At 46.2% G+C, this 230,686-nt stretch carries 191 protein-coding genes, 1 tRNA gene, 3 pseudogenes and 1 riboswitch (2 of these 196 cut by a window edge); of the genes and pseudogenes, 104 read left to right on the forward strand and 91 right to left on the reverse strand.

What is annotated here, in order from left to right; translation table 11 throughout:
• Window positions 1-591: the 5' portion of an N-formylglutamate amidohydrolase gene (locus BUQ91_RS04940; RefSeq protein WP_074208364.1), read on the reverse strand. It extends 81 nt beyond the left edge of the window; the window shows 591 of its 672 coding nt (coding positions 1-591); it begins with the start codon at window positions 589-591; the stop codon falls past the left edge of the window.
• Complete coding sequence (locus BUQ91_RS04945) at window positions 591-1,286, reverse strand: peptidase-C39 like family protein (protein WP_072828850.1); 696 nt, start codon at window positions 1,284-1,286, stop codon at window positions 591-593. Before BUQ91_RS04945 ends, BUQ91_RS04940 begins: the two co-directional genes overlap by 1 nt.
• Window positions 1,287-1,450: 164 nt before the next feature.
• Here BUQ91_RS04945 and BUQ91_RS04950 point away from each other — a divergent pair, with 164 nt between their 5' ends.
• The 5 genes from BUQ91_RS04950 to BUQ91_RS04970 all read left to right on the forward strand — a co-directional run bounded on the left by BUQ91_RS04950 (window position 1,451) and on the right by BUQ91_RS04970 (window position 8,496).
• A complete protein-coding gene (locus tag BUQ91_RS04950) occupies window positions 1,451-2,059 on the forward strand; it encodes an FISUMP domain-containing protein (protein WP_074208365.1) in 609 nt (202 codons plus the stop codon).
• A gap of 302 nt (window positions 2,060-2,361) precedes the next feature.
• On the forward strand, window positions 2,362-3,504 hold the full coding sequence (gene tgt / locus BUQ91_RS04955; RefSeq protein ID WP_074208366.1) for a tRNA guanosine(34) transglycosylase Tgt: 1,143 nt from the start codon (window positions 2,362-2,364) through the stop codon (window positions 3,502-3,504).
• Between the two features lie 162 nt (window positions 3,505-3,666).
• Complete coding sequence (locus BUQ91_RS04960; protein ID WP_074208367.1) at window positions 3,667-6,174, forward strand: InlB B-repeat-containing protein; 2,508 nt, start codon at window positions 3,667-3,669, stop codon at window positions 6,172-6,174.
• 29 nt (window positions 6,175-6,203) lie between these two features.
• Window positions 6,204-7,376: a putative heme d1 biosynthesis radical SAM protein NirJ1 gene (gene nirJ1 / locus BUQ91_RS04965; protein WP_074208368.1), complete on the forward strand. Its 1,173-nt coding sequence runs from the start codon at window positions 6,204-6,206 to the stop codon at window positions 7,374-7,376.
• A 22-nt stretch (window positions 7,377-7,398) separates the two neighbouring features.
• The gene (locus BUQ91_RS04970; protein WP_139299691.1) at window positions 7,399-8,496 is read left to right on the forward strand and encodes an Lrp/AsnC family transcriptional regulator; all 1,098 of its coding nucleotides are present in this window, start codon (window positions 7,399-7,401) and stop codon (window positions 8,494-8,496) included.
• 7 nt (window positions 8,497-8,503) lie between these two features.
• Here BUQ91_RS04970 and BUQ91_RS04975 read toward each other — a convergent pair whose 3' ends face one another.
• Window positions 8,504-9,196 carry a hypothetical protein gene (locus BUQ91_RS04975; RefSeq protein WP_074208369.1) on the reverse strand — a complete coding sequence of 231 codons (693 nt, stop codon included), beginning with the start codon at window positions 9,194-9,196 and terminating at the stop codon, window positions 8,504-8,506.
• Window positions 9,197-9,354: 158 nt separating this feature from the next.
• On the opposite strand from BUQ91_RS04975, the gene hemA reads away from it, so the two are divergent.
• A complete protein-coding gene (gene hemA / locus BUQ91_RS04980) occupies window positions 9,355-10,620 on the forward strand; it encodes a glutamyl-tRNA reductase (protein ID WP_074208370.1) in 1,266 nt (421 codons plus the stop codon).
• An 8-nt stretch (window positions 10,621-10,628) separates the two neighbouring features.
• The gene (hemC, locus tag BUQ91_RS04985; RefSeq protein WP_074208371.1) at window positions 10,629-11,594 is read left to right on the forward strand and encodes a hydroxymethylbilane synthase; all 966 of its coding nucleotides are present in this window, start codon (window positions 10,629-10,631) and stop codon (window positions 11,592-11,594) included.
• Between the two features lie 144 nt (window positions 11,595-11,738).
• Here the strand turns inward: hemC and BUQ91_RS04990 are convergent, their stop codons facing one another.
• Complete coding sequence (locus tag BUQ91_RS04990) at window positions 11,739-12,296, reverse strand: deoxycytidylate deaminase (protein WP_072828830.1); 558 nt, start codon at window positions 12,294-12,296, stop codon at window positions 11,739-11,741.
• Window positions 12,297-12,350: 54 nt separating this feature from the next.
• On the opposite strand from BUQ91_RS04990, the gene cobA reads away from it, so the two are divergent.
• The 7 genes from cobA (at window position 12,351) to BUQ91_RS05025 (ending at window position 19,112) form a co-directional block, all read left to right on the forward strand.
• Complete coding sequence (gene cobA, locus BUQ91_RS04995; RefSeq protein ID WP_074208372.1) at window positions 12,351-14,066, forward strand: uroporphyrinogen-III C-methyltransferase; 1,716 nt, start codon at window positions 12,351-12,353, stop codon at window positions 14,064-14,066.
• A complete protein-coding gene (locus tag BUQ91_RS05000; RefSeq protein WP_074208373.1) occupies window positions 14,066-14,962 on the forward strand; it encodes an NAD(P)-dependent oxidoreductase in 897 nt (298 codons plus the stop codon). Before cobA ends, BUQ91_RS05000 begins: the two co-directional genes overlap by 1 nt.
• Before the next feature lie 78 nt (window positions 14,963-15,040).
• Complete coding sequence (locus BUQ91_RS05005; RefSeq protein ID WP_074208374.1) at window positions 15,041-15,421, forward strand: hypothetical protein; 381 nt, start codon at window positions 15,041-15,043, stop codon at window positions 15,419-15,421.
• A gap of 147 nt (window positions 15,422-15,568) precedes the next feature.
• Window positions 15,569-16,534, forward strand: a complete 966-nt coding sequence (gene hemB / locus BUQ91_RS05010) for a porphobilinogen synthase (protein WP_074208375.1) — start codon at window positions 15,569-15,571, stop codon at window positions 16,532-16,534.
• Between the two features lie 15 nt (window positions 16,535-16,549).
• Entirely contained in the window at window positions 16,550-17,359 is an 810-nt protein-coding gene (locus BUQ91_RS05015) for a mechanosensitive ion channel family protein (RefSeq protein ID WP_074208376.1), read from the forward strand.
• 79 nt (window positions 17,360-17,438) lie between these two features.
• On the forward strand, window positions 17,439-18,725 hold the full coding sequence (gene hemL, locus BUQ91_RS05020; protein WP_074208377.1) for a glutamate-1-semialdehyde 2,1-aminomutase: 1,287 nt from the start codon (window positions 17,439-17,441) through the stop codon (window positions 18,723-18,725).
• Between the two features lie 87 nt (window positions 18,726-18,812).
• Window positions 18,813-19,112 (forward strand): hypothetical protein, encoded by a 300-nt coding sequence (locus BUQ91_RS05025; protein WP_072828817.1) that lies wholly within the window; start codon window positions 18,813-18,815, stop codon window positions 19,110-19,112.
• A gap of 151 nt (window positions 19,113-19,263) precedes the next feature.
• Here BUQ91_RS05025 and BUQ91_RS05030 read toward each other — a convergent pair whose 3' ends face one another.
• The 6 genes from BUQ91_RS05030 to fabF all read right to left on the reverse strand — a co-directional run bounded on the left by BUQ91_RS05030 (window position 19,264) and on the right by fabF (window position 26,142).
• On the reverse strand, window positions 19,264-20,991 hold the full coding sequence (locus BUQ91_RS05030; RefSeq protein WP_074208378.1) for an AMP-binding protein: 1,728 nt from the start codon (window positions 20,989-20,991) through the stop codon (window positions 19,264-19,266).
• Between the two features lie 17 nt (window positions 20,992-21,008).
• Complete coding sequence (locus tag BUQ91_RS05035; protein ID WP_072828812.1) at window positions 21,009-21,779, reverse strand: polysaccharide deacetylase family protein; 771 nt, start codon at window positions 21,777-21,779, stop codon at window positions 21,009-21,011.
• A gap of 3 nt (window positions 21,780-21,782) precedes the next feature.
• Window positions 21,783-21,914 carry a hypothetical protein gene (locus BUQ91_RS15945; RefSeq protein WP_256375023.1) on the reverse strand — a complete coding sequence of 44 codons (132 nt, stop codon included), beginning with the start codon at window positions 21,912-21,914 and terminating at the stop codon, window positions 21,783-21,785.
• A 137-nt stretch (window positions 21,915-22,051) separates the two neighbouring features.
• Window positions 22,052-22,984, reverse strand: coding sequence for an alpha/beta hydrolase (locus BUQ91_RS05040; protein WP_083601144.1), 933 nt, complete (start codon window positions 22,982-22,984; stop codon window positions 22,052-22,054).
• 91 nt (window positions 22,985-23,075) lie between these two features.
• The gene (locus tag BUQ91_RS15655; RefSeq protein WP_175566598.1) at window positions 23,076-24,188 is read right to left on the reverse strand and encodes a GGDEF domain-containing protein; all 1,113 of its coding nucleotides are present in this window, start codon (window positions 24,186-24,188) and stop codon (window positions 23,076-23,078) included.
• Window positions 24,189-24,888: 700 nt separating this feature from the next.
• Window positions 24,889-26,142 carry a beta-ketoacyl-ACP synthase II gene (gene fabF, locus BUQ91_RS05050; protein ID WP_074208380.1) on the reverse strand — a complete coding sequence of 418 codons (1,254 nt, stop codon included), beginning with the start codon at window positions 26,140-26,142 and terminating at the stop codon, window positions 24,889-24,891.
• A gap of 178 nt (window positions 26,143-26,320) precedes the next feature.
• Here fabF and nirJ2 point away from each other — a divergent pair, with 178 nt between their 5' ends.
• From nirJ2 to BUQ91_RS05095, 9 genes are all read left to right on the forward strand, one after another.
• Window positions 26,321-27,313 (forward strand): putative heme d1 biosynthesis radical SAM protein NirJ2, encoded by a 993-nt coding sequence (nirJ2, locus tag BUQ91_RS05055; RefSeq protein WP_074208381.1) that lies wholly within the window; start codon window positions 26,321-26,323, stop codon window positions 27,311-27,313.
• A gap of 2 nt (window positions 27,314-27,315) precedes the next feature.
• Window positions 27,316-27,837 (forward strand): tRNA adenosine(34) deaminase TadA, encoded by a 522-nt coding sequence (tadA, locus tag BUQ91_RS05060; protein ID WP_074208382.1) that lies wholly within the window; start codon window positions 27,316-27,318, stop codon window positions 27,835-27,837.
• A 23-nt stretch (window positions 27,838-27,860) separates the two neighbouring features.
• Window positions 27,861-28,700, forward strand: a complete 840-nt coding sequence (locus BUQ91_RS05065) for a hypothetical protein (RefSeq protein WP_072828800.1) — start codon at window positions 27,861-27,863, stop codon at window positions 28,698-28,700.
• Complete coding sequence (locus BUQ91_RS05070) at window positions 28,697-29,413, forward strand: right-handed parallel beta-helix repeat-containing protein (protein ID WP_254842249.1); 717 nt, start codon at window positions 28,697-28,699, stop codon at window positions 29,411-29,413. Before BUQ91_RS05065 ends, BUQ91_RS05070 begins: the two co-directional genes overlap by 4 nt.
• Window positions 29,414-29,422: 9 nt before the next feature.
• Complete coding sequence (locus tag BUQ91_RS05075; protein ID WP_072828799.1) at window positions 29,423-30,340, forward strand: hypothetical protein; 918 nt, start codon at window positions 29,423-29,425, stop codon at window positions 30,338-30,340.
• Window positions 30,341-30,347: 7 nt separating this feature from the next.
• Complete coding sequence (locus BUQ91_RS05080) at window positions 30,348-32,213, forward strand: fimbrial protein (RefSeq protein ID WP_074208383.1); 1,866 nt, start codon at window positions 30,348-30,350, stop codon at window positions 32,211-32,213.
• Window positions 32,214-32,215: 2 nt separating this feature from the next.
• Window positions 32,216-32,866 carry an OmpA/MotB family protein gene (locus BUQ91_RS05085; protein ID WP_074208384.1) on the forward strand — a complete coding sequence of 217 codons (651 nt, stop codon included), beginning with the start codon at window positions 32,216-32,218 and terminating at the stop codon, window positions 32,864-32,866.
• Window positions 32,866-33,531 (forward strand): hypothetical protein, encoded by a 666-nt coding sequence (locus BUQ91_RS05090; protein WP_074208385.1) that lies wholly within the window; start codon window positions 32,866-32,868, stop codon window positions 33,529-33,531. The genes BUQ91_RS05085 and BUQ91_RS05090 overlap by 1 nt, the downstream gene beginning before the upstream one ends.
• An 83-nt stretch (window positions 33,532-33,614) precedes the next feature.
• Window positions 33,615-34,808, forward strand: a complete 1,194-nt coding sequence (locus BUQ91_RS05095) for an FISUMP domain-containing protein (protein ID WP_254794413.1) — start codon at window positions 33,615-33,617, stop codon at window positions 34,806-34,808.
• Window positions 34,809-34,951: 143 nt separating this feature from the next.
• Here the strand turns inward: BUQ91_RS05095 and argH are convergent, their stop codons facing one another.
• The 8 genes from argH to BUQ91_RS05135 form a co-directional block, all read right to left on the reverse strand.
• Entirely contained in the window at window positions 34,952-36,355 is a 1,404-nt protein-coding gene (gene argH, locus BUQ91_RS05100; RefSeq protein WP_074208386.1) for an argininosuccinate lyase, read from the reverse strand.
• 65 nt (window positions 36,356-36,420) lie between these two features.
• Window positions 36,421-36,726, reverse strand: coding sequence for a hypothetical protein (locus tag BUQ91_RS05105; protein WP_072828784.1), 306 nt, complete (start codon window positions 36,724-36,726; stop codon window positions 36,421-36,423).
• A 176-nt stretch (window positions 36,727-36,902) separates the two neighbouring features.
• Window positions 36,903-37,901 (reverse strand): hypothetical protein, encoded by a 999-nt coding sequence (locus BUQ91_RS05110; protein WP_139299692.1) that lies wholly within the window; start codon window positions 37,899-37,901, stop codon window positions 36,903-36,905.
• Between the two features lie 12 nt (window positions 37,902-37,913).
• Window positions 37,914-38,489 carry a hypothetical protein gene (locus tag BUQ91_RS15520; RefSeq protein WP_139299693.1) on the reverse strand — a complete coding sequence of 192 codons (576 nt, stop codon included), beginning with the start codon at window positions 38,487-38,489 and terminating at the stop codon, window positions 37,914-37,916.
• Between the two features lie 15 nt (window positions 38,490-38,504).
• Window positions 38,505-39,521, reverse strand: coding sequence for a hypothetical protein (locus BUQ91_RS05120; protein WP_074208931.1), 1,017 nt, complete (start codon window positions 39,519-39,521; stop codon window positions 38,505-38,507).
• A 211-nt stretch (window positions 39,522-39,732) separates the two neighbouring features.
• The gene (locus BUQ91_RS05125) at window positions 39,733-40,503 is read right to left on the reverse strand and encodes a lysophospholipid acyltransferase family protein (protein ID WP_074208388.1); all 771 of its coding nucleotides are present in this window, start codon (window positions 40,501-40,503) and stop codon (window positions 39,733-39,735) included.
• 5 nt (window positions 40,504-40,508) lie between these two features.
• Entirely contained in the window at window positions 40,509-41,183 is a 675-nt protein-coding gene (locus tag BUQ91_RS05130) for a beta-ketoacyl synthase chain length factor (protein ID WP_074208389.1), read from the reverse strand.
• A 1-nt stretch (window position 41,184) separates the two neighbouring features.
• Window positions 41,185-42,276: a methyltransferase gene (locus tag BUQ91_RS05135; RefSeq protein WP_074208390.1), complete on the reverse strand. Its 1,092-nt coding sequence runs from the start codon at window positions 42,274-42,276 to the stop codon at window positions 41,185-41,187.
• Window positions 42,277-42,383: 107 nt separating this feature from the next.
• On the opposite strand from BUQ91_RS05135, the gene BUQ91_RS05140 reads away from it, so the two are divergent.
• From BUQ91_RS05140 to BUQ91_RS05200, 13 genes are all read left to right on the forward strand, one after another.
• Window positions 42,384-42,659 carry a phosphopantetheine-binding protein gene (locus tag BUQ91_RS05140; RefSeq protein WP_072828766.1) on the forward strand — a complete coding sequence of 92 codons (276 nt, stop codon included), beginning with the start codon at window positions 42,384-42,386 and terminating at the stop codon, window positions 42,657-42,659.
• Between the two features lie 3 nt (window positions 42,660-42,662).
• Window positions 42,663-42,920, forward strand: a complete 258-nt coding sequence (locus BUQ91_RS05145) for an acyl carrier protein (protein ID WP_072828763.1) — start codon at window positions 42,663-42,665, stop codon at window positions 42,918-42,920.
• Window positions 42,920-45,310 (forward strand): ApeI family dehydratase, encoded by a 2,391-nt coding sequence (locus tag BUQ91_RS05150; RefSeq protein ID WP_074208391.1) that lies wholly within the window; start codon window positions 42,920-42,922, stop codon window positions 45,308-45,310. The genes BUQ91_RS05145 and BUQ91_RS05150 overlap by 1 nt, the downstream gene beginning before the upstream one ends.
• Window positions 45,303-46,052, forward strand: coding sequence for a glycosyltransferase family 2 protein (locus tag BUQ91_RS05155; protein WP_083601146.1), 750 nt, complete (start codon window positions 45,303-45,305; stop codon window positions 46,050-46,052). Before BUQ91_RS05150 ends, BUQ91_RS05155 begins: the two co-directional genes overlap by 8 nt.
• Window positions 46,053-46,054: 2 nt before the next feature.
• Window positions 46,055-47,008 carry a lipid A biosynthesis acyltransferase gene (locus tag BUQ91_RS05160; protein WP_074208393.1) on the forward strand — a complete coding sequence of 318 codons (954 nt, stop codon included), beginning with the start codon at window positions 46,055-46,057 and terminating at the stop codon, window positions 47,006-47,008.
• Between the two features lie 14 nt (window positions 47,009-47,022).
• Entirely contained in the window at window positions 47,023-48,549 is a 1,527-nt protein-coding gene (gene hutH, locus BUQ91_RS05165) for an HAL/PAL/TAL family ammonia-lyase (protein WP_074208394.1), read from the forward strand.
• 16 nt (window positions 48,550-48,565) lie between these two features.
• On the forward strand, window positions 48,566-49,003 hold the full coding sequence (locus BUQ91_RS05170; RefSeq protein WP_074208395.1) for an acyl-CoA thioesterase: 438 nt from the start codon (window positions 48,566-48,568) through the stop codon (window positions 49,001-49,003).
• Window positions 49,004-49,007: 4 nt separating this feature from the next.
• Window positions 49,008-49,658, forward strand: coding sequence for a LolA family protein (locus BUQ91_RS05175; protein ID WP_074208396.1), 651 nt, complete (start codon window positions 49,008-49,010; stop codon window positions 49,656-49,658).
• A gap of 167 nt (window positions 49,659-49,825) precedes the next feature.
• Window positions 49,826-52,123, forward strand: coding sequence for an MMPL family transporter (locus BUQ91_RS05180; protein ID WP_254842250.1), 2,298 nt, complete (start codon window positions 49,826-49,828; stop codon window positions 52,121-52,123).
• A 21-nt stretch (window positions 52,124-52,144) separates the two neighbouring features.
• Window positions 52,145-53,449, forward strand: coding sequence for a beta-ketoacyl synthase N-terminal-like domain-containing protein (locus BUQ91_RS05185; protein ID WP_074208398.1), 1,305 nt, complete (start codon window positions 52,145-52,147; stop codon window positions 53,447-53,449).
• A complete protein-coding gene (locus tag BUQ91_RS05190) occupies window positions 53,446-53,910 on the forward strand; it encodes a hotdog family protein (protein WP_074208399.1) in 465 nt (154 codons plus the stop codon). Before BUQ91_RS05185 ends, BUQ91_RS05190 begins: the two co-directional genes overlap by 4 nt.
• Window positions 53,911-53,925: 15 nt before the next feature.
• On the forward strand, window positions 53,926-54,654 hold the full coding sequence (gene fabG, locus BUQ91_RS05195; RefSeq protein ID WP_072828734.1) for a 3-oxoacyl-ACP reductase FabG: 729 nt from the start codon (window positions 53,926-53,928) through the stop codon (window positions 54,652-54,654).
• Window positions 54,651-55,880 carry a beta-ketoacyl-ACP synthase gene (locus BUQ91_RS05200; RefSeq protein ID WP_074208400.1) on the forward strand — a complete coding sequence of 410 codons (1,230 nt, stop codon included), beginning with the start codon at window positions 54,651-54,653 and terminating at the stop codon, window positions 55,878-55,880. The genes fabG and BUQ91_RS05200 overlap by 4 nt, the downstream gene beginning before the upstream one ends.
• Window positions 55,881-55,929: 49 nt before the next feature.
• Here the strand turns inward: BUQ91_RS05200 and BUQ91_RS05205 are convergent, their stop codons facing one another.
• The 5 genes from BUQ91_RS05205 to BUQ91_RS05225 are packed head-to-tail and all read right to left on the reverse strand — an operon-like array spanning window position 55,930 to window position 63,581.
• On the reverse strand, window positions 55,930-56,811 hold the full coding sequence (locus BUQ91_RS05205; protein ID WP_074208401.1) for a tRNA modification radical SAM protein MnmL/YtqA: 882 nt from the start codon (window positions 56,809-56,811) through the stop codon (window positions 55,930-55,932).
• Window positions 56,812-56,829: 18 nt separating this feature from the next.
• Entirely contained in the window at window positions 56,830-57,447 is a 618-nt protein-coding gene (locus BUQ91_RS05210) for a hypothetical protein (protein ID WP_074208402.1), read from the reverse strand.
• Window positions 57,444-60,020: a hypothetical protein gene (locus tag BUQ91_RS05215; RefSeq protein WP_074208403.1), complete on the reverse strand. Its 2,577-nt coding sequence runs from the start codon at window positions 60,018-60,020 to the stop codon at window positions 57,444-57,446. Before BUQ91_RS05215 ends, BUQ91_RS05210 begins: the two co-directional genes overlap by 4 nt.
• Window positions 60,013-62,259, reverse strand: coding sequence for a hypothetical protein (locus BUQ91_RS05220; RefSeq protein WP_254842251.1), 2,247 nt, complete (start codon window positions 62,257-62,259; stop codon window positions 60,013-60,015). Before BUQ91_RS05220 ends, BUQ91_RS05215 begins: the two co-directional genes overlap by 8 nt.
• Window positions 62,256-63,581, reverse strand: a complete 1,326-nt coding sequence (locus tag BUQ91_RS05225) for a hypothetical protein (protein ID WP_074208405.1) — start codon at window positions 63,579-63,581, stop codon at window positions 62,256-62,258. Before BUQ91_RS05225 ends, BUQ91_RS05220 begins: the two co-directional genes overlap by 4 nt.
• Before the next feature lie 311 nt (window positions 63,582-63,892).
• Here BUQ91_RS05225 and BUQ91_RS05230 point away from each other — a divergent pair, with 311 nt between their 5' ends.
• Together BUQ91_RS05230 and BUQ91_RS15660 are read left to right on the forward strand one after the other, a co-directional pair.
• The gene (locus BUQ91_RS05230; RefSeq protein WP_074208406.1) at window positions 63,893-65,542 is read left to right on the forward strand and encodes an endo-1,4-beta-xylanase; all 1,650 of its coding nucleotides are present in this window, start codon (window positions 63,893-63,895) and stop codon (window positions 65,540-65,542) included.
• Window positions 65,543-65,742: 200 nt separating this feature from the next.
• Complete coding sequence (locus tag BUQ91_RS15660) at window positions 65,743-65,916, forward strand: hypothetical protein (protein WP_175545445.1); 174 nt, start codon at window positions 65,743-65,745, stop codon at window positions 65,914-65,916.
• Between the two features lie 33 nt (window positions 65,917-65,949).
• On the opposite strand, the gene BUQ91_RS05235 is transcribed toward BUQ91_RS15660, so the two are convergent.
• A complete protein-coding gene (locus tag BUQ91_RS05235) occupies window positions 65,950-67,950 on the reverse strand; it encodes a thrombospondin type 3 repeat-containing protein (RefSeq protein ID WP_254842252.1) in 2,001 nt (666 codons plus the stop codon).
• A 379-nt stretch (window positions 67,951-68,329) separates the two neighbouring features.
• Here BUQ91_RS05235 and BUQ91_RS05240 point away from each other — a divergent pair, with 379 nt between their 5' ends.
• The 5 genes from BUQ91_RS05240 (at window position 68,330) to BUQ91_RS05260 (ending at window position 73,781) form a co-directional block, all read left to right on the forward strand.
• Window positions 68,330-68,545, forward strand: a complete 216-nt coding sequence (locus BUQ91_RS05240) for a hypothetical protein (protein ID WP_072828708.1) — start codon at window positions 68,330-68,332, stop codon at window positions 68,543-68,545.
• Window positions 68,546-68,592: 47 nt separating this feature from the next.
• The gene (locus tag BUQ91_RS05245; RefSeq protein ID WP_254794408.1) at window positions 68,593-70,908 is read left to right on the forward strand and encodes a LysM peptidoglycan-binding domain-containing protein; all 2,316 of its coding nucleotides are present in this window, start codon (window positions 68,593-68,595) and stop codon (window positions 70,906-70,908) included.
• Window positions 70,909-71,015: 107 nt separating this feature from the next.
• Window positions 71,016-71,756, forward strand: coding sequence for an ankyrin repeat domain-containing protein (locus BUQ91_RS05250; RefSeq protein WP_074208408.1), 741 nt, complete (start codon window positions 71,016-71,018; stop codon window positions 71,754-71,756).
• A gap of 177 nt (window positions 71,757-71,933) precedes the next feature.
• Entirely contained in the window at window positions 71,934-72,764 is an 831-nt protein-coding gene (gene dapB, locus BUQ91_RS05255; protein WP_074208409.1) for a dihydrodipicolinate reductase, read from the forward strand.
• On the forward strand, window positions 72,765-73,781 hold the full coding sequence (locus BUQ91_RS05260) for an ABC transporter permease subunit (protein ID WP_072828697.1): 1,017 nt from the start codon (window positions 72,765-72,767) through the stop codon (window positions 73,779-73,781).
• Window positions 73,782-74,060: 279 nt separating this feature from the next.
• Here BUQ91_RS05260 and guaA read toward each other — a convergent pair whose 3' ends face one another.
• Both guaA and BUQ91_RS05270 read right to left on the reverse strand, forming a co-directional pair.
• Window positions 74,061-75,896 carry a glutamine-hydrolyzing GMP synthase gene (guaA, locus tag BUQ91_RS05265; RefSeq protein ID WP_074208410.1) on the reverse strand — a complete coding sequence of 612 codons (1,836 nt, stop codon included), beginning with the start codon at window positions 75,894-75,896 and terminating at the stop codon, window positions 74,061-74,063.
• 89 nt (window positions 75,897-75,985) lie between these two features.
• The gene (locus tag BUQ91_RS05270) at window positions 75,986-77,536 is read right to left on the reverse strand and encodes a leucyl aminopeptidase family protein (RefSeq protein ID WP_074208411.1); all 1,551 of its coding nucleotides are present in this window, start codon (window positions 77,534-77,536) and stop codon (window positions 75,986-75,988) included.
• Between the two features lie 104 nt (window positions 77,537-77,640).
• On the opposite strand from BUQ91_RS05270, the gene BUQ91_RS05275 reads away from it, so the two are divergent.
• Both BUQ91_RS05275 and BUQ91_RS05280 read left to right on the forward strand, forming a co-directional pair.
• A complete protein-coding gene (locus BUQ91_RS05275) occupies window positions 77,641-78,636 on the forward strand; it encodes a porin family protein (RefSeq protein ID WP_074208412.1) in 996 nt (331 codons plus the stop codon).
• A 7-nt stretch (window positions 78,637-78,643) separates the two neighbouring features.
• Window positions 78,644-79,645, forward strand: coding sequence for a calcium/sodium antiporter (locus BUQ91_RS05280; protein ID WP_074208413.1), 1,002 nt, complete (start codon window positions 78,644-78,646; stop codon window positions 79,643-79,645).
• A 180-nt stretch (window positions 79,646-79,825) separates the two neighbouring features.
• Here the strand turns inward: BUQ91_RS05280 and BUQ91_RS05285 are convergent, their stop codons facing one another.
• Genes BUQ91_RS05285 through BUQ91_RS05295 form a run of 3 tightly spaced genes read right to left on the reverse strand, consistent with a single transcriptional unit; the run spans window position 79,826 to window position 83,183 of the window.
• Entirely contained in the window at window positions 79,826-81,910 is a 2,085-nt protein-coding gene (locus BUQ91_RS05285) for a hypothetical protein (RefSeq protein ID WP_254842253.1), read from the reverse strand.
• A complete protein-coding gene (locus tag BUQ91_RS05290; protein ID WP_072828682.1) occupies window positions 81,910-82,782 on the reverse strand; it encodes a PHP domain-containing protein in 873 nt (290 codons plus the stop codon). The genes BUQ91_RS05285 and BUQ91_RS05290 overlap by 1 nt, the downstream gene beginning before the upstream one ends.
• 2 nt (window positions 82,783-82,784) lie before the next feature.
• Window positions 82,785-83,183, reverse strand: a complete 399-nt coding sequence (locus BUQ91_RS05295) for a hypothetical protein (protein WP_254842254.1) — start codon at window positions 83,181-83,183, stop codon at window positions 82,785-82,787.
• Window positions 83,184-83,397: 214 nt separating this feature from the next.
• Between BUQ91_RS05295 and BUQ91_RS05300 the strand changes: the two genes are divergently transcribed.
• Complete coding sequence (locus BUQ91_RS05300; RefSeq protein ID WP_074208415.1) at window positions 83,398-83,985, forward strand: ribonuclease H1 domain-containing protein; 588 nt, start codon at window positions 83,398-83,400, stop codon at window positions 83,983-83,985.
• 115 nt (window positions 83,986-84,100) lie between these two features.
• Here the strand turns inward: BUQ91_RS05300 and BUQ91_RS05305 are convergent, their stop codons facing one another.
• A complete protein-coding gene (locus BUQ91_RS05305) occupies window positions 84,101-85,123 on the reverse strand; it encodes an agmatine deiminase family protein (RefSeq protein ID WP_074208416.1) in 1,023 nt (340 codons plus the stop codon).
• A 116-nt stretch (window positions 85,124-85,239) separates the two neighbouring features.
• Window positions 85,240-86,103 carry a carbon-nitrogen hydrolase gene (locus tag BUQ91_RS05310; RefSeq protein WP_074208417.1) on the reverse strand — a complete coding sequence of 288 codons (864 nt, stop codon included), beginning with the start codon at window positions 86,101-86,103 and terminating at the stop codon, window positions 85,240-85,242.
• Window positions 86,104-86,262: 159 nt separating this feature from the next.
• Between BUQ91_RS05310 and BUQ91_RS05315 the strand changes: the two genes are divergently transcribed.
• Window positions 86,263-87,270 (forward strand): peptidylprolyl isomerase, encoded by a 1,008-nt coding sequence (locus BUQ91_RS05315; protein ID WP_072828668.1) that lies wholly within the window; start codon window positions 86,263-86,265, stop codon window positions 87,268-87,270.
• Window positions 87,271-87,417: 147 nt separating this feature from the next.
• A protein-coding gene (gene prfB, locus BUQ91_RS05320) for a peptide chain release factor 2 (protein WP_139255919.1) occupies window positions 87,418-88,528 on the forward strand; the annotation gives its coding sequence in 2 pieces (ribosomal slippage) (window positions 87,418-87,489 and window positions 87,491-88,528; 1,110 coding nt in all).
• Window positions 88,529-88,763: 235 nt separating this feature from the next.
• Here the strand turns inward: prfB and BUQ91_RS05325 are convergent.
• Complete coding sequence (locus tag BUQ91_RS05325) at window positions 88,764-90,425, reverse strand: diphosphate--fructose-6-phosphate 1-phosphotransferase (protein WP_072828666.1); 1,662 nt, start codon at window positions 90,423-90,425, stop codon at window positions 88,764-88,766.
• A gap of 316 nt (window positions 90,426-90,741) precedes the next feature.
• Between BUQ91_RS05325 and BUQ91_RS05330 the strand changes: the two genes are divergently transcribed.
• Window positions 90,742-91,155 carry a Rossmann-fold NAD(P)-binding domain-containing protein gene (locus tag BUQ91_RS05330; protein WP_072828663.1) on the forward strand — a complete coding sequence of 138 codons (414 nt, stop codon included), beginning with the start codon at window positions 90,742-90,744 and terminating at the stop codon, window positions 91,153-91,155.
• A gap of 50 nt (window positions 91,156-91,205) precedes the next feature.
• On the opposite strand, the gene BUQ91_RS05335 is transcribed toward BUQ91_RS05330, so the two are convergent.
• A complete protein-coding gene (locus BUQ91_RS05335) occupies window positions 91,206-91,766 on the reverse strand; it encodes a methylated-DNA--[protein]-cysteine S-methyltransferase (protein ID WP_074208418.1) in 561 nt (186 codons plus the stop codon).
• A 17-nt stretch (window positions 91,767-91,783) separates the two neighbouring features.
• Window positions 91,784-93,007, reverse strand: a complete 1,224-nt coding sequence (gene alr / locus BUQ91_RS05340) for an alanine racemase (RefSeq protein ID WP_074208419.1) — start codon at window positions 93,005-93,007, stop codon at window positions 91,784-91,786.
• A gap of 576 nt (window positions 93,008-93,583) precedes the next feature.
• On the opposite strand from alr, the gene BUQ91_RS05345 reads away from it, so the two are divergent.
• From BUQ91_RS05345 to BUQ91_RS05355, 3 genes are all read left to right on the forward strand, one after another.
• Window positions 93,584-94,552: an AgmX/PglI C-terminal domain-containing protein gene (locus BUQ91_RS05345; RefSeq protein ID WP_074208420.1), complete on the forward strand. Its 969-nt coding sequence runs from the start codon at window positions 93,584-93,586 to the stop codon at window positions 94,550-94,552.
• A gap of 102 nt (window positions 94,553-94,654) precedes the next feature.
• Window positions 94,655-95,770, forward strand: a complete 1,116-nt coding sequence (locus BUQ91_RS05350; protein ID WP_074208421.1) for an aminopeptidase — start codon at window positions 94,655-94,657, stop codon at window positions 95,768-95,770.
• A 76-nt stretch (window positions 95,771-95,846) separates the two neighbouring features.
• Window positions 95,847-97,085 carry a hypothetical protein gene (locus tag BUQ91_RS05355; protein WP_074208422.1) on the forward strand — a complete coding sequence of 413 codons (1,239 nt, stop codon included), beginning with the start codon at window positions 95,847-95,849 and terminating at the stop codon, window positions 97,083-97,085.
• Window positions 97,086-97,364: 279 nt separating this feature from the next.
• On the opposite strand, the gene BUQ91_RS05360 is transcribed toward BUQ91_RS05355, so the two are convergent.
• The 4 genes from BUQ91_RS05360 to BUQ91_RS05375 form a co-directional block, all read right to left on the reverse strand.
• A complete protein-coding gene (locus tag BUQ91_RS05360; protein WP_074208423.1) occupies window positions 97,365-98,354 on the reverse strand; it encodes an aspartate-semialdehyde dehydrogenase in 990 nt (329 codons plus the stop codon).
• A 20-nt stretch (window positions 98,355-98,374) separates the two neighbouring features.
• Entirely contained in the window at window positions 98,375-99,331 is a 957-nt protein-coding gene (locus BUQ91_RS05365; RefSeq protein WP_072828644.1) for a hypothetical protein, read from the reverse strand.
• Between the two features lie 14 nt (window positions 99,332-99,345).
• Window positions 99,346-99,825 (reverse strand): single-stranded DNA-binding protein, encoded by a 480-nt coding sequence (locus BUQ91_RS05370; protein ID WP_074208424.1) that lies wholly within the window; start codon window positions 99,823-99,825, stop codon window positions 99,346-99,348.
• A 188-nt stretch (window positions 99,826-100,013) separates the two neighbouring features.
• Window positions 100,014-101,060: a glycoside hydrolase family 16 protein gene (locus BUQ91_RS05375; RefSeq protein ID WP_074208425.1), complete on the reverse strand. Its 1,047-nt coding sequence runs from the start codon at window positions 101,058-101,060 to the stop codon at window positions 100,014-100,016.
• A 235-nt stretch (window positions 101,061-101,295) separates the two neighbouring features.
• Between BUQ91_RS05375 and BUQ91_RS05380 the strand changes: the two genes are divergently transcribed.
• Together BUQ91_RS05380 and bioA are read left to right on the forward strand one after the other, a co-directional pair.
• Window positions 101,296-101,877 carry a flavodoxin family protein gene (locus BUQ91_RS05380; protein WP_072828640.1) on the forward strand — a complete coding sequence of 194 codons (582 nt, stop codon included), beginning with the start codon at window positions 101,296-101,298 and terminating at the stop codon, window positions 101,875-101,877.
• 215 nt (window positions 101,878-102,092) lie between these two features.
• The gene (bioA, locus tag BUQ91_RS05385; protein ID WP_074208426.1) at window positions 102,093-103,403 is read left to right on the forward strand and encodes an adenosylmethionine--8-amino-7-oxononanoate transaminase; all 1,311 of its coding nucleotides are present in this window, start codon (window positions 102,093-102,095) and stop codon (window positions 103,401-103,403) included.
• A gap of 7 nt (window positions 103,404-103,410) precedes the next feature.
• On the opposite strand, the gene BUQ91_RS05390 is transcribed toward bioA, so the two are convergent.
• A complete protein-coding gene (locus tag BUQ91_RS05390) occupies window positions 103,411-104,724 on the reverse strand; it encodes a GGDEF domain-containing protein (RefSeq protein ID WP_074208933.1) in 1,314 nt (437 codons plus the stop codon).
• Between the two features lie 96 nt (window positions 104,725-104,820).
• Between BUQ91_RS05390 and BUQ91_RS05395 the strand changes: the two genes are divergently transcribed.
• From BUQ91_RS05395 to bioD, 3 genes are read left to right on the forward strand one after another with little or no spacing between them, the layout of a single operon-like run.
• Window positions 104,821-105,591, forward strand: coding sequence for a 6-carboxyhexanoate--CoA ligase (locus BUQ91_RS05395; protein WP_074208427.1), 771 nt, complete (start codon window positions 104,821-104,823; stop codon window positions 105,589-105,591).
• A gap of 30 nt (window positions 105,592-105,621) precedes the next feature.
• Window positions 105,622-106,827, forward strand: a complete 1,206-nt coding sequence (bioF, locus tag BUQ91_RS05400) for an 8-amino-7-oxononanoate synthase (RefSeq protein WP_074208428.1) — start codon at window positions 105,622-105,624, stop codon at window positions 106,825-106,827.
• A complete protein-coding gene (bioD, locus tag BUQ91_RS05405) occupies window positions 106,824-107,489 on the forward strand; it encodes a dethiobiotin synthase (protein ID WP_074208429.1) in 666 nt (221 codons plus the stop codon). Before bioF ends, bioD begins: the two co-directional genes overlap by 4 nt.
• Before the next feature lie 81 nt (window positions 107,490-107,570).
• Here bioD and BUQ91_RS05410 read toward each other — a convergent pair whose 3' ends face one another.
• Window positions 107,571-108,647 (reverse strand): FISUMP domain-containing protein, encoded by a 1,077-nt coding sequence (locus BUQ91_RS05410; protein WP_074208430.1) that lies wholly within the window; start codon window positions 108,645-108,647, stop codon window positions 107,571-107,573.
• Between the two features lie 180 nt (window positions 108,648-108,827).
• On the opposite strand from BUQ91_RS05410, the gene BUQ91_RS05415 reads away from it, so the two are divergent.
• Window positions 108,828-110,273, forward strand: coding sequence for an ATP-binding protein (locus BUQ91_RS05415; protein ID WP_074208431.1), 1,446 nt, complete (start codon window positions 108,828-108,830; stop codon window positions 110,271-110,273).
• A 97-nt stretch (window positions 110,274-110,370) separates the two neighbouring features.
• Here the strand turns inward: BUQ91_RS05415 and BUQ91_RS05420 are convergent, their stop codons facing one another.
• A complete protein-coding gene (locus BUQ91_RS05420) occupies window positions 110,371-111,516 on the reverse strand; it encodes an FISUMP domain-containing protein (protein WP_175566599.1) in 1,146 nt (381 codons plus the stop codon).
• Window positions 111,517-111,636: 120 nt separating this feature from the next.
• Here BUQ91_RS05420 and queC point away from each other — a divergent pair, with 120 nt between their 5' ends.
• The 3 genes from queC to BUQ91_RS05435 all read left to right on the forward strand — a co-directional run bounded on the left by queC (window position 111,637) and on the right by BUQ91_RS05435 (window position 113,407).
• Entirely contained in the window at window positions 111,637-112,290 is a 654-nt protein-coding gene (gene queC, locus BUQ91_RS05425) for a 7-cyano-7-deazaguanine synthase QueC (protein WP_074208433.1), read from the forward strand.
• Between the two features lies 1 nt (window position 112,291).
• A complete protein-coding gene (locus BUQ91_RS05430; protein WP_074208434.1) occupies window positions 112,292-112,621 on the forward strand; it encodes a 6-pyruvoyl trahydropterin synthase family protein in 330 nt (109 codons plus the stop codon).
• Between the two features lie 111 nt (window positions 112,622-112,732).
• Window positions 112,733-113,407 carry a 7-carboxy-7-deazaguanine synthase QueE gene (locus BUQ91_RS05435; RefSeq protein ID WP_074208435.1) on the forward strand — a complete coding sequence of 225 codons (675 nt, stop codon included), beginning with the start codon at window positions 112,733-112,735 and terminating at the stop codon, window positions 113,405-113,407.
• Between the two features lie 26 nt (window positions 113,408-113,433).
• Here the strand turns inward: BUQ91_RS05435 and BUQ91_RS05440 are convergent, their stop codons facing one another.
• The gene (locus BUQ91_RS05440; protein ID WP_074208436.1) at window positions 113,434-114,492 is read right to left on the reverse strand and encodes an MBL fold metallo-hydrolase; all 1,059 of its coding nucleotides are present in this window, start codon (window positions 114,490-114,492) and stop codon (window positions 113,434-113,436) included.
• Between the two features lie 285 nt (window positions 114,493-114,777).
• On the opposite strand from BUQ91_RS05440, the gene BUQ91_RS05445 reads away from it, so the two are divergent.
• Window positions 114,778-116,640, forward strand: a complete 1,863-nt coding sequence (locus tag BUQ91_RS05445) for a phosphoenolpyruvate carboxykinase (GTP) (RefSeq protein WP_074208437.1) — start codon at window positions 114,778-114,780, stop codon at window positions 116,638-116,640.
• Between the two features lie 116 nt (window positions 116,641-116,756).
• On the opposite strand, the gene BUQ91_RS05450 is transcribed toward BUQ91_RS05445, so the two are convergent.
• Together BUQ91_RS05450 and BUQ91_RS05455 are read right to left on the reverse strand one after the other, a co-directional pair.
• Complete coding sequence (locus tag BUQ91_RS05450) at window positions 116,757-117,647, reverse strand: hypothetical protein (RefSeq protein ID WP_175566600.1); 891 nt, start codon at window positions 117,645-117,647, stop codon at window positions 116,757-116,759.
• Window positions 117,648-117,651: 4 nt separating this feature from the next.
• Window positions 117,652-118,587: a hypothetical protein gene (locus BUQ91_RS05455; protein ID WP_074208439.1), complete on the reverse strand. Its 936-nt coding sequence runs from the start codon at window positions 118,585-118,587 to the stop codon at window positions 117,652-117,654.
• A 120-nt stretch (window positions 118,588-118,707) separates the two neighbouring features.
• Between BUQ91_RS05455 and BUQ91_RS05460 the strand changes: the two genes are divergently transcribed.
• Both BUQ91_RS05460 and BUQ91_RS05465 read left to right on the forward strand, forming a co-directional pair.
• Window positions 118,708-119,187 (forward strand): methyltransferase family protein, encoded by a 480-nt coding sequence (locus tag BUQ91_RS05460; RefSeq protein WP_074208440.1) that lies wholly within the window; start codon window positions 118,708-118,710, stop codon window positions 119,185-119,187.
• A gap of 271 nt (window positions 119,188-119,458) precedes the next feature.
• Window positions 119,459-122,407, forward strand: a complete 2,949-nt coding sequence (locus BUQ91_RS05465) for an alkyl/aryl-sulfatase (protein ID WP_074208441.1) — start codon at window positions 119,459-119,461, stop codon at window positions 122,405-122,407.
• A gap of 55 nt (window positions 122,408-122,462) precedes the next feature.
• On the opposite strand, the gene BUQ91_RS05470 is transcribed toward BUQ91_RS05465, so the two are convergent.
• The gene (locus BUQ91_RS05470; protein WP_074208442.1) at window positions 122,463-123,347 is read right to left on the reverse strand and encodes a DMT family transporter; all 885 of its coding nucleotides are present in this window, start codon (window positions 123,345-123,347) and stop codon (window positions 122,463-122,465) included.
• Between the two features lie 92 nt (window positions 123,348-123,439).
• On the opposite strand from BUQ91_RS05470, the gene BUQ91_RS15525 reads away from it, so the two are divergent.
• The 6 genes from BUQ91_RS15525 (at window position 123,440) to BUQ91_RS05495 (ending at window position 127,952) form a co-directional block, all read left to right on the forward strand.
• Complete coding sequence (locus BUQ91_RS15525) at window positions 123,440-124,237, forward strand: hypothetical protein (RefSeq protein WP_139299694.1); 798 nt, start codon at window positions 123,440-123,442, stop codon at window positions 124,235-124,237.
• Window positions 124,238-124,391: 154 nt separating this feature from the next.
• Window positions 124,392-125,888, forward strand: a complete 1,497-nt coding sequence (locus BUQ91_RS05480; protein WP_074208443.1) for a glycoside hydrolase family 30 beta sandwich domain-containing protein — start codon at window positions 124,392-124,394, stop codon at window positions 125,886-125,888.
• 363 nt (window positions 125,889-126,251) lie between these two features.
• Window positions 126,252-126,410: a hypothetical protein gene (locus BUQ91_RS15665; protein WP_175566601.1), complete on the forward strand. Its 159-nt coding sequence runs from the start codon at window positions 126,252-126,254 to the stop codon at window positions 126,408-126,410.
• A 2-nt stretch (window positions 126,411-126,412) separates the two neighbouring features.
• Window positions 126,413-126,973, forward strand: a complete 561-nt coding sequence (locus BUQ91_RS05485) for a GNAT family N-acetyltransferase (protein WP_074208444.1) — start codon at window positions 126,413-126,415, stop codon at window positions 126,971-126,973.
• Between the two features lie 36 nt (window positions 126,974-127,009).
• Window positions 127,010-127,231, forward strand: a complete 222-nt coding sequence (locus BUQ91_RS05490; protein ID WP_083601152.1) for a hypothetical protein — start codon at window positions 127,010-127,012, stop codon at window positions 127,229-127,231.
• A gap of 34 nt (window positions 127,232-127,265) precedes the next feature.
• The gene (locus BUQ91_RS05495) at window positions 127,266-127,952 is read left to right on the forward strand and encodes a hypothetical protein (RefSeq protein ID WP_074208445.1); all 687 of its coding nucleotides are present in this window, start codon (window positions 127,266-127,268) and stop codon (window positions 127,950-127,952) included.
• A gap of 266 nt (window positions 127,953-128,218) precedes the next feature.
• On the opposite strand, the gene carB is transcribed toward BUQ91_RS05495, so the two are convergent.
• Together carB and carA are read right to left on the reverse strand one after the other, a co-directional pair.
• Window positions 128,219-131,482, reverse strand: coding sequence for a carbamoyl-phosphate synthase large subunit (carB, locus tag BUQ91_RS05500; RefSeq protein ID WP_074208446.1), 3,264 nt, complete (start codon window positions 131,480-131,482; stop codon window positions 128,219-128,221).
• Entirely contained in the window at window positions 131,475-132,605 is a 1,131-nt protein-coding gene (gene carA / locus BUQ91_RS05505; protein ID WP_074208447.1) for a glutamine-hydrolyzing carbamoyl-phosphate synthase small subunit, read from the reverse strand. The genes carB and carA overlap by 8 nt, the downstream gene beginning before the upstream one ends.
• Window positions 132,606-133,115: 510 nt before the next feature.
• On the opposite strand from carA, the gene BUQ91_RS05510 reads away from it, so the two are divergent.
• Window positions 133,116-134,774 carry a hypothetical protein gene (locus BUQ91_RS05510; protein WP_074208448.1) on the forward strand — a complete coding sequence of 553 codons (1,659 nt, stop codon included), beginning with the start codon at window positions 133,116-133,118 and terminating at the stop codon, window positions 134,772-134,774.
• Window positions 134,775-134,785: 11 nt separating this feature from the next.
• Window positions 134,786-134,938, forward strand: coding sequence for a hypothetical protein (locus BUQ91_RS15670; RefSeq protein WP_175545441.1), 153 nt, complete (start codon window positions 134,786-134,788; stop codon window positions 134,936-134,938).
• Window positions 134,939-135,153: 215 nt separating this feature from the next.
• Here BUQ91_RS15670 and BUQ91_RS05515 read toward each other — a convergent pair whose 3' ends face one another.
• A complete protein-coding gene (locus BUQ91_RS05515) occupies window positions 135,154-136,773 on the reverse strand; it encodes a glycosyl hydrolase family 8 (RefSeq protein ID WP_072828593.1) in 1,620 nt (539 codons plus the stop codon).
• A gap of 180 nt (window positions 136,774-136,953) precedes the next feature.
• Between BUQ91_RS05515 and BUQ91_RS05520 the strand changes: the two genes are divergently transcribed.
• From BUQ91_RS05520 to BUQ91_RS05535, 4 genes are all read left to right on the forward strand, one after another.
• On the forward strand, window positions 136,954-137,739 hold the full coding sequence (locus BUQ91_RS05520; protein ID WP_074208449.1) for a hypothetical protein: 786 nt from the start codon (window positions 136,954-136,956) through the stop codon (window positions 137,737-137,739).
• 215 nt (window positions 137,740-137,954) lie between these two features.
• Complete coding sequence (locus BUQ91_RS05525) at window positions 137,955-139,268, forward strand: putative DNA modification/repair radical SAM protein (RefSeq protein WP_074208935.1); 1,314 nt, start codon at window positions 137,955-137,957, stop codon at window positions 139,266-139,268.
• 81 nt (window positions 139,269-139,349) lie between these two features.
• Complete coding sequence (locus BUQ91_RS05530) at window positions 139,350-140,216, forward strand: TIGR03915 family putative DNA repair protein (RefSeq protein WP_074208450.1); 867 nt, start codon at window positions 139,350-139,352, stop codon at window positions 140,214-140,216.
• A 124-nt stretch (window positions 140,217-140,340) separates the two neighbouring features.
• Entirely contained in the window at window positions 140,341-141,978 is a 1,638-nt protein-coding gene (locus tag BUQ91_RS05535; protein WP_072828587.1) for a cellulase family glycosylhydrolase, read from the forward strand.
• A 113-nt stretch (window positions 141,979-142,091) separates the two neighbouring features.
• On the opposite strand, the gene BUQ91_RS05540 is transcribed toward BUQ91_RS05535, so the two are convergent.
• From BUQ91_RS05540 to BUQ91_RS05550, 3 genes are read right to left on the reverse strand one after another with little or no spacing between them, the layout of a single operon-like run.
• Window positions 142,092-143,102 carry a hypothetical protein gene (locus BUQ91_RS05540; protein WP_074208451.1) on the reverse strand — a complete coding sequence of 337 codons (1,011 nt, stop codon included), beginning with the start codon at window positions 143,100-143,102 and terminating at the stop codon, window positions 142,092-142,094.
• Window positions 143,103-143,123: 21 nt separating this feature from the next.
• Window positions 143,124-143,699, reverse strand: coding sequence for a flavin reductase family protein (locus tag BUQ91_RS05545; RefSeq protein WP_074208452.1), 576 nt, complete (start codon window positions 143,697-143,699; stop codon window positions 143,124-143,126).
• Window positions 143,700-143,707: 8 nt separating this feature from the next.
• On the reverse strand, window positions 143,708-144,127 hold the full coding sequence (locus BUQ91_RS05550) for a hypothetical protein (protein ID WP_074208453.1): 420 nt from the start codon (window positions 144,125-144,127) through the stop codon (window positions 143,708-143,710).
• Window positions 144,128-144,280: 153 nt separating this feature from the next.
• Between BUQ91_RS05550 and BUQ91_RS05555 the strand changes: the two genes are divergently transcribed.
• From BUQ91_RS05555 to grpE, 4 genes are all read left to right on the forward strand, one after another.
• Window positions 144,281-144,898, forward strand: coding sequence for an ABC transporter permease (locus tag BUQ91_RS05555; protein ID WP_074208454.1), 618 nt, complete (start codon window positions 144,281-144,283; stop codon window positions 144,896-144,898).
• Window positions 144,899-144,900: 2 nt separating this feature from the next.
• The gene (locus BUQ91_RS05560) at window positions 144,901-145,473 is read left to right on the forward strand and encodes a hypothetical protein (protein ID WP_074208455.1); all 573 of its coding nucleotides are present in this window, start codon (window positions 144,901-144,903) and stop codon (window positions 145,471-145,473) included.
• Window positions 145,457-146,149, forward strand: a complete 693-nt coding sequence (locus BUQ91_RS05565) for a hypothetical protein (RefSeq protein ID WP_074208456.1) — start codon at window positions 145,457-145,459, stop codon at window positions 146,147-146,149. The genes BUQ91_RS05560 and BUQ91_RS05565 overlap by 17 nt, the downstream gene beginning before the upstream one ends.
• Before the next feature lie 212 nt (window positions 146,150-146,361).
• Complete coding sequence (grpE, locus tag BUQ91_RS05570; RefSeq protein ID WP_074208457.1) at window positions 146,362-147,042, forward strand: nucleotide exchange factor GrpE; 681 nt, start codon at window positions 146,362-146,364, stop codon at window positions 147,040-147,042.
• Between the two features lie 54 nt (window positions 147,043-147,096).
• On the opposite strand, the gene BUQ91_RS05575 is transcribed toward grpE, so the two are convergent.
• Together BUQ91_RS05575 and BUQ91_RS05580 are read right to left on the reverse strand one after the other, a co-directional pair.
• Complete coding sequence (locus BUQ91_RS05575) at window positions 147,097-147,393, reverse strand: HigA family addiction module antitoxin (RefSeq protein ID WP_072828571.1); 297 nt, start codon at window positions 147,391-147,393, stop codon at window positions 147,097-147,099.
• Between the two features lie 9 nt (window positions 147,394-147,402).
• Window positions 147,403-147,684 (reverse strand): type II toxin-antitoxin system RelE/ParE family toxin, encoded by a 282-nt coding sequence (locus BUQ91_RS05580; RefSeq protein ID WP_072828569.1) that lies wholly within the window; start codon window positions 147,682-147,684, stop codon window positions 147,403-147,405.
• Between the two features lie 259 nt (window positions 147,685-147,943).
• Here BUQ91_RS05580 and BUQ91_RS16025 point away from each other — a divergent pair.
• The 3 genes and pseudogenes from BUQ91_RS16025 to BUQ91_RS05590 all read left to right on the forward strand — a co-directional run.
• A pseudogene (locus BUQ91_RS16025) lies at window positions 147,944-149,242 on the forward strand (family 43 glycosylhydrolase); the annotation flags it as partial.
• A gap of 195 nt (window positions 149,243-149,437) precedes the next feature.
• Window positions 149,438-150,040, forward strand: a pseudogene (locus BUQ91_RS16030) (carbohydrate-binding protein); the annotation flags it as partial.
• Window positions 150,041-150,156: 116 nt separating this feature from the next.
• Entirely contained in the window at window positions 150,157-150,411 is a 255-nt protein-coding gene (locus BUQ91_RS05590) for a type II toxin-antitoxin system prevent-host-death family antitoxin (protein ID WP_074208459.1), read from the forward strand.
• Between the two features lie 19 nt (window positions 150,412-150,430).
• Here BUQ91_RS05590 and BUQ91_RS05595 read toward each other — a convergent pair whose 3' ends face one another.
• The 3 genes and pseudogenes from BUQ91_RS05595 to BUQ91_RS05605 all read right to left on the reverse strand — a co-directional run bounded on the left by BUQ91_RS05595 (window position 150,431) and on the right by BUQ91_RS05605 (window position 151,505).
• Window positions 150,431-150,664, reverse strand: a complete 234-nt coding sequence (locus BUQ91_RS05595; protein ID WP_074208460.1) for a DUF2442 domain-containing protein — start codon at window positions 150,662-150,664, stop codon at window positions 150,431-150,433.
• Between the two features lie 64 nt (window positions 150,665-150,728).
• Window positions 150,729-150,878: pseudogene (locus BUQ91_RS16035) on the reverse strand (type II toxin-antitoxin system RelE/ParE family toxin); the annotation flags it as partial.
• 21 nt (window positions 150,879-150,899) lie between these two features.
• Complete coding sequence (locus tag BUQ91_RS05605; protein WP_175566603.1) at window positions 150,900-151,505, reverse strand: hypothetical protein; 606 nt, start codon at window positions 151,503-151,505, stop codon at window positions 150,900-150,902.
• Window positions 151,506-152,147: 642 nt separating this feature from the next.
• On the opposite strand from BUQ91_RS05605, the gene dnaK reads away from it, so the two are divergent.
• Together dnaK and dnaJ are read left to right on the forward strand one after the other, a co-directional pair.
• On the forward strand, window positions 152,148-154,049 hold the full coding sequence (gene dnaK, locus BUQ91_RS05610) for a molecular chaperone DnaK (RefSeq protein WP_072828543.1): 1,902 nt from the start codon (window positions 152,148-152,150) through the stop codon (window positions 154,047-154,049).
• Window positions 154,050-154,159: 110 nt separating this feature from the next.
• Complete coding sequence (gene dnaJ, locus BUQ91_RS05615; RefSeq protein ID WP_074208462.1) at window positions 154,160-155,305, forward strand: molecular chaperone DnaJ; 1,146 nt, start codon at window positions 154,160-154,162, stop codon at window positions 155,303-155,305.
• Window positions 155,306-155,380: 75 nt separating this feature from the next.
• Here dnaJ and BUQ91_RS05620 read toward each other — a convergent pair whose 3' ends face one another.
• Window positions 155,381-155,725, reverse strand: a complete 345-nt coding sequence (locus BUQ91_RS05620; RefSeq protein ID WP_074208463.1) for a hypothetical protein — start codon at window positions 155,723-155,725, stop codon at window positions 155,381-155,383.
• An 88-nt stretch (window positions 155,726-155,813) separates the two neighbouring features.
• Here BUQ91_RS05620 and BUQ91_RS05625 point away from each other — a divergent pair, with 88 nt between their 5' ends.
• On the forward strand, window positions 155,814-156,401 hold the full coding sequence (locus BUQ91_RS05625) for a flavodoxin family protein (protein WP_072828537.1): 588 nt from the start codon (window positions 155,814-155,816) through the stop codon (window positions 156,399-156,401).
• Window positions 156,402-156,416: 15 nt separating this feature from the next.
• Here the strand turns inward: BUQ91_RS05625 and BUQ91_RS05630 are convergent, their stop codons facing one another.
• From BUQ91_RS05630 to thiE, 7 genes are all read right to left on the reverse strand, one after another.
• A complete protein-coding gene (locus tag BUQ91_RS05630; protein ID WP_074208464.1) occupies window positions 156,417-158,426 on the reverse strand; it encodes a glycoside hydrolase in 2,010 nt (669 codons plus the stop codon).
• A gap of 190 nt (window positions 158,427-158,616) precedes the next feature.
• Entirely contained in the window at window positions 158,617-160,755 is a 2,139-nt protein-coding gene (locus BUQ91_RS05635; protein ID WP_074208465.1) for a polysaccharide biosynthesis tyrosine autokinase, read from the reverse strand.
• Window positions 160,756-160,878: 123 nt separating this feature from the next.
• A complete protein-coding gene (locus BUQ91_RS05640; RefSeq protein WP_074208466.1) occupies window positions 160,879-162,897 on the reverse strand; it encodes an OmpA family protein in 2,019 nt (672 codons plus the stop codon).
• A gap of 55 nt (window positions 162,898-162,952) precedes the next feature.
• Window positions 162,953-164,893: a polysaccharide biosynthesis protein gene (locus BUQ91_RS05645; protein WP_072828529.1), complete on the reverse strand. Its 1,941-nt coding sequence runs from the start codon at window positions 164,891-164,893 to the stop codon at window positions 162,953-162,955.
• Window positions 164,894-164,965: 72 nt separating this feature from the next.
• Window positions 164,966-166,456, reverse strand: coding sequence for a hypothetical protein (locus BUQ91_RS05650; RefSeq protein ID WP_074208467.1), 1,491 nt, complete (start codon window positions 166,454-166,456; stop codon window positions 164,966-164,968).
• Between the two features lie 23 nt (window positions 166,457-166,479).
• Window positions 166,480-167,304, reverse strand: a complete 825-nt coding sequence (locus BUQ91_RS05655) for a type III pantothenate kinase (protein ID WP_074208468.1) — start codon at window positions 167,302-167,304, stop codon at window positions 166,480-166,482.
• Window positions 167,305-167,410: 106 nt separating this feature from the next.
• On the reverse strand, window positions 167,411-168,049 hold the full coding sequence (gene thiE / locus BUQ91_RS05660) for a thiamine phosphate synthase (protein WP_074208469.1): 639 nt from the start codon (window positions 168,047-168,049) through the stop codon (window positions 167,411-167,413).
• A gap of 171 nt (window positions 168,050-168,220) precedes the next feature.
• On the opposite strand from thiE, the gene BUQ91_RS05665 reads away from it, so the two are divergent.
• Complete coding sequence (locus BUQ91_RS05665; protein ID WP_074208470.1) at window positions 168,221-169,009, forward strand: type II secretion system protein; 789 nt, start codon at window positions 168,221-168,223, stop codon at window positions 169,007-169,009.
• A gap of 118 nt (window positions 169,010-169,127) precedes the next feature.
• Here the strand turns inward: BUQ91_RS05665 and thiH are convergent, their stop codons facing one another.
• From thiH to BUQ91_RS05705, 8 genes are all read right to left on the reverse strand, one after another.
• The gene (thiH, locus tag BUQ91_RS05670) at window positions 169,128-170,390 is read right to left on the reverse strand and encodes a 2-iminoacetate synthase ThiH (RefSeq protein WP_074208471.1); all 1,263 of its coding nucleotides are present in this window, start codon (window positions 170,388-170,390) and stop codon (window positions 169,128-169,130) included.
• Between the two features lies 1 nt (window position 170,391).
• The gene (locus BUQ91_RS05675) at window positions 170,392-171,162 is read right to left on the reverse strand and encodes a thiazole synthase (RefSeq protein WP_074208472.1); all 771 of its coding nucleotides are present in this window, start codon (window positions 171,160-171,162) and stop codon (window positions 170,392-170,394) included.
• Between the two features lie 16 nt (window positions 171,163-171,178).
• On the reverse strand, window positions 171,179-171,823 hold the full coding sequence (gene thiF / locus BUQ91_RS05680; RefSeq protein WP_074208473.1) for a thiamine biosynthesis protein ThiF: 645 nt from the start codon (window positions 171,821-171,823) through the stop codon (window positions 171,179-171,181).
• Window positions 171,823-172,029 (reverse strand): sulfur carrier protein ThiS, encoded by a 207-nt coding sequence (gene thiS, locus BUQ91_RS05685; protein WP_074208936.1) that lies wholly within the window; start codon window positions 172,027-172,029, stop codon window positions 171,823-171,825. Before thiS ends, thiF begins: the two co-directional genes overlap by 1 nt.
• Window positions 172,020-172,123, reverse strand: a riboswitch (TPP riboswitch). (Overlaps the previous gene by 10 nt.)
• A gap of 295 nt (window positions 172,124-172,418) precedes the next feature.
• Window positions 172,419-172,727, reverse strand: a complete 309-nt coding sequence (locus BUQ91_RS05690; protein ID WP_072828512.1) for a hypothetical protein — start codon at window positions 172,725-172,727, stop codon at window positions 172,419-172,421.
• A 164-nt stretch (window positions 172,728-172,891) separates the two neighbouring features.
• Window positions 172,892-174,793, reverse strand: a complete 1,902-nt coding sequence (mnmG, locus tag BUQ91_RS05695) for a tRNA uridine-5-carboxymethylaminomethyl(34) synthesis enzyme MnmG (protein ID WP_074208474.1) — start codon at window positions 174,791-174,793, stop codon at window positions 172,892-172,894.
• A gap of 107 nt (window positions 174,794-174,900) precedes the next feature.
• Window positions 174,901-176,220: an FKBP-type peptidyl-prolyl cis-trans isomerase N-terminal domain-containing protein gene (locus tag BUQ91_RS05700; protein ID WP_074208475.1), complete on the reverse strand. Its 1,320-nt coding sequence runs from the start codon at window positions 176,218-176,220 to the stop codon at window positions 174,901-174,903.
• Window positions 176,221-176,295: 75 nt separating this feature from the next.
• Window positions 176,296-177,447, reverse strand: coding sequence for a DUF2914 domain-containing protein (locus tag BUQ91_RS05705; protein WP_074208476.1), 1,152 nt, complete (start codon window positions 177,445-177,447; stop codon window positions 176,296-176,298).
• Window positions 177,448-177,506: 59 nt separating this feature from the next.
• Here BUQ91_RS05705 and BUQ91_RS05710 point away from each other — a divergent pair, with 59 nt between their 5' ends.
• On the forward strand, window positions 177,507-179,201 hold the full coding sequence (locus BUQ91_RS05710) for a proline--tRNA ligase (protein WP_074208477.1): 1,695 nt from the start codon (window positions 177,507-177,509) through the stop codon (window positions 179,199-179,201).
• A 95-nt stretch (window positions 179,202-179,296) separates the two neighbouring features.
• Here BUQ91_RS05710 and BUQ91_RS05715 read toward each other — a convergent pair whose 3' ends face one another.
• Window positions 179,297-180,445 carry a nucleotidyltransferase domain-containing protein gene (locus tag BUQ91_RS05715; RefSeq protein ID WP_175566604.1) on the reverse strand — a complete coding sequence of 383 codons (1,149 nt, stop codon included), beginning with the start codon at window positions 180,443-180,445 and terminating at the stop codon, window positions 179,297-179,299.
• A gap of 191 nt (window positions 180,446-180,636) precedes the next feature.
• Between BUQ91_RS05715 and BUQ91_RS05720 the strand changes: the two genes are divergently transcribed.
• Window positions 180,637-181,929 carry a PAS domain-containing protein gene (locus BUQ91_RS05720; RefSeq protein ID WP_074208479.1) on the forward strand — a complete coding sequence of 431 codons (1,293 nt, stop codon included), beginning with the start codon at window positions 180,637-180,639 and terminating at the stop codon, window positions 181,927-181,929.
• A gap of 13 nt (window positions 181,930-181,942) precedes the next feature.
• Here the strand turns inward: BUQ91_RS05720 and BUQ91_RS05725 are convergent, their stop codons facing one another.
• From BUQ91_RS05725 to BUQ91_RS05735, 3 genes are all read right to left on the reverse strand, one after another.
• Complete coding sequence (locus BUQ91_RS05725) at window positions 181,943-182,632, reverse strand: DUF2314 domain-containing protein (protein ID WP_074208480.1); 690 nt, start codon at window positions 182,630-182,632, stop codon at window positions 181,943-181,945.
• 302 nt (window positions 182,633-182,934) lie between these two features.
• Window positions 182,935-185,463 (reverse strand): glycoside hydrolase family 94 protein, encoded by a 2,529-nt coding sequence (locus BUQ91_RS05730; protein WP_074208481.1) that lies wholly within the window; start codon window positions 185,461-185,463, stop codon window positions 182,935-182,937.
• Window positions 185,464-185,611: 148 nt separating this feature from the next.
• Window positions 185,612-186,220 carry a PadR family transcriptional regulator gene (locus BUQ91_RS05735; protein WP_072828485.1) on the reverse strand — a complete coding sequence of 203 codons (609 nt, stop codon included), beginning with the start codon at window positions 186,218-186,220 and terminating at the stop codon, window positions 185,612-185,614.
• A 414-nt stretch (window positions 186,221-186,634) separates the two neighbouring features.
• Between BUQ91_RS05735 and BUQ91_RS05740 the strand changes: the two genes are divergently transcribed.
• The 5 genes from BUQ91_RS05740 (at window position 186,635) to BUQ91_RS05760 (ending at window position 192,046) form a co-directional block, all read left to right on the forward strand.
• On the forward strand, window positions 186,635-189,031 hold the full coding sequence (locus BUQ91_RS05740) for a response regulator (RefSeq protein WP_175566605.1): 2,397 nt from the start codon (window positions 186,635-186,637) through the stop codon (window positions 189,029-189,031).
• Between the two features lie 55 nt (window positions 189,032-189,086).
• Window positions 189,087-189,764, forward strand: a complete 678-nt coding sequence (locus BUQ91_RS05745; RefSeq protein ID WP_072828472.1) for a hypothetical protein — start codon at window positions 189,087-189,089, stop codon at window positions 189,762-189,764.
• An 18-nt stretch (window positions 189,765-189,782) separates the two neighbouring features.
• Window positions 189,783-191,477 (forward strand): M3 family oligoendopeptidase, encoded by a 1,695-nt coding sequence (locus tag BUQ91_RS05750; protein ID WP_074208483.1) that lies wholly within the window; start codon window positions 189,783-189,785, stop codon window positions 191,475-191,477.
• A gap of 146 nt (window positions 191,478-191,623) precedes the next feature.
• Window positions 191,624-191,708, forward strand: a tRNA-Ser gene (locus BUQ91_RS05755).
• Between the two features lie 23 nt (window positions 191,709-191,731).
• The gene (locus BUQ91_RS05760) at window positions 191,732-192,046 is read left to right on the forward strand and encodes a hypothetical protein (RefSeq protein ID WP_072828464.1); all 315 of its coding nucleotides are present in this window, start codon (window positions 191,732-191,734) and stop codon (window positions 192,044-192,046) included.
• Between the two features lie 326 nt (window positions 192,047-192,372).
• Here the strand turns inward: BUQ91_RS05760 and BUQ91_RS05765 are convergent, their stop codons facing one another.
• Both BUQ91_RS05765 and BUQ91_RS05770 read right to left on the reverse strand, forming a co-directional pair.
• On the reverse strand, window positions 192,373-193,356 hold the full coding sequence (locus BUQ91_RS05765; RefSeq protein ID WP_175566606.1) for an Rpn family recombination-promoting nuclease/putative transposase: 984 nt from the start codon (window positions 193,354-193,356) through the stop codon (window positions 192,373-192,375).
• 551 nt (window positions 193,357-193,907) lie between these two features.
• Complete coding sequence (locus BUQ91_RS05770) at window positions 193,908-195,065, reverse strand: RICIN domain-containing protein (RefSeq protein WP_074208485.1); 1,158 nt, start codon at window positions 195,063-195,065, stop codon at window positions 193,908-193,910.
• Window positions 195,066-195,207: 142 nt separating this feature from the next.
• Between BUQ91_RS05770 and BUQ91_RS05775 the strand changes: the two genes are divergently transcribed.
• From BUQ91_RS05775 to BUQ91_RS05795, 5 genes are all read left to right on the forward strand, one after another.
• A complete protein-coding gene (locus BUQ91_RS05775; protein WP_072828456.1) occupies window positions 195,208-195,591 on the forward strand; it encodes a hypothetical protein in 384 nt (127 codons plus the stop codon).
• 12 nt (window positions 195,592-195,603) lie between these two features.
• On the forward strand, window positions 195,604-196,488 hold the full coding sequence (locus BUQ91_RS05780) for an OmpA family protein (RefSeq protein WP_074208486.1): 885 nt from the start codon (window positions 195,604-195,606) through the stop codon (window positions 196,486-196,488).
• Window positions 196,489-196,780: 292 nt separating this feature from the next.
• Window positions 196,781-197,779, forward strand: a complete 999-nt coding sequence (locus BUQ91_RS05785; RefSeq protein ID WP_074208487.1) for a class II fructose-bisphosphate aldolase — start codon at window positions 196,781-196,783, stop codon at window positions 197,777-197,779.
• Between the two features lie 317 nt (window positions 197,780-198,096).
• Window positions 198,097-199,269 (forward strand): hypothetical protein, encoded by a 1,173-nt coding sequence (locus BUQ91_RS05790; protein WP_074208488.1) that lies wholly within the window; start codon window positions 198,097-198,099, stop codon window positions 199,267-199,269.
• A gap of 2 nt (window positions 199,270-199,271) precedes the next feature.
• Window positions 199,272-199,508 carry a zinc ribbon domain-containing protein gene (locus BUQ91_RS05795; protein ID WP_074208489.1) on the forward strand — a complete coding sequence of 79 codons (237 nt, stop codon included), beginning with the start codon at window positions 199,272-199,274 and terminating at the stop codon, window positions 199,506-199,508.
• A 43-nt stretch (window positions 199,509-199,551) separates the two neighbouring features.
• Here the strand turns inward: BUQ91_RS05795 and BUQ91_RS05800 are convergent, their stop codons facing one another.
• Window positions 199,552-203,535 carry a response regulator gene (locus BUQ91_RS05800; protein WP_074208490.1) on the reverse strand — a complete coding sequence of 1,328 codons (3,984 nt, stop codon included), beginning with the start codon at window positions 203,533-203,535 and terminating at the stop codon, window positions 199,552-199,554.
• Window positions 203,532-204,617, reverse strand: coding sequence for an HD-GYP domain-containing protein (locus BUQ91_RS05805; RefSeq protein ID WP_072828446.1), 1,086 nt, complete (start codon window positions 204,615-204,617; stop codon window positions 203,532-203,534). The genes BUQ91_RS05800 and BUQ91_RS05805 overlap by 4 nt, the downstream gene beginning before the upstream one ends.
• A 170-nt stretch (window positions 204,618-204,787) precedes the next feature.
• Between BUQ91_RS05805 and BUQ91_RS05810 the strand changes: the two genes are divergently transcribed.
• Window positions 204,788-206,602: a glycoside hydrolase family 43 protein gene (locus BUQ91_RS05810; RefSeq protein WP_074208491.1), complete on the forward strand. Its 1,815-nt coding sequence runs from the start codon at window positions 204,788-204,790 to the stop codon at window positions 206,600-206,602.
• A 78-nt stretch (window positions 206,603-206,680) separates the two neighbouring features.
• On the opposite strand, the gene BUQ91_RS05815 is transcribed toward BUQ91_RS05810, so the two are convergent.
• A complete protein-coding gene (locus BUQ91_RS05815) occupies window positions 206,681-207,277 on the reverse strand; it encodes a beta/alpha barrel domain-containing protein (RefSeq protein WP_074208492.1) in 597 nt (198 codons plus the stop codon).
• Window positions 207,278-207,432: 155 nt separating this feature from the next.
• On the opposite strand from BUQ91_RS05815, the gene BUQ91_RS05820 reads away from it, so the two are divergent.
• Entirely contained in the window at window positions 207,433-208,818 is a 1,386-nt protein-coding gene (locus BUQ91_RS05820; protein WP_074208493.1) for a TrpB-like pyridoxal phosphate-dependent enzyme, read from the forward strand.
• 149 nt (window positions 208,819-208,967) lie between these two features.
• Here BUQ91_RS05820 and BUQ91_RS05825 read toward each other — a convergent pair whose 3' ends face one another.
• The 10 genes from BUQ91_RS05825 to BUQ91_RS05870 all read right to left on the reverse strand — a co-directional run bounded on the left by BUQ91_RS05825 (window position 208,968) and on the right by BUQ91_RS05870 (window position 228,422).
• Entirely contained in the window at window positions 208,968-209,519 is a 552-nt protein-coding gene (locus BUQ91_RS05825; protein ID WP_074208494.1) for a TlpA disulfide reductase family protein, read from the reverse strand.
• A complete protein-coding gene (locus tag BUQ91_RS05830) occupies window positions 209,516-210,703 on the reverse strand; it encodes a hypothetical protein (protein WP_074208495.1) in 1,188 nt (395 codons plus the stop codon). Before BUQ91_RS05830 ends, BUQ91_RS05825 begins: the two co-directional genes overlap by 4 nt.
• A 5-nt stretch (window positions 210,704-210,708) precedes the next feature.
• Window positions 210,709-214,692, reverse strand: a complete 3,984-nt coding sequence (locus BUQ91_RS05835) for a cadherin repeat domain-containing protein (RefSeq protein WP_074208496.1) — start codon at window positions 214,690-214,692, stop codon at window positions 210,709-210,711.
• Between the two features lie 13 nt (window positions 214,693-214,705).
• Window positions 214,706-216,673, reverse strand: a complete 1,968-nt coding sequence (locus BUQ91_RS05840) for a PEGA domain-containing protein (RefSeq protein ID WP_139299697.1) — start codon at window positions 216,671-216,673, stop codon at window positions 214,706-214,708.
• A 93-nt stretch (window positions 216,674-216,766) separates the two neighbouring features.
• The gene (locus BUQ91_RS05845) at window positions 216,767-218,236 is read right to left on the reverse strand and encodes a hypothetical protein (RefSeq protein WP_074208498.1); all 1,470 of its coding nucleotides are present in this window, start codon (window positions 218,234-218,236) and stop codon (window positions 216,767-216,769) included.
• Window positions 218,237-218,330: 94 nt separating this feature from the next.
• Window positions 218,331-220,625 carry a DUF6055 domain-containing protein gene (locus BUQ91_RS05850; RefSeq protein WP_254842257.1) on the reverse strand — a complete coding sequence of 765 codons (2,295 nt, stop codon included), beginning with the start codon at window positions 220,623-220,625 and terminating at the stop codon, window positions 218,331-218,333.
• A 114-nt stretch (window positions 220,626-220,739) separates the two neighbouring features.
• A complete protein-coding gene (locus BUQ91_RS05855) occupies window positions 220,740-221,660 on the reverse strand; it encodes a hypothetical protein (protein ID WP_074208499.1) in 921 nt (306 codons plus the stop codon).
• 92 nt (window positions 221,661-221,752) lie between these two features.
• The gene (locus tag BUQ91_RS05860) at window positions 221,753-223,435 is read right to left on the reverse strand and encodes an FISUMP domain-containing protein (protein WP_139255911.1); all 1,683 of its coding nucleotides are present in this window, start codon (window positions 223,433-223,435) and stop codon (window positions 221,753-221,755) included.
• Window positions 223,436-223,565: 130 nt separating this feature from the next.
• On the reverse strand, window positions 223,566-226,991 hold the full coding sequence (locus BUQ91_RS05865) for an MFS transporter (RefSeq protein ID WP_072828418.1): 3,426 nt from the start codon (window positions 226,989-226,991) through the stop codon (window positions 223,566-223,568).
• A 54-nt stretch (window positions 226,992-227,045) separates the two neighbouring features.
• Window positions 227,046-228,422, reverse strand: a complete 1,377-nt coding sequence (locus BUQ91_RS05870) for an aminopeptidase P family protein (protein ID WP_083601157.1) — start codon at window positions 228,420-228,422, stop codon at window positions 227,046-227,048.
• An 83-nt stretch (window positions 228,423-228,505) separates the two neighbouring features.
• Here BUQ91_RS05870 and BUQ91_RS05875 point away from each other — a divergent pair, with 83 nt between their 5' ends.
• The 3 genes from BUQ91_RS05875 to BUQ91_RS05885 form a co-directional block, all read left to right on the forward strand.
• Window positions 228,506-228,859, forward strand: a complete 354-nt coding sequence (locus tag BUQ91_RS05875; RefSeq protein WP_072828416.1) for a hypothetical protein — start codon at window positions 228,506-228,508, stop codon at window positions 228,857-228,859.
• A gap of 148 nt (window positions 228,860-229,007) precedes the next feature.
• On the forward strand, window positions 229,008-229,802 hold the full coding sequence (locus BUQ91_RS05880; RefSeq protein WP_254794398.1) for a PhoH family protein: 795 nt from the start codon (window positions 229,008-229,010) through the stop codon (window positions 229,800-229,802).
• 11 nt (window positions 229,803-229,813) lie between these two features.
• Window positions 229,814-230,686, forward strand: the 5' portion of a protein-coding gene (locus BUQ91_RS05885; RefSeq protein WP_072828412.1) for an HD family phosphohydrolase. 1,404 nt of this gene lie beyond the right edge of the window; 873 of the gene's 2,277 nt are visible here — the first part of the coding sequence; the start codon lies at window positions 229,814-229,816; its stop codon lies off the right edge, out of view.

Here is a 230,686-nt window from a genome sequence, read left to right on the forward strand (position 1 = left end):
GAGACCGTCGGATTTACCCAAATAGGGGTAGTTCTTGCGGATTTTGAGCCACGGTGCACGTTCGTGAATGCTCTTGATGAGTGCCGTTGCAATTTTTGCTTCGGTGGGGCGTGCGGGGTCATAAAGAATTCCCACGTCGGCATCTCGCTCTACGTCGTTCAAGACCGGGGTGAAACTGTGAATCCCCAAGTGGATGACTTTGAGAGGGGCTTCTTTTTCGATTTTTCGCTCTCTTGCGGAAATTATTCCGGAAACAAAGTTTTCGATTTTCTCACGGTATTTTTTCCAAAGAGTAAACATGTACTCTTTGACTGCGCTTGGTAAACTTGCTGTATATTCCGAATAGAACGACTTGCTTGTCGAACTGCGGTTCATGTCGACCACCAGGCGCGAAAAACGGCTTGAACAGTGAAAGTCCGGTTTTAGCCGTTTTACAAGATTTGAAAATATGTTGTACGCACCGATGTCGTAACCGCGGTGAGAGGCGAGAACTTCATCGGGAATCTTTGAATCGCGGAGAGCGCGCAGGACGAAATCCGGCACAGCGTTGCTCGCATGTTCGCAGGTAATCATCAGTGCCGGTGCTTTCATTATTTTTTCTCCACAACAAGAATATTTCCGTCATAAGTCATGACACCCAACAGAATGCTGTGAATCAGACGGAATTTGTCCACTTTATAGTAAGGACCGTTTGCCATCGGGTTTGTACAATCAGGGTCTGCGACCATGAATTGCTTTTTTTCGTCAAGCCCGTAAAGCACCACAAAATGGCCCATCGGTTCGCCATGAATGTCGTCAAAAACTGATTGGTCGTTATCGTTGGTGTATTCGCGAGGGGAACGATAAAGGTAGGTGGCGCTTAAGCCGCAAAGAACAGGGATGCCGCGCTTGAAATAGCCTTCGAACATGCTAGCGCGAAGGTCTGCCGTAGCGACTGTTCCGCCCAAGTCGATAAATCTAATATAGGCGTCAATTGCTTTTTTAAGCTTAGGTGCATGTTTTGCCTTGTGCAAGGCGACCAGTTTTTCGCGGAGTTCGGGCATCTTGAGCTTGCTCCACGTCGGGTCAAAAATCTTTAAATTGTAAGAATAAATTGTAGCCTTGAATCCGCGTTTGAGGGCGTCTATACCCAGGAATACACCTAGCGTGCCGCCTTCTTCCAAAAATTCAATTTCGGAAATGAGTTTTTTAAGGGGAATATTATAGCCAAGATAAGAATAAACAGCGTGTAGGCTAGTGGGTCCGCACGTAACATCGTCTGGCTGAGGGAGTATTTTCAAATCCATCGAGTGCCTCGTTATTAACCGTGGCGGTTTGATTACCAAATCGTCAATCCACGCTAAAATATAGAAAATTGTTATTAGTTATGTGTTTTTGGCTACTAGAAAAATAAAGCATAGTTTTTATTGCGGGAATGAAATAATTCTATTAAAATACTTATTTTAAATTTATGATTGATAAAATATGGATTTGCTGTTTCGCTTTGCTTGCCGTTGGCTTTTTAGCCTGTTCTGATTCGACTCCGTCCAGTGCGGAATTTCGAGCAAATTTTTTTACCGATTCTCGTGACCAGCAAACATACAAGCTTTTGGATATTGGTGGGCGAGTGTGGATGGCTGAAAATCTCAATTATCAAGAAAATTTGGAGATAGTTGTTGATACTGTTCGCGGTTGGTCCGGTTGTTTTAATAATAGTGAAGATTTCTGTGAAAAACAGGGGCGGCTCTACGAATGGGATGTGGCGATGAATGCTTGCCCAGATGGCTGGGAACTTCCGTCCAAGGCAGATTTCGATAGCTTGTTTGCGGCGGTGGGCGGCCCTGAATATGCAGCGGATTCTCTAAAATCGCGTGGCTTTATCTCGGAAATCCAGGGCGGATATCATTTTATGGAGTATTTTAGCTTTTTTGAAAATTATGCTTATTTTTGGACCCGAGACGAGGTCCGGGGGAGCAACGCTCGTAGTGTGATGTTCGAAAATGGACGTTCTAGCGCATCTTTTGATGAAACATACGAGAAATTTGCCTTATCTGTGAGGTGTGTCCAAGGAAAAAATTGAAAATATATTATATTAGTTATATCACCATCAAAAACATTAGGAGCTCCTATGGCTATCGACCACAATCTCTTAACGGGACAGTTCCGTCCTCTTGGCGAAAACAAAATTGAGCAAACCCTTTCTGCAAGCCAGAAGGTTTTGCCCACGCATACGGGAAAAAGCGCAATGCGCCATTTGACCCCGCGAAACCGAAAGCCTAAACTCGAAAAATCGTAACGGTTGCCGTCATCCTGAGCGGAGAACCATTAGGTTCGAAGACGAAGGATCCATAGCAATTAAAGAAGATTTGTATTTTTGGTTTCGTGAACGAAAACCCTTTTGAACTTTTAAAAACAAGCGGCCGCAGCAAGGCTCGCCTTGGTGTTATCCATACGGCGCACGGAGACGTGACGACGCCCGTGTTTATGCCTGTAGGGACTGCGGCTACGGTCAAGGGGCTCACGAGCCGCGACATCCGCGAACTTGATGCAGAAATCATCTTGGCGAATACGTACCACCTTTACTTGCGACCGGGCACAAAACTGATTGCCGAAGCGGGGGGCGTGCAAAAGTTCATGAGCTGGAACCGTCCGATGCTCACGGACAGCGGCGGATTTCAGGTGTGGAGTTTAAAGCTGTTCCGCAAGATTACCGAAGAGGGCGTCCAGTTTAAAAGTTTGTTGGACGGCTCACGTCATTTGTTCACTCCTGCAAGTGTGATGAATGCACAACGCGAAATCGGTGCGGATATCATCATGGCTTTTGATGAATGTACTCCGTACCCGAGTACGGTCGAGGAGGCCGAAAAGTCGCTTGCGCTCACGCTTAAGTGGACGCGCGAAGCAAAGGAATGGCTAGAGAAAAATCCTCCGATTCACGGCTATCCGCAGTATTTCTTTGGAATTGTCCAAGGCGGTATGCACAAGGAATTGCGCCAGAAGTCCATCGAAGCGCTCAAGGAAATTAAGCCAGACGGTTATGCGATGGGTGGGCTTTCGGTGGGCGAGCCTGTCGAGACGATGTATGAAATTGCCGACTTTTGTACAAACTTATTGCCCGAAGATCGCGCCCGCTATGTAATGGGTGTGGGGACTCCGTGGAATTTGATTGAACTTGTAAAGCGAGGCGTGGACATGTGCGATTGCATTTTGCCTGCGAAAAACGCTCAGGATGGTTTAGTTTATACACACCAAGGCGTGCTGCGATACAAGGGCGCTAAATTTGCGCATCAGCACGATTTGCCGCTTGATCCGAATTGCAATTGCTATTGCTGCCGTAATTATAGTCGTGCATATTTGCGTCATCTTTTCAAGGAAAAGGAACCGCTTGGCTGGACGCTTGCGGCCATTCATAATTTGCATTTTTATATCCACTTGATGAAAGATGTTAAATCTAACATTGCAGACGATACCTTCGAAGAATGGGCTGATGAACAAGTGAAAATGCTGCAAGAAAATGCGGGATAAAATCATATTGTAGCATATAATACCTTTGTTGTAGCATATTAATCGCGCTATCTTTAATTTTGAAAAACGTGTCTAAAAAAGCATGGATAAATCCTGCTCTAGGTTGGATTTATATGTATATTGATGAGCGAGTGGATGATTGCTATATATTAGGGAGAAAATATGTTGAAGTCATTTTATGCTTTTATTTGCTTGCTTATCGCGGGAAATGCTTTTGCCGTAGTTGCAGTTAGGGATACGATTTATATTGATTACGATTTGCAGGGAGGAACGAATAATCCTGAAAACTTATCTTCCTATTTGTATAAATATAGCGATCGCTCGGACGCCCCTTCAATTAATTTTTTCCCGCCCACCAAGGATGGTGCCGAGTTTCTGGGCTGGTATTTTAATTCATCTCCTTACGATAATAACGCTGTTACTCGTGCTGATGCAGCTATTTCTGTCAGCCGCACCCAAAATGGACGGTTGTCGCTTTATGCTCGCTGGGGAGTGAAGGCGAAAATCCCGCAACTGAATGAATCGGGATGTATGCTGGTTCACGATGCCGCAGAACTTTACGGTGCTGTGAAGATTGCCGATAGTCTATTAAATAAAAATCATCAAATCTGCGTTTCCATTGAGAATGATATTGTCGTCAACAAGAATCTCTTGGCAGCAGACGGTTCCCCGAACGAGGGAACTCATTATTGGTGGAAACCTTTTAAAAATTTTGTGGGCACGATCGAAGGGAACGGCCACACTATCTCGGGCTTGTATGGCAATATTGGCCTTGTTGGTCAAGCCGGGCGAGGTTATAACAATGTAATTCAAAATTTGGGAATCGTTGATTCTTATTTTGCTGGCAATGGTTATGTCGGTTCTTTTATTGCTAATACGCTAGGCTTTGGAACTTCACTGAAGAATGTTTATAGTACGGCTACTTTGGATAGCAGGGGGAGCTATGTCGGTGGTCTTGTCGGTTATGCCCGTGTTCAACAAGACTATTGTATAGATGTTACTCTTGAAACTCCGATAAGCAAAGCCCCTCGTGCAGCCAACACTTATGATAATAATCATAATGCGGTAACTGTAGAAAATGCTTATTTTGCTGGACGTTTGGTGGGGTATCGCGGAGGTGGCCTTGTGGGCGGGACTGATTTCTCCGTTTTCAAAAATACCTTCTTTGTAGGAACCGCTGAGGCAAAGGAGATTTTTTCGGCAATTAGCCAAAAAGGTCTGACTCAGTGTCAAGATTTTCCAGACTGGAAAGTTGTGGCTGAAAATACCTTTTACCTTGATTCCTATACTAATGACGAATTTGAAGCGAGTGCGGCTTCTGCCTCAGCTTTTTCCGATGGAACCGTTCTTGAAAAACTCGTGAATGGTTCCAGTTACCCCATCTGGACGCAAGATGTCGGGAAGGACGCTTGTCCAAAGCTGAACGGTGTGTATTACGACATTGCGTATGATTTGGCCGGTGGCGTCAATGACTCTGCAAATCCAAGCTACTACAAGCCAAAACAAGAAGTATTGCTGAAGCCTGCGTCAAAAAATGGCGATGTTTTTGAAGGCTGGTTTGCTGATTCAAACTTTGTAACTCCATTAGAAAAAATTGAATCTACAGATAAAGGAAATAATAAAATTTTTGCCAAGTGGAAAAGCGGGTATTCTATCACTTACGTGAACGATGGTTCTTATTATAATGCTTATCATTCTGCACAGAAAGGCAATCCGACTTACCGTTATGCGGATTCTGCAACGTTCGTGCTGAAAGAACCCACTAAAAACGGGAAAACTTTCGTTGGCTGGTACTCGGATTCTTCCTTTACAACTAAGGTAACGGAATTGCCCACGGGTAACACCGAAGATATTGTTCTTTATGCCAAATGGAGTGCCCGAGAAATCAAGATTATTTACAACTTGGACGGCGGCACAATGGGTGATGCGAAAAATCCGGAAACAGCAATGAGCGGAGAAAGTATTTTGCTTAAAAGTCCGACTCGTGAAGGATTCCTTTTTCGTGGCTGGATAGGCCCCAATGGTGGTAATTTGGATAAATTAGGTGACTTTGATCGTTCCATTTATGTCAATTCGAAAGACGATGAATTTAATTTGAAAGCTGTATGGATTTATGCACCTCAAAAACCAGCAACAGATGCTGACGGCTGTTATCTTGTAACGAATGTTCATGAACTGTTCTATTTTGACGAAATTGCAAACAATGAATTAAGCGAAAAACCGCCTATAAAATCCTGTATCAAAATCATGAACGATATCGTTGTGAACGAAAACATGAATAAAGATTATGTTGATTGGCATCCGATGAACTATGAAAATATTTTTGCAGGAATCATCTATGGAAACGGACATTCCATCAGTGGCTTGTATATGAGCTGTAATTTCTTCTATAACGATAACTATAAAGCTTTTTATGGGTTGATTGAAAATAAGCCTTACCAACAAATTTATCCAGAAGTGCAGAATTTATATCTCGCTAATTTCTATTTCGCCAATGAATATTATGATAAGGTTTTGCTCAATGTAAATGGTAGGGATGGTGTTGGTGGTCCGAGAAGCGGAATTCGCAAGACGATTGACCCGACACCGTTGAAGAAAAAATATGCCCCGAAGTATGATGTCAAAGGCCGCAATATGAAAACGCGACCGAACTATGGAGTGTACTTCTGATATAGAGAAAATTTTCTAGATTTGGGCCCATGATCAGTATCACTAAGCTTTTGATGGACACCCCGAATTTTGGGGATTCTCTTCGTTACGAACCTCATGCGCATGCTGCGAAGAATGGCGTGGGGGCGGGGCGCGGTCCCGTGGTAGTTTGGAATTGCACGAAGACTTGTAATTTGAAGTGCGTTCACTGTTATGCGCGTTCTGAGGCGATTAAGTACCAGAACGAGCTTTCGCACGAAGAGGGAATCAAGCTTATTGATCAGCTCGCCGAATTTAATGTGCCGGTGCTGTTGTTCAGTGGTGGCGAACCGCTTTTGCGTCCGGACTTTTTTGAACTTGCAAACTACGCAGCAAGCAAGGGTATTCGTCCGACGATTTCGACGAACGGCACTTGCATCACGCCGGATGTGGCGCAGAAACTTAAGGCAATGGGTGTGGGCTATGTGGGCATCAGCTTGGATGGCTGCGAAGAAACTCATGACAAGTTCCGCGGTAAGCCGGGCGCATACCAGCTCGCATTGCGCGGTATTCGCAACTGTGTGGCAACGGGTCAGAAGGTGGGCCTCCGCTTTACGATTACGAAGTACAATTTTCAAGACTTGAACGCCATTTTTGATTTGCTGGAAGCAGAGAACATAGACAGAGTTTGTTTCTATCACCTTGTCTATAGCGGTCGTGGAAGTGCGATGGTTGCAAACGACTTAACTCATGAAGAGAGCCGCAAGGTGATGGACTTGATTATTGATCGTACGCTTGACTTTAAGAAACGCGGGATCAACAAGGAAATCTTGACGGTCGATAACCATGCCGATGCCGTTTATCTGTACCAGCGCATGAAGCGTGAAAATCCAGAACGTGCTGAAAAGATTTTGGATTTGATTAAGCGCAATGGCGGTAACCGCAGTGGCATGGCGTTTGGCAATATCGATAGCATTGGTAACGTGCATCCGGACCAGTTTACGCAATACATTACGCTCGGGAATGTGCGCGAACGTAGCTTTGGCGATATTTGGACGGACTTGTCGAACCCGATTATGGCGGGGCTCAAGGACCGTAAGCCTCTTTTAAAGGGACGTTGTCCGAAGTGCGCTTTCTTGAATTTGTGCAATGGCAATTTCCGTACGCGTGCTGAGGCTGTGACAGGCGACTTCTGGGCAGAAGACCCTGCTTGCTATTTGACGGATGAAGAAATTGGACTGTAACGTTCTTCGTTAAGTGTCGCAAATGTTGTGCCAAAAACTTCTCGCGATTATTCAAGACGGCTTTCCGTTGGTGGAACGCCCGTATAAAGCGCTTGCGGAAATGTTGAACGTTTCAGAACAAGAAGTTTTTGATGAAGTTGAGAAAATGCGTGCTTCAGGCGTGATTCGCCGTATCGGTGGCGTTTACGATTCCAAGAAACTTGGCTTTATATCTCGTTTGTGCGCAGGGATGGTGCCTGCATCGGAAAAAGATTTTTCGGTGGAACCACATGAGCAGACTGCAATGGAAAAATTCGCGGCGGCTGTAAATGATGAGCACGCGATTACGCATAATTACATCCGCAGTCACAAATACAATGTATGGTTTACTGTCATTGCTGAAAATGAATCTGAAATTTTGACGATTGTGGATAAAATTTGTGCCGTAACAGAACTGCGCGATGTTCATGTTCTCACCGCTACAAAGAAGTACAAAATCAATACGGTGATGGGGGCTAAAGCTCCAGTAGACTGTGATTGCAAAAAAAATGATGATGCTACAAAGAACGTCATTGCAAGCCACACCTGCTCCGAGCGACAGCGTGGGAGGCTGGCGCGGCAATCCACTGCGGGTGTGTTAACTGAAGTTGACAAGTCCCGTATTCGCACGGCTTGTGACGACATTCCGCATACGCTCACTCCGTTCAAGGATTGGGGCGTTTCATGCGATGAACTTCGCAAAGATATTGAGGCCAAACGTATGCGTCGTTTTGGTGCTATTCTACGGCATCAAGATGCAGGATTCCCCTGCAATGCGATGGTATGTTTTAGATTAAATGAGGAACCGTTTGCGGACTCTCGTCATTCAGACAATCCAGCCTTACGTCATTCTGACAACCGAAGGTTGGAAGAATCCAGTAAAATTCTTGATCTTGCAAAAAAGCATTTTATTTCACATTGTTACGAACGTCCGACTTTTGAAGGATTTCCGTATAACGTATATGCTATGATGCACGCTCAGACTCCAGAAGAATTGGATGGCTACATTAAGGAATCTGCGGCTCTGCTAGGCAATCCCGAATATGTTGTCCTCCATTCCCTCAAGGAACTCAAGAAGACGAGCTTCAAGTTTTTTGCTTAGTTTGCTGTTAAAAGTGAAAACCGAGCCCGACGTAAAATAATCCTCGCTGGCCCAAAGAAAGCAATCCGAGAGTGATTGGGACGTAACGTCCGATTTCAAGTCCGGCAAATGTTACATTGAACATAAATGATGAACGAGTTTCTGCTTCGTCACTATTGTTGAGAAAGTCATCTTTAATAATCATGAATCCAGCATCAATTTCAAAAAAGGGCCGGACAAATCCTTGACCATTGAGATTCACTCTAAATTTGGGCATGAAAGAGTATGTATAAATGCTTTTTGTGGGGTGCGCAAAGTTGAATACAAGACCTGTTTCGAAATATTCATCGAATTTATAACCATAATCTAGTGAGAATGCACCCAATAGTGCGGTGTCGTCAATGTGTTTGCCCAATGAAAAAATCGAAGAAGTAACGGCTCTATTAGCACCGAATAAATCAGTCAGCGCATAAATGCCGTAAGAAAATGTGATTGCATGATGCTTGATTTTAATTTCATTTTGTTTTGCATTCGCTTTTGTCAAAGCCATGCTGCTGTCGGCTTCGTTTGCTTTACTCTGGTTGTTTTTCCAGACAGAATTTGTGTCGGTTATCCCTTCTCCGGCTTGAGCGTTTTCGACATATGTACCCATATCCCAAGCGTTGGCCTGCGATGCGAAAACTAACGAAATAATAGCGCTGAAGAAAAATCTTTTTATCATGCTCTTGAATATCCTAGCTAAATAATTCAGTTTCTATAAATTTATATATAATATTTTTTTTGAAAGAAAAAGCATTTTTCAATTAAGAAAGAGCATGAGTCGAGGCGAAATACCCTATATTGCGATTGGTGGAGTGTAATTTTTCTATCTTTGGGAACATGCGCAAGATTTACATGGCCGGAATGAGCCACAAGGTGGCTGAAATCGCGATTCGCGAAAAGTTTTATATCCCGATGGACGTCAAGACCGAGGCGTTGAGTCACTCTCCGTTTGACGAACTTTTGATTCTTGCCACTTGTAACCGCACTGAAGTTTACGTCGCAAGCGACCGCGATATGGATACCGCCGAATTGGTTCGCTATGTTTGCAGTCTAGCACACCAGAGCTATGATGATTTTGCAAAGTTCTTCTATACGAAGGCGGGCGAGGATGTTGTTCATCATGTAATGAACGTGTGTGCGGGGCTTGATTCCGTGGCCATGGGCGAAGACCAAATTTTGCACCAGATTGACCGTGCTTATGAAACCGCGCTCCAGCTCAAGGCGACGGGCAACAGTTTGAACAAGCTTTTCCAAAGCGCTATTCACACGACAAAGCGTATCAAGACTGAGACGAACTTGAGCAAGCTCAGCTGCAACATTCCTTTTTTGGCGATGAAGCAGGTGCAAAAGACTTTTGATGATTTGGAAAATCGTACGGTTTATATTGTCGGGCTTGGCGAAATGGGTTCGCTTATGCTCAAGTACGTGCAAGAGAATACGACGAAGATTTTTGCAAGTAGCAAGACTTTTGCCAATGCGGAAAAGTTCGGTGATGTATTGACTCCCGTCCGCTTTGAAGACCGCTACAGCGTTGTGGGTAAGAGTGATGTGTTGATTCTTTGCAGCGCAAGCCAAGAACCAATTATCACGATGGATGAATTTGAAAAAGCTATTGCATTGTGTCATCCTGAGAGAGAAGTTTCGGCTGCCGTGACAGCCCCTTCAAAGCGACTTGTTGTAGACCTCGCGAACCCGCGCAATGCGGAAGCCTCGATTGGTGATTTGCCCGGTGTGCAATATGTTTGCGTTGATGACTTGGAACAAATTGTATCTGAAAACCGCAGACTGCGAATGATTGAACTCGAAGCGGCGCAAAAAATTTTGCAACAAGGTATCGAAGAATTCATGCAGTGGTATCGCATGGACGATATTGCAAAGGATATTCACGTCTTTGCAGAAAAGATGGTGTCTACCGCGAATGAAGAATCCGAAAAGTTGCTGCGTTCGCTTCCGGAAGTGTCTGATGCGGACAAAAAACGCATCCAGATGATGTACGAGCGCTTTGCTAAAAAGATGGCAAATGATTATTTGTACAAGGTAAAAGATTCGAATTCGGCCGAAGATGTGCTGACGTATTTGAAATGTCTTCGCGAATGTAATTAGGGGGCGTGATGAAACTTCGTGTAGCGACTCGCAAAAGTGCTTTGGCTTTGGCCCAGACAACGATGGCTGCTGATGCTATCGGTGTGCCTTACGAACTTGTTTCCATGACAACCGAAGGCGACCGCCGTTTGGACAAGTCTCTTGCTAGTTTTGGCGGCAAGGGCGTGTTCATCAAGGAATTGGAAGTTGCGCTTCTTGAAGGTCGTGCGGATATTGCGATTCACAGTTTGAAGGATATGCCTGCCGAGGTATTGCCGCAGTTCAAGCTTGCTGCTGTTTTGAAGCGTGAAGACCCACGTGATGCTTTCCTTTCGCGCGGTGGCGCTGAAGGTACTCGTTTTATGGATTTGCCTGCTGGCACTCGCGTTGGAACGGGTAGTATTCGCCGTATTGTTCAGCTGAAAGCGCTTCGTCCGGATATTGAATATGTGTCGATTCGTGGAAACATCCAGACGCGTATTGGTAAACTTGCAGAACTCGATGGCGTTGTACTTGCGGCCGCTGGGCTCAAGCGTATGGGGCTTGCAGACCAAGTGACGGAATATTTTAGCACCGAACAAGTGCTCCCCGCTAGTGGTCAGGGGATTTTAGCGATTGAAACTTTGAATGATGAAAACCCTCAAGAGTCGCGCGGCCCCGGTCATGCGGACCTTTCGCAAATTCTCGCTCGTGCGAACGATGTTGCTACATTCTGCATTGCCTCTGCGGAAATGGCTTATTTGAAGGCGCTCAATGCTGGTTGCCAATTCCCGGTCGCAAGTTTTGCGGAATTTGTTAACGATGGTTCTTGCGAAAAGAATGCTGATAGAATTGCGCAGTCTTTGAAAATTCGCGGTATATACTGGGACGAAAAGTCGGAAAAACTCCTCCGTGCTGAAGTCTCCGGATGTATCGATTTGAACTCTGCGGATTGCGTTCTGCAAGCTAAGAATTTGGGCATTGAACTTGCTCAAAAAATCCAAAAGCAATTGTGATTTGCATTGTCATTCCCGACTCCGTTCGGGAATCGCCATCTTGTATCGCTAAAAAAATCCCGTACATTTGGAATGTGCGGGATTAACTTTGTTTAGTCAAATTTTCGTCATTGCGAGTCGCGGAGCGATGTGGCAATCTCTAAATTATTTCTTTTCAGGCTTCGAAACAATTGGGCGAATGCGTTTGCCGCAAAGCGTCACGACGATTCCTGCTTGAGCGAACATGTAGTAGGCTGTATCGCGGCTGTTGTTCAGCGTGGACTTGGGGTCGTAATCATCCTTGGTCACGAACACTTCGGCAACACCGGAAAGGCTGATGTCTAGAGAACAGCGTTCGCAAGGGAAGCCAATCACGTAGAGCTTTGATCCCGGTGGAACCTTGCCGCGTGCGTAATGGAGAGCGTTGATTTCGGCGTGGACCATGAACGGATACTTGTTCGCTTCGAATTCGTGATGGCTGATGAGGTCACCCGTGTCGGCGTCCAAAAGGTCGTAGGCGAGGAGTTGTTTTTCGCGGGTGTACGGAACGGTCTCGTCGTCAAATCCTGCAGGAGCACCATTGTAACCTGTGCTGATGACGCGTCCATCTGCGCTGACGAGAACTGCGCCCATTTGGGTATTCTGATCTTTGGAAAGACGAGCCTGTGCACACATCATCTGTGTATAGACTTCGTCGCGAAGCTTTGCTCTAGAACTATTCATGCTCAAAAATATAGGCAAAATTTTAGTGCCGAACTTTTTCTAAATTTGGTTTCGATGGAAAAATTGAATGATTTTGGCAAAGTTTATTTGATTGGTGCTGGCCCTGGCGATCCGGGACTCTTGACTCTACGTGCCCATGCAATTTTGGAAAAGGCTGATGTCGTCGTTTACGACCGTCTTGTTTCACCTGCAATTCTTGGAATGTGTAATAGCAAGGCTAAGATGGTTGATGTGGGCAAAATGCCGACGCACCATAAAGTAAAACAGTCCGAAATTAACAAACTATTGGTGAAGTTTGCTTGTGAAATGCCGCGGGCTACCATAGCTCGACTCAAGGGCGGTGACCCGTTCGTGTTTGGTCGTGGTGGCGAAGAAGCTTTGGAGCTCGTGGCTGCAGGCGTTGAATTTGAAGTTGTGCCGGGCGTGACTTCTGCAATTGCTGTTCCGGCGTATGCGGGTATCCCCGTGAGCCATCGCGGAATTGCAACAAGTTTCCATATTATCACAGGACATGAAAAAGAAAAATCCGACGTGCCCCCTATCGCTGCACTCCAGGGTGACTATCATTCTGGAGCCGAAGGCGATAGAATCCAATGCAATCTCTCGTTGGATTTTGAAAATCTCGCAAAGTGCCAGGGAACACTTATTTTTTTGATGGGTATTGCCAATATGGATTATATTGCCCGTCGTTTAATTGAGTGCGGTAAAGACCCGAAGACTCCGCTTGCATTTATTGAAAAAGGAACTACTCCGTTCCAGCGTACTGTGATGGCGACGCTTGAAACTGCGGGAGAGACCATTGTACGTGAACAAGTGACGGCACCCGCAATTACGATTATGGGTGGAGTTGTTGAACTTGGCAAGACTCTGGCTTGGAAAAAGAATTGGCCACTTTCGGGTAAGCGCTTGGTTGTAACGCGTGCCGCAAAACAATCTAGCGGAATTACTTCACGCCTTACTGCTCTCGGTGCTGAAGTCATCGAAACTCCGATGATTGAAACACGGGATGTTTTCCCTTGTTGTCATGCCGGACTCCGTTCCGGCATCTCCAATTCTTCTGAAAATAAGGTTGTTGAGCCTGTCGAATTCGAAGACCTCAAAAATTTTGACATTCTCGCGTTCACAAGTACGAATGGCGTAGAAAGTTTCTTTAAGCAGTTGTTCGCGGCGGGTTACGATGTGCGCGTGCTTGCCGGCAAAAAAATTGCAAGTGTTGGGAAAATCACCGAAAAGAAGTTGCTTGAATACGGCATCCGTTGCGATTACGTTCCTGAAGACCACACCGGTGAAGGTTTGGGCCTGTTGTTGCAAAATGTGGTTCACGACGAATTCCGCATCCTTCTTTTGCAAGGCAATCTCGCAGACGATACTTTGCTCAAACTCTTGCCGAAAGCAACTCGTTGGGTCGTTTACGAAACGCTCCCGGTTGCAGAACTTCCGGAATGGAAACGCGAAGCCGTTGAATCCGCCGATGCAGTTGTCTTTGCCAGCACCAGTGCTGTCGAGAATTTCGTTAAGATGATTTCAAATGAAAAAACGCGTCATTCTGAACGAAGTGAAGAATTCAGTGATTCTCTGGATCCTTCGTTCGAAAAGCTCTCTCAGGATGACGTTGTTAAAAAAGCATCTTGCATCTCCTTTTGCATTGGTCGCATGACAGAAGCTTCTGCCCGCAAGCATGGCTTTGAAACTATCACATCCGACGAAACGACGATGGATTCACTCGTCAAAAAAATCGTGGAGTATTACACGATGGGGAAGAACGCATAATGAAAGCCATTCTTATCATCGCTCATCATTGCATTTTGCCGGGTGCGTACAAAGGATTTGAAGAAATCCTCGACCGATTGCATCATGATTTGCCGGGTACGCGTGTCGCTAGCACAAGTCTTTTAGATTTAGAAAACGACTTGCGTACCATTTTGCGCGAAGATGTGGAATCAGTGACCCTTTTGCCGTATCTTTTGCTGAACGGTCAACATACAAAGAATGATGTGCCGCGAGTGGTGGCAAAACTTCAGGCGGAATTTCCGCAGATCCCAATAACGCTTTTGCCTTGCCTTGGTGATTGGAAAGAATTCTCGAGTATGGTGGTTTCAGGCCTTCGCACTGCGCAGAACGAAAGCGAACAAGTCATCGCGAACGAAGCAAAACAATCTACCTTCTCGCAAAATCATTCACTTTTCTCCATCGAACTTAATCTTGAAGGACGTAACGTTCTCGTTGTGGGTGGTGGATCTATTGCGCTTCGTAAAGTCAAAACGCTTATGCCAACAGGTGCTCGCATTACTGTAGTTGCACCGCAGTTCTTGTCTGAATTTAAGACTCTTGCAGAAGATAAACCGCAGCTTTCGCTTAAAGAACGCGAATATGAATCGTTGGATTTATGCGGTGTCTTTATGGTGTTTATTTGCACAGATAAGCCGGCTGTAAATGCGATTGTCAACAACGATGCCCATGCACGCCGCATCTTGGTGAACAATGCTTGCGATTACCGCAGTGGTGATTTTATAGTGCCTGCACGAATGAATTTTGGCGAAAATATCGTAGTGACTGTATCTACGCAGGGATACGCTCCTTCGCTTGCTAAACAACTCAAGCATAAAATCCAAACGGAATGGCGCGAAGGTCTGGAAAAGATGGAACAAAATTTTAAAAGTAAATAAAAATTTATTTGAAATCTGTTCTTTTTTATTTGTGATATTTTGTACTTATATATACAACTTTATAAATAAGGAGTATATATGAATAAACTTATGGTTGTTGCCGCTTTCGGCGCCGTTCTTTCACTTACTGCTTGTGGTGATGATTCTTCTTCTAATGCGGGAGGCTCGGGAAATACCACACAGCTTGATAATAAGAGTGTTGTTTCTTGTGACAAAGTCATGACTATTGCAGGCATGCAACAGCATTATTGCTATGCTATTGCCGCCGATGATGCTGCCGTGGAATCGTTCATGGCGAAGTGCGGCCCGATAAGCGATTTGGATAAAACCGCTTATACAATTGGTACTGGTTGTGCTCCGGCAAAGCTTGCTTGCAATGTGCAGAATCAGGTTGAATATTTCTATGATGATGCGGCCGCTCATTTCTCTTGCGCAGAAATGAATCCTGACGCTCTTTAATGCAAACAGCTTTTTTGTGTTAGATTCGAAAAATCTGGTCTCTGTGACCGGATTTTTTTTATGCATGGATGAATACCCCCGTTATTTACTATAATTAGGATTGTTCAAATTATTGACTACATTTAACTTCCTACCGACTACTAAATTATGATTATTCGTCCTCGTCGCTTACGTAAAAATGAAGTTATCCGCAACATGGTTGCTGAAACTGCTGTGAATCCCGATGCCCTCGTTTACCCGATGTTCGTGGTTGAAGGGGAGGGGGTGAAAGAAGAAATCCCGTCCATGCCCGACCAGTTCCGCTTTTCGATTGACGAAATCCTGAAGGAACTTGAAAGCTGCGTGGCGCTTGGCATCAAGTCCATTTTGCTGTTTGGAATTCCGAATCACAAGGACGAGATGGCGACTTCTGCTTACGATAAGAATGGTATTGTGCAGCGTGCTGTGCGCTCCATCAAGGCGAAATTTCCGAGTTTGTATGTTATTACGGATGTGTGCCTTTGCGAATACATGAGCCATGGTCATTGCGGCATCATCAAGGATGGCGATGTGGATAACGATCCGTCGCTTGAACTTTTGGCAAAGACGGCTCTTTCCCATGCTGAAGCGGGTGCCGATATGGTCGCTCCGAGCGATATGATGGATGGCCGAGTGGCTGCCATTCGTGAAATGTTGGATGCAAACGGATTCTCGAACACTCCGATTATGGCGTACAGCGCAAAGTTTGCAAGTGCTTTCTACGGACCGTTCCGCGATGCTGCTGATTCTGCTCCGCACTTTGGCAACCGCAAATCTTACCAGATGGATGTACGCAATGGCCGCGAAGCCTTGCATGAAGTGGAGCTTGATTTGGAAGAAGGTGCCGATATCGTGATGGTAAAACCGGGCCTTGCGTTCCTTGATGTGCTCCGCCAGACCGCAGAAATCAGCAATGTACCGGTCGCTGTGTATAACGTAAGCGGTGAATATTCCATGGTTAAGGCGGCTGCAAAGATGGGCTGGATTGACGAAAATGCGATTATCCGCGAAAACATGATTGCATTCAAGCGCGCCGGTGCTGACATTATTATCACGTACCACGCCAAGGAAATTATGGAAAAGAACATTCTTTAAAAAAGGAACTTTATCATGAAAGAATTCGAATCGTTCTTGAAAAATGTCGGTGTCACGAATGCTATTGCTCAGAACATCATTGAAATTGCGACCGTGCTTGTCGTTATCGCCATTATCTTGGCGATTATCAAACTTATTCTTAATTTCGCTATTAAGAAAGGTGCAGATGAATCGGTAAAACCGCTACTTTATTCGCTTTTTTCTTATGCGCTGTACATTGTCGGTTTGCTCATGATTCTGCATATTCTCGGTGTGAATACCGCTGGAATCGTGACTGTGATTGGTGCTGCTTCTCTTGCCATTGGCCTTGCTTTGAAGGATACGCTTGGCAACATCGCTTCGGGGATTCTATTGCTTTTCCTCCATCCGTTCCGCGCTTCGGATTATATCGAATGTGGTTCTTTGAAGGGCAAAATCGTTGGCGTGGGACTTTTCAATACGATTCTCATTTCGTTGGATGGTCTTTACGTTTCTGCTCCGAATAGTATGCTGTGGGGCGCTCCCATTATCAATTTTAGCCGTAATCCGGTTCGCCGTTTGGATTTGGCATTTGGTATTGATTACGCGGACTCGGCAGAAAAGGCTATGGCCGAAATGAAGCAACTTGTAGAATCTGATTCTGAAGTGCTAAAAATGCCGGAACCATCTTTTTATGTTTCGTCGCTTGATGATAGCGCGGTTTGTGTCAATATGAGAGTTTGGGTCAAGACTGCAAACTACTGGGACATGCGCTGCAAGTACATGAAGGCTGTGAAGGAACGCTTTGACGAGGTCGGCATTTCTATCCCGTTCCCGCAGCGTGTGGTGCATATTGTGAAAGAATAATTTTTGAGTTACTGGTTACTAGCTGTGCTTTTTACTAGTAACTATTAACTAGTAACTAGTAACTCATTAAGGAATTTTTATGAATCATTCTTTAAGCGAAAAGTTGTTTGCTGAAGCGAAAACGCTTATGCCGGGTGGCGTGAACAGCCCTGTACGTGCTTATGGTAACGTGGGGGCTACGCCTCCGTTTATTGCCCGTGCGAAGGGGAGTCACATCTACGATGTCGATGGAAACGATTATATCGATTACGTGGGTAGCTGGGGCCCGATGCTTTTGGGGCATGCGCACGATGCTGTGATTAATGCGGTTGCGGAAACGGCAAAAAACGGATTAAGTTTTGGTGCTCCGTGCGGCTTGGAATCGGAACTTGCAAAGCTTGTGATGTCGCTTGTTCCGAGCGTCGAGATGATTCGTATGGTGAACAGCGGGACCGAAGCAACGATGAGTGCTATCCGTGCGGCTCGCGGTTTTACCGGTCGCGATAAGATTGTCAAGTTTGAAGGCTGTTATCACGGCCATAGCGATAGCTTGCTTATCAAGGCTGGCTCGGGCATGCTCACGACGGGCAAGCCGAGCAGCAAGGGTGTGCCTGCGGATTTGGCAAAGTACACGCTCACGCTCCAGTACAACGATGTGGCTGGCGTTAAGGACCTTTTCGACAAGATTGGCGACGAAATTGCAGGCGTGATTGTTGAACCGGTAGCGGGCAACATGGGCGTTGTCCCTGCGAAGCCGGAGTTCTTGCAGACGCTTTCTGAAGAGACTAAAAAACATGGCGCTTTGCTCATTGTCGATGAAGTCATGACCGGTTTCCGTGTCGGCATCCATTGCGCACAAGGTCTCTATGGCATTAAGCCGGATTTGACGACGTTCGGAAAAATCATCGGCGGTGGCATGCCGGTGGGCGCTTATGGCGGCCGCTTGGATGTGATGCAACAGATTGCCCCGCTCGGAGGAATTTACCAGGCAGGCACGCTCTCGGGCAATCCGGTGGCGATGGCGGCAGGGCTAACGACGATGCGTGAACTCAATGCACACCCTGAATACTATGTGCATGCCGAAGCAATGACGAAACGCTTGATTGCCGGTCTCCAAGATGCCGCAAAGTCTGCAGAAATTCCGCTTGCGACAAACCAGGTCGGTTCTATGGGCTGCATCTTCTTTACCGAAGGTCCGGTCACATGCTTTGCCGACGTGCAAAAATCAGACTTGGAACTTTTCCGTCGCTATTTCCTTGGAATGCTTGACGAAGGCATTTACTTGGCACCAAGTCAGTTCGAGGCCATTTTCGTGAGTGCAGCACACAGCGAATCTGACATCGACCGTACGATTGAAGCCGCACGCAAAGTGCTCAAGGCGTTGTAGTTCTGGATTGTTAAATTTTTATTATTTATCTTGATTGAATTATGTTATATATTATTGGTATCATAATCAACAAGATGGAGAATAAAAATGAAAAAAATCATGATTCTTGCTGCTATTGGAAGTGCGGTCCTTCTCTCTGCTTGCGCCGCCGCTTCTAAAGCCTCGTCGGTTGTTACTGATGCCAGCGATTGTACGGTTTCTAGTACCGAAAACTCGGCTACAGCCACAACGAAAGGTGGCTCCGTTACTTTCACGCAGACTGAAAACGGTTATTCCATGACTTATGGCGGTGCATTAAGCTCCCTTGAACCCAAGGAATTTGATGTAAAGGTGGGCAAGGAACAGCTGCTTGACATGGCCAACAAATACTGCGCTGATAACAAGTAAATTTGAAAAAAAATCCGACTTCTTAAGAAGCCGGATTTTTTATTGCTCGCCCGTCAGTGACGGGGTGGTTTTCAATTATTTTTCTACAGTGCCGTTTTTTTGCGGCATTATCCGCTATACCGTCATCCTGAGGCATTGCCGAAGGATCCAGTTATTTTTCTTCAGACGTTCCGTTCACTGCGTTTTCCGCATTCGCTTCATCTGGAGCAGTCTCATTCTCGGCTGCGTCCTTGTCGCGGATGGTCGCACGGCGAATCTTTCCGCTAATCGTTTTTGGCAGTTCCGTCACAAAGTCAATAATGCGCGGGCTCTTGTAGCTTGCGGCAATGTTCTTTGCAAAGAGCTGGATTTCCTTGGCCAGTTCCTTGGAGGCTTCGTAGCCCTTCTGCAAAACGACTGTAGCTTTTACCGCTTGGCCGCGAGACTTGTCCTCGACACCTGTTACAGCCACTTCCAAAACGGCCGGGTGCTTATGCAGCACTTCTTCCACTTCGAATGGGCTAATGCGGTAGCCAGAACTCTTGATAAGGTCATCGGTACGGCCTACGAACCAGAAGAAACCATCTTTATCGCGGGTAGCTGTATCGCCAGTGTGGTACACTCCACCTTCGAATACTTTTTCAGTACGTTCAGGATCGTTGTAGTAACCACCAAACATGCCAAATGGTTTACCCTGGTCAATTTTGATGATTAGTTCGCCGACTTCATCGACTTCGCAAGGTTTCCCTTCGGCGTTAACAATTTCCATGCGGTAGCCCGGAGATGGCTTACCCATTGAACCCGGATGCGGTTCGCTAAAGCCAAAGTTACCTGTGGTGAGCGTAAGCTCGGTCTGTCCGTAGCCTTCTTGCAAGCGGATGCCTGTCTGTTCGTAGAACTTGTTGTAAATATCCAAGTTCAAAGCTTCGCCTGCGGTCGTGCAGTATTGCAAACTCGAAAGATCGTACTTGCTTATCCCGTGCTGCAAAATGTAGCGGTAAACGGTTGGTGGAGCGCAGAACGTTGTCACCTTGTATTCTGCCATTTTTTCGAGCAATTTTCCTGGAATGAATACGGTCATGTCGTAAGTGAATACGGCACTACCGGCAAGCCATTGTCCGTAAATCTTGCCCCAGAGAGCCTTTGCCCAACCAGTTTCTGCAACGGTCAGGTGGCGGCCTCCGTCAACTACATGCTGCCAATACTTGGCGGTTACAATATGACCGAGTGGGTAGGTGTACGTGTGTGCGACCATCTTCGGGTTCGAACTGGTGCCACTCGTGAAGTACACAATCATGATATCATCATTGTGTGTTGCGTCTTCGCCAGTCGGGCGTTCGAAAGAGGCGGGATAAATTTCGTAGTCGTCATAAAAGCTAATCCAGTTTTGGCGGGCGGTTTGGCCGACTGTCACGAGCTTTTCAACAGACTCGCATTTGGACTTTGCCTTGTCGACTTCTTTCTGTAAAGCAGAATCGTCATACGTCACCACCATCTTGACTTTTGCCGCGTTAAAGCGGTATTCCAAGTCTTCGGCAGCGAGCATGTTTGTTGCCGGGATCGCAATAGCGCCAATGCGGTGCAGTGCGAGCAAAAAGAACCAGAATTCATAGCGGCGGCGCAAAATAAGCATCACGCGGTCGCCTTTCTTGATTCCCTGTTCTACAAGAAAATTCGCAGTGCGCTGGGAGGCTAGCGATAAGTCCTTGAACGTAAAAATATGGCTTTCGTCATTGTCATCGCACCACACAAGAGCTTCGCGCTTGGGCTCGGTCTTGGCGTATTCGTCGACAACATCGTAAGCGAAGTTGAAATTGTTCGGAATAGTTATCTTAAAATTCTTGTACAAGTCTTCGTAAGACTTGTAATCGATCTTAGATAAAAACTTATTTAAAATCATAATTGCGCTTTAAGTGATTACAGGTCCTTGTACATGATTTTTTCACGCATGGTGGATATGTAACGAACCATATTCAAAATGCGTTTTTCACCAATCGTCCTAAAGTCCTTGTCGTGGAAAACAAGGCGGTGGACTCCACCTGGTAAGAGCATCTTGAGGCAGGCGTAAGTCTGCGCAATTTTGAGGAGCGGAGTGGGCAAAATCGAGAAACTGAGCGTACTTGAGTTAGTTTTCTTGATGTTTCCCTTTACCTTTTGGTAAATGCCGTGGAAATCTTCGTAGTAGTCGAAAATTGCAAGAGCCTGTTCCTTGAGGTACTTGTTCCCGAACCAGATAGGCGGGATAAAGCCGGACGGTTTGCCCATGCCATGAGCCTTCCACAAGGCGAGACTGCGCTTGAGGAGTGCCTGCGTAAAACGTTCATCGATACCAGCGAATTCCGCTTCGTTGTTCGAAACCAAAAGGGCCAGTTTGCCCGAAATGCTACGCTTTAACGAAAGATCGGCTCGATGACGAGCGCCATGGAGCATAATCTCGTAGCCTTCTTTCACGAACTTTTCGAGTTCTTCACGGAATTGCTCGGCTTCGGATTCCGGAGCTGCACCAAATGCGGGAATCACCGCGATACTGATGGGCGCGCCTGCCGCTTCGGCAAGCTTTCGAATTTGGACGGAAGCCTTTTTGAAATTATTTACACTAAAACTGTGATAGCAAAGGATGTACTTCTTTTTCTTTTGAGAAGTTGCTTCGGCTGCCTGGATATCGGCAATATCTTTATTCTGTTCCATAAATTACTCCTGTTCCTTGGAGTTGGTGGAGGCTTCTTCTTCTAGCTTTTGCGTAATGAAAAGGTGGTAAAGGAAAAACAAAACTGCACTGCAGATAGAAAACTTCACCCATGATTTAACAAGCTTTTCGAACATACATCGCTCCTTTGCGGTATAGCCCCGGTCTGGCACAACTGCCGACAAACGGGAACATGCTCAATGGAAAGATATAAATTTTTATCCACAAATGCGTCCGTTCCGCGCTTTTTCCTATAAATATGGAGGGAATGGAGCTATGTCTGGCTCATTATATATCTCAAAACCAATTGCGTTTCTTCGGCGCTGCGGTTGACGATTTCTGCAATAGTTCTGCGGGCTTGTTCGCCTTCTGGCGCCGGGTAGAGCGGGTATACGTGCCCTAGTTCTTCACCGACATGGAGGGTGACGTTTACGCCTTCAGCCTTGAGTTTTTCGTTGCATTTTACGATGTCGGGATAGAATACTTCCCAGGTTCCTACGAAAATATCGGTGGGCGGGAGCCCTTGCATGTTGCCGTAAAGCGGCGAAACCATCGGATTGTGCGCATCCATGCCGTCTGCCCAAGATAGACCAAATTGATGAAGTTCGTCGATATGAAGCCAGTTATCATATTCTTCAATAGATTTATCACCGCCTGTGATATCGACCCAGGGAGAAATCAAGACGATATGCAGGGGCAAGGGGAGCGATTGTTCGTTGATTTCTTCAGAAAGCGCGAGTGAAAATCCGCCGCCGGCGCTGTCGCCCATGATAATGATGCGGCTTGCAGGAATGCGCTTTGTCAATTCGCGGTAGAGTTCCAGCACAAGCGTGTGAGCTTCTAACGCGGTATGGTTCGGCAAAAGAGGGTAGTCGGGCATCACCAAGCCGCAACCAGTTGCTTTTGATAGTTCGGCTAGCATTTTCCAATGGAATAGTTGAAAGCCTTGCCTGTAACCGCCGCCGTGGAGGTATAGGATTACGGGCTTGGTGTCATCGGATGCCGCCATTTCGAGAACGCGCATGCTCTTGATTTGGTATTCCTTTACCGGACGCTTGAATTTTACTTGTTTCGGAATACCGAAAGAAATCTCACCCTGAGTCTCTGGCATTGCGCAATTATCGATATTGCTATAGGCATAGGCCAAAGTGGCGATAGCAACGAGCGTAAATAATATGCAGGGCAGGAGTTTCTTTACTTTTTTCATACGGGAATGGCAACTTGCTGTTGCTTTTGCACAACAGTCGGCATGCCAATATACCTATTCCCACAAGCGTATGTCAAGTAAAATTTTTTCATTATCTTACGAGTGTCGATTTCATCACAGACTTCATGGCGTACATGCGCTCATCTGCGAGTTGATATACTTTTTCTGAATCGGCAAGTTCCGTATTTTCGGAATTGGTATTTGTGCTGTTCGAAAATTCATGCCTGTAGGCTACACCATAGGCGGCTTCTAGAGGCGTAAGCAATTTTTTGCTATTCCGTTCTTGGAATACCTTCATCTTTGCTAAAGCGACTTCGACTTCATCAATATGTTCTACGCGTATGATGGCTAAAAATTCATCGCCACCCATGCGGATGCTTGTTCCGATTTCAGCAAAAGCATCGTGGAATGACATCGCGAAAGCCTTAATCAGTTGGTCGCCTTCGTGGTGACCGTAACGGTCATTGACTAGTTTAAGGCCGTTCATGTCGATACTCACTATTGCAAAATCCGCTGTAGACGAATCTAAAATATCAAAGATTTGCTGGCATTTGGTGCGGTTGTAAATCCCTGTCAGCGAATCTCTATAAGCAATTTCCTTCAAGACGTCTTTCTCTGTTTTGGCTGACATCAAACGGTACGTATACACGATATAACTCATGACAAGTAGAATTATAAATGAGAGCGTGCCGAGCGGGAGCCATGTTATTCCGAGCATGGTATGTTCCAAACGGAAGAGTGTCATCACATTAAAACGGATGAGTTCGAGAATTGAAAATGCTCCGAAAGTGAATATACCTGCTGCTAAAAATTTAGTCGGAGTATCCAAAAGGTTCTTCTTTGAAATTACTGCGGCAAATAAGTAAACAACGCATAAAATGACGTATGCGTGGAAAACCCATAATGATTGCGGGAAATGTACGATATCGGTGTAGTTCAGAATGGATGTCGTTACAAATATCAGTACGTCGATACTTGCAACGATAATTAAGCCTCGCCAAAGGATCTTGCCAATCTGCTTGTAACGCATGTGGAGCAAAAGCAAATAGAGGGGCAACGGAGAAATGTAAAGGCACGAGTATTCAAGGCTGGTGTTGAATGCTAAATTATACGAGAACAGTTGGAATACTTTTGTGAAGCATAGAGTCCATATTCCTAGACATATAGACAAAAATCCAATCATCATGATTTGGAAAAATTTCATTCTGTAGAATATCATTCCTGCGCTGAGGAACAGAGCCAATATGCCGAATAGCACGAGGAACAGGCCTATTACCAATGCTATAGAATGTCGTGCATAAAAGTCCCCAAAGGCATAGTTTGACGGAAGAATTTCAAATGAGGGGAGTACATTCCATATGTCATCTTCTGAAAAGTAAAACTTTAACTCTAATGTTTTGCCTTTGACTAAAGATATGCCTAGATAGACAAAATGAACTCCGTTTCCGACAAGCTTGTGTTCTTTGTAATTCTTTTCACTGTTTGAATAGATTTTATGTCCATCGCGATACGCTTCAACAAAAGACTGGTATGTCTTAAAACGAAGTACCGGATTGTAGGGGATTTCGTTAGTAAGAGTTCTTCTTAAAATGAGCGAGTCCCCTCGGACGACTTTATCGTTTATTACGTATGTTTCGGTGGATTGTATTTGAGTTGTGTCTCCATGGTAAATGAGAGTCCAACCATGGTTTAGCTTGATTACGGAATCGTAGACGCCCAGTTGACGTATCGTAAAAACAGCAAGGCTAATAAGAACTATCAGCAGTACTGTTACTAAACTTGCAAAAAACTTTGGGCGTCTATCTAGCATAATCTATATAAATATAGTTCACTTTTCGCTCAAAATCAAAAAAATGGCGGCTCAAGTCCGCCATTCTCGGTTGCAAATCCTTTTGTAAAAGAATTTATACGTTGTACTTCTTTATCACCACAATGCCGTTGTGGCCGCCAAAGCCAAGCGAGGCCGATACGGCAACATCGATGTTCCCTTCAACGCCCTTGTGCGGCACGTAGTCGAGGTCGCATTCTGCGTCCGGGTTGTCGAGGTTGATGGTGGCGGGGTAGAACGAATCGCGAATAGCAAGCGTACTGATCATTGCTTCGATAACGCCTGCCGCACCGACGCAGTGGCCGGTCATGCTCTTGGTGCTAGAGACCTTGATCTTGTAGGCATGTTCGCCGAGCGCAATTTTCAGCATCTGCGTTTCGGTGAGGTCGTTCAAGTGCGTCGAAGTGCCGTGGGCATTGTAGTAGTCCACGTCGGTCGGGGCGATGCCGGCGTCTTTCAAAGCCTTGATCATTGCCTTGGCGCAGGTTTCTCCACCCGGGCGCGGACTTGTGATGTGGTAGGCGTCGGCAGAAGAACCGTAACCGGCGACTTCGGCGTAAATCTTTGCACCGCGGGCCTTGGCGTGTTCGAGTTCTTCGAGCACGAGGATGGCACCTGCTTCACCCATCACGAATCCACTGCGGTCTTTGTCGAAGGGGCGGGATGCTTTTTCGGGTGCGTCGTTGAACTTGTCGGTAAGGGCGTGCATGCCCGCAAAGCTCTTGATGGAGTAGTCCGTGATGGCACTTTCGGAACCGCCGGCGAGGCAGACGTCCAGTCGACCCGAGCGGACGGCGTCAAGGGCAACGCCGATGGCGTCCGTGCCGGAGGCACAGGCGGTACAAACGGTGTGTGCTGAACCCGTGATGCCAAGGGCGATGGAAACGTTTGCGCAAGCTTCGTTTGCAATGAGTTCGGGCATGGCGAGCGGCGAAACACGACGGCGGCCACCTTCGAGATACTTGCAATAAGTTTCTTCGACAACGTCCATGCCGGCAAGGCCGTTACCGGCGACAATGCCTGTGGTGTCCTCGGCGAGCATTTCTCGGCTGAGGCTTGCGTCCTTGACTGCTTCGTTTGCGGCGGCGACGAGGAATTGCGTGAAGCGGGCCATGCGGCGGGCTTCCTTCGGGTCGATGCCGTGTTCTTCGGGCTTAAAATCCTTGACTTCTGCAGCGATTTTCACCGGGCAGTTCGTTGCATCGAACAATGTGATGGGGCCGATGCCGCACTTGCCTTGCTTGATGGATGCCCAAAGTTCGGGGGCGGACTTGCCTACGGGGGTCACCGCGCCCATACCAGTAATAACAACTCTTCTTCTATTCGTCATATAGGACTAAGATAGCTTTTTTGGAATGGTAATTGTAATTATATAGGGGTATAATAGGATATATTTGCTTTTTCTATATTTACAATGTCATCCCCGACTTGTTCGGGGATCGCCATACACAGTATTTATTATTGATACTTTTTTGGTGGCATAAAACATTTTGAATGAGGTCTATGGCATGATCGTCTCTTGGATGACAACGAATAAGTGTAACTTGACGTGCAAACACTGCTATCAGGATGCTGGCGAAAATAAATCAGCCGAACTCACGACTTCAGAAGCGATCAAGCTCATTGACGAAATAGCCAAGGCCGGATTCAAGATTATGATTTTCAGCGGTGGCGAACCTATGACACGCCCGGATATCGTGGAACTTGTGGCCCATGCCCGCGAACGCGGACTCCGCCCGGTTTTTGGCACGAACGGAACGCTTATCACGCACGACCTCGCGTTCAAGCTCAAGAATGCTGGGGCTATGGCAATGGGTATCAGCGTCGATAGCATTGACCCGGCTCGTCATAACGATTTTCGCGGTCTCCCGAACGCGTTTGAACTCACGTTGATGGGTATTGAAAACTGCAAGGCGGCGGGCCTCCCGTTCCAAATTCACACGACTATCATGGACTGGAACCAGAACGAAATCTTCGACATCATGGACTGGGTCAAGGAAATTGGAGCAGTGAACCACCAGATTTTCTTCCTCATTCCGGTGGGTCGTGGCAAGGAAATCGAAGGTCATGCGCTCCGCGTTGCTGAATACGAAGGCCTCCTCCGCAAGATTATGGAAAAGAGCCGCACGCTCGGAATTCCAGTGAAGCCCACATGCGCTCCGCAGTTCCTCCGCATTGCAGACCAACTCGACATCAAGACGCGTTACAGCCGTGGTTGCCTTGCGGGCCTTGACTACTGTATCGTAAGCCCGATCGGCAAGGTTCGCCCTTGCGCTTACATGATGGAAGAAGCGGGCGATGTTCACGACACGCCGTTCGATGAAATCTGGGCGAATGCCGACGTGTTCAAGAAGCTTCGCACCAAGGCGTATGCTGGAGCATGTGGCAAGTGCAAATTCAATGACCGCTGTGGCGGTTGCCGTGCCCGTGCCGCTTACTACCACGACGGCGACTACATGCAAGAAGATAGCTACTGCGCTTACGGAAGAGGGTTGAAGTAAGTATGAACAACGTAACAGACGGCGGTGCGAATTTCTCGTCTGATGATGTTCGTTTCATGCGTATGGCACTTCGCCAGGCGCAGATTGCTTTTGACATGAAAGAAATCCCCATCGGTTGCGTCATCGTAAAAGACGGAGTCGTGATAGGGAAGGGCTACAATCAAGTCGAACAGCTCAAGGACGCCACTGCTCATGCAGAAATCATTGCGATAGGCACGGCTGCAAGCACGCTCGATAACTGGCGTTTGGACGGCTGCACGCTTTACGTGACGCTTGAACCGTGCCCCATGTGCGCAGGAGCTATCCTCAACAGTCGCGTTTCCCGCATTGTCTACGGTTCCCCAGACTCTCGTTTTGGCGGTTGCGGCACGACAATTGATGTCATTACCGGCAATGCCCTCAAGCGCGCCGTAGAAGTTACGGGTGGCGTTCTCGCTGATGAATGCCTCGGCCTCCTGAAAGGCTTTTTCCAGCAGATGCGCCTTGAAAAAGGTGATACTGGCGCGAAACCACCTACTCCGTAACATTTTTTACTTAAATTTAAGGCATGAATTTTATCAAGTTTGGCGCTTTTTCGGCGCTCTCTGTTGCTTTATTGACTCTTTGCTCCTGCGAACGGAACGAGATACATCTTGCTTTTAACACGCAGACTGTTGCCCCGCAGTCGTTCGTTCTCGAATCTACGTTGAATGCGAGCCTGCCGGGGGATTCTGTGAATGTTCCCGAATCCATGCGTACGCATGTGAGTGTCCGTAGTACAATGAGTCTACTCATGTCTTACGATAACGGTTCTGGACGCTTCGAGATGAAAATTGATTCTGTCGATTACACAAGCGACAAACGCTCCGTCGATGAATTCCGTAATATCGAAAAGTACCTTTCCATTCAGAATTTCCAGTTCAAGCTCAATCACGATGGAATCATTACCGATCCGACCATCGAAAATGCAATGGACATGCCTTCCGAAGACGAACTTAATTTGATTCCGCTTTTCCTCAAGGCTCAACCGTTGCTCCCTGAAAAGCCGGTTAAACTTGGAGAATCCTGGGAACGCCAGATGCCGATTTTTGGCAAGGGTAATAGTTCCACGACTGTCTACAAGACATTCACATTGCAAGATGTGTATTTGCAAGACGGTGTGCGCATGGCGAAAATTCACATGGGCATGAAGTATTTGGAACTTCCAGATACAACCTCGAATTTGCAGTTGAAAAGTAGCGACTACGTTGTGGGCGATGGAATGGTTCTCTTTGATGTAACTCATGGAACGATTGCTTCTGCAGAAATGAATATTGTCGCCGTTCTTGATGTGTGTGACCTCGTTGCAGGCGACACGCTCCCGAGCTTGAATGTCAATCAGAAAATCACTTTGAGGAACCAGCAATGATTCGTAGCTTTGTGCGCTCCTCGATTTTAACAGTCCTTGCCGCTAGTGCAGTCTTTGCTTCGGGCATGCCGTTCCCGGTTGCAGAAAATGGCAAAGTCCTTTTGAAAGAAAAAGACAGTCCTTATGTGCTCGAACAGGGCGTGGTTGTCGGCGAAAAAGATTCTTTAGTCATTGAACCGGGTGTGACCGTTCTTATGGGTGAGTTTGCAAAACTCATGATCCAAGGGACGATTAAAATTGCGGGCACGAATGACAAGCCTGTTGTTTTTAGCGGTGCGGATTCCGTTGCGAACTGGAATGGTTTTCACATCATGTCTAGCGCGCGTCCTTTTGAAATCAAGAATCTGACTGTCGAAAACGCGTTCCGCAATACGATTTTCCGTTCTAGCGGTACGCTTGAAAACGTAAGTTTTTTCAATAACTATTATGGTTTGTGGGTCGATGAAAGCCCCGATGTCACTTTAGTACATTGCACTTTCGCACACAACCGCTATGCGATTTCCGTGAGGGCTGGTCGTGTCGTTTCGAATGGCTCGAATGTCTCTGAAAACGTTTATGGACTTTATCTCGAATCTGGTGGAAAACTCGATGGCGATACGGACTTGATCCGTAACAATCAGGAATCTGATATTCGCAGTGAAGCCGCAGACTTGAAGTTGAGTAAAAAGCGTGTTCGCCGTAATGTGTGGCATAATATCGAGTCGCGTTTTTAAGGGGTAGTCGTGGAAGAAGCTTTTCGTAGAGCCATACGTAAGATGACAGGTGCAAGCGTACGCTTGGCCGTTCGTCCGAATCGCTCGGCTATCGTCGCAACGCTTTCTCAGTCCATGATGGTCACGTGGTCTATTGCGCTCTTTGAACATCTCGATGCGATGCTCAACAATCCGAACGCCAATGTGGGTAGCTCCGAACTGATTTCGTTCAGCGAATCCGCCTGGAAACTTTGTGAGTCCGGATTCCCGCAAATTTTCAAGGATTGCGAAAAACTTTATAGCGAGTTCCGCGCCAAGTGGATCCAGCGATTCTCGACTGACGAAGTTTTACGCCTCCTGCTCGAAGGCGGCGATTTCCTGGTGCATGACGAAGAAAAGGGTTGGGCTTTAACAGTCAAGAATAACAAGCAGGACATCAACAACTTTTACTCGGCAACGATTCACTTGCTTGTAAGCGATGCAGAACCGCTGTTCGTGCGTATGCATGGCCGCGTGATGCAGTTGCAAGAAAAACTTTGCAAGTATTGGCTTTCCGAAAGCGCTGTAGATCCGGTGTCCAAGCTTTTGCCGTGCCTAGAGGCTTCGCTTCGCGAAAAAGAAAACGCGATGGTCGTTTCGCTACGTACATCGTTGAACTCTCTTGCAAAAAAGCGTTTTGCGGCGGCATTTTCCTCAAAAGGTCCGGTGCGCTATTATTCGTCCGCGATGTCTTGTGCAAGGAATGTGGGGCGTTTTTGGAACCCGCATTACGCATACGAAAATTGCTTTTTGGCATTCACGGATGACTTTTGCGATTACGCGCAAGGCCTTACAACGCAAATTATTGAATGGTACCAAAGTAAGTGGTCCCTTTTCCTTCGCGGGTTCTCTCGCGGTCAGTTAAACTTGTTTGAAACAGTCGCTCCTTATCAAGCGCAGAATGTGTAGGTAAAAAATGAAAAATGCATTCAATACGATTCTTGTTTTAACGGTGGTGGGTTTTGCAACCCTTATCGTAGGTGCTCTTTACTTTGGCGCACCTGCATTCGGTTGGATAATCATGATCGCCATTATGGCTGTTTACCTGGTCGAACAGCTTTCTGCCATCCGTAAGATGAAGCAGATTATTGCTGAAAACGATATTATTGATGCTTGTGAAAGCGAAAACGTTTATCCTGAATTGGATAGTGGTGTAGTCGGCAAGCGCATTGAAATGGCAAAGCGCCTCTTGCAAAAGAATATCCGCTTGGATTCTCCGATTGCTTTTGAAGTGCTTACTTCCGGTTCTTCGATTCCGCTCAACCGCAGCGTAGGTTCGACGGTTATTCTCCTCGGCCTTATGGGTACGTTCTTCGGCCTTATGCAGTCTGTGGCAACAGCCGGTGGTGCCATTGACAATTCAACGACGCAAGGGACGCTTGATACAATCCAGGTGCTTTTCCAGAACATGAAGGGCATTTTTGGCACTAGCCTTTGTGGCTTGTTTGCCGCCTTGATTCTGAGTGCAAGCCGCACAGTGCTCAGCTCCAAGCGCGATGAATTTATGGCTCATCTCGATGCCTTTACGCTTGATATGCAGGATTCTGTGAGCGAAAAGGGCGCTATCGAAGAAGACAAGAGCGAACTTGAACGCCTCTTTGATTCTGTGGAAAAGAACTTGTCTGTGATAGCTTCTTCTGTGCAAGAAGGCTTGGCTGGCGTTGTTTCCATGGTTGGCGAAGAACTCTCTGCCATGACATCGAAACTCAACCAAGATGTCGTGGATTCCGTCCAGAAGGTTTCTTCTGAAATGACTTCTTCTATCAAGACTGTCAATGATTCCTTGGCTCAGTCTGTTGCTAACATGAATGAATCTGCCCAGAAGTTTGGTGAACTTGTCGGTGCTTCTGTAACGGATGCCTTCAAGCCGATTAATGAAAATATCGGTGCTCTTTCTGCTTCTGTCGAATCGATTCCTTCTAAGCTGGATGAAAAACTCAATGGCATTTCTAACGCTTTGAATGTTGGCCTCGATGGTATTTCTTCTGGCGTGAAAACTTCGCTCGAAAGCGTGGCTTCTGACGTCAAGGCGGGTCTTGATGGCGTTGCTTCCGATGTTAAGGCCGGTCTTCAGGATGTGGCGAAGGGCACGATGGATGTGGCATACCTTACTAAGGATGCTATGGACGAAGCTTCTAAGAGCATTGGTGATTCTGTTGCCGAACAGGTCAAGCAGTCCAGCGAACAGTGGACGAACTTTATGCAGCGTCTCGAATCTGAAACGACTGCCAACGTGGATTCCCAGCGCGAAGGCCTCGAAACGCTCAAGAGCGTTGCTCTTCAAGTTGCCGAAAAAGCTCAAGCCGGTTCTGCAGAACTCTCCCAGAACGTCTCCGAAAAGCTCGGAGCCCTTTCTTCCGACATTCTCGGTGCATTCCAGAAACTTTCCGAAACCTCCAGCGTTCTTTTGGAAGCGCAAAAGGCTCTCACCGAAAGTATCGACAACCGCGTGGTCAAGGAAAAAGAAGCCACGGACGCTCTTGGCGGAAACATCGTGGAAACCGCAGAACTTATGCGCGTGAACCAGTCCGAACTCAGCGCCAACCTCGAAATGTTGCGTAGCGGTCTCGAAACGATTCTCGAAAAGCTCTCCGGCGATACCGCAGAACACGAAGAAGAAGACAACTTTGTCGAACACCTCAACCAGTCTCTCGAAGCCTTCCACGAACGCGCCAGCGAAGTGCTCATGGAAAATGCAGTCAAGACTCAAGAAATCTTGCTCGAAGTTCTCGAACAGACACAGCGTTCTGCAATCCCTGCTCAACCTAAAGCTGAAGGTTAATCATGCGTCGCAATAGAGACGAAAATAGCAATCCATGGATGGCGTACACGGACTTGGGCGTGGCCCTCGTTTCGCTCTTTATCCTTGCGTTTGTGGCCATGGCGACCCTCAAGGAACAAAAAGCGGAAGACCTGACGCGTACCGAAGAAGAAGTGCTCAGCTGCCAGGAACAGATGCGCAAAATCGCAGCAGAACGCAATGCGCTTTTGTCCAAGAGCTTGCAGACTTCCATCGAAGCGGGCCTCATTGGTCTTGAAGATGGTAAGATCCAAATTCAGGCGAGTTTCCTTTTCCCGATTAACGGTGCAAATCTCACCAAGGAAGGTGAGGGCGTGATTCGCGGCATCAGCAAGGGTCTTTTGGAAGCTTTGGATACCACAGATGTTATCATGGTGAGCGGCTTTACGGACGATATTCCGTTTAGCGGTTCGACATCCTATACGAACTGGAACCTTTCTACAGAACGCGCCGTGAACGTGGTCAAGATGCTCGTGAAAATGGGCTTCCCGCCCGACAGGCTCTTTGCCGCAGGCTTTGGCGAACACCGCCCGAAGTACCCGAACGATAGCGAAGAACATCGCCGTTTGAATCGTCGCGTGGAAATCGGCGTGACCCCGCTCCAGTCGAACAAAACAGCTGAGGTGACTCGCTAATGGAAGAGCTCGCCGAAAAGCTATCCGTAATCAAGGAAAGTATCGATGCCATTCGCAAGACTGGCAAGCTTTCGCATTGGCGGATGGTTTATGCGGATACGCTTTACACGCGTGCCCAGGAATATGTGGCGGTGGATCGTTACCCCGAAGCAAAACTTGTCGCTCAAAAGCTGGACCGCTGGATTCAAGCCCACAAGCCTGCTCTCGAGACGAACAAGGGTGATGCACGCCCGCCGATGATTTTCTGGAATGCGGATCTGCTGAACAATATTGTTAAACGCATCCGTTCGACGCTTGATGCAAAGAAAATGCTCGTGCCGTCTACGGAACGCGATTCCATCAATCGCCGTTTGAACATTGTTGATGATTGGATTAAAAAAGGCGACTTCCTTGTAGCTCACGATGAACTTTTGGCTCTCCGCAGTGCCTTGATTGCGCGTCTCCGCCGCAGTTACCGCGCCCGCATTGTCGCATCGTCTGCGTACAGCGGTGGCTACGTTCAGCCGGCGGGTTCGACTGTGGGCCTTTACAACTCGCTCCACACGCTCGAAGAAACATTCCATATTGTAGGCGAACACGACCCAATCTGGATCGAAGACTTCCTCGAAATTTACAACGATTTGTTTAGAATCGTGGATCGCTTAGTACCGCAAGAAAAAAAATAATGTAGATTAATTCATAGTTAGTTGTTTACAAAGGATTAACTATGGTTTCCAATTCTAATAAGTTTTTTCTTTTAGGGGCGCTGATGTCCGTAAGCGCTTTTGTGGGTTGTTCGAGTGAAGATAAAGTGTTGTACACGGGGTATGAATCAAGCGAAATAAAAGATGGTAAGCTAGTCGATTCCCGTGATGGCAACGAGTATGGTGTTGCATATTTGGGTGGCATGTATTGGATGACTGAAAATCTTCGTTATGCCGATAGCAGCATCACTGAAGCACTTAAGGGAAATTCCTGGTGTTTAGAAAACGACAAAAAAGAATGTGAAAAGCTTGGCCGTCTGTATTCCTGGAAAGCCGCTCGAGAAGCGTGCCCCGTTGGCTGGGAACTCCCGACTTCTCAAAATTGGAATCAATTACTTTCGTATATCGACGTTCACAATGGTAGCGAAGGCGTTGGAACAAGTTTGAAGTCTCTTGAAGGCTGGGATGAAGATGTTGCTTCTCCAACAAATCGTTTTGGCTTTAATGCGCTTGCCGCTGGTCGCCGAAACAATGATGGTGAGACTTTTATGAGCAAAGGGAAAAATGCTTTCTTCTGGAGCTCAAACAACAAGGATGATGGAACGGCCTATGGATGGAATCTGCGCAATGATAACGATTTGCTCCAAGAAGGTTATTTTTACAAGGATCACGGTCTCTCCGTTCGTTGCGTTGCAAAAGATGGAAGTGTTAAGGTCTCTGGTTCTTTAGATTCATCCTATATCGAAAAAATTCCTCATAATTACGGTACTTTAAAATACAAAGACGTAACTTATAGAACCGTAAAAATTGAGGGCTTAGAATGGATGGCTGACAACCTCAATTTTGAAGCAGAGGGGAGCCATTGCTATAATGATGACAAGGATAATTGCAAAGAATTTGGTCGTCTCTATTCATTTGAAACGGCGCAAAAGGTTTGTCCGGAAGGCTGGCATTTACCCACGTCTAGTGATATCACTGTTTTGCTGAATTACGATTCGTCTAGCAGAAATTTACGTTCTAAGACAGGCTGGACTAGCAATACATCGACAGGACTTAATTTCTGGGGCTTTGATGCCAAGGCTGCTGGCGGTAAAGAAAATGGCGATTACTTTGATTTGAAAATGAGCGCATATTTTTGGATTGACGCAAAGGTGGGGGACGATGCTTCAGCATTGTGGATCAATTACTATCAAGATCAACCGTCCCAAGTCAAGCGCAATGCAAAGAATGAATTCTCTGTCCGCTGCGTAAAAGACTAATAATTATTTACTTGAATAACAAAAAAAGAGGCCTCTACGGTCTCTTTTTTGCATTGTCACCCTGAGCAACGCGAAGGGCCTAGTCAATTCTTGTATAGCAGTCATCCCGGACTCCGTTCCGGGATCACCTTTCGCAGTACCTTTTACTTCTTGAGCTTCTTGAGGAGTGCTGCAGCCTTCGTGAACTGCTGCTTCACGGACTTCGGACCCGTACCGCCTTCAATGTTACGCTTGCTTACGCTGTATTCGAACGTAAGCGTCTTCTTCATCTTGGCGACGTCCGGGACGCCTGCGGCGGCCCAAGCCTCGTCAGAAAGTTCCGTGAACTGCTTGCCTGCACGTGCTGCATCGCCGACGAGGCTTCCCACGACGTGGTGGGCGTCGCGGAACGGAACGCCTGCTTCCACGAGCAAGTCTGCAAGGTCTGTTGCAAGGAGAGCTGGGAGCATCTTGGCGTGCATCGTTTCGAAGTTGAAACGAGCCGTTTCCAAAGCTTCCTTCATCACGCGGAGAATCACCTTCACGTTGTGGACGCTGTCAAAGACCGGTTCCTTGTCTTCTTGCAAGTCGCGGCTGTAGCTGAGCGGAGCGCCCTTCACGAGCGTGTAGAGTGCGGTGAAGTTTCCGAGCATGCGGCCAGACTTTCCGCGGATAAGTTCCATGGAGTCCGGATTCTTCTTCTGCGGCATCATCGAAGAACCGCTGGAGAATGCATCGTGCAAGGTGAGGTAGCCAAATTCGCTAGAGCTCCAGTTCACAAAGTCTTCGGCATAACGGCTCATCGTGTTCGCGATGATGGCGAGGTCTGCGTTGAATTCGAGCATCATGTCGCGATGGCTTACAGCATCAATGCTGTTCGGGCTCACGTCCTTGAAACCGAGTGCTTCAGCAACGAGTGCGCGGTGGTACGGGAATGCAGAACCAGCCATAGCGCCACTGCCAAGCGGGAGCTGGCTATGCAATTCGAGGAAGTTGTCGAGGCGCTTCACGTCACGGCTCACGGCAAAGAACATGCTCATGAGGTAATGGCTAAAGTAAATCGGCTGTGCCTGTTGCAAGTGCGTGTAACCCGGCATCATCTTGCCAAAGTATTTCTTGGCAAGATCCAAAACCGTTTCCATAAGTTCCACTTCGAGGGCGCGGATTTCTGCAGCGCGGTGACGCATGTAAAGCTTAAAGTCCGTGCAGACCTGGTCATTGCGGCTACGGCCCGTGTGAATTTTCTTGCCGAGAGCGCCGATGCGTTCGGTAAGCACTCGTTCTACGGCCATGTGGATGTCTTCGTCGCTATCGCACCAGAGGTTCTTACCGGCGTGGTAGTCGTCGAGAATGCTCTTGAGGCCATCGCAAATCTTCTTATAATCAGCCTTCGAAAGAACTCCAGATTCAACAAGACCCTTGCCGTGTCCGATGCTCCCTTCGATATCTTCTTCGATGAGTTCTGCATCAAACTGCAAGCTGAAACTTAAATCGACCATGCTCTGGGCCATGCCGCTAGCAAAACGACCGGTCCACATGTTAGTCTGGGTATCTTTCTTCTTAGCCATTATAAACCTCAATTAAAAAGCCGTGAAAATCGGCAGGAATTCCACGGCAAAAGATAAAAAATTTTTTAGTCCCAGGGGCTCTTATCCCAAGAACTCTTGTGTACGGGTTTCTGTTTTTCGCGAGAGACGTCCGCCTTTTTTGTCTTTCGAGCATTTTCTTTCATGCATGTTTTCAAGTCTTCTGTGCGTTTTTCTCCAATCGCAAAACAAAGTGTTTCAACTTCTAGGTCTCGCGTGTATTTAGTACGGGCGACTTCGTACCCATCAACAAAAAATTCAAAGAACCCGTGTTTCATACCGCGGCTGCAGCGGCCTGTGGCGGTAACAGCCTGCTTGAATTCATCGACAAAATACCAATTTGCTTGTTCCATGTGCAAACCCGTGCAATTATAGGGTTGGTGTTGGTCGGCTTCTGTTTGAAATTTTTGATAAGATGAGCATGAGCAGAACAGAAATGCAGCTGCGTAAATTGCATAAATTTTAGTCAACTCGTACCTCAAAAAAAGCCGTGAAACTCAAACTGAATTTTCACGGACAATGATAAAAATTAGAATCCAATTCCAATGCTGAATTTTAAGCCTTGGATGTGTTTATTCGTTTTCTTGTACTTCTTTGAAGATGTTTCTTCGACATAAGGTGTGTTGAAAAAGTCGATGAAGTATTTGGCTTGCAAGAGGAATGCGACACTGCTAGCTCGATTAAGCAATATACCACCGCCCACAAATCCGGTAAGCCCGTTCGTACTTAGCTCTTCTGCAGTGTAGGGGAGTTCGTCGTTATCATCGAATGTAATATGCCAGCTGTAAGAAAGTCCACCGCCGACAAACGGAGTGTTGTTTGATGAACCGAACGGATAATAGACAGAAAGCGAAAAATCGTAGAATGTAGGCTTGTTGAGTTCGTCACCCATGTTGGTCAAGGTGAAGTCTAAACCGAAAAAGATTTTTTTTGCATCAAAGAGCGCAAACAAGCCAATCCCTGCAAGCATATTCGTATTGGGGGTAAGCTCAAGATCTCCAATGATATTCAAACCGAAATAGCCCGAAATGCCTTTTTTGCGAGGCTTTATTGTTTCCTGTTCTGTGACTGTGTAAATATCGTCATCGTCTGTGGTGAGTCGCTTGGAACCGATATTTCTGGCAACGCGTTCGATGATCGGGTCGAAATCGTCTGGATTAGCCGCTTTGAGGCGGTCACTCCAGACCGGTTTCTCGTTATTCACGTTATACAATTTGAACGATGTGACAACGCTTTGGCCAAGACGTGTGAATTCGGCCATGATGAACTTGGAGCAGTTCTTTTGAATCGCAACTTTGTTGATCGATTCGTAGTCTCCAACTTTCACGGAGTCGTCTTCAGCGTAATTGACCAAAACATAGCGCCCATTCTCATCAATGTAAGCGTGCATGAGCTTTTCGGTTGTAATACCAAGGTCTTTATCAATACCGACAGTGCTGAACGGAGCCAAATAAACTCGCTCAGTGGCGTAAGTCAATGCAGTAAATGCAAGAGCCACTATAAAAAGTGTTTTAAGCCTGTTCATCATGTCGGTACCTCATTAGTCCCAAACGCTTTTAGCAGGGGCGGTTTCTTCGTACGAAGGTTCTTCGGTCGGTTCGGCACTTTCGCCGCGCACCGCTTTAGGTTCCTCGACATCAGCCGGTGTCGTTTCTTCCTGCTTTACTTTCTTTTGGGCCTTTTTCGTTGTATTGTACGGACGATCCCAGACGCTTACGGATTCGGTAGAATTGCCTTTGTAATCCTGTCTCAGCACATAGGTGTCGATAGGAATTTCAATTTCATCCGGATAGGCTTGGTAAAGCCAAAGTGATAAGGTATAAGTCGGAAGGGCCCACAAAAGAGTAGCAAAAGACATGCTACGATGGACTTCAATTGAACCGACTCTCTGTCCGTCCAAGTAAGCTTCCAGTATGCCGCCAGCTCTAGTTCCTCGAGTTTGGAACGAACAATCGTCGTCGTTTCCCATCTTGCAGACCAAATTACCATTGAGGTAAATGTCATAGGGCCTTGATGCGTATTGGGTTGCAACGACGTTAGTGCGCCCAGAGAAACATCCAGTCAGGTTTAGTGACATGGATGTTAGCAGCAAAATGGGTAATACTCTGGTCTTCATTTTAAGAATCCAACGTTAGAAACCGATGGCAAGGCCCAGGCTGAACTTGAAGCCGTTCATATAGTGCTTCTTTTCGATGACATTGGTATTGCCTTTGTCTTCTTTAATTTCGATGAACGGAGTTTCAAAGAAGTCGATAAAGTAGTTGACTTGAGTGATGAACATGACTCGGCTTGCGCGGTTGAACAAGACACCACCGCCGAGCTGCATGGAAATACCGTTTGCTTCAGAGTCATCAACGTAATGACCATTAACGTAGCGGCCATCATTGTTGTTCATACGCATACTGTAAGAGAGACCGCCGCCTGCAAACGGAGAAATATTCGATGTATTGAATGCATAGAAGGCAGAAAGGGTCAAGTCGATAAGTGTTGTTCTGTCACCATTATCGCCCAAGTTGCTCATAGACCAGTCAAAACCGAAGAGGAGATCCTTTGCATCGTACAAGACAAATGCACCAAGTCCAGCATCCATTTTTGCTTCGGACGGATTAAGCGGGAGTGAGCCCACAATCTTACCGCCCCAATAAGAAGTTACGCCCTTCTTTTTCGGATTCTTGGTTTCTTGTTCGGTGACCGTGTAGATATCGTCATCGTTAGTTGCTTTGCGCCTTGTACCGATATTTTTGGCCACACGCTGGATAATCGGGTCGAAATCATCGGGGTTCTTGGCCTTGAGTCGGTCGCTCCAAACCGGAGATTCGTTATTCACATCGTAGAGTTTGAACGCCGTAATGACGTTTTCGCCAAGTCGGGTGAATTCAGCCAAGATAAACTTGGTGCAATTCTTATCTTTTGCAATCTTGTTGGCGGATTCGCGGTCACCGGCTTTCACAGAATCTTCTTCGGTGTAGTTGACCAAAACATAGCGACCATTGTCATCAATATATGCATTCATGAGTTTTTCGGCGGCGATGCCAAAATCTTCATTCAAGCCCACCATGCTGAACGGAGCCAAATAAACGCGCTCTGCTGCATAAATGGAGGCTGCAAGAGCAAGTGTTGCTGCTAAAAGCTTCTTGACGCAATTCATATTCATATCCTTTTGTTTGCTCGTTTTCCACTTATTTTTGCATTTTCATAAAAGTCATGAATATGCAATTTTTAAGTAAAAAAGAGTCCTTATTTAGACATAATCTAGTAATTATAAGGTAAAAAGAAAAGTTTTTTTTGCAGTAAACGGACTAATTGTTGATAAGCGGGCAAAAAAACACGCTAAAATGCGTATTTTGAAGATAAAAAAGTCAATTTTCGAGTTCTTTTTCCAAAATTTCTTTCATTTTATGCGTCAATTTGGTCGCACTTTTGGTCATTGGCATGTCTGCATATTCATTTATAGAAATTGGCGCAAGAACTTTCAATTTGTACAAATACTTTTCTGTTGGATGAAATTGCAATAATTTATCGTGTTTACGGAGTCCAATTTTCTCGTTACCGCCAAAGAAAATTGGAATAACATCATTTTTGGAATAAAGTGCAAATCGTGCAGCGCCTTTCTTGAATTCCCAGGATTCATTCGGCTTAGAACGAGTCCCTTCGGGGAATATAATAAGGTTATTGCCTTCGTCCATCGATTTCTTTGCTTGTTCCAATTGCTCATCAAAAGGAATGTTATTTGGAATGTAGAGATTCTTTATAACAAGAGAAATAAATTTATTTTGAATGAGTTCACCTTTTACAATGCAGTCTGCGTTCGGAACTAGCGAAAAGAGTATGACCACGTCAAAAATGGAAGGATGGTTTGCAATCACGACTTTCGATTGGATGTTTTTGAGCGCTTCTTTGTTTTCTACGGTGAGGTGAACGATGCCTAGAATTATTGAAATTTTGACGAAAATTTTAAAATAGCGATGGTTGAATTTCCTCGCCATTTTTTTGAATTTTTGTTCCGAAAACCCCGAAAGCAAGTGCATAACCGGGAACAAAAAAATCGCAAGAATCAGGCTACTGAATCCGAAAAACGCAAAACAAAACAGCTTTGCGATAACTCGTATGATGTAGCGTATTTTTGCCATTTGCGTTACGACCGTTGCATATTAATGGCACAGAGAAATGCGATTGCTTGCTCTGCGGCCGTATCGAAGTTATTGTGTAGCATTTTAAGGTATGCCAGTTGGCTTGTAACGTCTACATTTTTCAATGCTGGATCCGCCTTAGATTCTTCCGTAGTAAGCCTTAAAGCAATTGCGCAAACCGCGTTTGGATACGGGACTCCAGCTACGGGGGCGTAAACTTCGGGAATAAGTTCATCTGCAAATATAAATGTGCGCGTATCGCAGGACTCGTTTTCGAGTGCCGCAATGCAATCTGCAAGACCTGTAGTAAACGCATCTTTTCCGGAGAATACAGCAGAATAGCCTGCAGTATTGGATTCTAGAATTGTTGCATTTGCAATTGAAGCGTTAAATACAGAAAGGCTGAAATGTGCAGGCGAAACCATGCCTGTATCGATGAGCGCTTGCGAAATTTTGAGTTGCTGGTTGATTTCGCCAAATTGCGATGCGAACGTCACCTTGCATGGTTCAAACTTGTTGCTGCGAGAATCGCGCGAAACCTGATCACTGACAAGAACGACCATTCGTGAAATAGAACTTAAACGCCGGCGCGTAAGCATCGGGACGAATGAAACGTCTGGCTTGGGTTGCGCTTCGGTCGGAATAAAACTTGCAACTCTTTCGATAAAGACTTTGGCCATGTTACTTTTTGCGGAAACGGAGGAGGGAATAGGCGTTGGGGCCTACATTGTGGTGCGCTTCTTTCAGTTCGAATCCCGCAATTTCAATGGCGTGCTTGAGTTCTGCATAGCGATACATCTTGCTGTTACCGTTGGCGATGCAGGTGAAGTAAAGCGATGTGGCTTGCAGAGAGTAGGCTGCTGCTTCAAAACGTTGCTTGTCCCAAAGTGGTTCCAGAACATAAATGTCTGTATCCGGTGTTGCGGCTTTGTGAATTTTCGTCAAGATTTTCGTGACTTGTTCAAGCGAAAAACAGTCCAAGAACTGGCTCATCCAGACGGCGTCAGCTCCTTGAGGAAACGCGGTCGAATCATCTAAAACGTTACACGAAATAGTGTCTATGCGGTCGGCAAAACCGGTTGCTGCGGCGTTCTTTTCGGCAACTGCGGTTTGTCCCGGCAAATCGATGATAGACACTTTAACATCATCATTGTATCTGCAACAGGCGATTGCCCATTTTGCAGTGTTTCCACCAATGTCGAAAAGACGTTTTACGGGATTTTCGAAAACGATTGGGAGAGCTTCGGGAAAAGCTAAATCGGAGTAAAAGTGATCAAAGCCAAACCAACTCTTTTTTTGCTGTTCGGTGAGCTGTGAAAGACCTTCGTACACTGTTTTCCATGGTCCCAAGTGCGGGAGCCCAGCAGGTTTCCCTGTGCGGATGGATTCTTCGAGATTCTCTGCACCGCGGTAGCAGATGTCTTCTGAAAAGTCCATATTCACTTGAGTCATTTCGTCTTTCATGAGGAAAAAACCGATTTTACCAAGCGTGAGACGTAAATCGTCTTCGCTAGAATCCTTGTGGATTTTAATGGCACCCATGCCAAGCCCCATCTCGACCAGCACACCAATGCCATAAAGCGATATTCCAAGCTTTTGGGACAATTCCGAGATGGTGATTCCTTTTTTGCGGGCATTGCTAATTTCGTCTAAAATGCCCATGTTCCTAAGAGCGCGGGCAGCCTGGAAACTAAGGGGGGCAAAAGCAATTTTTTGCGCTTCGAACTTGGCGTTTACGGCGTCGATAGTATCGTTTTTATAAAAATCGAACATGTTATCTCTGTAGCGAAATCATGAAAGGATAAAGCAACATTAATATAAAATTATTTTTCTATATTGCCTATTCAAGAAAATAAACCTTGATTGAGGTCGCTAGTAAAATGTCCGATTTGAATACCCGTATTAAGGAAGTCATTATTGAATCCCTTGAACTTGAAGATATCACGCCTGCCGATATTGTAGATTCTGCTCCGATTTTTGGAAAGAACGAAGCTGGCGAAGGGCTTGGGCTTGATTCAATTGATGCTTTGGAATTGGGCATTGCCATTAAGGAAAATTTTGGCGTTACGTTCTCTACTGTTAAGGAAGAAACCAAGAAGCATTTTGCATCGGTAAATGCACTTGCAGATTACATTTCTGCAAACTCTAAGGGCTAATTCATGGACAAACAAGTCATTTTCGAAAAGATTAAGGCAGCCCTTATTGAAGATTTCGACTTGGAAGAGGAGCGCATTGTCCCAGAAGCTCGACTTTACGAGGATTTGGAACTCGATAGTATCGATGCCGTAGATTTGATTGTCAAGTTGAAGTCGTTTTTGCCGAGAAACATTGACCCGGAATCATTCAAAAAAATGCGCACTCTTCAAAACGTGGTCGATGGTGTTTATAATCTTGTCCAAAATTCGGAAAATAGGTAATGAAACCTATGGCGGGAAAGATTCTCTTTACCGCGATTTCTGTTTTGTATCCGGTAATTGTCTATTGCGGGCTTAATTACTGGGGACTTTCTCCACGGCGCTTAAGCATTATGCTTTTAGCGCTTGCTTTTTATCATTTCTTGAATTTTACGCAAAGCAAGTCCCAAGCGGAGCGTGGGCGGACGGGGGCTTTTGTTGCGCTGATTTTTGTATGCGCAACGGTCGCTTTTTTTGCAAATAACATTTTATTTGTCAAGTTTTACCCTGTGCTTGTGAACTTGAGCTTGCTCTCGTTCTTTGGTTTTACGTTGTGGAGACCACCCAGTTTTGCGTTCCGCACGGCAACTCTTCATGACAAGACCTTGGAAAAATCTCCTTCGTTTAAAGCGGTGGAAGAATATTGCCGAAAAGTGACAATTGCTTGGTGCATCTTTTTCATTGTGAACGGTTCTATCGCTGCATTTACAGTTTTCGTAGGTTCCGATAAAATTTGGTCGTTGTACAACGGGCTTATTTCTTACATTTTAATCGGGATTTTCTTTACTATGGAATATTTGGTTCGAAAAATGATGCAGAAAAAAATGCAGTCTTACATTCCTGTATGCGATTTGGAATTGGATTCCCGTCCAAGCGGCGCGCTTGTCAGTTTTAGTTCTGGTGAAGGTGATGCCGGAAATAAGACTTGGGCCGATTTTGTAAGCGATGTATCCAAGGTGAGATATTATTTGGAAGCTCGTGAGAATGTGCCGTGGATTTTGCATTGCGAAGATTCGTATTACTTTACGGTGGCTTTGCTGGCGATGCTTCAAAGCGGGCGCAAAGCGCTTGTAACTGCGAATCGCCAAGAAGCATTTATCAAGGAAATCAAGAAGCCGGAATATGGGTTCTTGACGGATGAACCGTTTGCTGGGAATGTATCGAATGCGGGCGAGATGCCCATGACCTTGATTCAGGACGTACTTGCTGGTGAATACTCGCGCGGTTCAGATGGTGACAAAGCCAGCGAAATCAAGTTCAGCAAGTTCGACAAATCCAAGGCTGAGATGGTGATGTACACGTCGGGCACGACAGGTGAACCTAAGGCCGTGTATAAACTCTTTTTGCAGTTCGAAAATGAACTTTTTGAATTGGTAAAAGTCTTTGGAAATGACTGGGTAAATCGCAAGGTTTATAGTACGGTCAACCACCATCATATTTACGGTTTGTTGTTTACGGCGCTTTTGCCGATAGCGACTGGGCTACCGTTCCGTAGGCACCGCATTGATTTCCCGACAGAACTTGCAAACATAGCAGGAGAGGCTGCGGTCATTGCTTCGAGCCCTGCGTTTTTAAAACGTCTATCAGCTGAATCGGACAAACCGATTGACTTTAAATGTACTCCGATTATTTATTCGTCTGGAGGCCCGTTGCCCGAAGAAGTGGCGCGTAAAGCTTGTGAACTGACGGGATTTTGGACGATGGAAATTTACGGCAGTACCGAGACGGGTGGCATTGCTTATAGGCAATCCAAGAATGGAGCCGTGTGGACTCCGTTTGAAGTTTGTAAGATGAGCGTTGCTGAAAACGGCTGTTTGAACATCAAGTCGAGCTATATCCTAGAACCCGAAGGCTTTACCACAGGTGATTTGGTGGACCTTTACGATGATGGACGATTCTTGCTTAAGGGCCGTTCGGATTCAATTGTGAAGATTGAAGAAAAACGCATTTCGCTCCCAGAAGTGGAAATGCGCTTGAAGCAAACAGGCTTGGTGCAAGACGTGCGCGTTGTGCCGATGGTGGGGAAACGCCAATACCTGGCCGCTGCAATTGTACTGAACGAAGCTGGGCGTAAAAAGTTTGCAGATTCACCGAAACTTGCTATCAATAATTATTTCCACGGTTACTTGCTCAAGTTTATCGAAAATACGGTTTCGCCGAAGAAGTGGCGCTATCTCGAAGAACTTCCGCAGAACACGGAAGGCAAGATTCGCATGCGCGATATCCAGGCGCTGTTTGGCCTTGCCGAAAGTCCGAACTTCAAGATTCTCAAGTTCCGCCGTGAACCGGGTGCATTGACCGCTAAGCTTTTGTTCCCTGCGACGAGCGATTACTTTGACGGACATTTCCCGGATTTCAAATTATTGCCTGCAGTGGTACAAGTGGATATGGTTTTGCGTCTTGCGCGGAACTTCTTGGACGTGCCCAAGAATCTTTCGAAAATGAATCGTACGCGTTTTGCAAATCCCATTTTGCCGGACGTTCCTGTAATGGTGAAAATCACGTACGATGCGGAAGCTGGCAAGGTGACGTTCGCATACACGAGCGTTGATGGCGAAACTTCGTATTCTAATGGATCATTGATGATGGACGTTTCAACAGGTAACGTAGGCGAGGGCCAAAATCGTGGATAACACGGTAAAAGTTTGTGCCATCGTGCCTGTTTATCGCCACGAAAAAGCGTCGCGTCATGTCGTGAAATCGCTTGTCGATTTGAACATTCCCGTGATTCTCATTGACGATGGCAATACGCCCGAAGGTCACCAAGTTCTTTTTGAAATTGCAAAAGAATTTGCGAATGTCGAACTTGTGACGCATAAATGCAATCTCGGCAAAGGTGCGGCTATGCGAACTGGCATGGAAGCGGCGGTTGTGGCGGGCTTTACGCACGCTTTGCAAGTCGATGCCGACGGCCAGCACGATATGAATGCAATCCCGTTTTTTATAAACGAGACGAAGGAACATCCAGAATACTTGATTTGCGGTTATCCAGAATACGACGAATCTGTGCCCAAGGCTCGAGAACAGGGGCGCAAGATAACGAATTTCTGGGTGGCAATCGAAACGCTTTCGCTCAAAATTCTCGATGCCATGTGCGGTTTTCGCGTGTATCCGCTTAAAACGTCTTGGCCGGTGATGAAACGTTTGCATAACAAGCGCATGGGTGTTGATATCGAAATTATTGTTCGACTTGCGTGGGCTGGCGTGCAGATGCGTTTTTTCCCGGTGAAGGTGAATTACCCGAAAGACGGTGTTTCGAACTTTAGAATGTTCCATGACAACGTTGTAATTTCAATGACACATACGATGCTTTGCGTTGGTATGCTCTTTAGGCTCCCTTTACTTTTGTCCCGTCGCTTGTTTAAAAAGAAATAGTTATGAGCAAGCATTGGTCCGAAATCGAAGAAGTTGGCGGAAGTGTTTGGCATTTCCGTTTTATGCTTTGGGTCGTGTGCCATTTGCCGTTGTTTCTTGTTGAATTGTGTACGGCTGTAATATGCTTCTTTTTCTGGCTTGGGGCTGCACCTGTTCGTGCGCGTTCGAAAATTTATTTGGAACACTTGCGAAAATTGGGCGTACGCGTGGGTGCGTTTGGAACGTATAAGCACATCCTTTCGTTTGCGCTTTCGATGGTCGAAAAGTTACGAGGCTGGAAGGGCGCTATCAAGCTCAATCAGATTGAATCGCAAAATGACGACTTGCAGATGCTCGTTTCGCAAATGAATCAAGGGCAGGGCGCGTTTCTGCTTTGTTCGCATCTAGGCAATATGGAAATGCTCCGTTCGCTCACTGAATATGGCGAGTTCCATACATCGAGAAAGTTTCAGGTTTTCCCGGTAGTCGATTTGTCGGGATCGAAAAAGTTCAATGCGCTTTTGCGTGAACTGAATCCTGAACTGATGGAAAATGTGATTGATGCCAATTCCATTGATGTCGATTCTGCCATTTGGATGAAAGAGAAAATTGCAGATGGAAATCTCGTGGTGATTGCGGGGGATCGCACGTCTGCCCATACACGCAGTCGCGTGCTCGAAACGACGTTCCTGGGTGAAACAGCGAATTTTCCGGAAGGCGCTTTTTCATTGGCGGGTATTCTGAATGTTCCCGTTTATTTTGTATTTGCGATTCGCAAACATGACTTTAATATCCGTTCGCCTTATGAAATGCATGTGGTACGTGCCAAGACGAATTTGGACTGTTTGCGCAAGGAACGCCCTATGCGCTTGAAAATGCTATTGCAGGAATACACTGAGCTGTTGGAAAGGCTGTGTAAAGAACATCCTTATCAGTGGTACAATTTCTACGATTTTTGGGACAGGTTAGATAAATAGTGGAGAACAATTAAATGAAAACCGTCGTTATTGGAAGCGGTAAGCTCTCGATTGAAGATGTTGTTGCGATTGCGAAAAAGCAAGTCGCAGTGGAACTTGATAGTTCTGCGGAATTCCAGAGAAAGATTGATTCTGGTGCAGAATTCTTGGACGAAGCGCTTGCAGAACATGGTGGCATTTATGGCGTGACAACAGGATATGGTGATTCCTGCACGCAGGTGTTGCCGCCGGAACATTACAGCCAGCTCCCGATCAACTTGACGCGTTTTCATGGATGCGGTCTCGGCGATTATTTTGATGCAGAGACAACCCGTGCAATTATGGCGGTGCGTTTGAATACGCTTGCGCAAGGTTTCTCGGGCGTGAGCTATGCGCTTTTGAAAATCATTACGCAGTTTTTGCAGAACGATATTTTGCCGCTTATTCCGCAGGAAGGTTCCGTGGGGGCAAGTGGCGACTTGACTCCGCTTTCGTATTTGGCGGGGGCTGTGATTGGTGAACGCAATGTGATGTACAAGGGGGAACGTAGGCCTTCTTTGGATGTGATGAAGGAATTGAATATTGCGCCCCACAAGTTCCGCCCTAAAGAAGCGATTGCCATTATGAATGGAACGGCTGCGATGAATGCCGTTGCATGCATGGCGTTTTCGCGCGCTGAATACTTGTGCGACCTTGCTTGCCGAATTACGGCAATGATAACGGTTGCCATGAAGGGGAATGCGTATCACTATTACGAACGCTTATTCGAGGCTAAACCGCATCCGGGATTGGGCTTGGCTGCAAAGAAAATTCGCAGTGCGCTGAATCTTGATGTTGCCAAGAATGTTGTTCCTGAAAAGATTCAAGACCCGTATTCTCTGCGTTGCGCTCCGCATGTGATTGGACTTTTCTATGATTCTAGCGCGTTCTTGCGCCAACTGATTGAAATTGAACTCAACAGTGCCAATGACAATCCGATTGTAGATCCGTTCACAAAGAATATTTTCCATGGTGGGCATTTCTATGGCGGGCATATTTGCCTTGCGATGGATACGCTCAAGAATATGGTTGCAAACATTGCGGACCTTTTGGATCGTCAGATGGCTATGATTGTCGATATCAAGTTTAATCGTAACTTACCGCCGAATCTTGCGGGGAGCAAGGGCGATTACGATATCAATCACGGCTTTAAGGCAGTGCAGATTGGTGTATCTGCTTGGACGGCAGAAGCTTTGCATTTGACGATGCCGATGAGCGTGTTCAGCCGTTCGACGGAATGCCACAACCAGGACAAGGTCAGCATGGGTACGATTGCAGCCCGCGACTGCATCCGCGTCTTGGAGCTTTCGGAACAGGTGGCAGCGGCAACGCTTCTGGCTTCGGCTCAGGCACTTCGCATACGCTTGGAACGAGGTGAAATTTCGGAAGACCGCCTCAAAAATCTTCAAGAGACTTACGATCAGGTATTTTCCAAGTTTGCCCCGCTTGAATGTGACCGTCAATTGGAACAGGATTTGCGCAATACGCTGGAGCTGATTCGCCAGAAATTTTACGCTGTATAAAAGGACTTAAATTCGCATGGCTGTGAAAAAAATTAAGGAAACGATCGAATTCCAAGTTGAATTTTACGATGTCGATTCTATGCAGGTGGCGTGGCACGGCAATTATGTAAAGTACATGGAAGTTGCCCGTTGTGCTCTTTTACGTAAAATTGGGTATGATTACAACGAAATGACGCGTAGCGGTTACATCTGGCCGGTTGTAGATTTGCATATTAAATATGTACGTCCGATGATTTTTATGCAGAAGATTCGTGCCGAAGTGACGCTGATGGAATACGAAGTCTGCATGAAACTCTCGTACAAGTTTATGGATGCAGAAACGGGAGTCGTGCTTACGAAAGCAGAAAGTACACAAATGGCTGTTGATATGAAAACAAAGGATTCGCTTTGGGCTTGCCCGCCATGTTTCGTGGATAAGGTGAAGGCTCTTTTAGCGAAGGAAACGGTAAGGTGATGTTATGACAATGTTTAAAGGGAATATTTGCATTATAATTTTATGTGTAATTTGGGGATGTGGAGTGACATTCGCTGATGTCTTGCGTCATCCGGTGAATAAAAAGTCAAAGCCGGAATTAGAAAGAGCTTTGGCAAAAGTCATGGATTACGAAGTTGCTTCTGGTGATTTTAAACAAACCAAAATCATCCCTCAAAAAAAACGCAAGTTTGTATCGACCGGAACATTCATGATTTCTAAAAAGAATGGCATTATTTGGAAAACGCAAAAGCCTATTTTTTCGGAATTGGCGCTTAATAATGGCGGAATTTTCGAACGCGATTCTAGTGGCCAGTCACACATGCTATTGCCCAAAGACAATCCTATTTTTACAGATTTATCTAGAAATATCCAATCGTTTTTTTCAGGGAAAATATCAGAACTGGAATCTAAATTCCAGGTATTCTACGAAAAAAAATCCTGCGGCTTTGTAATGGGACTTATTCCGCGTGATGGAATGGTCCGCATGGTTATTGATAATGTTATAATTGAAGCATGCAATAATATTGACAAAGTCACTATAACAGATGGTGATAAAACGCCAGTAATGCTTGAATTTTTGAATTACAAGACTGTAGGAAAGAAACTGCAAAAGCGTGAAACTTCTACGCCGTAACACGAATTTTTATGAAGTTCTTTAACGGAATACGATTGAGTGCAAAAACGGGAATTATTCTGTGGGTGGCCATTCACGCCATCTTGATTATTCTCGGTCTTTCTGTTCCGTGGAAGATGGATTCCGACTTGTATTCGATTCTGCCGGATTCCAATGAAATTAAGAATGTGAGCGAAGCTGAAAAAGAGCTCAGTTCCCGAACGGTGCGAAATATTACGGTTCTTGTCGGGCATGAAGATTTCGAGGTTGCGCGCAGTGCTGCGGTTGCGTTGGATCGCATGTTTAAAGAAGATTCTTCATTTGAAGAAACTCGACTTTTTGTAAACGAAAACGCAATGAATGAAATGCGTGAGTTTTTCTTTAAGCATCGTTATACATTGCAGGGGAAAACTATTCGTGAAATGTTTGCAAAAGGCGATTTTGAATCATTAAAGAATAGGGCTCTCCAAAAAATCTATGGTTCATTTTCCATGACGGACTTGAATCATCTTGATGAAGATCCATTTTTGCTGGGGGATGCGGCGTTCGAAAATTTTGTGCAGAATTCCCCGATGTCATTGAGCCGCTTTGTTCTTCGCGATAGCGTACTTTATGCGACAGATTCCAATGCTACTTATGTAATGTGGAATGCTGTCCTCTCCAAAAATGTCTCTGCGTTTTCGTCTGAAGAGCATATTATTGCTCGAATGAATCATGTGCTTGATTCCTTGAAAATGGCGCAGCCGGGGCTTCTTGTGGCGAAGTCGGGTGTCCCGTTCCATAGCTTTGAAAGTTCTGATCGTGCGAAGTCCGAAATTGCTTGGATTTCGGGCGTTTCAATTGTGCTGATTTTGTTGTTGCTTTTATACGTATTCCGTTCTCCGGTTCCAATTCTAGCGACGCTATCGACGATTGCTGTTGGTATTTTTACGGCGCTTGCATCTACATGGTTTGTTTTTGGAAATGTTCATGTTTTTACGTTTGTATTTGGTACAAGCATTATTGGCGTGAGTATTGATTACGCGGTTCACTTTTTTGTCCATAGAAAAGCAGGCGTACGAAATGTACGTTCATGTATTATCAAGGGGCTTTTGCTTGGTTTCTTGACAACAGAACTCAGCTATATCGCGCTTACGTTTGCTGATTTTTCATTGTTGCGCCAAATGGCCGTGTTCTCGATTGTGGGTCTGTTGAGTGCGTTCTTGACGATAACGCTATTGTTCCATGCGGTATTTGAAAATTCGATAGTTTCTAGTGAAGGAACTGAAGCACAATCAGTGCCTGCAAATCTGCCGACTCAATTCCCTAAAGCTATTCTCAATGCTTATGCAAAAATCCCCAAGTGGGGTGTCCGATTGATACTTGCGCTTTTTTTCCTAGCGCTTCTTCCGGGGCTTAAACAACTCCATATTCATACGGATATTGGCAACTTTTACACGATGAATGATGAGATTAAAGCGTCTGAAGCTTTGACCTCGAAACTAAACAATTTGGGTATTGCACCGTCTTATTTTATTGTTGAAGGAAAACAAGATCACATCCTTTTAGAAAATGAAGAACTGCTTACAGAACGCCTTAATCAGGCCGAAAAAGAAGGATTGGTAAAATCGTATTTGGCGGTATCGAATATCATCCCGTCAGGAAGGTTTCAAGCTGGTTCTATTTTGGATTTAGAAAAGCTGGTTTTTGGAATAAAAAAACGATGGATAGAGATTTTAATTAATAATGAATTGCCGCAAATGCTTGCACCTAATGTCAGGAATTATTTAACGGAAATAGGCGTGGAGAACCATTCTATTTTTGTTAAAAGTTTACTTTTATCACAAGATTTTATTGATTTCGAAAAGATTGACAAAAACGATAGATTTGTTGATGTTGATTTAAAGAATGATTTTCCACAATCATTGAGTTTTCTTCTCCAAATGCTTTGGATTGGCCATATCGGGGACAAATATTATAGCGCGGTACTTCCGCTTCATGTGTCCGATGAGTTTGATGCACAAAAGATTGCAGAGGGCTTGCCGAATGTCTATGCGGTGAACAAAATGCAAAACATCAATCATGCGCTTACAAAAATTTCGCATGTGTCGCTTAAACTTGTTTGTATAGCCTATGCGGTTGTATTCTTGATTCTTGTAATTGTGTATAAATTTAAAGATGCGGTTCGGATTATCCGAGCTCCGGTCTTGGCAAGTCTCTTTGCTGCTTCAATCTTTGGTTACATTGAAATCGATTTCAATTTCTTTGCGATTGTCGGTGTGATTCTCACGCTTGGTATCGGGATTGATTACGCGTTGTTTTTTAAAGAAGGTGGTCGCTCGAATTTGACAACAGCTCTTGCAGTTATGCTTTCGGCAATGACAACGATTATTTCGTTTGGTAGTCTTGCTTGCAGTGCCTTTGTGCCTGTTCATACGTTTGGTCTTGCCGTACTGCTTGGCATTTCGTGCTGTTTCTTTATTTCGCCATTTAGCGCCAAACGTTAATATTCTAAATTGTTGTAGCCTATGGAAATCGAAAAAAACAAATTGGCTAGTCACGTAAGCCGTTCAAAACCGGTGTACATTAATGATTTTAGCCTTTATTGTATTCTAGGTGGTGATAAAGTTCAAGTTCTTGATGCACTCAAGAATGGACGACGTGGTTGCTTTACCACTTACGACGTGGCTGGTGTTCAGCGCCCTGCAGCAACAATTGACCCTGCTACGCTTGCACCTGTTCAAGAGAAAAAATTTGATAATCGCGTTAATCGACTTTCTCAGGCGGCTTTGGTGGAAATTGAGAAGACCATTCAAAAAGCAGTTGAAAAATACGGTGCAAATCGCGTTGGAATTTTTATCGGTTCCTGCGACAATGGCTCCGAAGCTTCAATGGCTGCACTCAAGTGCTTTAAAGAAACAGGCTCGTTCCCGGAAGGCTATGTTCTCGATTACCAGCGAGCCGATTTTCCGGCGCAATTTATTGCGCAGCGCTTTGGAATCACGGGAATACTTTCTGTGCATTCGACAGCGTGTGCGTCTAGCGCGAGTGCTTTTGTCTCGGCGCGCAATAATCTTTATGCAGGCCACTGCGATGTGGCGATTGTAGGCGGTGTCGATATCGCCTCTCTCTCGGTGATTCTCGGTTTTGCATCGCTTGAGGCGATGAGCGATAAGCCGACGAATCCGTTTAGTGCAAACCGTTCCGGGCTTACACTTGGTGATGCGGCAGTATTCTTTGTGGTGACGCGAACCCCAGATGCAGATCTTTGCATGGCTGATTGCAAGAATCTTAAAGTTGTTGGCTTTGGCGAAAGTGCAGATGCCGACCATATTACGGCTCCACGTGCCGATGGGGAAGGCGCTTATCAGGCAATGAAAGCTGCGCTTGATGATGCTGGCCTTAACGCCTCTCAGATTGGTTATGTGAATTTGCATGGAACAGGAACTGAGTTGAACGATGCCATGGAAAGTCGAGCCGTCCAACGAATTTTTGCAGATTCCATCGGAGCAGAAACAGCAAGTGTCCCGGTAAGTTCAACCAAGGCCCTGACAGGACACACGCTTGGAGCCGCCGGCGCTTTGGAACTTGCATTCTGCTGCATGGCGCTTAAGAGCGGTAATATGAGCGGCGCGGCGCGTAATAGCGATAATAGCGAGTGTGCGTCTGTTCTCCCGGCGCATCTTTTCGATGGTGTTATCGATCCAAATCTTCCACCGTTGCATTTAGTAAAAGCGGGCGAGACGGCTAAGAATCTCAAATATTGCATGAGCAATTCTTTTGCCTTTGGTGGTTGTAACGTGTCCTTGATTGTCGAAAATGGTGGTGTATGACAGAAGTTTTTAATACAAAAGAATCGGTTAGCGGACTGGTTCCTCACAATGGCAAAATGTTTTTGCTGGACCGCGTTCGCGATTACAATTTGAAAGAAAATTCCATCACGACCGAAATTGATATTACCCGCGACAATCTGTTTTACGAAGAAGAACTTGGTGGAGTGCCTATTTGGATTGCTTTTGAATACATGGCGCAAAGTGTTTCTGCGTTGTCAGGAATCCATGGGCGCGCAAAAGGCGAAAAGCCCAAAAACGGATTTATCATGAGCGTGAGTGCTTTTAAAGCAGACGTTCCTGTTTTTAAAGTTGGTGAAAAAGTCGTTGTCAACGTGATTGAAAATATTCGTATGGATAATGCGGTTACATTTGAAGGTTCTGCAATGGTCAATGGCGCGCTTGCAGTAACCGCAAAACTCAATACTGTTGAAGTCGATGATTCTAAAAATTCTTTGAATTGATTTTTGAGGTATGGTATGGAAAATGAAAAGTCAGTCTTGATTACGGGAGCAAGTGGCGGAATAGGTCTTGCCATTGCTGAAGCTGTCGCGAAAGAAGGTTACACCGTTGTAGCTCATTATAATAGAAACTCCGCTTCGATAGATGAACTTGCCGAACGTATTCGCGCCAATGGTGGAAAAATCCGTACACTTCAATTCAATATTTGCGACCGTGAACAGTGCAAAGAAGTTCTTGAAAAAGACATTGCCGAAAATGGCGTGTACTATGGCGTTGTGACGAATGCAGGCGTCTGTGCCGATGCCGCATTCCCGGCTATGACCGATGAATTTTGGGACAAAGTCCTGAATACAAATTTGAACGGATTTTACAACGTCGTTCATCCGATTGTAATGCCGATGTGCCGTAAGCGCAAAGGCCGTATTATCACGATTTCTTCTGTTTCTGGTGTGATTGGAAATCGCGGCCAGGTCAACTACAGCGCTTCAAAGGCGGGCCTCATTGGCGCAACAAAAGCGCTTGCCACAGAACTTGCAAGCCGCAACATCACCGTGAATAGCGTGGCTCCTGGCGTCATCGAAACGGAAATGATCAAGGATGCTCCGCTCGACATGATTCTCCCGACCATTCCTATGAAACGTGTTGGCAAGCCCGAAGAAGTCGCGGCTACGGTTGTATTTTTGCTTTCTGAAGGGGCCGCGTACATTACACGCCAGGTCATCTCGGTTAATGGGGGCTTGGCGTGAGTCGTCGAGTTGTCGTTACTGGAGGCAGTTGCATAACATCTATGGGGATGAACCTCGATGATGTTTTTTCGCAACTCAAGACTTTGAAAAATCACATTGTCCGTATGGATGATTGGGACAAGTATGCACAAATAAACACGCGTCTGGCGGGCCCGATTCTCTATGATTTGCCGGAGTATCCTCGCAAAAAGATTCGTGGTGCGGGGCGCGTTGGCGTGCTTGCCATAACATCAGCCGACAAGGCGATGCAAATGGCAGGGCTTGTGGGCGAAAAAGAACTCCTTAAATCGGGACGTGTCGGAGTTGCTTACGGCTCTTCTATGGGTAGCGTGCGTCCGCTTCTCGATTTTGTATCCATGCAGAATCCGCCCTATGATTGCTCAAAAGTTTCGGCGACAACGTATATCCAGTCGATGCCGCAAACAACGGCAGTCAATGTGAGCTTGTTCTTTGGTTTGACCGGCCGACTCATTACGACAAATACCGCATGTACGAGCGGCAGCCTTTCGATTGGTTATGCTTACGAAGCGATTAAATATGGCATGCAAGATGTAATGATTGCAGGCGGTGCCGAAGAGTTGGCAGCAACAGAAACGGCAGTGTTTGACTCGCTTTTTGCAACGAGCGTCAAGAACGATTCTCCAGAAATTACGCCTGCTCCGTACGATCGCGACCGAGACGGCCTTGTTATCGGCGAGGGCGCGGGAACGCTTGTGCTCGAAGAATACGAGCATGCGAAGGCTCGCGGTGCGCATATTTATGCGGAACTTGTTGGCTTTGGGCACAATACGGATGGCGAACACATCACGCAGCCCAAGAAAGAGACCATGCAAAAATCTCTTGAAATTGCTCTTGATGATGCGCAAATTTCACCGAATGCCATTGGCTATGTGAATGCTCATGGAACGGCAACGCATTATGGCGATATCGCCGAAAGCTGGGCTACGTTCAATGCGTTCAAGCAACGTTCAGTCGCTATTTCAAGCCTTAAGAGCTATATCGGACATACGCTTGGTGCGTGTGGCGGAATTGAAGCATGGCTCGGCATCAACATGATGAATCGCGGTTGGTTCAGCCCCAACTTGAACTTGAAAAATATCGATCCGGAATGTGCACCGCTTGATTACATCACCGGTGACGGGCGTGAAATGGATACGGAGTATGTTATGTCGAACAACTTTGCGTTCGGCGGCATCAATACTTCGCTCATTTTCAAACGCGTTTAATCGCTCTGTCACCCCGGACTTGTTCCGGGGGCGCCATCTCGTTTGTTGATTATGCGCTAAGCAATTTTTCGACGGTTGCGATAATCTTGTCGCGTTCACCGCACCAATTGGGCGCAATTAAGAGTTCGCTTGGGCTCTCTCCGCTGAATCGTTCAATCGCAATATCCTTGCCGATGATCTTAATCATCTCGGCAACGGCTTCGCAGTATTCTTCGAACGAAAGCAATTTGACTTCGCCGTTGGCGTAATCCTGCGCCATGACCGTGCCCACAACAATGTGGAGCGGATGAATCTTGACAGCTGCAAGATGTAAGTCGTGAACGACTTGTGCCGTATGCTTGAAATCTTCCATCTTTTCGCCGGGAAGTCCAACAATCACATGCGTCGTTACTGTAAGGCCTGCCGCTTGGCAACGCTTCACAGCGTCCTCAAATTCGGCAAGCGTGTGACGGCGATTGATGCCTGCAAGCGTCAAGTCATTTGCTGTTTGGAGCCCAATTTCAACAATAATCGGCTTTTTGCGGTTCAATTCCGCAAGGTATTCAATCTTTTCGTTTTCAAGGCAGTCTGGGCGCGTGCCAATGGCAAGGCCTGCAATTTCCTTGTGCTTGATAATAGGGTCGATAATGCCCTTCAAGTGCTCCAGCGGCGCATGCGTATTCGTGTACGGTTGCAAATAGGCGAGGATGCCTGCATTCGGGTACTTGTCACGGAGCTTTGGAACAAACTTTTCGAGTTGTTCTTGAATCGAAACTTTTGCCTCGTCAAAAACAGGGCTAAAGCTGCGATTATTGCAGTAGCTACAGCCCGAAAATCCCTTGGTTCCATCGAGGTTTGGGCAAGTCATGCCGCCGTTGAGCGGGAGTTTCCTCACCTTGAGGTAATTGGGGAAAAGTTCCAAAAGTAAATCGCGATAAGGTTTGTAATGCATAAGCGCTAATATAGTATTTTAAGGTTCACCACCGTAGATGATATAACGGCCATCGGCTCTCGTGAACTTGATGTTATAATCTACATGCTGAAATTTGTAAGTCGGTTTTTGGCTTAGGAATTTGCCTTTTTCGATCTTATAAAAGCAATTGTCAATTTTCAAATAACTACCAACGAATTTAGGCGATTCCGCGGAATTTTCTCTTGGACAATGGTCAATTTCAAGCGTATCTAGATTTTTCTTTTTGTTGTCTTGCAATATAATAGCGCAAACCGATGAATAATCGTCTTCTTTTTCAATGCGCAGACGGTATTGATCTGTAGAATCAAGTTCTTCAAGAGCTCCTTTGCTTTCGTTATTTCGTACGCTTATCTTATACGAATTCATCGATGTCGTGTAATATTTCAAATCCGTTGTTTTGTGAAAATCATCATCCCAACCCATGATGTGATGATCATGAGTTGTACCCCATTGCTCTAGAGTGACCTTGACGATTGCCGTTGTATCATTTTCAAGCCCATAAAAACGCCAAACATGGGCTTCTTTTTCGATTTCATAATCGGTTGCACAGCCGCACCAAAAAAGCACTGATAAAGCCATTAAAAACGGAAACGTATTTTTCAAAATCTTAATCATGGATTCCTCTCGTCATTGATGCAGAATGCTTGAACCATCGGATAGAGATCTTTAGGACATTCGACAATGCCACTTGCAACGATGTTATTATCCCTTGTATTTTTTACATATTCGAGGCAATATTGCGTATCTGCATCTTTTTCGGTACTTGTCCACACAAGCATATATTTCGCCGCAAATTTTCCATTCGTTCCATTTTCTAATTTCTGTTGCACGAATGTTGAACGTTCATGCGAAAACGTGTTCGGATAGATATTGAGGGATAATTCCTCGGCACTTGGAAGCCGTGAACCTTCAGGACAAAATGCTTTTGCCTGTTCCAAAGTCATGTATGATTTTTCGTTGTAATAATCGAATTTTATTTCAATGTCAGATTCTTCCCAATTAGAGACGCATTGGAATCCTGGCAGGGGAGGGTCAGGGCACTTTGTCGATTCCTTGATTTTATTTTTCCAATTTGCAAAATATTTGTCAAAAGAATCGCTTTTATTTTTGATGCTGTCGAGTGGAATGGTGCTATCGCCAGGAACTTCTGCGGCGCGCAAAGACGTGCGTCCATTGCGTTCACGAACTTCGTATGGTTCGCCCTTTGGAGAAATCACTTTGATTAACTCCAAGTAATGAACACTTACACTACCGTTCATTCTTGAATTTTGTGAATCAAAATACAGTTTCCATCCATCAACTTCAACAACATAGAAGTTGTTTTCATGGGTACCACCAGTAATTTTTTCTGGATTATCGATTTTTATAAAGAAATTGTTAATATCTTCCCATACAACTCGTCCCCATCCAAAATTTGCTGCAGTATATTCATCGACACAACCAAAATATAGGGATTCGACTTTATCCCAAAATAAAGAGGTGCCATTTATACCATTTTTGCAATAGTCTTTGGGATATTTATTGCGTTCTATCGCACGATGGGTTATAAGCTCACAATCCTCAGTCCCTTTCCATAAGGGGAATATGCATCGATATCCAACACTATCGATTTCAACGACTTCGCCATTATTTTCTTTTTCGCAAAAATGTCCATTTTTTACAGGAATAGGAATTTCTTTTTCTGTAGCAACATCCCAATAATAGCTTGAACCTTCGCGGCAGATATAATAAATATCATCGTATTTCTTGATGTATTTTGTATATCCCTTAGTGCAAATATCGCCATTATATTGAGGAATCGGAATTTCAACCCATTTCTCATTGCATATGTAATATCCTAAAGAATCATGCATGGCTTTGATATCTTTTCTTGATCTATTGCAGTCACCCAAGTAATACGTGAATTTGTCCACTTCTTTCCAAACGCTATCGCGGCACATGTAATATTTGTTATTGAGGATAGTTGATTTGCCAAGATTGTTATCACCATCGCATAAGCCCACTTTATTCTTGACATAAACATCTGTAGAATTGCGCCATTTATAATCCTCAGTGACTTTGTCAGACCATAAGTACTTTCCATTTTCAAAGACACATGCATAATTCGTGGAATTGTAATCAACAAAGAAACCTTCATATACTTTATTGCAAACTGCATCCATATAGGGGAGTGCTTCATTCCCCGGCATTACGTTCCAAGTTTTCTTTTCTGAATTACAAATGTAGACCACGTTATTGTGGATGATAGTATCTTTTCGATCTGCGGTACATACGCCATTGGTGACTTCAAAATCATCTTCTAGTCGCCACTTGTACTTTTTATTTTCATAGTCGCAAAAGAACGTTTTATTATTGTATATGCTATTTTTGTTAGAAACTTTCACTGTTTTCTTGTAATTGGCGCTGTCGCATTTTGATAAGCCAAAAGATTTTTCCCATAAATCAGAATAAAGTTCATTCATGTTTTTAGAGAATGTAACATCAGCTATTTCAGATTCCGAAAGTACATCACGCCATGTTTTCCCACTACCCACGGCAGAGCGCAATGAATTGAAGTTCCTATAAAATGCGCTATCGTTTAAATCAACAACAGTAAGAGCATTGAGATGTCGATTTAATTCTGTAAGCGCTTGAGCATTTTCATTTTTTTCATAGTCTATATTTTGCTTTTTCGAATAATCCAACAGTTCAAAAATTTCACGGAGCGCTTTTTCCTTAGCGCGAGCCAAATAGAATCCATCTTCTTGAACGAGATACTTTACACGATTACTTCCTAAAGCAATTGGTAGGTTGAGTACAGGTTTTGCATTATTGTCAATGTCAACATATTCCACAAGATCAATTTTGAGTTTGCTTGCCGAATCGTTATAGAGACATGTGTACTTGATGCGCACAATAGGCGAGGTGTATTCCTGATAATCCGTTTTGAAAACGATATTTCCATTACGTTCGCGTTCGAGTTTCGCTTTTACCGTGGCTATAGAATCAAGATTCTGGTCGACAACATCAATGTCGATATCTACAGGAATGATTTTGGCACTCAAGCTAAATGAACCATCAAGCGTAAGCGACCTGCTTTCTATATTCTCGTTGCCTTCGATATAATGAATAGCAGAAGTAGTCGACTTGTCATCACTGCAAGACGTAAGGATTATCCCTAAACAAATTATCAAAATGAATCTAATCATTTTCATCCCCATCCTTAAAGCATAAAGTTTGCACGCCCGGATACAAATCCTTAGGACATTCGATTATTTGACTCTTGGGGCTATCTTTATCTTCTTTGCGAATTTCAAGGCAATATTGCGTATCTGCATCTTTGGAAACAGAGGTCCAATAAATGTCATAGAGATACGTTTTCGTATTGTAGCGTACATACAAAGGACTATCATGATTTACGGTCGAGTCTACACCAAATACGTTTAAAAAGTTTTCTGGCAATCCACTAGTATCGGGGAGGTGATAACCCTTCGGGCAGAATTTTTCGGCTTTTTCAAAATTCATATAAGAATCCTTGCCGACATGCGTAAGCTGCATGAGATAGACGGGATATGCACTTTCGGAATGTGCGTATTGGTTTATGAAGTCGTCAAAGCTATCGCTTTTATCAGTCAAAGACTTGAGCGAAATAGTTTGATCGCCGCGTAGGCTCGAAAGGTAAGGGACCTTGTCAATAAATTTTGCGCCGTATGTATGCGAATCCATTGTGGCAGTGCTGTTGACGATTTCAAAGCGACCAGCCCAATTTATAACTTGATTGACCGTATATGTAAATTCATTTTTAGTCGCTTGTATTGTACAACTGTCTAGGTATATACCTTTGTCAAAAGCATCTAATTCATAATCATCTCTTCCATTAAATCGAGTGTAATCCCATTTGCGGGATTTATGGTCGCAATAAAAATAGACTTGCGTTACATCGTTCCAATAAATTTTTGTTCCCTTGCTGCCATTGTTACATTCGTCCTTATGTGCTGTATCGTGTTTGTAGAATTCTATTTCGTAATTGTCTAACTTATTCCACGAATAATATTTGCAAGTAAAATACTCGTCGTTTACTTTTTCAGTAATCCCTGCTGTAGAATCTGTGCAGAATTTTCCATTCTTTTTATATTGCTCGGCATTATCTTTTGAAATTTCATTCCATTCACGATCATAAATAAAAGTGCAACGGTAAAATTTTTTATCGATTTCGACAATTCGACTGCTTCTACATCTTTCAAGAGCCTTAATTGGCGGAGTAATTTTTTCTTCTGGTATAAGATGCCAGTAACCACTATTAAAGCACATGAAATATTGACCATCATAAGAAACGATTTCTCCGCCTTCACAAACATCTCCATAGTAATCGGGAGCGTTTATTCCTTGCCATTCTGTTCCGTTACAAGAATAGTATCTGCCTTTTTTAAACATGGCTTTTTCGTATTTACGGGTAATCGTACATTTCCCCAAAGCTTCCACAACAGAATCTATAATAGAGCTGTCTTTAGGAACAACGCTACTAGAGCTTTGTGTATCCGGCGGGGTTATAATCGGTTTGGTTTCGCAATTGTAAGGTTTCTTTCCTTGTACAATCCACACCGCAGCATTATAACGAAGTTCCGTGAAATCGCGTTCGTTCTTGAGCTTTTCAAGAACATCTTTGTTGCAACGGGATTCTTCAAGCTTGTAATAGTCAGAAAGCTTTTCCGATACTTCGGCTACGGACAAAATTTCATCCCATTTTTTTGAATCGCCTACAGCTTGCGAGAGCTTTTTGAAATTCTTATAGAATGTGGAATCCCATGTGAAAAATAGGCAGTAGTTATATGCAAGCGCTTCGAGAGTGTCTAATTGATACGGGGCATTTTCGATACCGTATTCATATTCTAATTCTGGATCCAAAAGATTGTGTATCGCTTGACGTGTATGCAATTTCGCTAAACTATAGGATTCATTCTTTTTCAAAAGTTTTTTGATATAAGCGCTTTCAATGGTGCGGTAAAAGCCGATATTCTGAAATTCTTTTTCTTTCAAATTTGCAATAATCGTAAATTGCATTTCTGTTGTGTCTTTTGAATCCCTGAATCGGCATGTAAAATCAATCTGGGCAAAAGGCTCTTGGAAATGTATTTCAGGAGCTTTGTAGGTAAATTCAAGTCGGTTTCTTTCAATACGCGCTGATACGGTTCCCATTTTTTCGAAATTTTCATCCAACGCAGAAATATTCATTTTTACGGGTTCTAGCACAGAGACCAAATTGAACCGGCCTTCAAACGCAATCCTCTCATCAAAAATTTCATTTGCGCTAGTATCAATCGCTATGGGTTGTTGGCCAAAGCGATCATCTACATCTTCAAAATGTCCCGAGTAATAGGTATCAGAGCCACATGCTGCAAGCATTATGGCATAAGCAAAAACAACAAATTTCAATAATTTAAAATTCATTTCCATAACCCCTCGACATTTATCAGCAATGCAGAATCGGGGACTCCTTCAGGGTAAACAGAATCGATGATATCTTTATCTCCAGTCCATGCGTAATAGGTCTGCTGTTGTTGACCGAATAAATATGCGGTAGGCCATTCTTTGTCTGAATAAGTAAAGGTGTGGCACAGATAAAGAGAATCATTATAAATGTAGGTTCTACTGATTGTTTCTACATTACAAGGAATTTGCCTGTATTTAAGAATGATATTAACATCATTTGTCTTTTCCCAGCCTTCTAATCCACAAGTGTAGATAATTGAATCCATTTCTGCGACTTGAGGATTATAAGTATTGATTTCTCCTGGTCTTAATTCATTGGGGTTACAAATTCCCATTTTTTCTTCTTCGGGTTCACGGATTCTCCAATGTTGCCATTTAATGTAACCCTGTTTCATGCGCCCCGCACATACAAATACGCTATCGTAAAATTCACTACGGCGATTTGCATTAACCAAAGTATCTCCGATGTATTTGTCATTACAGACATCCATGCCGTAAGTCGATTCCCAAAAATCTGGAATGTAATCATCATATCCGTAAAATGTCATTCCGGGAACGTTATTCCATTTCAAATTTTTAAAAGTACGAACAAAAGCATCTGCAGCGCGCACGCGGAATAATGTATCAGCCCATTCTCCATTGCGAATTGCATCTTGCAATTCAAGGAAATCGCTGTAAAATACTGAATCAGAGATAAAATAGCGTGTATAAACGTAGGGGATTTGGATAGGACTCATCGAAGAAACGTTTGGCCTACATCTGTCTCTTTCAAATTCTCGGTCTGAAATTCCAAAGTCTTTCATATTGTCATACGCTTTTTTCGTTGCATCTTCGTACGACATTTGTTTTTCGCGCAAAAAGTATTCGACCGCTTTTGATGCTGTTGCAGTATAGATGTTCAATACAGGGTTTTGGGATCCGTCATCTATCAATGGTTTAGTCACATTTGCATTCATGGGCGCAAAACTGGAAAATTCCATTTTCATCGTGTCGTTTTCGCTGATGGCATGAGTAAATGCTGTAATTTTGGCATATTCACCATATTGGAGAGGCGCGGTTTCGAATAAACACGGAGAGCCGCTAAAACATTGTTTTCGTGTTTTAACCGTTTTTTCTATAACATTGTTTTTAGAAAAAATGGTGATGTTTACGGAATCGGGAATGATTCGATTTTCCAAATAAACTTCTACGGTGAATTGTTTTAAGTCTACAGGCTGCGTTATACCAGAACTATCGCCGCTAGAGCATGCGGCGAATAAAACAAAAATCAAGAACAACATTACTAATCGCAACATACCCATAATATAGATATTGCATGAAAAATCCCAATTCTACTCATCTTTTGAAAATTACGTTTCATCAGAAAAAAATGTAATAACGTGATTACAAATACTTTTACATGCACAAAGCAATCAATACACTTGCTACACATTTTGCGTCATTTGCATTTTAATGGCGCTAAAAAACGCCCCAAATCGCCAAAAAAACGCACTTCGAGTATATATTTAAACGTGAAAAATAAAAGCCCAGGATCCTTCACATTCGTTTAGGATGACGATTTGAATGTTCTGAGAAAAAACGAGGAAATCGTATGATTTTAAAGAATAAGAAAGCACTTGCAATTGCCGCAACGTTCGCCATGGCATTCTCGATGCCGTCGCTAGCTCAATTGAATAACGGTGACATGGAATACGGCGATGGCGGCTGGTATCTGTGGAATAATCCCGATGGTCCAGCTAAAGTTGAATCGCAAATTGCAGTGCAGGGGCTTGGCGTTGACGGTTCCCAGGGCGCAAAGGTCGTGGTGAAGGATCTGCCGAATCCGTGGTGGGGTTTGCAGCTCCAGCCGCCTAAATGGCTTGCCGATTCCGGTTTTTACAAGCTCACGTTCAAGGCTAAGGGCAATATGCCCATTAATTCCGTAGTGCAGGGTGGCCCTCCAGACTACCGCCAAAAAGAAAGCGCCTCTTTTGACTTGACGGACAAATGGCAGACTTATGAAATGATTTTCCTTGCCGACCAGAAGGGCTATGGTCTCAATAACATTACATTCCAGATTGGCCTCAAAAAAGGCTGGATTCAGCTCGACGATGTTGAAGTCGAAAAAATGGATGAAATGTCGGACCCGGCTTGGTACGAAGCCGCAGACTCCCGCATCGATAGCTTGCGCAAAGCGGATTTCGTTGTTAAGGCAAATCCTGGCGAAAAGGTCCACGTGAAGCTCTTGCGCCATTCATTCCCGTTCGGTACGGCGCTCGCGCTTTACGATACCAAGGACAGCACCGAAAATTGGTACAGAAATGCTGCCAAGAAGTACTTCTGGCATGGCGTTTCTGAAAACCAGTTCAAGTGGCCGGAATACGAACCGAAAAAGGGCAAAATCAAACGTGAAGAAATGAAGGAATACACGGATTTCACGGCCCAAAATCATTGGAAACTCCGCGGTCATGCACTCATGTGGAGCCATCAAGGCTACGGCTTCGACAAGCATTACAGCAATAAGGGTAGCTGTGAAGAAATGGCCGAAAAGCTTAAGGCTCGTATCTATCGCGACCTCAAGGAATACAAGGGTAAGATTACGGAATACGACGTTTGGAACGAACCAATTCACGAATCCTGGACATTCAACAAATGCGGTTGGGAAGTTCTTGACAGCGCTTTCGTTTGGGCACACAAGGCTGACCCGAGTGCAATTCTTTACATCAACGACTATAATGTTGTTGCTGCGGGCGAAACAGACCGTTATTATGGCTTGATCAAAGGAATGCTCGATCGCAAGGTGCCTGTGATGGGCATTGGCGTGCAGTGCCATTTTGGTCTCCGTCCGGTGATTCCGGGACTTATCAAGGCTCGTCTCGACAAGCTTGCATCTCTCGGCCTCCCGATCAAGGTTACGGAATTCGACGTGGGCGACTGGCAAGCCGGTATGAACGATACCGAAGAAGTTCAGGCCGAAAAGTTCGAAACATTCCTCCGTACTGCATTTAGCCACCCGGCTGTGAACGGCATCGTGTTCTGGGGTTTCTGGGACAACCGTCATTGGGTCAAGAACGGTGGCATGATTGCTTCTGACGGTCGTGAAAAGCCCGCTGCAAAGCGCGTATACGACTTGTGGCACAAGGTTTGGACAACAGACCTCTACGCTACCGCTGACGAAAATGGCGAAGCCAAGTTCCGTGGCTTCAAGGGTTACTACCAAGTCAACGCTGGCGATAAGAAGTATCAGATTACAGTGAAGTAATGTTGTGCAAGGCGACCCCGGAATAAATGCAGCCGAGGTGAACGCTGCGAAAATGCTTGCATTTTCATAGCTGAGCCGAAGGGCATTGTACTTGTACAAATCCGGGGTGACAGGCTTCGCCTGCTTTGTCATGCCGGACACAGTTCTGGCATCGCCTTTTATAAGCCGCGTCATGCGGCTTTTTTACTATCTTGCGTTTCATGAAACAGAAAATCCCCGGAATCCTTTTTTTACTTGCCATGCCTCTTTCCGTCTTGCTTTACATCAAGGTGGAGGCTCTCTCAGGCTCGGAAATCCTCGGGCTGTTTTCTGCGGTGGCGCTTTACGTTGTTGTCGCGCTCATCATCGCTTTGCTTTTTAACAAAAAAGATTAAAAAGGATTCTCCGATAGGGGAGAATCCATAAGCTTACTCTTTAACAAAATTGTGCGGTATAAGTCTAACTCCAACGGGATTTAGCTTTGAGTGTCCGCGTACATTCGTCGGTAAATTGAGCCCGTAACCCGTTGCCTTGAGGCGTTCTTCCTTGATTCCCTTGCCCACAAGGAAATCGTAGATAACTGTTGCTCGAGCATCGGAAAGCGATTGCGGAACCATTGCTTCGCCTTGCTTTACACTGCATTGAATTTCAAGAGCAATGCGCTTGTTGTGGCGCATAATCGAAACAACATCACTAAAGGCCGTATACGATGAATTGAGCGGTTTGTCTGTTCCCTTGTGGAATTGAATACGCCTTGCAATTTTATCGAGGTTTTGCTTTTCACGGATAGGGCATCCGTTCATGTCTACTTCGGTTCCATCAAGCGTGTTGGGGCAGTTATCGAGGTAATCGAAAATACCATCTCTGTCAGAATCGATTGGGCAACCTTCATTATCTACCGGCGCATTTTCGGGAGTGTCTGGGCACTTGTCATCTTCATTATAAACGCCATCATGGTCGAAATCTAGCCGACAACCAAGGCTATCGACCTTTGTTCCCTTTTCTGTGTTTTCGCATCGATCTCTATAGTCCGGCACACCATCTTCATCGGAGTCAATGGGGCAACCATACATATTCACTATTTCTTTTTCAAAACTGTTCGGGCACTTGTCCCATTCGTCGGGAACACCGTCTTTGTCACGATCCAAGAAACAACCATACTTGTTCACTTGGAGCCCGGCCGGAGTGTTGGGGCAAGAATCGAGTGCGTTCGGAATACCATCTTCGTCTGTATCAAGGATACATCCAAATTCATTGATTTCATCGTTTGGATTCGAGTGCGGGCATTTATCCAGTTCATTCGGAACACCGTCATTATCGTTGTCGCGAATACAACCAAATTCATCGACCGGATATCCTTGCTTTGTTTCTGGGCAGTTATCCTTGTAGTCCGGTACGCCATCGCCATCGTTGTCGAACGGGCAACCTTTATCATCGATAAGTACTTCGGCTGGTGTGTCAGGGCACTGGTCCAAATCATCTGCAATGCCGTCATTGTCTTGGTCCGGCGCGCAGCGGTATTTTCTTTCTTTTAATGACAGGCCAGACTTGGGGCAGGCTTCCATACGTTGCTTGTAATCCTCAATCCTGCCACTGAGGTCGAAAGTTCGGCTAAACTTGATGGACGCTGCAATTGGAGGGCTTCCAGGAACCGTGTAAGAATAATGATGTCCTTTATTTTTAACAGTGATGGCGTGTCCACGCCCAATTTTGCGCTTTCTAAAAAGGTCCATGCCAAGGTCTGCGTTAATGGAAAGCGTTGTGAACTTAGGCAACCTCACTTTTAAACCTGGAGAAAACCTCAATTGATCGTTCATGAATCCGCGCAAAATATCCTTGGAGCGAATCCGTGTTTCTCCAGACATTTCCAAAACAAGCGAAACCCATTCGTAGGGGAAAAGGTTAAATCCAGTACCCCAGATAAAAATGTTTTCTCCGTGTTCGAGATTCCTCAAAACCCCTGCGTAGTTGTTCCAGTTTAGGTTCCTGTGAATGTTCATGGTTAAATAAAGCGTTCCGGCAATGGAGTAATCTGCCGATGAATAAGAATGCGTGAGGTCGTCTTTATGGATGTACCAGATGTGCCTCGGGCGAAGTCCTTTCTCGTTTGTTCCGGTCGGAAGGAAAAATTCAATCGCAGCCGCGATATTAAAAAGGTCTCTTAAAGACTGATTCGGAAGTTGAGCCTTGACCATGAGTCCGAGGTCGCCAAAACCCAATCCCTTGAGTCTCGTTCCACCGGCATCTCCGTCGTAATGGACATTCACATTGAGTCCAGCTTCTAGATAATCAAGTATACCGTAACCGACGTAGCCCAAAACCGTATTTGAAGGGGACTTGGTAAGTTGCTTTCGATTGCCGTTTTCATCGACAATATAACCTTCGATACTGGCGGGCTTGTTACTGCTCGCCATTTCGAATCCACCCATGATAAACAAGTCTCCCGGACTCAAAGTTCTTGCTCCGGGAACATGGATTCCGCTATTATTTATCGAAAATCCGGATTGCGCGAATAGAAAAACTGCGCTAAAGAGAAGTGTTAATAGAAAATGTTTCATTTTTCATAAAGAATTTAGACATTTTTTTTGATTAACTGTTTGCATTTACAAATTTATGTATATATTTCACTTCCGAAGTGAGAAACAAGAACTCCGCAAACAAATTGCCATCATGGCATCGTAAATCGCAAACGGCTTACAAGGTCAACAGGGTGATCATTATCCTGCAAATTGTAACGGCTCTTGCGATGTGTGGAGTTATTCTTTACGGTATGAACAGATTGATGCAATAAACTGGAGGAAAGCTTATATGAGCATAGCATACTATTGTGGTCGTCGTCCTAAGAATGATGCATTCGATGATACACCTGATCCATCTTACTTGGGCGAAGAAGACGATCTGATCAAGGAAGAAGAAGAACCGCAAGAAGAAGAAGTTGACGAAGAAGTTGATTTTGACAAGCCATCCTTTGGCCGTAACCCCATTTGGTCTGACTACGGCGAGGACATGGATTTCGACCAGTGATATGGTCGAATACAATTCTTAGACTCGGCTTCGCACTCTTTTTGATAATGTTAACCGCCTGCGCCTCCAAGCAGGCGAAAGTTGCCGCGTCTTCGCAGGGGAGGCCTATTCCTTCGGAAAAGGTCTCTATTGATGTACCCGGAACAAATCCCGGCAAAGAAATTGTCGGGGATTCTACAAGGCCTTCATGGGTCTATTATCAATATGGCCTTCAAGCTATTGATAACCACGAATGGGCTGTTTCAAAGCATTACCTCGAAGAATCGCTCCGGTTGCTTGTGACCGAAAAATACGACCCTGCCAAGAGCCGTCTAACGCGTTCTGAAGATTCTATTTATAAAATGCAGATGCCCGTGCGAATCGTACAGGCATTAGAAGATGTTTACCCGAACCTTTCGGAACAAGAAGGGGATGATTCGACTTATGTCGATAGCCTTTCGATTGACGGTGTAGATGCCTACGATGAAAATGCAGCAGACAGCGCGTCGATCCGCGTAATTGAAAACTTCCTGGATACAGTCGATGCTGGGCGTTTTTCGCTCCCCATTCGCTTTAACGAGCGCGTTATGCAGGAAATCTATTACATGACAACGACCGCTCGAGGCTTTATTACGAGGTCACTCACCCGTAAAACTGCTTATGATTCGTTGATTTATACAAAGCTTGCGCAAAAACGCATGCCTCGCGACCTTATTTATTTGGCATTGGTGGAATCCGGCTTTAATGTCAAGGCTTATAGCCGTGCAAAAGCGGCTGGCATGTGGCAATTTATTCCTGAAACCGGAATCCGTTACGGTTTGGAAGTCGATTTTTGGGTCGACATGCGCCGCAATCCCGAAGTCGCAACCGATGCGGCCTTGAGTTACCTCTCAACTTTGTATGCTGAATTTGGCGATTGGCTTTTGTCCATGGCCGCTTACAACTGCGGTGAAGGCAGAATCCGCCGATTGATCAGGGAAAAGAAAGCCGATTCTACGTGGGGGGATCGTCCGGTAACATACTGGGACTTGCAACTTCCGCAAGAAACCATGCATTATGTACCGCGAATCCTTGCCGCAATGGTTATTGGTCACTTCCCGGACCACTACGATGTCGCAATAGAAAAGCGTCATTTACCGGCATACGATACCGTGACGGTCTATGATTCGTTCTCGCTCGATGAAATTGCAAAATTCCTGAAAGTCCCCGAAGATACGCTCCGCACGTTGAACATGGAACTCACCATGTGGTGTACGCCTCCTAACCGCGATGCCTATTTACTCCGCTTGCCGTATGGAACGCGTGCCTCGTTTGTCCAGAACTACGACCGCATGGAAAAGAATGGTTTTTCGAGTTGGAAACAGCACAAAGTCCGTAAAGGCGAATCTATCGGCAATATAGCCCAACAATACGGTGTCCGCGTCGCAGAAATTCAACGTGCAAACGATATGAAGAAAAACGCGAAGCTTAAAGTGGGCCGTACCCTGTTAATTCCGGTGAAAGTCGCTCCGCGCCGTTCGACAGGCAAAAAGCCTTCAAAAGTCCGTACTTACGTCGTTCAACTTGGCGATAATTTGGGCTCGATTTCACGTCGTTTTGGTGTTTCTCAGGAATCCTTACGCGTTTGGAACAACATTGAGCCTGGGTATAACGTTAAAAAAGGTGATACCATTTACGTTTCTAAGCCGGATCTTAAGCCGAGTAGCTTTGTACAACAGCGTGTAGCTCTCAAGAAAGGTGAAAAATATGTTGTCAAGGCGGGCGATACCTATGCGCTTATTGCGAAGCAGTACAAAGTTCCAGTATTCCTCTTGTTACAGGCAAATAGTGGCTTTACCAAGCGCCTTACCATCGGTGATTCTCTTTCTATTCCTGCTTATGTCCGTCCGCCTCGCAAAATGTCCAAGGCTGTCGATGACGATGTTCCTGTTATAGAAACTTCTAAGGTTACCGAACCCACCGATTCCAAGAAGTCCAACAAAAATTCTAAAAAGACCCCAGAGCCGACGGCCAAAAACTCCAAAAGTCAACCCGTCAGCACGACGATAATTTATACGGTCGAATCTGGTGATAACCTGTATGCAATCGCGAGAAAGTATTCCACGACGGTTGCCGCCATCCGCGAAATGAACGATATGGGCAGTTCTTCGAACATCAAGGTTGGGCAAAAGCTCAAGATTCCGGGCTCCGCAGCTCCGGCTCCGAGCACTCCCAAAATCGAAGAAATTACTCATGTTGTCAAGAAAGGCGAGGGTCTTTGGGATATTTCGCGCCAGTACGGCGTGACTATCGAAGACATTGTCAAGTGGAATGGGCTTAAAGACACGAAAATTAAGATTAACGAGAAACTAAAAATCAAAACAACAAAGAAAAACAAGAAGTAAGCCCCAAATCTCGAAAAAAAAAGTGTAAAATCACGTTTTTTTTGTTATAAATCAAAAAAAATAGTGTAGTTTTAAGTTGGAAAATCAAAAAATCATTGGAGTATAATATGAAGAAGAAACTCTTGGTTCTCTGTGCTGCTGGTCTCATTTTTTCTTTGACCGGTTGTGAAGAAACCATGGACCCGAACGATCCTCAGTCTGTTCGCAGATATTTGACGAAAAAGCAGATTGGTTTTACGCCGAATCAGTTCGTCTCTTACGCAGTCAATAGCGATACCGCCAAGATGACTCTTTTCCTTCAGGCTTCTTTCGAAATTGACCAGCCGGCGGACAACGGCAACAACGCTGTTGCAATTGCAGCTAACAAGGGCAACATGATGGTGCTCAACTACTTGTTCGATCACGGTGCAAAGGCCAACGTCAATAACGGCAATGGTGAACCGGTTATCGACAACGCCGTCATGATGGGCAACAAGGAAGTTGTGAATCGTCTTTTGCAGCAACTCAAAAAAGAAAATGTTGACCCGCAGAACCTTGCTACGGCAGTGCTGATTGCTGCCAAGACGGGTAAGGCCGACATGCTCGAAGTTCTTGCAAACGCTGGCGCTCCGCTTGAAAACCGCAGCCCGGATGGATACCTCCCGATTCATTGGGCAGTCAAGTCTGGTAACTACGATGCAATGATGTTCCTCATCAACAAGGGTGTTGATGTGAACGCTAAGTGCGGTCAGGGTTACTCCGTGCTCGACTGGGCTACGAACGAAGGTTATACCCGCCTCATCAAGGCTTTGAAGAAGAAGGGCGCAAAGAATACTGCAAAGTATAAGATTGACTCTCGTGGCAGATAATTAACTGACGAATTACATTTGTCATGCCTGCTTCCGAGCAGGCATTTTTTTCCATGTCATTCCGGCCTTCGCGCCGGAATCTTTTTTAACCTTGTCATGCCCGCCTCCGAGCGGGCATCTCCTTTTTTTTGTGTGTAAATTACTATCTTATTCATCGGAAAAACAATAGGAGATTTTATGTCCGTTCAAGTGATGGTTAATGGTATTCCGGGTAACATGGGCCGCATCGTGGCCGAAACTTGTGTTGCTCGCGGTTTGGAACTTGTCTCGTATTCTTTGACGGGTGAAATTATCGTCGAAAACGAAGCCGAAGTTGCAGGCAAGACTATCCAGCTCTTGAAACCGTCCAACCGCGAAGCCCGCATTGGCGAAGTGCTTGCCAAGTATCCGAACATGATTTGCATTGACTACACGCATCCGACGGCAGTGAACGACAACGCCGCTTTCTACGTGAAGCACAAGATCCCGTTCGTGATGGGCACGACTGGTGGCGACCGCGAAGCTCTCACAAAGCTCGTTGCCGATGCCAACCATCCGAGCGTCATCGCTCCGAACATGGCTAAGCAGATTGTCGCTTTCCAGACGATGATTGAATTTTTGGCTAACGAATTCCCGACGGCATTCGAAGGCTACAAGCTCTCTGTTGTCGAAAGCCACCAGAAGACCAAGGCTGACACTAGCGGTACCGCCAAGGCTGTTGTTGGAGACTTCCAGAAGATGGGCTTTGACTTTTCTGTTGACGATATCGAAAAGGTCCGCAACGAGAAGGAACAGATGGAACGCATGCATGTGCCTGAAGAATACCTCGGCGGTCACGCATTCCATACCTATAGCCTCGATAGCGCTGACGGTACGGTTCACTTTGAATTCCAGCACAATGTTTGCGGCCGCAAGATTTATGCCGAAGGCACAGTCGATGCCGTGAACTTCCTCGCTGACCAGATTGCCGCCGGTACTGCAAAGCCGTTCAACATGATGGACGTCTTGCGTTCTGGAAAAATGAGATAAATGCGTTCGTACATCCTTCGTCGTTTGTTGCTAATGATCCCGACATTAATCGGGATTTCGTTGGTGTGCTTTATCTTGATTCAGCTCTTGCCGGGTGGACCTGTCGAAGAGCTGATTTCTCGTGCGCAGCAGGCGGCTTCGATGAAGGGTGGCGTAGATGCTTCCAAGGCGCTCTCGCCGGACCAGATTGCGCAAATCCAGGCGTACTTTGGCTTTGACCAGCCTGCGTGGAAACGTTACCTTACGTGGCTTTGGAACGTTTTGCATTTGAATCTTGGGGAAAGTTACACGTACGGGCTCCCGGTCTGGGACGTGATTGTAAGCCGATTCCCGATATCATTGTTCTTTGGTGTGACGTCGTTCTTCTTGAGCTACCTTATCTGCATTCCGCTTGGGCTCTGGAAGGCGGTGCATCATGGAAGCAAGCTTGATTCTTTTACGAGCGGTCTTATTTTCTCGGGCTACGTGATGCCGGGTTATGCACTTGGCATTTTGCTCATTATCTTCTTGGCGGGCGGTTCGTACTTGGACATTTTCCCGCTCGGTGGGCTTACAAGCGATGACTTTGAGGATTTCACGTTCTTCGGGAAAGTGTTTGATTTGGCGCAACATTTGGCGCTCCCGATTTTCTGTTACATGATTAGCGAATTTGCGTTCCTCACGTTCCTCATGAAGAATTCTGCGCTTGAGGAACTAGGTCGCGATTATATGCGAACGGCATTGGCTAAGGGCTTGAGCTTTAAACAGGCTCTTGTGCGTCATGCACTCCGCAATGCGCTGATCCCGATTGCAACCCGCCTTTCTGAAATTTGCACACTCATGTTTGCAGGCGCGCTCCTCATCGAGAAGGTCTTTGATATCGATGGCATGGGGCTCTTGTATTACAATTCGATGGTCAATCGCGATTATAACGTGGTGATGGGGATTATCTTCCTCAGTAGCCTTATGGCTATGATAGGTCGACTCTTTAGCGATATACTTTATACGCTAGTCGATCCGAGAATCAAGTTCTCGTAGATGGAATTTATTTTAATTTGATAAAAAAATCCGAATGAGTTTGTCTCATTCGGATTTTTGTTTAATGTCATTCTGGAGCGTGAAACGCGATAGAATCCATTACTCCCATTGCGACTGCGCTACGCTTGTCGCGTGTTCGCGCGCCTCGGCTATGAAAACATGCTCGCATGTTTTCGCAGCACTCGGCTTACTGACGCTTACGCCTACGGCTTCAGCGTCTGCTTGTTCGCCTCGGTCATAAAAATGAGCAAGCTCATTTTTGCGACACTCGGCTCCGCGCTACTCCCACTCAATGGTTCCGGGCGGCTTGTGGGTCACATCGTACCACAGGCTGCCAGCGCCTTCGGCTTCGAACTTGCGCCAGAGACCTGCGAGCATGCCCTGGTCGATTTCGGCGAAGTTTGCGGTCATGGCTTCGGTGGAGTTCACCGGGCGCATCACGATGCAAGGCTTGTTAGCCGTGCGGAGCGGAACGAGTACGACCGGCATCTGCCAAATCTTTTCGTACAAGTCGTTTGCCTGCAGGAATTCGGTGCAGATGTTGTCGAACTTGCGGAGCGTATCGAAGTTTTCGCGGGTGGCGTACTGTTCGACAAGCTTCGGATCTTCATCAGCGACGCTACCGATCTGGTAGATGACGCGGTTGATGGCCTTGAAGCGGTTGGCAAGTTCGGTAGAGAACTTTTCGCAATCCTTCCAGCTTAAGCCCGGAGTCGTGATGAGGAACGGCTGTGCGTAAGTACGGCCGTCACCCTGGACGCCAACGCTCTTGATCGGGAGCATGCGGCCTGCAATGTTGTTTGCTTTGAGGTAGTCGGCGAGGGACTGGCCTGCGGTGTCCTTCACGTCTTCGAACTTCACCATATCGTTCGTGAGCTTGCCTTCGCTGCAGAGCAAGCGAACGCCGAGACCCGGACCCGGGAACGGGTGGCGCCACACGAGGTTGTGCGGAATGCCGAGTTCTTCGCCGAGGGCACGGACTTCGTCCTTGTAAAGGTCGGCGAGCGGTTCGAGCACAAGGCCCTTTTCCATGAGGTCCAAAACTTCTTGCACGCGGTTGTGGTGCGTCTTGATCTTGTCGGCGTTCTTGGTGCCGCCGCTTTCGATGGTGTCGGGGTAGATGGTGCCCTGAGCCATCATCCATTCGTTCGGATCGAGGTTGAGCTTAGCCATTTCCTCGTCCTTGACCGTCAAAAATTCCTTACCGATGATGCCGCGCTTGGTTTCCGGAGCGGTCACGCCCTTGAGCTTTGCAAGGAAGTGTTCGCTAGCGTCGCGAATCTTGAGATTGTTCATACCTTCCTTCGTGAGGAAGTCCATAATCTTCTGGGATTCGCCGAGGCGCATCATGCCGTTATCCACGTGCAAACCGAGAACCTTTTCCGGTCCGAGCACGCGGTTCAAGAGCACGAATGCAACGGTAGAGTCCACACCGCCAGACACGAGCAAGAACACCTTACGGTCCTTGACCTGGTCCTTGATGCGCTGCGTGATGAGCGGCAAGTAGCTCTTCATGTTCCAAGTTTTCTTGGCACCCGTATAGTCGACGAAGTTTTCAAGCAACTTCATGCCGAACTTGCTGTGCGTGACTTCGGGGTGGAACTGGATGCCGAAAATCTGGCGTTCGGGCTTGTCGCTATCGAATGCAACGGCGGCGATTTCGCAGTCCTTGGTGCTGGCCACGATCTTGTAGCCTTCGGGGAGCTTTGTCACCTGGTCGCCGTGGCTCATCCACATCGGGGAAGCCTTCGGGAGACCTTTCAAAAGCGGGCACTTTTCGTCGCCGACAATGAGGTCTGCAATGCCGTATTCCTTGACCTTGCCCGGTTCCACGTGACCGCCCAACTGCTGGGCGATGAGCTGGTGACCGTAGCAGATGCCGAGCTTCGGCACCGGGAGGTTCAAAATTTCAGGATTGTATTCCGGAGCGTCAGCCGCATAAACGCTAGACGGACCGCCACTGTAAATGATGCCCTTCACGCCTTCGAGTTCAGAAACCGGGGCGGCAGGGGAATGGATTTCGGTAAACACGCCAAGACGGCGTACACGGTTGGCAATCAAGTGAGCATACTGCCCACCAAAGTCCAAAACGGCAATAGTATCAACGTTTTTCATACATTGCAAAGATAGAAAAACCTTCAGAAATCTGAAGGTTTTTTAATACTCACTTTGAGGATTTGATAAGCAAATTATTTAAAATCCGCTTATGCTTCTACAGCGACATATTCGCCATCTGTATCTTCGTTTGCAGCATCTTCGTGAGCTACGCCGGACATTCTTCTAGCAAGTTCAATGAGCGATTGCACACCAAAGCCTGTTGCACCGTATTCGGTGTACTTCCATGTCTTGTTCACAAATGCGGTGCCAGCGATATCCCAGTGAGCCCAGGCGGTATCTTCGGGCACAAATTCCTGCAAGAAGAGGGCGGCGGCGATTGCGCCAGCGTCAGAACCGGTGTTCTTGAGGTCTGCAAAATGATCTTTCAATGCGTCTGCATATTCTTCTTCGAGCGGCATGCTCCAGAACTTTTCGCAGCAAGCTTCACCGCAGTTGATGACCTTCAAGGCAAGATCATCGTCATTGCTGAAGAATCCGGCAACAGCGTAACCGAGAGCGCGAACCATGGCTCCCGTAAGCGTAGCGAGATCCACAATGTGCGTTGCACCGATGATACCTGCTTCTGCCAAACCGTCCGAGAGAACAAGGCGTCCTTCGGCATCGGTATTGTCGACCATGACTGTCTTACCGTTCTTAGCGGTAAAGATGTCACCCGGCAGCACGGATTTGTTGCCAATCGCATTTTCGGCGAGGCAGCACACGGCGCTTACCTTAATCGGGAGTTCAAGTGTTGCAATAGCCTGGATGGCGGCAAGTACCGTTGCGGCACCGCTCATGTCGCTAATCATCTCGGGCATGGATTTAGGCGGCTTGAGGCAGAGGCCACCCGTGTCAAACGTGAGACCCTTGCCGACAAATACCAAGTGGTCTGCAGAAGTGCGCGCATTTTTCTTTGCATTTTTCGCAACATTCTTGGAGCCCTTGCTTCCGTCATAACTGAGCGTAATCATGTACGGTTCGTGAGAGCTGCCTTTACCAACGGTCACAAGTCCCATGAAGCCTTCCTTTTCGAGTTGCTTCATATTGCGCACCTTGATCGAAAGACCCGGAGTGTATTTTGCAATGGTATTTGCGTTTTCGACAAATTCAGCAGGAGTAAGGTCACTGGAACTTGTGTTAATCAAATTCTTTGCAAGCACAATCGCTTTATTTTCAATAGCGGCTTCTTCAGCAATCTTCTTGAATTCTGCGGTGTGTTCGCCTGCTACAATTTCAAACGTGACCTGGAAAGCGTCTTTCTGCTTGCTCTTGTAGGCATCGAACTTGTAGTCGGCGTAATGGAGACCGTGCAAAATGCTCTTGAACTGTTCCGGTGCTGCATCGGCAAGCATCATCGAAACCATCGGAATCTGGCGCTTGCTAGCTCGCTTGGCGAGACGGTAGGCGGCCATGCGCAGATGGTCGAGGCTCGAAATTCCGCGTTCCTTGGCGGCGTTCACGAAAAGGGTGGACTGTCCATCAATTTCCAGAAGTTCCAAGTCTTCGAACGGTCCGTCTTCCATGCCGTTCAAAACAGATTCAACCTGTTTCTCGGCGTTTTCCGACAAGACATTAGAAAACTGGACGGACTTTTTAACAAAAAAGAGGGCGCTAACGTTAGCTTTGCCCGTAGCGGTTGATACAATATTCGTTTTCATATAGCGTAATCTAGTATTTTATGAATGGAACGCTTGTATTTTACATTGGTTTTTCAATTACAAAAATACTATAATATTACAATGATTACCATTGGAGGATCAATATGAATCTGAAGTACACTGGAATTTTGACTGCTTTGGCAGTATCTGCCGTGATGGCACAAAATGAAGCACCGGCCCCAGTTGCCGAAGTTGCTCCTGTACAGGCCGAACAAGTTGTTGAACAAACTGCCGCACAAGCTCCCGCTCCGGTCGAAGACAAGTTTACGCAAGCCGAAAAAGAACTCGCTCCCGAAAACCTATTTTCCGAGCCCACAGCTGTTCGTGGTGCCGATGCTGCAAAGCCCGTTCAAAAAAAGCCCACCAAGAAATTCGTTTACCGCCCGGTCTATTCTCCAGCTGAAATTGAACCGAACAACAATGCAGTAAAAACGATTTACGTTTCTGAAGTGGCTAGTCCAGACACCATTGATATGGATCAGCTCCGTGGTCGAATTCCATTAAAGTTCACCTTTGGTATCCAAGGTTTCGTCGGTAGCGCATTCCTTTCTGGGGACAATGGTCGCTATGAATATGACCGTTATTCCGGCTTGGCATGGAGCGTTGGTGCCTTTGCACTTTTCCCGTTGGATGAATACAACATGGCATTCAAGACGGGCGTCTTGTTCGATCACGATAAGGTAAGCAACAGCTACAACGACACATACAACGAAACGTTTGGCGAATACCGCACATCGTTTAATCAGTACCGCATTTCAGTTCCTTTGCTCCTTTCTTTGAAGAGTGCAAACTCAAACTTCTTCTTTGACGTCGGTGTCCAACCGTCCTTCGCCGTTTCAGACAACTTCAAACTCAAATCGTCGGATCAATCCTCCAGCAAGGCAGTAAACATCAAGGAAGATATGTTGGATAACGATTACCGTTCTGTAATCGACTGGTCCATTGTATTTGGTTTTGGTATCCGCGCCAATCGTTATATCGGTTTCGAAGCCCGCTTTATTTGGGGAATCAACAACCAGTATGATGACTATAACGCATGGCCTATCAACAACCTGTCTTCTAAAGCAGTCTCTGTTGGTGCAACCTTCTACGCATTTTAGTTAAAACATGATTCTTTCTATTGTGGCCATTGTCGTAGGCCTTATTCTCCTGGTCTGGAGTGCAGACCGGTTTGTTGATGGGGCTGTCGGCGTGGCCCAATTTTTTGGCATGAGCACATTCCTTATCGGAATGTTGATTGTGGGGTTTGGAACATCCGCACCGGAGATGGTCGTTTCCGTTTTGTCGGCATTGAACAACACTCCGCAACTTGCTCTTGGAAACGCTTACGGTTCCAACATTGCAAATATCGCACTAATCCTTGGCGTCACAGCGTTGATTATTCCTGTCGTCGTCAAGAAAGAGGCGATGACTCGAGATATCCCAATACTCATCGCGGTGACGGCGCTAACCATTTTGTTACTGAAGGATGGAAACGTTTCGCTTATCGATGGTGCCATCCTTTTAATTGTATTTGCAGGCATCACCGCCTTTAACATTTTTACGGAACTACACGCCAAGCATAAGCGTAAAAAAGATGAACCTATTGAGGCCCCGGCAGAGAAAGTTTCAATAGTCAAATCTTTAGCGTTGTTGCTCGTTGGACTTGTACTTTTGATAGTAAGTTCAAGAATGTTAGTGTGGGGAGCCATAAACGTTGCTCAAGCTCTTGGCGTAAGCGATTTGCTGATTGGGCTTACGATTGTTGCAGTGGGAACATCCCTCCCTGAACTTGCAAGTTCAATTGCTGCAGCACGCAAAGGCGAGAATGACCTTGCCGTTGGAAATGTCATTGGTTCGAATTTGTTCAACACGCTTGTCGTAGTCGGTATCGCCGCAGTCATTACTCCGATTAAGGCTATGGATGCAGACGTTTTGAGCCGTGATTTACCGATTATGTCGGCACTCACGCTTTTGCTTGCCCTGATTTGCTTCCCGTTTTTTAAGAGCAAACGCGCAAAAGCAGCGCGCAAGACGAATGAACAGTTCGGCTTTGGACGAATTGGTGGAGCGCTATTCTTGAGCTTGTATGTCGCGTATCTTGTGTTGCTCGGAATCCAGACTGTTTAATCGTTAAACGTCATTCTGGAGGCACGGAGTGCCGATAGAAACCATTATTTCTTGTATATACGTTTGGAACGAAGAATCCTGTCGTTTCTTGATTTGCATAAGCTAGATTTGACTGGATCCTTCCGCCGTTGGCGTCAGGATGACGAAAGCGTTTAATTCCTAACTCCGAATTCCGTATTCCTAATTGCCAAAAGTCCAGACGATGCCGTAAGCGAAGCGGAGACCTTCAGGCGTGTAGCCGGATTCAGGCGCGTAAATGCTGTGGTTGAAGTTCTCGATGCGGTTATACAGTTCAAACGAGAGAATCTGCATACGCGCTTCGAAATCCATCGCTAGATATTTCTTGAGAGAGACGAGCTCCGGCTCGCCTTTTTCGTTAATGGTGCAGTCATAGCGATTGTTAAACCACTGGAAATCGACACGGACACTCACGCCAAGCCTATCCCTGACAAATCGATTCTGCCAATGGATGCTGCCCTTATAATAAAGGGACGGTGTATCAATAAGTCTTGTTCGCGTGATTTTTTGACCGCGTTCAAAGTAGAACTTCCAGTTACCAAGGCGGAAGCCCACTTGCATTAACCAGTCAAGCGTATGTGCATGGTCCAAATTTTCGTAGCGGAATGCAGACTCAACGGAATCCGCAACTTTGGCATACGTTGTATCTCTCGTTTCCATTGTTTCGTAGTTCACGATATACGTTGAAGTTTCATACGTAGAGTCCAAACCTCCGTTCACAGCCCACCTGGGTTTAATCAAGTTATTGGCATGTTCGTAGCGGAGCCCAAGTCCATAAAAGACATCACGTTTTTTCCAAGAAATAGTCGCTGTTGCGCGGTCGCGAACTTCATATTTCAGATTTTCATTCGGGAAAGCGACACGGCCTGTTTCGGTAAGCCTGAGTTGTGTTACATCGGGGAACTTGTTATCGTGGCGGTACGATGCGTTCAGCAAAAGATCGTGGGGGAGGAGATATGTTCCGTCAAGTGAAAAAGCAGGTGCAAATTCTACCGTATCTAAAACAGAACTGTTGCGCTGCATGCCTGCCTGTGCGCGGAAAAGAACCTTTCCGAAAAGCGTATCCGAAACTTCGGCATAGCCTATTTCGCGGTCCTGATAGTACGTCTGTTTAATCTCATCATTGCCCGTTTCATCGGTATTTACAAATTCATATTCAAAACGGAGCCTCGGGTTCAAGAACATGTTGTAGCGAATATCGAAGTTTCCGAGAATCGTTTCAAAATTGCGAACTTTACTCGTGTCAAAATAAGTCGTATTGACGGTGCGCAGTCCAGTTTCGCTATAAGTCGTATCTAATCGCTTCGTAATCTTCGGAAGATTGCGCATTTCGATTTCGTGATTGCCGTAATGAAATTCGGTACCAAGAGTCAAGTTCTTGATGGGGTAGAATTCAACACCGCCACCATAAGTGCGAGTTTCGATAATGATTCTGTAAGGGTCTGTTTGGAAATTTCGTACAGTCGGATCGAGCGTATCGAGCAAAACCTTATGTGTCGAATTGTCTGCATTGTCGAGACTTAAATAATTTATCTTAACAAACGCCTTGCCGTAACCGAAACGCCATGTAACAATCGGCTGAAGGTGCATGCTGTTCATTGCAATGTTTCGACCGCCAAACGGAATTTGCGTAGAGTCACGCCCCAAAGCAAAGTACGGAGAATGAGTCACCGGCTGGTACTCGTAGGATTTAGAAAGCAAATTCGAATGGCTTGATACGCCAAGGTCAAGCGTAACCGAATCCGTAATAAGGCGGCGGAATTCAAGGCGAAGGGCGTTGCCTTCAAATGCACTACGTTCCCAATTAACATCGGTAATAGGCGTATCGACAGGAATGCCATGGCGTTCTTCAAAGAGAATTCCATTTTCGCCATTGAGCGCAAGCGTCGATGCATCGTAGCTTAAACGGGTTGTGTAAATACCAGCAAGCTTGCTCGGATAGCGCTTGCTGAGCGTTCCTATACCAAGAGACCTTGCCGGGAGTTCCGGACTGCCAAGGATGGACGTCCCCAGCACCCATTCGGATTTTTGCCCCGAAACGTCGTATGTTCGTTGCATGACTTCACGCAGTGGGATTACCCAACGAGCGGCATCAGTTTCCCTGGGAGCCGGATCGGGAGCGTTTACCGTTTCAAAAACGGAATCTTGCGGGGTCGGAAGAACACTCTTCTTTGCATGGATAACATCAGCAAAAACGCTTGAAACAAGCGCTGACAAAACAGCAATTAAAAAAATTCCGCGATTCATTAGAACCATTCTGCACGCGATTTTTCGCGCCTTTCTCGAAGTGCCTGTACAACGGTGTATGGCATTTTCATGCAACCAGGGGGATAGGTTCCGCTTTCTGTATGGAAATCAGAACCGCCTGTACCCACAAGTCCAAACTTTTGGGCCATCTCTTTGTATTTACGGCCAACAGCACCTTTCTGTGCGGGGCTGTAGACTTCCATGCCCTGAATTCCCCATTCCACCATATTTTCGATGAACTGGTCACTGAGCCCCGACTTGTACGGGTGGGCGAGTACGGCAATGCCGCCAGCATTTTCGATCAAGCGAATCGTTTCTTGTGGGTTAAGTCCCTTCTTTTCGACGAATGCAATGCAGCCATCCCCAAGGTATTTCGTGAATGCTTCGGAGAAGTTCGAAATGTATTCCTCATCGACTAGAGACATGGCAATATGCGGACGACCGATGATTTTACCTTTGCAATAAGAATGGACTTTTTCGAACGTGATGCCGATGCCTAGCGCGTTCAGCTTCTTGATAATCGCTTTTACACGGGCAATACGCTGCTTCGCGAAATCCTCAAGTTCCATGTTCAGGGCGAGGTTCGTCGGGTCGCAGAAGTATCCCAAAATATGGATGTCCTTGCCCTGCCATACCGCAGAAATTTCAATTCCCGGAATGATTTCGAGCCCAATTTCCTTGGCGGGTTCTTCGGCAAGTTTATAGCTATCGAGGTTATCGTGATCCGTGATGGAAATACAGCGAAGTCCTTTGCGCTTGCAAAGCATCAACAGTTCGTCGACCGAGAGAGTCCCGTCCGAAAGCTTGGTATGCATGTGCAAGTCGGCATAGCCGCCATTTTCAGTGATGATTGTCGAAAACATCTTTTGCATGGCTAGTCCTCGTTATCCTTTGAAAAATAGCGAGCCATCATCCTTGCAGGCGAAATTGTCTTGAGCGTACGCAAACTGATGTTTAAGAATGGATATTCACGAATGCAATCGAATCCAACGCGAAGATTAGCACCACTTACTAAAGCGAGGTATAAAAATTGCGGTTTGTAAGGACCTAAATAGACACAAGCATGGGGAGCAAAAGTCTTTATTTGATATTCGAGTTTTTCAAAAATAGACTCCCCATAACGGCAACCTTTATCGGTATAGTAAGAGGCAATAGCTTTTTTCTTTGCTAAAAGGATTTCTAAATCGCCGTGGGCAATAAACAAAATGGATTGGAAACTTACTTCAGGAAGTTCGTCCAAAATGACCTTTGCGATTTTTTTATCCTCTGGCATAAAGAACACTGTTTTTTCGTGTTCTTGCAACGACTTTGGAAACGAAAATGCCTTTGTATTCTTGACTGGCCCCGCCTTACGCAAAAACCAACGATACAGTAATGGCTTACAAAGAAAGCGCATTGCGAAATATCGTTTGCCGTCGGCAAAGTACTGCGAAGAAAACAAAGAGGCTCCTATTTTTTATTTCGAAAAAAATATATAAATTTGCGCCATGCCTAAACAGAAGTTCTATGCAATAAAAAGCGAAAATGAAAAGAAAATCGTAACCACGTGGACCGAATGTGAAAAACTGACCCACGGGGTTAAAGGTGTTTTGTTCAAATCCTTCGGTTCCCGCGAGGAAGCTCTGGCTTGGCTCGACGGAATGGATGCCCCAGCGCCCGATGGGATTCGTGTATTTGTCGATGGTTCTTTTTCGCCTGGTTTTGGACCTGCCGGTTGGGCATTTGTTGTAACTGAAGACGACAAGGAACTTGCTCGTGGCTCGGGAATTACTGCATTTGATGCAGAAAGCCGCAATATCGATGGGGAAGTGATGGCTTCGTTCCAGGCCATGAAATGGCTAGACGCTCACGACATGAACGGCGTCATTTGTCATGACTACGAAGGTATTGCACGCTGGGCAAAAGGTGAATGGCAAGCCAAGAGCAACATCGCCCAATTGTACGTAAAAGCGGCCAAGCCGTACTTGCACCGCATTCAGTTTGAAAAGGTCGCCGCCCATACCGGCGTCAAATGGAATGAACTTGTAGATAAACTTGCAAAAGAAGCAATCGCAAAAGCAAGGAAGGGTAAATAGGTTATAGGTTTTAGGGGATAGGTCTTAGCATAAGTATCATGCACTTCGTGCATCAAAATAAGGGAGGCGAAGCCTCGTTTTTCTTCCTAAAAACCTAATACCTAAAGCCTAATCCCTAATCTGCTTCGTGCTTGCTCATGCAGTGGAGGCTGCCGCCTTCTTCAATCACAGTGCGGCAATCAATGCCTATCACCTTGCGATCCGAGTACACGCTCTCGAAATACTTCTTAGCCTTAGCATCGTTCGGGCACTTGTATTTCGGGAAGATAAGTCCACCGTTCACGTAGATGTAGTTCATGTACGATGCCGGAAGAATCTGGCCGTCATCAAGCACGCGCTGCGGCGGGAGCGGGAGCGTATCGACCTTGGCGCTCTCGTAGTGGCTCTTGAGCCAACTTTCGATGAACTGCTTGGCTTCAGTCAAAATCGCATAGTTGGGGGAGCGCTTGTTGTCCGTCATGCACATGACGACTCGGTCTTTTTCGACAAAGCGAGCAACGTTATCGATGTGGCCGTCCGTATGGTCTCCATGCAATCCGTGCGGGAGCACGAGCAATTCCTTGAGGCCGAAGGCCTTGCAAAGAGATTTCACGACCTTTTTCAAGTCCTTTTCGTCATTGCGGTTCTTGCCGACCAAGCAATCTTCGGTCGTGATACCAAGACCGTCACCGTTGACTTCTATAGCGCCGCCTTCAAAGATGAACGGGACGCTTTCGTTGAGTGGGAGTTTTTGCTTTTCGGCAATCTTCTGCGGAATGGCGTTGTCGAGTCCCCATGGCGGGAACTTGGCGCCCCATGCGTTAAATTGCGTTTCGGTGACAACCTTTTTGTCACCCTTCTTCATAAAGAACGGACCGTAGTCGCGAATCCAGATGTCGTTCGTCTTGATGACGATAAAATTCACTGGGAACGGGCGATTAGCAAGAGCCGCCTTTTCTTCGTCGGTCAAGAAGTTCTTGGCGGGGAGCAACAAGTTCACCGGCTGGAATTCCGTGATGTTACGGATAAGTTCTACGTAGAACTTGCGGATATTGATGCCGCGTTCACCATACCAGTTCGTCTTGTTATGCGGGAAAGCAAGCCATGTGGCGCTCTGCTTTTCCCATTCCGCCGGGTAACGAATTGAATTTTTCGTCATGGAAAAAATCCTTTATATTAAATCTTTGGTCAATAGTCATTAGTCAATGGTCCTTAGTCTTATAATTGCAGCTTTGCTGCCTTTTTTACTAATAGCTAATGACTAACGGCTAACAACTAATCAGCCCAAATCTTCAAAATGTCCTTGTACAAGTCCACGCGTCTGTCGCGGAAATGCGGCCACCAGCGGCGATTTTCTTCGGTTTCGGCAAGGTCGAGTTCGACATAGCTTGCACCCAAGAATTCCGGATTGCACTTTTGCAAGATGTATCCGTCCGGAGCAGCGACAAAGCTTGTGCCCCAGAACGTGAGATGTCCTTCAACGCCCGAGCGGTTTGCAGCAATCACGAACGTGCGGTTTGCAATGGCGTGGCCGCGCATGACCGTCATCCAGCTATCTTGCTGACGCGGGTAGATTTCCTTCGGCTCAGAATCCATCCAACCAATAGCGGTCGGATAAATAAGCACATCAGCACCCTTCAAACTCATGATACGAGCTGCTTCGGGGAACCACTGGTCCCAGCAAATGAGCACGCCCAAAGTACCTGCGCTTGTCTTAATCGGTTCAAATCCGGTGTCGCCCGGAATAAAGTAATACTTTTCGTAAAAGGCCGGATCATCGGGAATGTGGCTCTTGCGGTAAAGCCCTGCAATGCTTCCGTCGCGTTCGAACACGAATGCCGAATTGTGATAGATGCCGCGAGCACGTTTTTCGAAGAACGGGAACACGACAACAGCGTTCAGTTCCTTGGCAATTTCTTGCCATTCTGCGACAATCGGGTGATCCTTTTCGATAGCAAGGTCAAAAAAGTCCGCGTTTTCCTCGAACGGGAAATACGGAGTGTGGAACAGCTCCGGAAGAACTAAAAGATCGATATCTTTACCCTTGAGCTTGAGAGCTTCGTCCTTATACCACTTATTGTTGGAATCAAAGTCCCCAGTCCATTTACCTTGCAATGTATATACTTTTATCTTTTTCATGTAAAACAATTTAGAAAAAACAAGCCCTATCTGCAATTTTTTGTAAGAACATTGTTTTGTTTGCGTAAAATCACATTGATGATACGCTCGCGCGTTGTAAGTTTTCTATATTAACCCTTGAATTTTAAAACCCTTGAATTTTTTATAAAAGGATAAATAATGTCTCTTAAACTTATTTCTCGTGGTGCTGCAGCCGTGCTCCTTACTGCCGGCATTGCCTCTGCTCAGTTGGTGAATTCTAAGAGTCTCGACGTTATTCGCGTCGAAAAGACTGGTATTTCTGGTGGTAAGATCGATAGCCTTGCAACCATGCTCGGTCAGCAGCAGGCTCCGGGTCAGAAGTTGACCGACGAAATGATGACTCAACTTCGCTATGCAGTTGTCGACAATCTCGTGGGTCAGGAACTCATCAAGCTCGAAGCCAAGAAGATGGGTATTAAGGTCGCTCCGGCTAGAGTCGACAGCTTGACCAACCTCTTCAAGAAGCAGTTCCCGAGCGAAGACGCTTTCCAGAAAGAACTCAAGAAGTCTAACACGACGATGAAGCAGTTCAAGGAAAAGATTGAAGACCAGCTCAAGAGCGAAGAAATCCTCGTTAAGAAGGTTCCGTACCCGAAGGATCCGACCGAAAAGGATCTCGAAGCATTCTGGCAACTCAACAAGTCCAAGGTTGCTATCAACGATACGATTAGCGGAGCTCGCATCTTTATCTCTACCAAGGGTAAGAGCGCTCAGGAAATCAACGACGCTAAGGACATGTTGAAGGGTCTTGCAGCACAGGTTCGCTCCAAGAAGGCAACATTTGCTCAGCTCGCTGCTATCTATAGCGATGACAAGGAAGCCAAGAAGACCGGTGGTATCATGAACAAGTTTATCGCCAAGTCCAAGGGCGCAAACTTCGCCAAGGCAGTCGGCAAGATCAAGGTTGGTGAAATTTCTGAAGTCATCACCGACAATGACGGCGTTTCTATCTTCATGCTTACCGAAAAGAACGACGGTAAGTTCGAAAGCTACAGACACCAGATTGACTACATCCTCCGCGTGCAGGCTGAACAGGAACGCCAGGCTAAGCTCAAGGCTTACCTCGACGAACTTGGCAAGACCTACAAGGTGCAGTACCTCGACAAGAAGTACGAACCGCCTCAGGCAATCGGCGCTGCTAAGTAATAGCACGAATTGTTTGTACGTGTCATTCTGAGCGAAGCGTAGCGAAGTCGAAGAATCCAGAGGCTTTTTGGATCCTTCGATTTCGAACCTACGGTTCAGCACTCAGGATGACATTTCTTTTTTAATTAGCTGATATTAGAGGTTTATATGGCATTCAATACAACTCACACCGGGCTTATCGAATTGCGTGCACGCATTGATAAACTCTGGGGGTATCTTTGACTTAGAAGCAAAGACCGAAGAACTCTACGTCCTTGAAAAGGATTCCAGCGACCCGAACCTGTGGAACGACCAGGATAAGGCGCAAGCAATGATGAAAAAGATTGGGAACCTCAAGGGGCTTATTGACTCCTGGAAAGAAGTTTCCCAGACATGCGACGACCTCGCTGAACTTTACGAAATGAGCAAGGACGAGGAATCAGCCGACCTCACCGCGACACTTGAATCCGACATTGCAGACCTCAAGTCTAGAGTCGAAGCGATGGAATTCAAGAAGATGTTGAATGGTCCGGACGATGCCTGCGCATGCCTCATGTCTATCCATCCGGGTGCTGGCGGCACGGAATCCCAGGACTGGGCCTTGATGCTTTTCCGCATGTACACGCATTTCTTTGAACGCGAAAACATGGACTTCAAGGTGGTGGATTTCCAGGAAGCAGAAGATGCAGGCCTCAAGAGTGCAACGATTGAAGTCACTTGCGAAAACGCATACGGATTACTTCGTTCTGAAATTGGTGTCCATCGCTTGGTGCGCATCAGCCCGTTCGATGCCAATGCTCGCCGCCATACAAGCTTTACGGCCGTTTATCTGTACCCCGAACACGAAGACGTGGAATTCGACCTCGACATGTCCGAAGTGCGCGTGGACACGTACCGCAGTAGTGGTGCCGGTGGTCAGTACATCAACAAGACGGATTCCGCAGTGCGTATGACCCACTTGCCGACAGGCATCATGGCGAGCTGCCAGACGGAACGTAGCCAGATTCAGAACCGTGAAACCTGCTATAAAATGCTCAAGACCATGGTCGCTGAACACTATCGCTTGGAAGAAGAAGCAAAGCGCGATGCACGCATGGCCGAGAAGAAGAAGGTTGAATGGGGTAGCCAGATCCGTAGCTACGTGTTGCAGCCGTACCAGATGGTAAAGGACTTGCGCACTGGCGTAGAAACATCGGATACCGCAGGCGTGCTCGATGGAAAAATCAAACCGTTCATCGACGCTTATCTGCTAAGCACAAGCGAGGCGAATAAGGGGTAACTCCTCGCATTCGTCATCCTGACCCTATAAGGGGAAATATCCAGTTAAATTGATTAAAGTGGCGGGCTTTGCCCGCCATTTTTGCAAGATTGTCATGCCCGCCACTGAGCGCGGTCATCATCCTTGAAATAAAAAAGAGAAGCTCTGTAGAGCTTCTCTTTTTTTGCGTTATGCAAATTGGCGCTCCCGGTGGTTCGGCTGGCTCACCAACCTTAGTCCGGGATGACAGCCTAAATTACATTGCACCGCGTTCGAGCTTGATCGTGAAGTTCGTGATGTCGCAAACTTCGCTCGGACCCCAGTACTGGATCGGACCCGGGTAGGTGTAGGATTCAGTCTTAGCCCATTCGTCGCGGCGAGCGGCGAAGTACTTGAACGGAGCGCTCATCGGGCCTTCGAGTTCAACGAGAGCCTTACGGATAACCGGCTTGTCGGCACCGTGACGGCGTTCGATGTTCATCATCATGGTGATCGGAAGGCCGCCAGCGACCCAGTTTTCGATACCCTTAGTGACGTTGCGGACAGAGCTCATGTAGCCGTTCATGCCATTGAGGGCGAGAACAGAGGCTGCAAAGCCGAGGCTGTAGCAGTAGTCAGCGTCGAAGTTGGACGGAGCTGCGCAACGGCCTTCGTAACCGAAGAAGTGGTTGAGAGCAGAGAACTTGCCCTTGAAGTCACCACGGTTCTTGAGTTCCTTCTTGACCATTTCGATGATGAGCTTTTCAGTTTCGATGAGGGAAACCTGAACGTTGCCATGGCTGTCGCGTTCGAGCATGAGCTGGGCCTGGATGCCAGCCGGGAGGCTCTTGAGGACTTCAGCGGATTCAGCGCTGACCCATGCGCAGAGCTTTTCGACCTTAGCAGCCGTGTCGAGACCTTCGACTTCAGCTTCGTGGTGGGCGAGGGCTTCAGAAAGTTCAGAGATAAGGACGCCAACGTCCGGGATGAATTCGAGGAGGCCTTCCGGAATGAGGGCGACACCGAAGTTCTTGCCCTGAGCTGCACGAGCGTAAACAACGTCAGCAACCTGGTTGATCACGTCCTTGAGCTTCATCTGCTTTGCCTTGACTTCTTCAGAGATAAGGCAGATGTTCGGGTGGGTCTGGAGAGCGGCTTCGAGAGCGATATGGGAAGCAGAGCGGCCCATGAGCTTGATGAAGTGCCAGTACTTCTGAGCGGAGTTAGCATCGCGCATGATGTTGCCGATGAGTTCAGAGTAGGTCTTCACAGCGGTGTCGAAACCGAAGGAGGTTTCGATGAATTCGTTCTTCAAGTCACCGTCGATGGTCTTCGGGCAACCGCAAACGCAAGTCTTGACGCCTTTGGACTGGAAGTATTCACCGAGAACAGCAGCGTTCGTGTTGGAGTCGTCACCACCGATGATAACGATAGCGTCGAGGTCGAGCTTGTTAGCAACAGCGATGCACTTGTTGAACTGTTCTTCAGTTTCGAGCTTAGTACGGCCAGACTGGATCATGTCGAAGCCACCGGCGTTGCGGTAGGCGTCCATCTTGGCGTCGTCAATTTCAATGTACTTGCCGTTTTCGAGACCGCTCGGACCGCCGAGGAAACCGAAAAGGACGGAATCCTTGGAAACGGACTTGATGCCGTCGTAGATACCAGCGATAACGTTATGTCCACCCGGAGCCTGGCCACCAGAGAGAACCACGCCCATACGGAGAGCCTTGCCAGCCTTGGCTTCGGCTGCTTCGAACTGAACAACCGGAAGACCGTAGGTGTTCGGGAAGAGTTCCTTGATCTTGGCCTGGTCGCTAACGGATTCGGTAGCTGCACCCTTGTTAATCTTCACGCTCAGGGCACCATTCTTGAGGGAGACCGGGAGCTTCGGCTGATAGGCCTGACGGGCCTTGGTCAGTACAGAGAGATTTTCGGACATTGTTTATTCCTTTTGTTAATCCCGCAAAAAAGCGGGTTTTTGGTTAAAATCCGGCGTAAATATAGAAAATTAGACGAGAGGCTTGTGGCAAAAAACTAAAGAAAACACGTCATTCTGAGCGGAGCCCACATGGGCGGAGTCGAAGAATCCAAAGAAATTCCTTTACAAAATGTGATAAAAGTCAAATTTCTGTATATTTTTTTTAACTCTTTATTCCAAATTAGAGTAAATTTTACTATATATGCGTCGCGTAACAAAAAAGTAATAACCAATTACTATTCTTGTTACAAAATAAATAAAATAAGAAGGTGAGTGTATGAATGTTTTAATTTGGGGATCAGATACCATTTTGGGTCATGGGCTGTTGTCCACGCTAAAGGATATCAAAGATGGAGTTTTCAACGCCATCGGAAATATCGAAATTGGGGAAATTTTTGCATGCGACGCCGAATCTGACAAGGAAGTCATCGACGAGGCTTGCGCCAACGCGGACTTCGTATTCAATTTATCCTATGGATTTAAATCTGACAAGCTCATTGAAGGTTTGAACGTTCATAACAATACTTGCCCGGTGCTCTTGAGCCATTCCGTAGGAGACAAAAGTCTTTTCCGCGAATACGCGCAAAACAACAACGTACCTATTCTTGAGTGGGCACCGAATTACGACATGGAACTTTTGAGTATCGAAGCTCAGGTCTATGACATGCTCGGCGCACTGCAATGCGCATAAATTAGACGAAAGAATTTATAAAGATGGCGGCCTTTGAGCCGCCTATTTTGTTATTCCAGCATTAGCTCATTTGGTAAGGCACCCTCCATGCAGAGGAGCCTTCTTTTTAGGCCGACGCCAAGCGCATAACCGCTCAGACGACCGCGACTATCAATCACGCGGTGGCAGGGGATGACGACTTGAATCAGATTATTGTGCAGAACATTTCCGACAGCGCGAACTGCTCGTGGATGATTTACGGCTTGTGCAACTTGTTTGTAAGTCCAAGTTTTGCCGTAAGGAATTTGTCGTGTGACCTCAAGAACTTTTTTCTGGAAGTCGGTGCCGTAGATTTTTATGGGTATAGAAAACTCGCAGATCTTGCCTGCGAGGTACAAATTAAGTTCGTTCACGGCTTTGCGGTAGGCGCTACGAACGCGGTTGCTTATTTGCAACTCCGAATCAGGGCCTGCATACGCACATGCCTGCACGTTGCTCGGAGTTGCTTTTACTTCGTCTGAATTTTCCCGAAATTTTAGGCCACAAAGATTTGATCCTTCAAAGACAAAGGTCCATTCGCCCCAGACGTTCCGGTGGCTTATCTTTGTGAATTTCGGGTCATCAAACTTCATACCATGCGGTATTTCTCCTAGCGCAAGGGGTATTCCTTGTATTCTTGTACACCGAATTCTTCCTTGAGGTAATCCCAACGTACAAGGCGGTTCTTCCAGTAGTACTTGCGGTACAAGCGACGAGCCACACGGCTTGTTAGTTCGTACGGAATCGTGTGATGCTCATCGGCAACGCATTCCATCGAGATGCGGAAGTCAAGTTCACCATTGACAACATCAACAGTTTCACCAACTTGCACATCAGGAATGTGGCTTACGTCGACCATCGTCGCATCCATGCAAACGCGTCCGAGAATCGGGCAGAGCTGTCCGCGGATAAAGACGAATCCCTTGTTGTATTCGCCACGGAGGTAACCGTCGCCGTAACCGATTGCGATGGTCGCAATGCGTGTAAGCTGTTGGGCAGCCCAGTAACCACCGTAGCTCACCGTTTCGCCAGGCTTCACGTCGTGCACGTGGCGGATGGTAGATTTAATCTTCATGACAGGCTTGATGGGCCATGGGGAAGGAGCTGCACCCATGCAGTTGTAGCCATAAAGCGCTAGGCCCGGACGAACCATGTCGAAGTGGCTTTCGGGGTGCGTGAGCGTGCCTGCAGAACTGGAGCAATGGCAAATTTCCGGGCGAAGTCCTTCTGCTTCAAGAACGTCAACAAGGCGAGAGAATCGCTGGATTTGCACTTCGGTCTTGGGATTCCCCGGCATGTCAGCCGTAGCAAGATGCGTGAACATTCCCTCGAACTTGAGGTGCTTGAGAGAAAGCGCCGCGCGGATGTTATTAAAGTCTTCGGCATCAAAACCGTAACGGTTCATGCCCGTGTCAATGGCGAGATGAGCCTTGCAGGTCGTTCCCGTTTCGCCAAGGAACTGGTCGAAAGCCATTGCAGTGCGGATGTCGGTAATAGCAGCCGTGAGCTGGAATTCGACAAAGTAAGCAAAGTCTGCAGGAGTGCATGGGCCAAGTACGAGAATCGGCAAGTCCATGCCGTACTGGCGGAGTAGCATGCCTTCGCTGATGTGGGCTACACCAAGGTAGTCGGCACCGCCGAATTTAGCGGCAAAAGAGCAGGCGAGGCTTCCGTGGCCATAAGAGTCGGCCTTGACAGGTAGTAAAATCTTAGTCGAAGCCGGAATTTGGCTTCTGATAAACTTGATATTTTCACAAAGGGCGTCTAAATTGATCTCAATCCAGTTCGGGCGCGCGATTTTATTTAAGTCAGGAGGATTAGATAAAAGTTTCATGGTAACAATAATATAGTCAAGTTTTAAGAAAATGGCTGAAGCACCCCTTAAAAAAGGCCATACTCAATCCAAATTGGAATAAATTATACTGGGCTAAGTTTTGTAAAAAACAAAGCGTGTGAAAAAAATCAAAATCGCGTGCAAGCCCAATAACCACGCGCAAAGCCTTATTTTATCTGAGTTTACAATTCATCGTATGAAATTTTCTTTACTATTTTACGCTGTTTTCTTGAATTTTTTATTGGTACTTTATGGGTGTGATAAGGGTTTGGGTTGTTTCTTACTTTTAATCAATTAAAATAAAGTAAGTGGTTTTATACAAAGTAATTTCCCTTATTTTGTGACACCGACTATTCTGACATTGATGTACAACAACGTGATAAATGCGCAATAAAGTTGCGTATTGAAAACACGTAAGCGTTTCGCGTAACAGTTCGATTAAAGGGCTTGCCTTAAAAGTCCTGTTACGAAATGTTGCCATTCGGCAAATTAAATGCTCCGCTCACGGGGTAGTTGCTTTGCTGATACCAAAAAAACATAAACATCCAATTTCCTTGAGAAAGGGAGGATAAAATCATGAAAACGACAAATAAAAAACAAGACGCGTTCATCGCATCCTTGATGCCAGATTCCGACAAGAAGATGGTGCGCATTGCAAGTGCATCGCTGATTGTCGCGTTAGCTCTTGGCTTTTGGGCAACTACGTATGAACGTATAATCGATGACGTTATCTTTGATACGACACCGAGAGTAGATATGGACGTATCCGTGAAACTCAATCCAATTAAGGAGGAAAAAAAGCAGGAACCAAAACCAAAGACACAAACAAATCGCAGATCTAAAGATGATTCCAATAAAAAAATGGGAAAGAAAGAAGATGCTGGAGGCGGGAAGCCCAAAGGTCCGGGAGATCCCAAGGCCGCATTGAATCGAGGAGTCCTTAAGGAACTTGCTATACGAACGAATAAAGCAGGCCTCCAGGCCTATGATTTGATGAATCAAAAGTTCGCTAGCGATGTCAACAAGGTACTTACTCATGTAAACGTCTTGATGAAATCTGGAACAACAAGGATAGGCAATCGACGTGGCACAGTGAACACCGAATTTAACCCCGGCATTGCCGCAGGTGGATCTGGTGGAATCAAAGATGGTCTCGGAGGTCTTTTCAGCGGATCTGGAACCCGTTTTGCACCATCCGGTTTAAAAGGCAATATTACTACGCCTAAACCAAACCAAATCGACATGGGTGCTGGTGGCGGATCTCGCTCGGCATCCGATATCATGAAAGTCGTGCGTCAGCGTACTCCTGGACTTCGCCATATTTACAATAAGCACTTGAAGAAGAAACCAGGATTCCAAGGCAAGGTCACATTGAAGTTCACGATTGCACCGGGTGGCGAAATCATCAGCATGGCTGTGGTGGGGTCAACGACGGGATATCCTGAATTCGATAATGAAGTCAAAAAAGCCGTGAGTGGTTGGACGTTCGGCAAGGTTAAATCGGGAAATACAACAGTGACGATTCCATTTACCTTTACGGAGTAATGAAATGGTTATTGGAGTAGAATAAAGACGAATAGATTTTTAAATTTAAGTCGGTGATTCCTGTCACCGACTTTCGGTGATTTTAATTTATGGGAAAAAATTATGAAAGATCCTCGCATTACGCAACTTGCAGAAAACTTAATCAACAACGCCATTGCACTTAAGGCTGGCGAAAACATTCTAATCGAAACGACCGACACACCGGACGAACTTTCGACCGAACTTATCAAGGCTGTCGCTAAGGTTGGCGGCAATGCTTTTGTCCACAACTATAACAGCCGCGTACGTCGTGAAGTCATCCGCTCGGCTTCCGAAGAACAGATGAAACTTTCTGCCGAGCTTGCAATGAACGAAATGAAGCAGATGCAGGCTTATCTTTCTATCCGCGCAATGAACAACGCAATGGAAAATTGCGATATCGATGACAAGAAAATGTTCGCTTACAGAACCATCACGCAAGATGTTTTGAACTACCGCGTGAACAATACGCGTTGGTGCGTACTCCGCTGGCCGAACCCATCAATGGCGCAGGGCGCAAAGATGAGCACGGAAGCTTTCGAAGACTTTTACTTCAAAGCTTGCCTTGCGGATTATCCGAAGATGCAGCGCGCCGCACAAGCTTTAGTAGACCTCATGAACAAAACGGACAAGGTACGTCTTGTGGCTCAAGATACCGACATCACATTCAGCATCAAGGATATCCCGGCAGTACCATGCTGCGGCAACATGAATATCCCGGATGGCGAAGTCTACACGGCACCGGTGCAGGGGAGTATCGAAGGCGTTATCCACTACAACACGCCGACACTTTACGAAGGCAAGCACTTCAGCAACATCCGCCTCGTCTTCAAGCAAGGCAAGATTGTCGAAGCCACCTGCGAAACGGGCGACAACAAGAGCCTGAACGCCATCTTCGATACAGACGAGGGAGCTCGTTACGTGGGCGAGTTTGCTATTGGTTTTAATCCGTTTGTGCGCGCTCCGATGTGCGACATTTTGTTCGACGAAAAGATTGCAGGCTCCATCCACTTTACTCCGGGAATGAGCTACGAAGATGCCCCGAACGGAAACAAGTCTGCCATCCATTGGGATTTGGTACTTATCATGCGTCCGGAATACGGCGGTGGCGAAATTTGGTTCGACGACAAGCTCATCCGCAAGGACGGACTTTTTGTGGTCGATGAACTTAAGTGCTTGAATCCGGAGAATTTAGGTTAAGTCGTATATGTGTGATTAAAAAGATTAATTATATTTTTGTCACACAATTCAAAAAATCTTATTACAAGGAAAGACTATGAATTTTAAAACGATGTTTGGCATTGGTCTAGTCGGCTTCGGTCTCGCCTTTGCTCAAGACGGATCTTTCGATTCTACACCTGCAGCTCAGTCCATGAGCGAACAGCAGCTCCAGCAACAGGAAGAACAGGCAGCCGCTTCTGAAAGCCTGACAGCTCCAGTACCGTTTGTCGCTCCGGAAATTCCGAAGGAATCCAAGCGTTCTTCTTTTAACGCTATTCTGCACGGCAAGTCCTACAACAGAAACAGCAACATGGCTGCCGCAAACAACACGGACTTGTTGCTCAAGTACCCGAACTTGTTTGCCAACCGCAAGTTCTTCTACATTGAACCGACCAACAAGCTCGGCATTGTTTCTCTCGGTTCTTTCTTCACAGCTTTCGATATTTCTAAAGCTCCGTATGATGACACCCAGTTGGGCCGCCTCACACTCGGTTATGCCGTTCCGGGCTTTGGTTTCTATATCAGAGCCGGCCTTGGCCGTGAAAGAGTCAGCAATGATGCCGGTGTTGTCAGCAAGACCTATGGTGGTGATGACTGGGCTGCAGCAATTGCCAAGAGCTTCTTGGGCATGAACGTTGCCGCTGATGTCGACTGGCTCACAACAAAGACTCAGACCCATGCTGACCCGGATCTCGGTGCAGAAACAGAAGACCGTTTTGACAGTCTCACGATTAACTTGAGTTTGACAAACGCTCCGACAGCAAAGAACTTCACCTGGACACTTGGTGCAAGATTTGTCAGCTTCAACAACGAAACAGAAGTTGATGGCGAAGTCCAGAAACCGGGTGATCCGGCATCTTACTGGGACATCGCTCCGTACATCCGCGGTGGTCTTTCTGTTCTTGAAAACGAAAATGCCCGCGTCCTCATTGGCGCAGCTGCAATCGTTTCTTACAGAAACTACGATGATCCGCTGGAACTCTACACCCTTACCGCTGTTCTCCAGCCGAGCATGCTTGGTGAAGTGTTCGTAGGCGAAGAAAAGAACTTAATGTTCTACGGTGAAGTCGGTTATGACTGGGTTGCATTCCAGTACATGAAGAACACCGATACGGACACGAACCGCATGATGGACGTGATGGATGCAGTTAACGCTTCTATCGGTTTCCGTTATCAGTACAAGGATTTCCTTGCTGTTGAAATGGGCCTTGGTCAAAAGCTCTTCACGGGCATTGGCAACTTCTTCCAGGCCGATGGCACGTTCATCGACTTCAGCGCAATGGTCCGCTTCTAATTGCTAGGATTGTCATTCCCGCCTTGAGCGGGAATCTCCACATAATTAAAACAAAGACGCCTCCCGAATGGGTGGCGTTATTTTTTTTGTTTAGAAATAACTGGATGGGGCAAGCCCCAACCTCTTTGGCTCGGTTATATCCATGCAAGCATGGCTGCAACTCTCGCCTTCTGAGGTTGTCTTCACATTGCTTTTGATGATAATGCAAAAAAAGAGTCTAGCGGAAGCTAGACTCTTTTTTAAAGCGAGCCCCAGCCTTTGGCTGGTGTGCAATCGCAATTAGAGGCGTTCTGCAATCTGGACAGCGTTGAGAGCAGCACCCTTGCGGATCTGGTCGCCAACAATCCAGATGTTCATGCCATTATCGCAAGCGAGGTCCTTGCGGATACGGCCAACGTAAACGTCGTCCGTGCCCATGAGGTTGAGCGGCATCGGGTAGACATTGTTTGCAACGTCATCGCAGAGCTGGAGGCCTTCGCCGTTCTTGATGGCGTTGCGGACTTCTTCGACAGAGAGTGCGCGTTCCGTTTCGAAGCTGATGGCTTCGGAATGGCAGCGGAGTGCGGAAACGCGGACGCAGGTTGCAGCGCAGCGGACGTCGCTGTGCATGATCTTGCGCGTTTCGTTGAACATCTTCATTTCTTCCTTCGTGTAGCCGTTGTCGGTGAACACGTCGATGTGCGGAATGAGGTTGTATGCGAGCTGGTGGGCGAACTTCTTCACGGTGACCGGCTTGCCTTCGACGATTTCCTGGTACTGCTGCTTGAGTTCGGCCATACCCGTTGCACCGGCACCGCTTGCGCTCTGGTAGGTAGCGACGTGGATGCGGGTAATCTTGCTCAAGTCATTGATTGGCTTCAAAGCGACAACCATCATGATGGTCGTGCAGTTCGGGTTAGCGATGATGCCCTTGTGGAGCTTGATGTCTTCCGGGTTCACTTCCGGGACAACGAGCGGGACGTTCGGGTCCATGCGGAAGAAGCTTGTGTTGTCGACGACGACAGCGCCTGCGTCAACAGCAATCGGAGCGAATTCCTTGGAAACGCTTGCGCCTGCAGAAGAGAGCACGAGGTCAACGTTCTTGAATGCGTCCTTGCAAGTCAATTCGACTTTGAGCTTTTCGCCCTTGAATTCATATTCACGGCCGACGCTGCGTTCGGAGGCGAGAAGCTTCAAGTTCTGAAGCGGAAAGTTACGTTGTTCAAGAATCTTGAGGAGTTCCTGACCTACTGCGCCAGTGGCGCCCATGATCGCTACGTTACGAATCATAGATTTAACCTTTGTTTTTCTTATTGTTGAGGTTGATTGTTCGTTTTTAAAATTTGAATGGTCTTGTTAAACTTGTCGATATGTCTTTTCGCTATCACCGTCAAGTCGCGGGCCTGCGTGTATTTTTTCGAAGCTTCCTCCGGATCTTCGAGGAGGCAATAGGAATACATAGCATGTGCGGCACTACGAATTGTTTCTGCAGCCTGAACCAGTTCAGTATGAGCTTCACGAGCTTCAAGCGGATGGAAAATTCCAATAGCCTTGCGGTTCAATGATGTAGCCTTATTATTGATTGCAAGCGCTTGCTGGCTACGCTTTTCGCGTTCCATTTCGGATGCATTAGGTTCCATCGGTTCGAACGAATTCACAGAATGAATGATATCGAACATCTTGTCGATAATGGATTCCGCCTTGTCTGCATAAGTATCAAGACGATCCATCACTTCAGGATTGATTTCAATATCATCATCGTCGGCATCCGAATGCCTGTTGACCTTTTGTGTGACAGCAGTATCATTCCTTTGATTCTTGTGTTCGTTGTACGCATTATCAAAAGACGAAATGTAATCCTCGTACTTTTTGTTATGCGTAACAAGTTCAGTCGGAGAATAAGATGATGTGAGAACCAAGGTCGGACGTTCAAAGCACGCCGTTCCGATACAGCCTGTCAGCATGCACATCGAGAAGAACAAGAACTGAGCACGGGTAGACCATTCTTCGGTTTGCACCATGCAAAGAATACTGAACAGAAAAAGCAAAAAGAACGACAGCAAAATACCACCTTCGACATTTTGGACGATGATGGTATTTTTCACGAAATAGAACAAGCAGTCTATTACAATCGTCAGAGTCGAAAGAATAGCTCCGACGACTTTCGTATTACGCCCAAAAGTCGTTGTCGTTGCGAATAGCGTTACAAACGATATTCCTAGCGGCAACACATAGATAAGCGTTAATTCTGCAATTCCCTGATTCATTCAGAAGTCTTGATTTAGAACGGAAGATCGACGTCTTCTTCGGCCATGCCAGCATCATAAGCAGGAGCGCTATTCTGCTGCATTCCGTTAAAGCTGTTCTGCTGGAAGCTGTTAGCCTGGCTAAAACCACCTGCACCGGGTGCGCCACCCTGGCCACGCGGTGTGAGGAGCTGGAAAGTGTCCATATTGATTTCAGTTACATAACGCTTCTGGCCACTAGTCTGGTCGGTCCAGCTACGGTTGGTGAGGGAACCTTCCACATAAAGGCTCATGCCCTTGCGAATGCCAAGCTGTTCAACGATATCTGCTATTTTGCCCCAGCCAATAATGTTGTGCCAATCAGTCTGTTCTTTCTGTTCGCCATTGTTATCGCGATAGCGGCGAGAAGTTGCAAGAGAAAAAGAAACACGCTTACGACCACCATTAGGATTGACACGAACTTCCGGATCCTTGCCAATATTACCGATGAGCATAACCTTATTCAAATAAGCCATATTATTATCCTATTTTAATTTTTTGAATTTTCGCAATCAAAAATACAAAAAGAATCTTGACAGTTTTATGTCAAAAAACAAAAAAAATGGCGAAATTCCATTCATTTTTGTGGATTTAACAAAAAACCATGTGGTATAAACCACATGGCCTTTGCGATAAAGAGAATTATAAAGAGAAACAGCCACAATTAGTATTCAAAGTTCACGCGATAACGCTTGTGTCCGTTCGGGGATACCTTAGCACCCTTAGCGTTCACGAGGCTGCGACGATCCTTGGAGACCGTAGGAGTGGTGCGGATTCCGTGAATGGCGTTCGTTGCGCTAGAAGAACTCGGCGGAACAACTTGGCTGCTAGAGGAAGCAACGCTGCTCGAAGAAACCGGTGCGCTAGAGGAACTTGCCGGAGTGCTGCTGGAAGATTTCGGAGCGGGTTCATCGTCTTTCGGAACTTGACCGTTGAAGCTTTCCTGACCTTTGCGGGTGAGGGCGAGAATCAACATGCCGTCTCTGGAATAAATATTCTTGTCGGTGAGGTCCACACGGTTGCCATCGAAAGTCCAGTCACCCTTGCCCCAGCGGGAGCCATCGAACGTGTCGAAATTGTCGGTCCAGTCGAGCGTAAAGTCGCTGCCGCCTTCGCCCTGGCCCGGAGTGTACTTGTAAACCTTCACCCAGTTGATGAACTGGAAAAGCGGAAGCTTGGATTCGTCGAATTGGCCTACCCAAGCCGCACTTTCAGACGACCAAAGGTTAAAACGGAGTCCCTGTGTTCCCGTGAGGTTGGAAACCTGGCCGCCTTCCGTCTTGCGGACTTCCTTGCCGTCGACAGTCCAACGGACGTAATTCGGAGTCCATTCGAGAGCGTAGGTGTGGAATGCCTGATCGGCGGCGGGGCTAACAGCATGGTGCTTTTCGCTTGTTATCTGAGAGCCAGCCTTACCGGTAATGATATTGGATTGGAAACTGCCCGGATTCTTGCCAAGAACTTCAATATCGACTTCAACCCACGGCCTTCCATCAGCGATTTCGGAACCGTTCTGGTAAAGGAACATAGAGCTCACGGTTCCAGAAGCAGCGGCCATTTTCATACGGGCTTCAAACTTACCGTATTGAACTTCCTCTAACGTGTAGAGTTCGGCTCCGCTAAAATCCTTTGCGCTAACATGGGTCGTAAGAGCAGCCGCGGCTGCTGCTACGGCGAGAGCGCTCTTGACTGCAGTTTTCTTAATATTCATTATTCCTCCAAAGAGAATTCAGTAAAAACATCCCATGCACTGACCAAATCATCCTATCTCACTGGTCAAAAAATAAGTTAGTTTAGATGTTCAACCAACGTTTCTAAATGATTTAATAAAGAAATTCGTATCAACCGTATCAGTTTTTATGTAAATACTTTTTTAGATAATACGTTATATTGTATTGAACATACAGCAATGATTATATTTTTTAGTGTCATAAACGGAGGTGCAAATGAAAGTTATCTTGTTTAACGGCAGCCGTCGCGAAAATGGCTGCACTTATACCGCACTCAACATTGTCGCCAATGAACTGAAGACCGCAGGGATTGAAACGAAAATCGTTTTTGTCGGTGGGCGAGTGCTCAATGGCGAAGTCAATGAAGTTGTTCATGAAGCCAAGGAACTTTTGGAATCGGCGGACGGCGTCGTTTACGGCTCTCCGGTTTATTATGCTTCTCCGAGTGGCGAAATGTTGATGTTCCTCGACCGCCTTTACGGTGTTGCCGAGGCAAATCTTTTGTTCAAGCCGGCTGCAAATGTGGTTTCGGCTCGCCGCGCAGGCACAACGGCTTCTCTTGATGTGCTCAACAAGTATCCGACTTACGCTCAGCAGCCTTTGGTAACTTCGCGCTACTGGAACATGGTTCACGGTTCAAAGCCAGAAGATGTGCTGAAAGATGAAGAAGGCGTGCAAATCATGAAGGAACTTGGCCGCAATATGGCGTGGCTCCTCAAGAGCATCGATGCAGGCAAGCAGGCTGGCGTGACACAGCCAAGCGCCAAGCAGAAAGTCTACACCAATTTCATTCGATAATTTTATCGGATTGATTTTTTCGAGATGCAGCCGAGATTTACAGTTCTTTTCCGAGATGTCGCGCTGATTCGAGATGCCGCTGGTGAATGCCGCGCGGCACGTTTAATTACGAGACGCCCCGCAGTTTCAAGATACCACGCAGTTTCGAGAAGTCGCGTGGGAGTGCCATTGGTAAATGCGCGTGACACGGCACAATTTTCTATATTGCGCTTCAAATGAATACGCTATTGAATTTCGACAGCGAGCATTTGTGGCACCCGTATGCTGCGCTGAAAAACACTCCCGCAAGATTCCTTGCAAAGTCGGCTCATGGAACGACGATTGAAACAGCCGACGGATTGAAACTGATTGATGCCGTATCGAGCTGGTGGTGCATGGCTCACGGGCATAACGCTCCTGAAATTGTTGAAGCGATTCGCAAGCAAAGCGAAAAGATGTGCCACGTGATGTTCGGCGGTTTTACGCACGAGCCTGCAATTGAACTGGGCGAAAAGTTGGTGAACTTCTTGCCCGAAGGCTTGAACAAGATTTTCTTTGCTGATTCAGGAAGCATCGCCGTGGAATGCGCCGCCAAGATGGCGGTGCAGTACCAGCATTCGCTCTCCCGCCCGGAGCGCTGTAAGTTGGTCGCCTTGAAGGGCGGCTACCACGGCGATACGGCAGGCGCAATGGCTTTGAGCGATCCAGACGGCATGCATGTGCTTTTCCGCGGAATCATGCCGCACCATTACTTTGCAGAACGCCCGAATTGCCGTTTTGATAGCGCTTGGGACGATAGCGATTTTGCATCGATGGAACGCGTTGTCGAAGAACATAAAGATGAAATTGCGGCGGTCATTTGCGAGCCAGTTTTCCAGGGCGGAAATGGCATGTGGCTTTACAATGCGGGTTACCTCAAGCGCCTCCGTGAACTTTGCGACCGCTATGGCATCTTGCTTATCTTGGATGAAATCGCTTCGGGATTTTACCGCACGGGCCCGCGATTTGCGATGATTCATGCTGGTATAAAGCCGGACATTATGTGCATCGGCAAGGCGCTTACGGGCGGTAGCATTACGATGGCGGCCTGCGTTGCTTCGGAGAAGGTCGCCGATACAATTACAAATAGCAAAATCCCTGCATTTATGCATGGCCCGACATACATGGCAAACCCGCTTGCGTGTGCGGCTGGGATTGCTTCGCTTTCGCTGTTTGAAAGTCGCGATTATGCATCAAGCGTGGCGCGTATTGAAAAGCGCTTGAAAGCGAATTTGGAACCGCTCCGTTCGCTCGAAAATGCAGCGGATGTACGTGTGCTTGGTGCAATTGGCGTTTTGGAACTCAAAGCAAAGCCGTCATCAGACGATATTTTGCGCGTAATTCGCGAAACTGGCGTGTGGTTACGTCCATTCTGCAATTACGTCTATACGATGCCACCGTTTATCACGAGCGATGCAGAAGTAGACCGCATTTGCGAAGCGATTAAGATGATTGGCGAATGCGAACCTGCGCCAATTGTGGATGGCGAAGACGAATTTCACGAATAAATACAACTTAATTTTTTTCTTCAAACGGAACTAAGGTAACGCAGTTCCGTTTTTTCTTTGACACGTAAAGCGCCTCGTCTGCAAAAGAGAGCATGTCTGAAACAGTTCCGTCTCCGTATGTTCCACCAAAGCTCATCGTTAGCTGTACATTCGGGTAATCTTGCAGTTTAATTTTTTCGGCCTTAGCACGCATCTGCTCAAGCCTATTTTTCAACACTTCAGGGGCGATACCCTTGAACGAGATTAAAAATTCGTCGCCACCATAACGTACTACGCAATCCGAACTACGAACAGATGAACTCAATATCGACGCAACAGCGGCAAGGGCGGCATCACCACACTGGTGGCCGTAATTGTCATTGACTTCTTTGAAAAAATCGATATCAGCCATAACAACGGCTTGAAAATTACATGGTGCTAGTTTATCATCAAAATACTTACGGTTCATCACTTGCGTCAACGAATCCTTGTAGATTTTATCGTTTATTTCCGTGATTTCGTTATGTTTATCGGTAAAACCGAATACAGTTGTTTCTTCACCTGTTCGCACAACCTTCATTTCAACATACTGACCGAGTTCGTTGTGAAATATTTGTGACAAACTATTACCAACTTGCATGTGTTCTTTAATATAGGACTCTTCAGCCACTTTCCAGAGATTATCCCGATCTTCTTCGAGAACAGCCGTATTGATAAGTTTTTCAACAAGAATCTTGAACGGAGGCGGTTCTTTCATAAAACCAATTGCACTTTTGATTCGATCGCTTGTGCGGAAAAATTCCACTTTTTCAGTTGCAAAATCGACACAAACAACGGAGGCGTATCCGTCCATAAGCGCATTGATCATATTTTGCTGCTTGCGGTTCTGCTCCAAGAGCTCTTTCTCTTGTTCCAGCTTTGTCATTTGCGCATTCACGTTTTCGACAACGTACAGGACTCGACGTAGTGGCTTTTCATCGCCAACACGTACAAACATAGCCTTACTCCAACCGTGAATTTTTCCGTGAAAAATTTCTGAAATAACATTTGCATTCTTCATGCGTTCCGACAATGTTGAAAGAATCGTAAAATTTTTGATGGTTTCAACGCTTTCTGGACATGCAAGGTTCACCATGATATTGGTAATACTTTCTTGTAGGGTGCTGCCGCATTTCATGAACTTATCGATGAATTCGTTGGTCTTGATGGGGAACGCGGTGTTGTCCTCAAGATCAAGAACATGCATCGAAATATACAGTTCAGTTGTGGCGTAAGTTATAGCTTTAAAAAACTCCGCAGAGTCCACAGGAAAGTCCGCTATAAAATTTTTGCTATTGTCCATAAAAATCATTGCTCCCAATACTTGTAAAAATATATTCTTTTCAATGAAAACGATAAGACCTTTTTTCTAAATTGTGGCGCGTAAAAGAAGGCTCTTATGGATTACTACAGTTTAAAAATGCGTGCTTCGCAGCATGTTGGCGAAGGCGAAAACTCCCATGAACAGCATATTTCCGGTGCTGAACGCATTGTTGGGCGCGATTCCGTGGAAGCTGTGTGTACGGCAATGGTGCGCCGTGCGATGAATCATTCCAAGGGCGACCCGGATTTTATCAATGTGAAAATTGAAAAGGTTCACGAAAGCGATATTCAGGTCTTGAAATCGCTCCCTGTAACGCGCGTGGATGTGGAAACGTGGCAAGAAGGGTTGGAAAAGGCGTTTGAGTTGATTACGCCGCTGATGGGCTCCGGTTGTGGACTGCGCGAAAAATTGCAGGAACTTTTGCGTGCGACTTTCCCGATGCGCGGGGCGATGCTTTACGACATTGCGACGGGAAACCGCCTGGAACCAGACCACGAACGCGGTGTACGTGCGACTTACATGGATGCGCTCCATTCGAGCGAAGTCGATGGATGCAAGAACCATTTTAACGAAGCGATTGTCCTTGCGACCAAGGTGGCGAATGCTCCGGGAATGGTGGCGGAATTCTGCGTAAGCGATGACCCGAATTACGTGACGGGCTATGTCGCAAGCAAGGAACTCGGTTACGTTCGCATTATGAAGATGAAGGAAATGGGCGACGAAAACGGAGGCCGCATTTTCTTGTTTGATTCTCGAAAAGCCTCCGCCGAAGAATGCATCGAGTACTTGCAGAAAAAGAAAGTGCTAGTGGATGTCGCCGCGTGTCATCCTGAGCGAAGGGCGTAGCCCGAAGTCGAAGGATCCAAGGCTTTTTGTATGAACGAACGAATTTTAGACTTTTTCACAAAAGATGCGCTTGAAGCGGCGCGTGCAAACAATACGTACCGCACGTTGCGTCACATCTCGTCACCAGAAGCATCGCATGTGACGATTGCGGGCAAGGATACGGTTTTGCTCGCTTCGAATTCTTACTTGGATTTGGCGAACGTTCCTGAACTCAAGCAGGCGATGGCGGATGCGGTCCTTGAATGGGGAACGGGGAGCGGTGGCGCTCGCCTCACGACCGGCAACAAGACTCCGCACGATGAACTCGAAGAGTTTATTGCAAAGTTCAAAGGCGAAGAAGCGGCTATCGCGTTCAACACGGGCTACATGGCGAACGTGGGAACGATTTCTGCGTTGTGCGGCAAGAATGATTTTATTTTCAGCGATGAACTGAATCACGCAAGCATCATTGATGGTATTCGTCTTTCGCGTGCAAAATGCTTTGTGTACAAGCACAATGACATGGCGGATTTGGAACGCGCGATTGAAGCGGCCAAAGCTGATTTTTGCGTACGTGAAAAGCTTGCGGAAAATGCAGTCTCGAATTTCCGTGGTCTCATCGTGACGGATGCTGTTTTCAGTATGGATGGCGATTTGGCGAACTTGCCGGAACTCTTGCGCATTGCTCGCGCTCGCGATTGCCTTTTGATGATTGACGAGGCGCATGCCACGGGCGTCCTTGGGCGCACGGGGCGCGGACTTGCGGAACATTACAATTGTGAACATGCCGATGTGACCATCGGGACTTTGAGCAAGGCCGTGGCCGCCGAAGGCGGCTTTGTCGCCGGTTCCAAGCAGTTGATTGAATTCTTGAAAAACAAGTCTCGCAGTTTCATTTTCACGACAGCGATGGCTCCTGCAGTAGCGGCGGCTGCACTCCGCAATTTGCAGTTCATCGATGCGCACCCGGAGCGTGTTCAGCAATTGCGTGACAACGTGAAATTCTTTTGCGATGCTTTGCGCTTGCATGGGTTGCAAGTTCCGCAGACGGAATCGGCAATTATCCCGATTATCATTGGGGATGAGGCGAAGGCTTTGCGGATTTCGGAAACACTCCAGAATGAGGGAGTCTTGATTCCTGCAATCCGTTATCCGACGGTTGCAAAAGGGCAGGCCCGCTTACGCGCGAGCCTCATGGCTACGCATACAAAAGAAGAACTTGAATTTGCTGCAACTAAAATTGCGGAGGCGATATGAGCAAAGGTTATTTCGTTACGGCGACGGGTACGGATGTCGGTAAAACTTTTATCACGGGTCTTTTGGTGAAAAAATGGCGCGATTCCGGCGTTGACGCGGGCTATTACAAGGCGGCGCTCAGCGGTGCAGAACTCCGTGATGGCAAGTGGATTGCAGGCGATGCTGATTACGTCAAGCGCATTGCAAATCTCCCAGACACGCAAGAACAGCTTGTCAGTTACGTTTACAAAGAGGCAGTCTCGCCACATCTTGCAGCGCAAAAAGAAGGCAATCCCGTTGAGCTTTCTAAAGTTCAGGCGGACTTTAACGCAGCCTGCTCCCGCCACGAATTCATCTTTGCCGAAGGTAGCGGGGGAATCATTTGCCCCATCCGCTATGATGACCAGAAAATTTTCCTCGAAGATATCATCAAGACGCTTAAGCTTCCGCTGCTTATTGTAACGACGGCTGCGCTCGGTTCCATCAACGCTTGCGTGCTCACTGTAGAATACGCTCGTAGTCGCGGCCTAGATATCCGTGGAATTATCGTAAACCGTTACGGCTGTAGTGGCAATTTTGAAATGGAAGATGACAATATCCGCATGATGCAGGACTTGACGGGGCTTGAAATTCTTGCAAAAGTCAAGGAAGGTGACACCGATTTAGGCGTTGATACGTTTTAATGTTAGGAATTCCGGCAAATAAAGCCGAGAAAACGCAAGGAAGGCGGATGCATAATCCGCCTTAATATTTTATAAGGGAAATTATTCGAGTTTTACACAACGAACGGACAGGCCGTATGTTTTTTCATCGCCATTATCAGCGCCTACTCCGTAAGCACCCGACATAGCAATATATGCAAAATGAGCATATATCGAACGATCATAGTCATCTTCTAACGGATAAAACCAATAAGCAACTTCTTCCAGTCTACTAAACTTGCCATTTTTTTCTCTTTTTCCAGCACCAACAAGGGAAAAACCTGTCGTATTGTAACCACTAAAGCGGTATCCTGAACGTAATCCATCTACACCATGTTCTTCATTGCCTTCAGAGAACCTTACAATTCTATAATCATTATATGTAAACAAACGCCAACCTTCCGGGCAAATTCCTCGATGATTCTCTTGTATTAATTCAGCGCAACTTTCAGTATTACAACGGCTCGGCAGTTGCATCATTTCCGCCCACTGGTAAAGTCCGCCAAATTCATCACATTTTGTAGTATCGTTATTATAGCAGTAGCGTTCTATTTCAGAATCGTCATTCTGCTCGTTTTCACCAAGAACCATCTTACCAATATTTAAATTTTCAGCCATGACGGTAACAGTATCCTCAGTCCAAATGGCTTTACCATTAGCACCCATTTCTTTAAAGACACGCCCTGGAATTGTGATATAATAATAGCTACGTCCATTACGAGGATCCACAAATGTCTTGTATCGATTTTCTCCTATTTCCCAATCTGCAGCATGCGTTTTTGAATGGTCAAATGGTACATACTCACTACTGCTAGACTCTTTTTTACTTGAACTCGAAGCAGGAGCGACAGAAGACGACGAGGCAATCTTTGCAGATGACGAAGAGGACACTTTCGAAGAACTGCTACTAGATTGCTTACTGTTACTGGATCCTTCGCGGCTATCGCCGCTCTGGATGACGGAACTGCTGCTCCGGGTGACACTAGACGATGACGACTTCTTAACGCTGGAACTAGATGGCGATCCCGGAACGGAGTCCGGGATGACATCAGAAGGGGAAGTACCGCTGTCGCCGCCACAGGCGGCAAGGGCTACGGAAAGGATTATGGACGCAATAATGCTGTTCTTGAAATTTTTCATTCTAAACCTCGTCCATATACCCAATTGCGCTGCAATATAGATAAATACAGATGCTTTATCACCTGTCATGCGTAAAATAGGAATCTTCCCTTGCTTTTTTGCTAAAAATAATGTATAATAACTACCAAATCGTGATTTACTAAATCGTGATTTGGTAAATTACAAAACGAAGGGTACAATATGTTCATTGGCAGAAAACAGGAATTGCAATTTCTTGAAGACCGATACGCAAGCAAAGGCGGACAATTGGTCGTGCTTTACGGCCGCAGGCGCGTAGGTAAAACGGAAACACTTCATGAATTTTGCAAAGATAAGCCGCACGTGTTCTACTCATGCCGAGAAGTGTCCGACAAATTGCAGTTACGCAGCTTTTCTTCGAAGATGTTGCAAGAAAAAATTCCTGCGGCGAAATATATCTCCGAATTTGACGACTGGGAAGCGGCTATTGGCGCGGTCTCGGAGTTGCCCTACGGCAAACGTAAAAAACTGCTGATTATCGATGAATTCCCTTACATGTGCAAGTTCAACAGCAGTGTTCCATCTGTTTTACAAAACCTTTGGGATGAACGCCTGAAAGACGAGAACATCATGATAGTCCTGTGCGGCAGCGCAATGAGTTTTATCGAAAAGGAATTGCTAGCCGAGAAAAATCCGCTTTATGGAAGGGCTACGGGAATATTCAAGATGGAACCTATGGGATTTTACGATGCAACGCAGTTTTTCCCAAAATATTCCGCCCGTGACAAGATTATCGCCTACTCTATTCTTGGCGGAATTCCGCATTATTTGCGACAATTCGATTCGGACTTGCCTCTTGAAGAAAACATCAAGCGAAATATTCTTACTAAGGGATGCGCACTTTATAGCGAGGTAGAATTTTTGCTTCGACAGGAATTACGAGAAACAATTCTCTACAATTCCATCATTGAATCCATTGCGCTTGGGGCAACCAAGTTGAATGACATCAGCAAGAAATCGCTTATAGATGACACCTCGAAAACAAGCGTTTATCTAAAAAACTTGATAGAACTTTCTATCGTAAAACGTGAATTTTCTGTCGATGACGGCATAAAGGAAGTCGGAAATCGGAATCGCGGACTTTACCGCTTGACGGACAATTTTTTCCGTTTCTGGTACGCATTTGTATTTACCAACTATTCCGATTTGGAAAGCGGCGATGTCGACGGCGTTTTTGAACATGTCGTTAAGCCATCTCTGCACGAGTTTGCATCTTTATCTTTTGAAGATGTTTGTCGTGAATTCATCCAAGAAAAGCAGAAATCAGGACTGTTGCCGTTCCGTTATAAGCGGATGGGACGCTGGTGGGGCAAAACTACTGTACGCCGTGGCGATGATACAGAAGTTCAAGAAACGGAAATTGACCTGCTTGCGATATCTGCAGATAAGGATAAGTATCTTGTAGGTGAATGCAAGTTCAAGGGCAAGCCGTTTACCTACGGTGATTTTCTCGATGCGATGGTAAAGCTTTCTTCGCAAAAGGAAAAAGCAGAATTTTACTATTACCTTTTTTCAGAATCAGGCTTTGTGGAAAAACTTAGCGACGAGGCTCGCAAGAATCACAATATCCATCTTGTAAATCTTGATGATATCGTAAAGCTAAAGTAAGGGAGGCGACACCGATTTAGGCGTAGCGGTATTTTAGAGTAACGAAAAAGAACTCCCACCCATGGGAGTTCTTTATTTTTATACTCACTAATGAGTTTTATTCAATTTTTGTACAACGAACAGAAAGTCCGTATGTTTTTTCATCTCCATCATTTTTTGTTGGAGAATCATTAACCAGATTCATTACATACGCAAAATGAGCATACAATTTAAGGTCATAATCATCCTCTTCAGGATAATACCAGTATGCGACATTGTCTAACTTTTCAAACTTTCCCTTTTTTGTTCTTTTTCCGCCACCAATCAAAGAGAAACCACTAGCATTGCTTCCAAGAAAGCATTGCGAACGCAAGCCTTTTATTCCATCACCATATTTATCGTTATAATCTCGAATTATCTCATAATCATCCCAAGTAAACAAGCGCCAGCCCTCAGGACAAATTCCTCGATGATCTCTTTCAATCCAATCAGAACAACTTTCTGTATTGCAACGGCTCGGTAACTGCATCATTTCAGCCCACTGGTACAACCCACCATACTTGTCGCAATTCGTGGTATCATTGTTGTAGCAATAGCGTTCAATCTTCGTATCGTCATTTTGATCATTTTCGCCGAGAACCATATCACCGATATTCAGGTTTTCGGCCATGACGGTTACCTTTTTCCCCGTCTTATGCGAAGTCGCTGTGTAGTAATAATAGCTACGACCATTACGCGGGTCAGTAAACTGTTTATAAACGTCCTTATGAATATTCCAGTTTCCAGCAAGGCATGTATCATGAGCATATGGTTTATACTCAATACCACTGGATACATCATTGTTTAGACTCGAAGATGAAGCTATCTTTTGACTAGAGCTAGACTCTACTTTTTTACTTGAGGACGAAGGGGGATTCCCGCTCGAGGCGGGAATGACAGAGGAAGAAGAGGAAGAAGTAGCCTTCGCCGATGAAGAGGACACTTTCGAAGAACTGCTACTAGATTGCTTACTGTTACTGGATCCTTCGCGGCTATCGCCGCTCTGGATGACGGAACTGCTGCTCCGGATGACACTAGACGATGACGACTTCTTAACGCTGGAACTAGATGGTGATCCCGGAAAGGAATCCGAGATGACATCAGAAGGGGAAGTACCGCTGTCGTCGCCACAAGCGGCAAGAGCAATGGTAAGCAAAAGGACCATAATGGATCCTATCGCGCTTTGCGCTCCAGGATGACACATAGCTCTTACGAATTTTCTCATTCTATACTCCTTTCCTTCCATATACCCAACTTTTTTATTGAAACAATTTAGCAAAATTTCTATCTTTGACGTTAGTCAGTTCGAGACCCATCCTGACTCTAAACAAAACTAGGAGATTTTATGAAAGACGCTTTGCTGGTCTTGTCCGGTGGAATGGACAGTGTGACCTTGCTTTACGACCGCGCCGCGGATATTGCGCTTGCCGTTTCGTTTGATTACGGCAGCAACCACAACGACAAAGAAATTCCTTTTGCTCGCATGCATTGCGAAAAGCTCGGAATCCCGCACATTACGATTCCGCTCAAGTTTATGCACGATTACTTTACCTCGTCGCTCCTTTCGGGTGCTGAAGCTATCCCAGAAGGGACTTACGCTGACGAGAACATGAAATCGACGGTGGTGCCGTTCCGCAATGGCATTATGCTTTCTGTGGCGGCAGGGCTTGCCGAAAGCCGTGACCTCAAGCGCGTGATGATGGCAAACCACTTTGGCGACCATGCGATTTATCCGGACTGCCGCGAAGAATTTGTGAAGAACATGTCGGCAGCGATTTCAGCGGGTACATACGCAAACATCACGATTGACGCTCCGTACACGAACATTTCCAAGGCGGATATCGCTCGCAAGGGTAAGGCGCTTGGTTTGGACTACAGCGAAACTTGGTCTTGCTACAAGGGCGGCCGTGTCCATTGTGACAAGTGCGCAACCTGCCTGGAACGCAAGGCGGCTCTCGCCGAAGCAGGCATCAACGACACAACGGAATACGAGGCGTAATATGTACAGAGTTATCAAGCGTATTGAAATTTCTGGGGCTCACAAGCTCTCGCTCCCGTACGAAAGCAAGTGCTGCGGTCTGCATGGCCACAACTGGATTATCACGGTGTTCTGCCAGTCCGAAACTCTCGACGAGAATGGCATGGTGGTCGATTTCTCGCGCATCAAGGAAATTGTGAAGGGCAAGCTCGATCACCAGTTCTTGAACGATGTGGTGGATTTTAATCCGACGGCGGAAAACATGGCTCGCTGGATTTGCGAACAGGTGCCGCATTGCTACAAGGTGCAGGTTCAGGAAAGCGAAGGCAATACCGTCGAGTACGAAGTTTAGTAATTTATCGTAATAGATTGCTTCGCTACGCTCGCAATGACGATGTAAGCAATGTCAACGTCATTGCGAGGCCCCGAAAGGGGCCGTGGCAATCTAAATTGCATTGTGAATATGAAAGTCTCCGAAATTTTTAAGAGTATCGAGGGCGAAGGAATTCGCATGGGGCTGGCGGCGGTGTTTGTGCGTCTGCACGGCTGCAACTTGCGCTGTAGCTACTGCGATTCGATGTATGCGGTCGAAGGTCCTGACTTTAAGCAGATGAGCGTGGGAGATGTCCTTGCAGCGGTTGAAGCGTATCGCAACGAATCCGGTGTCAAGTGCGTCACGCTCACGGGTGGCGAACCGCTGATTCACGAAGGCGTGGGCGAGCTGCTTACCGCATTCTGTGAAGCAGGCTTTGAAGTCAATATCGAGACGAACGGCACGGTCCCTTGCAAATGGCTGTTGCCTGGACTCTTCTACACGATGGACTGGAAGTGCAAAAGCAGCGGCATGTCAGCCCGAATGAAGATGGAAAATATCATTTCACTCGGTAAAAATGACGTGCTCAAGTTCGTTGTCGGGAGTGTCGAAGACTTGCTGGAAGCGGAAGGCGTTGTCGCGCGACTCTCGCTAACATCTCCAGATAATATGCCGCACATTTTTATTTCGCCGGTATGGGGCGAACTCACCAACGAGCAAATTGTCAATTGGATGGTGGGTAGCAAGGTGATGACGCAAAACAACGCTCGGTTCCAAGTGCAACTGCACAAAATCGTGTGGGACCCCGACATGCGCGGGGTATAGCGCGGGCGCTTCTTGCAAAGCGATTGCTAATCGAGATAAATAACTTCGCCGATTAGCGGCATGAGCAAAGGCTTGCCAGATTCCTTGGCGGCCTTTTTCGCATTTTCGAGCGGTTCGTAATACGGATGCTTGCTCAGACAGAACTTGGAATGGTGAACCGTAATGTAGCGGGCAGCCCCCAAATCTTTCATCTCCTGACCCAAATATTGCGGCATCGTATGGACTTGCGCCCAGTCCGGATTATATTGCCCGTTTTCAAGTATCCCTAAATCAATGTTCGGGAACTTTTGCCCAATTTTCGAGTAATGCGAACCGTAGCCGCCGTCACCGCCAATCCAAATAGTGCGCTTGGGCGATTCATAGACGAACGAAGCCCAAAACGTCTTGTTTTTGTTCAGATCGCGACCCGAAAAATGCCTTGCTGGCGTAGCCGTAACGCGGGTGCTGTCGCCAAGCTGCGCTTTTTCCCACCAGTCAAGTTCAATAAGCTTGCTCACGGGATAGTGCCAGTATTCCAAATGCGAGCCTACACCAAGTGCGGTTACCACCTTTTTCACACGCGGTTCCAATTCCGTGACGGTCTCGTAATCCAAATGGTCCCAATGGTCGTGGGTGATGACAAGAACATCGATGTCCGGCATGTCGGCTGGCTTGTAAATATCCGTGCCCTTGAACATCTTATTAGCGAACTTGACGGGGGAGCCCTTGTAAAACACCGGGTCCACCAAAATTTTCTTACCCGAAAGGTTCACAAGGTACGATGAATGCCCGAACCAAACAATCCAATCTTTGTCGTTGGGGAGTTTTCTCAAATCCGTCTTGATGGCATGCAAAGCCGTGTCGGGAACGGTATTTTTCTTGTTGTTGAACATGAATTCTCGCCAGACAGTAAGCGTACTCTTGTTGCCCGTCATGAATTCCGTTTCTTCTTCGTTCACGAACTGCTTGCCATCGTAATGCGGGGACTTTTTGACGCGTTCGAGGCGCTTACCCTGCGGGAGCTTGCCAAAGCTGTCCTGGCTCAAGAACAAGACGCCGGCATCGCCCAAAATAAAAAGGACTGTTAAAATAATTGAAGTAATCATAACTAGGCAATAATATATAATTGTTTTTTTGTAAAAATTCTATCCAGATGTGCAGGTTTACATTGTGTTAAAAGGTGAAGCCGTTCTTGAAAGGGTGGTGCCCGCTCGAAGGCGGGCATGACAGGTTTAATGTTTAGGTTGAATCTTTCCATTTTCTTCCTACTGCCTACTTCCTACCGCTTACTAATCACTAAAATTCATTGACCAATACCCATATTTTTTGCTATCTTGTAGCGCGTTCGAAATATCTCGAAATCTAACACGTTAAACCAATAGGAGCTCATAATGAGTCTTACTCTTAACGATATCAAGCACCCGAAAATCAGTACTTGGGTGAATGAAATGATTGCCATGTGCGAACCGGACAACGTCGTCGTCGTTGACGGTACCCAGGAAGAATATGATGCCCTCATGCAGAAGTGCGTCAAGGCTGGCCTCGCAACGAAGCTCGCCAAGAAGGAAAACTGCTACTTGTTCCGTTCTCTCCCGTCTGACGTGGCTCGCGTCGAATCCCGTACCTTCATTTCTTCCGTGAAGGAAGAAGATGCAGGTCCGACCAACCACTGGATCGACCCGTCTGAACTCAAGCAGACGATGCGTAAGCTCTACAAGGGTTGTATGCACGGCCGTACCATGTACGTGATCCCGTTCTGCATGGGCCCGCTCGGCTCCCCGATTTCCAAGAACGGTATCGAAGTCACTGACTCCGAATACGTCGTTCTCAACATGGACATCATGACTCGCGCTGGCAAGAAGGTTCTCGATATCTTCAATGCTGACCCGAACGCTGACTTCGTTCCGTGCCTCCACTCCGTTGGTAAGCCGCTCCGCGAATGCGAAAGCGACAACGGCATCTGGCCGTGCGCTGACGTTGAATACAAGTACATCACGCAGTTCCCGGAAGAACGCCTCATTTGGTCCTATGGTTCCGGTTACGGTGGAAACGCCCTCCTCGGCAAGAAGTGCTTTGCTCTCCGCATTGCTACCGTTCTCGCTCGCGACGAAGGCTGGCTCGCTGAACACATGCTCATCCTCAAGCTCACGAACCCGAAGGGCGAAGTCAAGTACGTGACTGGCGCATTCCCGTCTGCTTGCGGTAAGACGAACCTCGCCATGCTCATCCCGACTATCCCGGGCTGGAAGGTCGAAACCATCGGTGACGACATTGCATGGATGAAGTTTGGCAAGGATGGCCGTCTTTATGCTATCAACCCGGAAGCTGGCTTCTTCGGCGTTGCCCCGGGTACTTCTGCAGAATCCAACAAGAACGCTCTTGTTTCTGCTGAAAAGAACACGATCTACACGAACTGCGCTCTCACTGAAGACGGCGACGTGTGGTGGGAAGGCATCGGCTACCCGGCTAAGGGCAAGCTCGTTGACTGGAAGGGCAAGACCCGTGACGCTCTCCCGAAGGACAAGGCTCCGAAGGGCGAAGAAATGGCTCACCCGAATGCTCGCTTCACCGCTCCGGCTAAGCAGTGCCCGTGCATTGCTAAGGAATGGGAAGATCCGGCAGGCGTTCCTATCTCCGCAATCCTCTTCGGCGGTCGTCGTCCGTCCACCATTCCTCTGGTTCACCAGTCCTTGAACTGGAACCACGGCGTGTTCCTCGGCTCCATCGTCGGTTCCGAAATCACCGCTGCTTCCACCATCGATGCATCTCAGGTCGGTAAGATCCGTCGCGACCCGTTCGCAATCCTCCCGTTCTGCGGCTACAACATGGGTGACTACTTCAAGCACTGGATCGAAATCGGTCAGAAGTCCACTGAAGACAAGCTTCCGAAGATCTTCTACGTGAACTGGTTCCGCAAGGATGCCAACAACGAAAAGCTTCCGGGTGGCTTCATGTGGCCGGGTTACGGCGACAACAGCCGCGTGCTCGCTTGGATCTTCGACCGCTGCAACGGTGTTGACAACGCTGTCGAAACTCCGATCGGTTACATGCCGAAGGAAGGCGCCATCAATACTGATGGTCTCGCTGACTACTATAAGGAAACTCTCCCGCAGATCACGAAGGTTGACGTGGAAGGCTGGAAGAAGGAACTCGCTGACGTTAAGGAAAACCACTATCCGAAGTTCGGCAAGCACCTCCCGAAGGAACTCTCTGAAATCATCGACATGATCCAGGATCGTTTGAACAAGGCATAATGTTTGCCGCGGCTTGATGTCGCGACACTCTGTGTCTAGTTCCTAGCGAACTTAAACGCCCTTGCGATGAAAGTCGCAAGGGTGTTTTTGTATAAAATCGTTAATTGAGATTTAATTTAGTTGGCGTTGTACTTGCGGCTCGCAAGAACGCCCATAATACTAGTACGTAGAGAATCTGTTGTCGATGTATCTGCGATAAACTTTGTCGTTATATCCAGCGTGTCGCCACGCCCATATTGGTCCTTATAGACGAGTTTCCAAGAAATGGTTGTGTCGCGATATGATTTCATGGATCCATTGAAAAATTGATAGGTTACCCGATCAACTTTTTCAGGAAGTCTGCGTACTACGCTTTTAGGATTATCATTATTAGGAGTGTATTGTACATTGGCTGCACCAACACTGCATTTTCCTGAGCGACTTGTTGCTTCAAAACCAAAGGGGAATAAATCTCTTTTTTCAAATGTAAAACCTTCAGGTAGACCGATGTGTTCAAGGTAATAATTGGAAGTGAATTCAAAAAATTGAGCACATGCGTGGCCGTTTAGAGTAGACAAAACTTTTTGTACTGTATCCCGATTGAATTTTGGAATTTTTGCAATGGGGATGTAATTGACAAGCGCGTTTTCGCCGAAGTTTATGTTCTTGTAAGTGGTATCGTAAATGGTGTCTTTATAGCTAGGACATTTTATACGATTGTTGTTGGCGTCACGGCATATCTTTACCGTATAACAGCCTACGCATGTTTCGTGGTAACAGCTAAAACTGGTATCTTTTATGTTGCAATCCGATTCGTCCCATTGCGTTGTATCGCCCTTAAAATTGAGCGCTCGGTACATCTTCACGTTTTTGTGTAGCGTGCTATCAGCAATCGAAGTGTAATCTTCGAGGGAAATCTCTTTTACGGGCTTCGCTCTGTTGCCACCGATTTCGTCATTTGTACACGCAAAAAAACTAAATGTTAAGCCAATTAAGAATACAGACGTGAATTTACAAGACAACTTCATTTCATTATTTACAATTAGATGGCTTGATGGCATCATAACATGCTCCATCATAAAAACCATAAATCTTTATTCTTAAAGAATCGGAGTCATCGTATTCAAATTTAGTGGTTATGTCCAAAGTATCCGCACGACGGTATTGGTCTGTGTACACCAACTTCCAAGAAATTGTCGTATCTTGGAATGTTGTAAGAGTACCATTGAAAAATTGAAGAGTATTGTCGTCAAGTTCTTCGGGAAGAGATCTTCTATAGACAACAGAATAATGAGAACTCATGGTGTACTGAATACGGGCGCTTTGAACGGAGCATTTCTCTTGACCAGAATCATCCCTATCAACGTACGCATCATACCCAAACATCACATCATCTTCATTCTTCCATGAAAATCCCGGAAGCCCTATAGCCTTAAGACTGTAATTGGATCTAAGTTCAAAGATTTGTGAGCAACGCTCGCCGGAGAGCTTGGAAAGAGCTTTTGCAACAGCCTCTCTATCGAATTCAGGAATTTCTGCAACCGGAGTGTAGTGGACTAGCGCGTTTTTTCCAAAGTTTATATCCGTATAGGTCGTATCGTAAATGGTATCTCTGTAACCGGAACGTTTTTTGGTTTTATCGCCAAAAAAATCATCATAAAAATCGTCCCGAATTCCATAAGAGAACTCGTGTCGTTCGACATGATTGCAAGAAAAAGTCGAATCTTCAATCTCGCAGTCAGAAGCGCTCCAGAAGGTTGTATCTTTGTTGAAATTAAGTGCTCGATACCGCTGCACATCTACGTGAAGAGTGCTATCTATAAAGAAATACTCATCTTCTTCGCTGCTGGAGCTGGGGAGGCTACTTTCGCCTGTAGCATCATTTACGTGATGACCATCAGAACAAGACATTAAAGAATATGTCAAACAAAACACACCAAGAGCAACCAATTTACGAGCATTTTTCATTATAAATCCTCCTTCTCTTATAAAGAAAAAGCGTCATTTGGATAAAATATACAAAATGATACATCATCTCAACAGGAATTCTTTTATATTTTATCGCAAGTGTTTTGACAGGAGGGTTATATGAAACTGTTACGCGAAATTATTGGCTATGTTCTTGGCGGAGTGCTTTTTGTGGGGTTGATTCCAACGCTAATGTGGCTTGCTTCCGGGATGCCGGATTTGTTACCAGTTGATGCCGCTCGGGGAATAATCGCTGTTGTGGTTATGCTTGCCGGACTTGCATTGAGCATTTGGACAATCATTTACATGAAACGTCGCGGGAAAGGCAATCCGATGGACGCATTTGGTCATGAAGTCGCACCACGCACTTGCCACTTGATGATAGATGGTCCGTATCGTCTAAACAGAAATCCGATGCTTACAGGCACGTTCGTTTACCTCATTGGCGCATTAGTATGGCTATGGCATTGGCAGGCCTTGCTTGTATTTGCCATATTCGTCGCTATTATGATGGTACAAGTCTTTAGCGAAGAACGACGCCTCCGCCGTGATTTTGGCAAGGAATACGAGGATTTCTGCAAAATCCGCAGAAGATTTTAATTTCAAAAAAATTTCATTTAATAGAAGAAACGAGATAGAACAAAGTCTCGTTTCTTTTTTTATAATAAATCATATTGGCTATATTTAAAATATTATAATCTTTCTTTTCGTGAAGATAACTTCTTTTATATTTTTTTACAAACTATCAAAAACAAAAGAAAATATTCAAAACAATGTATATTGACGATTTTATTTTATTGTTGTAACTTTATTGTATGTTTGTGGTAGTAATTAATAACAAAAGTTCAATTTCATTTATAAAAGGAAAAACATGACAGACAACACACCTAGCGTTGATCCGCAAGCATCTGTTAATAAAAAATTTGAATCAAGTGCATTTACACGTATCAAAAATCACTATGAAGCACTGCGTAGCGGTCTCGGAGATGGAAACAAACGTTCTTCCGAATACAACACGGCAAAATGCAAATGCTGCTCGGAAAAATTTCCCGATATCACAGGCGTTTGGTCTCAAAAGAATTACACATTTTTAGGAAACGCATATACTCCCGAAGATAGCATGGATACCAATAAACATTTGTGCGTTCACCCGAATCTTTGGGAAAACGGTGCAAGCAACCATTTGTCTGGCGTATTTGAAGTTTTGCCGGGTAAAATTTACCAAGTCCGTGGCTATGACATGTCCAACCTTACATTTGTAAGGAGTAACCCAAGTGGGGGAAACCCGCGCTGGATTGTCTTTGACACTTTGATGAGCAACGAGTGCACAAAAGTTGCGATGGATCTTTTCGAAGCATATTTCAAAAAAACGTACTCTGATTATTCGCTTAGCGGTTCCATCGTCGGGATGATTATCAGCCATTCCCACATAGACCATTATGGCGGTATGGAAACCGTTATGGATTACTTTATCGATCCCAAGAATCCTGACAATAATGGGAAAATCATCGAAAATAGCGATGATGAAGATGATGGGAAAAACACCGAAAATGCCAAAGAATCCAAGGATGACGTAAAAAAAGTCGCCAACTGTTTTATCCTTGCGCCCGCAGGTTTTTACGACCACGCCGTCAGCGAAAACGTTTACTTGGGCAATGCCATGGGCAGGCGAGCTTCTTATCAATACGGAAGTTTTATCAAGCCGATGGATGAAAACGATCTTTGCGGCGAAATCAGTATCGGCATTGGGCAAGGGCAGTCTACCGGAAAACCTTCCGCAGTAGGTAGGCCGACAATTGAAATTTTGGAAAACGTTACATTGCAACTTGACGAAATTAAAGTCGAGTTCCAGTTAACTCCGGGAACAGAAGCACCGGCCGAAATGAACAATTACATTCAAGATTATCAAGCTTTATGGCTCGCCGAAAACTGCTCTGGTACACTACACAACCTTTATACCCTTCGTGGTGCAGAAATCCGTGATGCCAAGGCTTGGTCGCATTTCTTGATGGAAGCAGCCGTTAAATATGGCAATATAACTAATGTTATTTTCCAGAGTCATAATTGGCCTCACTGGAAAAACGGCACAACTGAAAAAGATGTTCCTACAGTTAATATACGCGACTTCATTATCGAAACAGCGTCCATTTACAAGTACATTCATGACCAAACACTCCTTTATATGAACATGGGCTACAAGATGAATGAAGTAGCGGACATGCTCGTATTACCGAGGGGCATGCAAAAAAATTGGACGCTCAAGCCATTCTACGGAACGCCTGTACATAATGCAAAAGCCGTGTATCAAAAATATCTTGGCTGGTACGACGCCAACCCAATACACCTTCAGGAACTTCCGCCAGAACAATTAGCCAAGGAAACTCTTCGTTATGTGATGGCCGGTAGCCGTGAAAAGATGTTGTCCATGATTGACGAAGATATCGCCAAAGGCAATTATTGGACCGCCGCTTACATGTCGAACCAGATGATTCTTTCTGGCGACTGCGATGATATCTCTGACAAAGTCAGGAATCTTTGCGCTACAGCGTTGCGACAACTTGGAGCCCAGTGCGAATCGGGAACTTGGCGCAACGCATACCTGAGCGCGGCTTATGAACTCGTCAACAAAAAACTTCAGCCAGATCAAGAGAAGTCTGATCAGTTGGCACAAATGCCTCCAGAAACGCTGCTAGATTATATATCGATTTTCTTTGACGGTGAATTGGCGGCCAAGTTCAATTGCGATAGTACCCTTGCAGTCTTGAAAAACGGCATTTATACTTATTTTGCTTTTGTCGTTAAGAACGGCGCAATTCTCTATTACGAAATCACTGAAGAAGAATACAATAAGTCTGATAATAAAATTAATGTCTCCTTTGATGAACTCAAGAGTGTCGCAATCGGTAAGTACAGTGTTGAAAACAACATCCTTCGCGATATATCAAACGCATTGATCAATGTCGCAAGTTACAAGCGCTTCAAATATTTCGATATAATTGGTAGGCATGATAGCGAAGTGAAGGCTAGCGGCGATAATCCAATTGATTTGAAAAAGGAAGTAAGCGATTGCATTTTGTTGCTTGAAAAATATGTCGGAAAGTTCAATAAAAAAACACCAGTTCTTGTTCTTTCTGAAGAAGATAAGCAAAGCTGGAACGATTACTACAAACTGTTAAAAGAGGACACTCATGTTATTCTTGACGGCGATTTCTTTATTCCAGGTGACAAAAGCATGGGAATTGGAAATGACGGCAAGTTTATGCAATACGAGCTGTACTATACCTTGTACGCACTTTATAGATACTTGTACCGTAGCTATTTAAAGAATGATTACGGCTATAAAGGGAACAACTTTGATGAAGATTCTTTTGCAAAGTTGAAACAAAGTATCGTCTTGCTCGAAACGTATGTTGCCGATTATTATCTTTGCAATTCTAAAACCAATATTTCTCTTGAAGATGACGATTTTGAAGCATGGCGCTATCTGAACAATGATACCAAAGAATCTTCAAAGCAATCTCTCAATGTTGCAGATTTCTTCAAGGAACTCTACAAGCGCTATAAAGAGCTTTCGTGCGAAATTAAATCTACCGGGAAAAATTTCTTCTTGGAGTCCGTCGCGGACGATAAAAGATCTATCACGGTTCATAATACATCACACAACAGGCTCCAATGCAACAACGTTGAATTGAATGATGTAATCCAAAACGATTCTGCCGTTATCGATGTTTCAAAAATCGATAAGAACGCAATTGTAGAGACTTTCTACCAATCTGGTGAAGAAATGTTCGTCACCGGTAGACTCGTCTATCGAAAATAGTTGATATAATTTCTAGCAATTATTCTTAGACCGTAGTTTTATGAGCTACGGTCTTTTAACGTTTATTCAAAATCACGACTGCCGAAAGAATAAGGAAAATACCAAGTCCGGACAACAGCGTCAAAGATTCGGAAAAATATGCAATACCGACAATTGTTGCGACCATAGGCTCGACAGTCGCAAGAATGCCAGCCTTGCTCGCTTCAACACAGCGGAGTCCAAGCGTGTATAAAAGGAACGGAATAACGGCGGTAACAAGAGCCGTCAGAAAGCACAACAAAACAAGTCCGCTAAAATTAGTTGCTTTGGAGAAAATGGAGAGAGCCTCTGCTGGACGGCAAATAAACCAAGAACCGATTGCAGCAATCAAAAACGTATATGTGGTGACGGTGTAGGGGGAATATTTACGCAACGCAATCGTACCCAAGATGCTATAAAGCCCATATCCGACACCTGAGCCGATACCGAGCAACAAACCGACAGCTGTAATTCCATCACCGGAAATACCCGAAACCAGAACGCAGCCGACAAATGCCAAGGCGAGTGCAATGATTTTTTGACGGTTTATCTTTTCGTGAAAAAGCACCGCCGACATCAACATAATCCAAATGGGCGAGGTGTACAAAAGTATTGCCGCCGTAGAAAGAGGCATAATCGTTATGGCAGAAAAGTAACAGACCGTAAAGAACAAAATGCTCCCGACGCCAAGTCCCAAGAATAGCGGAATATCCCGCAAGGAAATTTTGAAGCCCGCGCGGTTCTTGATAAACAAAATCAAAGAAAAGAACAATGCAGCAAGCGTAATTCTTATGGAGACAATCTGGATGGCGCTAAAGCCAAAGTCGCTAAGCGTTCGGACAAAAATGCCCATGCATCCCCAAAAGCTAGCGGCAATAATTATTAAAGGTGGTCCTATTTTTCGATCAAGCAGTTTATCCATAGCACATCAAATCTAGTATAAACTTTTCATATCAGTCTTTATTCCCCAAAAAAATGTATATTGAATATAGTACTACAAAGTAAGGAGGAAATATGAAGACCAAGATATTGGTTGCTTCGGGATTTTTGGCAGGCTTTACAATTATGATATCGGCTTGTTCCGAAGAAACCCCGAACGCGGTATCTTCTACACGTGATGATTATGCGACTTTATCGTCTAGCGCAGGAGCACCTCCATCACCAAACACAACAACCTCCTCTAGTGAAAGTGCAAACCCAACATCAAGTGAAAGCACAATTCCGCAGTCAAGCGATTCTCAAAAATCATCATCCAGTGAAAAAGGCATATCGTCTTCATCCGTTTTTTTCCCGAGAATGAGCAGTTCTTGGCCAGATGGTGGTAACTATAATCCTGCGGCCTGCTGCGTTGATACTATTTACATCGAAAATGGTCAAGAAACATACCATCGCTTACAGGAAGGCATTTGTCCTCCGCCAATATATATGACAGTCTCTTGCTATCCCCCTGTTCGAGTCAACATGGATTCAATTAAAGCGATCGAGAGCAAGCCGAAAGAGCCTTCCATTTTGATAGAAGAATGTTTGCAAGCTATTGATCTTGCAAAACAGGGACTTGGGAATGAAATAAAAAAAGCCAAGTTGATTGACGATCATGGTTCCTTCAAAGTCGAATTCTGGAAACAAGATTATTGTTCCATCGACGCAGGCTTTTCATTCGAACGTTCTGGCGATACGTTGTCCTTAAAACTTACAGACATCCGATCGGCAGAAACATGCAAATGCTATAGCAAACATCGTATCGACATTCCCGCTTCTGAAAAAGACTTCTCTTATTTCAAATTTGAAGATAAGGTTTTTGAAGTTCAGTAGGCGAGAGCCTTCAAACATTGAGTCCCAAATTAGCGAATTGACGCAATAAAGCCATTATCGTTGTCATTTTATCAAAACGAATTCATTTTTAGCCTTATCAAAAGTGAATTTTCCAGTTTACTTTACATTATGTACAGTTGAATTGGGAGGCTATATGACGATTTCAATGAAGAGATTCTCTCTTTTTGCGAGTTCCATCGCATTTTTGGGCACCATTGCCGGGGCTGCAACGATAAATGTTGACATGGGCAAGGAATACCAACGCATCAGCGGCTTTGGCGCCGCATCGGCATGGGCGGGCTCCATCACCGACAAAAACGCCGCCTTCCTTTGGGATTCCACCAGCGGCGCGGGGCTTACGCTGCACCGCATCCGTATTGCTCCGGATGGCTCCACCTCCGAAACAAGTATTGCAAAAAAGGCGAGTGAATACGGTGTCAAAGTTTGGGCAGCCCCATGGACATCCAAATACACCGTAAATTACGATGGCGACAAAAAACACCTGGATTTCAATCATGCGCAGGACTGGGCCAACACCATCTTAAAGTTTACGCAAGACATGCGAAAGGCAGGCGTAAACTTATACGCGATTTCGTCACAAAATGAGCCCGACGGCACCGGCGACAACCACTACGAACCCGATGAATTGGCACGTTGGGTCGGCGACTATCTTGGCCCCACCCTTGATACCACGGGCATCAAAATTATTGGCACCGAAGCCATCAACTGGTACGGATTCCCCAATTATAAAAAGGCCTTCTTCAACAATCCAGCAGCCTTGAAATACACGGACATTTTTGGAACGCACGAATATGGCGGAGACCCGGCCGCTTACCCTGAAATTCACGAAGCCGGCAAGGAATTTTGGGAAACCGAAGTCTACGATCTCGGAAGCAATAAGGAAGACGTTGGCATGGGAAGCGCGCTCCGCGTTGCAAACATGATTCACGACGCCCTTACCATTTCGAACATGAACGCTTGGCATTTTTGGTGGATTTATTCCTGTAGCGAACCCAGCTGCGGCAACGGAGCGCTTTGGCCGCAAGGACAGGGAAGCCCCGACAATTTGGAACCCACCAAGCGACTCTGGATCATGGGGAACTACAGCCGCTTTGCACGCCCCGGCGCGAGGAGAATTGACGCCACCAAGAATCCCGAAAGAGATGTAAAGGTCACTGCCTACCGCGACTCCCTCAAGACGAAAATCGCAGTTGTCATTCTCAATTCCAAGAATGAGGAATTCAAGGCGGACTTTGACTTCGGTAACACAAAAATTGGAAGCTTCAAGCCCTACGTCACCGACGACAAGAACAACCTCAAGGAAGGAAGCGAAGTCAAGGTTGACGATACAAAGTGCAGTTACAGCATCCCAGCACGCAGTGCAACGACCGTCGAATTCGTTCTGTGGCAAGAGCCAAAGGTGGAACCACCCAAAGATTCAACAGAATCAATTGCCTTCGGGAGGATTTCTGTACCCCAAAGCCGTCAAAGCTCATATAAAGTATTTAGCCCGATTGGCACGTTTATCGGCGAATTCCAAGCAGAACACATCGGCGAACTCCGCCATGCCATGACAAACGCAGGCTTAAGCCGCGGCGTGTACATGGTCAAATGCGGCAATGCCAAAACGCAACGAGTGGTGTTGAGATAAGCGAAAGGTCGCCCCGCAAGGGACGACTTTTTTATTGTCAAAAATTCGTTAAAATTTTAAAATTTTCGCTGAATTTTGTGAAAATTCGTTAAAAATTCATTATATTTCGAAATTTTTCGTTAAAATTGCCGATTTTTCGTCAAAATCGCCGATTTTTCGTCAAAATCGCCACTTTTTTATATGAACCTTGTCTTTTTCTCGATAGAAAAACGAGAAAAATGCCTGTTTGACGAAATTTAGCTCTATTGACATCCTTTTTTGAGGAAAATATTTTTATGATAAACCTGCGTTCTCCTCACAAGGAGTCGCTATTGACATCGTTTTTTTTATTACCTATATTATGGGAGATAAAAGGTTTGAATTATGGCAAGACCAATTAAAGAAACTCCGACGCTTCGAGGTGAAGATGCTCGCATTTTCGAGAAGAAAATTGCGAATCCCAAGCCTGTTTCGAGAGAAGACGTTCTGGCTGCTCAGAACGCCTATAATAGTGTCATGTCCATTGCAAAATTCTCCTTTTAACAATGAATTTGTCTTCATTTGATTTTTTACCCCTTGGCGAAGATACCGAAATCTTGCCATTTGACTGCAATGATACTGACTTGAACAATTTCTTGTTTGATGATGCCAAGAACTATCTTGGAGACCTTATGGCAGTTACATATCTGTTTGTAGATCGGCAAGCACAAAAGACTGTTGCTTATTTCAGTCTTTTGAATGATAAGGTCTCTTATGACCCCGAAGAACGTTCTCTTTGGAATCGAATTAATCGCAGAATTTCGAATAACAAACGCCGCAAGACCTACCCCTCGGTGAAAATAGGTCGTCTTGCTGTTTCGAAAGATTACGACAACAAGGGTATCGGTAGGGCAATTTTGGATTTTATAAAGCATGCTTTCACGAACGGCAATCGAACTGGTTGCCGGTTCATTACGGTTGATGCGTACGCTAAGGCAACGGGGTTCTATATCAAGAACAACTTTGATTTTTTTACGGAGAAAGACCGCAAAGATGCAACTCGCCTGATGTTCTTTGATCTCAAGCCGTTCAAGGATGCCCAAATTAGGGCGAAGCAAGCTTGCTAAAAAGGCGTTCCCGCACATGTATGAGCGGTTGTGCATATGATGTACCCCTTCATGACATTAGACGATGATGCTGAAATAGTCCATTTCGAAATGGGTAAGGATGGTCGTGCCGCTTCTCAAAAAGGTGGGGTTAGCGATGCTGTTCAGAAGGTCGAAATAGGTATGGATGCTCTATGGGATTCTGGCAAATGGAGCGATAAAAAGAATGAAGAAATGCTAAAAGAGCATCTAAGAACGACTTACAAGAAAAATACCTAGCTCGTTAGATTTTGGGCTTTTTTATCTTTTGAATATGACTACGGATGAAATTTTGAAAAAATTGGAAAGTTTGTTGGAGGTGCAACGCAAAGCCGAAATGGACGGGTCTGGTTGCAAGTATGATACGCTTTTTGGCTTTCAAAGAGATAATGGTTGGCCGATTGTTACTGAGTTACAGACTCCATTAGGCGAGCTGACTGTGTTGGACAAGGATAATAACAAGATTCCTTTTTTAGTTTCTTACAATTCCTGGTATTGTGAGCGCCTTCGTCCTGAGGATGTTTTTAATGAAGATTATGAAAAGGTGCTTGATAATGTTTCGGCAATGTTGACGATAAAAGTGGATGTCTGTAATCTTAAGGAATGTGAAGTTTATAGATTAAATTTTTCTGGAGAGAAACTTGAATTTGCTGATAGCGATCAGTATGCAGTATGCTATACAAAGGAATCCGATAGTGAAGTCCTGGCAATAAATCGTCCTGTTGAAAATGATTTTGATGATCTTATAATATTAGAATCCCTGATAGAATCTAATTTTGACAATAAATTCTGGAATCAAGATCGTTGTTTTGTAACTTTTGATGCTGATGATATGCATGGATTCTTGTTTGTCATAAAGAATAAAAAATGGCCAAGTATTGATTTTGATATAGCTTGGATGAATACGGGAAAACTCGGAAAAGATCTTTGCTGGGATGCATTAACGTTTTATTTAACATAGTATAAAATTTTCAAATATGAATGCAAAAAGGACGCTTTATAAAGCGTCCTTTTTCTAATAGGAGATTCCGGCTCGGAGGCCGGAATGACAATTGCGAGCGAAGTAAAGCCAGGCGTTGCGGGCTGGCGTCTGAAGCCCGCTAGAAGGGGTAGCGGAAGACCCGGCTTGGGGGGGGTATAAAAAAAGAGAAGCCCGCTTGCGCGGGCTTGACAATGGGTGGGGACGGGGCTGAAGCGAGGGGAAGACTTTCCCCTCTTCCAACCACTTTACTTCTTCACATGTCTGTGGTATTCTTGCAAACTGCAGACTTCGAAGCGGCCGAAGTCGTGCTTGTCCATGAGGCCTTCCACGGTGGAGGTGAGGGCGGCGATGGTCGTGGTGATAGGAATGCCCGAGACAACGGCCTTGGAGCGCATCTGGATTTCGTCAACCATGGCTTCTGCGCCAGTTTCGGTGGTGTTCACGATCCACTGCACTTCCTTGTCGTGGATAAGGTCGAGCAGGTTCGGGCGGCCACGGGAGATGCGGAACACGGCGCGGGTCTTGATGCCTTCGTTGTAAAGCATCGTCGAGGTGCCGCGGGTGGCGTAAATCTGGTAGCCCATGTCCACGAGGCGCTTGATGAGCGGAACTGCCTTCTGCTTGTCTTCGTCCTTGAGCGACACAAAGATGTTGCCCTGGCTCGGGACCTTGTTGCCGGAGGCCAGCTGGCTCTTGAGGTAGGCAAGGCCGCGGTCGCGATCGAGGCTCATGACTTCGCCGGTGGACTTCATTTCCGGAGAAAGCGTGATGTCGACGCCCGGGAACTTGACGAACGGGAACACGGCTTCCTTGACGCTCACGTAAGGCACGCGGACTTCTTCGGTGAAACCGATCTGTTCGAGAGATTCGCCGGTCATGCAGCGTGTTGCGTAGCTTGCAAGCGGCACGCCGATGGACTTGGACACGAACGGCACCGTACGAGATGCACGCGGGTTCACTTCAATCATGTAGAGTTCGCCATCCTTGACAGCGAGCTGCATGTTCATGAGACCAACGACATGGAGTTCCTTAGCAAATTCCTTGGCGAATTCACGGACCTTGTCCTGAATTTCCTTGGAGAGGGTCATCGGCGGGATAACGCTAGCGGAGTCGCCGGAGTGGATGCCTGCGGGTTCCACGTGTTCCATGATAGCACCGATAACGGTGTGCTTGCCGTCGCTGATGCAGTCCACATCGAGTTCGGTTGCGTCTTCGAGGAAGCGGTCAATGAGGATCGGCTTGCCTTCGCCAATGGCGGCAGCTTCTTCCACGAACTTGCGGAGGTACTTTTCCTTGTAAACAATCACCATGCCGCGGCCACCGAGAACGAAACTCGGGCGCACAAGAACAGGGTAACCGATCTTATCGACAATGGCGAGGGCTTCTTCCACGTTGTGTGCAATGCCGCTTTCAGCCTGCTTGATGCCAATCTTGGTGACGAGCTGCTTGAAGAAGTCGCGGTCTTCGGCGAGGTCGATGTCTTCGGGGCTTGTTCCGATGACATTTGCGCCAGCCTTCTTGAGACGCATGGCGAGGTTTAGCGGAGTTTGACCACCGAACTGAACAATCACGCCCGCGCACTTTTCGCGTTCGTAAATGCCCATCACGTCTTCGAGCGTAAGCGGTTCAAAGTAGAGCTTGTCCGAAGTGTCGTAGTCGGTAGAAACCGTTTCGGGGTTGGAGTTCACCATGATGACTTCGAAGCCGTGCTTGCGGAGCGTGAATGCAGCGTGGCAGCAGCAGTAGTCAAATTCAATGCCCTGGCCGATTCTGTTCGGACCGCCGCCGAGCACCATGATGCGCTTCTTGCTCTGGTGACCCGGAATTTCGCGGACCGGTTCGGTATTGTCGGCGTAGCAGCTATAGTAGTAAGGAGTGATAGCTTCGAATTCGCCGGCGCAAGTATCGACGGAGTAGTAGCTCGGAACGAGGCCAATCTGCTTACGCACAGCCATGACTTCTTCCGGAGTCTTGTGGAAGAGGTAACCGATCTGGATATCGCTGAAGCCGAATTCCTTGGCCTGGCGGAAGAGAGCCTTATCCTTGGCGAGGTTTTCGAGAGAACCTGCAGCCGTGATTTCGTCTTCGAAGCAGGCGAGTTCTTCGAGGTGACGGAGGAAGTAGCGGTCAATCTTGGTGACTTCGTAAAGTTTTTCGATGTCCCAACCGCGGCGGAATGCTTCGTAGACCACGAAGATGCGTTCTGCACTCGGGCGGGCGACTTCCTTGGCGAGCGTTTCGTCGTCGTATTCCTTGAACTTTTCGCACTTGGCGCAGGCACCGAAACCGCCGAATCCCGTTTCGAGAGAGCGGAGAGCCTTTTGCATGGCCTGTTTGAAGTTCGTACCGATGGCCATGGCTTCGCCCACAGACTTCATCTGGGTGCCGAGCGTGGAATCTGCCTTCGGGAACTTTTCGAATGTGAAGCGCGGAACCTTCACGACAACGTAGTCGAGAGCCGGTTCAAAGCAGCTCGGAGTAGATTGCGTGATGTCGTTGCGGAGTTCGTCAAGCGTGTAACCCACAGCGAGAAGTGCTGCAATCTTTGCGATGGGGAAGCCCGTTGCCTTGGATGCAAGAGCAGAAGAACGGGACACACGCGGGTTCATTTCGATGATGATGCGGCGGCCGGTCTTCGGTTCGATAGCCCACTGCACGTTAGATCCACCGGTTTCCACGCCGATGGCTTCCATGACCTTCAGGGAGTCGTCGCGCATGGCCTGGTAGGCGCGGTCATCAAGGCTCTGGATCGGAGCGACCGTGATGGAGTCACCCGTGTGAACACCCATCGGGTCGAGGTTTTCAATGGAGCAAACGATAACGGCATTGCCCTTCTTATCGCGCATGACTTCCATTTCGAATTCTTTCCAGCCGAGGAGCGATTCTTCGATAAGCACTTCGTTGTTGAGCGAGGCGTCAAGACCGCGGTTCACGATGGTTTCGAATTCTTCTTCGTTGTGAGCGATACCGCCGCCAGTACCACCAAGCGTAAAGCCCGGACGGATGATCAACGGCCAGCTTCCGATGGTGTGGGCGATAGCGGTCGCTTCGCTCATGGAGTGTGCGGAACCGGAGCGGGGAAGGTCAAGCCCGATCTTGAGCATGGCTTCCTTGAACAGGTGACGGTCTTCGGCGCGCTGGATGGATTCGGCTTTTGCACCGATGAGTTCCACCTGGTAGCGGTCGAGAATGCCGCGCTCGTTGAGTTCCATGGCGAGGTTCAAGGCGGTCTGGCCACCGAGAGTCGGGAGCAATGCATCGGGGCGTTCGCGACGGATGATTTCGTGGAGAATATCGACGCTCAGCGGTTCGATGTAAGTGCGGTCAGCCATTTCCGGGTCGGTCATGATGGTTGCCGGGTTGGAGTTCACGAGCACCACTTCGTAACCTTCACGACGAAGCACCTTGCAAGCCTGCACGCCGGAGTAGTCGAATTCGCAGCCCTGGCCAATCACAATCGGGCCAGAACCGATGAGCATAATCTTCTTGATGTCGGTACGCTTAGGCATTCTTGCCTCCCTTGAAAGCTTCAATCATCTTCTTAAATTCTTCGAACAAGTACATGGAATCGTTCGGACCCGGGGCAGATTCCGGATGGTACTGCACGCTGAATGCCGGGAACTTTTTGTGGCGGATGCCTTCGACCGTGTTGTCGTTCAGGTTGATGTGCGTGACTTCGACATCGGCGGGGAGAGACGTTTCGTCAATGGCGTAGTTGTGGTTCTGTGACGTGATTTCGACAGCGCCCGTCAAGAGGTTCTTGACCGGATGGTTGCAGCCATGGTGACCGAACTTGAGCTTGGAAACTTTAGCACCGAGAGCAAGGCCGAGGAGCTGGTTACCAAGGCAGATACCCATGAGAGGGATCTTGCCGAGGAGCTGCTTGACCATGTTGTAAACCTGCGGGAGGCTGTTCGGGTCGGCAGGGCCGTTGGAGAGGAACACGCCATCCGGCTTCTGTTCCATAATCTTTTCGTAGCTCGTGCCAATCGGCATAACCGTGATGCGCATGTCCTGTGCGGCGAGGTTTCTCAAGATGTTCGTCTTGATACCGAAATCGAGAGCGACGATGTGGTACTTGCCTTCGTTGTTGAATTCGTAGCCGTTCGGGTCGCTCACCTTGCTGGCGTAGTCCTGACCGTCGAGGCCTTCCCAAGCCTTTGCCTTTGCGATAGCTTCGGCTTCGGTCATTTCCGTGTCTTCAACGTGGAGGTAAGCCTTCTGGGCGCCGTGAGTGCGGAGGTGGAGCGTGAGGGCGCGAGTATCAACGCCTGCAATGCCTGCCTTCTTCTGGGCGAGCATGTAATCATGAAGCGATTCTTCGTTCAGTTCCTTGGAAACCCAGTCGAGGGAGTTCACGACAATGCCGTTCAAGAAAACCTGGCGGGATTCGGACTTTTCGAAGTTCGTAGCGTAAGCGCCAACTTCGGCCGTGGTGAACACCACGAACTGACCGGCGTAAGACGGGTCGGTCAAAATCTGCTTGTAGCCCGCCATACCGGTGTTGAACACGGCTTCGCCTACAGTGTCTTTCTTTTCGCCAAAGGCGTAACCGTGGAACACGGCTCCGTCAGCCAAGGCGATGAACGCCTTGCGCTCGCGCTTTGCTTTCCATTGGAATTTTTCGTTCATGATTTACCTTACGTCACAATTGTTGGGGTAAAAAGAAAGGCAAAAGCTAAATGCCTTTGCCTTAAAATTAAAACTCTTAAAAAAATGAATAGTCTTGTCAAAAACTGAAACCCAACCGACCTTTTTGTGGGTCGAGGCTGCTTGCTTGAAGGCGAGCTCGAAGTCAACAAGTTCCATTCTTTTCATCGGGGTGAAATTATAGTAAAATGACAGGCCCGCGACAATCCATTAATTTTGAAAAATTTAACGGTATTATACATTTTTTGTAAAACACTTTTGCGTTTTGGAAAGGAAATGTAAAACACATATATATGGGATTAATTCACAGACTGTTTTCGGAGCGTTTTTCGCCAATTTTTTAACAAAATTATACAAATTTCATAACAATTTTATATCTTTTTCATAAGTACAACAGGGACGGGGAGACGTCTACAATTTTGTTTTTGCGACTCGATTGATTCCAGACGTTTTTCTATAGACGAATTTTCAAATTTAAAGGAAGAAGGGAAAATGAAATTGCAAAGACAAATTGCAAAAAATCGTGTAGTACTAGCTTTGCCAGTTGCACTGCTAATGGCAGCAAATGCGTGGAGTGCAAAGCAGGATACCGACTATATTGATGAAAATGGTTCGTCAAAAATAGCATCAAACTGTTTACTGCTAGATCAAAAGTACCTCAACGATCACCAAAATCAAATTAACACTCAATCTGAGTGCATTGCGGTTAATGAAGAATTGACCTATACAGGGAACTTTCATCTTACCGCAAGTAATGTGATATTCATTATTGAAGATGAGGCTAAATTCACTATTAATTTCAACAGCCAAAGTGACGATAATCATCCTATTGGAGTGGGGAGTAAAACGAGAAGTGGCAATATTAAATTCTTCGGGCAGAAAAACCAAACAGGTTCATTGATTCTAAACAACACAGGTACTCAATATGGTAGAGGTTTGAGTGCATATGGTGACATTCAAATCTACGGTGGCCATATTACTGTAACATCCAGCGGTAAAGATGCAATCTGGGCCCAAAACAATATTGAAATTTATGGTGGCTACGTTTCTACAACTTGTACAAGCACAAGCACGAAACCCGTATACGTTGGTATAAAATCCGAAACCAGAAACATCAATATCAAATGGGCCAACAGCTTCTATGCAAATTCCGACTCTACCACTCATGGGGCCCTGAATATCGCCGAAGGACTTATACTTAAGGACGAGAGTAACGGGACCTATTCTAACAGCACCGCAGATATCAATAATGCCATTAAAGGCAAAACACTCACTCCCGATTACTTTGTGCAAATCGTAACAAATGGTGACAACACCAAACGAGCAATCATCAACGGCAATTACTCAGGTACAACAACCAATATACCTCAGGGAACCGAAGTCGTGTCTATCGACTACAATCGTACATTTACAGCAGGAGTCCCATCAACTGTCGTATTGCCATTCAGCCTACCATCAGGTTCATCCGTCAACGCGAAGTTCTATTACTTACAAGAAGTTGTTCAAAAGAGTGATGCTTGTGCATGGAAGGCAACGCTTAAAAACATCGGCGCAGGCAATCTTCCACAAGCAAACACACCCTATGCAGTCTTGACTGAAGAAGGCAAGCTGCAATTCAATTTGAATGGTGGAAAAGCAACTTTCCAAGCACCTAATGATCTAACAACATCAGTTTCAGAAGGTAAATGGAGCTTTATCGGAGTTTATTCCTACAAGGTATGGGAACCTGGTGATACAGAACTTGGCTTGGCTTACGCTTTTGCGGGTAGTAACGAAGCTCAAATTGCAAAAGGTAAATTCGGAAAAATTGCGATTGCCGCCGATGCAGCAACAACAGGTTATCCTTCCGCAAATCCCTTCCGCGCTTACCTCAGAAAAAAGGATAACACCGTAAAGCTCCAATGCCCACAACCACAGGCTGTATTAGGCCAAAATTCAGCCCAATATAGCATAAGCAACATCCCCGAAACAATTGACGCTGAGTTTGTCGATGAAACCGAAAATGGCGAAAAAACAACGTTCATGGCACGCATGAACACCCGCACGGGAGAATTCACTATGTTGCCGAACTACGACATCAAGGGTCGTAAGGTAAACGCATCTTCAAAGGTTCGTGGCGCCTATTACGGCAAAAAGGTCATTAAGCAATAGGGGAGTGTGCAATGAATAACACTATCGAACAAAAAACAAGCTATATTAAACCTCAGATGACCGTGCTAGAATTTAAGCAAGAAGCACCCCTGCTGGATGGTTCCTGTATTATAGACTGCAATTCCTGTAACGATGATGATATTGAAGCCGTACTTGAAGATTAAAAAAAATTATGCACCTCCAAGTTTGAAGATTGTCGAATTAGAGCGACAGTCAAACTTACTGCAAGATAGCAACTATGACTCAACTCCTGAAATTCATCATGGAATAGGAATGGTTCCATTCGAAAAAGCTCATCACGGATAATTCCCGCTAGCAATTAACAAAAAACAGGACGAACAAAATGTTCGCCCTGTTTTTTAATACGCTATAGTAATTACTATTTCACAACTTTATAGGTCTTGTCGCCAACCATGACGAGGAAGTTACCTCTGCCACCAAGGCGGATTTCCTGCATTGCAGAAGTCGTCTTAGAAGCCTTGAGCACGCGACCATTGACATCGGTAACAGCAAACTTGCTGCCTGCCGGAGCATTTTCGATAACAATCGCATTGTTAGTCGACCAAACTCTGACACCGTTATTCATCTTAACGGACTTAGCAATACCAACGTTGCCTTCCGGCTTTGCATTCACCTTGTAGAGCTTGCAAGATTCGAAAGAATAGAACGTCGTGTCCTTTTCAATCTTGACGCCATTGTGTTCGTTAGCAGTGACATCCTTTTCCGTAACTTCCGGCTTCGGCTTCCAAATCTTGAACGTGCCGCTCAAGTGGAGCATGGCAAGGTAGTGCACCAAGCCATCGTAGTAGCGATACTGACCGGTCATGAGGCTTGCATCCCAAGCCATCTTGAGATTCTTCTTGACGGCGTCATTATACTTTGAATCGTTCATCAAAGCCATTGCAGCCACGGCATTTGCGCCGGTTTCGCCAAGCGTGTACTGTTCCTGCGGGTTGGAGCCGTCCCAGTTGAAACGTGCGTGCTTGTAGTTGTCTCTTTCGAAGAAATCGATGATGCGGCGGGCCATTTCTTCTTGGCGAGCAGAATCAGCACCGAAGAGGTAATAGTCCATACCGAAGTTCATTGCGCAGCGCATTGCATCGTACATGTACTTTTCAGCATTGCCGTTATAGCTTACGCCGTGCGGAGTACCGTCGAAGTTGTTGTAATCCGAGAACAAGCCGGACTTCGTGTTGGAGGATTTGTACAAGTGATCGCGCGTTGCCTTTGCAGCCTTGCTCCACTTATCCTGGTTGGAGGTGGACCAGCGAGCGAAAAGATCAACGTAAGCCGGCAAGTCGTAAGACGGGTCGGAGAAGTTGTTTTCGTTGCCCTGCGGCTGGAACGTAATGACGTAATGCTGCGGGTTGAAAAGGCTATGCTGGCCGTTGTCCCACATTTTCTTCAAGATGTACTGGGCATCGTCCATGTACTTGCTGTCATTCCAGCGGTTCGCTGCAAAAAGTAGCGACATCATAAAGTACATTTCGCCGTCCGGAGCGCAGTTATCGTCACCACCGGAACCGCTTTCGTTGCGCTGCCAAGCGAAGTAGCCATCCCAGCCACCGCCCTTGTGCCACATGTGGTTCTTGGCCCAGTTCCAAAGTTTGTCGAATTCTTCCTTGTGGCCGGTCTGCACGGCAATCATCATACCGTAAGACATACCTTCGGAACGGACGTCTCTGTTGTTCACGTCGAGAATATAAGCTTCATTACCCTTGTCGTAATAGACCTTGGAATTGTTGTCACCCTTAAAATAGTGGTTCCACAACTGATCCATTTTTTCCTGGATTTCTTCGTCGGTCTTGCCCAAGACAGTCTTGAACGGGCTTTCGTAGTTACCGGTGTAGTAAGCGCCGGAGTAGTTTTTTTCTTTATCGCAGTCCGGGCCGTAGTAAGCGCCATCAGCGTCAAAGAAATTGCCTGTGACATCAGCAGCAGAGACCACAGACGGGCCGAGCAGCAAAGCTAAAGAAAGAGAGAAGATAGTTTTTTTCATATTCATGTCCCAAAATTACCTTTTTTCGAAAATTTTTAACACTTTGAGGAAAAATACTAGTGTAAGCCATTACAACAAGGAGAAAAAATAATTGCAATTTATGTTTTTTTGGGAAAAACATTTTTTGTACTTTGCCGGAGAAAACAAATTGCAAATCATTTACAACAAAGGAAATTTAACATGTTCAAAAAAATCATCCTTGCAAGCGCCCTCGCCGCTAGCGCCGCCTTTGCCGATTGGGATTCATTCCAAGTTCTCGAAAACCATAAAGGACAAGCCGGAATCGGAACAACCTTCACAAAAAAAGTAGATGACAATTTGGATTATAGCCGTTTAACAATGGGAGCTTCCGTTCGCTACACTGTAATTCCAGACTTGGAACTTGCACTTAGTGTTCCATATTGGATTTTTGTACACTTTGATGGCGAAGATGCAAATATTAATGGTTTTGCACAGCCCTCCTTTTCAGTACGTTACCATTTTATTCCCACAATGAACGCTTATGCAAGGGTAGAAATCCCTGTAGGGGATGAATCTTTGGTCGAAAAAAACGCATGGTTATTTAATGTTGGGGTAGAATACTATACGCCAATAAACCAACTGCTTAACTTTGGTTCCCATATCGGCTTTTCCGCATCCACAAAAGGAGAACATAGAGTAGCTCCATTGAGTGTAGATGCATCTGCAGAATTGAATTTCATGGTTACACCACAATTCAATCCATACATCGGTATAGGCACAGCCGTTCCCCTCGGAGCATTTACAGATAACGGCTATGAATCTTCTTACCCTGGCAAAACAATTGATGTATGTCCATACATCGGTGCAAGTTACACAATCAACGATATAGTGTCTTTTAATGCCCAAATAGGATTGTCAACCGCAATCTATACACAAACCAATATAAGTTGGGACAGAACAGATATGCAATTGTCAACCAGTTTCAGTGCCAGATTCAATTTTTAAATTCAACACAAACAATTTACTCTAAGACCTGCCACAAAGCAGGCCTTTTTTGTTAATCCAAATTCGCAATATTCAACTTTTTTTATAAAAAACAAACCAAAAATTGCTTTTTTGTGCAGTTATTATTATATTTAGTGAACAGAAAAGCAAGTAAACAAGTGTATCGTAAAATAATGCACGGCACCTCTGTTTTCGCAATCGTGAAAAGGCAAAAAATGGACATACGCGAAAAGCTGAACATTCTGGGCGATGCCGCCAAATACGATGTTTCGTGTTCATCGAGCGGTTCCAAGCGCAACTCCCCCAAAGGCGGGATGGGTTGCGGGCACAGTTCGGGCATTTGCCACACATGGAGCGCCGACGGGCGTTGCATTTCGCTGTTGAAAGTGCTTTTCAGCAATGCCTGCAAGTACGATTGCGCCTATTGCGTCAACCGGCGGAGCAATGACATTCCGCGAGCGACATTTACCCCCAAGGAACTCATCAACCTCACGCTAGAATTTTACCGCCGCAATTACATTGAGGGGCTTTTCTTGAGTTCGGCTGTCATCGGCACGCCCGACTACACGATGGAACTTTTGATTAAAGTCGCAAAAGAATTGCGTTTGGTGCACCATTTTGGCGGTTACATTCACTTGAAAGCGATTCCGGGCGCAAGTTCAAGGCTGTTATTCGAGGCAGGTCTTTATGCCGATCGCAGCAGCGTGAATATCGAAATTCCTTCCGACAAGCAATTGCAATACCTCGCGCCCGAAAAGAATTTTGCATCCATTTACCGTCCCATGAACTTTCTGGCAGAACGCAAGCTGGAATACAAAGCCGATAAATCCAAATATTCTCCAAAGTTTTTACCGGCAGGGCAGAGCACGCAAATGATCGTCGGGGCATCGGGGGAGACAGACTTCCAGATTCTCACGCTTTCGGCAGGCTTTTACAAGCAACAGCAAATGAAGCGTGTTTATTTCTCGGGTTACGTCCCCATCAATGCCGACAAGCGCTTGCCGGTCATTACAACAAAGCCACCGCTTTTGCGCGAACACAGGCTTTACCAAGCCGACTGGCTCATGCGTTTTTACAAGTTCGAATATAACGAAATCTTGGATGAAAAAAATCCATTCCTCGATCCTGATTTGGACCCGAAAGTTATGTGGGCATTGCGACATCCAGAATGTTTTCCTGTCGATTTGCAAACCGCCGATTACGAGATGATTTTGCGAGTGCCAGGAATCGGAGTGCGGTCCGCCCAGCTCATTGTAAGCGGCAGGCGTTATTCCAAGATTCGTCTAGAACATCTTAAAAAGATGGGGGTAGTTCTCAAGCGCGCAAAGTACTTCATCTACAACAACGAAGTGCCTCGAGAGCTCCACAAGCTTTATCCGGAAATGATTCGCCCAATGCTTATCGCAGGCAAGCCCAAATCCGATCAACTGGATTTGTTCGACACCATGCCCGCCGCGTTACCATCGCCGGCAACCTATCATCCAACCGCGACGCCACTACCGAAAGCCGCACAATCCCCCCAGACATAGCCAATCGCAAACAACTAACCCTAATATCGTCATCCTGAACGCGAATGCGCAAAGGATCCTGTTAAGTCTCGCATCAAAATTATGTCCATCGCCATTCATTACGATTCTACATTCGACGGTTTCTTGAGCGCGGTCTTCGAGATTTACCGCCAACATCTCGATGTCACAAGCTTTGTGGCCGAACGAACTTACGAAGCCGAACACGAAGTTTCGTCTGACCTTTTTGCACAGCCGTTTCACATCGAGACATCCGAAGAATCCGCCAAAAGGCTCAAGCGCGCCATTACAAACGCGGCTAGCAAGGACGTACTGAACTTGCTCGAAACATGTTTCCGTTCCGAAGATGCGGGAATCGAAATGAACATCCTGGCGTACTTGCGCAAGCTTTTTGCTGGCCTCGACCCGAATTACGGTCGCAATCCTTCGAGCCTTGAAATGATTCCGCTCATTACGATTGCGCGCTCCGTCCGTCGAGAAATGGACAACATGTACGGGATGGTGCGTTTCAACAAGGCTCCCGATGGAATGTACATTGCCGAAATCGAACCCAAGTATGATATTCTCGAAATGATTATCGGGCACTTTAGATGCCGCTACCCCAACGGCACATGGGCCATTATCGATGTCAAGCGAGGCTATGGCGTGTATTACGAGAACTACAAAACACATTTTGTAACAGTTTCCGACCCAAGTTACATTTCTGCGCATGCGCCTCCAGACGAATTCACTCGCATGTGGAAATCCTATTACGATACAATGGCGATAAAGGAACGGCTCAATCCGCGCCTTCTTCGGCGTTGCTTGCCAGTCCGCTATTGGAAGCACCTTCCGGAGCGCTCTCTACCGAACCAAACCCTTGAAAATAGGGGAGAATCGAGGTTGCAACTCCCGTCCACAATCGCAAAATCCAATGCCGTCGCATCATTGATGCTTAAACAATCCAATTAGGCCTGTAATGGCATAAAAATTGCTTATACCTTACAGAATCAAGCGCTGAATTTTTTATATATGCGAAAAAAATTTGGCTCTAAAAAAACATTTAGTTGTATATTTATATTGGATTGATGAATTTATGGAGAAAATAAAAGATATGAACGGCTCTTCTGTTAAACCGGGCTTTTTCGTTCAAGATTCTTTTCTGTATAGCAAGGACAACGAAAAGGTTGTCCTCCGTGGTGTAAACCACATGTTTATTTGGACTGATCGCGAAGGCAAGACAATCCCCGAGATTGCCAAGACCGGCGCAAACTGTGTGAGAATTGTTTGGAATACCCGTGGCCGTATCAGCGACCTTGATAACATAATTTCGCTTTGCATTGCAAACGGCATGATTCCTATTCCAGAAATCCATGACACGACCGGTAATTGGGACCGTTTGAGCGATGCTCTTGAATTTTGGCTCCGCGAAGAAACGCTCCAGATGATTTACAATCATCAGGAATACTTGATTTTGAACATCGGTAACGAACCGGGCGACAAGCCGCAAAGCGCCGATGAATTTTTCAATGCCTACAACATCATCGTGACCAAGCTCCGTGCATCAGGTGTGCGCGTACCTATCATGATCGATGCCGACGAATGGGGCCAGAACGAGAAAAACCTTTTGAACGTCGGTCCTAAGCTTTTGCAGGCAGACCCAGAACACAACTTGATTTTCTCGATTCACATGTGGTGGCCGACCGAACGCCATAATCCGGTTGCTTCGGGTTACGAAACGGTCAAGGACCGCATCAAGGGAACGCTCGAAGAATCCATCAAGCGCAAAATTCCGCTCATTGTCGGCGAATTTGCACCGGTTGCAGCCGGTGGCGTGCGAGAAATTCCGTACAAGTACATCATGTCGGAATGTGAACGATTGAATATCGGTTGGCTGGCATGGAGCTGGGGACCGGGTAACTTCGACAGTCCGGAAATGGACATGACCGTGCACGGCTCCTACAATACGCTTGTAGGCTGGGGCAAGGAAATTGCAGTTGATAGCTCTCTTGGCATCCAGAACACCAGTGTCATTCCGAATTTCATCCAGAACAAGGACTTTACGACCGGCTCTCAGGGAACCGGCACGAACATCATTGAAAATGGCGACTTTAGCGCCGAAGAACCTCTCAGCGGTTGGACCACCGACTTCTGGGGAGGAAAGGGCGAAGTCACCGTCAAGGATGGAGTTGTCCATTTCGACATCAAGAAAGGCGGCAAGGATTCCTGGAACCTCCAGTTCAAGCAGCATTTCGCGCTCCACAAGGGCGTCACGTACATCTTTAGCATGCGCGCCAAGGCCGACAAGCCCCGTACGCTCAACGTGAACATCAAGAAAGACTGCGAAACATACACACCGTATGCTAACGGCCGAATTCTTGACTTGAGCACTAGCTGGCAGAACTTCAGCTGGAAATTCACGATGAAGGAAGAAACCGACGTGGATGCAGTGCTTATCTTCGACATGGGTGGCGTGCCTATTTCTTGGAATCTCGCCGACGTGTCGCTTGTTCATGCCCGCAGCGTTGCCGATCGCCTCAACAGAACGTTCCAGCGCAACGTGCAAAAGAATTCCGGCTACTTCAACGCCCCGAATGGTCCGTGGGAATTACACCTCTACTCGACCAACGGCACTTTGCTCGACATTCTCGACAAGGGCAAGGGTGGGGAAGGCATGCGCCAGTATCCCAAGATTGAACGCAGCGGCATCATGGTCATCAAGGACCTGGGATAAAACGATTTCCCTGTTGCCATCCTGGAGCCGAAGGCGATAGGAACAATTATTTCTAGTAAAAAAAGCCGCGCAATCCTTCTGGACTGCGCGGCTTTTTTAGCATTTATCAACCGTTAAAATACTTCATCATCTTCAGGAATAGCGCCTGTTTCTTGAATCTTGTCGCATACGGCAATCAACGTTGGCGCAATCAGGTTCAAGATATTTTGCCCAACAAACATAGATTCTGTTTCCGTAATTACATTTCCATTGCAAGTTACTACGGCTTCGCCATCTTCTTCTTCTGCGGCTTCGGCCTTGGCTTCGGCACATTCTTTGTCAATTACACTCTGCGGAACATTTGGCGCAAATACAGCAACAGCATTTAAAGAGAAAAGTCCATTAGTATTCGTTGCTGTCATTGTCATCGTTACAGAATCCGGATCGACAATAACCATCTGGAAGGTCGATTCATTATCTTCTACGACCTCACACGTAGCCTTGCCGTTTTCTGTTTTCGGAGGAATGTACAGCGAGGAACTTGAACTTCCCGAGATAAGGATTTGCGCAGAACTGGAACTTTCAGGGAACATCATCTTCCAGAGATCACACATTTCCTGAGATTCCTTAACGACTTCTTCAAACGTTTCCCCATTAGTCGGTTTCGTTTGCTTGGCCGTTACAGAGCGCTTCGCACAAACCACAGTCGCACCTTCAGCAAGAGCTTCTTCCTTCGCTTCTTCGCAATACTGTTTTACTTTAGCATCCGAAATACTACCATCGTAAAAAACAGTCGATTCCATTTCGACCTTATTACCAGGAAGTAGAGTCATCGAAGTTCTAGTATAGCCTTCACCCGCATAGGTCATGTTAAGTACAATCGATTGATCTGCAGCATTCGATGTCACATAACATTCATTATTTGAAAATACAACATTCTCGTCCATAAAATTCGGATCGTTCACATGGACTGTAGAGCTGCTAGAATAAAAATCAGAACTACTATACAGCCCTCCTTGATACCCCTGAATCGAAGAAGACGAATTCGTGGGATACTCCGGAGCCGGGGCAACAGGATCTTCTGTCGAGCAAGCCGCAAACACCAATGCAGCAACAGCAGATGTTGACAATAACTTTTTAACCATAAAATCTCCTTTTTCTATTAATCAACCCTTTGCGATTTTTAGACCATCGCTGAACGCCTTGCCAACCTTTTCGCCAACAATGCGATAGGCATGCGCCGCGGAGTCATAAGAAATCGGTTCGACCTTCCCAAGATCCACCTTGCCATCTTCGCCAAGCACTCTCTCATCAGCGCTGGTGTTCACAACTCTACCCACGATATAAGTGCTTCCGTCAAAATCCGGGCTACATTCCTTAAGCTCACATTCAAGCGTCAGCGGAAATTCCTCAAACATCGGAGCATCGACATGCGAACTCTTAATCACATGGACGCCCGCCTTTTCGACCTTGTTAGGCATTTTCTTGCCGCTCACCACACCGAAAAAGTCCGAAATCGTAGCCGTTTCGCGCGTACCAAAACTAACCGTAAAGGCTTTACGGGCCTTGATATTTTCAGTCGTTTTGTGGTCTGTACCCAAACAAATTGAAATTTCGTCTTCTTCGCGCTGGCCGCCCCAAGCCGCATTCATGGCATTCGGCGTGCCATCTTCGTTGTAAGTCGCGATGATAAGTACGGGTAGGGGAGTAATGATAGCTTTTTTGCCAAAATCTTTACGCATAGGACCTCTTAATGAATCATCTGCCTGCAAGAATTTTCTGCGCTCTTCAAAGCATCTTCAAAACTGATATCAGCCGGTTGAACTTCTTTAATGATTATAGAATGGTCACTGCAAATAATCTGGGCATTTTTTTCTTCCGCTTCTTTCTTGTTATCGTCACAATCTTGTTGCACGTATGCCGCAGGCACTTCAGGAGCATAAGAGAGGTCGTATTCGATATTCGCTAAATTACCAGCAATTGTCGTTGTTGTAGTCATTGTAACGTTTTCAGTCACAACTTCCATAATAAACGTATCATCCGAAATTGCATTGGCAGAACAACTAAGCACTTGCGGACCCGAACCCGAAGGCGAGGCGGAATTATCAGAGCCACAAGCCGAAAAAACAAGAGCAGCCGTAGCAGAAATTAAAAAAGCTTTTTTGAGCATAATACTCCTTCTAAAGTGTAATCTTCAATAAAATATAAAACTTGACAAGAAATAAGTTCTATCATCAAAACTAATATTGCAATAATTTACAACAGAAATAAACTATGAATACCATATAAAAGACAATTTTTGTACATTGTCTTTAACAAATTTATGAAACTCCTTAAAATTTTACCTATAATCGTTATTGCACTCCTCGCGGCGTGCTGGTCGTTCTCGTATGCAGAAACCGAGCCTGACAATGACAATCTAAATTTAGATTCAGCTTTTCAAGCTTTTGATAAAGAATATGAATCACACAATTGCAGAAATAGACCAGAAAATTTGAAACTTAAGGCCGCAAAAGATTCTTTAGAACAAGCCATATTCCCAGTGTTATTAACAGATAAAAATATATCAGGATGTGGATTCGATCATGACGTTTCATCCTGTAAGGTTCTTCTTAAAGATGATAAAATCCAGCTAAATGTGTTATCTGAAGAAAAAAACGTAAAAACAACAGTAAATATTGCTAACGGAATTGCAACGGTCCAAGAAAAATTTACAAGCCACCACAACGATGCTGATTTGGCGGAGTTTTGCCAACTGCATCAAAATGATAAAAAAGTAAAAGATGTCAAATGCGTCAATAAAACCATCATTTACACCTTAAAAGATAACTTTAACGATATCGATTTAAAGAATCTCGAGGATGAATTATATTGTCAATGTGTTCAGTGGCTGCTAACATTCAACCACAGTTATTGCGGACAGCGATCTGATGAAAACTAAAAATGAGATTCCTTAAAATTTTACCCATAATCGCCATTGCGTTCCTTGCGGCGTGCAAATCAACGGATTTGGTTGCAAAAAATTTGATAGACATTTGCTTTGCTGATTATCAAAAAGCTATTGGTGATAGTAGTTGTTTCGACCCCGAAATTTCATCTTGCTCTATCGAATTTCAAGAAAAAAAATTTCAACTAAGCAAAAGAATCGCTTACGAACATCATCATGGGATGCACTTAATTTTACTTACAATTACCAATGAAAAAACCGCCATAAGCGAAGAATTCATATACTTTGGAAACGACAAATTCACAAAAATATGCTCCAATTACAAAAACGATTCAACAAAGAAAAATGTTAAATGTACAGGCAATGTTATAACATACACAATAGGTGAACAGATCAGCGATGAAGATTTGAAAGATATTGCAAATCAATTATATGCTCATTGTCCAAAAAAAGCATTTTCCACTCAAAAACAGTGTAGCTATATTCAAAACAGACAAAGCAAAAATGAAGATGATTATTTACCTGATTTAAATTTAGAAGTTTTCAGATTTTATGAAGAATTTAATTGAAGAACATATGAAACTCCTCAAAATTTTACCCATAATTGCCATTGCGTTCCTCGCTGCCTGCAAATCGACTGTACCGCAATCCCAAAGCCTGCTTGAAGAACACGTTTCGACAGCACAAGAAAATAGATCAAGCTCTGCGGAGATGTCTGTAAAAAGCGAAAAAGATTCTACAGTTATTTTTGACCGTATAAAAAACTATGTCATTGATTCAGTTAAAACTGACATGACTACAAACTTCACCGTTGAAGAATGTATTTGTTGTCATTGTGCGCCATCTACTTATTTATGGGGTGAAGTTCAATACGACAGTACGCAAATCCATTTAGACATGACAAGCAGTGATCTGAAATATCAATTTATCTTGAATATTGAAAATGGAATTGCAATTGCTAGAAAAAAATACACCGATTACGGCAAAGAAAAAATAAATGAATTGTGCTTCCAACACAAAAGCGATTCAACAAAGAAAAACGTCGATTGCGTTGACAATACTATAACATTCACGTTCAAAGACAATTTTAGCGGTTATGACTTAAGTCAACTTGGTCGAAATCTTCTATATGAATGCGATTTAATAACATCAAAGCCTTCTTACAGTTGTGCCTGGTGGGTAAAGTTTCCTTGCGAACGTATGGAGCGTGAAAAAGAAACGCCTCCTTTAGAAGACGATTTGTAATGGTTGAATAAAAATGAAATCGATAATTAACGCAATTCTTTAGTTTACATAATCCGCATTATCGGAAATACAAATATGAAAAGGGGAGTTTTGCTTGTTTCACATTAAAACACTTTTTAATGCTTTTTATTGGCACGCTATTTGCTATCTTTGTGTCGAAATTGTAAAACAGATGTCCGTACGGACAATTTTTAAAGGAATATTGATATATCATGGCTGAAGAAAAGAATCCGGAACAGAATGTCGAACCGAATGATGCTGAACGTGCTCAATTTGAACAGGATGTGTTGAAAGCCGCCCAGGATGCAATGAATCTCGAAGCCGAAGCCAACAAGGCCGATGCTTCTCAGGATTCTGCCGAAAAACCCGCTGACGTCGAAGGTCAAAATGCCGAAGCCCCCAAGGCCGAAGAAAAAACAGCTGAACAGCCCGCAGCACCTTCCGCCGAAGAAATCTTGAAACAGCAGCTCGCCGATGCCAACGACCGCAACTTGCGTTTAATGGCCGAATTCGACAACTTCCGCCGCCGTAACGCCAAGGAACAGCTCGAACTCATCGAAACAGCCAATGGCAAGCTCCTCGAAAAGCTCTCTGAAGTCCAGGACAATTTCGAACGTGCTTTCGCCAGCGAAAACAAAGCCAAGGATCTCGAAGCCTTCGAAAAAGGCATGCAGATGATTTACAACCAGTTCGCCAAGGTTCTCACGGACGCAGGACTTGAACAGATTGACCCGACCGGCAAGGAATTCGACCCGAACCTCCACGAAGCTCTGATGCAGCAACCCTCCGAAACTATCCCGGAAGGTCATGTTGTCACCGTTTTCCAGAAGGGTTACAAGCTCAAGAACAAAATCTTGAAGACAGCAAAAGTCATCGTCTCCTCCGGGAAATAACCCCCATATCCCCCGTCTTTATGCCCGCCACTCCCCCGTGAGCGGGCTTTTCTATTATGCAGGAACAAAAGTTTTGATTTTCTCAAGTTCCTCTGCCAATTCAATTTTTAGATTGCGAATATCAATATCGTCTTGTAGCGAGATGAAATAATCATCAGATACTCCAAAGAACTTGGCTAATCTTAAAGACGTATCGACAGTAATCCTTCTACGGTCATGAAGAATATCTTGAATCCTAGAAATGGGAACATTTATAGCCTGAGCGACCTTGTAAGCGGACAACCTCATAGGAATCAAAAATTCTTCGTTCAATATTTCTCCGATAGTCGGTGTTTCAATATGCTTGTTCATAACTAACTCCTAGTGGTAGTCTACAATTTCAACATTGTAAAAGTGACCATCATACATTCTAAAACATATACGCCATTGGTCATTTATGCGAATAGAGTATTGCCCAATTCTATCTCCATGTAACTGTTCCAAACGATTGTTTGGCGGAATACGTAAATCATCAAGACATTTGGCATTATCTATCATCATTAATTTTCTTAAAGCAACCTTTTGAATCGTGTTTGGCAATCGCCTTGAAAATTCCTGGTTATAGATGAGCTCTGAGTCTTTATCTGCAAAGCTTTTTATCATAGTCTAATATACCTTTTTCATGTGTATACGTCAAGTAGGTGTATTTATTTTGGAAAAGAATGTCTAAACATAGTTTGCACCCTACTTATATACACGCTTTTTTAAGGCTTTTGTCTCAATTTTTATTGGGTAAATGTTTTTTACAATCCTTCCCTTTTGATAAAATGACAATAGAGATTTGCGTGAGCGCTTATCCGCAAACATTTTCAGATATATCTTTGTTATTGGGTGTAGGAATTAACAAGGAATGGAGATCAAGATGTTTGGTAAAATCTTAGCCGTTTCAGCGGTATTGGCTTGTGCTGCATTTGCGCAGCATCCTATAATCACTACGAAATACACGGCAGACCCCGCCCCCTATGTGCACGGCGACACTGTGTACCTTTACACGACCCACGATGACGACAACGCCGACGGGTTCATGATGTACGACTGGCTTTTGTACACCTCCACCGACATGGTCAACTGGACGGATCACGGCTCGGTCGCCTCCCTCGGCGATTTCAAGTGGTACAATTCCAACAACGGCGCATGGGCGGAACAGGTCATCGAGCGCGATGGCAAGTGGTTCATGTACTGCCCCATTCACGGTCACGGAATTTCGGTGCTCGTATCGGATAGCCCTTACGGCCCCTTCAAGGATCCGCTCAACGGCCAGCTCGTATGGCAACGCCAACACTGGAACGATATCGACCCTACCGTATGGATTGACGACGACGGTCAAGCTTACATGTACTGGGGCAACCCGGAACTCTACATGATCAAGCTGAAAAAGGACATGATCCACACGGAAGGTTCCATCGTGACCTACCCAAAAATCAAGGACTACCAGGAAGGTCCTTGGTTCTACAAACATGGCAAGTATTATTATATGGCGTTCGCTTCCACTTGCTGCTCCGAGGGCATCGGGTACGCCATGAGCGACTCCCCCACTGGTCCGTGGAATTACAAGGGCGATATCATGCCGCATTCCCCGAAAAGCCGCGGCAACCACCCGGGCATCATCGACTACAAGGGAAAATCTTACGTTTTCGGCCTGAATTACCTGCTGTGGGCGGAATACCAAACAAAAATCGGACAGGCCTACAAGCATGCGGAACGCCGCTCGGTCTCCGTGGCCGAAATGCACTATAATGCCGACGGCACCATCCAGAAAATCGACTTCTGGCCCGAAAATGGCGTGGCGCAAGTGGAAGATTTTGACCCGTACAAGCGTGTTGAAGCTGAAACAATGTCGTGGAGCGAGGGTGTCAAGAGCCGTAACGCCAAGGACGTGGGCAACGTCATCCTCACCAACATCGGCAACGGCGACTACACCAAGATTAGCGGTGTAGAATTCGGCGATGCAGGCGCAGAAAGTTTCTCAGCATCCGTTCTGAACGTCAAGAAAGCGTCGAGCATCACCGTCCGCTTGGACAAGGTGGACGGCGAAATCATCGGCAAGGCGGAATTCTCCGCAGACGGTCTTGTGACAGTTCCGCTTACAGGCGCTGTCGGCAAGCACGACGTGTTCTTCGTGTTCGCGGGCGATTTCGAAGCAGACTACTGGGAATTCGAGGACAGCAAAACGGCCATTCCGCAGAGCCCCTTCTGCAAGGCTAAACTTACCGACCCCGAAGCTAAATGCGACGTTCCGGTTATAGGCGCAAGCGTCGAAGGCCCCGCCAACTTCATTGACTTCGAAAACTACGACGTGGGCGGTGCCGGCAAGGCTTATTACGACATGGACACCAAGAATCAGGGCGAAGAATACCGCGAAGATCGCGTGGACATCGTAAAAAACGGCGACGGCTTTGCCGTGGGCTACACCCAGAAAGGCGAATGGTTGGAATACACCGTCAATGTGGAAACAAGCGGAACCCTCCCCTTCGAGCTCAGTTACGCTAGCGGCATGGACAATACAAGTGTGCAGTTATTTATGGACAACGAGCCGATTACCGACACGCTCGCGCTCGCGGGCACTGGTGAATTTGACTCCTACGAGACCTTCAAAGGCAAAACCACCAAGGAACTCACCAAGGGCGAGCACGTGTTCAAGGTGGTGATGACGAGCGACTACGTAAACCTCGACTGGATTGCCTTCGGTAAAGTTGAAGGCGATATTATGGACAAGCGCAATGGCACCACGGGCATCTTGCCGAAATTTGCTTCGGATGCAGCAAACGCTTTCACAAAAAACGCAGGTGTTTACAAAGTCTTTGACTTGATGGGAAACGAACTCGGCAAAGTCCGCTTAAATGCCGGAGCATCGCTGACAGACATCAAGGCCGGACTGAGGGACGCCGGTTACCGCAACGGAGCCTACATCATCCGAAACGCAAACGGAAAAACGTTTAGAGTCAGTTTCGGAAAGTAACCCCCTCCCCTTTTAAACAAGAATCCTCCCCCCGCGGAGGATTTTTTTATCTATTCATAAAAACAATATTCTTAATATATTACTTGTAATTTTACTTAAAATATTGTATTTTTAGAATGGAGGTTTTTCTTACGCCCTGTATTTTGCCAGTTTCCGATTTGCGTAATTACAACGAAGTTCTTCAGAACGTATCCGAAGAATCTCCCGTGTTCCTGACCAAAAACGGTCGGGGTTGCTATGTTGTCATTGACATTAAAGAATACGAACGGATGGTAGCGGCATTGAAACTCCAAAAGGCTCTTGCCGAGGGAGAACGATCTGCCGAACAGGGTGGCTGGCTTTCCGCTGCGGATGTGCGAAAGAAATTTTAGTCCCTATTTTAAGTGATGACTACTGAAGGCTCTTGATGAATTCTGGGGCGAAGTCAACTCCGTTCAACCATGTGATTGTGTGCGTTTGCAGGGTAAAATCCTTAAAGGTTTTGATATCTGCAAGTTGCTGCACGATGGGGCGATGATCCGACTTGATGACGCTTTCGAAATCAGCGACAAAACGACATCCGTCATTGAATTCGACGGATATCTTGTAATCGCCAATATATTTCGCATCAATCACATGAAGCATTGTCTAGACCAGTGGATCGATATTCTTGTATTCTCCGGTGCTTGAATATAGTTAGTATTAACGACTACTTCGCTTCTTGTCTGTAATAGAAAATGCGTAATATATCGACTTCTCGCTTGTCATGATCGACATGATAAAACAGGCGATAATTCTCAATCGGCATTGTGCGTACTTCACGCAAAATCCAAGGTTCTTCTTGACACAAGGCAAACGCTTCAGGAAAATCGGAGAATTATTATTTCATCTCCCTATAATTTTCCCGAAAATATTCAATTTCCATCAAATAGTTTTTCAATTCAGGAACCTGCTTAATCGGAAAAAGTTTTTTTTGGGTATGATCGTAAAAGTCTGAGAAACGGTGAATAAACACATACTGGTTGTCAAACTCCAACAAACCTACAAAGCGTAGACAAAATGTTTCGTCAACCATTTTTCCCAAATTATCATTAAAAGTGGTTTGACATAAAGAATCAGGGATTTCATATTTATACCACTTTGCTGTATAACCACGTTGTTGGACACGATCTTCTCCACGAATAATAGAATCGGCATAAGTTAATGGAGGTTCAAAACAAGCTCGTCCAAACGATCCATAAACTTTATGATGAATAAACAGATTGCATTCCGCATATAAGTTTAATGGCAGCAACATCAAAAGGTAAAAGGATATTTTCATAAAACTCATTACTTTCGTTTCATCTGCGTTTCCACTATTACTTGTACGAATTTCAGTTCCTACACCTGTATAATGCGTAGCGCGTTCAACGGACCATTCTGCTGCACCAGTCAACTTGCCAAGCATAGCCTTTGAAATTCTTCTTCCGTCCCCGTCGTACTTCATCACAAATTTCAAAGAGTCTCCGTCATCCATAGGTGAAATTGTTTACATAAGCACCCTGTCTGATTGTTCAAACAGTCATGTACAACATCTTAAATATACATTTTCTGATTCCCAAAAGGAGATGTCGGGGGTGTTAGGGGGTAAAGCCCCTTAGGCGAGCACCCAACTACATTCGTGACGAAATTAAAAATTTCTACGAATGTGTTAGTTGCATCAGTGGCTGAGCCTTTAGGATAGGAAAGTAAACGGAACTAAAGTTCCGAGCCACGCAGAGGGGTGACGGAAGATGCGAGGAGATGGCGGCTCAAGGCCGCCATGACGATGCAGCTGCAATCAGGGGGATTCCTCCCCCTCCCCTATTTAAGACATCACTGGATCCTTCCTCCCAAATGTAGATACGAGAAACAATGGTTCCTATCACCTTCGGCTCCAGGATGACAGGGTCATCAGGATGACGTCGTGGGGCGTTCTTTTTTGAAACAACCCTATTTTCGCCTGATTTCCGCCTAAAAAACGTTTCAGAACGAAACGAAAAGGGCGCTTTTCGGGATTGGCACGGCTTTTGCTAATGTATCGGCGAAAAAAACTCCCCACTCAAACAAAAACACTGGGGATCAAGAATTTAAAATAGGAGATAAAATCATGGGTAAGATTATTGGTATTGACTTGGGTACGACAAACAGCTGCGTTGCCGTGATGGAAGGTGGCAAGCCGGTCGTCATCGCCAATGCAGAAGGTTTCCGCACCACGCCGTCTATTGTCGCTTTCGGCAAGAACGGTGAACGTCTCGTGGGTCACGTTGCAAAGCGCCAGGCAATCACGAACCCGGAAAAGACGATTTATTCTATCAAGCGTTTCATGGGTCGTACGGCTGGCGAATGCTCCGCTGCCGAAAAGAACATGCCGTACAAGCTCGTCGGTACGGGTTCCGACCCGGTGCGCGTGCAGGTGGACGACAAGCAGTTTGCTCCTCCCGAGATTTCGGCCATGGTTCTCCAGACCATGAAGAAGATTGCCGAAGACTACCTCGGCCAGCCGGTGACGCAGGCCGTGATTACGGTTCCCGCCTACTTTAACGACTCCCAGCGTCAGGCTACGAAGGATGCCGGCAAGATTGCTGGCCTCGAAGTGCTGCGTATCGTGAACGAACCGACGGCAGCAGCCCTCGCCTATGGTCTTGACTCCAAGAAGAGCGAAAAGGTCGCCGTGTATGACCTCGGTGGCGGTACGTTCGATATCTCTATCCTCGAAATCGACGACGGCATGTTCAGCGTGAAGGCCACCAACGGCGATACGATGCTCGGCGGTGACAACTTCGACGAAGTCATCATCGACTGGATCAACGACGAGTTCAAGAAGGACAATCCGGGCATCGACCTGAAGAAGGACAAGATGGCCCTGCAGCGTTTGAAAGACGCCGCGGAAAAGGCGAAGATCGACCTTTCTGCCACGACTTCTACGAACATCAACCTCCCCTTCATCACTGCCGACGCCTCGGGTCCGAAACACTTGGACCTTACGCTCAGCCGTGCAAAGTTTGACCAGCTGACCGCCCACCTGGTGGAACGCTCCATGGAACCCTGCCGCAAGGCTATCAAGGACTCCGGTCTTTCTTTGAGCGAAATCGACGAAGTGATCCTGGTCGGTGGTTCTACCCGTATTCCGGCCGTGCAGGAAGCCGTGAAGAAGTTCTTCGGCAAGGAACCGAACAAGACTGTGAACCCGGACGAAGTGGTGGCTATCGGTGCCGCCGTCCAGGGTGCCGTGCTTAGCGGCGACTCCTCCGTGAAGGACGTGTTGCTCCTCGACGTGACCCCGCTTTCTCTGGGTATCGAAACTCTCGGTGGCGTGATGACCAAGCTCATCGACCGTAACACCACGATTCCGACCAAGAAGAGCCAGGTGTTCTCTACCGCCGAAGACAACCAGCCTGCCGTGACGATTCACGTGCTCCAGGGCGAACGCGAATTTGCCCGCGACAACCGTACGCTTGGCAAGTTCGACCTGACCGACCTCCCGAAGAAGCCGCGTGGCGTGCCGCAGATCGAAGTGACCTTCGATATCGACGCTAACGGCATTGTGCACGTGTCTGCCAAGGACAAGGAAACAGGCAAGGAACAGTCCATCAAGATTACTTCTTCCAGCGGCTTGTCTGAAGACGAAATCAACAAGATGGTGAAGGATGCCGAAGCCAACGCTGCCAAGGACAAGGAACAGCGCGAACTGGTGGACATCAAGAACCAGGCCGAACAGATGGCTTACCAGGCCGAAGGCCAGCTCAAGGAATTTGGCGACAAGTTGCCGGCCGACACCAAGAGCCAGCTGCAGGCTGCCATCGACGACATCAAGGCCAAGAAGGACAACGGCACCAAGGAAGAGATCAAGGCCGCTATGGACAAGCTCCAGGGCATGATCAGCTCCATGGCTCAGGCCGCCGGTGCAAACCAGGCCCAGCCGGGTCCGCAGCCGGGTGCTTCTGAACAGCCGAAGAACGACAAGAAGGGCGACGGTCCGGAAGTCGTCGACGCGGAAGTGGTTGACTAATTAAGCGTACGGCAGGTAATCGGTGTGTCGCCGGTTATCGGCCTCATACAGAAAGGATTGGCTCTCTTTTAGGGAGCAATCCTTTTTGCGTAAAATGAGCGAGCGCAAAAATGGCTGAAAAAAGAGATTATTACGAAGTTCTAGGCGTCGGCAAGGACGCGAGTGCTGACGAGATCAAGCACGCCTACAAGAAACTTGCCATCAAGTACCACCCGGACAAGAACCCGGGCGACAAGGAAGCCGAAGAGAAGTTCAAGGAGGCTGCCGAGGCCTACGACGTGCTCAGCAACCCCGAGAAGCGTAAGCAGTATGACCAGTTCGGCTTCAACGCCCCTGGTGGCGGCTTTGGTGGCGGCGGATTCGGCGGCCAGGGATTCTCGGTCGAGGATATCTTTGCGAACTTCGGCGATATTTTCGGTGGCGGATTCGGTGGTTTTGGCGGCGGTGGCCGCAGGAGCTCACGCAAGGCCGGGCCTCCCCGCGGGAACGACTTGCAGATCAAGGTGGCGCTCAGCTACAAGGAAATCTTCGAAGGCTGCACCAAGAAGGTTCGCCTGAAACGCTACACGCCTTGTACGGAATGTAACGGTAAGGGTGGCCAGGACATCAAGGAATGCAGCACCTGTCATGGAACGGGTCGTGTGCGCCGCTCTACAGGCGGATTTTTCCAGATGATTACCGAGAGCGCCTGCCCCACCTGTAACGGTACGGGTGAAGTTATCGCGAAACCGTGTAGCAACTGCCATGGCGAAGGCCGTGTGCAGGAAACGGAAGAGATTTCCATCAAGATTCCGGCGGGCGTTGCCGAGGGCCAGTACCTGAACCTGCGTGGCGAAGGCAACTGCGGGCCTCGCGGCGGTGCCTGCGGCGACTTGCTGGCGGTCATTGCCGAAAAGCCCGACGACTTCTACACCCGCGAAGGCGACGATTTACACTGCGAAATCAAGGTGCCGGTCCACAAGCTGGTCCTTGGCGGTACGCAACGAATTCCGACGCTGGACGGTGGCGAAGTGAAGATCAAGATTGCGGCCGGCACTCAGGCTGGCAGCGTTCTCCGTCTGCGCGATCAGGGCTTGTGGCCTCTCAAGAAACAGGGCGACCGTGGAAGTCTCTACGTGCAAATTGGCGTCGACATTCCGAAAGACCTCTCTCGTGAAGAGAAAGATCTTTATCAGAAGCTTGCGGATCTCCGTCATGACAAGGAAACAGCTCAAGAAGAATCCTTCCTCGAAAAGATGAAGAATCTTTTTAAGTAAGTTTTTGTGTCATCCTGAGCGAAGTCGAAGGATCAAAAAAAATTTCCCGAACGATCAAATCGTTCGGGGTTTTTGTTATTCCAATTCTTCTAAATTTTCCAAAACTTCATCTAAAGCATCTCCATTAGTAATTGTAGGAAGACGAACGATACCGCCTAAAGGGCCTGGATTCCAGTCGACGGAATCTTGGATTGAAGTTGAATCTGCGTCGGTTGTCGGAACGGCAATTGTAGTCGAATCCATTGGCTCCGCAATTTTTTTCACACTGATTTCAGGAGATTTTTCTTCTACCTTAGGCTGCGTTGATGCACATGATGACATGACAAGTGCAGCGGACACGCCGAGAAGCGTTGCCATTCGCATCTTGGTTTCCGGGCGCAGCTCTACCCCATTTTTAACTTTGCGTTTTTCTATAATCATTTCTTTTAATATACATTTTTCAAAAAAACAGGTGACAGTTTTTCACCCTTCAAGTGTTTCAATTAATGAAAAGTATTTTGGAGGCCACATGAAAAAATTCGTCATTTTAAACGCAAGCCCACGTCCCAACAGCAATATCAGCCAAATGTTGAATGTTATGCGCAACGAGCTGTTGGCAAGCGGAGATATCGTGAACTATGTCGATGTTTGCAAATTACAATTCCGCCCTTGCGTAGGTTGTATGAAATGCCGAAACGCCCACGATTGCGTAATGCCCGAAGATGACGCCAAAGTCATTTTGCGATTGGTGCAGCAATGTGATGGACTGATTGTGGGGTCGCCCTGTTATTGGGGCAACATGACGGGTCAACTCAAAACGTTATTCGATAGGTGGGTCTATGGTTTAATGGATCATAGCGAACAAGGCGTGCCTCGCCCTCTGTTAAACGGCAAAAAGGCAATTCTCGTAACGACATGCTCCACACGTTGGCCATTCAATTTGATATTCAAGCAATCGTTAGGAACAGTGCGCGCGCTCAAAGAAGTCCTTTGCTGGAGCGGATTCAAGATTAGTGGCGTGATTCAAAAAAGCGGCACACTCAATGGCGAAGGCATATCTTCACGAGAAAATGCAAAATGCCGTAAAATTGCAAGCAAATTACATTGCGCCGCTTAGTTTAAATTCAAAAGCCTATCTAAAAATTTTCTGATAAAGATTTTTACCAGCGCTGTTGATTTTCACAACGTAAGGCTTTAGCGAGAACTGCTCAACCGGAATCGTGGCCATTCCGTTGATTTGTCTGCGCATCAGAAGCGTTCCTTGCAAATCGTGAATCGTGAGCTGTAGCGGAGCATTTCCGGATTGCAAGGCTATTCCCGAAACATTCCCTGCGGCAGCCACTAGCAAATCGCCCCCGATTTTCTTAACAAAGACCTTCCCTACAATCCTTTGTGCAACTTTCGGTGCAATCTTTACACTGCCAGAATCGGGCTTTTCCGGTTCAACATAAGGATGTTCCGGATCATCAACGATAACCTTAATGTCGACGGAGCTTTCGCAGCCATAAGGATTGATATACGTTCCCGTGTAAATGCCGCTGCTTTGCCATTGCAAATCCTTGAAGCGAACTTCGCGTCCCAAGTAATAAAAGTCATTCGGGCCCTTCCAAGTCCAACGACCACCGTCCCACGGATGCGGGCCAATCACAAGCGAATCCCCCGGATTCACTTTAAGTTCGGTCTTTTCGTACCAACCGCCGTCCTGAACTTTGGTGTAAGGGATAATTTCGCTCGGGACACAGACACCGCCTGTCGCATTTTCAATAACCATCGTTACAATGGATTGTGCCGCGACAGTGACTGTAAAAGACTTGTCTGAAACGTCAATATCGGAATCGGCCTTGAGTGCAGCTGGGAGCGTAAAGCGGTTGACCTTGACTTTATTGCCGATAGAATCAAATTTGCTCAAATCGAATGTGTATTTGGCATCTCTAGAGTTTGTATTCAAGGCGACAAGAACGAGCGAGCCGTCGTCACGGATGGCGGCGAGCGTATTGCTATTGTCGCTATCGATAAAGCGGGAACCCGGCCGAATAACACGGCTGAATGCCGCATGCATGTAAAAGCGCGGGGCGAACGAGAACGTCTGAGTTTTATGATCAACTGCGATAGTGCGCCAGTTTTCGCCAGGGTCCGAAAGCTGCCAATCGACCCAAGCGCTGGCATGCATATCGCGAAGGTCATGCAAAATGACGTCCGCCATCCAAAGCGTAATATCGAGATTACCACTGCGATGGAGCGGTCCAGATTCGGATTGCCACACGCGTTTATCGGCGGCGAAGGCCGCATTGTAAAGACTTCCGCGAGAATCATAGCCCGAATAGCTATGCGTATTGATTTGGAACATGTACGAGCGGGCTTCGTCGCTGTAGCTGTTAAAACGGTTCAATGCATCACCAATGTTCGATTCATCAGCAGCACTGACCGAAGTCTCCGGAAACAGCCCCTTTTTCTTAAGAGCCCTACCCAGTTCCACAATCATTTCGGACTGTTTGTTCTTAAAGCCACAACCTTCCTGTTCGCCATTTGCATTCCACCAGCCTGCACTCGGTTCATTGAACGGCTCGATTGTGCGGAAAGTAATTCCCCATTCCTGCTTAAAGTGCTTGGCCACCTCCGAAAGATAATCAGCAAAGTCGTCAAAGTAATCGGACTTGAGGTTGTCCGCACCATTAACGCCACCCGCAACGCAACCGCTGTTCGTCATCCACCATGGTGGGGAATTCGAGAAGGCTTCAAAAATAGGATCCTTGACTCTTTGAGCAAGCCCGAAAAGCACATTGCGCTGGTACGGGTCGGCAGTCCAGTCATAATCGCCATTTTCAGTCGGCTTGTAACCGGGAACAGCAGCGCCCCCATTGCCCTTGGTCAAATGGTTATGTCCGGGCCGGTCTCCACCGCCAATATTGTAACGGAAGATATTATAACCGAGGCCAGAAACTGGGTCCGCGATAACATCCAAAAGTTTTGAATAATTCGATTCGTTCCATGCGCCAACACGTTCAGCCCACCAGCATAGGCTTGTTCCCCAGCCCTCGAATTGCTGGTACCTTTTGCCAGGATCTACAACCACTTTGGTTTGCGCATTAGCGGTTCCGCAAGCGAGACTTGCTGCCACCATCCATATCCATTTACACTTCACAATCTCAACCCCGTAACGATGTGGTTTAATACTCTCTAAAAATCAATTATTTTTGCGAAAAGCGGATACAAAATAATCAAAAGATATGGAATAATTGTCCATCAATACAAAAGATGCCCGACCGAAGTCGAGCATCAAATTCATTAAATCGTCGTTATCCCTACAAAAATCGGAATAATTACGTTCTTTTTTACGACTTGTCCTTCTTGGATTTGCCATAATAGCCATATTGACCATAATAGCCATAGCCGTAACCAGATCTGTGTTCGCAGTGGTTCATAATGAAGGCCTTCGGCTTATCGCTATAGCGGTTCAAGTTCTGCAAAGCCTCTTGGATTGCTTCCATGGAATGGCGGCCATAATGCAACACGATAAGAGTGAGGTCGGCCAACGGGCAAATCATATACGTATCGGCAACAAGGCTGAACGGAGGCGTATCGATGATAATCTTGTCGTAATGCGGACGAAGTTCTTCAACAAGATTCTTGAAACGTCCACCACGCAAAATTTCGAATGCCACGGACTTGTACTTACCGGATTCCAAGAGTTCAAGACCATCAACACCGCAAGTTTTGAATACGGCTTCTTCAAAAGTCTTCTTACCCAAGAGCACATCCGTTAGACCAACGTTCGTGAAACGACAGGTTGCCTTACGCATGTCAGCATCGATGTAGAGCACCTTCTTTCCGACAAGTCCATAAGCAGCTGCAAGGTTTGTCGAAACAAAGCTCTTACCGACACCCGGAACAATACCGGTAATCATGATAATCTGATGATCACTATTTTCGGTATAGGAGAAGTCAATTGCAGTCAAGACAGAGCGGATAGATTCGCTAACAGTATCGTTCGGACATTCCTGGACAACGAACTTCCTATGAGACTTGCGAGATACTCCAGAATCGTGATGTTGCGGAATCTTAGCCAAAACGCTCGTATTGGTTTCGCGTTCAATTTCAGAGGAACTGCGAACACCATTCTGAATCATGCGCATCAAGAACACCAAGAGAACGCCAATCATGAACGAAGCAGCGACCGAGCAAATGATGATATTCACCTTCTTGGGCTTGCTCGGGCGCATGCTCATGCGAGCGAAGTCCACAATACGCACGTTGCCCACTTCACCAGCGCGGACCACACGCAGCTGTTGGATGTTATTCAGCATGTTGGTATAGACTTCGTTATTGACGGCAACGTCTTCCTTCAAGCGAAGAACTTCCTGCTGTGTCAACGGCATTCTTTCGGCGTTCTTCTTCAACTTCGAAAGTTCGGCCTTAAGTTTATTTTGCTGTTTAACAATCGTCTGAACATTGGGGTGTTCTTCCTTGAAAAGACGAGTTGCGGCTTGACGCTGCTGTTCCAATTGCAACAACTGCTTCTGCAAGTCTGCTTCTTTTTGCAAGTGAGCCTGAGTTTCACCCGTCACGTCCACAGAACCAATACGGAAGCGGTAGTCGGCCAAGACCTTTTCGGCGCTATCAAGCTTTGCCTTAACACCCGGCAACTGCTTTTCCAAGAATTCAAGAGTCTTGGCAGCTTCGGCACTCTTCATTTCGACATTCTGGCGCAAGTAGGTCTTTGCAATAGAATTCAAAATGGAAGCAGCCTTATCCGGATAGCGATGGCTATAGCTAGCTTCGATTATACCGGTCTGCTTGCCCTTTTCCTTGACGCTGAGTTTTTTCTTGAGAGATTCAATCGTCGTAAGATCGTCAGACTGAGAAAGAACGAACATCTGTCCCGGTTTAGCAAGCATTTTCGAAACGTGAATGTTCAACGTATCGCCTGCATACGGAGCCCTGTACATATCGCCAACTCGACCCTTCAGAATGACTCGTTCTTCCGGATCAAGGACTTCGTAAGAATCCGTGCCGATAACTTGAGCCTTCCATTTTTCACCGCGAGCAATTTCCGGAATATAGAGGGAATCCAAGTCCATTCGACCTTCTTTATGCGTAAAGCGGTCGACAACACCAACTGGAGTTGCTTTAAAGCACATGCGCTCTGCATCAACCACATAGCTCAACACCATACGGCTCTTGATGAGTTCAATTTCAGCATCTGCAGGGCTTGCAGCATCGAGAAGTGCACCCATCTCACCCATGGCTTTACCAGCCTTGCTACCCTTAACATCGATCTGGAGCAAGACGTCGCTAGTATATTGCGGACGAAGCCAATAGGCAATGCAAACACCAATGACGGCACCGAACAGGACGAAAAAGAACAGAGTAAATTTCTTACCCCAAAGGATTTGAATCGCTTCAAGCAGCGTAATCGTGTCGGCATTCTGCGACGATTGACCTACAACCTTTTTATCTTCGTTCTCAGGCATTATTTTTCCTTCATTTGACAAAGCAACCAAAATGTCGCGACAAATTTAGCATTTATTTTAGTTTTGTTAAGTCAAATGGTTTTTATTGTTACAAAATTATCCTATCCCCCAAGAACTCGTAACCTATTTTGCAAATGGAAGAAGTTCCACGCGACGATTTTGAGCACGCCCATCGGCATCGTCATTGTCGGCAATCGGTTTTTCGGAGCCATAACCGACAGCGCGCAAACGGTCGCGGTCAATACCCTTCTTGACAAGGTAGTCCACCACCACCTTCGCACGTGTTTGAGAGAGCTTCAAGTTCTTTGCATTGGAGCCCCTGTTATCGGTGTGTCCCTGAACTTCAAGATTCGCTTCGGGAATTCTGTTCATAAGAGCAACGATATCATTGAGCGTGCTATAGCTACTCTTGGTAAGTTTCTTGGACCCCGTCTTGAACTGGATACCCTTCTTGAGCTGGTCAAGGTCTTCTTTTTTATTGAGCGGGCATCCCTTTTCGTCAACACGAACACCCGGGAGTGTATTGGGGCACTTGTCAAAGAAATCGGCAACGCCATCCTTGTCAAAATCAGGCAAGCAACCAAGAGAGTCAACAGCATGGCCAGACGGAGTACCCGGGCACTTGTCCTTGTAATCCGGAATACCGTCGCGATCCGTATCGAATACACAACCCGTGGAGTCGACTTCCATATTGGCAGCAGTATTCGGACATTTGTCGAGGTAGTCAGGAACGCCATCATTGTCAAAGTCCATCGGGCAACCATTTAAGTTAACAGGTACACCGGCCGGCGTATTCGGGCACTTGTCGTAATTATCGGCGACACCGTCCTTGTCAAAATCAAGCATGCAGCCAATAGAATCCACAGAAATACCCGCAACAGTATTCGGGCACTTGTCGACTACATCAGGAATGCCATCATTATCGGAATCGACTCGAGCAAGGGAATCGGCAATTGCTCTTTCGCGGGCTGCAAGCTTTTCTAGATCTTCGACCGGGCATCCTTCGGCATCAACCTTCGTTCCCGCCGGAGTACGGGCGCACTTGTCGTTGTCATCAGAAACACCATCACCATCAGAATCCTTAGGCGAACCCTTTGCATCAATAGCGATACTCAAGAGAGCGGCTCCAGAAATAAACGGAGTGCTTGCATAAGCATATCTGGCCTTCACATTATGTTCACCTAAATAGTAAATCATATGGTCATCGCCAGCATAAATATCAGCAAAATGATCAAAGCCCTCAACAAAGGCACGTATTGCGACTTCGAGGCCAATAGCAAATTCAACATTGTACGGGAGATGGAAGCGCAAACCCGGAGTCAGGAGCATCGGGTCAACCATCGGGTCAAATTTGTATTGACCTTTACTCTGCAAACGCATTTCGGCAGAAAATTCAACAAACGGGGTCAACCAAGAAAGCGCATTCCAGTTCACACCGGAACTATAAACAAGGGTATTGACTTCGCTATGATCAAGAGGATAAACATAGCTAGCAGCAAGGTTCCAAGTAATCGGAGCCCCAATCTTGGTAAAATCAAACGTCAAAGCAAGACCTGCACCCATGACCCAATCATTGGCAGTAAACGGATGCGTATATCCACGAGAATTCAAGTACCAAACATGGCGAGGACGTACACCGGCAGATTTTTCACCCGTCGGAGCATAGAGGTCAAGCATAATGGCAGAACTGAAAACACCTGCCGAAGCAAACGGGAGACCAATCTTTGTAAAGATGTCTAAATCGCCGCGACTAGTGGTCCACATGTTCGCATACCCGCTAGGTCCCATAGCACCGGTAGGTCCCTTGGAATTGGCATGTTCATAGTAAACCGGGAGAGAAAGACCGATATCTAAAAAGTCAAGAAGACCGACACTCACAAAGAAGTTTCCAGCCTGCGAGTAGTCAACGTCATTGAATGAATAACGCTTATAGGTGTTCTTACCTGTCTTCACTTCAAAGATTCCGCCACGGGACAATGCCCAGGAACCAAAAGCGATGTTTCCCCCAGTACCGATGTTAAACTTCCACTGGCCAAGAGTTTTCGCATTGATTTGGTGGAACCCCTCAGAACCGCCCATGATTCCAGCCTGCGAAAAGGCTAGTGTTGTAGCTAGCAATGCTAACGATACGACCTTTTTCATTTTTTCATCCCTCTTATTGACGTTTGAAAGTGTTAAGATTCTCCCATTCCTTAGATTACGCCCCCTTCAAAACAGTGCTATTGAACTGTTCAGGAGTCGTAAACGTAGGAACAATTTCATGCAATGCACGAATGGCTATTTCATCATTATTTTCAGAAGCAGCACACTTAAGTTTCCACAACTCGTTAATAAACTTTGATGTATCGATATCGATTTGCTTTCCGATGAAGATTAGCTTGTTCTTAGTCTTTTTCAGACCTTCTTCGTTCATCAAAAGCTCTTCCTTAATCTTTTCACCAGGGCGAAGTCCAGTAAACTTGATAGGCACATCTTTATACGGCACCTTACCGTACATACGAATCAAGTTTTCGGCAAGCGTTACAATTTTGACCGGCATACCCATATCAAGCACAAAGATTTCGCCACCATGGGCAATACTTGCGGCTTCGAGCACAAGACTCACCGCTTCAGGAATAGTCATGAAGTAGCGGATAATTTCCGGATGCGTCACAGTAACCGGCTTGCCCTGCTCAATTTGACGCTTGAATAGCGGAATTACACTGCCATTAGAGCCAAGAACGTTACCAAAGCGAGTCACGACAAATTCAGTATTGCTGTCTTTCTGCATAGACATGAAACGAACAATCATTTCGCAGCAACGCTTGGAAGCTCCCATGACATTTGTCGGATTCACGGCCTTATCCGTACTGATCATCACGAACTTCTTGACATTGTTGAACATGGCAAGGGTAGCCACGTTGAACGTTCCAACAACGTTATTCTTAATAGCTTCCATCGGATTGTTTTCCATCAGCGGCACATGCTTATGGGCTGCGGCATGGAATACGACATCCGGATGATACGTCTTGTAAATTTTGCTCAAGCGGAAGTAGTCACGAACGCTAGCAATCAGAGTCACGAGATTGAGCGACGTTCCATATTCCATCAGCAATTCTTGCTGGATATCATAAGCATTATTTTCGTAAATATCGACGATGATAATTTGTTTTGGCTTATACTTTGCAATTTGACGAACAAGTTCACTACCGATGCTACCACCACCGCCAGTCACCATACAAACCTTGTTTTCGATATAGGCAAGAATGTCCTTGTTATCGAACTTGATGGGTTCACGCCCTAGCAGGTCCTCGACCTTGATATCACGAATCTGAGTGACGAAATTAGTAGCCTCTCCTTCATTAGCAGGTTGCAAAAGAGAACCGACAAACGGAAGGACTTTAACCGGAAGTCCGGTCTTACCACACAAATCCATAATCACTTGACGATCTTTGGGCGGGCAACTCGGGATAGAAAACAGAATCTGCTCAATATTTTCTTGCTTTGCAATTTTCGGAATCTCGCTTGTACCGCCGGCGACAAGCACACCTTCAAACGGCTTGCCGATTTTATAGCGATCGTCATCGATGAGGCAAACCGGATTAATCTGGGATGCAGACGATGTCGCAAGCCCCTTCTCGGCTTCATCGGAACTATTCCTGATTTCATTGAGCAAGAGCTTCGTAGCGTTTCCCGCACCGATAATCATGGTCCGTTTCTTCAAAGCATCACGATGTCCAAATTCAACAAGAGAAATAAACGCATTGCGGAACATGTAACGGAAAAAACAAACGCCCAAGCTTGCAATAAGGGCCTGAACCAAAGCGAATTCCCAATACAGTTCGCCCCTGACTAAATAAAAGAAAAAGTGTGTAGCAACAAGACCAGAGAATATACCCTTGATGCAACTCAGGTAATCATACCGGTTGAGGTAGCGCCAAAGCTTATTATAGGCACCATAGAACAACAGGGCGCTAAAGCAAAGAATAACACTTAAAAAGAAAATCGCAAATTGATCGGCGCGGTCAATCGCTTTCGCATACAAAGGTAAAGGAAAATTTGCAAAAAGTCCAGCAACAACAACGATAAAAGCATCCGCAAGAGCCAAAACGCGCTTGCGGACTCTAAAATTCGAGAATAATCCCATTATTTTGGACATACCCAACTCTCTTTAATTATTTAAGCAAGTTTAAATGCTTCATATATCCCCGAAAAAAATAGCTACAAATAATTACCAATGGAATGTAGCTCTCGAGAAAACACCCCTATTTTCCCCAAAAAGAAGTTCCAGTTCAAAAGAAGCATATTGTCCACTATAGCTAAACGACGGTGCAATCGTGTATTGCAAAGGTGCATTATTAATGAACTTCTTTCTCTTCGTCTTGTAAGGGTCATCAATATTGCTACCATAATCAATTCCCTTCCAAAGCCACTTATTATGGAGACTAAAGAAAAACCTTGCCGAAGCATTCCAGAAAAGGCGGCTATAAAGAGTCCAGTCTATGGCAAGAGAATTTGGACCATTCGGGTTGCCCAGCGGAAGACCAAGGTGCGCAATCTGCGCCTGAGCCGTATCGTAATGGCAATAAGTAAATGGTTCCACACGTGCCATTTCGGCGATAGTCCCCAACTGCAAAGCCTTGCCTTTCACTTCCATATCGCGAGCAATCTGGAAACCAAACATGGCGGCCCAGCGGTTATTGCTATAACGGTTCTGGTAAACGGCATACGGAGACTCCATATCGTCGAGGAAGAATTCACCGTAGACACGAGCCATCTTGAACAATTGCACGTTGAAGTCGAATGCGAGTGCGCCATTATTCACATGTTCAGAGTAATTTCCCTTTTCAATAAAAAGCGGAGCTACCGGCACAAAGAGCCACGGTTTGTTCTCATTATAAAGGACCTGCAATTCAGAAATACCGAATGTTACGTTCTTGAAAGCAAGTTCATAGCGATGCGCGTAAAGATTGCGGTCATTCAAATTATCCATGCTATAACTCCATGAGTCCACACGAAGGTCGGCATAGATAGTGTAAATGCGCAACGGACCAAACGTCAAGTCCAACGAAAGCATGTTATACGGAAGCGCGAACTGGTTAAGCGAAAGGTTGTTGTAGTAACCAGGGCCCCAGTGCAAAACATCACGAGCTAATTGCAGGCGTGCCCAAGCGTAATTGAATGCAAAGTGAGCACGGTAGCGGGCAAAACTCACATAATCAATTCCGCCATCGCCATTGTCTTTCGATTGCACATCGAAAACTTCATAGTCATAGCTTTTAGGCTTTTTTGCAGAATGACCTTCGGCATAAATTCTAGCATCAAGGTCAAAATCAAGAGAGTCCGCAAAACCGCGGATGAAAAGTCCGCCATCAATCGACGGCCATATCGTATCGCCAACTACCGACGAAGACTTGTAATCAATTCCCAAAATCGGAGAAACCGCAATCGCAAACCGGTGCGAGGAGTTGCTATCGTTTTCAAAAAATGCCATCGCATTTTTATGATTCTTGTAAAAATCCTTTTGGAACGTTGTATCGCGGCGCGGATAAGTGAAGAAATGCCGCCCCTCGCCCACCGTCTGACGATGGTATTCAAAAAGCATCGGGGCGTAATCCAACCCTCGCAAGTTGCGGGTTCGCTCAGAACCGATAACCGGCGAAGAACCGATTTCGGCATAAACCATCGTTGCTAAAGCAAGACCAATTAAAAAAGCTTTCATTTCTCCCTCAAAGAACCTAGTTCCTATTCCTCGGCATCCTTGTCGATGACTTCAGCAGCAGAATCTCCGCGAAGCGCCACAAGGCGGACACCATCAAGAGTCAAGTAAGGATCGTAAGTATCGATAATCTTTGTATGCCCGACAATGGTTCTACCCCAACCACCAGTTGCAAAAACAGGAACATCTTTCTTCCCCATTTCCTGCTTAATTTTTGCAACGAGCGTTTCGAGTTCTGCCATAAATCCAAACAGTAGACCCGCTCGGATTGCATCATCCGTGTTATTTGCGATAAGATGCTTTGGCCATTCAATGCTAACCGGCAAAAGACGAGCCGCTTTTTCCGTAAGCACATCGAGGCTTGCACTGATACCCGGAATGATGATACCACCGGCAAATCCGCCATCCTTCATGACATCGAAGGTCGTGGCCGTTCCCATGTCGATGACAATAGCATCCGTCAATCCGCGTTCCTTGAGCGCAATGATATTGCAAAGACGGTCTGCACCAAGCGTGCTCGGGTTCGGGTACGCAATCGGGCAATTGAGGCAGTTTGAGGAACTCACCACTTGCACAGGGCGCTTGAGGAGGGTTTGCAAAGCCTTGACCCACGGACGTTCAAGCGAAGGGACCACAGTCGAAAGTCCCACATGCGTCACAGATTCGGGCTTGATTTTCGAAAAATGAATAAGACCACCCACGCGGTTCATCACTTCGTCCGAAGTGGTTTCCTTGCGAGTTGTAAGTCTCCAATGATCAACAACCTTGTCGCCCTTGAATATACCAAGTACCGTATGTGAGTTGCCCACATCGACAACGAACGACAAAGTATTCTTTAAATTCTTTTTCATCGCGGTAAAAGATAGTAATAATCAATTAGTTATTGGTTGATGGTTATTGGTCATTGGTTTTTATAATCGCAGCATAGCTGCCAAATTAAAAACTAATAACTAAAGACTAATGACTATTGACTAGTTTAAAAAAAGCCTGCTTCAATTCTCGTGTCGCTTTTTCCGGATCGGCGGCTTTCATAATTGCCGAAACAGCGCAAATGCCAGAAATGCCAGACCCCTTGAGGACATCAATATTATCCTTGTTCAGCCCGCCAATAGCATTAACCTTGATGGGAACAGCCTTCACAATAGCCTTGAGCGTATCTACACTCGTAAGAATCGTAACGACCTTGGTCGTTGTCGGATAAATCGCCCCCACGCCCAGGTAATCGGCTCCTTGCTCATACGCTTCAAGAGCCTGCGGAACAGTCTTCGTCGTGGCTCCAATTATTTTATCAGCACCCATCAACTGACGAGCCACAGCCACCGGCATATCCGTCTGACCGACATGCACACCTTCGGCCCCGATAGCCAAAGCAACATCAACACGGTCATCGATTATCAGCGGAATTCCATAACGCTTAGTCACCTCATGAGTCGCAGTCGCAAGTTCCATGTATTCGCGCGTCGAGCGGTTCTTTTCGCGCAATTGAATAAGCGTAGCCCCGCCTTTGCATGCAGCCTCTACAGTTGGCAAAAATTTTTCAGCAGGAACACTAGTACTATCTGTAATGAAATAAAGCGTTGTATCAAGATTTTTCATGTTTTTAAAGGTAGAAAAAATACTCCGCTTTGGAATAAAGCCATTTAAAGTATGGAAAATTGTGCTTTTTCTCACGAAATTTACATTTTTCTTGCAAAAACATGTCGCAAATCTTTAAACATTTTATATCTTTGAGAAAAAGGCTATTGCCATAAAATATGGAGCGATATTATGAGAACTATAAATTCAAAGAGGGGTATAACCCTCATGGAGCTTATGGTGGTTCTCGCTATTATGAGCATTCTCTCCACCGTAGCTATGCCAAAGATGTTTGGTGCCGGAGAAAAGGCTCGTGAGAAAATCGACCTTATGAAGCTCTATGACCTCAGAAACGCTATCAACTTAGCGCTTATTGAGGACATGGATGCAATGACATACTACGAACCATCAGAAGCTATAAACAATCCAACGAACAAGAATACTCTAATTAATAGACTAAATGAAGGTCTTTCATCCGATCAAGGAGCAGCCCTTTTCGTAATCGAATTGCATGATAGGTATTCCATAAACATTCAGGGACGTCATGATAAAGCTAATACAAAGTACAATGTTAGCGAATTAATTGGCCAAGATGGAACTTTCTATTGGGCATTGAAAGACGCAAACTTTGACGGTGTTGCCGACATTATCGCCGACCGATATAAAAAGGGCGGAGATGCCAACGTTAAAAATGGAGGCGATACATATACATCGATTCCATGGAAAAAAGGCTCCTCCACATACTACCGAACAGCACCCAAGAGAACAATATTCCAAAGTAAGGCACTTAATGCAGGCAAGAAGGAAAACGACAACGAACGTTTCACTGTGAGCATCCGTTGGTCTGATCCAGACAATCCAGGTTTTTCTGTTGAAGTTTACATTCTTCCAAACGAAGGCAGCTGGAATACAGCTTACAGGTCGAAATATGGAACATGCTTCTCTACATACGGCCGCAAAGGTTGCGCAAAGAGCAAGTAATTTAAAATGAATTAACGAAACGCCTCGGATTTTTCCGAGGCGTTTTCTTGTAACTACGGCAAATAGCCGTAGTTTTGTATGATAGCTGCGTACCGGTAGTAACTGCGCCGAAGGCTCATTACACGTAGAGATAGTCGTTCAGCACGGGTTGCATACCTTCGCTGCTCATGTCAGCGTACATTTTGTCGATGCTGCGGCCGTCATTGATTTCGAACTGTTCATCGCCGCCTTCCCCATCGTCGTGCCCGCTGTATTTGCTTTCGTGGTCACCGATACCGGTCGAGACGCCTGCGGAAATCTTCGTGGCGGCGATTTTCACGATGCCATTGCGGAATTCCTTGCTTTCGCGGCTCGAGACTGTAATGCCCACGAACGGGAGGAAGATGCGGTAGGCGCAAAGCACCTGGCAGAGTTCCTTTTCGTGAACGTCAAGCGGGCTGATTTTTTCGTTGTTCACAATCGGACGGAGACGCGGACAGCTGAGGCTCATTTCGGCATGCGGGTACTTCTTTTGCAAGTAGTAAACGTGCAGAGCGCTGGCGAGGGCATCACGGCGGAAATCCGAAAGTCCGAGAAGCGCCGAGAATCCGCAACCGCGCATGCCACCCATGAGAGCGCGTTCCTGAGAATCAAAGCGGTATGGGAACACGCGCTTGTGGCCAAGCAAATGAAGTTGTTCATAGCGCTTGCGGTCGTATGTTTCTTGGAATACCGTCACGTAATCGACGCCGCATTCGTGCAAGTACTTGTATTCATCGACATTCACCGGGTAAACTTCAACGCCTACGAGCTTGAAGTACTTGCGTGCAAGCTTGCAAGCTTCACCGATGTATTCGACACTGCTTTTGGCGCGGCTTTCGCCCGTGAGCAACAAGACTTCTTCCATGCCGCTGTCGGCGATGACCTTCATCTCGTGCTCGATCTGTTCCATGTTCAGCTGCATACGCTTGATGTGATTGTAGCAGTTGAAACCGCAATAGACGCAGTAGTTTTCGCAATAGTTCGCGATGTAGAGCGGCGTAAAGAGATAAACATTGTTGCCGAAATGGCGGCCCGTCTCAATCTTTGCCTTGGCTGCCATCTGTTCGAGGAACGGAGCTGCCGCAGGAGAAAGCAAAGCCTTGAAATCTTCGATGGAGCATGTGTCGTGCTGCAAGGCGAACTGCACATCGCGAGCGGTGTACTTGGAAGCGTCGTAACTTTCGAATGCATCAAGAACCTTGTCGCGGATGTCGGAGTGAATCACTTCCATTCCCGGCAGATATTCCATGATGTCCGTGCGGACAGACGGGTCTGTTTCGATTCTGTGCTTGCGTTCTAGAGCCGCCGGCGAGAGATTTCCAGAATCAAAAAAGTAATTGTTGTCTTTGCGTTCTGCCATCTTAATCCCTCAAGAATCCTGTAAGCGGGTCAGATGCAGATGCGCCACGAGAAAGCACACGGCCAAGCCCAGCAAGGTAAGCCTTGCGGCCGGCTTCAATGGCAAGTTTGAATGCGGTTGCCATTTGCGTAAGGTCGCCTGCGGTTGCAAGAGCGGTATTTGCCATAATGGCGGCGGCGCCCATTTCCATGGCGGCACAAGCTTCGGACGGTTTACCGATTCCCGCATCCACGATAATCGGGAGCTCGATTTCGTCAATCAAAATTTGGATAAAGTCTTTTGTGCAAAGTCCCTTGTTCGAACCGATTGGAGACGCAAGCGGCATCACGGCAGCAGCACCAGCATTCACGAGGTCACGAGCCACGTTCAAATCCGGGTACATGTAAGGCATCACCACAAAGCCTTCCTTCGCAAGCGTTTCGGTAGCCTTGATGGTTTCGGCATTGTCCGGGAGCAAGTACTTGGTATCGCGCATGATTTCGATTTTCACAAAGTCACCGCAACCAAGTTCACGGGAGAGTTTTGCGATGCGGACTGCTTCTTCGGCATTGCGGGCGCCCGATGTGTTCGGCAAAAGCGTGACGTTTTTCGGAATGTAGTCGAGGATGTTTTCGTGTTCCTTCGTGTTTGCACGGCGAACGGCAAGCGTTACAATTTGAGCGCCAGCATCCTTAACCGCAGCTTCAATGAGCTTGAGGGAATACTTTCCAGAACCGAGAATAAAACGAGAATCAAATTCATGACCGCCAATAACAAGTTTGTCAGAATTCATTTGCATGTCCTTTATGTTAAACTTCTAGACCGGCAATAATCCGGATAATCGTGAGCGCCTCATGCGCTGCGCAAATCTGCACGCGTGGAGCGAGGAGTGCAAGTCCTTGAGTCACGTCGCTCTTGCCATCGCCACAGAGGTAAAAATGTTTTGAAATCTTACGCGTCTTGATAGAATTCGCATCATCCGTGCCTGCCATTCCAGAGGCGGCAACGAGATACTTTTGCGGATACTTCTCAAGCACAGCGTTTACAAGCATCGACTTTGTTTCGGGATTGTCGAACGCTTCGCATACAACATCGGCATTTGCCACGAACTTGTCGATGTTGTCTTCCGTGATTTTTTCGTCGTACGCTTCAAACTCTGTGTACGGTGCTATTTCTTTCAAATTATCAACGAGCGCAAACGCTTTAGGCTCTCCAACCTGAGATGCCTTGTACTGCTGGCGTTGCAAGTTCGTCACGTCAACACGGTCAAAATCCACGAGAATGAGCTTCTTGATGCCCGCGCGAGCGAGATTGATGGCGACATTAGAGCCAAGTCCACCTACACCACAGATGGCAACTGTGGCCTGTTCCAATTTTTGAACAATTTCTTCGCCTTGCTTTTGTACGAGTGCGCGTCGGAACTCTTCCCTGCTCGGGATTCGAACGCTTTCCATCACCCGCCTCCAACAAAGTTCACAACTTCGACGACATCCCCCGCTTCGAGGACGACCTCGGCATACTTTGATTTGGGGACGATTTTCAAGTTGCGTTCAACAGCGATGCGCTTTGTATCGTAATTTGCGGACGCCAAATATTCGGCAATGGTCATGCCTGCCGCTGCGACGTTTTCACCGTTGATTTTGACTGGATTTGAGTTCAATGGAACCTCCCTACGTTGGCATTATCCAAATCAGGTTCGGTCGAAGTTTTCAACTTCCTCTCAGCCCGTTGTACGAGCTCCCGTAAACATGATAAAATTAACTATTGAAGGGGTATTTGGCAAGTAAGAATAAGGCATTCTGCCTTGACTGGATGCTTCTATTTTAATCAGAAAAAGTACTTCATGCGGGCGGAGCCCCAGCTCGGAGTTGCGAAGGCCGCACGGGCCCCTCCCTGCACCCTCCCCATCCTTGGCCGACGCTTTTGTTATCAATACGATTTCTTGACAATTGGATTTTAAAGTAAAAATCTCGCTTTTGATATTCTAAAATTCTATAAAAAAAATGCCCCGCGGTGCGGAGCATTTTCAAAAGATTTTGAGAAGTAAGATTACTTATCCTTAGCAAATTTCTTAGAGGCGGCCTTGACCTTCGGATCGTTCTGAGCGTCCTTGATCTTCTGCTTGATACCATCTTCGATGGACTTCTTGAGCTTTGCAGCGAGGTTGGGGAAACGGTCTTCCAGGGAATCACTAAAGACAGCCGGCTTCTTTGCAGCAGCAGGAGCAGCGCCCTTGCGCTTACCGTTGAACGGGCGCTTTTTCTTGGACGGAGCCTTCTTTACTTGAGATTTTTCTTGGGATTTTGTTTCCTGAGGCTTAACTTCTTCTGTGGATTTGACTTCTGCTTCTTCTGCCATAAATATACCTCTTGGAAAATTGTTTAAGTTGACGGGCGCAAAGATAGTAAAAAACTATGAAATTGCAAGTGAACACGCTATGGTCCTTAGTTATTAGTCAGTAGTCGTTAGCCAAATAGCCGTACCTTTTGAGGCATCATCAACTATTGACCAATGACTATTGACTAGGTTCTAGATTCAATCCAATGCGCGAGGACTGTGATATCGGCGGGGCGCACTCCAGGCACGCGGCTTGCTTGCCCAAGCGTTAGCGGTTTGTGGGCGTTGAGGCGCTGGCGGCTTTCAATGCTGATGGCTGTAATGGACATGTAATCGAAGTCCGGCGAGAGCTTAACCTTTTCCATCTTCTTCTGGTCGTCAATTTCGCGTTCCTGACGGTCGAAGAATCCGGCATAGAGCTCTTCGGCGTACATGTACCACTGGTCACGGCGCGTGATTTGGGCATCGGGAGCTGCCACCTTAAAGAATGTCTCAGGATCAATGCCCGGGCGGCGGAGCACGTTAATCCAGCGGGTGCGTTCGGAGGCAAGAGCCTGACCGCCCGCTTCGAGAATGACGTTTGCTTCTTCCGGTGTTGCAGACGTTTCTGCAAATTTCGTCTTGAGATCAGCCATGAAGTTACGGCGGCGGTCCCAATCAAACCAGTCTCGGTCGCTAATCATGCCAATTTTGCGAGCCTTTTCCTTGAGGCGCATCTCGGCATTGTCGCTGCGAAGGAACAAGCGGTATTCGGCACGGCTCGTGAACATGCGGTATGGTTCATCGAGCAAGATGTTCACAAGGTCATCGACCATCACTCCGAGATAGCTTTCGGAGCGTCCAAGAATGAACGGTTCCTCACCCTTGACCTTGAGTGCTGCGTTGATGCCTGCCATAAGGCCCTGACCGGCGGCTTCTTCGTAACCGCTCGTACCGCAAACTTGGCCTGCAAAATAAATTCCGGGCACGTGCTTACATTCAAACGTCGGATAAAGCTGCGTGGCATCCACGGAATCATATTCGACAGCGTAACCGATTTGCAAAACCTTTGCGCGCGTAAGACCCGGAATCGTGTGGATGGCAGCAAGCTGGATGTCAGCCGGCAAGCTTGAACTAAAGCCATTGATGTACACACGCCCGATGTCAGCCTGTTCCGGTTCGAGGAACAGCTGGTGCCCGTCGCGGTCGCCAAAACGGTTGATTTTATCTTCGATACTCGGGCAGTAGCGCGGGCCCTTGCCGTGAATACGGCCGCTGAACATCGGGCTGTCCTTGAAACCGCTACGCAAAATATCGTGCGTTTTTATGTTCGTACGAGTAATCCAGCAAACGCAATCATTGCGGATAAACTTATTGACCTGGTCGCCCCAAAACTTGTCGGGAGTCGCGCCGTCAAAATGACGGTCGCTCATCGGCCACGGCTTATCATCGCCATGTTGCACATCACATTCATTAAAATCAATCGAATCAGGATCGAGGCGACTCGGCGTTCCAGTCTTCAAGCGACGCAAACGAATTCCATTCTTCGCCAAACATTCCGAGAGTTTATCAGCACTCGGTTCGCCAACTCGCCCACCGATGCTCGTTTCAAGACCGGTAAACATCTTGGATGCAAGGAACGTTCCGCTCGTAATGACGAGTGCACGCGTGATGTAGCGGTCGCCGTTCAAGAGCGTGAGTTCCAAGCGACCATCGTTCATGCGTTCAAACGATGCCAGTTCACCTTGAATCAGCGTAAGCCCCTGCAAACTTTCCATTGTTTCGCGGGCAACTTCGCTGTAATACTTCATATCGCATTGCGCACGCGGCCCCCAAACGGCAGGGCCCTTGCTCATGTTGAGCATGCGGAACTGGATACCCGCCTTGTCAGTCAAAAGACCCATGAGGCCACCAAGAGCGTCAATGTCGCGAACGATTTGGCCTTTCGCTACACCACCCACAGCAGGGTTGCAAGACATTCGACCAATAGCGTTCAAATCCATCGTAAGCATGGCGGTTTTGACACCGATTTTCCATGCAGCATGGGTTGCTTCAATTCCAGCGTGACCGCCTCCGACAACAACGACATCAAATTCTGCGATAATCATGCGCCAAATTTAAAAAATAACGGGCAATACGGCTATAAAAAAATGCACTACAAAAAAGAACGCATCCCGCGATGCGAGATGCGTTCCCAAAAATTATATCAGAAGAATTACTTCTTAGCCTTGGGCGGCTTTACTTCCTTCTTGGGTTGCTGCTTGGCTTCCGAAGCCTTTGCAGTATCTGCAGCCGGCTTCACTTCAATCTTCCATTCGACGTTCTTGCCTTGGAGGAGTTCCGAGATTTCCTTCTTCAAGTCATCCTTTTCGCGTTCGAATGCTGCGTACTGCTTGTACGTGCCATCCGGATTCACGAGGTAAACCTTAGGAACATAGCCATCGCTATAAAGTTCACCGAACTGACGAGATTCATCCCACATAACGCTGATGTTTTCGTCGAACTTAGCATCGTCAATGAAGCGACGGATGCCCGGCTTGTTGTTTCCACCGCTAGCGATAGAAACGGTCGTGAGACCCTTCGGAGCAAATTCCTTTGCAATTTCAAGAATCTGCGGAGCTGCATGAGCGCAGTGACCGCAAGTTGCAGAGAAGTAGAACATGAGGAGCGGCTTGCCAGCAAATGCACTCAGGTCTTCGCCCTTGACAGTGATGCCCGAAGCCTTCACACTGAAGTTCATCTTAGCAGGCATGCCATTTGCAAGAGTATCACCACGGAGAGAGGCAACTTCAGCCTTGAGCTTTTCTTCTTCTTCCTTAGCCTTCTTCATCCTTTCTTCGTTAAGTTTCTTCGATTTTTCCATGAAGCGGTCGCCGACTGCCTTCAAAGTGTCGTCCGGAACAGCCATCGTGTACGTAGTGTCACGAACGCGCTTACCAGCATCACGAATACCGAGGATAAAATACTCACCATCAAATTCTGTATCGAACTGACGACCGATGCTGTAGAACTGATTACCGAACTGGAAACCAACGAGGTAAGAGAACTTTTGCTGTTCAGAAGGAACTTCCGGGAGCGTCACCTTTTCATTCTTCACGGCCGGAGCAGCACTGACCGGCAAAGCCTTACGAAGAGAATCCACATAAGCGCGAATCTGGTCACCGTCCATGTTCTTAGTCACATTCGTATCCGGTTGAACCTTAACATAACGTTCACGCATAGCACTCTGGATTCGTCTGCTAATTGCACCAAGAGAATCCTGCGGGAGCTGCAACTTGATGGTAGAATCCTTCATGTTGCCGAAAGCATCACGGAAAGCCTGAACAACAACATCTTCGTCAATAGCTTCACCAGTTTGCCACGGAAGGTTCGAGAAGTTCTGAAGACCGAACTGAGCACCAAGCATGTATGCAAATTTTTGGTCATCCGAAGAATCAGGTGTAATAGCTGCTGTTTTAGCAATCGGTTTTTGTGCTTCACCGCAAGCAACTAGAGCTAGAGCTGCAGCACCAAGAGCAATCTTTTTCAGTTTCATTTTTTAAAGACTCCTTAAAGTCAAAATCGCTAGGAGTGGTACCACCCCTATTTTCGCGTTTTAATATACATAATTTTAACGGAGTGAATCACGGACAAACCCATTTTCTGGCTGTCCATCGAGCACTTTAAACGAGGTCGATCCAATAACGGCCCCATCTTTATATGCCGTTTCCACACGATACGTCCCCATAGGGATATTTTTCTTCCGAGAATAGCTGCGGTAACCTTGATCCCGCCCCCCTCGAATAACCATTCGACTAGATGTAATTTTATCCGTTAATTTAAATTTATTTGTAGATGGTTCCTTGTAATACCAACGATACTCTATTGGGGCCTTAAGTTCTGCAGGCGCATAAACGGATGACATAAAGTAAATTTCATCCCCTTCATCTTTGTGAATTGTTAAGCCCTTAAAACCAATTCTTTGCCAAAAATCGAGATTATCAGCATCACACGAATACGTTTCACGATCAAAATTTTTGCACACGATTTGTTGTTTTAAAACAAGCGGCACCGGAGCAATCCAATTTGCAAGATAGAATACTGACAAAACAACACTAATCGTTATGGGAGCTATCAAAAAGAATTTATTGCGAGCAAAATCACGCAAAGATTTCATCCAAAGTAAATAGCAAATTCCAACGGACAATAGAGTGCTTAAAAAGAACCAAAATGTTCCCATACCATGAACTAAATGTGGTATCAAAAAGTTAAAGAACATCGTTCCAAGCAAGCAGAAAAATGCAAGGCAAACACCAAAGTTTTCGTACTTCTTTTTCAAGAATTCATTGCCAACGAGGAGCATCGCCAAAACAAGCACAAAGATAAACGCAGCTATGGAACCTGAACTTTTGAAATAGCAAATAACGAGAGCACTACAGAGATTTCCAAAACAAAACTGAACAAGCCAAGTCAATCGGTCAATCCAACTTTGCGGCCATTCAATAGACAATACTTTATGATAAAAGCGATGCAAAACTTTAGACTCAGATTCATCTTCATTTGCATTATCGCAACAATCGACATTTTTTCGCGTAGCAATGAAATAAATAGCAACAAGAGCGACCACATAATAAAAAGATAAAAAGACAAGGTCCGAACCATAGACCTTACTCCCTATCGTCATCGAATCCCAGCTGAATCCGCCTAAAAAAGCAAAAGCCGGAAAAAACTTCTCCGTTTTTTGAATAGCGGATTTTTCCCGCAACCTGTTTAAAAATTCCATGACTGCAAAATACAAAAAAAGCTAAATTTACGCCGTAAAAATTTTAAAAGGTCATTACAATGAAACTCTCCAAGTACTTCTACGTAACGCTCCGCGAAACGCCGAGCGACGCCACCATGCCCTCCCACATCTTCCTCATGCGCGGCGGCTATATCAAGCCCGTTTCTACCGGTATCTACTCCATGATGCCGATGGGTTTCCGCGTGATCCAGAAGATCGTGAACATCATCCGCGAAGAAATGAACAAGATTGGCGGTATCGAAGTGGACCTGCCGGTGGTGCAGACCGCTGAACTCTGGAGCGAATCGGGCCGTTACCAGGCCATCGGCGAAGAACTGCTCCGCTTCAAGGACCGCAATAACCACAACATGGTGCTCGCCATGACGCACGAAGAAGCCATGACGGACCTCGTTCGCTACGTGCTGAACAGTTACAAGCAGCTGCCGGTGATGCTCTACCAGTTCAAGACCAAGTACCGCGACGAAGCCCGCGCCCGCGGCGGCCTCATCCGCGTCCGCGAATTCTTGATGAAGGACGCCTACAGCTTCCACACCAGCCAGGAAGACCTCGACCGTCACTACCAGGAAGAATACGATGCTTACCTCCGCATCTACCGTCGCGTGGGCATTGAACCGGTGGTGGTGCAAAGCGATACGGGTATCATGGGCGGTAAGGTCGCTCACGAATTCATGCTGGATACTCCGAACGGCGAAGACTACTTGATCCTTTGTAAGAAGTGCGGCTACCAGGCCAACCGCGAAATCGCTAAGTTCCAGCGTGTGCCGTTCAAGGGCGACGAAAATGCAGCCCTCGAAAAGGTTGCAACGCCGAACAGCGAAAGCATCGAAGAAATTACCAAGTTCCTGAACGTTCCGGCTGAATCCACCGCCAAGTGCGTGTTCTTCGACTTCGAAGGCAAGCTCATCACGGTCGTGGTTCCGGGGAACCTCGACGTTTCCGAAATCAAGCTTCACAACTTGCTGAAGGCGAAGGAACTTTACCCGGCCGAAGACAGCCTCATCAAGGCTTGCGGCATGGTTCCGGGCTTTGCATCCCCGATTAATGCACACGACACCCGCATCATCGTGGACGAAGCAATCGCTGATTCCTTCGACCTCGTGACGGGCGCGAACGAAGAAGGCTTCCACTTCAAGCATTGCAACCCGAAGCGCGACTTCCCGAAGTTCGAAGTTGCCGACATCGCCGAAGCTTCCGAAGTCTGCAAGTGCCCCTGCTGCGGCGAACTCCTCACGGAAACCCGCGGTATCGAAATGGGTAACATCTTCAAGCTCGGCACCAAGTTCTCTGAATCTATGGGTGCTAAGTTCCTCACCGCCGAAAAGACCACCGCTCCCGCCATCATGGGCTGCTACGGCATCGGCGTGGGCCGCTTGATGGCATCCGTCGTGGAAAACAGCCACGATGACTTCGGACCGATTTGGCCCAAGTCCATCGCTCCGTTCCAGGTCGAAATCGTCCCGATCGGCAAGGAAGCCGAACTCGTGGAACTCGCCGAGAAGCTCGAGAAGGAACTCGAAGCAGCCGGCATCGACGTGCTCGTCGACGATCGCGACGAACGTCCGGGCGTGAAGTTCAAGGACGCTGACCTCTGGGGTTCTCCGGTGCGTATCGCCATCGGCAAGAAGGGCCTTGTGAACGGCGAAGTTGAATGGAAGTTCCGCAACGAAAAGCAGTTCACCATGGTCAAGGTCGAAGACGTCATCGCCAAGGCCAAGGCATACTTCGCTGAATAGTCATTCATCATTCCAGCCTTGTGCTGGAATCTAGATGCAAAAACACCTCTGCTTCAGCAGAGGTGTTTTTATATAAATCCCAAAAGTCTATACAATTAAGACCAGTACGCTTTCAAAGAGAACTTCCGAGCCTTAAGGCGAATTGGAATCAAATGCACAAATTCAACCCAATTATTGATAAAGCTCCAAAATACTTCTATCGGGTCAAACATAAACAATTGCAAAGGACGATGCATTCTTGCAAACCATCTTATAAAAGCATTGCGCTTTTGCCTTGGTGCAAAGCTACCGAAAGCCCCACCTTTAACGACTTCCTGTAAAAAAATCATCCCCAATTTACGGTTCGGCTCACAAATCATTTTTTGAGCATCCAGCTTAAAGATATATTCCAACACCCACATTAAAGCAGAAGCGGTCCTGTACACCCCAAAACGACGCAACACCGAAGATACCTCAGCGCACTCACTTTCCGAAGCATTCTGCAAAAGCACATAATAATCTACGAGATGCTTTAAACCTATACCCGACTCGAAAAAATGACGATGGATATGTTCTAGTTGCATAACCAAAGCAAATTTTACAGAAGGGACATAAAACCCTTCCGGAACAAGTTCAATATTTTTGATTTCGTTTTCCAGATAACGTTGCAATCGTCTATTTGCAAACGGATTGAAAACTGAAGAAGCCGGCCTATAATGAACCTCAACCGCAACACCATCAAATTTTTGATGCAAATGAAAATGATGCGGTGAAAAATGGGTCAAACATTTATGAAGTTCTTTACGATAAGTTTTATAATCGAACCAGCTAATTTTGGGAAAATCTTCTAACAACCCCATGCGTTTCAGCAAATCAAGCACTTTTTGTCGACCGCCTTCGACCCAAATATCGATATCACCGCATTGTCTAACAAACGGATCAGGATAAAGTCTTGCATTGGCAGGTCCCTTAAGGATGGCGCTACGGAAACCTTCGGCAGCAAACATTTCCGTCAAACGAGCGGCGACACCATTCAACAGTTGATTTTGCCCTTGAATCGTTTCCGTTGCACAAGCCCACTTTAGAAAAAGCGGACGAGGAGGACGATCAGAAGCCGGCAGTAAGCGAATTCCCTGAAATTCTAGTCCCACAACTCGTTGTTGAACAGCATAGCTATACACATTACCCCATTTCTCTGGAGAAATCGGGCAGTCAGGAACGGATTTCGTCATCGCAGAACGCAATAACGAAAAGAACATATTCATTTTTGCAGAAGTCTTAGTTTCAAACATCAAATATTAGGCAACAGGGGGTTAGATAAAATCATTTGCAACACAAAAGCTACAAAAAAAATCGGAAATATATAGTCCCGATTATACAGATTGCAACCCAACTTGACTTAAAATCATTTCACCCTCTTGCATAGTCCTTGTAAAATTGATTATCTTATAAACGTATGATGAACTCTATTGACTGGTCTGTGGGCTGGTGCTATATCTGCACCGTGCTATTGCTTTTATTGATTGTCACCATTTTGCTGTTGCTCGACTACTGGAAAAGGCAACGGCTTTACACGCTTTTTGCGGGTAACCTGGGTGAGTTCATCGTCGTACTTTCGGACAAGTTTGAATTTATCAGCTCACTGCCGCAGTTCATGTCGGACCCGCTCTTTGACAACTTGAGCAAAGACCGTCTGTTCAGAGACATTTTGCCGCCTAAGGACTGGGCTCGTCTCAAGCTTTATTTTGACGATATCGACAAGCACCCCGAAATGCCGTTCATGTTTTCGTATAAGCGCGATGACGGTACGATGCTTTGGTTCGAAATGCGCTGTAAACACCAGCGACTTTCCATGGACGAATCCCGTTACATCTGCTTGATCAAGAATATATCGAACACCGTCGAAAACCAGCATCGCCTTGATGAAGCCGAGACAAAGCTCAAGTCTTTACTGCGCAATACCGGCGACTTTTTGTGGAAATTCGATTTCGAAAGCCGTCAGCTATTTTTGCTCACTCCGATGATGGACGACGACTATCGTGATGTTCCTCGTTCTGGAGGTGTTGTCGACGTAGAATCACTCATGCCTGAAGACGATTTCAAGTTGCTCGAACGCGTGATGAACGAATGCATGATGAAAGCTGGTGGCGAAGCAGCATACGACGACAAAGGCCACTTGCTCGATGAACAGAGCCAGCTGAATCGCCTCGCCAATGAAAACGCACGCTTTGGCACGCTCAAAATACGTTGCTGGAATAGCGAAAAGAACCTCGTGTGGTACGATTTCCGTGGGCACCTCGCCCCCGACGACGAAGACCGCATCGTGATGATGGGTTCCGCCCGCCGCGTCGAAACATCTCCCGAAATTCCATTCCTCATGAAGAGTGGCGTCGAAGGATCTCTAATAAACTCGCTTTTCAACTTCCCGAACATCGGTATATTCTGGGTAGACCGCAACTTCACCATTCTCGGGTGCAACAACGCGTTCGCCACAGATTCCGGCTTTGCCAAAACAGACGAAGTCGTCAATCAATCTTTGAAAGACGTCATCTCCGTCAAGTACCTCCCCTATTACGATTCCATGATCAAGGACGTATTCGATAACGGCTCGCCCAAAAGCTGGAAGGGTAAATTTGATGATAGCGACTGGATTTGCACCATAAACGTCGTGCCCATGCTCAAGTCTCTCCTCAAGTCCGGCTATACCGTGAGCCGCGTGCTGTGCGTTTATATGCGAATTTCAGGATAAGATACGTTTTAAATTAAGGTTCTATTGCACCAGTATGGCAATCGTAGATTCCATAGGAGAAAAACGGCTTCCCTTCCTCGAAGGTGGTTCCTTCACGCTTTTTCTTCTCAAAACCAGCCTTTAGACGCTCCGCAATCTGAGCAATGACTTTTTCAGGAATAATCCCGTCTACGCTATTTTGTTTTCGATCCTTTGCATCTCGGTAAAAGACTGTGAATTGCCCTTTCCGATAGACAGCCTCAAAAAAGATACCCACCTTTTGAGATAGGTACGCATCGATGGCCTTCCCTACATAATTGCCTTCTTCGTTGCCTTCAGCATCCACTACGACCCAATTAACGATTTGATTTTCACTAAACGAGAGCGTATCGCCATTCTTGTATTCCTTGACATAGTACATCGTATTGGCAAGAATTCCTTGAAAATGCGAGCCAGCGCACTTGATTACCCTAATAAAGGCCATTTCCTTTGTTCCATCCTTGGCCTTAATGTCTATCTGCACATACATGGACCGATTTTCGCGAACATAGTCGCCTGCAATATACTTCTGCTTGACCGCAGGGAACGTTGCCTTGGCCCTTTCCATATAGGGATTAATGAACTTCTGCATAGCAGGAGTCATGCCAGAGAATTGATCTTCGGCAGCATAGCTACACACGAGAAATACTAAAAGCAGGAAAAATACACGAAAAATTCTAATCATACTTACAATATATAATTCATTTACTCAAAACACAAAAAATATCCGCTTCATCAGAAGCGGACATTTAAATTCGGTTCTGGATCCTTCGACTACGAACCTAACGGTTCTTCGCTCAGGATGACATCCTCTATCAAGAAACACAGAGAGCCTAGCGAGAGCAAAACAAAAAGTCTGCTTCGTTTGAAGCAGACCTAAAAATCAATTTGGATTAGAACCGAGTGAGACAAGGCGCGAGCCCCCATAGCGTACAAAGCGTACGTGAGGGAGCGAGTAACGCCGTATCACGACGGTTATAATTCAAATTAGCCGAGAGTGACTTCGACCTTGTGGATACCCTTCGTAAAGACCGGTGCGACGTTGGAATCGATTTCCTGACCGTCAACAACCATCTTAGCCACACCCTTGCAGACGTGGTTCGGGTTCTTCACGGTGATCTGGTAGGTAGCACCGCGGAACTTACGGGTAGCTTCGAAGCCAGCCCATGCGCTCGGGATGCAAGGATCGACAACGAGGCCATCGAAGCTTGCACGGATACCGATGATGAACTGCGTTGCAGCCTGGTATGTCCAAGAGCTTGTGCCGGAGAGCCATGCGTTACGGCCCATACCGAACTGCTTGTGTTCGTCACCGAGGATGTTCTGCGGATAGCAATACGGTTCAGATTCGAAGATGTCGAGGATGCCGTTCTTGGAAGCCGGGTTGATCTGGCAGTAGTATTCGAAAGCCTTGTCGCCACGGCCAAGGATCGTTTCGGCAATCATCACCCACGGGTTCGTGTGGAGGAAGATACCGCCGTTTTCCTTTGCTCCAGGAGGATAGGTGGAGATGCCACCAACAGCCGGTTCAAAGCCACGGTAACCCGGAGTAGAGCTCTTCACGCCGTACTTGGTGTTGAGGAGCTTGTTCAAGCTGTCCATGCCCTGCACAGCGCGGTCGCCGAATGCAATGCCGGAGATGACCGGCCAAGACTGGCCGTTGCAGTAAATCTTGCCGTACTTGGCAGAGGAAACGCCGTAGCCGTTGCCATCCTTGTCGAACCAACGAGTCCACCACTTGCCGTCCCAAGCGCTGTCGTTGAATGCCTTCTTGACATCTTCGTACCAGCCCTTGTACATTTCAACGGCTTCCTTGTCGCCGAGAGCTTCTTCAATGCCCATCATTTCGAGCAAAGCCTTTGCGTACAAAGCAGTGTTGAACGTAGATTCTGCACCGAGCGGGAGGTTCATGCAGTCGTTCCAGTCAGCAAAGCCGAGGAGCGGCAGACCGTGCTTGCCGAGGTGTTCGCGAGAGAACTTGAGAGAACGCTTCAAGTGTTCGAGGACAGTGCCCTTTTCACGCTGAGCACGCTTCTTGCCAGCTTCGTAGAACGGAATTTCCTCATCGAGGAGTTCCATCTTGCCGGTTTCTCTGAGGTAGTTAGCAACAGTGAGGACAATCCAGAGGTGGTCATCGCCGTACCAGTCTGCGTAAGCCGGGTTGCCATTTTCATCAAGCACGCCCTTCTTTTCGCGGGAGTCACCGGCGTTAGCTTCGTTGCCGTTATCTTCTTCGAGGGCAAGCGGAGCATACTGGTGCATAGCGTTACCTTCAGGACGCTGCACGGAGAGGAGGTTCTTCGTAAGAACGAGAGCTTCTTCCGGCATGTGGCTCATGACGCCCATGAGGTCCTGGCTGGAGTCACGGTAACCGATACCGCGGCTGGTGCCGTAGCCCAACTGGTAGAGGGACAGGTAGCGGCTCCAGTTCTTGGTGGTGTGGCACTGACGCGGGTTGTGCACATTCACCATGGAGTTGAATGCTGCATCCGGAGTGTTCACCTGGATTGTAGAGAGGTAGTTTTCCCAGAACTTTGCGAGTTCTTCGAAAGCCTTGTCCACGTTCTTGAGATCGCGGTACTTCTTGATAGCCTTGGCTGCAACCTTGAGGCTCTGTTCCTGACCGAGCTGGGTGCAGGTACGGAAAGTCTTCTTGGCCGCAATCTTGCCAGCGTGGATCATGAGAGCAGCGATGTTGTCGCCACGGTCGCATTCGCTGTTAGCAAGTTCCTTGTTCTGGAGGCTGAGCGGATTTGCCCAGGAGCCCATTTCGTTCTGGCCGAGGAACACGCGGCGGTCGCCATCGAAGCTACCGACCTTGCAGTCAGCAGTAACGTAGTTCACGGCGTAGTCGCGCTTCATGTAAGCGTACTGTTCCAAAACAACGTGGCCGTCCTTTTCCCAGTGGCCCTTGAGGGTCATGGTCTGCGGAACCCAGTCGGCGTTCGTGAGCTGCTTTTCAGCTTCGAAGTGGCTGAATTCATAAACCGGGATGATGTCCACTTCCTTAGCGCCACCGGCGATGTTGGTCACCTGGATGTCCTGGAGGAGAGTGTTGGAGCCCGTCGGAACAAAAATCGTCACCTGAACGCGGAGGCCGTAAACTTCGGCAATCCAACGCATGTAGGAAAGACCCACGTGGCATTCCCACTTGTCGAGTTTGACGAGAGTCGGAACGTAGAACGGGGAGAAAATCTTGTAGTTCTTGCCATCCTTGATACGGATGTAGATAGTGCTGGCCTTGAAGTCAGAGCACGGCATCTGTGCAATGTACTTGGTGATACGGTTGAGAGCCGGGTCGCCTTTGCAAACGAGAGTGCCGCCGGTCGTATCGACGATACCGCCGAAATTGAGAGTACCGACGTAGTTGCACCACTTGATCGGGGTTGCCGGGGTGGTGAGCACGTATTCTTTTGCAGCGTCATCAAAGTAGCCATACTTAGCGGCAGAAGCCTTAGCGGTTTTCTTAGCCGGAGCCTTCTTTGCAGCGCTCTTCTTCACTGTTTTTGTAGCCATTTTATCTCCGTTAGAGAGGGGTTGTTAAAAAGTGATTAGTGGTTAGTGGCTAGTGGTTAAGACCGTAGCTCAGGAACCATTAACAATTTTTCGCGGTAAATATAGAATTTAGACAAGAAAGTAAAAGGCAACGCCCCGAGTTCACACCTTATTCCTCTTTCTTCTGATTAAAATCTTCAAAATCGCGGTTACCGAAATTGATATAGAAATATCCGCCAAGTTTCTGGCTGCGGACCGGGTCGCGCAAGATACCGATAGCGGCACGCACATACTTGAGTTCCACCAAAATGTGGTCGCGGCTCATGCAGTTGAGGAACGGGCCTTCGGGGTAAAGAGTCGGGCGCGGTTCTTCGGCAATCATCTTTTCAAGATTTTCAATTTCCTGAACAAGTCTACGTTCGTGCACCTCGAGCGTACGGATGACTTCCTTGTTCTCGGCACCATAAAGGAACGCAAAACCAAGTGTACGCGGGTCATCGTTAAAGCCGGTCAAATGCTTGAGCACTTCCTTGCGGAGAACTTCCCTACCCTTATCCGTAATGTTGAACACCATACGTTCTGGGCGGTTTCCGTCGCGTTCGGAATGACCGACAATGCATTCATTCTTTTCAAGCGTAATGAGTCTGTTATAGACAGTCGAGGTGCTAATCTTCGCCCAGCGGTCGAGTTCACGGTCACGAATTTCCGTGATGATATCATACCCACTGCGTTCGTGCTCCAAAATGAGACCCAGCAATACAAGATCGTAACGATTCATTGAAATTCCTTGATTTTTCGATATTCCAAGTTGGAATAATTGTCCAAAAGAAAACTACATTATTTTCGAAGAAAAGACTATTCTTGACAAAAAAATCATAAAAAAATTGATTTACATCTGAAAAAACTTTCTGTTCCAAAGTTCGACTTACCTTTTTTCCGCAATTTAAAGCAATAATCGCAATATTTAGTTTATATTTCTATTGATACGAAATGATATAGTATGGGGAGCTTTGTGCAAAACTTTCAGAAAACAAAAAAGAAAAACAGGCGACTAAAGTACTCGATAATAAGGTTCGCTCCCCTTATTCTTGTAGTCTATTGGGCCCTCGCGGCTTTTTCTACGTTCCAAGAAGAAGACAAAATAGCAGTCACGGCGCGCAATAAAGACTATATCAAAGATATCACACTTGCAATGGCAAGCAAGCTCGATGAAATTTTCTCGAACTCAGTCAAATCCATCGAAGCACTAGCAAATCTGAGCTCGGACGATGCTGAAAGCAACAGATTAAGCGGAGACTACCTCGCCGCCCTCGAAAAGATGGTGCAATTCGACCACGTGCACTTCACCGACGCCACCGGTCAAACACGGACTTCATCAAACGATACAATCTATTCCGGCGACAAATGGTTCTTTAACGAAGGAATGAACGGCAATAGCGGTATATACGTCATTATGCCCACAAACTCATCCATGGCGAACATTGTATTCTATGCACCCGTACAAATTCAGGGAAAAGTTGTCGGCATCCTATCATCCTCATTTGATGAAAAAACAATCACAAGGCTCCTCGAATATAAAGTCTACGGCGCAAGCGCCTCAGCGGGAATAGTCAACACCGAAGGTAAAAGCTTTATTTCCCTTGAATCCATGAAAATTCAACAAACCTCGGTTCAAGGCCAAACTCGACACAGTTTCAAGAGTTTCCTTTACACTGCGCAATTTGATAACGAGAACAGGAACAACATAATTCGCGCCTACACTACCCGCACGCCTTCAAGTTATACGTTCAAAGGCGACACGGACGAAATTCATGGCTACATCGCGCCGCTCCAAACAGTTCCACTTTGCGTTTATTCAAACTTTCCGACAGAAGCAGCCAAAAGCCTCTATTCCATGGGCATAAAAGCCGGCCGAATGTTGCAATTTTTGCTCATCGTCATATTCGTGGGCTACATAATCTACCTATTGCTCATCCAGTTCTACATCAAGCGGGTTGAATCCCGCGAAAACTACTTTGCCGGCTATATCGCCAAGGCAGAAAGCGAAATCGCAAGAGCAATGATTTACGTCGATGCCGAAAACGGGACCTATGAAGACCTCTCCTCAATGGCCTTGCCATTTCCGAAAAAAGGTAACCTGGACGACCTCGAACAAGGTTTTATACAAATAAACGACGACCTGCAAAACGGAGATGATTTCAGGCATTTCTTTGAAACCGTTATTAAGGAACGCAAAATTCACAAAAGAATTTCGAGCGTCGTATTCAGAAGTACAATACCGGATGGATGCCCCGAATACTTCACGATGGCCTACATTCCAGTCCAAGTAAAATTAAACGTTGTTTACAAAGGAATTATTTTATTCAGAAACATCACAGCAGAAAAATCCAAAGAAATCGAAGCGAATCAAAAGCTTTCGTTCGCATTGGCAGCCGCACGCGATGCAAGCAAAGCCAAAACGACATTCCTGTTCAACATGTCGCACGACATTCGCACTCCGATGAACGCGGTAACCGGCTTTACCGCCATGGCCAAGAAACATCTTGACGAACCGGAAATGGTCAAGGAATACCTGGATAAAATTGACATTGCCGGCAAGCAACTGCTCTCGCTAGTGAACCAAGTGCTAGAAATGTCGCGTATCGAATCAGGGAAAATCACTCTGAAAGAACAAACATGCGACATTCAAAATGTCATTACCGCGCTCATGACAACTTATGGCACGCATGCGGAATCCAAGGGAATCCGGTTCACGGCAACAATCGCGAACGTTGAGCACAGGTTCGTCTCTATCGACAGCGACCGCATCAACCAAATTACGGCAAACATTATCGGAAACGCCATCAAATACACACTCGAAGGCGGATGCATCAACTGCACCGTAAACGAGCACCAGTGCGACCGCGAAGGCTATGGCCTATACACCATGGTTGTCGAAGACACCGGCATCGGCATGACGCCTGAATTCCAAAAACATATTTTCGATGAATTCACCCGCGAGACGTCCACAACCGTTAGCAACATCCAAGGAACTGGCCTTGGCATGACTATCGTGAAAAAGCTCATCGACTTGATGGACGGCACAATCGATATTGAATCGCAAAAAGGCAAAGGCACCAAAATCACATTCTCCATTCCCATGAAATGGAGCAAGGAAGCGACAGCCAACGTTATCGAGAAGATTGACGTGAAACCCCAATCGCTCAAAGGCATGCACGTACTGCTAGTCGAAGACAACGAAATGAATCGCGAAATAGCACAGGAACTTCTGGAAGAAAACGGCATTGTAGTCGATACCGCCGAAGACGGAGACATTGCAGTCGAAAAAATCCGCAATTCATCACCGCAACAATACGAACTCATCTTGATGGATGTCCAAATGCCGCACATGAACGGCTACGAAGCCACAAGGGAAATCCGTGCGCTAAACGACCCGCAAAAATCGAACATTCCCATCATTGCCATGACCGCAAATGCATTCGAAGAAGACAAGAAAAACGCCCTCGATGCAGGCATGAATGGCCACCTTGCAAAGCCAATCGACGTACAAAAGCTTATTCAAACACTCACAGAATTTAGATCCAACTGACAAAGTTGCAAATAATTTTTTATAATAAATAACGAATTTAAACAAGGAGATAAATATGAAAACCAAATTCTCACGCCTCACATTATCACTCTTGATTGCAGGAGCACTAGCACTTGTGACAACGACATTCACCGGTTGCTCGATTCTCAAAAAGATTCAGGCCGCTAAAGTCCTCATCAAGACAAAGATTGAATACAAGGATCTCACCTTTGATAACGTCGATGTTTACGATGACGTTATGGAACTCGTGAATAACGGCATGAACGGCTTTTTGCCGAATCCGAAGGCCATCATGTTGGTCAAGGACTTGTCTCAGAACATCATCAACAAGAATCTTGGTAACGCCAACTTTGATGTTTACCTGAACGCCAACAACACGGGCAAGGATACCTTGTGGATCAACAAGCTTCAAATCGAAATCAAGTTCGATACGCTCGTTACGGTTCCGCTTACTCTCAAGGACACCATCAGACTTGCTCCGGGCGACAACGACCTCCACTTCAACGCAGCATTCCCGTTGGATGCAAAGATCTTCAAGTTTAAAGAAATCCAGTACTACGGTATCGCAGGCTTTATCGATGTATCCCTCACCGAAGGTGGTGAACCGGTTTCTCAGGACTTCGAAATCAAGAGAGACGTAAAGCCCGAAGATGTCGAAAAACTCCAGAACCTCGTCCGCGACAGATTGTTCGATCTTCTCGTGAACAAGTGGCTCGGAAAATTAGCTAAGTAATACAATAAAAAAACATATATGACAAAACGCAATTTTGTTCCGGAAAATTTAAATCCGGACGACGAAAAAGAAATATCAAGATTATATCGCTCCCTCTTGCAACGCGATATTCCGGTCAATAAAGACAAACTCCGCCAATGGGTTTTGGATTGGAGCGAACTCGAATCGGTACTCGGCGAAGTAAGTTCACGGCGTTATGTAGCAATGACTTGTGATACCCGCGACGAGAAGGCGTCAAAAGCCTACGAACAGTTCGTCGAAAATATTCAACCTCTCATGATTGAATACGATGACAAGCTGAACCGCAAGCTCATGGCGCACCCGTCAAAGGATAGCCTTAAGGATGAATTTGGCGAATGGCTCAAGGGCGTTCAAGTTTCGCTAGACCTGTTCTCTCCGGACAATATTCCACTTGAAACCGAAGAAAACAAAGCGATTCAGGCGTACCAGAAAATCACAGGCGGCATGAGTGTCGAGTTCAACGGTGAAGTCAAGACCATGCAACAGCTCGCTGCTTACATGGAAAAGACCGACCGCGACCTCCGCGAACGTGCCTGGAGAGCCATGTGGGAACGCCGCCTTAAGGACAAGGAAGCGCTTGATAAATCTTACGACAAGTTGTTCGGTATCCGAAAACAAATTGCGAAAAATGCTCACTGCAAGGATTTTATCGACTATATCTTCCTTGCAAAGCATCGCTTTGACTATACCCCGGCTGACTGCGAAAATTTCCACGAGAGCATCGAAAAGTTCGTGCTCCCGCTGCAAAAGGAAATGTACAAGCGCCGCGCCCAGAAGATGGGGCTCGACAAGTTGCGCCCTTGGGATTTAGATGTAGACCCGCTGAACAGACCGCCTCTCAAGCCGTACCAAAGCGGTGATGAACTCATCGAAAAGGTCGACAGCATTTTCGAAAGCATCCACACGCAAGCAGGCAAGTGGGCGCGAGAAATGCAGGCCAAAAAGTTGATCGACCCGGATAGCCGTTTAGGGAAAGCCCCCGGCGGTTACCAGATCGGTTTTGACGAAAGCCGCCTCCCCTTCATCTTCATGAATTCCGCAAATACGGACCGCGACATTTACACGCTGTTGCACGAATCGGGACATTCGTTCCACCAGTTTGCTCTTGCAAAGCAACCGATTTTTGCCTACCGCGATGTTCCTGCCGAATTTGCCGAAGTCGCAAGCATGAGCATGGAGCTCATCGGCATGTCGAATCTGAAGCCGTTCTACGGCGACGATCACGAAGCGATTGTCCGCAGCACCGAAGGCGAACTCGCCGATGTGATTTGGCTGTTCCCGTGGGTCGCAAGCATCGACAGTTTCCAGCACCGTCTGTACAACTTCCCGGAACATACCGCCGAAGACCGCAGCGATATTTGGAGCGAAATCATGGACCGCTACGATGCCGGAGTGGATTACAGTGGCCTTGAAGCAGTGCGCAAAAACCTTTGGCAAAAGCAGCTTCACCTGTTCGAATGCCCGTTCTATTATATAGAATACGGCATCGCACAGATTGGCGCTTTGCAAGTGTGGGCTAACTTCAAGAAGGACCCGCAGAAGGCAATTGACGATTTGTTCAAGGCCGAAAGCCTGGGCAGCAGTCGTCCGTTACCGGAACTGTTCGCTACGGCCAACATCAAGTTCGATTTCACGCCAAAAACGTTGGAGCCCTTGATGCAAGTCGTATGGGATGAACTGAGCAAATTATAAACCTGAAATTAATTAATGCTCAAGCCCGCGTCCACGCGGGCTTTATTTTACCCCAAAAACCTAAAAATTTTCACTTTTTTTGATTTTTAGGCACAAATCCCTTGACAAACGAAAAAAAATAAGTTATAATTGGCGCACATCCTAATGGAGGGATGGCCGAGTGGTTGAAGGCGCACGCTTGGAAAGCGTGTTTACCTTACGGTAACGAGGGTTCGAATCCCTCTCCCTCTTCTAAAAGTTTTTCGAGGTACCTAATGGCTGAATCTCAAAGAGTTTATCTTGATGATATCTATGCTAGTGAAGAATGCCAGGGCTCGGTTTTCCGTGCCGTTGTCATGATGGCTCATGAAGCCCGCTTCATTAACAATCAGTCCAAGCAAGGTTACATCCAGCTCACCCAGAAGCCGACAACTATTGCTATGAACCGTTTCAAGGAACATAAGCTCACGATGGTTGAAAAGGGCGTTAATGACGTGACTGAAGAAGCTGTAAAGGCTTCCGTTGCAGAAGTTGCTCCGACTGCAGAAGCAGTTGCTGAAGCAAGTGACGCAGCAGCCGACGCATTCTAATCTTCGAAAAATAAGACTTCAAAAAAGACCGCTTTCGAGCGGTCTTTTTTTGCTTCATCGTCATACTGAGTGGCGAATAGCCACGAAGTATCCAAGGTTATACTTGACCGAATGACTAATCAACCTCCTTCACTATCGTTCAGGATGACGGGCAGAAGCAGCCTTCCCGTAGTAGGCACCGCGAGCTTTGTTTGCCCGATTGCCCATGGCGTCCATCTTGATTATCCCTACCCTTAGACATTCCAAATATACTAAGCCGAGAGTCGCATCGGCAAGGGATGGAAAATCCCCGGCTCCAAGACCGAGGATATCTCAAACAAACAGAGCTACTTAATGGCGAGGGCTGTGGCAACATCTTCCGCAGAAACGCCTATTGATTGCAGGTATTCTGCAAGCTTCTTATCGCGGGCAGCACTTTCGATTTCGTTCTTCTTACGTTCCTGCTCAACACCGGCATTGAAAAAATGCTCGCCGAACGTTTCGTAACCCTTGTTTTTCAACGCTTCCGGACTATCCATCTTGATTACCTCGCTCTTGTAAGGCCACTTCCAGAAAAAGTACGAAAGCGACTGTTTGATGAAATCCCTCCCCTCGTCGGTATTTTGCATCTTCAAAAGGTGCAGAGCCGCCTCGCGGAAAGAAACGGAGAACTTCTCGACATCCCAAATATATCTCATTGCTGTTAAAGCGACAAGGGTGATGGGAGAAAAGTCCTTCAGTTCAGCATCATCGATAGCGTGGCCCACATCCAGAAATTCCACTTTAAAGGGATAGCCGATATCGCGGTAGTATTCGGGGTAGTCTTCAAAGCGGCCCTGCGCAAGCGGGTTCCAGCCCTTTTCGCCGTTATAGACGATGAACGCGACTACGGGCACATCCTTCTTGCGCTCTAGGAAAAGGTGATGGTAATATTCCGAAATTTGCAAGAGCACATCATCTTTGTTCGTAGATTTATGTTCAGCGATAATCCCCACGTAAAGCCCCGTAACGCCACCATTCTTGAGGTTCGCCTCAAAAACGAGGTCTGCAGAACCAGTATGTTTGTCGCTAGAGAAATTTTCCTTCGATCCACGGAGTGTCTTGAGATCAATAGTTTCAAGGAACGCCTTAAGCGTGGGGTTATGACGCGAGAAGAGCGTTAGGAGCTCCGCCATCCGCTTCGGTTCAGCAAAGGCAAACCTAAAATAACGGTCATGGACAAAGTCACTCTTGTCGTCTTTCACAGAATCGACAATGACGTTGAATTCTTTGGCGATATCGCGAATAGCGGATTCAGGCGTTCCGTTATCCTTCCTTTCATTTTCAGACATAAATTGTTCCTTTTCGCAAACATCCTGTTTGCAGGTTCTAAAATTTTTTGCGCGGAGCATAGTACCGCGAGTAAAGGAACATCCCCTACCGTTATATTAACACGCTTTTTTCATCGTTTGCATTCCTAAATATTGTGTAAAATTATTCAAACAAAAGCAAAAAAAGGAGATTCCCGCTTTCGCGGGAATGACAAAAAAAATCCCAGCTCCGGAGAGTCGGAATGTTTAGATTGCTTCGCTTCGCTCGCAATGACGTGAGAAAACCGTTCGCAATGACGTGCAAGGTTCGATTGCGCAAGTATTTATACTTGCATAAGAGAACCGACGCAGTCATGCGCTTGCACAATGACGTGCAAGTCAAGAGAAGGAGTCAACTTAACTGGATGGGACTATAAGCCCCAACCTCTTTGGCTCGGTTATAGCCATGCGAGCATGGCTGCAACGTTCGCCTTTTAAGGTAGTCTTCGGGACGAAGTCCCTCAGAATGACGAACGATTTGTCATCGTCATTCTGAGTGGCGAATAGCCACAAAGTATCCAGTGAAATTTGATTTAATTGCTTTTCAAGATTCTCGACGTTACACCGCGACGAATTTGGCCGGCAGCACGCCCTAAAGCATCGAACAAACGCGATGGCACAGAAACATCCGAAATTTTATTAGGAATTCTTCGTTTGGCAATAGACACCGGCCCATCCTTTGAAGAGGAGTCCTGCCCCGCTTCTACAATTTGCCAAATGAAATCGGACTGCGGTATCGAACTTGCAGATCGAACAAACTTATTCTGAACCACATTTTTTCCAACGGCCTGCAAATAAAGTCCGCTTTTGAAATTTTTGAGGAAATAGACATTCGACATGTTTGCTCTAGGCGCGCCGGCCTTTTCAAACACGTAACGTTGGTGGGCACCGCCGTTGTAACCATAAGTCGATGCGACAACGCCTTCCGCCGTCGATTCGTTCGGGATATCGACCACGCGGTTTCCGAGCTGGATGCGGTAAGTCACAGGATTATCGCCTATCGAATAAATTTTCACGAAAGTCGCCGTATCAGCGCAGCTCATCAATTCAAGAGCATTGGATGACGTAATCCCCATGCAAGTTTTTTCATCGACGAGAGACACGACCCTCCCCTGCATGTAGAACGCTTCCTTGAAAATGTCCTGGTACATGGCATTCACGATTTTCACGTGATTAATAAGGTCCTGTTCCGAATGGACTTCACTACGGTAATTGAGACCATACGGCCAAAAATGCTGGCTGTCGCCTTTGAGTACAGCATCCGGCCCATCAATTTCCTTGATAACCTTTTGAGCCTTTTCACCCTTGAACACACCCCCGCTCATCATCGACTGATATTCCGAAGTCGTCCCCATGCCCATGGTATGCGCCATCTCGTGCATGGCGGTCCCGACGAACATGTAATTGCGATCCTTGCCAAAACGAAGGTCCCCATTACTGCTCGCTTCTGCAGTCGGAACGCCCGTGCTGTAATAAACTTCGATATGCTTTGAAAGGTCAGAATATTTATTGTACAAATAAACCGCCGAATCCATTGCGGCTTCGATTAGCGCATAAGCTTCGCGTTCATCTTGAGTCGGATTGGCAGATTTGTTCAGATGGTATTCAACGTTGCCAGCAAAAGCACTAGACAACGGAAGCAGGAAGGAAAAAATTCCTATAAAACTTGTTTTTTTTTGAAAAATATCCATAAAAGCCCTTCCTATACACATTCTTAATTTACTCTATTCCATATATATAAGCAAGTAAAAAAGTTTTTTTGCAGATGCAAGAACTATGTAATAAACCAAAATGTAATTTTAGCGCGGATTATTAATCATAGGAGAAGCCCCAATGAAGGCTAAATTATTCGCATGTTCTTTAACGCTCGCCCTCGCGGCCCTTACCGGTTGCTCGGGAAGCCAGAGCGGAATCAACCGTTCCCTTGGACAAGCCGATGCAACGCGCTCACTCGTCAATGAAAACAAGCTCGATGCAAGCATGACATCGAACTCGTACTCTAAACTTGTTGCAGCCAAGGCCCTGAAAGAAGACGGTAAAATTGAAGAAGCCCAAGCGCTTGCAGAACAGAGCGAACTCGAAATGCGACTCGCCATAGCCAAATCCGAAAACGAAAAGGCTAAAAACGAAGACAAGAAACTCGAAGAATCTCTCCGCGCCGATGAAGAACGCAAGGTCTTGTACCAGAGCATTCTCGAAAAGGAAACCAAGAAGTAAGGAGCCGCATAGATGAAGACGATTAAGATTTTGACACTCGGCGCCCTCGCCGCTTCCATGAGTTTTGCAGCAGACGCACCTTCTGTTACGCCTGTTGACCAGTGCAGACTCGCCCTCGACAATGCAAAAACCAATTTGCCGTCCAATGCTTACGCAGCAAAGCTTACGCTTGCCGAAGGCTATGGCACACTCAATGCCCTCGAAACTATTTATGCAGACGACGATGAGTCCAAGCTGATTCCGACATTCTTAGAAAACTGCCAAAAATACGCAGAAATTGCAAAACTCCAGGGTGAAACCCAAGCTATCCAGAACCACATTGCTGAAAACTGGGAAAAGCGCGCTGCCACAAACAGCACCATCGAAGCTATCCAGGAACAGATTGGCGAAGCCCGTAGCGGTAAAGTTTCGGACCTCGAAGCCGAAAAGCAGGCCATCAAGGCCCAAAAAGACAAGCTCGAAGCCAGCAAGAACGAAGCTATGGACAAGTTAAACGCCCTCCAGTCCCAGATGATCCAGGTGACGAAGGACGCTCGCGGTATCATCCTTTCGATGTCCGACATTTTGTTCGACGTGGGCCGTGCCACCTTGAAGACCGACCTCATGACAAGCCTTGCCAAGATTGCCGGTATCCTCTCCGTTTACCAGCAGTTTGACGTGTCCATCGAAGGCAACACCGACAATACCGGTTCCGAAGAATTCAACATGACGCTTTCTCAGCAGCGTGCCGAAAACGTGATGAACTTCCTCGTGGAACAAGGCATTGCAGAAACACGCCTCACCGCCAAGGGCCTCGGCATGACCATGCCGATTGCGGACAACTCCACCAAGGAAGGTCGCCAGAAGAACCGCCGCGTGGACCTTGTTATCACGGACCGTACGCAGAAAGTGAAGTAATTGGACTTTCTGATTTTGAAGTCTCTCCCAGTGTGTCACCCCGGCCTCCGAGCCGGGGCCTCTTTTTTATAGCCCGACTGTCACCCCGGCCCTGGTGCTCTTTGACCACTTAGAGCTTTAGCTCTTATGTGGTCATGATCCGCGAATGGGGACGGGGTCGTCTTTTTTATAGCGCAAAATATTGAGTTTTTTTCAAAAAAGACTTTTAATTAGGCTCGATTTTTCTAAATTAAGGCACGTAACTTTTAAACCGGCGGCGCAAGTCGCCAATCAAAAACAAGAGGTAAAACAAATGGCAGTTTCTTACAAGGAACTCGGCTTGGTTAACACCAAGGAAATGTTTGCTAAGGCAGTTAAGGGTGGCTATGCTATCCCGGCTTTCAACTTCAACACCATGGAACAGATGCAGGCTATCGTGCAGGCCGCCGTTGAAACCAAGTCTCCGGTGATCATGCAGGTCTCTAAGGGTGCTCGTAACTACGCTAACGGCACCATCCTCCGCTACATGGCTCAGGGTGCTGTTGAATACGCCAAGGAACTCGGCTGCGCAAATCCGCAGATCGTGCTCCACCTCGACCACGGTGACTCTTTCGAACTCTGCAAGGACTGCATCGACAACGGTTTCTCTTCCGTGATGATCGACGGTTCTGCTCTTCCGTACGAAGAAAACATCGCCCTCACCAAGAAGGTTGTTGAATACGCTCACGCTCACGACGTTACCGTCGAAGCTGAACTCGGTGTTCTCGCCGGTGTTGAAGACGAAGTTGCTTCTGAAGTTTCTCACTACACGAAGCCGGAAGAAGTGATCGACTTCGCTACCCGTACGGGCTGCGACTCCCTCGCTATCTCCATCGGTACTTCTCACGGTGCATACAAGTTCAAGCCGGAACAGTGCACTCGTAACGCTCAGGGCAAGCTCGTTCCGCCTCCTCTGGCATTCGACGTGCTCCACGCCATCGAAAAAAAGCTCCCGGGCTTCCCGATCGTGCTCCACGGTTCTTCTTCTGTCCCGCAGGACGAAGTTGACACGATCAACGCCCACGGCGGTAAGCTCCCGGATGCAGTCGGTATTCCGGAAGAACAGCTCCGCGAAGCTTCTCGCTCTGCTGTCTGCAAGATCAACATCGACTCTGACAGCCGTCTCGCTATGACTGCCGCTATCCGTAAGTATTTCGACGAACATCCGGAACACTTCGACCCGCGCCAGTACCTCAAGCCGGCTCGTGAAAACATGAAGAAGATGTACATGCACAAGATTGTGGATGTGCTTGGTTCTAACAACAAGCTCTAATGAGACCGCTCGGCTCTATCGCAGATTAAAAATGTGATATCGCCAAGTTCTCGCAAAAGCGTGCAAAACGAGCGTCGCGAAATTATGCTTGCATAATTTCATGACCGAGTGAAGCCGCGGACGCTGAAAGCGTCAAACGCCCTCGGTTAATACCGGGGGCTTTGTTGCTCACGGAATAGGCGCGAGAGCGCCTTCTCAAACAAAAGCTTCAAGACCGTGCGGGTAAAACCGCGCGGTTTTTGTTTGTGAAATAGGATCCAAACAAAAAGTTTACAATCACCTCGGATTTTTCCGGGGTGTTTTTTATATTTACACTCATGAAAAAAATATTCTTTATTTTAAGCGCCTTAATTCTTACAAACTGCGCTCCACCAACAACTAACGTCACTAAATACAAATCCCTCCCATCAACACCTGATTCGCAAAAAGTTTTTATTTATTCACCATCAAAAAAACCCGAACAAAAATATGTTGTTATAGGAACAGCATCATTCAATATAGATAAGCAGACGTACATATGTGAATATTCAGATATGACAAATGGTTTTGCAAAAGCATGCCGAATAATTGGCGGTGATGCTGTTATGATTACAGAAATGCAGGAACCTGATTTTACATCCTGTTATCGTGGATCAGCCAATATAATCAAATTTGTTACAGACGAAAGTTACGCCAAAATTTCAAGAAACATCATAAAAAAATATCCTCCTATTCCGGATTCACAAGCCGTTAAAACATATTCAAAATCAGAAAAGCCCAATAGAGAATTTCAAGTTATCGGATCTATTGAATTTGACGATACGGGAAAGACTTTCATTTGCGACTCTACGGACATGATGGAGACATTTACAAAAGAATGTCGTAAAATTGGTGGCGACGCCATTCAGATAAAGAATATAAAAAAGCCTAACAACTATAGCACCTGTTATCGTGGATCCGCAGACATTCTTAAATTTATAGAAAAAAAGACAGTCTCAACCGTTTCAGAATCTCAAGAAAAAACAGAAATCAAAAAAGCCCCAGCTGCTGAAAATCAAAATAAAAAAGCAACCCCAAGTCACACCATATATGTCGCCGTTCTAGAGACGGTCTCACATAGCGTGATAAAACAAAACGAGAACTTATATCTAACAGATGTTCTTCGTGAAGTAGCAAGAAGAGTTTTACCCACCAAAGCAAATTATTTGATAATGACAAGAGAAAACATTTTAGCGATGTTGCCACCAGACAAGTCCATTGAAGAATGTGAAGGAGGGTGTATCGTTGAAACTGGGAGAAATATTTCCGCCGATTATGTTGCACAAGCACGTATAAATACTTATGGTTCTAAAATCACGATAGGCGTAGAACTGTATCATACGGCAACGGGCAATTTAATATCGAGTTTTAACGCAAAGAGCGATGATCTCGACAATCTCGAAAAAGAAATTCGTGAAAAAGCCCCAGACATGTTTAGCGAAATTAAAGTTCTAGAAGCAACAGAGAAATAATCATGATTTGTCCTCATTGTGGCGCAGAACTGAAAGAAAACGCAACATTCTGCCCCCATTGCGGGAGCGACAAGAACACCGGCTGGAAAGAAGGCGCAGAATACAGCGACCTAGACCTCCCCGACTACGATGAAATCATCGAAAATGAATTCGGGGAAAAGAAGAAAAAGGCTAGTCCGCTCGTCGTAGCGGCAGCCATCATCATTGCGCTTGCGTTTATCGCAACAATGATTTTCTAATAAAACGAGATGGAGTTGCCCGTTCGGAGACGGGCATGACATTCTAATCGCTAGATGTCAACGTTTCTTCGAGGCGCTTGAGAGTTGTTTCAGCGGTCGTAAAGTCGTAATCGTCTATTTGGTTATGCAATTTTTGCAGTAGCGTATCTTGTTCCTGCGTAAACATGATTTCGTCAAGCGATTCAAAAATACACTTGCAAGTAGTCAAAGAACAAGATTCTATCGCAGGCCTGAGTTCTTCAATCGCTTTCGCAAGTTTGCTTGATGCTTCAGGGTCAACATGTTTAATAACCACAGCCGAATTAGACTGTTCCGAAGCAATATTTTGCATGACAACTTTCAAGTCATCAATCAGTTCTTCCAAAGCTTTTTCAAACGCATGGAACTCGCTGTAATTCTGTTCCTTCTTGAGTAACGAATTTTCAAGCATCACGCCAAGCGTTTGTACATGATACGAACCGATAGTTCCGCAAAGTCCCTTAATCGTATGCACTATGCGTGTCGATTCTTCATAGTCGACATTTTCAAAAGTCTTTTTCAGCCTTTGCACTTCACCGCTATAATCGCGCACAAAGCCCTGTATAATCTTGAAGTACAAATTCTTGTTGTCATTTGCGTGGTAAAGTCCTGCTGCAGCATCGAAATTGCGTACTTTCTGGAACATGGCAACAATATTATCATCGGCATTTGACGGTGTTGTTGCAGGTTCATTTTCGCTTGGTGCTATCGGCATCTTATCGGCAACCGGCAAATACTTTGCAAGTTCGGCGTAAAGCATTTTCGGGTCAATCGGCTTTGCAATATAGGAGTTCATGCCTGCGCTAATGCAATCGTCCCTGTCTTTTTGGAATGCCTTTGCACTCATAGCAATAATCGGCACGGTCTTGAAATATTCATCAGAACGACTGCGGATAGCCCTCGTTGCATCGAGGCCGTTCATTTCTGGCATCTGGATATCCATCAACACCAAATCAAAAGCATCAATTTTCAGCAAATCCAGTGCAATTTTACCATTAGCCGCAACCATTGTAGCAAGGCCTACGCTGTTCAAAAGCGACACAGCCAATTCTTGGTTCATTTGGTTGTCTTCGACAAGGAGAATCTTTCCTTCCTTGAAGAAAATCTTGTTCTTTTCGGTCTTTACCGCCTTTTGATAGGTAAGCTTTTGTTCGAACGCTTCTTGCATGGAACTGAGCAAGGAACTAATCTGCAACGGTTTTGCAACGCAGCTGTTATAACCAATTTCTTCGGCAAGGTGGTAATTTTTCTCGTCAAAGTGAATCGGGTGCATGAGAATTTTCGGAATTTTTCTCATTTTAAGCGGAAGGCCCTGCACAAAATCAATTCCGTTCACAATCGGCATCTGATAATCGACAATGAAAAGATCGTACGGACTCTCGCCCGCTTCTTCGTGCGCCTGGATCAAGTCAAGAGCTTCGTCGACAGAAGCTGCTTCTTCAACAACACAGCGCAACTTGGTCAGGTAATGCCTCAACACATCGCGAAGCCTGCTGCAATCATCAATGAGCAAGACATTCTTATTCCTGAATGTATTGACAGATTTCCATTTTGGTACCGTTGCCTGAGGAGCAATTGCAAGCATAATGGTAAAGAAGAATCTGGAACCTCTTCCATATTCACTTTCGACTTGCAATTGGCCGCCCATCAATTCAACAAGCGATTTCGAAATCACAAGTCCAAGACCCGTTCCACCATACTTACGCGTAATAGAGCCATCAGCCTGCGTAAAAGCATTAAAGAGATGGTGCAACTGTTCGTTCGTCATGCCAATACCGGTATCAATCACGCTGAACGAAAGTTTTACGTTATTTCCAATAACTTGTTCTTGCTTTATTTTTAGAGTTATGCTGCCGCTTTCAGTAAACTTGGTAGCATTGTTGATGAGATTCGTAAAAATCTGGGATAGACGCAACGGGTCGCCCATCAAGACTTCAGGAATTTCAGGATCCACATCGACAATCAATTCGATGGGACGCCCAGCAATACGCACTTCGGCAAGGGCAGCCACTTCGCCAATAATATCCTGCAACACAAGCTGCGTAATTTCAAGGTCCTGCTTGTTCGCTTCGATCTTAGAAAAGTCAAGAATATTATTTATGATTCCGAGTAGCGATGTTGCGGCATGGCTAATGCGTTCAATAAAGCCTTGCTGGCGTTCATCAAGTTGCGTTTCTTGAATCAAGTGAGCCATACCGATAATGGCATTCATCGGCGTGCGGATTTCGTGGCTCATGTTCGCAAGGAATTCGCTCTTGGCCTGCGTTGCACGTTCTGCAATTTCACGAGCGGCAACAACTTCCGAAATATCAATCATCGAAAGCATATAGCCCACAATAGATTCTTGAACCTTGAGCGTACAAGCTTCACCACGGAACCACGTATCCGTATGCGAATTGAGCGTCTGGAGCATAAACGTATCTTTCCAAACACCCTGTTCATCAAAAGCCTTTTGCAAAGATGCGACAACGTTTTCGGGCATCCCGCATTTGGGCATATTCTCAAGCGATTGGCCAATCACATCCTTCCAGTCCATAACAAGATAATCGGCAAGTTGCTTGGACATATACATGATTTTGCGATTCTTGTCAAAAATCACAAGAATGGAATTACCCGCCGAAAGCATGATAGTATCGAGAATCGTATCTTTCTGAATACCGCTAGTTTCATCGTAAATGAGGAACAAATAACGAATCGAACCGTCATCTTCGACAAGGAACTGGAAAATCACCTTCCACCAGGCATCTTCACCCGTGCAACTTCTGACCGGAACAATAATCTGTCGTTCGCTAGCATGCATTTTGCCGCCCTTCGAAACTTTATAGACAAATTTCTTAAACTGATCCGAGCGGAAGAATTTCCACAAGATTTCGCCACGGATATCATTACCGTTATTGAAGAAATCCGAGAAATAGGCACTGGCATGAAGAATATCAAACGTATCGTTCGTCAATATAATTCTAAAGTTATCGCTTCCCAAAAGCGTTTCGAACATGGTACTCGAACTCACACTTTCGTTCAAGTCTTTCTGGATAAACAGCTTGAAGAGGAACCGGACAATCAACCAAGTGACAAAGATTAGCGCCAATACAACAAGAGCTACAACAAAGATAATCGCATATAAGTTTTCTTGGACCTTTGCGACAACCTTATTTTTCTGAACCACATGAACTACATAGAAAGGAACACCCTTCAGAGGCATGACCATAAAAATCAACTTACGGTTTTCGACATCGGTCTTTTCAAAACGAGTCACATTCTCGGTCGACAAGCTTTCAAACTGAATATCATCTTGGACAAGGTGTAAAAGGCCCGCCACCGTATCCGCTACAATTTTATGGAGACTAGTCTCGTACGGGAAATACGTAAACAAACTATCATTTTCGGAACCCACGAGCATTGTAATGCCGCCTTCCACCTTTGCAAATTCACTCATCAATTGGCGAACCTTTTGCAAATCAATGTCTTGGGCAACGGCTCCCATAAAATCCCGATTCTTGTCCCAAAGCGGATATGAATACGTGAGCACACGCTTCTTGGCCATATTGTTTATTTCAGGGCCTGTTATAGCAAGTCCCTTGTGCCTTGAAGCTTCCAAATACCATGTCTTTATGCGGAATTCTTTTTTGCCTTCGTCAAGCTTAAAATCCCTAGCCGAAACAAACTTGCCATTACGATTACCATAATACGTATCGACAACATAAGGCGATGACTGCTGGTGCTTTTTTAAAGCTTTCTTGATTTCAGATTCTTTTGTATGCTGTAGAATCAAAGGCAACGGCTTAAACTGTTTTTCAAAGCGGCTGAAAAACAATTCAAGGTCCTGTACAGTCTTGTCCTGGAACTTGGATTCCGACGAACTGTACGAAGAAGAAATAAGAGTTGATTTAAGATAGTTCGAAAATACAAACACCAGCACGATGGTAAATACGAGCATCGGTATGGTGTAAACGAGCGAAATACGCCAGCTGAGGTGGCGTTTCTTTTCATTTAACGGACTATGCGTCAATCCCTACATTCCTCGGAAGAAGATGTGTCTTTGAATTCCTCGTATATTTCAGGCAACTGGTCTGCAATCGCTAAAAAGGCATCGACAACATCCGGATCGAACTGGGTTCCACGGCCCTTGATAATTTCGCTTACAGCAACATTGTGCGGATACGGATCTTTATACGGACGTTTCGACACAAGCGCATCATAAACATCAGCAACAGCCATGATTCGTGCGCCAATAGGAATATCGTCTTTTTTCTTGTGGTTCGGGTAGCCTTCGCCATTCCAGTATTCATGGTGGCCAAGCGCCATTTCGGCTGCAATCCGCACCATCGGGTTATCATGAAGTTCCTTGGTCGCTTCTTGCAAAACGTCATAACCCATTTGCGGATGTTGCATCATGACTTCGCGTTCGTCCTGCGTCAAGGATCCCGGTTTGCGCAAAATACGGTCATGAATGCCGACCTTGCCAATATCATGAAGCGGTGCGGCCGTTGCAAGGTTATCGATAAATTCCGATGTAATGGTATTGGTGTACTTAGGATTCTTGCTGAGTTCTTCTGCAACACGCTGTACAATGATTTGGGTGCGCTTGATATGTTCACCGGTTTCTGGATCGCGATATTCCGCCAGAGAACCAAGGCTTGTAAGCATAACTTTCAGAGTTTTGCGCAGGTCAGCAGTTTTTTCATCTACAAGTTCGTGCAAATGGTCGCGCTGTTGTTTCAACTGGAGCTGGTTCTTGATTCGAAGCGTCACAAGAGCTGGGTTAAACGGCTTAGTAATGTAATCAACGGCCCCGAGATCTAACCCAATCTGTTCACTCTTGCTATCGGCCTTTGCCGTCAAGAAAATAACCGGAATACCCTGCAAGATATTCTTTTCGCGCATAATCCTCAATGTTTCGTAGCCATCCATTTCGGGCATCATCACATCGAGCAAAATTAAATCAGGCTTAACCTTCTCCGTAAGTTCAATAGCTTTCTTTCCATTAAGCGCCACACAGACGTCATAATCATTAGATAAAATACCCTCTAACACATCAATATTCGTCTTGGTGTCATCAACAACTAAAATTTTCAAGCGGGAACGTTCCATATTCAAAATATAAGTACAAAAAACCAAATATTACAACTCATTTTATTGCATTATAGAACATAAAATAGACTTATTTTGGCCTATGGATTATTTCACAAAGGTTTCACATCATGATTTAGTGATTTTCGTCATAGCAGAAAGTATATTAGGAGTATAAATTTGGAGTTTTTATGAAAAATCGTTTGGGATGGACCAAAGTACTCTTTACTAGCGCATTTCTGGCTAGCACTGTTCAAGCCGATGAAATTGTCGATATCACTCCGTTCTATCGAGCTGTCGATAGCGTGGCCTTTGGCAACATAATCAACGACCTTTATAATGACCTTACCCTCCCCGACACGATAAAGTTGGGCGGGGAATCCTTTGCAATCACCTGGGAAAGCAGCGATACGCTGTTCCTCACCCATGATGGGCACATCAACGGTCGTTTTGTCGGCGAAAACAAAGAAGTCACGCTCACGGCGACCGTGCAAGACTACTTGAGCGATAAAAAACAAGTTGTAAAGAACAAGGTTTCTATCCACGGATTCGAGCCTTATTCCAACTACCTTTTCGCGTACTTCCCCGCCAATAACGACGAAAACATCTATTACGCCCTCAGTAACGACGGATACAACTTCACCCCGATGAATAACGGCAAACGCGTCGTTGCCGCCGACTCCGTGAGTATCAAGAAAGGGCTCCGCGACCCCCACGTGCTCCGCGCACCAGACGGCTGGTTCTACATGGTCAATACCGACATGAAGAGTGCCGAAGGCTGGGCCAGCAACCGCGGCATGGTGCTCATGAAATCGCGAGACCTTATCCACTGGAAACACGCCACAGTACATTTCCCGGACAAGTACAAAGGCAAGAACTTCGCGAACGTGACCCGAGTTTGGGCTCCAGAAACAATCTGGGACGAGAATTACGAAAACAAGGACGGGAGCAAAGGCCGCCCGCTCGTATATTATTCGCTTTTGACTAACGACGGGACCATCTCTTACGACCAAGTGTTCTTCAACTACGCGAACGAAGACTTTACCGACCTCGAAGGCGACCCGAAGCACTTCTTTGACCGCGGCAAATCCACCATCGACATGGACATCGTCTACAACCCAGTGGACAAACTCTACCACGGGTTCTACAAGAACGAAGGCGACGGTGGCATCTGCAAGGTGCAAGCAAGGACTCTCACCTCCGAAAATGGGACTAAGGGGCCAACGTGGTACAACAGAACCGGCGCTTTGCAGCAAACAACCGAAGCGGTCGAAGGGGCAGGAGTGTTCAAGCTCATCAACCAAAATTCCTGGGTCTTGATGTACGACTGCTACGTGAATGGGCATTACCAGTTCACGTCTAGCTCGGACCTCAATACATTCAAATTCGTGCAGAATACCAAGACAAGCGGCGCATTCACGCCACGTCACGGCACAATTCTTCCTATTACCGCCGAAGAAACCGCGGCCCTCATGAAAGCATTCCCGACGCCGGATTTCGAACCCAAAGTTATCGACATTCCCGATTCTATCGGTGTTTGCGATGGCAAAAAAGTGGTAGGCCCGTGTAGCCCAACAAAGATTGTCCCCTACGTAAAAGTCGGAGATGCAAACTGGGCTATAACGACCGATTTGAAAGTTTCAAAAGGAGCTACGCTTACGCTTGGCCCGCACCCGTGGGATGGCATTATTTGGAATTGGGAAGGTCCGGACGGATTCAAGTCAACCGACCGCGAAAATACACTCAAGAATCTGGATGGCACCAAGAGCGGCTACTACACAGTCACCTACACGAACGAAACAGGCTGTAAGAGCAGCGTCAAGATCAAGATTGTCGTTGATGATCCTGACCACCCATACGTTGAGCCTCCTCCTGTAAGCATCAGCAATCGCGGCATGCGCGAAAACCGCAAAGACACGCACCTGAACCGCACACGCATGTATTTCGATTTGCTCGGCAACAGGCTTAAAGGCAAGCCGCGCAACGGAATGTATGTTGTGAAATAGTTATTGGTCGTTCGTCATACTCGACCTTGTCATCCTGAGCGAAGCCCAGTAAGGGCGAAGTCGAAGGATCCAGGAAAATTAGATACCTGCAACAGCTCTGTTTAATTTGATAAATGCATTGACAGAGTCCGCGTAATTCCAGATCCCACCAAGGGATGCTACGCCTGCAGGCGACATCTTCTTGAAATCATCGATTGTATCCGTATCGACACCGCCCCACAAAATGAGGGGCGTTTTTGCATTTACATTCAAAGAAGTTCCTAAAGATTCCATAACTTCCAACGCCGACTGCGGTTGCATAACTGGTCCAAGGAGCGCTCCGGCAACCCATTCCGGGAGATTTTCGACCTGCTCCACGCTTCGGCAAAACGCAACGCAATTTACGCGTTTCCAGCTTTCAGGAACCTCGCCCATCAAACTTTGTGCTTCACACACGCAGCCGCGCACATCAAGCTGTTCGGCCAAATCGGGCGTTCCACGCACCCAAATACGGTCACGCAAATCCATGGGCAGGCTCAAGAGCCAACGTTCGTAATCGTCCGGAGTCGCATGAAGATTCGCGCCACGACCTCGTTTATCAAGAATCAAGCGCGTAAGCCCTCGACGGAACATTTCTTCGATATCATCGTATTCTGCCGCAAAATTATCAGGACAAGTGATAAGCCAAAGTCGCATAAATATCAGGGTTTTAGTGAATCAAGCTAAAGTTACTCAAATTCAGAATATTTTGCAATAAACACGTTTTATGTTTCAATTAATTTGAGAAGATTCTGTTGTCACCGCAATTGGGTTTTAATATATTTTGGCCACAAAACAAAAAGGAAAACGAAATGAGAAACTCGCTCAAGATCGAAGGTCAGGTCAAGACTTATCTTAAAGAAGATGAACTCCCGAAGGCATGGTACAACGTCCGTGCTGACATGAAAAAGAAGCCCGCTCCGCTCCTGAATCCGGGAACCGGCAAGCCGGTAACGTTCGAAGACCTGCAGCCCGTCTTCTGCGACGAACTCATCAAGCAGGAACTCGATAACGACACTCCGTACATCGAAATTCCGGAAGATATTCGCACGTTCTACAAGATGTACCGTCCGTCTCCGCTCGTTCGCGCCTACTTCCTCGAACAGGCTCTCGGCACTCCGGCTCACATCTACTACAAGTTCGAAGGCAACAACACCTCGGGTTCTCACAAGCTCAACTCCGCTATCGCTCAGGCCTACTACGCCAAGAAGCAAGGTCTCAAGGGCGTGACGACTGAAACGGGTGCTGGCCAGTGGGGCACCGCCCTTTCGATGTCCAGCGCATTCTTCGGACTGGACTGCCAAGTTTACATGGTGAAGGTTTCTTACGAACAGAAGCCGTTCCGCCGCGAAGTTATGCGCACCTACGGTGCCAAGGTGACTCCGTCCCCGTCCATGACGACCGACATCGGTAAGAAGATTAACGCCGAATTCCCGGGCACCACGGGTAGCCTTGGTTGCGCCATTTCTGAAGCTGTGGAAGCAGCCGTGAAGCAGCCGGGTTACCGCTACGTTCTCGGTTCCGTGCTGAACCAAGTGCTCCTCCACCAGTCCGTGATTGGTCTTGAAACGAAGGCCGCTCTCGACAAGCTCGGCGTGAAGGCCGACCTCATCATCGGTTGCGCTGGCGGTGGTTCTAACCTCGGCGGTCTCGTGAGCCCGTTCATCGGTGAAAAGCTCCGTGGCGAAGCCGACTACGATATTCTCGCTGTGGAACCGGCAAGCTGCCCGAGCTTCACTCGCGGTAAGTACGCTTATGACTTCTGCGACACCGGTAAGGTTTGCCCGCTCGCCAAGATGTACACACTCGGTTCTAGCTTCATCCCGTCTGCAAACCACGCTGGTGGCCTCCGCTACCACGGTATGAGCAGCATTCTCTCTGAACTTTACGATCAGGGCCTCATGCGTGCAACGTCTGTCGAACAAACTAAGGTTTTCGAAGCCGCAAAGCTCTTCGCCCAGACCGAAGGTATCCTCCCGGCTCCGGAATCCAGCCACGCCATCCGCGCAACGATCGACGAAGCTCTCAAGTGCAAGGAATCTGGAGAGGCCAAGAACATCGTGTTCGGCCTCACCGGTACGGGTTACTTCGACATGGTCGCCTACCAGAAGTTCAATGACGGCGAAATGAGCGACTACATCCCGACGGATGAAGACATCGCCAAGAGCCTCGCACAGCTTCCGAAGGTCGAAGGCTAAAAAATCCTAATGGACCCTATCAGCCGAAGGCCTCCAGGGTGACACTTCAGACTTGCATGTCATTCTGGAGCCTCGAAGAGGCGATAGAATCCAAAAAGCAAAAAGCCCCGGATTAATCCGGGGCTTTTGCATTACCGAAACTTTTCGTTTTACTTAGCCCAAAGAACTTGAGGCCAATCCTGACCTTCTTCGCTGAGCATAAACAACGGCTTCATTTTAGAATCAAGCACAATGGTACGCGGCAAGCTGATTTCTTCATTCTCTTTGACCAAACCAAAGCCTTCCGTAAGACGTTTAAATGGGTCGATTACAACTGTGAATACAGATGCGTTCAACTTTTGTATCCACTTTTTAATGGCCCCTTCATCACGTTCGCCAATATTGACAAGCACTACGGAAACGTTATTCTTTTTGAGCTCATCATAATTTTCGACCAAACGCTTTACACCAACTCTACAAGGAATGCACCACGTTGCAAAATAAACAAGAGCAGTGCGTTCACTCTTTTGGGTAAGCTTTTGCAAATGCACGCGTGTAAAAGGCACCATGCTTTCCGAGAACTCGCGAACAGCAAACCATGGCAACGAATCCGCAATCGTTTTTGGCAATTCAATTTTACGCGACTTTTCAGAATCCGAAGCCGGTGCAGCAAACGAGAGCGATGCAGTCAAAAAAGCAACAAGAAACAAAATACGAATCATTCCAATCTCCACTTGTTCAATTCTTTTGCCCAGTCGTTAAACCAATCACCATTCGAAATGTTCTGGTTCAAACGCTCTAAAGCCTCACTCTTGTCGTAGCGGCCATTTCCCTTTACTTTACCATTTACGCTAAAGTAAGATTCGCCATCACAACTCGAGCCATTCAGAGTCAACGTAGCCGTGCAAGAAAGTCCAAGACTTTTTTCAATACATTGTGCAGGCGAGACATTCAGCTTTAACAAAAGTCCGCCCTCAGAACATTCTGCCGCACGCACCGGATACTTTGCCGAGATACGTTCAAACACAGAACGACGCTGTTCTGCAGATTCATCCGCACCATTTTCTTCTTGATAATAAAAAGCATATCTTGAACGGAAGTCATTATACTTCTGCTGAGCGGCATCGAAAACAGGCTTTATATCTTTTTCGGATTTCACGCCAAGGCCATGAAGAACATCCTCAACCGCAAGCAAGCGCACATAAACTTCGCGAGCATTTTTAAACGCTTTATTCTTAACAATCGGGTGTTTCTGTTCTTCAAAAGTCTTGATGGCGAGAGCCACAGAATCCTGCAACAGCGAAGATTCCTTGACAAACGGCCTTGCGGCATCAGAGCGTTGCATACAAGCAACTACGCCATTTTTTCCGCCCACGTTCAACGAAGCAACAGCCTTTGCATCTTGGGCATTTTGCAAACGCGTAATCACCTTCGTTTTTGCCTCGAATGAAGATGCCAAAGTTTCATTGCCTGCAGCATCCACATTCGACTGGCGAGTTTGTTCCGTCTGAGCAACCACAACAGACTGGATTTTTGCAGCAATGTCCTTTTGAGCCATCAACAAAGCGGCACCAGCATCATCGGCAATACCTATACCGCGTAAATCATCTACATTCGGGCAAGCATAAGATTGAAGCTGTTCCGAAAGCGAAACATTAGACACAGACGATGTCTGCAGAACAACTTTCGAAGCAACACCTTGAGCTTCGCTTTTTTGCGAAGATGATGACGGCACCGGTTCCATTTCGTCATAAGCCTGAGCGGCCCTAGCGCGAGCCTCATCCGCCCCCACATTCACTTTATTGTTGGCAGTATAGTCACTCCCCGCACAACCGAAAAGTGAAATCAAGCCACCACAAAACAGAAACTTTAAAGAATTCATATTGGCAAATATAATTTTTTTCATGGTAATCACTTCACATTCACTCGTTTATAGCCAAGCCCAACTCGAACGACATACGCGCCACGCGTCGAAACCTTCACACGAGTATCCTTGTCGCTCAACTCACCCGTAGAAATCACATGCCCCATCATATCCATAACGGCATATTGTTTTGCAAGTCTCGGCAAGGATTCATCCATAACGATTTCAAATTCGAACGGAGCAACCACTCGAACATGGAATGTCGGAATACCATAATCAGACGCATTGGAATTAGACGAAGACACGCTTGATTCAGGCGTTACAATATTCTTGCTAGAGCTTGAAGCGACCGTTTTGCTGCTAGAGGAAGCCGGCTTAGAATTGCTAGAACTCGAAGCAGGCTTTGCAGAGCTGCTAGAAACAGCCTTGCTGGAGCTAGATTCCACCGGATCATTCGGTGAATTCTTAAGCGAAATCAGCACCTTTGAAGAAGATTTGTAGTCCGGATACTTTTCAGTATTCCTATCGTACAACGAGACATCAAGAGTGTACGAAAAACGCGTTTCTTTTTCAAAGTCAAAATCACGTTTTGTCTTGATTAAACCATTTTCGGTAATCATAAACAAGTCGGTATCTCCACCCACGGCTTTAAAAATGTTATCCGTAAACGCTTTTGACGTATCTGGATCATCAGCATAAAGCTGACCCACCAAATGATTCTTCCCTTCATGTTCGTAGAAGAAATTGGTAAGGCTTCCCGAAATCGAGGGTTTCTCGTTCACATCAGTGATATTAATTGTTTTTGTAAGTGAAGCTGTTTTATTATCAGAATCAACTACAGAAATTTTGACCTTATGGGTGTGCGCAACCGTTTCGTAATCCAGCTTAGAGCCATCCTTCACGACAAGGCAAAGTTTATATATGGAGCCAACTTTTTTGATTTCTGCTTTAAAGAAATTATTGGCCTTTGTACTACCCAAGTCAGTAAACGACGCAGAAAGATTTTCAACTTGACCTGGATCTTTGTCCGACACTACGTAGCAAGCGATTTCTGAGCCTGTCGATGTTTTACTACCATCAGTAGATTCGGCAACATTATAGGAGTCATGGCCATCATCAGCAATCTCGGGCTCATGCGCTACCTTGCGAACATTGATAGTGATATCAACAGAATATGTAAGTGATTCATCCGATCCATCTGTTGCAAGAACATGATATTCATAAACATTCTTCACATCATAATCCAAGGCACCATCTTTAGCTAGCTTAATCGTTCCGCCACTACCAATGGTAAACAAATCACCGTATTCTTCGTAGCCGAAAAATGGCGAAAGCATGTAAGTCGGTAACGCACAGGTCTCAATAAAATCACCCTTGCAATCGTCATCTGTTGCAACTACAGTTCCAACCATTGTGCCAGAAGATGCATTTTCATCAATGTAGAATACAGTCGTGATGTCTTCCGGGAAAATTGGCGATTCAGGAAAATCAACGACATTAACAGTTACAGGCACGCGATTTTCAAGAATTTCATCAGAAGCAACAACTTCAAAGGTATAAGAAGACTTGGATTCGTAATCGAAAGTTACGTTCTCGTTGGTAGTGATTTCACCCGTATTTTTATTAATCACAAACGATTCAGATTCATCACCCACAAGAGAATAAATAACCGTTCCATCAACATCGTGATCTACAGCAGAAACAGAACCCAAAACCGTTTGCTCTGCATTTTCTTCAACAGTAAATTCATAAGACGGTTTTTCAAATACCGGCTTTTCGTTGACGTCTACAATTTCAACAGTTACAAGAGATCTGACTTCAAATTTACCATCCGAAGCAACAACTACAAAAACATAAGAAGTTTTTGTTTCGTAATCGAAAGTTGTACCATCCTTAATCACAATTTCACCAGTACTTGCATTAATATCAAATAACGCTGCATCATCCCCATCAAGAGAATAAGTAATCGTGGCATCAGCATCTGGGTCTACAGCAGAAACAGAACCTACAAGATTCGAGACATCAACATCTATATCCTCTCTAATAAAATATTCATATGAAGAATAAGCAAACACAGGTTCTTCGTTAACATCGGTAACTGTAATCTTAAATGTTTTGTCTTCATAAAGGTTCGGATTAAGAAGATTTCCATCACCATCCACACCGGCATCACGCACTCGCACAGTGATTTCGTATTCATTTTTAGATTCGTAATCAAGTGCAGCATCTTTCTTTAGCTGAATTTTACCATCGGAATTTATTTCAAAGATACCACTATCATCAGTGATAATGACTAATTCATTATTGTTATTTGCAAATTTATCCTTATCTTCAAACGTAATCGCAACCGTTGACACGGTTGTATTTTCAGCCATTTCGATTTCATCCGTAGTAATTGTAAAGTACGGTTCTTCGTTTACATCCAGCACTTTAATTCGGGCATACTTTTCCGTTTCGTTTTCTTCAGCATCTTTTATGGTCAATTTAACATTAAAGGCAGCGTCTCTCTTATTGGTATTGTATAAAGCTTCATAATCCAAACTCTGTTTTGTAACAAAAACAAACTTATTCAAGATAGGATCTTCATTATCATCAATAGCAGATGCAATTTCAAACAAATCTTGAGCACAATTCGTTTCAGGGGTACAATCATCCATATCTGTTATTGAAACAGATTGCGCAGTCACACCAGAAGCATCATCTTCATAAGCGGAAAATTCGCCAAAGCGTGTGCCAGAAGATTTATTTTCAGAAATTTCATAAGTTTTAGCAGGCAAAGATTCTTTCAACAGAGTCAAACCATCAAGATTATTATCAATCCACTGCACTTGAATAAAAAGGTTATCGTTAATCAATTTTTTAGGATTAGCAGCATAGTCTACAAAAATCAAGTGACCGCTAGTTGAAGTAACAAAAAGATGTCCCAAGCCATCAGCAACCCCTTGATGGAAACGCCACCCAACACCAGATGTTCTCGGCCCAGTTAGATTTTCTTTTGTTTCTTCAAAGAAATACTCACGCATATCTATCATTGCAACGACCTTGGCTTTAACAAGCCCCTCTTCACGATAGGGCTGAATCTGCACAATTCTCGCACCACCGAAAACAAAGATAGTCTTGGAATACGGGTCATAGACACCACCATGGGCACCTTCCAACGAATCAATCAAAATTTTGGTTCCAAGCTTAGTGATGACATTTTCACCAATTTCACCGCCAATTTCGGCTTGGTTTTCGGAGTTCACTTCCGTCCAAGTCGTATCGGTAATTACACCAAAATAAACATCTTTCAAACTGTTTCTTCTTTTTCTGTCTTCATCAGTACAGGCCCTAGTTCCGCCGGAGGCTTCGCATCCACCACCAAAATAGTCAGAATGAGTAAAGAAAGCTGTTCCTTCACCATCCCAAATTAGGGTTGTCATTTTGTGGTCCGGATCTGTACCATCGCTAGCTTCAAGTTCCACCTTATAACCAATTGATGCAAGGTTACCGTTACTAGGATCAGTCTTTGTTGAAAAACGATAAAGATACCCCGGAATACCTGCAGCCCAAAGATTTTCTCCATCGGGTTGCATCATCAGGTGCCAAAAACCACCACTTTGCGATGCGGGCTCCGATGTAGCAACAAGACATTGTTCCCCCATTTCCTTAGCAGTACGGCTTACTTTATAAATGTATTCGCCCATACCTGCCACCAGCAAGTCTCCATCAGGGTGTAACCCCATACCTCCAGAACCCTTGATGCCGTCTTCCTGCTCACAAAGCGTTTTCTTGCTCTCTGTATTTATCTGCAAATAACCTGCACCATCGTACCTGTAATCGATACTTTTTACACAATCACTCACTTCGTACTTGGTATAATATATCGTACCCTTAACCATAGCATGCGGCACAATATCGCCAATCTGCTGGACCCAAATACCTGTTCCTACGTTTTGGGGAGCAGGAAGTGATATATCAGCAGCAAACGACAAAGCAAACCCAACCAAAACAGAAATCAAAACTTTAAAATTCATCTTACGAAACAGCATATTCACCCCTCCCCTACAAGAACCAATAAGTTGCGTTCAACTGCCCCTGCCATGTTTTCGGGGAGTCCTCGCCATCACTGATGCGAGTCAAACCAATTACAAATCGTAAATTAAAATCGAGGATATATTTGCCGATGTTGCGCGTGACACCTAAACCTGTAGCAATGTCAAATTCGACAGCGCTGAATTCACCGTTCTGTTCGAAAGTCTGAGTTCCATAAATATCAGAGACATCGACTTTGCTTTTTGAATAGACGTTAAACGAAAGCATGGGGCCCGCTTCAAAGTAAAGCACTTTGGGAATCGAGACGCGAGCGAGTACAGGAATATCGATATTCAATTGTTTTACGTTATATACAATTTTCACATCGGATTGCTTTTGGGCGCTCTCGAAATCTTTCCTGGAGACCATCACAGAGAGATTCGTTTCACCGGTTCCTTGCCTTAAGCCTAACGTGAATTCGCCAAGCACGCTAAAATACGGTGAAGCAATAAACAAACCGCTCATGCCGGCCTTGAATCCGACTCCCCAGAAATTGCTCAGGAGATCATCGGAGCCGTTCACGGACACATTGTATTCGGAACTATGCTTTATATTATTCAAGCCAAAATGCGTGCTATGAAAATCATTATAGATGAAGCCTGCAGTAACACCGCCCCAGAAACGCTTAGCACTAGGAACTGACGCGGCTGTCGCAGTAGTATCCTTGACCGTGTCCGCAGGAACCTTAACGCTATCCACTTTCGCATAGGCAGTATCTGCTTTTTGTTGCGGTTCCTCCACCGGCTGTTCAATTACAGGCTGGCTATTTACATCGAAGGTAGTCTTTACAACCTCGTGCCATTTTACGCTGACAGGAACTTCCCTGCGCACGCTATCGTACTCAACTTCAATCTTGGAACAAAGCGGAACCACGCCCGAGAAAGGCGTTGTGCCCATGACGCTATCGTTCACAATTACAGGCAAAGCCAACGGTTCGCCATTATTCACTGCATCCAATTCGAGCGCACCAACACCGCGTTTCAGGGTATCTGTGATTTCCTTTGTTTCGCCCTTTTGCAAAGCAACATTGAGTTCGATAGGATCGTAACAGATGTGCGATATGCGAACAGCATAAACTCCCGGTACAAGTTCATTCCGGCCAAGATTAGCTCTCTTTTCATTAATGGTCACTGCAACGGGTGAAATACTTTTAAATTCCTCAGATATCTGAGGAGCTACATCGACAAAGCCGATGTTCGGAGTAAGAATCAACTTTATGGTCTGCGTATTTTCGTTCACGTTTATAAGCGTGTCCAAATCAACAAATCTTTCTTTTGAAACAAGGAGTCTGTGTTCGCCGGATTCAAGCTGAATTTTGCAGGGCGTACTTGTGCATTGCGGATAGGCCTTACCGTCAAATGTCGGGATTGCGCCAGCAGGTTCCGTCTGGACTTCGACAATAAATTTTTTGGAACCTTGGAACGAGAACGCATTGTTGGTGCTTACATATCCCACTCCGTTCAAAGCATTATCACGAGCTTTTCTGAAAAAAGAGGGCGCACTTTCCTTGATAATTTTTTCGATATCATCGACTGTTTCGCCTTTACCCGCAAAACTCGAAATGAGCTTGCTGCTTGCAGTTTCGTAAAGTTCGGCGCTAATCGCCAAAGATTTTCCAAACTGCGAAATGCGAGCCTGAGCCACGTAATCGGCAGCGATATTTTTTCCGGTTTCGGCAAGGCAACTGCCTTCACATTCTTCGATAGTTTTTCCTGGAGGCAACATGACATTAATATTTTCACGCGTCATGATAGTCCAGTTCTGTTCCGCAGGGAGAATATGAACAGCCTGCCCTCTCAGAATGTCCGTCAAATAGAGTTTTTCTTGCCTTGTGAGCAAGTCATTTGGGGAAAGCGTTTCAAGCACAGCCATGTATTTGGCAAAGACAAAACATGGGAATAGCAAAAGGAACACTAATGCAATTGCAATTTTTTTCACCGAATCCAACCTGTTTAAATTTCTTTTTCAAAAATTAAAAAAAATATTACATATTACAAAGGAAATTCCAACCAAAACACCCCCATAATGTAATCATTCATAAACAAGCACGGGGCCATCTACAGGATTATCCGCATACGGCCAAATATTCACAGAATAAGTAAACCGTCCTTTCGTTTTGGACTTTCCATTATCAAGTGTACCTTTAAACACGCCAAAATTTAATTCAGGCGCATCAGCATACATTCTTACGCTTAGTCCAACAAAACTATTTGAGCCTAACACGCGCCACCCCATAAAATTCGGGCCAGTATCAATTGCGATATAGGCATCAGCATCAATATCATAGTCTTCAACATTAAACTTTATTTTATCGCTTTTTCCCCTATATTTAATATCCGTTAAGGACAATTTAAAAAGTAATATATCACGTCCTTCATTCAACTCAAACTTTTTATTTTTGTTCATTTGTTCGGAATAAAATACTTTTATAAAATCATTTTTATCCAAATCCTTATTACCGATACTATCGCTATGTATTACGCCTATATCTTGCAAAGGATATTTTATGCTGTGAATTTCCAAGCAACACTCTAATTGAGCTAAATCAATAAAATCATATCCACGATTCAGACTTTCGTAGACACAATGCCTTAAAATGAAAGTATAATCTTGAAGGATATAATATATATACTCTATTGAGAATTCTTTTTTCATCATTGAAACTTTTAAATCATCAAAATACGGAATTTTTATATAACTTAATTTATAATCAGCAAAAATTCTTCTATTCCAATATTCATGATCGGACATATCAATATTAGCTTGTACATCTCCTCTTGTTATAAAGACCTTCAAAAATTCACCTTTCATAAGAACCGGCAAATTTTTCTCCATCGCTCTTTTTGCCGTTATACCCGGAAATTCCAACCGGAAACAGTCAAATTCGGTCTCTAGAGTACTATCATATGCACGCACGCGGACCTTTTCAGAAATAAAGGACTTAATGACAGTTTTTTCGTTTATACCACCAAAAGCAACACTTCTTTTTTCAGGCTTTAAGCAATATTCAATCGAAATATTATCTCTATAAATTTGAATATCTTTCAAATTTGTTTTTGACAATTTCAAAATATCAATTACATACGAATCTGCAGCCCCATTTCTCTTAACCTTTAAATTTACTGCAGATAATAAAGATTTTATTTTTTTACCTTTCGCAATTCCGGAGACAACCTTCAAGGTATCCATACTTCTTTTTATATTGGCAAAATCAAAATTTACAACTTTATCATTTATTTCCATATTACTTTGCACAACAGATACAACATCAGTATTGATGTCGTTCATCATTTCCAAAAATGCACGAACACTATACTCGCGCCCAGCAACCATCATATGTTTTCCAACATACGGAATTACAAATTTTTCACTCAAATTTGGAAATTTTGTATCTTGCGGAACAGATTTCCACCACCAATTAGGATTCCAAGAAGGCATTTTAACTATAGCATTGCAAAAGCCAAACATCAAAAGAATCAAGACAGTCGCAAGAATTTTCATATGTTCTTAACAGATAAAAAAATTATTTTCTGTAATAAAATAAAAAAATAGCGGTCATAAAACCGCTACAAAACAACATTTCAATCTATATTTATCACCTTCCCCGCTTTACGACCTTGCGATAGCCAGCGCTGGATTTCAGCAAATAAGTTCCTTGACGGAGGGCAGGCTTGAGCGTTCCATTATCGTTAAGAGCATCTGCAGCCAAGCCTTTCCAAACAACATTACCGTTCAAGTCAAAGACTTGCATTTTTAGCGAAGACATCGTCGGAACTAAGCGATTTTTATTAAACTTGCGAACAATCGTAGGCCCCGGTTCCGTCTGCGTAGAATCTTCGGCAATCGCATACCACTTTGCATTTTCGATACTTGCAGTCGCTTCCGTTGGCGGAGTCGTCAAATTTGCACCATAATTTGCATTATCAAGCATTCCGTCATCGACCATGCCATAGAAAATTCCCTTTGAAAGCTCTTTCGAAAAATTGTTTTCAAGATCGCCACGCAATTGCGCCGTTCCACTCAACTTTTTGCCAGAAACAGCCCACATTACACCATAAACTTGAGCGTTGTCTGTCACAGTTGAATTCACAATCAGCGAGAGCGCACCGACCTTGGCCTTGCCACTAATCGTTCCACTCACAAGCCAAGCGTCTTCTTCAAGCACGGCGTCATCGCTAATCGTGCCCGCAGTCACAAGAGCGCGCCCGCGCACCACGGCGTTCTCACTGATGGTGCCGCCGTTTACAACGGCGAAATCTTCGATTCGGGCGTTGCCAGAAACTGTACCGCCATTCACAACGGCATCAGGCCCCACATAAGCCGTAGCAGCGACTTTAGCCTTGTTACTGACCCAGCCACCACCATTTGCATGTTGCGAATAGCCCGAAGTTGTCGTTCCATTAAAGCCAGCCGGTTTCCAAAAGTCTTTCGTATAGCCTTCAGGCGTTCCGTTCACGACTTCAATCATGTACGGATAGCGATAAATACTGTAATAGAACTGGTCCCACAAAATCGTCTGCATTTCGGTCGGAGTCGCCGTCACCGCAAGCCACAAAGCCTTGTCATTCGCCTTCGTCTGAATTTCAAGATTAAAACCTGTACCGTGTTTCATTTCACTGTAACGCGGCGTGCCATCAGCACCTTCCGCGACCAAGCCAACCGTCCAACCCGATGCAGGATCCGGCAATTTGTCCGGAGCATAATTGCACCATTTATAAGTTTTGCCCTTGTAATAATCCGTGTTATCGCCAAAGCAAGTGTAACCATTGACCGTCGGCTTTTCCTGCACAATACCACGGAACTTGACCGTCACCTTCCCCGCCGAATCCGGATAAATGCGCACCAGGTTATAACCCCAGCGCTGCGGAGCCCAGTAGCTCGGCGAAATATAGCGGTCCGCGCAACCTTCGGTACCCGCGACATTCCCATCCTCGCATTTCATTTTGTTCAACATCGTCACGCGGGAATGTCTGCGATACAAATCTCCCCAGCCATCGTGCGTACGACGAGTCGCAAATTCGTAATCGCCCCAGGATTTTTTGTACAATGTCTTTTTTGCTGGCGCATATTCCATCGTTGCATTCTTCATCGCAAACTTGCCGAACTCATTGTTCAGTTCTTCGAGCGACCAGCCGAAAACCATCATCATCGCCGTAAATGGAGTCTGTTCCATACGACCATCTTCGCCATCGCGAATTGATTCCATCCAAATGCGATTGACCTCGTGCGCGCCTTTATAGCCACCACCGAATTCTTCCTTTAAATGTTCCAGGAATTGCCAGTTGCAGTAGCGATCTCGCGTGGAGCCGTAATACAAGTACGGGAAATTGATTAAATATTCCGAGCAATGCGCATCGTTAGGATTGTACTGGTGAGCCATCCAGTTCGCATGCGATTCTGCCATCCAACCCGAATGGCTATTGTTACCAAGCCAACCCGCCACACCTTGCAAACCATGCGCGAACTCATGCGAAGTTCCCCAATAATCCTTGAGGGAACCAACGCCAATCCACATGCCGGGGCCAAATTCGTTATTCAGTCCCTTCACGTAATCCTGGCCGCCGTAAAGTGCCGCCATCACAGAGTTGTCGAACACGTAAATGTTGCTTTTGAGTTTTCTGTCCGGGCTTTTCGGGAACGGAAGCATCCACCCGAGCGAATCAATGTAAAACGAATACACCTTCTCTAGCGATTGGAGTACACCCTCGGCATCCGATGTCGGAATGGAAACATTATTCGCCTTCCCGTCGTCACTCGTCGGCTTTTTGCAAACTTCAAAATGTTCTGAAGAACGGATCAGCGAAAAGCCATTATCTTCACACTGCGGGACCCAAGTCACGTCGGCAAACGACGCAACAGCCATAGCACAGACTATCTGCGTAAATTTCATACCACCACCCATCAACAAACCTAGAACATTCTAGGTATTACTAATATATATTCTCGCCCCCTCAAGCGCAAGAATCAACTAGCAAATTGTTGTCTCTAGACAACTCGTTTGAGTTTACTTTCTTCCGAGATTTTTGAAATTAGGCGAAATGAACACGCAATTGGAGTCTTTGGGAGCAGAGCGATAAAGCACTAGATCCAAGGTGAAAATTCCCTTGGTGGCCGCACTCACCGACCAGCGGGTACCGGCAGGGCAATCCTTGACATTCTTGTTCAAAGTCGCCGTAAACTTACCGCCCGTAATGCGATACGTAAAGTAGTCAGACACTAAAGAATCCGGCATCTGGAGGGATTTCGGCCCGCCCACCTTATTCGTCTTTGCAAAGAACGACTTTTGCGCCTGGATATAGTACAAAGTCTGTCCGTTCAAATCATCGGTCACAGCCTGCGAGCCGCCGAAAACGCTCGGAGCCGAACAACCGCGCACGCCAAAGACGAGCACAAGCACAAACACAAGCGAGCAACCGATAAAAATCCAGTACTTCGGCTGAACTTTTTTCGCAGCAGCGGCAATTTTTCCGCAAAGTTCCTTAAGTTTATCAGAAACGCGAGGTCCCTCTGACGGAGTTCCCGAGAGTTTCATATCCTGCAAAACAATCCCGTCTTGCCACTTGAGGAGCTTCATCGCCACAAGTACATGGCAGAACTGCTTCGGGAATGCAATACCAAAAGCAGCCACTATAAAGAGAACTAGGCAAATAATGAACAAAGCAAGCGAGACTTTCTCTGCAATCGGGAAAAGCTCATTCGCCTGACGGAGAACATCCAAGAGTTTTTTGTCATCCGAGAAATTCTCGGCTGCAAAGCGCCCCGTGAACGAATTGGAATAACGGTTGAGCCCCATCTGCACGCCGTCTTTTGCCATAACGCAGACTTTTGTAAGCATGCGTTCCACAGCAAAAACGAACATTCCAAAGATTGCAATCAGAGATGCAATCAAACGTGCGGTACGTATAGGAGTCAAAGAGAAATTCATGTTTTTTATATCCTTCGCATAATAAATGTTGCTTATTTGTTCTCTTTATACAAAAATATACAACTTCATTACAGCCCTAAATTAGGAAATCTCTAATTATAATCTTTTACACAACGAACACTAAATCTATAATATTTTCCATTATAACCAAAATACGCATTATCACTATTCTCATCTAACTTCATAAAATACGCATAGCCGGGGCCTTTTTCTGTAGAACTCCAAAAAAAAGCCGAATTACCTAAACTACCAAAACTACCATCATGGTCTTGATAGCCCGATGGTATAGCACCAAAATCAAACGTATTCTCTCCAGCACCATCACCAAACCAATAATTTGTTGATTTAAGCATTTTCCCAGCCACATGTTTACCACCAACAGAATTAAATAAATCTTCAAAATCTTTTTTGGTTGGTAGACGCCATCCTTGTGAACAAACCAACTTAGCTTCGCTCCAACTATAAAGGTGTCCATAACGTTGGCAATTCTTTACTTCTTTATCATAGCAATAACTATTTCCAATTTTTTCCTTTAGATTTTCAGCCAGCCAACGATGATTACCTATTTTAATTGTCTTATACGCATTACCATCGCGATCTTTATAAGCACCATTTTCTTTTTCATTATACACATACTCAACTGTTTCATGATACTTTAGTGACACAGGAACAGAATCTTTGGAGTTTCCAATTTCAACACGACTACAAATTGAAACCGATTCAAAAAAAGGAGTTTTCCCCCTCATTTTTCCATCAATAAAAACAGGCATAGACAAGGGACCATTTTCATCCATCGCAGAAAGCGATAGTCCGCCCATAGCAGGTTCCATAGCATAATCAAATTTTAATTCACTTCCATTTTTCACAGTCACATCAAAAGACACCGGTTCAAAACAATGATGACGTAAATCAACATGATGCGTCCCAATAGCAAGTCGAATTTTTTTTGATCTATACTCTTTTTTATCAATTATTACAGAAAGGTCCGCAATATCACCACGCCCATTTAAGCGAGGCGCAATTTCAAGTGTTCCAAAATTAGGTATTAAATTAACAACCAAGCGCTGCTCATTACTATTAACATCGATCAACGTATCTAAATCAAGATAAAAATCAAAAGCAAATGAAATATTGTGTTTTCCCTCATCTAACTGCACATTACACGGTGTTGATTTACATTTGGGCCGACCATCAACACTTACCATAGCTCCTTCTGGTTTTGAAAAAAGCTCTATTAAAAACTGACGAGTACCTTTCATACTGAAAGAAGTCCCTTGTTTAAAGCCGGTAATTCCATCACTAAAGGCCCTAGAAGGATTCTTAATTGTAGAAAAAAGTGACGGAGCTTGAAGTTCTATTTCTTTCAACAAGCCTTCAGCATCTTGGCTTTGTGCTGTAAAGCTAGCCATCAACTTACCAGATGCGGTCTCATACAGTTCCACTGTTTCCGTAAATGATTTTCCAAACACACTAATTCTTGCTTGAGCAATAAAATCAGCAGAGATATTTCTACCAGTTTCAACAAGACAAGAGCCTTCGCAATCATCAACCTTTTTACCAGGCGGTAGCATTGCGATAATGTTTTCACGAGTCATGATGGTATAGCCCATATAACTTGGAAGAGAAGTCACTGCAATTTGTCGTAATTTATCTGTTATATACTGACGTTCTGTAAAAGTAAGTGTATTAGGAGCACTCATAGTCTCTAAAACAGCTACAAACGCAGCATAACAATTGAAAGAAAAGAACAAAATAAAAATTAATAGAGATTTCATTTTCCTTCTTATCTTCATCCAAACTATATAAACACCAAAGCAAAATCCCCAATCTTACATTCCTCCCCTATTTCATAAAACATGGTTGAAAATCAACCATGCACATCAGGGAGGGAATGAAAAAAGGTTTTTACTTCTTCTCCACCAGTTCCTTTGCCATCTTCTTTGCGGTCGCAAAGTCAGCCTTTCCAGAACCAAGCTTCGGCATCACTTCTACGTTAAACGCAGCAGACGGAAGCATCAAAGGCGGCATGCCGCTTGCACGCAGTTCCGAAAGCACGTCCTTCGGATCCTTTTCGCCTTGGTACAAAAGAACAATCTTTTCGCCCTTGGTGGCATCCGGGATAGCAGTAACAACGTAATCGCACCCCTGCAACACCGGCGTGTCCTGAATCTTCTTTTCGACGGCGCCGAGACTAATCATTTCACCACCGAGCTTTGCAAAGCGGCTGTAGCGGTCCACAATCGTAAGGAATCCATCTTCATCGAGATAGCCCTTGTCGCCAGTACGGTAATAACGGACACCATCCTTCTGTACAATTACACTCTTTGTACGATCAGGATCATGAAGATAGCCCTTCATCACCTGGCAACCACCAATGAGAATCATACCCGCTTCACCAGTCGGCAAAGTTTCGTTCGTCTCAGGGTCGACAATCAAGAACTGCGTACCCGGAAGAGCTGGGCCCACGGTTCCCGGCTTGTTATTCACCTGCATGGTGGTATAGTCATCAAACAACGTATTTTCGGTATTGACAGACGCCACCGGAGCCGTTTCTGTACAGCCGTAGCCTTCGTAAATTTCCTTACCGAACTTGAGGCGGAATGCATTCGCAAGTTCCGGACGGAGCGCTTCGGCACCAGCAATAATGATACGCACAGACTTAAACATCAACGGATGCACATAACGGCTCACCGTAAATGCACGGAGGAATGTCGGCGTTGCAATCAAGAACGATACCTGGAATTCGGCACAAACGCGAGACATGGTCTTTACGTCGGTCGGGTCTGCCACAGCAACAATCGGGCAACCTTCCGTGAGGTTCAAAAGCGTTGTCACCGTAAGACCAAAGCTATGGAACAGCGGGAGTTCCGAGAGCATCACATCGCCACGGCTCACATTCAAAATACAGGCGAGTTGCTGGATGTTACCCATCAAGTTACGCTGCGTAAGTTCCACACCCTTCGGCGTACCTTCGGAACCAGAGCTGAACACGATACAAGCATTGTCGTCCAAAGAGCGGCGCTTCACGAACACAAAGCGTATCAACCAGCTCGGCATAACCATGCAGAGCACGAGGAATGCAGCAATCTTAACCTTCGGGATTTCCTTCATCATGTCTTCGGCGTAAAGCAGACGAACCTTGTCCGAAGCAATCTGCGAATAATCGTTACCACGACCCTTCAACTTTTGAACAAACTGGCGGCTCGTAATCACAGTAGAACATTCTGCACGTTCACAGCAGAACTTCACGTTATCGACAGACGAGGTATAGTTCAAGTTCACGTTCGTCTTGCCCAACACCCAAAGAGCGAGGTTCACAATCACACCGGCAGGGCTCGGCGGAAGCATGATACCCACATTCCGTTCTTGCTTGCCAAGCGTCTTCTTGAGGTAACCGCGGAACGCCATCACAGCACCCATCAACTTGTAACCCGAGAAATGTGCGCCATCCGGACTATAAATTGCAGGGCCGTTTTTCACATATTTCTTGTAAGTGCGGATCCAGCTATCAGCAATCGGGTGCACGAACGACACAGCGTAGTTCCATGCATCAATGGAAATGCGGCGGAGAATCGCACGGATTTCGTTAGGAGGCGTATTTGCAGGAATAGCGCTACCAAAAGCAATCGTCACAGAACGTTCGGCAGAAGCACCAAACATGTTCGAAGAACTGTAACTGTAGTTACTGCCCCACAACCCCTGGATGTAGAAAGGAATCACCTGAGCCTTCGTTCCATCAACAGCAGAGGAATAATCAATCGTAAACGGTTCCACGTGCGGGGACTTGGACACTTCGCCCGACGGGAAAATCACGACAGCCTTACCCGCAAGGAGTGCATCGTGAATCTTGTCCATCGCAATCTTAGGATTGCGGCTATCGATGCGGATCATGCCCAAGCGCTTGAGCACGGCACGCAAATACCACTTATCGAAATGGTCCTTGTTACTTGCAATGCAAAGCGGACGCGGCGATGCCATCTGCACCATAGCCCAGTCAATAAAGCTGTGGTGGTTACCGACCAAAAGAATCGGGCCTTCGTTCGGGATGTTCTGCACATTCAACACGCGGATTCTGTAGCGGCTAAACACAAAGCGGAGGAGCGTGCGAAGCATGGCCTGCGGCAAGTTGTAAATCGACCAGATAAACACACCGACAGAAATAACAGCAAGGCCAATGAAGTAGTTCTGCGGGCGGATATCCGTAGAGCGAACCAACATCGTAAACACGAACAGGAATACCACGAGCACAACGGCCTGGATCAAGTTAGCAAGAGCAATCACAGAACCGGAGTTATTCGGACGCGTGTTATACTGCAAGAGAGCATTCACCGGCACCAAGATGAGACCGCCAAAGAAACCGGTCATAGAATAAAGCACAACGAGAGCAACCGGGTGCACAAGGAACGGCACGAGGAACATGCAAATCGAAGCGCCAAACATGCCAAGAGGCACAAAACCTGATTCGATAAAGTCCTTGGAGAAATGCGCAGCCACAATCGTACCGACCATAAGGCCAATAATCGCAAACGACATGTAATCCTGCATCATGTTCACGGTCGAAGAACCGGAAACGTCCTGATACACAAGAACAAACACCTGAGCCAAAGCCCAGAACATCGAAAGGGCAATGATAGAAGCACGGAGCGTCGGCACGCGGAAACCGAGACTCAAATGGCGTTTAACCTTATCGATGCTTACGTTCGGGTCTTGGTACTTCACGCGAGGAATCATGAAGTTTGCAACCGTACCGAGCACGCTCACCGCAGTGAGAATCCACGGAATCACAACGGACTTGGACGTAATGCGACGCACAGCTTCGTAAGACACGAGCTGGTCAAGATTAATGAGGTTCACACCGACAATTGCAAGCCAAGACGCCGCGATAATACCGCCAATGCTAAAGATTTGGAGGAAAGCGTTTGCATAGCTCAATCTGCGCACTCCAAACATTTCCTTCACAATGGCATACTTAGCCGCACTATGGATTGCAAAACCGCAGCTAAGCCCGATTGAGAGCCAGAATGCGATTCTCGGGTAATCGACAGTCACCAAGACCGACTGCGCTATCACAAATAGCGTCATCACGAGTGACGACCACGCCATCACCTTGTTCTTCGAGAACTTATTGGTGAAGAACCCCGCAAAGAACACCATCAGCACGTATGGCGCGAGGAAGAATATTTGAAGCATGAAGCTCTGCCAGATGATACCGTCTTTCGCAAAGAACGATCCGGAGAGAATCTTTTGAGCGTAAATAAATACACCCGCCTGAACAAAAGCTGTAGCAAGGACAGATAAGAAGAATCTTACAGCACCTTTAACTTTCCACATTTACAAAATCCTCATTCTTTTTGCAAAATGTTATATAGCTAAAAGATAGAAAAATCACCTCATTAGAGCCTCAATATCCTCTACTGTACGCGGAATATGCTCCGAAATATTTTCAAATCCGCTTTTTGTAATAAGTAAATCATCTTCTATGCGTATTCCGATACTTTCACGGTAGCGCACCCCATCAATTGTCGCACTAAAATCACCGTAAAGTCCTGGCTCACAAGAGATTAACATTCCCGGTTTTAGCACCACATCCAATGAGCGGGAGCCCGGGGCGCCTTCGTGAATATGCTCGCCAATAAAGTGGCTCACCCCATGCGGGCGCTTTTCGTAAAGCAACTTGAACGAACCCTTCGCCCCCTTTACGAGTCGACGGTCGAGTTCCATCATGATGAACTCCCAACAAATCATGCCTATTTCCTTGAGCGAAACGCCCGGACGCACCACGCGCTGGTACACCTTCGCAGACTCGAGCACGATTTCGTACAACATTTTTTGAAGTGGGTCAAACTTGCCATTTACAGGGATTGTGCGCGAGATATCGCTATGCAAAGTCCCGAACCGCACACCAAAGTCAAAGAGCACAAGTTCACCATCACGCAAAGGCTCGTCGTTTTTCACGTAATGCAAACAGCAGGCATTCTTGCCGCCCGCAATAATTGTCGGGAACGCAAGGTCCCCATCGCCACGGCGCTGCATTTCGTAGTTCAGATAGAGCGCCACATCGCGTTCTGTCTTCATGTTTTTCATCGCAGGCAAAAGCGCACGGAAAGCCTCATCCGTAATCTCTTGCGCCATGTGGGCATCGCCAATTCGTTCCGGTTCTAGCACCAAGCGGTCCTCAAAGTGCATGTCGGCACAGCTATTGACCTTCATCTTATGGCGACGGAGTACGCTTTTCATCTTAAGCATAAACTTTTCGTTGTGGTCGCCCTTGAATTTTTCATAGAAGAAAGCAAAAGCGTGATCCACGGCAGCCTTACCATTCGAATAAGCCGCAGCAAGCGATTCGACAAACGGCCATAAATCATCAACCGGTCGAACATCATCAATCCCCGTCAACCGAGAAACAACATTTTCGCCATCCACAAAACCGAGACGTTTACCGTTCCAGAATTCCTTGAACGGATCTTTTTTAGGTACAAACAGTGTCGTAGAGCTTTTCCGCGGGTCCAAAACCAGAAAACACCCCGCCTGGTTCACGCCGGTCATGTACAAAAAGGCCGGATCCTGCACAAAGCGAGTCCAAGTTTGAACAAAGGCTTCCTCGCCCCCTGGTTCAACAGGCATTCCTGCAAAAACGCAGAACGAATCCAATTTTTTCATCAAAGACAGACGTCTTTTCGCATAAATTTTCTTGGAATCGTAATTTTTAGACGATAAAAAGACCTGAGAATAGGCCTGAACATCGGTTTTTCGTGATTGCATAGTCAATTTTTACCTTTTTTAACATTTTTTCTGCCACAACTATATATATTTTAGCCATCAAAGACTAGAATGGAGCTTAAATAATGTCTCTTAAAAAATGGAAATTAGTTCTCGCCTCTCTTTCTGTAGCACTTTTCACGGCTTGCGCAGGTTCTTCTAACTCGGACAGCGGTGACACTGGCTATACGGGAAGCAACGATTCCTCCACCGAATCCTCTTCTTATACAGGCTACAGTGACAACACTGAATCTGCAAAGCCGGCCGCACCGGTGAAGAAGGAACCGCCCAAGGAAGTCATCAACGAAAAGACTTTGAAGAAGACTCAGGACGAAGCTTCTGCAGCAAACGAAGACAACCACAAGCTCCGCAAGGAAATCTTCGAAGCAAGAACCAAGCTTGGTCTTCCGATTCAGCAACCTTCTACAGATGCAGAGTAGTATAAGGCATTACTCGCTGTCTGACAACCTGAAACGAGTTATTTCAGGCGAACGTGAAACGGTTTTCCGATTACTGGAGAGCCGTTTTTGCGTTGAAATACGCACCCGACTTCCGGGACTCGACATTGTCCCGCTCGAAGATGCTGACATGTCAGGCATACTAGCAGTCCTCGACCAGCTTAAAATCGCCGCGCGCAACGGCGAAGTTTTGGATGCTAAGCAGCTCGAACGCATGCTCGGCCCCAAGGAAGCCCCCTTTACCGAAGCCATCCCCGACAGTCCCATCTTCAGGAACAGGTTCGGGATAAGCGTTTCCGCAAAGACTCCTGCACAGGCCGAACTGGTCAAGGCAGTCGAAACAAACGATATCATCTTTGCGAAAGGCCCTGCCGGCACAGGTAAAACATTCCTCGCTGTAACACTTGCCGTTGCAAGCCTCGAACGCGGTGAAGCCGAACGCATCTGCCTTGTGCGCCCAGCAGTTGAAGCAGGCGAATCGCTCGGATTTTTGCCAGGCGACCTGAAAGAAAAAATTGCGCCTTACCTCCGCCCCATCCACGACAGCCTCTCCGAACTTCTGTCTACAGAAAAGTTGCGCCGTTACGAAGAGACCGGAGCCATCGAAGTCGCACCGCTTGCCTACATGCGTGGACGCACTCTAAAACGGGCATTCATTATCTTGGACGAAGCGCAAAACACGACAACCGCCCAGATGAAGATGTTCCTCACCCGACTCGGCCCCCACAGCAAGGCTATCATCACTGGTGACACAAGCCAAATTGACCTCGCCAAAGGGCAAGTTTCCGGTCTGGAACACGCCATGAGAATTCTCAAGGGGATCCGGGGAATCGCCGAAGTCGAATTTAGCGCCACTGACGTTCTTCGACATCATTTAGTCAAAGACATTTTGCTAGCTTACGAACAGAACGAGCTCAAAAAATAGAAGAGTGTTAAATGAACAAGAAAGAGAAAAAAATTCATCTGTTTATCGGCTGGGTTATTTTAATCCTCATTGCCATTATCTTGTTTCCCGACAAGAATATCGCACTCCGCGCCGAACGCCCGCACCTGGGCCAGCTCAGTACGAGAACGATAGTCGCTCCGTTCAAGTTTGAAGTTCCCAAAACAGAACAGGAAATTCAGAACGAAAAAGCTCGTGCAGCCGAGAAGGTGAATGCCATTTTCGAGTTCAACGCCGATGAAACAACGCGCCTGTTACGCGAACTGGAACAGTACCTCAAAAAACTGGAACAGTACGGCAAGATGCAGTCCGTCATCAGTTCCAGCAAAGACGATGGCAGCGCCTCCATGCAGGAGAAAATCAAGGAAGCCTCCAGCATTTACGACCAGCTCAAACAGCGTCTTTCGATTACAGCTATCAAGCCCTTGAGCACAAACGCAGTCGCACGCGATTCGTTGATGTCCGTATTCTACCAGATGATGCAAAAAGGTGTTTCGAACACGCTCCTTGCAAAAACAGAAACCGAAGTGAACCTGTTCTGCAACAGCTACAACATCAAGCAAATCAAGAATCTCATTTACAACAAGCCGACGATTTCTCTCATCAAGGAAAACGAAGAAAACACGCTGGATATCAACGAAATACAACCCATGCAGCGCCGAATCGACGAAGCGTTCGGTCAATTGCAGAGTTCGTTCTCTACAGAGCAGGGATTGCAGAGCGCTTTCTACGAAGCTCTTTACGTATTTACCAGCCCGAACGTTTTCTATCTCGAAAAAGAAACCGAAGCCCGCAAGCTTGATGCAAGCAACAAGGTCACGCTCATCAAGGGCATGGTTCCCCGCGGCATGGAAATCGTTGCACAA

Origin of the sequence: Fibrobacter sp. UWB11 (assembly GCF_900143015.1) — a bacterium.
Classification (GTDB): Bacteria; Fibrobacterota; Fibrobacteria; order Fibrobacterales; family Fibrobacteraceae; genus Fibrobacter.

Bases quoted from the DNA above. Each gene is read 5' to 3' on its own strand.
- BUQ91_RS05740 (WP_175566605.1), top strand. From the start codon at position 186,635: ATGGCAAGCAAGCTCGATGAAATTTTCTCGAACTCAGTCAAATCCATC.
- fabF (WP_074208380.1), bottom strand. From the start codon at position 26,142: ATGACGAATAGAAGAAGAGTTGTTATTACTGGTATGGGCGCGGTGACC.
- BUQ91_RS05040 (WP_083601144.1), bottom strand. From the start codon at position 22,984: ATGAAAAAAGTAAAGAAACTCCTGCCCTGCATATTATTTACGCTCGTT.
- BUQ91_RS05650 (WP_074208467.1), bottom strand. From the start codon at position 166,456: ATGAAAGCTTTTTTAATTGGTCTTGCTTTAGCAACGATGGTTTATGCC.
- bioA (WP_074208426.1), top strand. From the start codon at position 102,093: ATGAATACGCTATTGAATTTCGACAGCGAGCATTTGTGGCACCCGTAT.
- BUQ91_RS05865 (WP_072828418.1), bottom strand. From the start codon at position 226,991: ATGTGGAAAGTTAAAGGTGCTGTAAGATTCTTCTTATCTGTCCTTGCT.
- BUQ91_RS05205 (WP_074208401.1), bottom strand. From the start codon at position 56,811: ATGCATTACAAACCTTATCGCGATTTACTTTTGGAACTTTTCCCCAAT.
- BUQ91_RS05635 (WP_074208465.1), bottom strand. From the start codon at position 160,755: ATGCCTGAGAACGAAGATAAAAAGGTTGTAGGTCAATCGTCGCAGAAT.
- BUQ91_RS05620 (WP_074208463.1), bottom strand. From the start codon at position 155,725: ATGATTATAGAAAAACGCAAAGTTAAAAATGGGGTAGAGCTGCGCCCG.
- BUQ91_RS04960 (WP_074208367.1), top strand. From the start codon at position 3,667: ATGTTGAAGTCATTTTATGCTTTTATTTGCTTGCTTATCGCGGGAAAT.
- BUQ91_RS05700 (WP_074208475.1), bottom strand. From the start codon at position 176,220: ATGAAACTGAAAAAGATTGCTCTTGGTGCTGCAGCTCTAGCTCTAGTT.
- BUQ91_RS05110 (WP_139299692.1), bottom strand. From the start codon at position 37,901: ATGATGAACAGGCTTAAAACACTTTTTATAGTGGCTCTTGCATTTACT.
- BUQ91_RS05565 (WP_074208456.1), top strand. From the start codon at position 145,457: ATGAAGAATTTAATTGAAGAACATATGAAACTCCTCAAAATTTTACCC.
- BUQ91_RS05705 (WP_074208476.1), bottom strand. From the start codon at position 177,447: ATGGAATTTTTAAACAGGTTGCGGGAAAAATCCGCTATTCAAAAAACG.
- BUQ91_RS15655 (WP_175566598.1), bottom strand. From the start codon at position 24,188: ATGAAATTTTTCCAAATCATGATGATTGGATTTTTGTCTATATGTCTA.
- BUQ91_RS05440 (WP_074208436.1), bottom strand. From the start codon at position 114,492: ATGATTACTTCAATTATTTTAACAGTCCTTTTTATTTTGGGCGATGCC.
- BUQ91_RS05300 (WP_074208415.1), top strand. From the start codon at position 83,398: ATGCCTAAACAGAAGTTCTATGCAATAAAAAGCGAAAATGAAAAGAAA.
- BUQ91_RS05315 (WP_072828668.1), top strand. From the start codon at position 86,263: ATGTCTCTTAAACTTATTTCTCGTGGTGCTGCAGCCGTGCTCCTTACT.
- BUQ91_RS05535 (WP_072828587.1), top strand. From the start codon at position 140,341: ATGGAGAAAATAAAAGATATGAACGGCTCTTCTGTTAAACCGGGCTTT.
- BUQ91_RS05690 (WP_072828512.1), bottom strand. From the start codon at position 172,727: ATGGCAGAAGAAGCAGAAGTCAAATCCACAGAAGAAGTTAAGCCTCAG.
- BUQ91_RS05225 (WP_074208405.1), bottom strand. From the start codon at position 63,581: ATGTTGTTCTTGATTTTTGTTTTATTCGCCGCATGCTCTAGCGGCGAT.
- BUQ91_RS05590 (WP_074208459.1), top strand. From the start codon at position 150,157: ATGGAGGTTTTTCTTACGCCCTGTATTTTGCCAGTTTCCGATTTGCGT.
- BUQ91_RS15520 (WP_139299693.1), bottom strand. From the start codon at position 38,489: ATGAAGACCAGAGTATTACCCATTTTGCTGCTAACATCCATGTCACTA.
- BUQ91_RS05605 (WP_175566603.1), bottom strand. From the start codon at position 151,505: ATGAAGTACGACGGGGACGGAAGAAGAATTTCAAAGGCTATGCTTGGC.
- BUQ91_RS05150 (WP_074208391.1), top strand. From the start codon at position 42,920: ATGAAACCTATGGCGGGAAAGATTCTCTTTACCGCGATTTCTGTTTTG.
- BUQ91_RS05220 (WP_254842251.1), bottom strand. From the start codon at position 62,259: ATGAATTTTAAATTATTGAAATTTGTTGTTTTTGCTTATGCCATAATG.
- BUQ91_RS05390 (WP_074208933.1), bottom strand. From the start codon at position 104,724: ATGGACAATAGCAAAAATTTTATAGCGGACTTTCCTGTGGACTCTGCG.
- carA (WP_074208447.1), bottom strand. From the start codon at position 132,605: ATGAACGAAAAATTCCAATGGAAAGCAAAGCGCGAGCGCAAGGCGTTC.
- BUQ91_RS05470 (WP_074208442.1), bottom strand. From the start codon at position 123,347: ATGGATAAACTGCTTGATCGAAAAATAGGACCACCTTTAATAATTATT.
- BUQ91_RS05815 (WP_074208492.1), bottom strand. From the start codon at position 207,277: ATGCGACTTTGGCTTATCACTTGTCCTGATAATTTTGCGGCAGAATAC.
- BUQ91_RS05780 (WP_074208486.1), top strand. From the start codon at position 195,604: ATGAAGACGATTAAGATTTTGACACTCGGCGCCCTCGCCGCTTCCATG.
- BUQ91_RS04990 (WP_072828830.1), bottom strand. From the start codon at position 12,296: ATGAATAGTTCTAGAGCAAAGCTTCGCGACGAAGTCTATACACAGATG.
- BUQ91_RS05095 (WP_254794413.1), top strand. From the start codon at position 33,615: ATGTCCGTAAGCGCTTTTGTGGGTTGTTCGAGTGAAGATAAAGTGTTG.
- BUQ91_RS05415 (WP_074208431.1), top strand. From the start codon at position 108,828: ATGTTCATTGGCAGAAAACAGGAATTGCAATTTCTTGAAGACCGATAC.
- BUQ91_RS05435 (WP_074208435.1), top strand. From the start codon at position 112,733: ATGAAAGTCTCCGAAATTTTTAAGAGTATCGAGGGCGAAGGAATTCGC.
- BUQ91_RS05430 (WP_074208434.1), top strand. From the start codon at position 112,292: ATGTACAGAGTTATCAAGCGTATTGAAATTTCTGGGGCTCACAAGCTC.
- BUQ91_RS05640 (WP_074208466.1), bottom strand. From the start codon at position 162,897: ATGAAAAAGGTCGTATCGTTAGCATTGCTAGCTACAACACTAGCCTTT.
- hemA (WP_074208370.1), top strand. From the start codon at position 9,355: ATGCGCAAGATTTACATGGCCGGAATGAGCCACAAGGTGGCTGAAATC.
- BUQ91_RS05595 (WP_074208460.1), bottom strand. From the start codon at position 150,664: ATGCTTCATGTGATTGATGCGAAATATATTGGCGATTACAAGATATCC.
- thiH (WP_074208471.1), bottom strand. From the start codon at position 170,390: ATGGCAGAACGCAAAGACAACAATTACTTTTTTGATTCTGGAAATCTC.
- BUQ91_RS05550 (WP_074208453.1), bottom strand. From the start codon at position 144,127: ATGCTCAAAAAAGCTTTTTTAATTTCTGCTACGGCTGCTCTTGTTTTT.
- BUQ91_RS05730 (WP_074208481.1), bottom strand. From the start codon at position 185,463: ATGGCTACAAAAACAGTGAAGAAGAGCGCTGCAAAGAAGGCTCCGGCT.
- BUQ91_RS05805 (WP_072828446.1), bottom strand. From the start codon at position 204,617: ATGGAACGTTCCCGCTTGAAAATTTTAGTTGTTGATGACACCAAGACG.
- BUQ91_RS05070 (WP_254842249.1), top strand. From the start codon at position 28,697: ATGATTCGTAGCTTTGTGCGCTCCTCGATTTTAACAGTCCTTGCCGCT.
- BUQ91_RS05845 (WP_074208498.1), bottom strand. From the start codon at position 218,236: ATGAAAATTCTTGCGACTGTCTTGATTCTTTTGATGTTTGGCTTTTGC.
- BUQ91_RS05725 (WP_074208480.1), bottom strand. From the start codon at position 182,632: ATGATTAGAATTTTTCGTGTATTTTTCCTGCTTTTAGTATTTCTCGTG.
- BUQ91_RS05375 (WP_074208425.1), bottom strand. From the start codon at position 101,060: ATGAATATTAAGAAAACTGCAGTCAAGAGCGCTCTCGCCGTAGCAGCA.
- BUQ91_RS05420 (WP_175566599.1), bottom strand. From the start codon at position 111,516: ATGAGAAAATTCGTAAGAGCTATGTGTCATCCTGGAGCGCAAAGCGCG.
- BUQ91_RS05855 (WP_074208499.1), bottom strand. From the start codon at position 221,660: ATGAATTTCTCTTTGACTCCTATACGTACCGCACGTTTGATTGCATCT.
- BUQ91_RS05105 (WP_072828784.1), bottom strand. From the start codon at position 36,726: ATGGAACAAGCAAATTGGTATTTTGTCGATGAATTCAAGCAGGCTGTT.
- BUQ91_RS05090 (WP_074208385.1), top strand. From the start codon at position 32,866: ATGGAAGAGCTCGCCGAAAAGCTATCCGTAATCAAGGAAAGTATCGAT.
- BUQ91_RS05790 (WP_074208488.1), top strand. From the start codon at position 198,097: ATGAAAAAAATATTCTTTATTTTAAGCGCCTTAATTCTTACAAACTGC.
- BUQ91_RS05290 (WP_072828682.1), bottom strand. From the start codon at position 82,782: ATGCAAAAGATGTTTTCGACAATCATCACTGAAAATGGCGGCTATGCC.
- BUQ91_RS05580 (WP_072828569.1), bottom strand. From the start codon at position 147,684: ATGATAAAAAGCTTTGCAGATAAAGACTCAGAGCTCATCTATAACCAG.
- BUQ91_RS05760 (WP_072828464.1), top strand. From the start codon at position 191,732: ATGGCTGAATCTCAAAGAGTTTATCTTGATGATATCTATGCTAGTGAA.
- BUQ91_RS05190 (WP_074208399.1), top strand. From the start codon at position 53,446: ATGACAGAAGTTTTTAATACAAAAGAATCGGTTAGCGGACTGGTTCCT.
- guaA (WP_074208410.1), bottom strand. From the start codon at position 75,896: ATGAAAAACGTTGATACTATTGCCGTTTTGGACTTTGGTGGGCAGTAT.
- BUQ91_RS05325 (WP_072828666.1), bottom strand. From the start codon at position 90,425: ATGTCCGAAAATCTCTCTGTACTGACCAAGGCCCGTCAGGCCTATCAG.
- BUQ91_RS05645 (WP_072828529.1), bottom strand. From the start codon at position 164,893: ATGTCCAAAATAATGGGATTATTCTCGAATTTTAGAGTCCGCAAGCGC.
- BUQ91_RS05675 (WP_074208472.1), bottom strand. From the start codon at position 171,162: ATGAATTCTGACAAACTTGTTATTGGCGGTCATGAATTTGATTCTCGT.
- BUQ91_RS05825 (WP_074208494.1), bottom strand. From the start codon at position 209,519: ATGATTCGTATTTTGTTTCTTGTTGCTTTTTTGACTGCATCGCTCTCG.
- thiE (WP_074208469.1), bottom strand. From the start codon at position 168,049: ATGAAAAATCTTGATACAACGCTTTATTTCATTACAGATAGTACTAGT.
- BUQ91_RS05240 (WP_072828708.1), top strand. From the start codon at position 68,330: ATGAGCATAGCATACTATTGTGGTCGTCGTCCTAAGAATGATGCATTC.
- BUQ91_RS05260 (WP_072828697.1), top strand. From the start codon at position 72,765: ATGCGTTCGTACATCCTTCGTCGTTTGTTGCTAATGATCCCGACATTA.
- nirJ1 (WP_074208368.1), top strand. From the start codon at position 6,204: ATGATCAGTATCACTAAGCTTTTGATGGACACCCCGAATTTTGGGGAT.
- BUQ91_RS04970 (WP_139299691.1), top strand. From the start codon at position 7,399: ATGTTGTGCCAAAAACTTCTCGCGATTATTCAAGACGGCTTTCCGTTG.
- BUQ91_RS05295 (WP_254842254.1), bottom strand. From the start codon at position 83,183: ATGCCAGAGGATAAAAAAATCGCAAAGGTCATTTTGGACGAACTTCCT.
- BUQ91_RS05145 (WP_072828763.1), top strand. From the start codon at position 42,663: ATGGACAAACAAGTCATTTTCGAAAAGATTAAGGCAGCCCTTATTGAA.
- BUQ91_RS05175 (WP_074208396.1), top strand. From the start codon at position 49,008: ATGACAATGTTTAAAGGGAATATTTGCATTATAATTTTATGTGTAATT.
- BUQ91_RS05210 (WP_074208402.1), bottom strand. From the start codon at position 57,447: ATGATTAAGATTTTGAAAAATACGTTTCCGTTTTTAATGGCTTTATCA.
- BUQ91_RS04945 (WP_072828850.1), bottom strand. From the start codon at position 1,286: ATGGATTTGAAAATACTCCCTCAGCCAGACGATGTTACGTGCGGACCC.
- BUQ91_RS05085 (WP_074208384.1), top strand. From the start codon at position 32,216: ATGCGTCGCAATAGAGACGAAAATAGCAATCCATGGATGGCGTACACG.
- BUQ91_RS05735 (WP_072828485.1), bottom strand. From the start codon at position 186,220: ATGAATCGTTACGATCTTGTATTGCTGGGTCTCATTTTGGAGCACGAA.
- BUQ91_RS05520 (WP_074208449.1), top strand. From the start codon at position 136,954: ATGTTCAAAAAAATCATCCTTGCAAGCGCCCTCGCCGCTAGCGCCGCC.
- BUQ91_RS05215 (WP_074208403.1), bottom strand. From the start codon at position 60,020: ATGATTAGATTCATTTTGATAATTTGTTTAGGGATAATCCTTACGTCT.
- BUQ91_RS05720 (WP_074208479.1), top strand. From the start codon at position 180,637: ATGATGAACTCTATTGACTGGTCTGTGGGCTGGTGCTATATCTGCACC.
- BUQ91_RS05715 (WP_175566604.1), bottom strand. From the start codon at position 180,445: ATGAATATGTTCTTTTCGTTATTGCGTTCTGCGATGACGAAATCCGTT.
- BUQ91_RS05575 (WP_072828571.1), bottom strand. From the start codon at position 147,393: ATGAACAAGCATATTGAAACACCGACTATCGGAGAAATATTGAACGAA.
- grpE (WP_074208457.1), top strand. From the start codon at position 146,362: ATGGCTGAAGAAAAGAATCCGGAACAGAATGTCGAACCGAATGATGCT.
- BUQ91_RS05285 (WP_254842253.1), bottom strand. From the start codon at position 81,910: ATGAATCGCGGAATTTTTTTAATTGCTGTTTTGTCAGCGCTTGTTTCA.
- bioF (WP_074208428.1), top strand. From the start codon at position 105,622: ATGAACGAACGAATTTTAGACTTTTTCACAAAAGATGCGCTTGAAGCG.
- BUQ91_RS05860 (WP_139255911.1), bottom strand. From the start codon at position 223,435: ATGAAATCTCTATTAATTTTTATTTTGTTCTTTTCTTTCAATTGTTAT.
- BUQ91_RS05130 (WP_074208389.1), bottom strand. From the start codon at position 41,183: ATGGCCAAAGTCTTTATCGAAAGAGTTGCAAGTTTTATTCCGACCGAA.
- BUQ91_RS05275 (WP_074208412.1), top strand. From the start codon at position 77,641: ATGAATCTGAAGTACACTGGAATTTTGACTGCTTTGGCAGTATCTGCC.
- BUQ91_RS05830 (WP_074208495.1), bottom strand. From the start codon at position 210,703: ATGAAAAAAATTATATTTGCCAATATGAATTCTTTAAAGTTTCTGTTT.
- BUQ91_RS05795 (WP_074208489.1), top strand. From the start codon at position 199,272: ATGATTTGTCCTCATTGTGGCGCAGAACTGAAAGAAAACGCAACATTC.
- BUQ91_RS05350 (WP_074208421.1), top strand. From the start codon at position 94,655: ATGAAAGATCCTCGCATTACGCAACTTGCAGAAAACTTAATCAACAAC.
- hemB (WP_074208375.1), top strand. From the start codon at position 15,569: ATGATTATTCGTCCTCGTCGCTTACGTAAAAATGAAGTTATCCGCAAC.
- BUQ91_RS05005 (WP_074208374.1), top strand. From the start codon at position 15,041: ATGAATAAACTTATGGTTGTTGCCGCTTTCGGCGCCGTTCTTTCACTT.
- BUQ91_RS05335 (WP_074208418.1), bottom strand. From the start codon at position 91,766: ATGAAGTTTGATGACCCGAAATTCACAAAGATAAGCCACCGGAACGTC.
- BUQ91_RS05280 (WP_074208413.1), top strand. From the start codon at position 78,644: ATGATTCTTTCTATTGTGGCCATTGTCGTAGGCCTTATTCTCCTGGTC.
- BUQ91_RS05835 (WP_074208496.1), bottom strand. From the start codon at position 214,692: ATGCTGTTTCGTAAGATGAATTTTAAAGTTTTGATTTCTGTTTTGGTT.
- BUQ91_RS05490 (WP_083601152.1), top strand. From the start codon at position 127,010: ATGATGTACCCCTTCATGACATTAGACGATGATGCTGAAATAGTCCAT.
- BUQ91_RS05880 (WP_254794398.1), top strand. From the start codon at position 229,008: ATGTCAGGCATACTAGCAGTCCTCGACCAGCTTAAAATCGCCGCGCGC.
- BUQ91_RS05455 (WP_074208439.1), bottom strand. From the start codon at position 118,587: ATGAAAAATGCTCGTAAATTGGTTGCTCTTGGTGTGTTTTGTTTGACA.
- BUQ91_RS05025 (WP_072828817.1), top strand. From the start codon at position 18,813: ATGAAAAAAATCATGATTCTTGCTGCTATTGGAAGTGCGGTCCTTCTC.
- BUQ91_RS05365 (WP_072828644.1), bottom strand. From the start codon at position 99,331: ATGAATCAGGGAATTGCAGAATTAACGCTTATCTATGTGTTGCCGCTA.
- BUQ91_RS05330 (WP_072828663.1), top strand. From the start codon at position 90,742: ATGAATGTTTTAATTTGGGGATCAGATACCATTTTGGGTCATGGGCTG.
- BUQ91_RS05460 (WP_074208440.1), top strand. From the start codon at position 118,708: ATGAAACTGTTACGCGAAATTATTGGCTATGTTCTTGGCGGAGTGCTT.
- BUQ91_RS05850 (WP_254842257.1), bottom strand. From the start codon at position 220,625: ATGAAATTTACGCAGATAGTCTGTGCTATGGCTGTTGCGTCGTTTGCC.
- BUQ91_RS05545 (WP_074208452.1), bottom strand. From the start codon at position 143,699: ATGCGTAAAGATTTTGGCAAAAAAGCTATCATTACTCCCCTACCCGTA.
- BUQ91_RS05555 (WP_074208454.1), top strand. From the start codon at position 144,281: ATGAAACTCCTTAAAATTTTACCTATAATCGTTATTGCACTCCTCGCG.
- BUQ91_RS05160 (WP_074208393.1), top strand. From the start codon at position 46,055: ATGAGCAAGCATTGGTCCGAAATCGAAGAAGTTGGCGGAAGTGTTTGG.
- BUQ91_RS05345 (WP_074208420.1), top strand. From the start codon at position 93,584: ATGAAAACGACAAATAAAAAACAAGACGCGTTCATCGCATCCTTGATG.
- BUQ91_RS05540 (WP_074208451.1), bottom strand. From the start codon at position 143,102: ATGGTTAAAAAGTTATTGTCAACATCTGCTGTTGCTGCATTGGTGTTT.
- BUQ91_RS05710 (WP_074208477.1), top strand. From the start codon at position 177,507: ATGAAACTCTCCAAGTACTTCTACGTAACGCTCCGCGAAACGCCGAGC.
- BUQ91_RS05775 (WP_072828456.1), top strand. From the start codon at position 195,208: ATGAAGGCTAAATTATTCGCATGTTCTTTAACGCTCGCCCTCGCGGCC.
- BUQ91_RS05080 (WP_074208383.1), top strand. From the start codon at position 30,348: ATGAAAAATGCATTCAATACGATTCTTGTTTTAACGGTGGTGGGTTTT.
- BUQ91_RS15945 (WP_256375023.1), bottom strand. From the start codon at position 21,914: ATGTTCGAAAAGCTTGTTAAATCATGGGTGAAGTTTTCTATCTGCAGT.
- BUQ91_RS04950 (WP_074208365.1), top strand. From the start codon at position 1,451: ATGATTGATAAAATATGGATTTGCTGTTTCGCTTTGCTTGCCGTTGGC.
- BUQ91_RS05000 (WP_074208373.1), top strand. From the start codon at position 14,066: ATGAAAGCCATTCTTATCATCGCTCATCATTGCATTTTGCCGGGTGCG.
- BUQ91_RS05015 (WP_074208376.1), top strand. From the start codon at position 16,550: ATGAAAGAATTCGAATCGTTCTTGAAAAATGTCGGTGTCACGAATGCT.
- BUQ91_RS05235 (WP_254842252.1), bottom strand. From the start codon at position 67,950: ATGGGTGGATTCGAAATGGCGAGCAGTAACAAGCCCGCCAGTATCGAA.
- BUQ91_RS05485 (WP_074208444.1), top strand. From the start codon at position 126,413: ATGAATTTGTCTTCATTTGATTTTTTACCCCTTGGCGAAGATACCGAA.
- BUQ91_RS05380 (WP_072828640.1), top strand. From the start codon at position 101,296: ATGAAAGTTATCTTGTTTAACGGCAGCCGTCGCGAAAATGGCTGCACT.
- thiF (WP_074208473.1), bottom strand. From the start codon at position 171,823: ATGGAAAGCGTTCGAATCCCGAGCAGGGAAGAGTTCCGACGCGCACTC.
- BUQ91_RS05750 (WP_074208483.1), top strand. From the start codon at position 189,783: ATGACAAAACGCAATTTTGTTCCGGAAAATTTAAATCCGGACGACGAA.
- BUQ91_RS05305 (WP_074208416.1), bottom strand. From the start codon at position 85,123: ATGACGAAAAATTCAATTCGTTACCCGGCGGAATGGGAAAAGCAGAGC.
- BUQ91_RS05310 (WP_074208417.1), bottom strand. From the start codon at position 86,103: ATGAAAAAGATAAAAGTATATACATTGCAAGGTAAATGGACTGGGGAC.
- BUQ91_RS05125 (WP_074208388.1), bottom strand. From the start codon at position 40,503: ATGGCAAAAATACGCTACATCATACGAGTTATCGCAAAGCTGTTTTGT.
- bioD (WP_074208429.1), top strand. From the start codon at position 106,824: ATGAGCAAAGGTTATTTCGTTACGGCGACGGGTACGGATGTCGGTAAA.
- tadA (WP_074208382.1), top strand. From the start codon at position 27,316: ATGAACAACGTAACAGACGGCGGTGCGAATTTCTCGTCTGATGATGTT.
- hutH (WP_074208394.1), top strand. From the start codon at position 47,023: ATGAAAACCGTCGTTATTGGAAGCGGTAAGCTCTCGATTGAAGATGTT.
- BUQ91_RS05625 (WP_072828537.1), top strand. From the start codon at position 155,814: ATGAAAAAATTCGTCATTTTAAACGCAAGCCCACGTCCCAACAGCAAT.
- BUQ91_RS05785 (WP_074208487.1), top strand. From the start codon at position 196,781: ATGGCAGTTTCTTACAAGGAACTCGGCTTGGTTAACACCAAGGAAATG.
- BUQ91_RS05030 (WP_074208378.1), bottom strand. From the start codon at position 20,991: ATGATTTTAAATAAGTTTTTATCTAAGATCGATTACAAGTCTTACGAA.
- BUQ91_RS15670 (WP_175545441.1), top strand. From the start codon at position 134,786: ATGAATAACACTATCGAACAAAAAACAAGCTATATTAAACCTCAGATG.
- BUQ91_RS05510 (WP_074208448.1), top strand. From the start codon at position 133,116: ATGAAATTGCAAAGACAAATTGCAAAAAATCGTGTAGTACTAGCTTTG.
- dnaK (WP_072828543.1), top strand. From the start codon at position 152,148: ATGGGTAAGATTATTGGTATTGACTTGGGTACGACAAACAGCTGCGTT.
- BUQ91_RS05355 (WP_074208422.1), top strand. From the start codon at position 95,847: ATGAATTTTAAAACGATGTTTGGCATTGGTCTAGTCGGCTTCGGTCTC.
- cobA (WP_074208372.1), top strand. From the start codon at position 12,351: ATGGAAAAATTGAATGATTTTGGCAAAGTTTATTTGATTGGTGCTGGC.
- mnmG (WP_074208474.1), bottom strand. From the start codon at position 174,793: ATGATTATCGCAGAATTTGATGTCGTTGTTGTCGGAGGCGGTCACGCT.
- BUQ91_RS05360 (WP_074208423.1), bottom strand. From the start codon at position 98,354: ATGATTCGTAACGTAGCGATCATGGGCGCCACTGGCGCAGTAGGTCAG.
- nirJ2 (WP_074208381.1), top strand. From the start codon at position 26,321: ATGATCGTCTCTTGGATGACAACGAATAAGTGTAACTTGACGTGCAAA.
- BUQ91_RS05270 (WP_074208411.1), bottom strand. From the start codon at position 77,536: ATGAAAACGAATATTGTATCAACCGCTACGGGCAAAGCTAACGTTAGC.
- BUQ91_RS15665 (WP_175566601.1), top strand. From the start codon at position 126,252: ATGGCAAGACCAATTAAAGAAACTCCGACGCTTCGAGGTGAAGATGCT.
- BUQ91_RS05870 (WP_083601157.1), bottom strand. From the start codon at position 228,422: ATGCAATCACGAAAAACCGATGTTCAGGCCTATTCTCAGGTCTTTTTA.
- BUQ91_RS05480 (WP_074208443.1), top strand. From the start codon at position 124,392: ATGACGATTTCAATGAAGAGATTCTCTCTTTTTGCGAGTTCCATCGCA.
- BUQ91_RS04975 (WP_074208369.1), bottom strand. From the start codon at position 9,196: ATGATAAAAAGATTTTTCTTCAGCGCTATTATTTCGTTAGTTTTCGCA.
- BUQ91_RS05515 (WP_072828593.1), bottom strand. From the start codon at position 136,773: ATGAAAAAAACTATCTTCTCTCTTTCTTTAGCTTTGCTGCTCGGCCCG.
- hemC (WP_074208371.1), top strand. From the start codon at position 10,629: ATGAAACTTCGTGTAGCGACTCGCAAAAGTGCTTTGGCTTTGGCCCAG.
- BUQ91_RS05525 (WP_074208935.1), top strand. From the start codon at position 137,955: ATGGACATACGCGAAAAGCTGAACATTCTGGGCGATGCCGCCAAATAC.
- BUQ91_RS05665 (WP_074208470.1), top strand. From the start codon at position 168,221: ATGAGAACTATAAATTCAAAGAGGGGTATAACCCTCATGGAGCTTATG.
- BUQ91_RS05250 (WP_074208408.1), top strand. From the start codon at position 71,016: ATGAAGAAGAAACTCTTGGTTCTCTGTGCTGCTGGTCTCATTTTTTCT.
- BUQ91_RS05370 (WP_074208424.1), bottom strand. From the start codon at position 99,825: ATGGCTTATTTGAATAAGGTTATGCTCATCGGTAATATTGGCAAGGAT.
- alr (WP_074208419.1), bottom strand. From the start codon at position 93,007: ATGAAACTTTTATCTAATCCTCCTGACTTAAATAAAATCGCGCGCCCG.
- BUQ91_RS05230 (WP_074208406.1), top strand. From the start codon at position 63,893: ATGATTTTAAAGAATAAGAAAGCACTTGCAATTGCCGCAACGTTCGCC.
- BUQ91_RS15525 (WP_139299694.1), top strand. From the start codon at position 123,440: ATGAAGACCAAGATATTGGTTGCTTCGGGATTTTTGGCAGGCTTTACA.
- BUQ91_RS05395 (WP_074208427.1), top strand. From the start codon at position 104,821: ATGGATTACTACAGTTTAAAAATGCGTGCTTCGCAGCATGTTGGCGAA.
- BUQ91_RS05410 (WP_074208430.1), bottom strand. From the start codon at position 108,647: ATGAAAAATTTCAAGAACAGCATTATTGCGTCCATAATCCTTTCCGTA.
- BUQ91_RS05185 (WP_074208398.1), top strand. From the start codon at position 52,145: ATGGAAATCGAAAAAAACAAATTGGCTAGTCACGTAAGCCGTTCAAAA.
- dnaJ (WP_074208462.1), top strand. From the start codon at position 154,160: ATGGCTGAAAAAAGAGATTATTACGAAGTTCTAGGCGTCGGCAAGGAC.
- BUQ91_RS05655 (WP_074208468.1), bottom strand. From the start codon at position 167,304: ATGAAAAAGAATTTAAAGAATACTTTGTCGTTCGTTGTCGATGTGGGC.
- BUQ91_RS05035 (WP_072828812.1), bottom strand. From the start codon at position 21,779: ATGGAACAGAATAAAGATATTGCCGATATCCAGGCAGCCGAAGCAACT.
- BUQ91_RS05450 (WP_175566600.1), bottom strand. From the start codon at position 117,647: ATGAAGTTGTCTTGTAAATTCACGTCTGTATTCTTAATTGGCTTAACA.
- BUQ91_RS05810 (WP_074208491.1), top strand. From the start codon at position 204,788: ATGAAAAATCGTTTGGGATGGACCAAAGTACTCTTTACTAGCGCATTT.
- BUQ91_RS05530 (WP_074208450.1), top strand. From the start codon at position 139,350: ATGTCCATCGCCATTCATTACGATTCTACATTCGACGGTTTCTTGAGC.
- BUQ91_RS05245 (WP_254794408.1), top strand. From the start codon at position 68,593: ATGTTAACCGCCTGCGCCTCCAAGCAGGCGAAAGTTGCCGCGTCTTCG.
- BUQ91_RS05465 (WP_074208441.1), top strand. From the start codon at position 119,459: ATGACAGACAACACACCTAGCGTTGATCCGCAAGCATCTGTTAATAAA.
- BUQ91_RS05495 (WP_074208445.1), top strand. From the start codon at position 127,266: ATGACTACGGATGAAATTTTGAAAAAATTGGAAAGTTTGTTGGAGGTG.
- BUQ91_RS05820 (WP_074208493.1), top strand. From the start codon at position 207,433: ATGAGAAACTCGCTCAAGATCGAAGGTCAGGTCAAGACTTATCTTAAA.
- BUQ91_RS05745 (WP_072828472.1), top strand. From the start codon at position 189,087: ATGAAAACCAAATTCTCACGCCTCACATTATCACTCTTGATTGCAGGA.
- fabG (WP_072828734.1), top strand. From the start codon at position 53,926: ATGGAAAATGAAAAGTCAGTCTTGATTACGGGAGCAAGTGGCGGAATA.
- BUQ91_RS05140 (WP_072828766.1), top strand. From the start codon at position 42,384: ATGTCCGATTTGAATACCCGTATTAAGGAAGTCATTATTGAATCCCTT.
- BUQ91_RS05560 (WP_074208455.1), top strand. From the start codon at position 144,901: ATGAGATTCCTTAAAATTTTACCCATAATCGCCATTGCGTTCCTTGCG.
- BUQ91_RS05875 (WP_072828416.1), top strand. From the start codon at position 228,506: ATGTCTCTTAAAAAATGGAAATTAGTTCTCGCCTCTCTTTCTGTAGCA.
- dapB (WP_074208409.1), top strand. From the start codon at position 71,934: ATGTCCGTTCAAGTGATGGTTAATGGTATTCCGGGTAACATGGGCCGC.
- BUQ91_RS05120 (WP_074208931.1), bottom strand. From the start codon at position 39,521: ATGAATTGCGTCAAGAAGCTTTTAGCAGCAACACTTGCTCTTGCAGCC.
- BUQ91_RS05170 (WP_074208395.1), top strand. From the start codon at position 48,566: ATGGCTGTGAAAAAAATTAAGGAAACGATCGAATTCCAAGTTGAATTT.
- hemL (WP_074208377.1), top strand. From the start codon at position 17,439: ATGAATCATTCTTTAAGCGAAAAGTTGTTTGCTGAAGCGAAAACGCTT.
- BUQ91_RS15660 (WP_175545445.1), top strand. From the start codon at position 65,743: ATGAAACAGAAAATCCCCGGAATCCTTTTTTTACTTGCCATGCCTCTT.
- BUQ91_RS05135 (WP_074208390.1), bottom strand. From the start codon at position 42,276: ATGTTCGATTTTTATAAAAACGATACTATCGACGCCGTAAACGCCAAG.
- argH (WP_074208386.1), bottom strand. From the start codon at position 36,355: ATGGCTAAGAAGAAAGATACCCAGACTAACATGTGGACCGGTCGTTTT.
- carB (WP_074208446.1), bottom strand. From the start codon at position 131,482: ATGCCTAAGCGTACCGACATCAAGAAGATTATGCTCATCGGTTCTGGC.
- BUQ91_RS05065 (WP_072828800.1), top strand. From the start codon at position 27,861: ATGAATTTTATCAAGTTTGGCGCTTTTTCGGCGCTCTCTGTTGCTTTA.
- BUQ91_RS05765 (WP_175566606.1), bottom strand. From the start codon at position 193,356: ATGTCTGAAAATGAAAGGAAGGATAACGGAACGCCTGAATCCGCTATT.
- queC (WP_074208433.1), top strand. From the start codon at position 111,637: ATGAAAGACGCTTTGCTGGTCTTGTCCGGTGGAATGGACAGTGTGACC.
- BUQ91_RS05445 (WP_074208437.1), top strand. From the start codon at position 114,778: ATGAGTCTTACTCTTAACGATATCAAGCACCCGAAAATCAGTACTTGG.
- BUQ91_RS05770 (WP_074208485.1), bottom strand. From the start codon at position 195,065: ATGGATATTTTTCAAAAAAAAACAAGTTTTATAGGAATTTTTTCCTTC.